The organism is Mycobacterium terramassiliense (genome assembly GCF_900157385.1).
Classification (GTDB): domain Bacteria; phylum Actinomycetota; class Actinomycetes; order Mycobacteriales; family Mycobacteriaceae; genus Mycobacterium; species Mycobacterium terramassiliense.
Window position 1 is genome coordinate 1,178,216 of record NZ_LT717700.1, and the last position, 169,896, is coordinate 1,348,111.

Annotated in this window: 154 protein-coding genes, 1 tRNA gene and 5 pseudogenes; 78 read left to right on the top strand and 82 right to left on the bottom strand. The window is 69.4% G+C overall.

Annotated elements, in window-relative coordinates; translation table 11 throughout:
• Window positions 1-427: 427 nt before the first annotated feature.
• The 6 genes and pseudogenes from MTAB308_RS13825 to MTAB308_RS13850 all read right to left on the bottom strand — a co-directional run.
• A pseudogene (locus tag MTAB308_RS13825) lies at window positions 428-1,747 on the bottom strand (UDP-glucose dehydrogenase family protein); the annotation flags it as partial.
• Window positions 1,748-1,774: 27 nt separating this feature from the next.
• Window positions 1,775-2,896 carry a DUF7159 family protein gene (locus MTAB308_RS13830; protein ID WP_245831392.1) on the bottom strand — a complete coding sequence of 374 codons (1,122 nt, stop codon included), beginning with the start codon at window positions 2,894-2,896 and terminating at the stop codon, window positions 1,775-1,777.
• 133 nt (window positions 2,897-3,029) lie between these two features.
• Window positions 3,030-4,520, bottom strand: coding sequence for a DUF7159 family protein (locus tag MTAB308_RS13835; RefSeq protein ID WP_083746523.1), 1,491 nt, complete (start codon window positions 4,518-4,520; stop codon window positions 3,030-3,032).
• 271 nt (window positions 4,521-4,791) lie between these two features.
• Entirely contained in the window at window positions 4,792-6,675 is a 1,884-nt protein-coding gene (locus MTAB308_RS29290; protein WP_077099919.1) for a DUF7159 family protein, read from the bottom strand.
• A 106-nt stretch (window positions 6,676-6,781) separates the two neighbouring features.
• On the bottom strand, window positions 6,782-7,354 hold the full coding sequence (dcd, locus tag MTAB308_RS13845) for a dCTP deaminase (RefSeq protein WP_077099920.1): 573 nt from the start codon (window positions 7,352-7,354) through the stop codon (window positions 6,782-6,784).
• Window positions 7,355-7,394: 40 nt separating this feature from the next.
• Window positions 7,395-8,033, bottom strand: a complete 639-nt coding sequence (locus MTAB308_RS13850) for a VldE C-terminal domain-containing protein (RefSeq protein ID WP_173842161.1) — start codon at window positions 8,031-8,033, stop codon at window positions 7,395-7,397.
• A 183-nt stretch (window positions 8,034-8,216) separates the two neighbouring features.
• On the opposite strand from MTAB308_RS13850, the gene MTAB308_RS13855 reads away from it, so the two are divergent.
• A tRNA-Gly gene (locus MTAB308_RS13855) sits at window positions 8,217-8,290 on the top strand.
• Between the two features lie 97 nt (window positions 8,291-8,387).
• Here the strand turns inward: MTAB308_RS13855 and MTAB308_RS13860 are convergent.
• A complete protein-coding gene (locus MTAB308_RS13860) occupies window positions 8,388-8,792 on the bottom strand; it encodes a PE family protein (protein WP_077099921.1) in 405 nt (134 codons plus the stop codon).
• A 789-nt stretch (window positions 8,793-9,581) separates the two neighbouring features.
• Here MTAB308_RS13860 and MTAB308_RS13865 point away from each other — a divergent pair.
• Both MTAB308_RS13865 and MTAB308_RS13870 read left to right on the top strand, forming a co-directional pair.
• On the top strand, window positions 9,582-10,310 hold the full coding sequence (locus MTAB308_RS13865; RefSeq protein ID WP_077099922.1) for a ubiquinone/menaquinone biosynthesis methyltransferase: 729 nt from the start codon (window positions 9,582-9,584) through the stop codon (window positions 10,308-10,310).
• A gap of 149 nt (window positions 10,311-10,459) precedes the next feature.
• Complete coding sequence (locus tag MTAB308_RS13870; RefSeq protein ID WP_077099923.1) at window positions 10,460-11,821, top strand: MFS transporter; 1,362 nt, start codon at window positions 10,460-10,462, stop codon at window positions 11,819-11,821.
• On the opposite strand, the gene mtnA is transcribed toward MTAB308_RS13870, so the two are convergent.
• Window positions 11,806-12,774, bottom strand: a complete 969-nt coding sequence (gene mtnA, locus MTAB308_RS13875) for an S-methyl-5-thioribose-1-phosphate isomerase (RefSeq protein WP_077099924.1) — start codon at window positions 12,772-12,774, stop codon at window positions 11,806-11,808. The genes MTAB308_RS13870 and mtnA overlap by 16 nt on opposite strands.
• A 144-nt stretch (window positions 12,775-12,918) precedes the next feature.
• On the opposite strand from mtnA, the gene MTAB308_RS13880 reads away from it, so the two are divergent.
• Both MTAB308_RS13880 and MTAB308_RS13885 read left to right on the top strand, forming a co-directional pair.
• Window positions 12,919-14,358 (top strand): DUF7159 family protein, encoded by a 1,440-nt coding sequence (locus MTAB308_RS13880; protein ID WP_157900947.1) that lies wholly within the window; start codon window positions 12,919-12,921, stop codon window positions 14,356-14,358.
• Between the two features lie 142 nt (window positions 14,359-14,500).
• Entirely contained in the window at window positions 14,501-14,845 is a 345-nt protein-coding gene (locus tag MTAB308_RS13885; RefSeq protein WP_077099926.1) for a DUF732 domain-containing protein, read from the top strand.
• 17 nt (window positions 14,846-14,862) lie between these two features.
• Here the strand turns inward: MTAB308_RS13885 and MTAB308_RS13890 are convergent, their stop codons facing one another.
• Window positions 14,863-16,359, bottom strand: coding sequence for a bifunctional phosphatase PAP2/diacylglycerol kinase family protein (locus tag MTAB308_RS13890; RefSeq protein ID WP_077099927.1), 1,497 nt, complete (start codon window positions 16,357-16,359; stop codon window positions 14,863-14,865).
• Window positions 16,360-16,383: 24 nt separating this feature from the next.
• Here MTAB308_RS13890 and MTAB308_RS13895 point away from each other — a divergent pair, with 24 nt between their 5' ends.
• Complete coding sequence (locus tag MTAB308_RS13895) at window positions 16,384-17,121, top strand: hypothetical protein (RefSeq protein WP_077099928.1); 738 nt, start codon at window positions 16,384-16,386, stop codon at window positions 17,119-17,121.
• On the opposite strand, the gene MTAB308_RS13900 is transcribed toward MTAB308_RS13895, so the two are convergent.
• From MTAB308_RS13900 to MTAB308_RS13910, 3 genes are all read right to left on the bottom strand, one after another.
• On the bottom strand, window positions 17,112-17,792 hold the full coding sequence (locus MTAB308_RS13900) for a GAP family protein (protein WP_077099929.1): 681 nt from the start codon (window positions 17,790-17,792) through the stop codon (window positions 17,112-17,114). The genes MTAB308_RS13895 and MTAB308_RS13900 overlap by 10 nt on opposite strands.
• A 26-nt stretch (window positions 17,793-17,818) precedes the next feature.
• Complete coding sequence (locus tag MTAB308_RS13905; RefSeq protein ID WP_077100189.1) at window positions 17,819-18,469, bottom strand: GAP family protein; 651 nt, start codon at window positions 18,467-18,469, stop codon at window positions 17,819-17,821.
• Window positions 18,470-18,633: 164 nt separating this feature from the next.
• On the bottom strand, window positions 18,634-18,939 hold the full coding sequence (locus MTAB308_RS13910) for a hypothetical protein (protein ID WP_077099930.1): 306 nt from the start codon (window positions 18,937-18,939) through the stop codon (window positions 18,634-18,636).
• Window positions 18,940-18,970: 31 nt separating this feature from the next.
• On the opposite strand from MTAB308_RS13910, the gene MTAB308_RS13915 reads away from it, so the two are divergent.
• Window positions 18,971-19,276 (top strand): hypothetical protein, encoded by a 306-nt coding sequence (locus MTAB308_RS13915; protein WP_245831394.1) that lies wholly within the window; start codon window positions 18,971-18,973, stop codon window positions 19,274-19,276.
• An 86-nt stretch (window positions 19,277-19,362) separates the two neighbouring features.
• Complete coding sequence (locus tag MTAB308_RS13920) at window positions 19,363-20,868, top strand: glycosyltransferase family 39 protein (protein WP_077100190.1); 1,506 nt, start codon at window positions 19,363-19,365, stop codon at window positions 20,866-20,868.
• Here the strand turns inward: MTAB308_RS13920 and MTAB308_RS13925 are convergent, their stop codons facing one another.
• Both MTAB308_RS13925 and MTAB308_RS13930 read right to left on the bottom strand, forming a co-directional pair.
• The gene (locus MTAB308_RS13925) at window positions 20,869-21,702 is read right to left on the bottom strand and encodes a glycoside hydrolase family 16 protein (protein WP_077099932.1); all 834 of its coding nucleotides are present in this window, start codon (window positions 21,700-21,702) and stop codon (window positions 20,869-20,871) included.
• A 155-nt stretch (window positions 21,703-21,857) separates the two neighbouring features.
• Window positions 21,858-22,286, bottom strand: a complete 429-nt coding sequence (locus MTAB308_RS13930) for a MarR family winged helix-turn-helix transcriptional regulator (RefSeq protein ID WP_077100191.1) — start codon at window positions 22,284-22,286, stop codon at window positions 21,858-21,860.
• Between the two features lie 110 nt (window positions 22,287-22,396).
• On the opposite strand from MTAB308_RS13930, the gene MTAB308_RS13935 reads away from it, so the two are divergent.
• The gene (locus tag MTAB308_RS13935) at window positions 22,397-23,017 is read left to right on the top strand and encodes a hypothetical protein (protein ID WP_425436259.1); all 621 of its coding nucleotides are present in this window, start codon (window positions 22,397-22,399) and stop codon (window positions 23,015-23,017) included.
• A gap of 45 nt (window positions 23,018-23,062) precedes the next feature.
• Here MTAB308_RS13935 and MTAB308_RS13940 read toward each other — a convergent pair whose 3' ends face one another.
• Complete coding sequence (locus MTAB308_RS13940) at window positions 23,063-24,094, bottom strand: NADP-dependent oxidoreductase (protein ID WP_077099934.1); 1,032 nt, start codon at window positions 24,092-24,094, stop codon at window positions 23,063-23,065.
• A 47-nt stretch (window positions 24,095-24,141) separates the two neighbouring features.
• On the opposite strand from MTAB308_RS13940, the gene MTAB308_RS13945 reads away from it, so the two are divergent.
• The gene (locus MTAB308_RS13945) at window positions 24,142-24,861 is read left to right on the top strand and encodes a DUF3060 domain-containing protein (RefSeq protein ID WP_077099935.1); all 720 of its coding nucleotides are present in this window, start codon (window positions 24,142-24,144) and stop codon (window positions 24,859-24,861) included.
• A gap of 11 nt (window positions 24,862-24,872) precedes the next feature.
• On the opposite strand, the gene MTAB308_RS13950 is transcribed toward MTAB308_RS13945, so the two are convergent.
• The 4 genes and pseudogenes from MTAB308_RS13950 to MTAB308_RS13965 all read right to left on the bottom strand — a co-directional run bounded on the left by MTAB308_RS13950 (window position 24,873) and on the right by MTAB308_RS13965 (window position 29,536).
• Window positions 24,873-25,286: a hypothetical protein gene (locus tag MTAB308_RS13950; protein ID WP_077099936.1), complete on the bottom strand. Its 414-nt coding sequence runs from the start codon at window positions 25,284-25,286 to the stop codon at window positions 24,873-24,875.
• Window positions 25,287-25,404: 118 nt separating this feature from the next.
• A pseudogene (locus tag MTAB308_RS13955) lies at window positions 25,405-26,280 on the bottom strand (DUF7159 family protein); the annotation flags it as partial.
• Window positions 26,281-26,428: 148 nt separating this feature from the next.
• Window positions 26,429-28,135: an Hsp70 family protein gene (locus tag MTAB308_RS13960; RefSeq protein WP_077099938.1), complete on the bottom strand. Its 1,707-nt coding sequence runs from the start codon at window positions 28,133-28,135 to the stop codon at window positions 26,429-26,431.
• Window positions 28,136-28,309: 174 nt separating this feature from the next.
• Window positions 28,310-29,536, bottom strand: coding sequence for a hypothetical protein (locus MTAB308_RS13965; protein ID WP_077099939.1), 1,227 nt, complete (start codon window positions 29,534-29,536; stop codon window positions 28,310-28,312).
• Window positions 29,537-29,574: 38 nt separating this feature from the next.
• On the opposite strand from MTAB308_RS13965, the gene MTAB308_RS13970 reads away from it, so the two are divergent.
• From MTAB308_RS13970 to MTAB308_RS13980, 3 genes are all read left to right on the top strand, one after another.
• A complete protein-coding gene (locus tag MTAB308_RS13970; protein WP_077100192.1) occupies window positions 29,575-30,183 on the top strand; it encodes a TetR/AcrR family transcriptional regulator in 609 nt (202 codons plus the stop codon).
• Window positions 30,152-30,643 (top strand): nuclear transport factor 2 family protein, encoded by a 492-nt coding sequence (locus MTAB308_RS13975; RefSeq protein WP_077099940.1) that lies wholly within the window; start codon window positions 30,152-30,154, stop codon window positions 30,641-30,643. Before MTAB308_RS13970 ends, MTAB308_RS13975 begins: the two co-directional genes overlap by 32 nt.
• Window positions 30,644-30,745: 102 nt before the next feature.
• Window positions 30,746-32,014, top strand: a complete 1,269-nt coding sequence (locus tag MTAB308_RS13980) for an IS30 family transposase (RefSeq protein ID WP_077099686.1) — start codon at window positions 30,746-30,748, stop codon at window positions 32,012-32,014.
• A 54-nt stretch (window positions 32,015-32,068) separates the two neighbouring features.
• On the opposite strand, the gene kasB is transcribed toward MTAB308_RS13980, so the two are convergent.
• From kasB to MTAB308_RS13995, 3 genes are all read right to left on the bottom strand, one after another.
• Window positions 32,069-33,328, bottom strand: coding sequence for a 3-oxoacyl-ACP synthase KasB (kasB, locus tag MTAB308_RS13985; RefSeq protein ID WP_077099941.1), 1,260 nt, complete (start codon window positions 33,326-33,328; stop codon window positions 32,069-32,071).
• A 90-nt stretch (window positions 33,329-33,418) separates the two neighbouring features.
• Window positions 33,419-34,072 carry a L,D-transpeptidase family protein gene (locus MTAB308_RS13990; protein WP_077099942.1) on the bottom strand — a complete coding sequence of 218 codons (654 nt, stop codon included), beginning with the start codon at window positions 34,070-34,072 and terminating at the stop codon, window positions 33,419-33,421.
• 45 nt (window positions 34,073-34,117) lie between these two features.
• A complete protein-coding gene (locus tag MTAB308_RS13995; RefSeq protein ID WP_077099943.1) occupies window positions 34,118-34,798 on the bottom strand; it encodes a phosphatase PAP2 family protein in 681 nt (226 codons plus the stop codon).
• A 36-nt stretch (window positions 34,799-34,834) separates the two neighbouring features.
• On the opposite strand from MTAB308_RS13995, the gene MTAB308_RS14000 reads away from it, so the two are divergent.
• Genes MTAB308_RS14000 through MTAB308_RS14010 form a run of 3 tightly spaced genes read left to right on the top strand, consistent with a single transcriptional unit; the run spans window position 34,835 to window position 37,446 of the window.
• Window positions 34,835-35,317 carry a hypothetical protein gene (locus tag MTAB308_RS14000; RefSeq protein ID WP_077099944.1) on the top strand — a complete coding sequence of 161 codons (483 nt, stop codon included), beginning with the start codon at window positions 34,835-34,837 and terminating at the stop codon, window positions 35,315-35,317.
• 28 nt (window positions 35,318-35,345) lie between these two features.
• A complete protein-coding gene (gene bluB, locus MTAB308_RS14005) occupies window positions 35,346-36,011 on the top strand; it encodes a 5,6-dimethylbenzimidazole synthase (RefSeq protein ID WP_077099945.1) in 666 nt (221 codons plus the stop codon).
• 52 nt (window positions 36,012-36,063) lie between these two features.
• Window positions 36,064-37,446 carry a sulfatase family protein gene (locus tag MTAB308_RS14010; protein WP_077099946.1) on the top strand — a complete coding sequence of 461 codons (1,383 nt, stop codon included), beginning with the start codon at window positions 36,064-36,066 and terminating at the stop codon, window positions 37,444-37,446.
• Window positions 37,447-37,448: 2 nt separating this feature from the next.
• On the opposite strand, the gene MTAB308_RS14015 is transcribed toward MTAB308_RS14010, so the two are convergent.
• Window positions 37,449-38,234 (bottom strand): trans-aconitate 2-methyltransferase, encoded by a 786-nt coding sequence (locus MTAB308_RS14015; protein WP_077100193.1) that lies wholly within the window; start codon window positions 38,232-38,234, stop codon window positions 37,449-37,451.
• 102 nt (window positions 38,235-38,336) lie between these two features.
• Here MTAB308_RS14015 and MTAB308_RS14020 point away from each other — a divergent pair, with 102 nt between their 5' ends.
• Window positions 38,337-39,530: an alpha/beta hydrolase family protein gene (locus tag MTAB308_RS14020; protein ID WP_077100194.1), complete on the top strand. Its 1,194-nt coding sequence runs from the start codon at window positions 38,337-38,339 to the stop codon at window positions 39,528-39,530.
• Here the strand turns inward: MTAB308_RS14020 and eccE are convergent.
• The 12 genes and pseudogenes from eccE to MTAB308_RS14080 all read right to left on the bottom strand — a co-directional run bounded on the left by eccE (window position 39,520) and on the right by MTAB308_RS14080 (window position 55,939).
• The gene (gene eccE / locus MTAB308_RS14025; RefSeq protein ID WP_077099947.1) at window positions 39,520-40,512 is read right to left on the bottom strand and encodes a type VII secretion protein EccE; all 993 of its coding nucleotides are present in this window, start codon (window positions 40,510-40,512) and stop codon (window positions 39,520-39,522) included. The two genes, MTAB308_RS14020 and eccE, sit on opposite strands and share 11 nt — an antisense overlap.
• Window positions 40,508-41,900, bottom strand: a pseudogene (gene mycP / locus MTAB308_RS14030) (type VII secretion-associated serine protease mycosin); the annotation flags it as partial. The gene eccE and the pseudogene mycP, both read right to left, overlap by 5 nt.
• A complete protein-coding gene (eccD, locus tag MTAB308_RS14035) occupies window positions 41,900-43,330 on the bottom strand; it encodes a type VII secretion integral membrane protein EccD (protein WP_108637288.1) in 1,431 nt (476 codons plus the stop codon). The gene eccD and the pseudogene mycP, both read right to left, overlap by 1 nt.
• Window positions 43,331-43,375: 45 nt before the next feature.
• Window positions 43,376-44,257, bottom strand: a complete 882-nt coding sequence (locus MTAB308_RS14040; RefSeq protein ID WP_077099950.1) for an ESX secretion-associated protein EspG — start codon at window positions 44,255-44,257, stop codon at window positions 43,376-43,378.
• Window positions 44,258-44,267: 10 nt separating this feature from the next.
• Window positions 44,268-44,558, bottom strand: coding sequence for a WXG100 family type VII secretion target (locus MTAB308_RS14045; RefSeq protein ID WP_066968224.1), 291 nt, complete (start codon window positions 44,556-44,558; stop codon window positions 44,268-44,270).
• A 30-nt stretch (window positions 44,559-44,588) separates the two neighbouring features.
• Window positions 44,589-44,882 (bottom strand): WXG100 family type VII secretion target, encoded by a 294-nt coding sequence (locus tag MTAB308_RS14050; protein ID WP_066917492.1) that lies wholly within the window; start codon window positions 44,880-44,882, stop codon window positions 44,589-44,591.
• A gap of 51 nt (window positions 44,883-44,933) precedes the next feature.
• Window positions 44,934-46,433: a PPE family protein gene (locus MTAB308_RS14055; RefSeq protein ID WP_077099951.1), complete on the bottom strand. Its 1,500-nt coding sequence runs from the start codon at window positions 46,431-46,433 to the stop codon at window positions 44,934-44,936.
• A 2-nt stretch (window positions 46,434-46,435) separates the two neighbouring features.
• Window positions 46,436-46,744: a PE family protein gene (locus MTAB308_RS14060; RefSeq protein ID WP_077099952.1), complete on the bottom strand. Its 309-nt coding sequence runs from the start codon at window positions 46,742-46,744 to the stop codon at window positions 46,436-46,438.
• 2 nt (window positions 46,745-46,746) lie between these two features.
• A complete protein-coding gene (gene eccCa, locus MTAB308_RS14065) occupies window positions 46,747-50,715 on the bottom strand; it encodes a type VII secretion protein EccCa (RefSeq protein ID WP_077099953.1) in 3,969 nt (1,322 codons plus the stop codon).
• Window positions 50,712-52,361 (bottom strand): type VII secretion protein EccB, encoded by a 1,650-nt coding sequence (gene eccB / locus MTAB308_RS14070; RefSeq protein ID WP_077099954.1) that lies wholly within the window; start codon window positions 52,359-52,361, stop codon window positions 50,712-50,714. Before eccB ends, eccCa begins: the two co-directional genes overlap by 4 nt.
• Complete coding sequence (eccA, locus tag MTAB308_RS14075) at window positions 52,358-54,211, bottom strand: type VII secretion AAA-ATPase EccA (protein ID WP_077099955.1); 1,854 nt, start codon at window positions 54,209-54,211, stop codon at window positions 52,358-52,360. The genes eccB and eccA overlap by 4 nt, the downstream gene beginning before the upstream one ends.
• Before the next feature lie 173 nt (window positions 54,212-54,384).
• Window positions 54,385-55,939 (bottom strand): annotated as a pseudogene (locus MTAB308_RS14080) (PPE domain-containing protein).
• A 267-nt stretch (window positions 55,940-56,206) separates the two neighbouring features.
• Between MTAB308_RS14080 and MTAB308_RS14085 the strand changes: the two are divergent.
• Complete coding sequence (locus tag MTAB308_RS14085; RefSeq protein WP_077100195.1) at window positions 56,207-57,388, top strand: cupin domain-containing protein; 1,182 nt, start codon at window positions 56,207-56,209, stop codon at window positions 57,386-57,388.
• A 20-nt stretch (window positions 57,389-57,408) separates the two neighbouring features.
• On the top strand, window positions 57,409-58,356 hold the full coding sequence (locus tag MTAB308_RS14090; RefSeq protein ID WP_077099956.1) for a sulfotransferase family protein: 948 nt from the start codon (window positions 57,409-57,411) through the stop codon (window positions 58,354-58,356).
• Here MTAB308_RS14090 and MTAB308_RS14095 read toward each other — a convergent pair.
• Window positions 58,346-59,251 (bottom strand): class I SAM-dependent methyltransferase, encoded by a 906-nt coding sequence (locus MTAB308_RS14095; protein ID WP_077099957.1) that lies wholly within the window; start codon window positions 59,249-59,251, stop codon window positions 58,346-58,348. The genes MTAB308_RS14090 and MTAB308_RS14095 overlap by 11 nt on opposite strands.
• 252 nt (window positions 59,252-59,503) lie before the next feature.
• On the opposite strand from MTAB308_RS14095, the gene MTAB308_RS14100 reads away from it, so the two are divergent.
• From MTAB308_RS14100 to MTAB308_RS14115, 4 genes are all read left to right on the top strand, one after another.
• The gene (locus tag MTAB308_RS14100; RefSeq protein WP_083746524.1) at window positions 59,504-60,295 is read left to right on the top strand and encodes a metal ABC transporter solute-binding protein, Zn/Mn family; all 792 of its coding nucleotides are present in this window, start codon (window positions 59,504-59,506) and stop codon (window positions 60,293-60,295) included.
• Complete coding sequence (locus MTAB308_RS14105) at window positions 60,249-61,070, top strand: metal ABC transporter ATP-binding protein (protein ID WP_108637289.1); 822 nt, start codon at window positions 60,249-60,251, stop codon at window positions 61,068-61,070. Before MTAB308_RS14100 ends, MTAB308_RS14105 begins: the two co-directional genes overlap by 47 nt.
• Before the next feature lie 62 nt (window positions 61,071-61,132).
• On the top strand, window positions 61,133-61,996 hold the full coding sequence (locus tag MTAB308_RS14110) for a metal ABC transporter permease (protein ID WP_173842164.1): 864 nt from the start codon (window positions 61,133-61,135) through the stop codon (window positions 61,994-61,996).
• 91 nt (window positions 61,997-62,087) lie between these two features.
• On the top strand, window positions 62,088-62,516 hold the full coding sequence (locus MTAB308_RS14115; protein ID WP_342744156.1) for a Fur family transcriptional regulator: 429 nt from the start codon (window positions 62,088-62,090) through the stop codon (window positions 62,514-62,516).
• Here the strand turns inward: MTAB308_RS14115 and MTAB308_RS14120 are convergent.
• Together MTAB308_RS14120 and mrf are read right to left on the bottom strand one after the other, a co-directional pair.
• Window positions 62,489-62,755, bottom strand: a complete 267-nt coding sequence (locus MTAB308_RS14120) for a type B 50S ribosomal protein L31 (protein ID WP_077099960.1) — start codon at window positions 62,753-62,755, stop codon at window positions 62,489-62,491. The two genes, MTAB308_RS14115 and MTAB308_RS14120, sit on opposite strands and share 28 nt — an antisense overlap.
• On the bottom strand, window positions 62,755-63,951 hold the full coding sequence (mrf, locus tag MTAB308_RS14125) for a ribosome hibernation factor-recruiting GTPase MRF (RefSeq protein WP_077099961.1): 1,197 nt from the start codon (window positions 63,949-63,951) through the stop codon (window positions 62,755-62,757). Before mrf ends, MTAB308_RS14120 begins: the two co-directional genes overlap by 1 nt.
• 108 nt (window positions 63,952-64,059) lie before the next feature.
• Here mrf and rpmB point away from each other — a divergent pair, with 108 nt between their 5' ends.
• Genes rpmB through rpsR form a run of 4 tightly spaced genes read left to right on the top strand, consistent with a single transcriptional unit; the run spans window position 64,060 to window position 65,031 of the window.
• The gene (gene rpmB, locus MTAB308_RS14130; RefSeq protein ID WP_077099962.1) at window positions 64,060-64,296 is read left to right on the top strand and encodes a 50S ribosomal protein L28; all 237 of its coding nucleotides are present in this window, start codon (window positions 64,060-64,062) and stop codon (window positions 64,294-64,296) included.
• Window positions 64,296-64,460 (top strand): 50S ribosomal protein L33, encoded by a 165-nt coding sequence (gene rpmG, locus MTAB308_RS14135; RefSeq protein WP_066917467.1) that lies wholly within the window; start codon window positions 64,296-64,298, stop codon window positions 64,458-64,460. The genes rpmB and rpmG overlap by 1 nt, the downstream gene beginning before the upstream one ends.
• A 2-nt stretch (window positions 64,461-64,462) precedes the next feature.
• Complete coding sequence (gene rpsN, locus MTAB308_RS14140; protein WP_077099963.1) at window positions 64,463-64,768, top strand: 30S ribosomal protein S14; 306 nt, start codon at window positions 64,463-64,465, stop codon at window positions 64,766-64,768.
• Window positions 64,768-65,031: a 30S ribosomal protein S18 gene (gene rpsR / locus MTAB308_RS14145; protein WP_077099964.1), complete on the top strand. Its 264-nt coding sequence runs from the start codon at window positions 64,768-64,770 to the stop codon at window positions 65,029-65,031. The genes rpsN and rpsR overlap by 1 nt, the downstream gene beginning before the upstream one ends.
• Window positions 65,032-65,483: 452 nt before the next feature.
• Here rpsR and MTAB308_RS14155 read toward each other — a convergent pair whose 3' ends face one another.
• The 4 genes from MTAB308_RS14155 to MTAB308_RS14170 form a co-directional block, all read right to left on the bottom strand.
• Complete coding sequence (locus tag MTAB308_RS14155) at window positions 65,484-66,215, bottom strand: TIGR03943 family putative permease subunit (RefSeq protein ID WP_077099966.1); 732 nt, start codon at window positions 66,213-66,215, stop codon at window positions 65,484-65,486.
• Window positions 66,215-67,207, bottom strand: coding sequence for a permease (locus tag MTAB308_RS14160; RefSeq protein ID WP_077099967.1), 993 nt, complete (start codon window positions 67,205-67,207; stop codon window positions 66,215-66,217). The genes MTAB308_RS14155 and MTAB308_RS14160 overlap by 1 nt, the downstream gene beginning before the upstream one ends.
• Window positions 67,208-67,378: 171 nt before the next feature.
• Window positions 67,379-69,226 carry a PPE family protein gene (locus MTAB308_RS29300; protein WP_173842165.1) on the bottom strand — a complete coding sequence of 616 codons (1,848 nt, stop codon included), beginning with the start codon at window positions 69,224-69,226 and terminating at the stop codon, window positions 67,379-67,381.
• 86 nt (window positions 69,227-69,312) lie between these two features.
• Entirely contained in the window at window positions 69,313-70,209 is an 897-nt protein-coding gene (locus MTAB308_RS14170; protein WP_077099968.1) for an oxygenase MpaB family protein, read from the bottom strand.
• An 85-nt stretch (window positions 70,210-70,294) separates the two neighbouring features.
• Between MTAB308_RS14170 and MTAB308_RS14175 the strand changes: the two genes are divergently transcribed.
• Window positions 70,295-70,975, top strand: coding sequence for a TetR/AcrR family transcriptional regulator (locus tag MTAB308_RS14175; protein ID WP_077099969.1), 681 nt, complete (start codon window positions 70,295-70,297; stop codon window positions 70,973-70,975).
• Here the strand turns inward: MTAB308_RS14175 and MTAB308_RS14180 are convergent.
• Window positions 70,932-71,480, bottom strand: coding sequence for a hypothetical protein (locus MTAB308_RS14180; protein WP_077099970.1), 549 nt, complete (start codon window positions 71,478-71,480; stop codon window positions 70,932-70,934). The genes MTAB308_RS14175 and MTAB308_RS14180 overlap by 44 nt on opposite strands.
• 7 nt (window positions 71,481-71,487) lie before the next feature.
• The gene (locus tag MTAB308_RS14185) at window positions 71,488-72,069 is read right to left on the bottom strand and encodes a VOC family protein (RefSeq protein WP_077100199.1); all 582 of its coding nucleotides are present in this window, start codon (window positions 72,067-72,069) and stop codon (window positions 71,488-71,490) included.
• 88 nt (window positions 72,070-72,157) lie between these two features.
• On the opposite strand from MTAB308_RS14185, the gene MTAB308_RS14190 reads away from it, so the two are divergent.
• Genes MTAB308_RS14190 through MTAB308_RS14205 form a run of 4 tightly spaced genes read left to right on the top strand, consistent with a single transcriptional unit; the run spans window position 72,158 to window position 77,129 of the window.
• Entirely contained in the window at window positions 72,158-72,805 is a 648-nt protein-coding gene (locus MTAB308_RS14190; protein ID WP_077099971.1) for a TetR/AcrR family transcriptional regulator, read from the top strand.
• Complete coding sequence (locus MTAB308_RS14195) at window positions 72,802-73,935, top strand: alpha/beta fold hydrolase domain-containing protein (protein WP_108637290.1); 1,134 nt, start codon at window positions 72,802-72,804, stop codon at window positions 73,933-73,935. The genes MTAB308_RS14190 and MTAB308_RS14195 overlap by 4 nt, the downstream gene beginning before the upstream one ends.
• Window positions 73,911-74,882 (top strand): 2-hydroxyacid dehydrogenase, encoded by a 972-nt coding sequence (locus MTAB308_RS14200; RefSeq protein WP_245831395.1) that lies wholly within the window; start codon window positions 73,911-73,913, stop codon window positions 74,880-74,882. The genes MTAB308_RS14195 and MTAB308_RS14200 overlap by 25 nt, the downstream gene beginning before the upstream one ends.
• A gap of 45 nt (window positions 74,883-74,927) precedes the next feature.
• A complete protein-coding gene (locus MTAB308_RS14205) occupies window positions 74,928-77,129 on the top strand; it encodes an acyl-CoA dehydrogenase family protein (RefSeq protein WP_077099972.1) in 2,202 nt (733 codons plus the stop codon).
• 88 nt (window positions 77,130-77,217) lie between these two features.
• Here the strand turns inward: MTAB308_RS14205 and MTAB308_RS14210 are convergent, their stop codons facing one another.
• Window positions 77,218-77,532, bottom strand: coding sequence for a hypothetical protein (locus MTAB308_RS14210; protein ID WP_077099973.1), 315 nt, complete (start codon window positions 77,530-77,532; stop codon window positions 77,218-77,220).
• 475 nt (window positions 77,533-78,007) lie between these two features.
• Here MTAB308_RS14210 and MTAB308_RS14215 point away from each other — a divergent pair, with 475 nt between their 5' ends.
• Window positions 78,008-78,328, top strand: coding sequence for a hypothetical protein (locus tag MTAB308_RS14215; protein ID WP_077099974.1), 321 nt, complete (start codon window positions 78,008-78,010; stop codon window positions 78,326-78,328).
• Between the two features lie 33 nt (window positions 78,329-78,361).
• Here MTAB308_RS14215 and fadD2 read toward each other — a convergent pair whose 3' ends face one another.
• Window positions 78,362-80,041: a long-chain-fatty-acid--CoA ligase FadD2 gene (gene fadD2, locus MTAB308_RS14220; protein ID WP_077100201.1), complete on the bottom strand. Its 1,680-nt coding sequence runs from the start codon at window positions 80,039-80,041 to the stop codon at window positions 78,362-78,364.
• A gap of 59 nt (window positions 80,042-80,100) precedes the next feature.
• Between fadD2 and MTAB308_RS14225 the strand changes: the two genes are divergently transcribed.
• Window positions 80,101-81,354, top strand: coding sequence for a DNA polymerase domain-containing protein (locus MTAB308_RS14225; protein WP_077099975.1), 1,254 nt, complete (start codon window positions 80,101-80,103; stop codon window positions 81,352-81,354).
• Here MTAB308_RS14225 and MTAB308_RS14230 read toward each other — a convergent pair.
• Window positions 81,351-82,715, bottom strand: a complete 1,365-nt coding sequence (locus MTAB308_RS14230) for an MFS transporter (protein WP_077100202.1) — start codon at window positions 82,713-82,715, stop codon at window positions 81,351-81,353. The genes MTAB308_RS14225 and MTAB308_RS14230 overlap by 4 nt on opposite strands.
• 197 nt (window positions 82,716-82,912) lie before the next feature.
• Between MTAB308_RS14230 and MTAB308_RS14235 the strand changes: the two genes are divergently transcribed.
• From MTAB308_RS14235 to MTAB308_RS14275, 9 genes are all read left to right on the top strand, one after another.
• Window positions 82,913-83,518 (top strand): acyl-CoA-like ligand-binding transcription factor, encoded by a 606-nt coding sequence (locus MTAB308_RS14235; RefSeq protein WP_077099976.1) that lies wholly within the window; start codon window positions 82,913-82,915, stop codon window positions 83,516-83,518.
• 9 nt (window positions 83,519-83,527) lie between these two features.
• Entirely contained in the window at window positions 83,528-84,523 is a 996-nt protein-coding gene (locus MTAB308_RS14240) for an ABC transporter substrate-binding protein (RefSeq protein WP_083746526.1), read from the top strand.
• A 101-nt stretch (window positions 84,524-84,624) separates the two neighbouring features.
• Window positions 84,625-85,299 (top strand): 5-oxoprolinase subunit B family protein, encoded by a 675-nt coding sequence (locus tag MTAB308_RS14245; RefSeq protein WP_077099978.1) that lies wholly within the window; start codon window positions 84,625-84,627, stop codon window positions 85,297-85,299.
• Window positions 85,300-85,309: 10 nt separating this feature from the next.
• On the top strand, window positions 85,310-86,224 hold the full coding sequence (locus MTAB308_RS14250; protein ID WP_077099979.1) for a 5-oxoprolinase/urea amidolyase family protein: 915 nt from the start codon (window positions 85,310-85,312) through the stop codon (window positions 86,222-86,224).
• Between the two features lie 35 nt (window positions 86,225-86,259).
• Window positions 86,260-86,805 carry a GNAT family N-acetyltransferase gene (locus tag MTAB308_RS14255; protein WP_077099980.1) on the top strand — a complete coding sequence of 182 codons (546 nt, stop codon included), beginning with the start codon at window positions 86,260-86,262 and terminating at the stop codon, window positions 86,803-86,805.
• 416 nt (window positions 86,806-87,221) lie between these two features.
• Entirely contained in the window at window positions 87,222-88,628 is a 1,407-nt protein-coding gene (locus MTAB308_RS14260; protein ID WP_077099981.1) for a nitrate/nitrite transporter, read from the top strand.
• Window positions 88,629-88,705: 77 nt separating this feature from the next.
• Entirely contained in the window at window positions 88,706-89,857 is a 1,152-nt protein-coding gene (locus tag MTAB308_RS14265; RefSeq protein ID WP_077099982.1) for a uroporphyrinogen-III synthase, read from the top strand.
• Window positions 89,848-90,624, top strand: a complete 777-nt coding sequence (locus tag MTAB308_RS14270) for a sirohydrochlorin chelatase (protein WP_077099983.1) — start codon at window positions 89,848-89,850, stop codon at window positions 90,622-90,624. Before MTAB308_RS14265 ends, MTAB308_RS14270 begins: the two co-directional genes overlap by 10 nt.
• Window positions 90,625-90,655: 31 nt before the next feature.
• Window positions 90,656-91,108, top strand: coding sequence for a TetR/AcrR family transcriptional regulator (locus tag MTAB308_RS14275; RefSeq protein ID WP_077099984.1), 453 nt, complete (start codon window positions 90,656-90,658; stop codon window positions 91,106-91,108).
• 3 nt (window positions 91,109-91,111) lie between these two features.
• Here MTAB308_RS14275 and nirD read toward each other — a convergent pair whose 3' ends face one another.
• Both nirD and nirB read right to left on the bottom strand, forming a co-directional pair.
• Window positions 91,112-91,459 (bottom strand): nitrite reductase small subunit NirD, encoded by a 348-nt coding sequence (gene nirD / locus MTAB308_RS14280; RefSeq protein ID WP_077099985.1) that lies wholly within the window; start codon window positions 91,457-91,459, stop codon window positions 91,112-91,114.
• Window positions 91,456-94,029: a nitrite reductase large subunit NirB gene (nirB, locus tag MTAB308_RS14285; protein WP_077099986.1), complete on the bottom strand. Its 2,574-nt coding sequence runs from the start codon at window positions 94,027-94,029 to the stop codon at window positions 91,456-91,458. The genes nirD and nirB overlap by 4 nt, the downstream gene beginning before the upstream one ends.
• Window positions 94,030-94,254: 225 nt before the next feature.
• On the opposite strand from nirB, the gene MTAB308_RS14290 reads away from it, so the two are divergent.
• Window positions 94,255-94,695 carry an Hsp20/alpha crystallin family protein gene (locus tag MTAB308_RS14290; RefSeq protein WP_077099987.1) on the top strand — a complete coding sequence of 147 codons (441 nt, stop codon included), beginning with the start codon at window positions 94,255-94,257 and terminating at the stop codon, window positions 94,693-94,695.
• Window positions 94,696-94,752: 57 nt separating this feature from the next.
• On the opposite strand, the gene MTAB308_RS14295 is transcribed toward MTAB308_RS14290, so the two are convergent.
• Window positions 94,753-95,292: a DUF302 domain-containing protein gene (locus MTAB308_RS14295; protein WP_083746527.1), complete on the bottom strand. Its 540-nt coding sequence runs from the start codon at window positions 95,290-95,292 to the stop codon at window positions 94,753-94,755.
• A gap of 103 nt (window positions 95,293-95,395) precedes the next feature.
• Between MTAB308_RS14295 and MTAB308_RS14300 the strand changes: the two genes are divergently transcribed.
• On the top strand, window positions 95,396-95,893 hold the full coding sequence (locus MTAB308_RS14300) for a winged helix-turn-helix transcriptional regulator (RefSeq protein WP_077099988.1): 498 nt from the start codon (window positions 95,396-95,398) through the stop codon (window positions 95,891-95,893).
• 12 nt (window positions 95,894-95,905) lie between these two features.
• Here MTAB308_RS14300 and MTAB308_RS14305 read toward each other — a convergent pair whose 3' ends face one another.
• Window positions 95,906-96,664, bottom strand: a complete 759-nt coding sequence (locus MTAB308_RS14305; RefSeq protein WP_077100204.1) for an isocitrate lyase/PEP mutase family protein — start codon at window positions 96,662-96,664, stop codon at window positions 95,906-95,908.
• Window positions 96,665-96,756: 92 nt separating this feature from the next.
• Between MTAB308_RS14305 and MTAB308_RS14310 the strand changes: the two genes are divergently transcribed.
• The 5 genes from MTAB308_RS14310 to MTAB308_RS29305 all read left to right on the top strand — a co-directional run bounded on the left by MTAB308_RS14310 (window position 96,757) and on the right by MTAB308_RS29305 (window position 100,854).
• Window positions 96,757-97,062, top strand: a complete 306-nt coding sequence (locus tag MTAB308_RS14310; protein ID WP_077100205.1) for a hypothetical protein — start codon at window positions 96,757-96,759, stop codon at window positions 97,060-97,062.
• Between the two features lie 78 nt (window positions 97,063-97,140).
• Window positions 97,141-97,968, top strand: coding sequence for a hypothetical protein (locus tag MTAB308_RS14315; RefSeq protein ID WP_077099989.1), 828 nt, complete (start codon window positions 97,141-97,143; stop codon window positions 97,966-97,968).
• 41 nt (window positions 97,969-98,009) lie between these two features.
• On the top strand, window positions 98,010-99,923 hold the full coding sequence (locus MTAB308_RS14320) for a fumarate reductase/succinate dehydrogenase flavoprotein subunit (protein WP_077099990.1): 1,914 nt from the start codon (window positions 98,010-98,012) through the stop codon (window positions 99,921-99,923).
• Window positions 99,923-100,669 carry a succinate dehydrogenase/fumarate reductase iron-sulfur subunit gene (locus MTAB308_RS14325; RefSeq protein WP_077099991.1) on the top strand — a complete coding sequence of 249 codons (747 nt, stop codon included), beginning with the start codon at window positions 99,923-99,925 and terminating at the stop codon, window positions 100,667-100,669. The genes MTAB308_RS14320 and MTAB308_RS14325 overlap by 1 nt, the downstream gene beginning before the upstream one ends.
• Before the next feature lie 29 nt (window positions 100,670-100,698).
• Entirely contained in the window at window positions 100,699-100,854 is a 156-nt protein-coding gene (locus MTAB308_RS29305) for a hypothetical protein (protein WP_173842166.1), read from the top strand.
• A gap of 22 nt (window positions 100,855-100,876) precedes the next feature.
• Here MTAB308_RS29305 and MTAB308_RS14330 read toward each other — a convergent pair whose 3' ends face one another.
• Window positions 100,877-101,365, bottom strand: coding sequence for a flavin reductase family protein (locus MTAB308_RS14330; protein ID WP_077099992.1), 489 nt, complete (start codon window positions 101,363-101,365; stop codon window positions 100,877-100,879).
• A gap of 51 nt (window positions 101,366-101,416) precedes the next feature.
• Window positions 101,417-102,433, bottom strand: a complete 1,017-nt coding sequence (locus MTAB308_RS14335; protein ID WP_108637320.1) for an isopenicillin N synthase family dioxygenase — start codon at window positions 102,431-102,433, stop codon at window positions 101,417-101,419.
• 198 nt (window positions 102,434-102,631) lie between these two features.
• Here MTAB308_RS14335 and MTAB308_RS14340 point away from each other — a divergent pair, with 198 nt between their 5' ends.
• Window positions 102,632-104,467, top strand: a complete 1,836-nt coding sequence (locus MTAB308_RS14340; protein ID WP_077099993.1) for an acyl-CoA dehydrogenase — start codon at window positions 102,632-102,634, stop codon at window positions 104,465-104,467.
• 312 nt (window positions 104,468-104,779) lie between these two features.
• Here MTAB308_RS14340 and MTAB308_RS14345 read toward each other — a convergent pair whose 3' ends face one another.
• On the bottom strand, window positions 104,780-106,090 hold the full coding sequence (locus tag MTAB308_RS14345) for an acetyl-CoA C-acetyltransferase (protein ID WP_077099994.1): 1,311 nt from the start codon (window positions 106,088-106,090) through the stop codon (window positions 104,780-104,782).
• A 162-nt stretch (window positions 106,091-106,252) separates the two neighbouring features.
• On the opposite strand from MTAB308_RS14345, the gene MTAB308_RS14350 reads away from it, so the two are divergent.
• The gene (locus MTAB308_RS14350) at window positions 106,253-107,617 is read left to right on the top strand and encodes a 3-oxoacyl-ACP reductase (RefSeq protein ID WP_077099995.1); all 1,365 of its coding nucleotides are present in this window, start codon (window positions 106,253-106,255) and stop codon (window positions 107,615-107,617) included.
• 19 nt (window positions 107,618-107,636) lie between these two features.
• On the top strand, window positions 107,637-108,482 hold the full coding sequence (locus MTAB308_RS14355; RefSeq protein ID WP_077099996.1) for a MaoC/PaaZ C-terminal domain-containing protein: 846 nt from the start codon (window positions 107,637-107,639) through the stop codon (window positions 108,480-108,482).
• Here the strand turns inward: MTAB308_RS14355 and MTAB308_RS14360 are convergent.
• The 3 genes from MTAB308_RS14360 to MTAB308_RS14370 form a co-directional block, all read right to left on the bottom strand.
• A complete protein-coding gene (locus MTAB308_RS14360) occupies window positions 108,479-109,738 on the bottom strand; it encodes a chloride channel protein (RefSeq protein WP_077099997.1) in 1,260 nt (419 codons plus the stop codon). The genes MTAB308_RS14355 and MTAB308_RS14360 overlap by 4 nt on opposite strands.
• 72 nt (window positions 109,739-109,810) lie before the next feature.
• Window positions 109,811-110,428 (bottom strand): TetR/AcrR family transcriptional regulator, encoded by a 618-nt coding sequence (locus tag MTAB308_RS14365; protein ID WP_077099998.1) that lies wholly within the window; start codon window positions 110,426-110,428, stop codon window positions 109,811-109,813.
• A 55-nt stretch (window positions 110,429-110,483) separates the two neighbouring features.
• Window positions 110,484-111,632 carry a glycoside hydrolase family 3 N-terminal domain-containing protein gene (locus MTAB308_RS14370; RefSeq protein ID WP_077099999.1) on the bottom strand — a complete coding sequence of 383 codons (1,149 nt, stop codon included), beginning with the start codon at window positions 111,630-111,632 and terminating at the stop codon, window positions 110,484-110,486.
• Between the two features lie 99 nt (window positions 111,633-111,731).
• Between MTAB308_RS14370 and MTAB308_RS14375 the strand changes: the two genes are divergently transcribed.
• From MTAB308_RS14375 to MTAB308_RS28885, 6 genes are all read left to right on the top strand, one after another.
• The gene (locus tag MTAB308_RS14375; protein ID WP_077100000.1) at window positions 111,732-111,938 is read left to right on the top strand and encodes a DUF2613 family protein; all 207 of its coding nucleotides are present in this window, start codon (window positions 111,732-111,734) and stop codon (window positions 111,936-111,938) included.
• A 74-nt stretch (window positions 111,939-112,012) separates the two neighbouring features.
• A complete protein-coding gene (locus MTAB308_RS14380; RefSeq protein WP_077100001.1) occupies window positions 112,013-112,186 on the top strand; it encodes a DUF2613 domain-containing protein in 174 nt (57 codons plus the stop codon).
• Window positions 112,187-112,565: 379 nt separating this feature from the next.
• A complete protein-coding gene (locus tag MTAB308_RS14390; protein ID WP_077100003.1) occupies window positions 112,566-116,762 on the top strand; it encodes an alpha-(1->3)-arabinofuranosyltransferase in 4,197 nt (1,398 codons plus the stop codon).
• Window positions 116,763-116,848: 86 nt separating this feature from the next.
• The gene (locus MTAB308_RS14395) at window positions 116,849-118,297 is read left to right on the top strand and encodes a lipase maturation factor family protein (RefSeq protein WP_077100207.1); all 1,449 of its coding nucleotides are present in this window, start codon (window positions 116,849-116,851) and stop codon (window positions 118,295-118,297) included.
• Window positions 118,298-118,599: 302 nt separating this feature from the next.
• Window positions 118,600-119,760 carry a hypothetical protein gene (locus MTAB308_RS28880; RefSeq protein ID WP_157900948.1) on the top strand — a complete coding sequence of 387 codons (1,161 nt, stop codon included), beginning with the start codon at window positions 118,600-118,602 and terminating at the stop codon, window positions 119,758-119,760.
• Window positions 119,761-119,770: 10 nt separating this feature from the next.
• The gene (locus tag MTAB308_RS28885) at window positions 119,771-119,950 is read left to right on the top strand and encodes a hypothetical protein (RefSeq protein ID WP_157900949.1); all 180 of its coding nucleotides are present in this window, start codon (window positions 119,771-119,773) and stop codon (window positions 119,948-119,950) included.
• 23 nt (window positions 119,951-119,973) lie between these two features.
• Here the strand turns inward: MTAB308_RS28885 and MTAB308_RS14405 are convergent, their stop codons facing one another.
• Window positions 119,974-121,620, bottom strand: coding sequence for an acetolactate synthase large subunit (locus MTAB308_RS14405; RefSeq protein WP_077100005.1), 1,647 nt, complete (start codon window positions 121,618-121,620; stop codon window positions 119,974-119,976).
• Window positions 121,621-121,699: 79 nt separating this feature from the next.
• Between MTAB308_RS14405 and MTAB308_RS14410 the strand changes: the two genes are divergently transcribed.
• Window positions 121,700-123,118, top strand: coding sequence for an NADP-dependent succinic semialdehyde dehydrogenase (locus MTAB308_RS14410; RefSeq protein ID WP_077100006.1), 1,419 nt, complete (start codon window positions 121,700-121,702; stop codon window positions 123,116-123,118).
• Between the two features lie 22 nt (window positions 123,119-123,140).
• Here the strand turns inward: MTAB308_RS14410 and MTAB308_RS14415 are convergent, their stop codons facing one another.
• The 3 genes from MTAB308_RS14415 to MTAB308_RS14425 form a co-directional block, all read right to left on the bottom strand.
• Complete coding sequence (locus MTAB308_RS14415) at window positions 123,141-124,082, bottom strand: R2-like ligand-binding oxidase (RefSeq protein ID WP_077100007.1); 942 nt, start codon at window positions 124,080-124,082, stop codon at window positions 123,141-123,143.
• Window positions 124,079-124,774: a TetR/AcrR family transcriptional regulator gene (locus tag MTAB308_RS14420; RefSeq protein ID WP_077100008.1), complete on the bottom strand. Its 696-nt coding sequence runs from the start codon at window positions 124,772-124,774 to the stop codon at window positions 124,079-124,081. Before MTAB308_RS14420 ends, MTAB308_RS14415 begins: the two co-directional genes overlap by 4 nt.
• 141 nt (window positions 124,775-124,915) lie before the next feature.
• On the bottom strand, window positions 124,916-126,625 hold the full coding sequence (locus MTAB308_RS14425) for an acyl-CoA dehydrogenase family protein (protein WP_077100009.1): 1,710 nt from the start codon (window positions 126,623-126,625) through the stop codon (window positions 124,916-124,918).
• A gap of 98 nt (window positions 126,626-126,723) precedes the next feature.
• On the opposite strand from MTAB308_RS14425, the gene MTAB308_RS14430 reads away from it, so the two are divergent.
• Window positions 126,724-127,704, top strand: coding sequence for a phosphotriesterase family protein (locus tag MTAB308_RS14430; RefSeq protein WP_077100010.1), 981 nt, complete (start codon window positions 126,724-126,726; stop codon window positions 127,702-127,704).
• Window positions 127,697-129,244 carry an AMP-binding protein gene (locus MTAB308_RS14435; protein ID WP_077100011.1) on the top strand — a complete coding sequence of 516 codons (1,548 nt, stop codon included), beginning with the start codon at window positions 127,697-127,699 and terminating at the stop codon, window positions 129,242-129,244. The genes MTAB308_RS14430 and MTAB308_RS14435 overlap by 8 nt, the downstream gene beginning before the upstream one ends.
• On the opposite strand, the gene MTAB308_RS14440 is transcribed toward MTAB308_RS14435, so the two are convergent.
• The gene (locus MTAB308_RS14440) at window positions 129,210-130,421 is read right to left on the bottom strand and encodes an acyltransferase family protein (RefSeq protein WP_173842167.1); all 1,212 of its coding nucleotides are present in this window, start codon (window positions 130,419-130,421) and stop codon (window positions 129,210-129,212) included. The two genes, MTAB308_RS14435 and MTAB308_RS14440, sit on opposite strands and share 35 nt — an antisense overlap.
• 141 nt (window positions 130,422-130,562) lie before the next feature.
• Here MTAB308_RS14440 and MTAB308_RS29815 point away from each other — a divergent pair.
• The 3 genes and pseudogenes from MTAB308_RS29815 to MTAB308_RS14450 form a co-directional block, all read left to right on the top strand.
• Window positions 130,563-130,640 (top strand): annotated as a pseudogene (locus tag MTAB308_RS29815) (hypothetical protein); the annotation flags it as partial.
• Complete coding sequence (gene pgfA, locus MTAB308_RS14445) at window positions 130,637-131,932, top strand: cell envelope lipid trafficking protein PgfA (protein ID WP_077100013.1); 1,296 nt, start codon at window positions 130,637-130,639, stop codon at window positions 131,930-131,932. The pseudogene MTAB308_RS29815 and the gene pgfA, both read left to right, overlap by 4 nt.
• A 9-nt stretch (window positions 131,933-131,941) precedes the next feature.
• Window positions 131,942-133,633: an MmpA family trehalose lipid delivery protein gene (locus MTAB308_RS14450; protein ID WP_077100014.1), complete on the top strand. Its 1,692-nt coding sequence runs from the start codon at window positions 131,942-131,944 to the stop codon at window positions 133,631-133,633.
• On the opposite strand, the gene MTAB308_RS14455 is transcribed toward MTAB308_RS14450, so the two are convergent.
• Window positions 133,617-134,771 (bottom strand): glycosyltransferase family 4 protein, encoded by a 1,155-nt coding sequence (locus MTAB308_RS14455; protein WP_077100015.1) that lies wholly within the window; start codon window positions 134,769-134,771, stop codon window positions 133,617-133,619. The two genes, MTAB308_RS14450 and MTAB308_RS14455, sit on opposite strands and share 17 nt — an antisense overlap.
• 110 nt (window positions 134,772-134,881) lie before the next feature.
• On the opposite strand from MTAB308_RS14455, the gene MTAB308_RS14460 reads away from it, so the two are divergent.
• Both MTAB308_RS14460 and MTAB308_RS14465 read left to right on the top strand, forming a co-directional pair.
• The gene (locus MTAB308_RS14460; RefSeq protein WP_077100016.1) at window positions 134,882-135,652 is read left to right on the top strand and encodes a class I SAM-dependent methyltransferase; all 771 of its coding nucleotides are present in this window, start codon (window positions 134,882-134,884) and stop codon (window positions 135,650-135,652) included.
• A 42-nt stretch (window positions 135,653-135,694) separates the two neighbouring features.
• Window positions 135,695-137,164 (top strand): aldehyde dehydrogenase, encoded by a 1,470-nt coding sequence (locus MTAB308_RS14465; RefSeq protein ID WP_077100017.1) that lies wholly within the window; start codon window positions 135,695-135,697, stop codon window positions 137,162-137,164.
• Here the strand turns inward: MTAB308_RS14465 and MTAB308_RS14470 are convergent.
• Entirely contained in the window at window positions 137,161-137,955 is a 795-nt protein-coding gene (locus MTAB308_RS14470; RefSeq protein ID WP_077100018.1) for a crotonase/enoyl-CoA hydratase family protein, read from the bottom strand. The two genes, MTAB308_RS14465 and MTAB308_RS14470, sit on opposite strands and share 4 nt — an antisense overlap.
• Window positions 137,956-138,160: 205 nt before the next feature.
• Between MTAB308_RS14470 and MTAB308_RS30295 the strand changes: the two genes are divergently transcribed.
• From MTAB308_RS30295 to MTAB308_RS14485, 4 genes are all read left to right on the top strand, one after another.
• Window positions 138,161-138,292: a hypothetical protein gene (locus MTAB308_RS30295; protein ID WP_281253104.1), complete on the top strand. Its 132-nt coding sequence runs from the start codon at window positions 138,161-138,163 to the stop codon at window positions 138,290-138,292.
• Between the two features lie 8 nt (window positions 138,293-138,300).
• The gene (locus tag MTAB308_RS14475; RefSeq protein WP_483869901.1) at window positions 138,301-138,948 is read left to right on the top strand and encodes a TetR/AcrR family transcriptional regulator; all 648 of its coding nucleotides are present in this window, start codon (window positions 138,301-138,303) and stop codon (window positions 138,946-138,948) included.
• A gap of 180 nt (window positions 138,949-139,128) precedes the next feature.
• Window positions 139,129-140,304 carry a PE family protein gene (locus MTAB308_RS14480; RefSeq protein ID WP_077100019.1) on the top strand — a complete coding sequence of 392 codons (1,176 nt, stop codon included), beginning with the start codon at window positions 139,129-139,131 and terminating at the stop codon, window positions 140,302-140,304.
• 82 nt (window positions 140,305-140,386) lie between these two features.
• A complete protein-coding gene (locus MTAB308_RS14485) occupies window positions 140,387-141,823 on the top strand; it encodes a PE family protein (protein ID WP_077100020.1) in 1,437 nt (478 codons plus the stop codon).
• A 7-nt stretch (window positions 141,824-141,830) separates the two neighbouring features.
• Here the strand turns inward: MTAB308_RS14485 and MTAB308_RS14490 are convergent, their stop codons facing one another.
• The 8 genes from MTAB308_RS14490 to MTAB308_RS14525 form a co-directional block, all read right to left on the bottom strand.
• Window positions 141,831-142,127 (bottom strand): hypothetical protein, encoded by a 297-nt coding sequence (locus MTAB308_RS14490; RefSeq protein WP_077100021.1) that lies wholly within the window; start codon window positions 142,125-142,127, stop codon window positions 141,831-141,833.
• Window positions 142,124-143,623: a class I adenylate-forming enzyme family protein gene (locus MTAB308_RS14495; protein WP_077100022.1), complete on the bottom strand. Its 1,500-nt coding sequence runs from the start codon at window positions 143,621-143,623 to the stop codon at window positions 142,124-142,126. Before MTAB308_RS14495 ends, MTAB308_RS14490 begins: the two co-directional genes overlap by 4 nt.
• A gap of 67 nt (window positions 143,624-143,690) precedes the next feature.
• A complete protein-coding gene (locus MTAB308_RS14500; protein ID WP_077100023.1) occupies window positions 143,691-144,482 on the bottom strand; it encodes a crotonase/enoyl-CoA hydratase family protein in 792 nt (263 codons plus the stop codon).
• A 110-nt stretch (window positions 144,483-144,592) separates the two neighbouring features.
• The gene (locus tag MTAB308_RS14505) at window positions 144,593-146,002 is read right to left on the bottom strand and encodes a WS/DGAT/MGAT family O-acyltransferase (RefSeq protein ID WP_077100024.1); all 1,410 of its coding nucleotides are present in this window, start codon (window positions 146,000-146,002) and stop codon (window positions 144,593-144,595) included.
• A gap of 44 nt (window positions 146,003-146,046) precedes the next feature.
• The gene (locus tag MTAB308_RS14510) at window positions 146,047-147,252 is read right to left on the bottom strand and encodes an alpha/beta hydrolase fold domain-containing protein (protein WP_077100025.1); all 1,206 of its coding nucleotides are present in this window, start codon (window positions 147,250-147,252) and stop codon (window positions 146,047-146,049) included.
• A gap of 92 nt (window positions 147,253-147,344) precedes the next feature.
• On the bottom strand, window positions 147,345-147,866 hold the full coding sequence (locus MTAB308_RS14515) for a hypothetical protein (protein ID WP_077100026.1): 522 nt from the start codon (window positions 147,864-147,866) through the stop codon (window positions 147,345-147,347).
• A gap of 1 nt (window position 147,867) precedes the next feature.
• Window positions 147,868-149,160: a molybdopterin-dependent oxidoreductase gene (locus MTAB308_RS14520; protein ID WP_077100027.1), complete on the bottom strand. Its 1,293-nt coding sequence runs from the start codon at window positions 149,158-149,160 to the stop codon at window positions 147,868-147,870.
• The gene (locus MTAB308_RS14525) at window positions 149,157-149,810 is read right to left on the bottom strand and encodes a class I SAM-dependent methyltransferase (protein ID WP_077100028.1); all 654 of its coding nucleotides are present in this window, start codon (window positions 149,808-149,810) and stop codon (window positions 149,157-149,159) included. Before MTAB308_RS14525 ends, MTAB308_RS14520 begins: the two co-directional genes overlap by 4 nt.
• 216 nt (window positions 149,811-150,026) lie before the next feature.
• Between MTAB308_RS14525 and MTAB308_RS14530 the strand changes: the two genes are divergently transcribed.
• On the top strand, window positions 150,027-150,929 hold the full coding sequence (locus MTAB308_RS14530; RefSeq protein ID WP_077100029.1) for an alpha/beta hydrolase: 903 nt from the start codon (window positions 150,027-150,029) through the stop codon (window positions 150,927-150,929).
• A gap of 7 nt (window positions 150,930-150,936) precedes the next feature.
• On the opposite strand, the gene MTAB308_RS14535 is transcribed toward MTAB308_RS14530, so the two are convergent.
• The 3 genes from MTAB308_RS14535 to MTAB308_RS14545 are packed head-to-tail and all read right to left on the bottom strand — an operon-like array spanning window position 150,937 to window position 154,467.
• Complete coding sequence (locus MTAB308_RS14535; RefSeq protein ID WP_077100030.1) at window positions 150,937-152,241, bottom strand: amidohydrolase family protein; 1,305 nt, start codon at window positions 152,239-152,241, stop codon at window positions 150,937-150,939.
• Window positions 152,235-153,437 (bottom strand): CoA transferase, encoded by a 1,203-nt coding sequence (locus MTAB308_RS14540; protein ID WP_077100031.1) that lies wholly within the window; start codon window positions 153,435-153,437, stop codon window positions 152,235-152,237. Before MTAB308_RS14540 ends, MTAB308_RS14535 begins: the two co-directional genes overlap by 7 nt.
• Before the next feature lie 25 nt (window positions 153,438-153,462).
• Window positions 153,463-154,467 (bottom strand): MaoC family dehydratase, encoded by a 1,005-nt coding sequence (locus tag MTAB308_RS14545; RefSeq protein WP_077100032.1) that lies wholly within the window; start codon window positions 154,465-154,467, stop codon window positions 153,463-153,465.
• A 233-nt stretch (window positions 154,468-154,700) separates the two neighbouring features.
• Here MTAB308_RS14545 and MTAB308_RS14550 point away from each other — a divergent pair, with 233 nt between their 5' ends.
• The gene (locus tag MTAB308_RS14550; protein WP_108637321.1) at window positions 154,701-155,828 is read left to right on the top strand and encodes an acyl-CoA dehydrogenase family protein; all 1,128 of its coding nucleotides are present in this window, start codon (window positions 154,701-154,703) and stop codon (window positions 155,826-155,828) included.
• A gap of 84 nt (window positions 155,829-155,912) precedes the next feature.
• Complete coding sequence (locus MTAB308_RS14555; RefSeq protein ID WP_066917404.1) at window positions 155,913-156,320, top strand: CD225/dispanin family protein; 408 nt, start codon at window positions 155,913-155,915, stop codon at window positions 156,318-156,320.
• A gap of 1 nt (window position 156,321) precedes the next feature.
• On the opposite strand, the gene MTAB308_RS14560 is transcribed toward MTAB308_RS14555, so the two are convergent.
• From MTAB308_RS14560 to MTAB308_RS14575, 4 genes are all read right to left on the bottom strand, one after another.
• A complete protein-coding gene (locus MTAB308_RS14560) occupies window positions 156,322-157,284 on the bottom strand; it encodes an enoyl-CoA hydratase/isomerase family protein (protein WP_077100034.1) in 963 nt (320 codons plus the stop codon).
• Window positions 157,285-157,287: 3 nt separating this feature from the next.
• On the bottom strand, window positions 157,288-158,805 hold the full coding sequence (gene fadD4, locus MTAB308_RS14565; RefSeq protein ID WP_077100035.1) for a fatty-acid--CoA ligase FadD4: 1,518 nt from the start codon (window positions 158,803-158,805) through the stop codon (window positions 157,288-157,290).
• A gap of 66 nt (window positions 158,806-158,871) precedes the next feature.
• Entirely contained in the window at window positions 158,872-159,945 is a 1,074-nt protein-coding gene (locus tag MTAB308_RS14570; RefSeq protein WP_083746528.1) for an S-adenosylmethionine:tRNA ribosyltransferase-isomerase, read from the bottom strand.
• On the bottom strand, window positions 159,942-160,649 hold the full coding sequence (locus tag MTAB308_RS14575) for an SDR family oxidoreductase (RefSeq protein WP_077100036.1): 708 nt from the start codon (window positions 160,647-160,649) through the stop codon (window positions 159,942-159,944). The genes MTAB308_RS14570 and MTAB308_RS14575 overlap by 4 nt, the downstream gene beginning before the upstream one ends.
• A 66-nt stretch (window positions 160,650-160,715) precedes the next feature.
• On the opposite strand from MTAB308_RS14575, the gene soxR reads away from it, so the two are divergent.
• Entirely contained in the window at window positions 160,716-161,183 is a 468-nt protein-coding gene (soxR, locus tag MTAB308_RS14580; protein WP_077100037.1) for a redox-sensitive transcriptional activator SoxR, read from the top strand.
• Here the strand turns inward: soxR and MTAB308_RS14585 are convergent.
• The 3 genes from MTAB308_RS14585 to MTAB308_RS14595 form a co-directional block, all read right to left on the bottom strand.
• Window positions 161,180-163,009 (bottom strand): phosphoenolpyruvate carboxykinase (GTP), encoded by a 1,830-nt coding sequence (locus MTAB308_RS14585; RefSeq protein ID WP_077100038.1) that lies wholly within the window; start codon window positions 163,007-163,009, stop codon window positions 161,180-161,182. The genes soxR and MTAB308_RS14585 overlap by 4 nt on opposite strands.
• Window positions 163,010-163,196: 187 nt before the next feature.
• The gene (locus MTAB308_RS14590; RefSeq protein WP_077100210.1) at window positions 163,197-164,720 is read right to left on the bottom strand and encodes a hypothetical protein; all 1,524 of its coding nucleotides are present in this window, start codon (window positions 164,718-164,720) and stop codon (window positions 163,197-163,199) included.
• Entirely contained in the window at window positions 164,717-165,778 is a 1,062-nt protein-coding gene (locus tag MTAB308_RS14595) for a hypothetical protein (protein WP_077100039.1), read from the bottom strand. The genes MTAB308_RS14590 and MTAB308_RS14595 overlap by 4 nt, the downstream gene beginning before the upstream one ends.
• A gap of 120 nt (window positions 165,779-165,898) precedes the next feature.
• On the opposite strand from MTAB308_RS14595, the gene trmB reads away from it, so the two are divergent.
• From trmB to mmpL3, 3 genes are all read left to right on the top strand, one after another.
• Window positions 165,899-166,807: a tRNA (guanosine(46)-N7)-methyltransferase TrmB gene (trmB, locus tag MTAB308_RS14600; protein WP_425436264.1), complete on the top strand. Its 909-nt coding sequence runs from the start codon at window positions 165,899-165,901 to the stop codon at window positions 166,805-166,807.
• Window positions 166,804-167,520 (top strand): NYN domain-containing protein, encoded by a 717-nt coding sequence (locus MTAB308_RS14605; protein WP_077100041.1) that lies wholly within the window; start codon window positions 166,804-166,806, stop codon window positions 167,518-167,520. The genes trmB and MTAB308_RS14605 overlap by 4 nt, the downstream gene beginning before the upstream one ends.
• Window positions 167,521-167,568: 48 nt before the next feature.
• Window positions 167,569-169,896 (top strand): trehalose monomycolate exporter MmpL3 (gene mmpL3, locus MTAB308_RS14610; RefSeq protein WP_077100211.1); only part of this gene is annotated, 2,328 nt, incomplete at its 3' end.

Genomic DNA, 169,896 nt, shown 5'->3' on the forward strand with positions numbered 1-169,896 from the left:
GGCGGGCAGGGCGTCACGGGGCGGGGTGGCGACGGCGGGAACGGCGGCGGCGCCGCGCTGTTCGGCAACGGCGGTACCGGCGGCAACGCCGGGATCGGCACGCCCGAGGGCGGCGTCGGTACCGGCGGCACGGGCGGGCTCATCGGCTCGCGCGGGAACGACGGGCTGGCCTAGACGCGGATGGCGGATGGCGCCGACTCGGCCGCTTACGGCGCCGGGTGTGGGGGTTATGCACGTTTCTAGCTAACTTTTGGGCGTATCACCGACGGTCGGCGGATGATGCCATCGCAAACGAATCTGCGGTCTCTCCGCTAGGCCGCGGGCGGCGACCCGCAGCGCCCGGCTCCGCCGCGCTCGCGATCTCCGCTAGGCCGCGGCGCCCCGAGGCGGAGCGCCCGGCTCCGCCGCGCTCGCGATCTCCGCTAGGCCGCGGCGCCCCGAGGCGGAACACCCGCCACCCCGCCCGCTGCCAGCGGGCGAACTCCAGGCAATTGCGCCCGTCGACGATGACACGCGCCCGCACCCGGTCGGCCAGGCCGTCGGGGTCGAGGTCGACGAATTGCCGCCACTCGGTGAGCACCAGCACCGCATCCGCGCGCTCACAAGCCTCTTCGACCGACACCGCGTAGTTCAGCGTCGGGAACAGCCGCTGTGCGTTGTCGAGCGCCTTGGGGTCGTACACGTTGACCGCGGCACCGTTGAGCTGCAGCTGCCCTGCGACGTTGAGCGCGGGTGAGTCACGCACATCGTCGGATTCGGGTTTGAACGCCGCACCCAGCACGGCAATGTTGGCGCCCAGCAGCGAACCGCCGCACGCCGCGGTGGCCAGTTCGACCATCCGGGTGCGCCTGCGCATGTTGATGCTGTCGACCTCGCGCAGGAAGGTCAGCGCCTGGTCTGCCCCCAGCTCACCCGCGCGAGCCATGAACGCGCGGATGTCCTTGGGCAGGCAGCCGCCGCCGAAACCCAATCCGGCGTTGAGGAATTGGCGACCGATGCGAGAGTCGTACCCGAGCGCGTCGGCCAGCAGGCTGACGTCGGCGCCCGCGGCCTCGCACACCTCGGAAATGGCGTTGATGAACGAGATCTTGGTCGCCAGAAAGGCGTTGGCGGAGACCTTCACCAACTCCGCGGTCTGCAGGTCGGTCACCAGGAACGGGACCCCCGCCTCGAGCAGCGGACCGTACAGCTCGCGGACGGCGCCCTCCGCCCGCGTCGAATCCTGTTGTATGCCCAGCACGATGCGATCCGGGTGCAGGGTGTCGTGTACCGCGTAGCCCTCGCGCAAAAACTCCGGGTTCCAGGCGATTTCGACGTCGACCCCGGGCGGCGCCAGCGCGGCGGCGCGCTGGTTCAGCTCGGCCGCAGTGCCCACCGGGACCGTCGACTTGCCGATGAGCACCGACGGCCTGGTCAACCGTGGCACCAGCGCGTCGATGACGGCGTGCACGTGGCACAGGTCGGCGCCGTATTCGCCCTTCTTTTGCGGCGTGCCCACGCCCAGGAAGTGGACGTCGGCGAAATCGGCCGCCAGGTCGTAGTCGGTGGTGAACTGCAGCCGCCCGGCGGCCAGGTTGTCCCTCAACAACTTTCGCAGTCCGGGCTCGTAGAAGGGGATGTCACCGCCGGCCAGCTTGGCGATCTTGCCCGCGTCGATGTCGACGCCGACGACGTCATGTCCCAGTTCCGCCATCCCTGCCGCGTGCGTGGCGCCCAGGTAACCGGTGCCAAAGACGGTGCATCGCATACCACCGGTGTAGGTGGCCGCGATGAGCTAACTGCATCGCGCCGCTGAGCGGGAGGCAAACGGCAGATGACACCTGCTCGCAGAACGCCTAGTGGTGACCGCCGAACCCGCCGTGACCGCCGCCGAAGCCGCCGCCACCGTGGCCGCCCCCGCCCCCGGGGAACCCGGGGAACCCGCCGCCGCCGTGCGGGCCGCCGAACCCGCCGCCGGGACCGCCGAACCCGCCACCGGGCGGGCCGCCGGGGCGACGACGTTCTTGCTGATATCCGGTCGCTGGTCCGCATGCGGCCGAATGCCGATGGCGAGCGCAAGCGCCGCGGCACCGACGACGAGAATTGCGGTCGCGCCGAGGACTGCCAACAGTTTTCGGCTGCGTCGCTCGCCGGAATGCCGGTCGTCCTCGGGCGACGGATCGGCCTCGGCGCTGTAGGCCAGCACGGGCGCGGGGTCCTCGACATAGGGCATGGCAACCGTGCTCGGCGCGCCCAATTGCTGGTTGGCTGACGCCAACGCGGCGCCCCGCGCCAGGGCCATCTCCGGTTCCTCGGGCGCCGTCACCGACAGCGAAGTCGCCGCGTCCAACGCCGGCTTGATCGACGGGACGTCCACGCCGGATCCGACGAGGAATACCCCGTCGGGGCGGGCGGGCATCGATTCGGCGCCGGCGACCATCGCGGCCAGCTCCGCGAGCGCGGCATCCTCGCGGTGGGGCAGCGGTTTTTGTTGCACGTCGGCGATCGACCCGTCGGCCGTGTCGACGACGGCCAGCGTCGCGACTGCCGGCTGCACGAACAGCAGTGCGGTGCGGGCGCAATTGGTTGCGCTGCCGACCGCCTGAGCCAGCGCCGCTGCGGCCACGAACGCCGAGACGAGCATGACGTTTTCGATCTTGCGTTCCGCCAGGGCATTTCGCAGCGCCGTCGCGGCGCTTTGGTCCGTCCACGTCACCCCGGCGGATTTCACCTGATAGCCGCCTTCGGCCGCGCTTTCGGTGGTCCCGAGGATGGCCTCGATCGCCTGATCGGCCGCGGTGACGCCCGGGACATGAAAGTCGGCCTGGTCGACGGTGACGCCGCCGGCACCTTCACCCTCGACGAGCACCATGCGGACCGTCTCGGGTGTCAGAGACACCCCAAGGACGATGTCCACCGCTCCCCCATTTCGAAACTTGTTCGCTGACAACCTGATTGCCCCACGCATCGCGCCGAGAGTTTCGGTCGCGACCAGACCCTATCCGCCACCCTAGCTCGTGGGCCGGCAAACGCCTGGCAACGCCGAACGGTTACCTGTGCCCGAAGCCGCCGAATCCGTGGCCGCCGCCGAAGCCGCCGAACCCGTGCCCACCGCCGAAGCCGCCGTGACCTCCGCCGAAAAGACCATGCCCGCCGAACGGGCCGCGGCCGCCACCGAAGGGGCCGCGCGGGGCCGGCCCGCCGCCGAAGGGGCCGCGGATCGGCGGGCCAGCCAGGGGGCCGCGGACCGGCGGTCCGACGAACGGCACGCGCGGCACGGGAACGAACACGGGCGGCGGAATGACCGGAACCGGGGCGGGCGGCGCCGCGGGGACCGGCGCGGCCGCGGGGGGCGCGATGGGATGCCCCGGTCGCGGCGCCGCGGGGACCGGCGCGGCCGCGGGGGGCGCGATGGGATGCGGCGCCGCGACCGGGGCGGGCGCTGGGATCTTCGGCTGAGCCTGCGGCACCGGCGCGGGCGCGGGCGGCTGCGCCGGAGCGATGATGTTTTCGTTGGGGCTGGGCCGTAAGGCCACCGTCGGGCGGATGCCGATCGCCAGCGCAATCTCCAGCGCCACCACCGCGCTGATGAAAATCACCGCGAGCGTGCTGCCCACCAGCAGCACCGACTTGCGCCGCTGGGTGTCCTCCAGGCCGATGACCGTGTGGGCATCAGCGTCCTCGTCGGGCACGGCACTGTAGGCAACGTCGGAATCGGATTGCTGCGAAACGGAGCGGTATTCGGGTTGGTACGCGGGCAACAGTCCGGGAACCTGGCCGGCGAGCGCCAACGGGTCGACCTCGCCCGTGCCGGGGTCCAGCGCGTAGGCCAGCGCCGCCGTGGACGACGCGAACAACGGCGCGTTCGCCGAGGCCAGCGCCGCGCCGTGGGCGAGCGCCATCTCCGGCTCGTCGGGAGCCGACAGCGCAAGGGAAGTCGCGGCCTCCAGGGCCGGCTTGATCAGCGGGATGTCTACGCCCGAGCCGACGACCACCACACCCTCCGGGCGCGTTTCCAACGCTTCGGCGCCCGAGACCATATCGACGAGCTCGGCGACCGCCTCGTCTTCGTCGTCGGCCAGAGCCCTCCGATGGACCTCCGAGATGGATCCGTCCGCGGTGTCGACCACCGCCAACGTCGCGGTGTAGGGCTCGACGAAGAGCAGCGCGGTGCGCGCATAGTTGGTGGCGTCTCCCACCGCCTGGGCCAGGGCGGCGGCGGCCATGAAGGCCGAGACCAGCATGACGTTTTCGATCTTGTGGGCGATGAGAGCGTCACGCAGCAGCGCCGCCTCGACGTGATCGGTCCACGTCACTCCCGTGGACAGCAGCCGGTAACCGCCCTGGTGGGCGCCTTCGCGCGTGCCCAGGATGGCGGAGACCACCTGGTTGGGCGCGGCGGAAGGCGCCGTCGGCGACCGATCCGCATCGACATCGAAGTTGTCCTGGTCGACGGTGGCCCCGTCGGCGCATTCGCCTTCCACCAACACCATGCGGACCTTCGTCGGCGTCATCGAGACACCAAGCACGATGCCCACCACCGCTGAAAACTCCCCCTTGGTAGTTTGCTGCGCCGCGGCGACAGACGCGGCGGCGACGCATTCCTTCAGACTCTCTGCCACAGCAGCGCGGGCTCCGAGAATCCGTAATTAGCTGGGCGTTATGAAGTTCTGGTTGTGAGGAGACAGGGCGGCGCGGGTTTTCGGCCAGCCCAACGGTTCGAGCCTACCCGCGCCGTCGCGGGGGTGTTAAGCGCAAAGCCGGCCTGCGTTAGCCGTGTCGCAACGCCGGAGATCGGGCCCTGCGTCTGGGCTAGTGGTGCCCGCCGCCGCTGTGGCCGCCGCCGAACCCGCCACCACCGCCGCCGAAGCCGCCACCGCCGCCGAAGCCGCCGTGACCGCCACCGCCGAAGGGCCCGCCGCCGCCGCCGAACGGACCACCACCGCCGCCGCCAAACGGACCACCACCACCGCCGCCGAACGGACCGCCCCCGGGAGCGCCGCCGCCGAACGGTCCGTGACCGCCGAACGGACCGGAACCACCACCGAACGGACCGGAACCACCACCGAACGGACCGGGACTGGCGGGCTCGCCGCCGCCGGGAGCGCCGCCGCCGAAGGGTCCGTGACCGCCAAACGGACCGGGACCACCACCGAAAGGCCCGTTTCCGCCGAAGGGACCGTGACCGCCGAACGGACCGGGACCGGCCGGCTCGCCGCCGCCGGGACCACCGGGGCCCTCACCGGGGATGTGGATGGGACCGCCGCCGGGCCCTTCGCCCGGGATGGGTAGCGGGCCTTCGCCCGGAGTTTGGTGCGGCGGCGAGTGCGGAACCGTGATGCCGCCCTGCGGCGGCACCGGCTGCGGAACATGCACCGGCAGTTGGGGCACCACGGGGCGCGGGGCCTGAATGATCGGCGGGCTCACCACCGGGTTCGGGATGGGCACGCGGATCGGTGGCACCAGAATCGGCGCCACGGGCGGAACGACGACCGGAACCGGCACCACCGGAGCCGCCGGAATGGGCGGCGCGGGCGGAGCGGCTGGAATGGGGGCCGCCGCCGGCGGGGTCACCGGCCTGGGCGCCATCATCGGCTGCGGCACGGTGAAGTTTGGCTTCGGCGCGGCCGCCTGAACCGGCGCGGGCGCGGGAGCCTGTTGCGTTGGGACGATGAGACTTTGGCCGGGGGTGGGCCGCAGCGCGACGGTCCCGGTCGTGCGGATGCCGATCGCCAGCGCGATTTCCAGCGCCAGCACCGCGCTGATGCCAACGACCGCCAAGCCGCTGCCCACCAGCAGGACCGGCCTGCGACGCGGTTGCTCCGGCGCTTGAGTGAACAGCTTCTCGATGACGACCGTCTGGGCGTCGGCGTCGTCGTCCGCGACGGCGCTGTAGGCGAGGTCGTCGCCGGGTTCGTCCCCGACCCTGAGGTAGTCGGGTATCGCGTACTGGTCGACGGCTCCGGTGCCGGGATCCTGGGCGTAGGCCAGCGCCGCGGTCGACGAGGCGAACAGCGGGGCGTTCGCCGACGCCAGAGCCGCGCCCCGCGCCAGCGCGGTCTCCGGCTCCTCCGGCGCGCTCACATCAAGGGACGTCACCGACTCCAGCGCCGGCTTGATCGGGGCGATGTCGACGCCCGAACCGACCACGAACAGACCGTCGGGAACCAGTTCCGTCTTCTCCAGGCCGGCGACCATCCCGGCGAGTTGTGTGACGGCGTCGTCGTAGGACTCGGCGTAGATCGGTTGTTTGTAGACGTCGGCGATGGAACCGTCGGACGTCTCGACGATGGCCAGCGTTGCGGTATCGGGCTCCACATAGAGCACCGCGGTGCGCTCGTACCCCACTGCGCCACCGACACTTTGGGCTAACGCCGCCGCGGCCAGGAACGCCGACACCAGCATGACGTTCTCGATCTTGTGCGCCGCCAGCGCGTCGCGCAACGCGGCCGCCTCGAGTTGGTCGGTCCACGTCACGCCGATTGCCGCCAGCTCCAGGCCGGCGTCGGCGGCACCCTCGCGGGTCCCCAGAATGGCGGAGACTACTTGGTCAGGCGCGCTCGCGGTGGCCGCGTCGTTGGCCGCAGTGACGTCAAAGTCGTCCTCTTCGACCGTTGCGCCGTCGGCGTTTTCCCCCTCTAGCACCACCATCTGAATCGATGCCGGTGCCATCGACACCCCGAGCACGATATCCAATACAACCCCCTCCAAAAGTCTCGCTAGACGAAGCCATGGTCGAGTGGGCAGTTACCAAGGCCCCTACATCATCGCGCAAAATCGCCGTGGCGGCGCGGTGTCGAACCTATGTAGACCTTATGAAGTTCTGGTACGACCGCGACGGTGTCGGCCCCCGCTGACCCTGATATTTCGACCCTACGCGCGAGCTGCCATAGGGGTGTTCGGCCGGGCTCGTCAACCGCAGGATGCACAGCTGACCGATCTTCATGCCCGGCCACAGGGTGATGGGCAGGTTTGCGACGTTGGACAGCTCGAGCGTGATGTGCCCGCTGAAGCCGGGGTCGATGAAGCCCGCGGTCGAATGCGTCAGCAGACCCAGACGTCCGAGGGATGACTTGCCCTCCAAGCGTCCGGCGAGGTCCTCGGGCAGGGTGAACAACTCCAGCGTCGAGCCGAGCACGAACTCGCCGGGATGCAGCACGAACGGTTCGCCATCAACGGGTTCCACCAGGGTCGTCAGTTCGTCCTGCTGCTGCGCGGGGTCGATGTGGGTGTAGCGAGTGTTGTTGAAGACGCGGAACATGCAGTCGAGGCGAACGTCAATGCTCGACGGCTGCACCAACGTGTCGTCGTAGGGGTCGATGCCCAACCGGCCGGAGCTGATTTCGGCCCTGAGGTCTCGATCGGAGAGCAGCACGCGATGAGCCTATCTGCTGCCGGCCGCGGGCCGCCGTGACTCAGCGGAGGTACATCTCCCCGCCCTTGGGGTATCCGCCTCCGGTCGTCGTGACGTGGACGTGGTCATAGTGGCCGAGCCTGCTGACCTGCGCGCCGGTGGGCGTGTAGTAGACCCCGCGCCAGATCGCGTCCTGGATCCCGAACCGATCCGCGTTGCGCAGCACGTACGCGACGATCTGGTTGCCGAGCGCGATGCCTTCGGAACTGCCGGGATCGGGGATCATCACATCGATCGCCAGGCCGAGCGGATGCCAGGGCAGCGGATCTGGCCGCACGCCCCCGATTTGGTGGATCTGGGGGAACGTCGCGCTGATGCTGCGGGCCACCAGGATGGTCCGGACCTGGAGGCCCTGTTCCGGCGCGACGCCGACGGGCAAGAAACGCGAGCGCGCGTGGTATCTCGATGCGGCCAGCTCGCCGTCGGCGAAACCGGCGCCTTTACGGGACATATTCACCGGTGCCGCGACGATTTCTAGGCAGCACGGCGCAATGTCGTCGATAACGGGCTTGGCCACCGTGTGGGTGGCGGCCGGGCGGATATCTCCGGCTGCCGCGAAGAAGATGGCCGCGGGAACGAGCATGCCTGCCAGCACTGCTGGTGACTTACGTCGCTTCTTGGCTAATCGGTGGCGACCCACTCAGAGCACATTACGGGCAGATCACGAAATAATAAACATCGAATGCCTAAGAGCCGTGGAAACGGCGCGAAGCCCATTTGACTTCCGTGCCGGGAGCGCGTGGTTCGCGACGACGCTGCCCGAGCTCCGCCGGAGCCGCCCACCGGCGCTGACCGCGGATGCTAGCCTTTTCGGGGCAACCGCGCCGATGTAGTTCAATGGCAGAACATCAGCTTCCCAAGCTGAATACGCGGGTTCGATTCCCGTCATCGGCTCCACTGTTGAGCAGCGCGCCCACCCACCACATCGCGGTGGGAGTTGATCCACGCCGACCACTGGATCAACGGCGAGGGCGGCCACCATGAGGACGCTTCCTCATTGCAGAAAAGGCGGCGGCGGCGGGAGCTGCGGGACCAGCGGCTTGCTGCCATCGGGCGGCAAACCTGGCACCGTGGGCCCGACAGCGCCCGACATGAAAAGCGATCCCAACCCGCCCAGCCAGCCCACGATCTCGGCCTCCGCTTGCTGGTAGGCAGCCGCCGATGCTTGCATGGCAAGCACGAATCGCTGATACAGCTCTTGCGCCGCTGCCGACACCTGCTGCCACTGCTGCCCCTGGGCGCTGAACGCCTGGGCGATGGCACCGGAGATCTCGTCTGCTGCGGCCGGGGCGATGGCCGCGGTGGATACCGCCGCCGCGGCGTTGGCCTCGCTGGTCGTCGCACCGATGCTGGACAGGTCGCCCGCCGCCGTGGTGAGTGCTTCTGTGATGACCCTCATGACGATCGTCCTCTGAACCCAATCCCCGATTCGCCCGAGTCTCCTCACGGGGGGAGCGTGTGCATTGGCTTTTCGACAATGGTTTTCCACCCTCTTGCCTATAACCAAGCGACATGAATTCCCTAGTGCCCGAACTTGTTTAGCCTCGCCGTCACAACTGACTTCTTGTCACGCGACCCTCTGGTCTTTGTCAATTGGTCGCGAAGGCGGATTGGGGAAATACCGCTCATACGTCGGCGCTGTGCAGCGCTCGCTTTCCCGGAATTCGTCGGAGGCCCGTCCGGGAGGCATCAGCGGGGCCCGCGGATCGGTTCAATAGCGCCCCACCTGTCGTCGCGCATGTCCCGGCACGCTCGAAGAATCCGCCTCGGCATCTCGCGCACCGTGACGAGAGACATATGATTTCGTCTTCCCAATCCCACGCATCCCTGGAAATGGTCCACCCCTTAACCGTCAACCTAGGTCAGGCGATTGATATGGGACGTGTCACGCGCGTGTGCCTCGTTATTCTCGGCGGGGCTGTTGGCCTCGGCCTCGCCTATACATTGCCTCGGGTTGCGGGGCAGGGTGGCTAACGGCCGGTCTTCTATTCATGCTTACCGTGGGATATTTCAGCGCACGCCGGAGACGCAATGCCCGTTAAACCTCAAGAACGATGACCACTCAGAAAGGGTCCCACGCGGGTGGGTCAACGGGCTAACGACACCCCTCCAACGGCCCGTCGCCCGGCGCGAATTACCGTGATACATCCCCGGCTGTTGACCCCGGGGGGTGTGCGGGAGGCTCACGATGGTCACACGGCGATGGAACCAGTCGGACGAGGCCAAGAGCAGCTACGTCCAGGAGCTGTTCTCGGCGCTGGCGTCGCGCTACAACGTGATGACCGACCTTTGGACGCTTGGGCTACATCGCCTGTGGAAGCGACAAGCCATGCAGTTGTGCGCCTTTCGGACCGGCGAACGAGTGCTCGACGTCGCCACCGGGACGGGTGATCTGGCGTTCCTGGAGGCGGCCGCGGTCGGACCGGAAGGCCAGGTGGTCGGTGTCGACTCCTGCGCGGCGATGCTTGAGGTCGCTCGGGGCCGGGAGCGCGGGGCCGTCGACTTCCAGGAGGGCGACGCCACGGACCTGCGGTTCCCGGACGCGTGCTTCGACGCGGTCACGATCGGCTTCGGGCTGCGCAACGTTGCCGACCGGGGCCAGGCGCTGCGCGAGTTCCACCGCGTGCTGCGGCCGGGCGGCCGCCTGATGGTGCTCGATTTCAGCACCCCGGACTCGAAGACGCTGAAATCCGTGCATAACCTGCTCTACTTCCGCGTGATGCCGGCGGTGGGCTGGGCCGTGGCCTGGCACCGGGACGCCCACCATTACACCGCCGATTCGATCCGCAGCTGGATGTCGCGCGACGGGCTGCGCGACGCGATGCGAGAAGCGGGCCTCGTTGACGCCCGCTACGTGTCGCTGAGCACGGGGTTCGCCACGGTACATCTCGGTATGCGCGCGGCCAGCGACGCCTAGCGTACGAGATATCTTGGCTGGCAACGATATTCGTCAGAATCAGCGCGGCGGACTCAGCCCCGAACCCGGCCGAGTCGACATGGTGGAGGGTTCTGGTCGTGGTAAGTGAAAGCCCAACGGCACCGGCGAAAGACGCTGGCGTTACCACGATGTCGCGGGGTTCGGCTGCATTCATGGTGGCCGCGCTGTCGTTGTCGGTGACGTCGTTCACGCTCAACGCCACCATGCTCGGCCCGGCGATCCGGGACATCAACACCCATCTCGGACCTCACGCGTACGCATCGATGTCCGCCTACTTCTACCTCGCCGGGGCGATCGCCAACGTGGTACTGATTCGGTGGAGCGACTTCGTCGGCCGCAAGCGCGTGCTCGTCGGAATCCTGTTCTTGGTCTGCGTCGGAACGCTGTTGTGCATCCTGGGGACGTCGCTGCCCGTCGTGATGGTGGGCCGGGTCCTGCAGGGAAGCGCCAACATCGCCTACGGTCTGGCCTTCCTGATCATGCGCGAACACCTCGGCGGCGCGGCATTCGGCGTCTGCTGCGGTGTCATCTCGGCGATCAGTGCCGGGGTGGCCGGTGTCGACGCGCTGCTAGCCGGCTTCATGGTCGACCATTTCGGCTATCGCTCTATCTTCGTTTTGACGCTGGTGTTCGGCATTGTCGCAGCGGCACTCTGCTGCCTGGCGATTCCGGCGGACGAGCGGGATCGCGCGAACCCGGGCCGGATGGACTGGGCGGGAGCGGTCCTTATCGCGTTGACCGTCGCCGGGCTCGACCTCTACGTCTCCAACGGCGACCAGATGGGCTGGGCCTCACCGCTTCTGCTCGTGTCGATCGGCACGGCTGGCGCCGCCTTCGTGGGGCTCGTCATGGTCGAGAAGCGAGTGGCCCAACCCCTGATCCACATCGACCAGATGGCCTCGCGCCACGCCTGGCCGTTGATCGCCGTGACCATCCTGTGCTTCGCGTCGTTCATGGTGGTGTTCAACTACATCGTCCCGTCGATCGCCGAGAACGACCGCATCGGCTTCGCCGCCAGCGGGCAGCTGACCGCGTTGCTGTTCATCACTCCCGGCGCGCTCTCCCAATTGGTGGTGGCGCCACTGATCGGACGGCTCTCCGCCAAGATCGGCTTCGTGACGGTGTTGCGGGCGGGGCTGGTTGCCGCCGTGGCCGTCACCGCGCTGGTCGCGGTGTTCGCGCTCGACAAGACGATGGTCATCGTGCTCATGGTGGCGGTCGGGGCATCGCTGGCGGTCGCGCTCACCCCGCTGAGCGCGCTGGGCGTCCTTCAGGCCCCGCCCGACGAGCCGGGCTCGCTGCCCGGGATCGCCAACGCCTCCTACGGCATCGGCAGCTCGCTCGGGTTCGCTTGGGCCGTAACGGTTGTCGGCGCGGGCACCGAGGCGGGTTATCACTCCGCGTTGTGGATCTGCGTCGGCATCGGCATCCTCGCCGTCATCGCCAGCCTGATCCTCAAACCGCGTCAGTACCTTCAGGATGGCCGGTAGCGGCCGTGTTCGGTGACGACCGCGGTGATCAGATCGGCCGGGGTCACGTCGAAGGCGGGGTTGAAGGTATCCGCGTCCGGCGGGGTGATCGTGGCGCCGGCGAACGTCCTGAGTTCGTCGCGCGCGCGTTCCTCGATGGCGATCTCGGCGCCGGTGGCCAGCGACGCGTCGATCGTGGACGAGGGCGCGACCACGACAAGCGGCACGTCGTGATGACGCGCCGCGATGGCCAGGCCGTAGGTGCCGATCTTGTTGGCGACGTCGCCGTTGGCTGCGATCCGGTCGGCGCCGACGAGCACACAATCCACCAGGCCGCGTGCCATCGCCGCCGCGGCGGCGCCGTCCGGCTGCACCCGGTAGGGCACCCCCGCCTGCGCCAGCTCCCACGCGGTGAGCCGGGCGCCCTGCAGCAGCGGGCGGGTCTCGTCGACGAGCACCGACTCGACCAGTCCGCGCGCGTGCAGGTGCCAGACGACGCCGAGGGCGCTACCCCAGGCGACGGTGGCCAGGTGGCCAGCGTTGCAGTGGCTGAGCAGCCGCAGCGGGCGGCGATCGCATAGTTCCAGGACGATCTCGGTGGCGTGGGCGGACGCGGCGCGGTTGAGGCGTTCGTCCTCGTCGAGGATTTCCAGCGCCTCGGCGAGCACGGCGTTGGCGCCCTCGTCGAGCCTTTGCAGCGCGCGTCCGACTCCCCAGCTGAGGTTGACGGCCGTGGGCCGCGCCTGCGCAACGCGCGCGGCCGAGGCGCGGACATCGCCCCCCTCGCGCGCCGCGAGCACGACGCCAAGGGCGCCCGCCGCGCCCAGCGCCGGGGCGCCGCGCACGGCGAGGCGGGCGATCGCGTCGATCAACTCGTCGACGGTGCGCAGGGTCAGGACGCGATAGTCGGCGGGCAGCGCGGTCTGGTCGATGATCGTGACCGCGTCGCCGTCCCAGTCGATGGTCCTGCGCACGAGCCGACCCTAGACCTCGGGTGGCCGACGGGCTCGGGCGTGTGCGGGACAGGTTTCTTAGGGCCTACATAACCTCGGCACCATCCCGATACAGCTTCCCGAGCGACGATCGGTTAGCGGGTCAAAGTGTTGGGAGGCGTGGGCGTGCATATCGTGCTCGGAGTCTCATTGACCCCGGATTCGGTTCAGCTGGTGCTGCTGCAAGGCGAAAACGCCGACGGCGCAACGGTAGACGAGAAAGAATTCATCGTCACCGCCGCCGACGATGTGCCCACCGTCAGCGCGTCCGACCGAGCGATCGCCGCCATCCTGGGTACCCGCGAAGACGCGGCGAGCGCGGGCCTCGAACTATCCGGGGTCGGGGTGGCATGCACCGACCCGCTCGACGCGAAAGCGGTGGGTGACGCGCTGGCCGCCCACAAGCTGGAGAACGTGATGCTGGTGTCGGCGTTTCTGGCGGCGACCTCGCTGGCTCAATCTTTCGGTGACGCAATGGGTTACGAGCGTACCGCGGTGCTTTTCGTGCAGCCCGACACCGCAACTTTGGCCGTGGTCGAGACCGCCGACGGTTCCGTCGCCGATGTCACGTCCGGGGAGCCAGCGGCCGCGGAGCTGGCGCAGATGGTCGCCGCGCTCGACGAATCGCCTACCCGCCCGGGCGGCCTGCTTGTAATCGGCTCGGGCGTCGACGTCGCCCCGCTCAAGGCGCGTCTGGAGGCGGCCACGTCGCTGAGCGTGAGCGCTCCGGAAGAGCCGGAGACGGCACTGGCCCGCGGCGCGGCGCTGGCGTCGGCCAATGCGCCATTGTTCGCCTCGTCGACCGCCGCGCTGGCCTACGCGCAAGACCCGGGCACGGGCGCGCTCGACGCGAGTGCCCTGCCTGAATATTTGGGCATCGCCGAGGTGGGCGACGGCGAACTCGCCTACAGCGCTGTGGCGGACGACGACGCCGGTGCCCCGACCGTCGTCATCGACGCCGGCGCGGTGGGCGCGGGCGAGCCCCGGCCCAGACCGGGTCTGTTGGTCGGAAGCGCGGTGGCGGTGGCGGGCTTCGGCGCGGCGTTGGCGCTGGAGATAGCCCTCGTGATCGGCGTCCACACGACGGTTGGCTTGCTGCCCGCTCCGGTGCAGAATTTCATCGCCCCCGCCGAGCAGGTGCTCGCGCCCCCCGTGCCCGGGGCGGTGGCGGCCACGAAGGCGGCCGCGCCCAAGCCCTTGAGCCCACCCCCGAGCGCAGTACCGCCGGCCGCTCCGCTGTCCGCCGCTCCGGCCCCGGCGGCTCCCGTTGCCCCGGCTCCGGTTCCGGCGGCTCCCGTCACCCCGGCTCCGGTTCCGGCGGCTCCCGTTCCGGTGGCTCCGGTCGTGCCGGTTCCCGTCCAGTCCGGTGGGGGCAGCCACGGCGGCGATGTCGGCGGCGGCGGTGGTGTCTCCGGCGGCGGCGGTGTCTCCAGCGGTGGCGGCGGCGCCGAGACTGGTGGCGGCAGCTCTGGTGGCGGCGGTGTCTCCAGCGGTGGCGGCGCCGAGACCGGTGGCGGCGGCGGCAGCTCCGGTGGTGGCGCCGAAACCGGCGGCGGCCACCACTAGCCAATCTCGCGAAGCGGCTCCGACTTCCGGTCGCGTTGTCGGGTTAACGCTTTTCAAACGCCGCAAATTTTCCGCGCGCCGCGGTTACGGAACTGCTTTCATATATGGGCGGGGGCGGCAAACAGTCAGCGAAGAAGGAGTTATGGCAGCACAGAGGCTCTATGGCAAGTTCATCGGCGCAGCTTTTGCAGTCGGCCCCCTCCTGACCGCCGGCATCGTGTGCGCCGGCCCGGCACACGCAGATGAGACCACCTACCTCAACCGCCTGCACGCCGTCGGTATCCAGGACCTCGACGGTGGCGACCCGGCGCTGGTGCAGACCGGCTGGAAGATCTGCCAACAGATCGCGTGGGGCGCACCTCCGTCGCAACTGCAGTCGCTGGCGCTGCAAAAGTCCACCATGGACCTCGGACCCCGGGGGCTCACGCCGCGACAGGCGGACGCCCTGATCGACTACGCCATCGTCGACCTGTGCCCGCGCGCGTAGCGTCCGCCTGAGCCGGCCTAGCTCGGCGCAAGCGGCCGAAAGACCGGCAGGACACGGTATTTCGCGCTGAAGCTGGCGTGGTCGTACTCGTCGCCCACCTCGCCGTCGTGGGCGATGACCGTGGGGCCGTCGACGGCGGAGAAGCTGAACTCCGGCACTTGCAGTTCGTGATACAGCGGGCTGCGCAGCAGGCGCCCCAGCGCCAGCGCGGTCAGGATCCTGGTCCGCGCCCACGGCCGCCCGGTCTCCAGGATGCGCACGTCGATCAAGCCGTCGTCCATGCGAGTGCGCCGCGACGGTGCGAATCCCGTCGGCAGATACAGCGAGTTGCCGAGGAAGAACAACGACGTCTGCAGGGTCTTGTTGTCGTAGCGAATCCTGACGGGCTCACCCTTGCGCAGGGTCTGCAGCATCGCGTAGAAGCCGGCCACCGGCTTGCCGACGCGCTTCTCGAGCTTTTCGCGATACCGGACGAACATCGGGTACGCGCCGATGCTCGCCGTGTTGAGCACCATCCGACTTTCGTTGAGGCACACCAGATCGACGCGGACCACGCTGCCCGACCGGATGGCTTCCACCGTCTTGGCCACGGTGTCGCAGCCGATGTCCTTGGCGAAGTGGTTGAACGTCCCGGCGGGAAAGACCGCCAACGGCAGGTCCGCCTCGATCGCGACCGACGCGGCCGCCGCCACGGTGCCGTCGCCGCCGCCGACGGCCAGCACCTCGGCGCGCTCGGCGGCGCGGCGCAACGCCACCTCGGGGTCGTCGTCGGGACCCAGTTCGACGATCTCGAGCTGGGGCAGCTCGGCGCGGACCTCGTCGACGACGCGCGAGCCCGTGCCGCTTCCCGACGACGGGTTGATGACCAGGACCACGCCGGCGCCGTCGGGCCGTGGGGGCGTGTCGACGACGAACGGTTCGGTCTTGGGCAGGGTGGTTTCGACGATCGGGGGGACGACCCGGCCGCCCAGCACGGCGAGCCCGGCGCCGATGCCGAAACCGGCGAGGACGTCCCCGGGGTAGTGCGCGCCGGTAGCCACCCGCGACAGCCCGACCATGCCCGCCAGCAACGCCAGCACGAACCCCAGCGGGGGATTCTCCAGTCCCACGCCGACGGCGAACGCGGCGGCGCTGGCGGAGTGGCCCGACGGCAGGGAGTTGGACACGGGGCGGCGGCGGACCCGCCTGATCAGGGGCACCGAGTCGTAGACGGGCCGCGCGCGCGGTCGGATTCGCTTGGCGACCTGGTTGGTGACCAGGCTGGTGGCGCCGAGCGTCGCGACGCCGCGGGTCGCACCGCGCTGCGCGGAGGGCTTGCCCGACGCCAGCAGCGCCGCGGCGATGGCCAACCACAGCTTCGAGTGGTCGGCCGCCCGGGTCAGCGGCGGCATGACCGAATCGAGCAGCGGGGTGGGCGTCTCGGCGATCGTCTCGAAGAGTTCCCGATCCAGCGTGCCCAGCCCGCGGGTGATCTGCGTGATGCCACGCGCGCGTCGCCGGGGCCACCTGTCCATTGCCTACACCTTAAGTTGACAAGCGTGCGCGCAAACGACTACTCGGCGGCGTGGCTGCAAAACGCCCGACGCCGCGGCGTGCCCGCCGACGTCGTCGCCGAGGTCGCCCGGCGCCACGCCATCGCACCGGACAGCTTCGACGTCTTGGAGGGGCTCGAGAAGATCGAGGACCCACAGGGTAAGTCCTACTTTCTGCTGCCCCGGAGCATCGGCGGGGACGAGGCGCGCACGGCGACGCTGATGACCTACGTCCTCAACGCGGGGACGGACTACGGCAAGGAGGGCCGGCGGTGTGCCGACTTTCCCGAGACGCCCTACAGCGCGGCCGAGATCGCGCGAATCATCGACCGGCAGAACGCAAACCGCTGGAGTTACTCTCGCGACGTCGGGTTCGTCCATCGCAACGGGGGCCGGCTGGTCACGACCCCGAACGGCATCCTCATGGGTGCCGGCGGCAACTGGATCCAGCGGCAGTTCAGCCGGCGGGGCGGCACCACGTGGGGCGACATCTTCATGGTCAACGCGGGCAAGCTCGCCGACCCCGCGGTGCCGCTTCGCCGGATCATCCGGGCCGGGCACGCCTGGCACCTGGACTTGAACCGGGTGCTGCACCACGAGGAGCGGCACTGCCGGCAATGGGCGGCCAAAGGCTACGGGGGCATGCTCAGGGATTACAGCTGGGAGCTGTTGCGCGAGTTGGTCTTTGGCGAGACGAACCGGCTCGAGACCGACGCGGGCCTGTCCGACGGCGGCTACAGGTGATACAGCGCGCGGATGCCGTGGTACAGAACCATCGCACCGATCACGACCAGGATGCCCGCCAGCAGGGCGGCGTTGTTCTTGTCCATCCAATCCTTGACCCGCGCCAGCGTCGGGTCGAGGCGCTCACCGGCGGCCGCGTAGGCCAATATTGGGATCGCGACGCTGGACGCCGCGACGGCGACGAAGAACGCCGCGGCCAACCAGTCACCGCCGAGGCCGAGCCCGCTGGTGCCGATGCCCAGGCCGGCCGGCACGCAGATGAGCGCCACGTCCGGTCGCACGACCGCCAGCGCGGCCCCGGTGAGCGCCGCACGGCCTGGCTTGATGGTGCCGAACGAACGCATCCAGGCCGGCGATTCGGAGTGGCCGTGCCGAGTCAGCCAGCGGTAGACGCCGTAGACGATCAGCGCCGCGCCGAAGACCACGCGCAGCCAGGACGACCACCTCGGCGGTGACTTGTCCAGACCGCCGAGCAGGCCGGAGGCCGCGACGGACAGCGCCGTCAGCGCGGCGATGCCCAGCACCCAGCCGGCGAGGAAGGCCAGGCCGCTCGGCCGGGGGCGAGGCGCCTGCAGCACCAGCACCGCGGGAATGACCGTGATCGGTGAGAGCGCGATGACCAGCCCGAGCGGAATCAGCCCGGTCGCCACGGTCGCCCAGCTTCCTGCCATGGGCAGCAATCTAACCTGTCGAGCGACTACAACGCGTGAATTCCGTTGTAAAGCACCAACAAACCGATCAGCACCAGGATGACCGCGAGCATGGCGGCGTGGTTTTCCTCCATCCACGCCTTGAGCCGCTCGAGCGCGTCATCCAGGCGGCCGCCGGCGCCGACGTAGGCCAGGATCGGTACGGCGACCGTCGACGAGGACACGGCCACGAAGATGGCGCCGGATACCCAGCCGGCCGCCGGGCCGAGCCCGCCGGTGCCGATGGCCAGGCCGGCGACCGCGCACAGGATCAGCACCTCGAGTCGGACCGCCGTCAACACCGCCCCGGTCACCCCCGCGCGCAGCGGGGTCAGGTTGGAAAACGACCGCATCCACGCCGGAGTCTTGCCCTGGCGATGCCGGGTCAGCCAGCGGACCACACCGAACGCGATGAGCGCCAGGCCCATCACCACACGCACCCAGGACGCCCAGGTCGGCGGGGTCTGGTGCAGATCGCCCAGCAAATCGGAGGCCGCGACGAACGCCCCGGTGAGCGCGGCCATGCCCAGCAGCCAGCCGCCGAGGAAGGAGAGGCTGGCCCGCCGCGGGCGGGGCGCGTGGAGCACCAGCACCGCCGGGATCACCGTGATCGGTGAGAGCGCGATGACCAGCCCGAGCGGAATGAGCTTGGTCAGCACGGAAACCAAGTTGCCTGCCACGGGCAGCCATCATCGCATTGCCGCCCTTCCGCCGCAGCGTCCAGGCCGGAAGAAGCCGCCGTGCCGAAGGTGCGCGTGGCGCGAAAACCGGCCGACATTTCGCGTGAGCGCCCGTTGGTGGCGGATCGATGACTCGCGACGAGCTAGCCCTTCCGGCGCAAGGTCCAGGCCGGGACCCAATGGGTCACGGTCTTGCGCTTGGAGCCGTACGCGACGGGGTAGGTCACCAGCCCCCACCAGTCGCCCTGCTCGCAGATGCCCCAGCAGCTGAGCCGGCCCTCGACGACCTTGTGCAGCTGCAGGCCGTTGGGCTGATACCGGCCCGACCGGTGCGGCTCTCGGGGGAAAAGCACCGTCAGGTCGACGAGCACCGCGATCGGCGGGCGCACCACCCGGAACGGGCTGCGGACCGGCTGACCGTTGTATCCGATCGACGCGAGCTCGCCCATTTATCGATCATACGTTCGAACGAGGGCCGGCTTGAGTCCTTTCGTTTTCAGGTGGCGCACCCGGCCGGGTCGCTACAGTCGCGGCACCGATACCGAGGGGAAGATCCGGATGAAGACGCTGGTTGCTGCCGGGATCCTGGCGCTGACGGGGGTGCTGACCGTTGCGGTCGGCGTGGCCAACGCCGATGAGGTCGAAGTCGAGGGCAATTATTCGAGTGAGGGCGGTTGTCTGGCGGACGGCCCGCACGTGGAGATCACGCACAACGACAACATCTACACCCACTGGGACTGCCGCTTCGGCCCCGACGGGTTTTGGCACGTCTGGCTGAGTAACTGACGCAAGCCTCCCGCCCGCTTCTGGCAACATAGCGGGCGGTGAGCGTCTCCGATACCGCCGAGTCACGGCATCTCCGTGGCGGCCCGCTGGCACTGCCGCGGGTCGCGCTGGACCCGCTCATCGTTGGATTGTTAGGCGCCGCAATCAGTCTCGCCGGCGCCGCCCGGCCGTCGTTCTGGTACGACGAGGCCGCCACCATTTCGGCGTCCTACAGCCGTTCGCTCGGCCAGCTCTGGCGCATGCTGGGCAACGTCGACGCGGTCCACGGCCTGTACTACGCGCTCATGCACGGCTGGTTCCAGCTCTTCCCCCCCACCGAATTCTGGTCCCGCGCCCCGAGCGGTCTGGCGGTCGGCGGCGCGGCCGCCGGAGTGGTCGTGCTGGGCAGACAGTTCTCCTCTCGCACCGTCGCGGTGGCCTGCGGAGCGTTGTGCGGCATCCTGCCCCGGACGACGTGGGCGGGTATCGAGGCCCGCCCGTATGCACTGTCGATGATGGCGGCGGTATGGCTGACAGTGCTGCTCGTCGCCGCGGCGCGCCGTAACACCGCCTGGGCCTGGGTGTCGTACGGCGCCGCCCTGGCCCTGTCGATCCTGATCGACGCCTACCTTGTCCTGGTGGTACTCGCGCACCTTACCTTCGTGTGGTCCTGCTGCGGCGCGCGAAAAGTATTGGTGCGCTTCGCCATTACCTCGGGGGCCGTCGTGTGCGCCCTGGCGCCGTTTCTGGTCGCCGTCGCGGGACAGTCGCATCAGATCCGTTGGGTCCCGCCGATCGGACACCGGACGATCGAGGACGTGGTGGTTCAGCAGTATTTCGAACGCAGCCCGCCGTTCGCCGTCTTGTCGGCGCTGGTGGTGGCCGCCGCGATCGTGTTGTGGCTCAGCGGATCTGCGCGGCTCGCGCGGGGGGATCGGCAACTGCTGATCATTGCGGTGGCGTGGCTGGCGATACCGACCGCCCTGATCGTCACCTGGTCGGCGCTGCTGCACCCGATCTACACGCCGCGCTACTTGGCCTTCACGGCACCGGCGATGGCCCTGATCCTGGGGGTCTGCACGGCCGCCGTAGCCGCCAAGCCATGGACGACCGCGGCCCTGGTCGGCCTGTTCGCCGTCGCGGCCGCACCGAATTATGTTCGCGCGCAACGCAACCCGTACGCCAAATACGGGATGGATTACAGCCAGGTGGCCGATCTCATCACCGCGAAGGCGGCCCCCGGTGACTGCCTGCTGGTGAACGACACGGTGACGTTCATGCCCGCTCCGATGCGCCCGTTGCTGGCGGCGCGCCCGGACGCCTATCGCAAGCTGATCGACCTCACCCTGTGGCAGCGGGCGACCGACCGCAACGACGTCTTCGACACCAACCTCATCCCCGAGGTCGTCGCCGAGCCGTTAAGCCATTGCGGCGTCGTATGGATCATCACCCAAGCCGACGCGTCGATGCCCGCTCACGAGCAGGGCCCGGCGCTGCCACCGGGCCCCGTCTACGGCCCGACACCGGCCTTCGCGGTGCCGCGCGAGCTGGGGTTCCGGCTCGTCGAGCGCTGGCAGTTCAACCTGGTTCAGGTGATCAAGGCGCAGCGCTAGTCACCAGATGCGGATGTAGTCGACGAGCATGTCAGCCGGGTAGGTTGCCGCGGCGGGATCGCCGGCGCCGACGCCACCGACGGCAAGGGTGAACATGGGGGTCATCCAGTAGCCGGGGTTGTTGAACGGCCACCGGAAGTCGTCGGGCGCGCCGCCGTGGACGTGAATGGGTTTGTTCGGAACGGTGAAGTACTGCGCCCCGTCGCGCGCGAACTGGAACCCGTCCTCACCCCAGTGCATTCGCCACGTGTGCCAGCCGCCGTCCACCAACCCCGGAATCGACTTCCCCTCCCAGGTTTTGCCGTTGGACGCCGCGTGAACCGTGGTCCCCGGCGGCCACGAGCCGTTGCCGTACCACTCGAAGACGTCGACCTCGCCGTCGGGCAGCGGGTCCTCGTTGACGCCCCAGAACGCGGACCACAGGCCGGGTTCCAGGCAGTCCAGCTTGATCCGCGCTTCCCAGGTCTGATTGATCATGCTGCGGAAGTTGCCGCGCAATTTGGCGCCGTAATAGGTGTCACCCTCCTGGGTGGCCCGCAGGACGAGATTGGAGTTGCCGTCCTGGAAGACGTTGCGGCGGTCGTCGCGGTAGATGCCCGCGACCGGCGGAAACACGTCGTCCTGCCAGGTCTGCACTGTCCACTTCCCCGGATCCGGGGCCGAGCCCGCCGGGCCGTCGAACTCGTCGGAGAAGATGTAGCCGCCGGGGCCGGCCGACGGCGCCTCGGGCGGCGCCGGACGCGGCGGGTTGGCCAGTGCCTTGGGGACGGGAAGCGCGGCCACGGCCGCCAGCATGCCGAGCCCCGTAGTCAGCAACATGCTGCGACGATCCATCTGCACTCCCCAATCGTTGATGGGCCGGGACCTGCGACCCGGAACGAATTCCCCTAGGCAACTCTCGCAAACGGTGTTATGAAACCACGTGCCGGGGGCCGTGCGCATCTCGCCTGACCGTGCGCACCCCATCCAATTTGACCGGTGAACTGCAGTTAGCGGGCCGGATCCGAGCCCGCGGCATAGAGCAGTCGCTTCAGGTGCAGCTGTTCCTCGGCGCTCAGCCGGGCCAGGATCCGTTGGTCGGCCATCCGCACGGCGGCGTCCGCGCGCTTGAGCAGCGCCTTGCCCTCACGGGTGAGCCGGGCCGGCATCGCCCGGCCCGCCGGGGCCGACGCCGGACGGGCCAGCGCGCCGCGGTCCTCCAGCGAGCGCAGCAGCTGGTTGGCCGCCTGCGCCGAGACGTTGGTGCCGCGCGCGAGCTCGGCGCTGGTGAGCCCGGGATGCTTGGACAGAATCCGCAAGCACACGAATTCCGCCAGCCCGATGCCCAGCGGCTTGAGCTCCGCGGCAACCTGGGGCCGCAGCGCCGCCATCACCCGGTACAGCAAAAATCCCAGCGGCTCCTGGTGGGCTTTGCTCATGTCCCCATGCTGGCACGCGCCCAGCGGCTCGCGGCGCGCAACCATCAACTTTCTTGACAATACCGGCGCCGGTGGTATCAAGGAGCTTGATAGTCCTGATGTGGAAAGGAATGACAGAGATGTCTGGTGGATTCTTCGGCGGTTTTGGTGGCCCCGGTTTTGGCGGCCCCGGTTTCGGCGGGCCCGGCCCCGCTGGGGGCTGGGCCGAAAAGGGCTGGGGGCAAGGCGGATTCGGCGGCGGCCCCGGTTTCAAGGGCGGGTTCGGCCACGGCCGGCGGCCCTTCCTCAAGCGTGCCGCGTTCGTGACCGCGGCGCTGCTGCTCGACGGGCCGGCCGACGCCGCGCAGATCGTGCAGCGGGTGTCCGATGCGACCGAGGGCGCATTTACGCCGCCGCAGGACGTGGCGGAGCTCGCCATCGGCCTGCTGGCCGGCCGGGGTGTGGTCACGGTCGACAACGGCGTCGCGACGCTGACCGAGCTGGGCCGGAACCTGCTGGCCTGGCGGGGCGTCAGCAGCGAGACCGCGCACGCCTTTTTGGGGCGGGCGGCCAAGTTCGGCGACGCCTTCAAGATCCGCAGGGAGCTGTTCGAACTCGCCGGGCTGGCCCGCACGATCACCTGGACCGGCACCGATGAGCAGAAGCAGCAGCTCGCCGAGACCCGGACCAAGGTGCTCGAAGCCCTGACCGAGGCCAAGAAGGCGCTGCACCGCGTCCTCGGCGAGGGCTAATCGCGAGCGCGGCGTAGCCGGACGCGGCGGGTCGCCACCCTCGGCTCAGGGCTGACCTGAGGCGGGCTCGCTGAGCTTGACCAACATCTTGCCGATGTTGGCCCCGGTGAAGAGGCCGTTGAGGGCGTCGACGCACGACTCGACGCCCTCAAACACGGTCTGGCGCGCCCTGATTCGGCCCTCGCTCTCCCATTGGCGAAGCGCGGCGAACGCTTCGTCGAAGCGGCCCCAGTCGTCGAGCGCGTTGAATCCCTGCATCGACGCGGTCCTGGAGAGCAGGTTGACGTAGTTGGCCGGGCCCGGGTGCTGGCCGGTGAGGTAGCTGGAGATGACGCCGCACAGCACCACCCGCGCCTTGGTGGCCAGCCGGCCCAGCACCGCGTCGAGGATCGGCCCGCCGACGTTGTCGAAATAGACATTGACCCGACGCGGGCAGTGCTCTTTGAGCGCCGACGCCAGGTCGTCGTTCTTGTAGTCGATGCACGCGTCGAATCCGAAGTCCTCGACCACCGCCCGGCACTTCTCCGGGCCCCCGGCGATGCCCACCACTCGCGCGCCGGCGATCTTGGCGATCTGCCCGGCCACCGACCCGGTGGCGCCCGCGGCGGCCGACACCACCACCGTCTCCCCGGGCTGGGGCCGGCCGATGTCCATCATCCCGATGTAGGCGGTGGCCCCGGTGGGGCCGTACACCGACATGACCGCCAGCTGATCCACCGCGCCCTGGCCGGGAACCGGGGTGCTGAAGACGTCGTCGCGGATGATCACGTACTCCTGGAAGCCCGACAGCGTGGTGACGACGTCGCCGATCTCGAAGGCGTCGCAGCGCGTCGCCACCACCTCACCGATCCCGGCCGCCCGGATCACCTCGCCCAGCTGCACCGGCGGCAGGTAGCCCGGCTGGTCGTTCAGCCAGGTGCGCACCGCCGCGTCTAGGCCCACATAGGTGGTCCGCAGCAGCGCCTCACCCTCAGCGGGTTCGGGCGCCGGCCGGGTGACGAGCTCGGTGTCCTCGGGCCGGACCAGACCAGTCGGGCGGCGACGCAACAGGATTTGGCGATTCGGCAAGTCGGGCACGGTGCTGAAACTACCCATTCGACACGTCCGAGTGGGAGCATCTGTCCATGAACTCGCAGGACGACCCGGAAGAGCGCATCCGGGAACTCGAGCGCCCCCTGGCCGACGCGGCGCGCGCGTCCGAGCCCGGACAAGCGCCACCGCCCGGGGGCTACCCCTATCCGTCCGCTCCCCCCGGCCCGCCGCCACCGCCGCCGCCGGCCGCCCCATGGACCTACGGCGGGGGGCCGTTGTACGGATCGCCGCCGAAGTCCCCGTCGGGCAACCGCACGTGGTGGATCCTGGGCACCTGCATCGTCATCGGCTTTCTCGCCCTCGCGGGCGGCATCGCCGCCTTCGCCGCGCACCAGCTCTCGGGTGTCCGGTCGATCATCAGCTCCCCGCCGAGCATCTCCGCGACGTTTGGTCCGCCGTCGAGCGCCACCAGCACCCCACGCAGCCCCGGCCCGTCGAGCACCCGGACCCCGACGACGACGCCGTCGACGTCACCCGCCCCGTCGCCCGGCGCCCGGGTCAGCGTCTCGGGCATCAACGAGAATCGAACGATCGCCTGCAACAACAACATCGTCAGCGTCAGCGGGGTTTCCAACACGGTCGTGATCACCGGCCACTGCACGAGCCTGACGGTGTCGGGCGTTCAGAACGCCATCACCGTCGACTCCGTCGACAGCATCGACGCCTCCGGCTTCAGCAACAAGATCACCTACCACTCGGGCAATCCCAAGATCAGCAACGCCGGCGGATCCAACGAGGTGGAGCAGGGCTGACTTCCGCGGCGCTAGTCCGTCGGGCCGGATTCGCCGGATTCGCCGGGCTCTTCAGCGTCGTCGTCGAGGACGCCGACCGCGATGCCGTAGGGCAGGAAACGCACCTTGCGCTTGGGATCCACGTTGTTCTTGTTGGCCCGCAGCGCGTCGAGTTCGGTCGCGTAAACCTGTTCGACGTGAGCGCCGCCGTCGGCGTCCACGGTGTAGATGGCCCACACCCCGTCGCCGGCCTCGCCGGCGGTCTCCGGTGCCGGGCGCGGCCGCCGCGAGAGGTCGTCGAACAACGCCGACCAGCCCATCCGGCCACCCGGCCCACCGACAAACCTGCTGACCCGCTCGAACACGTCGCGCAGGCCCTCGCTGCCCTCCCTGATCACGCGATCAAACTCTTCGGGATCGAACCCGAACGCACCGTAGTCGCCCACACGGACCTCCTCGCAGTGACAGCGCTACTGACCAGTGTGCGCTCAGTTGTCGCAGGCCGCCACGGGCCGGTCTAGGGGGCCGGTGGCGGCCTGCGACAACTGAGCGCACACTGGTCAGTAGCAGCGCGCTGCCGACCAGCATGGGCAACCCGCGGCGCAGCGGATGGTCCTGGGCATCGTCGGCCAGGTCGTCCACCGCGCTGTAGGCGAGGGCGCCCGGGCGGGCAGCGCCGGAAACCTCCAGGTAGGTGGGGCTGAGCGCCCGGGGATTCACCTCGCCGGTGCCTGGGTCCAGCGAGTAGGCCAGGGCGGCCGTCGACACCGCGAACAGCGGCGCGTTCGCCGAGGCCAGCGCCGCGCCCCGGGCCAGCGCCATGTCCGGTTCCTCGGGCACGCTCACGGCCAGGGTGGTCGCCGCCTCGAGCGCCGCCTTGATCGCGGCCACGTCGCTCCCGCGCCCTGCCCCGCAGCCGACGACGAACACGCCGTCGGCCTCCGACCCTGGCGCGTCCAGCCCGGCCACCATGCCCGACAGCTCGGCCGCGGTGTCCCCCACCAGTAGCCGCCGGTGCAGATCGATGATGGAACCGTCGGTGACGTCGACCACGGCCGGCGTCGCGCTGTCGGGCTCGACGAACAGCATCGCGATGTGGTGGTAGCCGATCGACTGACCGACCGTCTGCGCCAGCGCGGCCGCGGCCAGCAGCGGGGAAACCAGCATGACGCTGCCGACGTCGTGGGAGGCGATCGCCTCGCGCAGCGCGCCCACCTCGGCGGGATCGGTCCACGTCACGCCGGTCGAGGTCAGCTGGGAGCCGCCCTCCGTCGCGCCTTCCCGGGTGCCGACGATCGCATCGATCACCTGCGCGGGCGCGGCCGAAGCGGCGACCTCGAACTCGTCTTCTTCGACTGTGACACCGTCGGCATCCTGGCCCTCGACGAGCACCAGGCGGACGGTGGTCGGAGCCATTGACACCCCGAGCACGATGTCCACTTTGCGCCTCCCAGGTCTTGACGGCCCTCCCCGAGGGCACCAAAAAACAGACCCTCCCGAACTGGGTGATACCACGCTACCCGCGTGCGGGCGGCGGCGCTTGTCTAGCCTGACGCAGGTTGGCCAAGCTCACAGCATGCGCGGGGACTCAGTACCCCGGGCCCAAGAACGGGTTCTGCGAGTTGCCCGGATACTGCGGATACGGCGGAGCCTGGGGCGCCTGGGGGGCCTGGCTGGCCGGAACGGGGACCGGTATCGGCACCGGCAGCAGCGGAACGTGGATCCACTGCGTCGTCATCGGCACCGTCGTCGTCGGAGTGGTCGACGGCGCCTGGGCCGTCGGCGGCGGCGTGGTGGTCGGCGGCGGCGGAGGCGCGGTGGTCATCGCCGTCGTGACGGGTGGCGGCGGGGGCTGCGTGGTGACCGGCGGGGTGGGCGCGGGTGGGTTTTGGTGGTTTTCGATGCCCGTGAGGGTGTAGGCCACGCCGCCGATCGCGGTCATCGCGACCACGGCGCACATCCCGACGACCAACTGCGAGAGCCGGAGTCGTCGCCACGCGCTCGGTCGGGGCGGTTCCATCACATTGAGACGCATCGACCAGCCGGCCGGGCCGTCTTCGTCGAAGGCCGCGGGGCTGTAGGGCACCCGCACGTCGGCGCCGAATTCGGTTTGCGACCAGGCCAACTCGCGGTCGGTGAGCGCGTCGTGGTCGATCACCAGCACATCGCCGGCCGGCAGGTCGACGACGTCGTTGGCGGCGGACGCGGTGAGCAGGCCGATCGAGGTGCGCGTACGCAGATCCAGCTCCTCGCCGCGCGACGCCAGCTGCAACGCGCCGACGGCGGCGGCCAGGGCTGGCTGCGACGGGCTCACCACCGCCCGGCGACCGTGCACCGAAAGGCGTTCGGTGACAAGCGGAATGCTGGCCCCGCCGCCGACGGTGACCACGGCCGACAGGTCTGCCCAACCCCGCTTGTGGCGGGCCAGCATGTCGTCGAACGCGTAGATGAACCCCGACAGCCGGTCCTGGATGAGATCGCCCAGCTCGTCTCGCGTCAGCTTCATGGTGCACCTGCGCCCGCCGAGCTCGGCGGCGAATTCGACCGCCGTTTCCGTGGACAGCCGCTCCTTGGCCTCCCGGCACTGCTCGCGCAGCAGGCCCAGCTGGCCGACGCCGGCGGTGCTGGCCGGGTCGATGCCGCTGCCGTGTCCGAGCTCCTCGAAAACCTTGAGCAGCACCGCCTGGTCGATCTCGTCGCCGGAGAAGGCCGCGTAACGCATTGTGGGACTCACCAGTTCGAAATCCCCCGCGAGGCTGACCAGGGTGGCGGACGTGCCGCCGCCACCGAAGTCGAGCAGCCCGACGACGCCCGTCGCCGCCAGGCACAGGTCCGCGTTCGCCGCCGTCAGCGCCGCGATGGCGTCCGAGACCAGGCGCGGGGCCATGCCGCTGCGCACGAAGCCCAAATGTGTTCGCAAACCGTTACGCAGCGCCTGCACGTTTGCCGGTTTCCAGTACGCCGGAACGGCGATGGAGATCTCCGAAGCGGCCGAGTCCGCGCCGGCGGCCACCATCATGGCGTCCAGGGCCTCAACCATGAGCAGGTCGGGGTCGTGGGCGGAGCCGTCGGGCGACACCAACGCGACCGAATCCCCGATGCGCTCCACGAAGCCGCGCATCAGCACGCCCGGCTCGTTGAGGGGCGGAGTTTCCGTGTTGTGCGGCGGTAGACCGACTTTCGGCGCGCAGTGCGGATACAGGGTCAGCACAGCGCGGCGTGAAAGCGGTGGACTTCCGTTACACGCGGCGACCAGGTTCGTGGTCCCGATCGACAACCCCACTGGGTCGTACATAGAGCGAATACTTTCGTCTATAGGGGTCGGTGGCCAGCGTTAACCATAGCCGCGGACACGCGGAAAGCCGATGGCTTGCAATGCCATTGGTATCCGCTCGATGTGAGAGCGTCACCGAATCGGAATCCGAAACCTATTGACAAACCAGTCAAGTCACGCCAAAGTGGCGCGGCGCTACACCACGGTCAGCGGCAGCGAACGCCTGGGCTGGAACTGAAAGGACGATCCGCCACTGAATTTCGCCACCGCGACCTCGGGCAGTTCGGCTGCGGGGTCATCGGTTTCGACCAGCTCCGCGGTCCAGTCGGTGGCCGTGCCGCTGACCCGAACCGCGAGGCGGGGATCGATGGCCGTGGCGATCGCCTGCAGCGGCTGCACGGATTCCGGCGAGCACAGCGAGATCCAGGCGCCGTCGTCGTGCGCCGGCGAGCGGTGCACGCTCAGCCGGTTGTCCGCGGTTTCGGCGACGACGTAGCCCGCCGGGTTGAGCAGCGGGTGCAACTCGAACACCTGCCGCGCTCCTTCGATTCCACCGGGGAATTCGAGTGCGCGGTGGATCCGCTCGGCCCCCAGCCCCGCCAGTCCGATCAGGCCGCGGGTGCCGACCGAGACCGCCTGGGCGTCGTCGGCGGCGCGCGCCCGCACCGCGATGGCGAACGACAGGTACAGCAGATGCATCTGCAGGCAGACCTCGTCGGCCATGCGGACCAGCGCCGAATGCGAGAAAGCGCCGAAGTCGAAGTCGGACAGCAAGGGCCCCGAGTAGTCCGCCTGTCCCTGGTCGGACCGATCGACGGGATCCAATTCCCAAGTGGCGGCGCGGGTTTGGCGAACGATGTCCAGTGCGGGAATGCTCTGCGCCTCGGGATGGGACTCGTCGATGACGACGGTCCAGGCGCAGTGCGGCTGCCGGTCGGCGGGCACCCGCGGCGGCCGGTGAATCGGACGCATCTGCGCGCGGGGGTTAGTCGCGACCGCGGTGGCGTCGAACGTCGGGTCCTCGATGGTGTGGCACATGCCGAAGACGTACTCGTCGCCCATCGGCTCCACGTCAAGCAGCGCCCCGCAGTGGTCGAGCTGGAATTCGCCATGCCAGCGGTCGTGAATGGTGTAGCGGAAATCCATGAATTGCGGCGGGGCGCCGATGTCGAGCTGCAGGCCCTTGAAGATGGTCGGCACGTCGACACCCTCGTAGTTCAGCGCCCGCTGCATGCGCTTGGTGTAGACCGGACTGGCGCCGGCCCACTCCTCGATGGCGATCTGCACCATCTCCTCGCGACCGAACTCGGTGATGCACCACGCCATGCCGGAGCGGTCGATCATGTGACCGATCAACAGCAGTTCGGGGACCAGGACGGAAAGCTCCTGACGGGACAACCGCGCGTAACGGGATGGGCTCACCGCCCAAAAATAGTCAGCTTTATGTTATAAAGTCAACAATGTCCATTGCCCCCACCCGGCGCACCAGCGCGCCGCGCAAGCGCGGCGATGACACGCGCACCAAGATCATCGACGAGACGGTGCGCTGCATCGTGGAGGAAGGGTTCGCCGCCGCGACCGCCAAGCACGTGGCCGAGCGGGCGGGCGTGACATGGGGGGTCATCCAATACCACTTCGGCGACCGCAACGGCATGCTCATGGCCGTCGTCGACGACGGAGTGGCCCGGCTGGTCGACAGCCTCTCGTCGGCCAACGTCAGCGAGCTTGCGCTGCGGGAACGCATCGAGGTCGTCGTCGACACCGCCTGGGGCTGTTACAGCAGCCCGACGTCGATGGCGGCATTCGAGATTCTGCGCGCCACCCGCGGCGGCCTGGGCGCGTCATCCCGGCGCCACCTGCTGGAAATGAACGACGCGATCGGCCAGCTCGGCCGGCTGATCACCGACGACCCGGCTAATGCCGGTGTCGCCGAGGTGATTTGGGCCGCCCTGCGGGGTGTGGTGCTGGCCCAGATGATCACCGGGACCGCGGTCGACTGGAGCCTGGAACGACGCGCCCTGATCGACATGGTCACCCGTGTGCTGCAATACCCGGATGACCCCTCATGATGCGGCAGCCGACGTCGAAGCGATCAAACGGCTCAAGTACCGCTACCTACGCGCGCTGGACACCAAGCACTGGGACGACTTCGCCGACACGCTGGCCGAGGACATCAAGGCCGACTACGGGCCGTCGATCGGCAACGAGTTGCACTTCACCAACCGCGCCGACCTGGTGGAGTACATGCGCTCATCGCTCGGACCCAACGTCCTCACCGAGCACCGGGTGACGCACCCGGAAATCGACGTGACCGGTGACACCGCCACGGGCAGCTGGTATTTGCAGGACCGCGTCATCGTGGCGGACTTCAACTTCATGCTGATCGGCGCGGCCTTCTACCGCGACTCCTACCGGCGTACCGAAGCCGGCTGGAAAATCAGCGGAACCGGCTACGACAGGACCTACGACGCGACAATGTCGTTGGCGGGCTTGGACTTCAAGGTCAAGCCCGGCCGCGCTTTGGCGTAGGCGTAGACCTAGGCCACCCGTCGCCGAGCGTGAAGTCAGTGCGAAAAAATCCCCCTTAGCTTCAAGGGATGGATGCAACACATCTGATTGAGGAGTGTTGCTGTGCCGCGTCCGCCGTTGAGGTTTGTTGTCCGTCAGTTCTGGGCTCACATCGGTAATGGCTGTAGTGCCGCGGAGGCCGGTGTCGCCGTCGGCGTGTCGGAACGTTCTGGCTATGGCTGGTTTGCTGATGCTGGCGGCGTGAAACCACGGCTATGTGAACCGAAAAGCGTTGGCCCGCGGCCGAGGCTGACCTTCGAAGACCGGGTCGAGATCGAAATTGGTGTCAGGACGAACGAATCGTTGCACTCGATCGGCAACCGGCTGGGCCGGCCGGCGTCGACGATCAAACGCGAGATCGACGCCAACGGGGTGGACAACAGCTACGACGGGCGCAAATCCGGTTATCGGCGCAAGGAAGCCTTCGGGGCGCGCCAGAGCGGCAAAACCGCGCACGTTCAGTATCGGGCCCTCAGGGCCCAAGCACGCTCCGATGAACGTGCCCGGCGTCCCAAGCAGAGCACGCTGGCGGCAAATGACCGATTGCGTCAGGAGGTGCAGACTCGGTTAGACGACTTCCATAGTCCCGGCCAGATCGCGGTGGGGCTGCGGCGGGATTTTCCTGACGATGCGGAGATGTGGGTGTCACACGAAGCCATCTATCAGGCGATTTACGTGCAAGGCCGCGGCCACTTGCGCCGCGATATCCACCGCTGCCTGCGCACCGGGCGGGCGTTGCGCAAACCGCGCAGCATCCCCGGTGAGCGCCGGGGTCGTATCCCCAACATGGTCAACATCAGCGAGCGTCCACCGGAGGTGGCCGACCGCGCGGTGCCTGGCCACTGGGAAGGCGACCTCATGTTGGGCAGCACCGAATCGGGCTCGGCGATCGGCACCCTCGTCGAGCGCAGCACCCGATTCGTCATGCTGTTGCACCTGCCCGACAACCACGGCGCGCTGGCCGTCCAGGACGCGATCGTGGCCAAGATGGCCCAGCTGCCGGCGATGCTGCGCCGCACGTTGACCTGGGACCAAGGCAAGGAAATGGCCAACCACATCGCCATCGCCGCAGCCACCGACTTGGATATCTACTTTTGTGATCCGCACTCCCCGTGGCAGCGCGGCAGCAACGAAAACACCAACGGGCTACTGCGCCAGTGGTTTGCTAAAGGCACTGACCTGTCGGTGTTTCCGGCCGACTATCTGGACTACGTCGCGGCCAAACTCAACAATCGGCCACGCCAAACACTGGACTGGAAAACCCCCGCCGAAGCCCTCGACGAACTACTGTCCAACCCGACCAAACCACCCACTGTTGCATCCATCGCCTGAAAGCGCCCCCCGAAAACGTCACCATGGCTTCACGTTCGGCGAACCCGGCTCGGTTCAGTACCTGCCGAAGACCATGGCGACGTTGTGGCCGCCGAAGCCGAACGAGTTGTTGATCGCGTACTTGTAGTCACCCGGCCGCGGCTTGCCCGCCACCACGTCCAGATCGATCTCCGGATCGAGGTTTTCCAGGTTCAGCGTGGGCGGAACGATCTGGTCCCGCAGCGCCAGCACGGTCAGGATCGACTCCACCGCGCCGACCGCACCCACCGAGTGACCCAGCGCGGCCTTGGGCGCGTACACCGCCGCGTTTCCGCCGTGCGGTCCCAGCGCGTTGTTGATGGCCTTGCCCTCGGCCAGATCGCCCACCGAGGTGCCCGTGGCATGCGCGTTCACATGGTCGATGTCGCCCGGCGTCAGGCCCGCCAGCTGAATCGCCCTCGACATCGCGTGCCCGGCGCGTTCCCCGTTGGGGTCCGGGGCCACCATGTGGTAGCCGTCGGAGGTGATGCTGGCCCCCATCAGCCGCGCCAGGATCGGCGCGCCGCGGGCCTTGGCGTGCTCCTCGGTCTCGATCACCATCAGCGCGCCGGCCTCGCCGAACACGAAGCCGGTCCGGTCCCGGTCGAACGGGCGGCAGGCGCCCGCCGGGTCGTCGTTCTTGGTGGACATCACGATGCGCATCTGGGCGAACGCGGCGATCGCCACCGCCTCGATCTTGACCTCGACCCCGCCGCAGATGGCGATGTCGGCCTCGCCGAACACGATGTTGCGCCACGCCTGGGCGATGCCCTCGGAACCCGACGCACACGCCGACACCGTCGTGATCACCCCGGCCCTGGCGTGCCGCTCCAGCCCGACGGCCGCGGCGGCGCCGTTGGGCATGTACTTCTGCACCGCGAGCGGCGACACGGCCTTGAGCCCGCGGGCGCGCATGTCGTCGTAGCTGAAGACGATTTGCTCGGCCGATCCGAGGCCGGTGCCGATGGAGACCATCAGCCGGTCGGGATCGACCTCGGGCGAGCCGGCGTTCTCCCACACCCGGCGGCTCAGCTGGGCGGACATCCGCTGCAGGTAGCCCATCCGGTGGCGCTCGGCGCGGGTCAATCCGTCGTCGAACTCCTCCAGCAGGTGTCCGCCGATGCGCACGGGCAGGTCATAGTGTTCGACGAACGAGTCATCAAGGGTTCGGATGCCGCTTTGGCGGTCCAGCAACAGCTTCCAGGTGTTCTCGGCGTCGGTCGCCAGAGCGGTGCTCATGGCGACGCCGGTGACGACGACATTCGGCAGGGTTTTCCCGGTAACCAGCTCTGTCATCGCAAGGCGCCTTCCGTGCTCGAGTAACACCCAAGCGTCGTCCACGTCGCCGAATCATGCAAACACCGCAGGCCCAGGCGGGTCGCCGGGCTATTTCGTAATCGCGATCACCGCGCCGGGGCGCAGCCAGCGGATGATCTGGACCAGCGTCGGGTCGTCGATCGCCACGCAGCCCTCGGTGGGGGCGCCGTCGGTGGTGTGGAAGAAGAATGCCGAACCGCCGCCCGGGACCTTGTTCTTGTTGACGCCCATGACGACCGCGTGTTTGTACTGCGGGATCTGCAGGTTCTCGCTGGCGGCGGTGCTGAACGGGCACTGCGCCTTCTGGCAGATCTGCATGCTGTTGAAGGTGGGGCTGTGGTCGTCGCCGCTCCACCAGTGGTTGGGCCCGACCTGCGTATAGGGCAGTCCCCCACCGGGATTCGGCGCGGTGCCGAAGGCGGAGTCGAGGGTGTAAACCCCCATCGGGGTGGCCGGAACCCCGCTGCGGGCCTGCGGCGCCATGCCCGCGGAACCGACGTGGGTGGGGATGCCCGTCACCAGCGCCTGCCAACCGGCGGCGGTGCGCTGGTAGATGTCCATCGTCGCGTTGGAGCCGCCGGTGCTGACGACCGAAACCACCTGCGTGGCGTTGCCGACGGAGTTCGCGAACCAGGGAGCGGCCGCATTACCCGCGGGTGCCGACAGGACCGACGCGGCGATCAGGCACGCCCCGGCGCACAGCGAAGCGAGCAGTCGGCGCATGGATTCAATGGTCGGGCGGCGCGAACCCGCTGGTCAAGTAAAGGTTTAGACCCGGTTACGTAACTGCGCCGTGATCACCGGCGCGGGATCGGCCGGCGCGCTGGCAAAGGGCCGAAACACCAACAGGCAGAGCAGGAAATAGAGGTATCCCAGCGACCACCCGGCCAGCACATCGGTCGGGTAGTGCACGTTCAACGCCACCCGGGCGATCCCGACCAGCACCAGGCTCAGCGCGGTCACCGCGATCGCGACGCGGCCGAGCGCGCGGCTCAGCATCGGGAGCAGGAACACCAGCAGGGCCAGCAACGCGGACGTCGCCTCCAGCGCGTGCCCCGAGGGAAACGACCAGGAGGGCACTGCCACCAGCATGGTCGACGGTCTCGGGCGGTCCACCAGGCCCTTGGCCGCCCACGTCACCAACCCGTTCAGCGGCGCACAGGCGAACAGCACGAGCGCCGCCCGCACGTCGCGCCGCACCAGCGCGGCCACCGTCGCCGCCATCCCTACCAGCCGCAACGTCACCGGCCCCAGCGCGAACGACACCCCGTCCCAGAAACTCACCCACGCCGGGTGTTTGATGCCGAGGTCGTGGGCGGGGTTCAACAACGACGAGTCGAGGCGCTGGGGCCAACTCCAGTGCCGGCAGTAGCCCACCCACATGACCGCGTACACGAGCGCGGCGGCCAGGGCGACGCCCACGGCCCAGCCGGTGCGGGGGCGGGTCATGAGTCAACGGATACCAGGCCGGTCATACTGGGCGACATGGCGGTCTTCGTCCGCAGGTTGTTCGGCATCGGCAAGCTTCCCGCCGACCTGCACGCCCAGGTCGAGGCGGAGGGCCTGATCTACCTCGCCGACTATGTCGCGGTGACCCGGCGCTTCAGCGGCACCATCCCCGGCGTGCGATCGCCGCACAGCGTCGCCAGTTACGCCGGCTCGCTGGTCTTCACCTCGGAGCGGGTGCTGGCGACGCTGTCCATGCTGCCCAAGCTGGCCGGGCCCACCGTCGACGCGCGCTGGGACGGACCGCAGACGGGCGCGGCCAAGGTCGAGATCTCGTCGACCGGTGTGCAGGTCGACGTCGACGTCGCCGAGGTAGACCCGAAGTTCAGCGGGGAGCTGTCGCTGCACTACAAGGCGGCGGTCCCGGACGAGGTGCTCGCCGAGCTGCCGCGGCGATCGCTGGCCTTCGACATGCCGCCCGAATACGTCTTCCGCGCGGTCGGCGTCACCTATTCGCCGTGATCGTCACCGCGCCGATCGCTTTTCTACGATGACTGGTGTGACCGATCCGGCCTTCAGCCCCGAGGAGCGGCGGGCCGTCTATCGGGTGATCTCCGAACGACGCGACATGCGCCGGTTCTCGCCCGGCGGCGTGGTCGCCGAGGACGTGCTGGCGCGATTGTTGCAGGCCGCGCACGCCGCGCCCAGCGTCGGCCTGATGCAGCCATGGCGCTTCATCCGGATCACCGACGACACGCTGCGTCGACGCATTCACGCGCTGGTCGACGAGGAACGTCCGCTCACGGCCGCGGCGCTGGGAGAGCGGGCCGAGGAGTTTTTGGCGCTCAAGGTCGAGGGCATCCTCGAGTGCGCCGAGCTGTTCGTGGTGGCGCTGTGCGACAACCGCGAGAGGCACGTGTTCGGCCGGCGGACGCTGCCGCAGATGGATCTGGCGTCGGTGTCGTGCGCCATCCAGAACCTCTGGCTGGCCGCGCGCTCCGAAGGCCTTGGCATGGGCTGGGTTTCCCTGTTCGACCCGCGGCGGTTGGCGGCCTTGCTGGCGATGCCCGCCGACGCCGAGCCGGTGGCCATCCTGTGTCTGGGGCCGGTGCCCGAGTTTCCCGACCGGCCGGCCCTGGAGCTCGACGGCTGGGCTCTCGGGCGGCCGCTGCCGGAGTTCGTGTCCGAGAACGAATGGGGATCGCGCGGAGCATAACGCCCGCAGGCCGCAGACGCCCTGCTGTATCGTCGCCGGTCGAGGTGACGGTATGACGGCTCAACACGCCAAAGACAACCTGCTGATCGTGCACTGGCACGACCTGGGGCGATATCTCGGCGCCTACGGCCACCCGGACGTGGCCAGCCCGCGGCTGGACCGGCTTGCCGCCGAGGGCATCCTGTTCACCAGGGCCCATGCCACCGCGCCGCTGTGCTCGCCGTCGCGCGGATCGCTGTTCACCGGGCGCTACCCGCAAAGCAACGGGCTCGTCGGCCTGGCGCACCACGGCTGGGAATATCGCAGCGGCGTGCGGACTCTACCCCAGGTGTTGTCCGAATCGGGTTGGTATTCCGCCCTTTTCGGGATGCAACACGAGACGTCCTACCCCAAGCGGCTTGGCTTCGACGAGTTCGACGTGTCCAACTCCTACTGCGACTACGTGGTGGACCGAACGGAGGAATGGCTGCAGGACAGCGCCGAGAACCTTGCGGGCCAGCCGTTTCTGCTGACCGCGGGCTTCTTCGAGACGCACCGGCCCTACCCGCGCGAACGCTACGAGCCCGCCGACGCCGCGGAGGTCGATCCCCCCGACTACCTGCCCGACACCCCCGACGTTCGTGGCGACCTCGCCGACTTCTACGGGGCGATCGCCACGGCCGACGCAGCCGTCGGCCGGCTGCTGGACGCGCTGGCTCATACGGGGCTCGACGCCAACACGTGGGTGGTGTTCTTCACCGATCACGGGCCGGCGTTTCCGCGCGCGAAATCCACGCTGTACGACGCCGGAACCGGCATCGGCATGATCATCCGCCCTCCCACCAAACGCGCGGTGGCGCCGCGAGTTTACGACGAGCTGTTCAGCGGCGTCGATCTGGTGCCGACCCTGCTCGGGCTCCTGGGCGTGCACGTGCCGGCCGACGTGGAAGGAATGTCACACGCCGACGCGCTGCTGGCGCCCCGGCCGCACGCCGACCCGGTCCGGCAGCACGTGTACACCATGAAGACCTACCACGACTCGTTCGACCCCATCCGCGCGATTCGCACCAAGGAATACAGCTACATCGAGAATTACGCGGCCCGTCCGCTGCTCGACCTGCCGTTGGACATTCAGGAGAGCCCGTCGGGGCTGGCGGTCGCACCGTTGATTTCGGGCCCGCGCCCCGAGCGCGAACTTTACGACCTGCGAACCGATCCCAGCGAAACCACCAACCTGCTGGCGGGTGCCGAGGGCGACGACGCGGACGCGGAAGCGATCGCCGCCGATCTGGCTGTGCGCCTGCATGATTGGCGCCAGCACACCGGCGACGTCATACCGTCGGAGTTTGCCGGCTACCGCATCGCCCTGCGCTATACCGAGACGTATCTGCAGATTCACCGCACGAAACCGACCAGCCGCTCGGCGATCGCCGTCGACCGCGGCATCGAGGAATAGATTCAGCTCCCGGAGCGCTGGGCGCCGCCGACCTCGGCGACGATAAACACCCGCCGGAACGGGAAGATCGTCGTGCCGTCGGCGCGGGGCGGGTACGCGTCGTCCAGCAGCGGGATGAGCTCGCGACGAAACTGCTCCCAGCCCTCGTCGTCGAGCCGCTCGCGCACCGGCACCAGCGCGGTGCCGGTGATCCACTCCAACACCGGATTCTCACCGGTCAGCTGATGCAGATAGGTGCTCTCCCACACGTCGATCTTGCAGCCGGCGTCCAGCAGCAGGTTGGCGTAGTTGATCGGCGGCTGGACCACCGCGCCCACCCGAAACGGTATGTCGCGCATCAGTTTTGCGTACGGCTCGCGGCGGGCCAGCGCCCGCACGGTGGCGTGCGAAGGGGTTTCGAAGTTGCCCGGGATCTGCACGCCGATCCACGAGCCGGGCGCCAGCTCGCCGGCCCACCGCACCAGCAGATCGGCGTGCTCGGGCACCCAATGCAGGGCGGCGTTGCAGATCACCACGTCGGTGTCGGGTTTGGGCTTCCAGTCCCGCAAGTCGCCGATGACGGCGTCGATGCCGCGCTCCTTGGCCGCGGCGACCATCTCCGGCGAGCTGTCCACCGCCTCGATCGCCGCCTCCGGCCAGCGCCGGGCCAGGTACTTGGTCAGGTGGCCCGGGCCGCAGCCCAGGTCGACCACTCGACGCGCCTGCTTGGCACCCACTCGCGAGACCAGGTCATAGAACGGGCGGCTGCGATGGTCGGCAAAGGCCAGGTAGACGTCGGGATCCCACATGTCGGTCCTCCTGATCAACACCAGCACCGGTCGAGCTGATAGATAAACCGTATTACCGCATGCGGCCCCGCCCCCGACCGAGTGGGCGATAGCATCGCGTTTGTGACACCGCCCGACCCGGATCCGGTCAATCCCCCGGTTCCCGTTCCGGATGTTCCCGGCGCCGACGTTCCCGCCGGTGCCGCGGGATTGCCGCCGCGCTCCGCGCTGTCGCCCCGTCAGCGAATGGTCGTGGAGGCGGCGGCCATCTCCGACCTCGCGCTGCGCACCGCGGTCGCGTCGGTACTGACCACCACCGTCACGCCGGCCGTGCTGGCCACGTCGGTGCGCTCCGGCAGCGAACGCGACAGCCTGCGCTTCTACGCCGAGCTCGGCGCCGAACGCGACCCGGGCAAGTCGTTTCCGGCGCCCACCGAGCCGCCCACGGTGACGTCGCGGCCGGCCAATCGGCTCGCGGAGTGGATCGCCCACGGCACCGTGGACAACATCTCGTTTCCCAGCAGCTTCCGGGCGATCAATCCCGCGCTGCGCACGCGCTGGAGCGCGTTGTCCGCCAACAACATCGTGCACGCGCAGCACTGGCGTCATGGCGACGGACCGCACCCCACGCTGTGCGTCATCCACGGCTTCATGGGGTCGTCGTATCTGGCCAACGGACGGTTCTTCACGCTGCCCTGGTACTACCGTTCCGGCTATGACGTCCTGATGTACACGCTGCCGTTTCACGGCCCGCGGGCCGAAAAGTATTCGCCGTTCAGCGGTTTCGGGTATTTCGCCGGCGGGCTGTGCGGTTTCGCCGAGGCGATGGCCCAGGCCGTGCACGACTTCCGGTCCATCATCGACTACCTGCGCCACACGGGCGTCGAGCGCATCGCGCTGACCGGCATATCGCTGGGCGGCTACACCTCCGCGCTGGTGGCTTCCGTCGACGATCGGCTCGAGGCCGTCATCCCCAACTGCCCGGTCGTGACGCCGTCAACCATGTTCGACGAATGGTTCCCGGCCAACAAGCTCATGGGCCTTGGGCTGCGGATGTCCAAGATCAGCCGTGACGAGCTCGCCGCCGGATTGTCCTATCACTCGCCGCTGAACTACCGGCCCCTGATCGGAAAGGACCGCCGGATGATCATCACCGGCCTCGGCGATCGGATGGCCCCGCCGGGACAGGCCGTCACGCTGTGGGAGCACTGGAATCGCTGTGCGCTGCACTGGTTTCCGGGAAGCCATGTGCTGCATGTGAGCCAGCTGGACTATCTGCGCCGGATGACCCGGTTTCTGCGCGGGGTCATGTTCTAGCGGTTTGCGCCGGCGGCGCCCGGTGGGCTCCGGCCTCCGGAGTCGGCCAGGCCAGTCCCGCCAGGACGCCGGGGGGCTCGTCGGCGTGTCCGTCGAGGCGTTGCGCCGACGACAGATCCAGCGCGGCCAGCGCGGGCCGGTGGTTACCGCGCTGCGGGGTCAGCCCTGCCAGCGGCGCCGCACCGGCGGGGGGCGTATCGGTCAAGAACGCGCAGGCGGCCGCGAGGGTGCGGTGGTTTCGGTCGCCGGCGATCTCTAGCGCCGTGCACGTCTCGCGCACCGGGTACGACCGGATCGCGTCCAGCGTTTCGGCCAATCCACCGTCGACGCGGACCCGATAGGCCGCAATGTAATCCGAGTCGCCGCGCTGCACACCCCGCCAGGTCTCGCGGGCGTTGGGCGCCAGTAGCCGCGGGACGTCGCCGGGTGCGACGGTGGCGGCGTCCCAGCCGATTTCACGCAGGTGGTCAGCCAGCCGGCGCGCGGCCACCTGGGCGGTCTCGGTCAGCGGTATCCGCGACGAGCGGGCCTGCAGCGCCGCCAGGTTGTCGGCCGCAGACACCGTGAGCCCGACCCAGGTCTGGCGCCTCGAGGAGTCGGATGTGTTGTCGCGACTGGTGATTCGGATCTTGTCGGCGCGGACGCCGTAGCGGTCCAGGTAGTCCGCGATGAGCTGCAGCGGGAGCACGTCCGAGTCGCCGAGCGGCGGACCGAGTTGCAGCAACGCGGTTGCGCTTGTGGCAGAGCCCGATTCGGGCACGAACCCCCGGGCGCGCCGCGCCATCGCCAGGCGCCGGCGCAGGATCGTGGTGAGGTGCAGGCCGTGCCACCAGCCGAACAGCACGATCACCACGGCGACCGCGATGCCGAGCACCCAGTAGTCCCGCGGGGACCGCCAGGGGTATGCCATCGCCGCGGGCACCACGGCCAGCAGCGCCAGCGTGATTCGGCCGGTTCCTGGAGCGGGTATCGAGCGGCTCACGGGGTGGTCTCCTTCTTTCTCACGATCGCGGCGACGGCGGCGACGACCGCGACGACGACGGCCAGCGCGGCGGTCCCGACGAACGCGACGGTCCGCGGGGTGGTGTCCTTGGGCGCCGGCGCCGGCGGAACGGTGACCGGCCTGGCCGCCGCCGCGCCGGATGGGTTGCCGGCCGGCAGTTCCCACGTCAGCGCCGCCACGGGGTCCACCGCGCCGGCGCCGACGACGTTGGAGGGCGCCCGGGCCCCGTTGTGGGCGGTGGCGGTGATGCGGTGCACCACCTGCGTCGCGGTCAGTTGCGGATACTTGCTGCGCACCAGCGCCGCGACGCCCGACACATAGCCGGCCGCATAGCTGGTGCCGCTCAACGCGATCAACTGCTGGTGGTCATCGGGCAGGCCGTTGGCGAGGCCGCCGCCGTCGCGGTTGCTGACCGACACGATGTTTTCACCGGGCGCCGCGATGCCCACCCACGGCCCGGCCATGGTGAATTTCGACGGCTCCGCGTCCGGCGTGAGGGAGGCCGCCGACAGCACGTAGGGCTGCCACCACGACGGGATGGAGACCGACGTGACACCGGCCCAGTTGCGCGGGTCGTCGGGGCGGCCGAGGTCGGTGAGCGGGTTGGAGTCACAGGACGTGCCGCCGGCGACCGATCCGGTGGGGCCGTTGTTGCCCGCGGCGGCGACGATCACCGCGTCCTTGTCCACCGCGGCGTAGCGGAGCGCCGCGCCCAGCGCGGCCTGGTCGACCGTGCGGTCGGCGGGCAGACAGGTGATCGCCGAGATGTTGATCACCCGGGCGCCGAGGTCGGCGGCGTGCACGATCGCCCGCGCCAGCGTCGCGACGTCCTGGGATGCCCTGGCCAGCAACGGATCGCCGCCCGGCGTGCGCGGCGAGAATTTCGCGGACGTCATCCTGATCGAGAGCACCCGCGCGGCGGGCGCCACCCCCGAGAACCCGTCGTCGCCGGGCTGGCCGGCGATGATGCCCGCCACCAGGGTGCCGTGCCCGTCGCAGTCGGTCAGGCCGTCGGTGGTCTCGACGAAATCGCCGCCGGGATCGACGTTAGGCAGCCGCGGGCCGGGCCGCACGCCGGTGTCGATGACCGCCACCACTTGGCCCTCCCCCCGGGAAAACCGCCATGCCGCCGGAAGATTCAGCATCGACTGGCTGGGCGTCGCCACGGCCGGATCGCTGCCCGGGATGACACCGGAGGCGCTGCAGGGGCCGCGCTGCTCCATCGGCTGCCCGGGCCCCGGGGTGCCGCTCGGCGGCGGCACGCCGGGGTCCACCTTCGGCTGGTCGACGGCCAGCGCCGACGGACAGGTCCACATCATGGCCGCCAAAGCGGCCGTGACGCAGGCCAATCCGGCTCGGGGCCGCATCATCGATTGAGCACCCAGGCGAACAGACCGACCAGGTAGGCCATCACGGGGATCAGCGAGGCGTCGAGTCCGGCGGCGACAAAGCCCACCAGCCGACGCAGCGGCAGCGAGTAGCTTTCCGGCGCGGCGATGCGCGGATTCAGCGCCACCACCACCCACACCAGCGCGAGCGCGACGAGCACCAGGGCGGCGCAGAGCGCGGCGGCGTACCGCCCCGTCGCGGTGTAGAGCACCAACAGGACACCGGCGACCAGGTACGGCTGGGCGAGCAGCCAGGCCTTGCAGGCGGCCGAGTCCCACACGCGGGCGCGCAGCACGGACGTCACCGCGGTCGCGCCGACCACATACCAGCCGAAGCCCCCCACCGATTCCGGGCGCAGCGCGATCGCTACCGAGCCCAGCGCGCTGAGCAACACCGCGGCGGCGATGAACCCGCTTTGATGGGCGTCGCCGATCCGCACCCGCCGCGGCAGGTCCTCGAGCACGCGCAACGACGGCGCCGACGGGGTGGGATCGCCGGGCGCCGGAATCACGGGCAGCGGGAAGCGCGCCCACAGCGCCGACAGCGGAGCGGCCTCGACGGTGACCAGCAGGGCCGCCACGATAAGCCCGCAGCCGAGGGTCAGTATCGGTAAATGCCAGAGCAATTCGGCGCCGGCGGCCAGCGACACCCCGGCGCCGACGGTCGCGGTCGTGGTGAAGAAGCCCACGACCCGCTCGCGCTCCGGGCCGGGGACCATCAGGGCGATCAGCGACCACGCGGTGACGCCGGCCGCTGCCAGCATCAGCTGCGCCGGGGAGAACCCGCCGGGCACCGCCAACACCAGCGCGGCGCCGACGGGCACGAGGGCCGCGATCGACAGCGCCATTCCGGCGCGCGGGGAACGCGCCGTGCTCAGCAGGCCGATCACCCCGGTCAGCGCCGCGATCGCGGCGACCGCGACCAGCCCGGACAGCGCGCCGGTGGCCACCCGGTAGGTGACGCCCAGACCGGTCCCCAGGAAGGCCACGGCGATCGCGCCGGCCAACGCCGCACGCTGGATATGCGCTGTGCCCCAGGGCCGCAACCGGGAGGCCGAGAAGATCATGGCGGCATCGGCGATGTCCTCGACGATGCCCGGCGCGGCCGGCCCGGCGGGCACCGGCTGCAGCGCCAGCAGGTCGCCGTCGACGACTCCGACGGTGTCCAGGCTGGCGTCCAGGCTGAACGGCGCGCCGCCGATCGGTGCCAGGCTCAGGTGGGTGGCCGCGAGGCCGTCTAGGGCGTCCTCGGTGTCACCGTTGCTGGCCGCCGGGGCCGCCAAACGCTTGACCGCCGGCAGGATTTCGCGCAGCGGGAGCTCGGCCGGCAGGGCCATCTCCGTCAGCCTGCTGTCCGCGAGGATGGCGACGCGCACGATCGGCATCACGGCGCCGGACGTCACTGACATGGTTCTCTCTTCTCTATTTCGTTGCTGTATCTGAACGTTGGGCGTTTATGAACTCTGTGGGGAAAAGTCTCGGGACAGCCGCCGGCCGGGGAACCACTGGCCCTCCGGCAGCAGGCCGACCAGCTGTTCGACCGCGACGGCGATGGCAAACGGCGTGCCCGGGGCGAAAGTGGAGACCCACTCGCCGTCAAAGGCGCGCGACGGGCTGACCAGCACCCGGCCCGCGGCGGTGTCGACGATGCTCATCCCGACCTCGGTGGTCGAGTGCTGCCCGTCGCAGTGGGAGCCGGCGACGATCTCGACGTAGCTGCGCGGGCCGGAGAACACCGACTCCACGACCGGTCGCGCCGACGCCGGAATGCCCAGATAGTCAACGACTTCCGCCAGCGAAGCGCCGGACCGCAGCCGTTCGTCGGCCCGGGCCCCCACCCGCATCGGCATGCTGAACTCGTCGAACCGGGCCGGCGGCCGCTGCGCCAGCCCGACGCCGAGGACCGGGACCAGCCCCCGCGCGTCGTCGATCTCCATGGCGGTGAAGGTGACCAGCTGGGCGCTGCGCAGCGCCACGACGGTTTGCAGCGCCGTGCCGCTCCCACCGGTGCAGCGCTGCGCGACCACGCCACGCAGCAACTCGCCGGCGCCGGTGGCCGCCCCGGATCCCACGTACCGGAGGTCGAGCCACCGGTCCGGGAAGCACACCGTCTTGATCCAGCCGGCGACCGCCGCGTTGACGAGCCCGTCCCCCGACACCAGACCCATCCGGGTCAGCTCGGCGCGCTGCCGCTCGAAGAACTCGGCGCGCTGCGCGGCGTCGCGATAGGGCGTGGTGATCGCGAGAACCCACGGGAAGCTGCCCGCCCCAGTGGTTTCCGCGATATACCACGCGTGGTCAACCGTCAGCTCGACGGCGTTTGGTGCTGCGTTCATCAGGCGGGGGTTAACCGCCCCATTTGGCGGCCTCGGCCTGGTCGCGGGCGAGCATCGCGGTGGTGTTGGCATCGTGGGTGCCGGCCATCGACTGGTAGGCCCGGACCAGGCTGTCCATCGCCTGGTTCCACTGCGCCTGCCACACCTGGTACGTCATCCCGGTGTCGCCCTGCCAGGCGTTGGACAGGGTGGCCTGCTCGCTGGCGATGTCCGAGCCGAGCGCCTGCAACGTGCCGGCGTAGCCCGACATGTCCGCGGCGTGGCCCAGCATCGCGGGGTAGTTGTACATGATTTGCGACATCGCAAGTCCTTTCGCGGTTTAGGGGTCTGATCAGAACGCGGTGTAGCCGGAAGCGGCCGCGGCGTCGGCGGCCACGTAGGTGCCGGCGGCGTCCCCGAGGTTGGCCTGGGCGATGTCGAGCAGGGTGTTGATCCGCGCCGCGACCTCCACGAAGCGGGCGTGGGCGGCCTGAAACGCCGCCGAGGACTCGCCCTGGTGGAACGCCTGCGCCGAGACCGCTTCCTGCTCGGCCTGGCTGATCGTGCTGCGCATCAGCGCCGCCTTGGCGCTGAACGCCGACTGCGCGGCCACCAACTGCGGAATATGAGCGTCCAACATACTCATGGTGATTGGTTTCCTTTCGCTCTCTTCGGATTTCGGTTGCTGACTGCCACGTTAGGTGCCGTCGTCTCCCCCTCTCCCCGGCTCGTGATCCCACGTTCCCGGCACCATCGGCACCCGCGGACCGCCGCCGAATTCGTCGCCGGCCAGCTTGGTCAATCCGGCCGCGCTCACGGCGGATTCTTTGTGTGCGGTCCCCGCGAATCCCAGGCTCCCGGCCCCGTTTCCAGAGGCCACCGCCGACACCAACTCCTCGGCGGCAAAGTCGGGCAGAAGGCCGATGTCGGCATCCATGTCCAGGAACTCGTCGCCGTACTCGCGCATCGCCGCCCGCCGGCGCCGCCGGGCCCGCGCCTCCGCCCGGCTCGGCGCCACCGCGCCCGCCGCCGGTATGGTCGCCGCCGGCGCCTTGGCGCCGCCGCGGCCACCGAGCGTCGGACCGGACTCGGTTCCGGGGCCGCCGCCGAAACCCACGATGTAGGCGAAGGTTCCGGCTGTTGTCGCCGGGGCCGGCGCGGCCGGAGCACCGGCGCCCGCAGCGCCCGCCGACGCCGGTGCCGCCGCAGGAGCCGCGGCCGTCGGGGCCACGCCGGCGACCGGCCACACCGCGGAAACGGGGGCGGCGCTCGCGGCGATGCCTCCCGCCACGGGTGCCGCCAGCGCGGGAGCCGCCGCGGCCGCGAGCGCCAGCGCCGGTTGCAGGGTCACCGGGAGGATGAGTCCAAGGAAAGGACTGAGCAGCAGCGACGGGTAAGTGATCGACGCACCGACCCAGGAGAACGCCTGGTAGGCGATCGCGAACAGCAGCGGGCCGTAAAGCACCAGCGCCTCAGACGGATTCGTCATGAACGCCTGGATGATCTTCACCGAGTTTCCGAAGGGATCCTGGAAGAACGTGGCCAGCTCCTGGAACATGTTTCCGTAGAAATTGGTGTACTGCGACAGCAACTGGGAAAACAGTCCGGAGACATTGAGCGATGAACCCGACTGGGCGGCCGGGGTGGCCGCGCCGCTCTGGTTCACGATGGGCGGAGCCGGGGTGGTGCGCGGCGCCGAGGCCAGCGCCGCGCCGGAGACCGCCTGGTAGGTGCTCATCGTGGTGGCCGCCTGGACCCACATGCGCACGTAGTCGGCTTCATTCAGCGCGATCGGAATCGTATTGATACCAAAGAAATTCGTGGCCAGCAGGATGCCGTGGATGACGTGGTTGGCGGCCAGCTCCACCAGGGTCGGCATCGCGGCCAGCGCGCCGGTGTACGCCGACGCGGCGACCTCGTGCTGGGCGGCCACGCCGGCGCTGTCGGCGCTGGCCTGTTGCAGCCACGCCAGGTACGGCAGGTGGGCCGCCGCATACTGCTCCGCGCTCGGGCCCTGCCACGCCCCGGCCTGCGCCGACCCGAGGATCCCGCTGAGTTCGGCCGCCGCCGAGGCGTATTCGGCGCTCAGCGAGGACCAGGCACCGGAGGCCGCCAGCAGCGACTCCGGCCCCGGACCGGCGCTCAGCAACGCCGAGTGCACCTCCGGCGGCGACGCCATCCAAACGGGGGCCGTCATTGTCAGCCGGCCGCCATCCCATAGCTCGCGGCCGCCGCCGTGTCACCGGCGAGGTAGCTGGCGCCGGACTCACCCACGCCGAGGCCGGCGCGGCCCAACTCCTCGACACCCTGGGCGGCGACGGCGGCGTGCTCCTGGCCCTGGGCGCTGAATCCCGCGGCCGTCTGCAGCGACACGGGATCCGCCGCCGGCGGCACCACCGCGGTAATCGCCGGGGCCGCGGCCGCGTGCGCGGCCGCCAGCCGCGCCGTCAGCGCCTCCACGGCCGCGCTGGTCGCGGCCAGCCCCTCGGGAACCACTCGCAACGTCATGACTAACTCCCCTTCTGTTGCGTCTCACCGGACATCACGGCCTCACCGGCTAGCGGGTTGACCAACTGCACGTACGTCGGAATGTCGCTGTCACCCAGCAGGATTGCCCGGCCGGCGGGCAATCGGGCAAACCGCTGGCCGCGGATCTTGCCGCTGTCCTGCGGGTTGCCCGAAAGCATCAACGTGGTCGCCTGCAGGTCGTTGAAGCGGCGCAGCAACGGGCTGGTCATCAACGCGTGGGCCGACCCGGTGGCGCGCGCCGTGATGATCACCCGCAGGCCCAGGTCGCCGGCCTGCGACAGCTGGGCGATCAGCGGGGTCCACGGCCGCTGCCCCACATACGGACCGCTCATCGCCGGCGCATCCGGGATCTGGTCGACGTCGTCGATGATGAGGTAGTGCGTGTGGCCCTGGTAGCGCCAGCCGGACAGCTCCGCCGGCGACAGGCCCGCCGGCGGCCGCCGAGACTCGATCAGGTTGGCGAGCCCGAGCATCGCCGGGGCGACCCGGTCGATGTTGGCCGTGTACTCGTTGTCGGGGAACAACGGCTCGTCGACCAGATGCAGCCGGCGGTCCAGCACGGTGAACGCCACCTGGTCGGCGGTGGAGTGCTCGCGGATGGTGCGGATGATGTGGCGCAGCAGTGTGGTCTTCCCCGACCTGCTGTCGCCGAACACCATCAGCAGCGGGTTCTCGGCGAAGTCGACGGCGACGGGCGCGAGGTCCTCTTCGCGCTGACCGATGACCACCGACTCCGCGCCGCGGTAGAGCGGCTCCAGCGCGTCGGGCGCGAGATTGGTGGGCAGCAGGCGCACTGGCGGTGCGAAGACCCCGGGGTAGCGGGCGTTGATCGCGGCCACCTCGTCGAGCTCGGGAAGCGCGAACAGGAAATGCTCGGCGGCCATGGTCAATCCGCGGCCCGGCTGGTCGTGTGGGACGCTGTCGGCCGGGCGGCGCAGCGCGCCGACCACCCGCACGTTGCTGTCCCGCGCGTCGTGCAACTTGAGCTCGAGCCGCAGCCCGAGGCCGTCGCGCATGGCCAGCGGCACCTCCAGCCAGCTCGGGGTGGTGATGACCACGTGGATGCCGTAGGCCAGGCCGATGTTGACCAGCTCGGTCACCTTGGCCAGCAACGGATTACGGGTGTTGAACTGGTCGGTGTTGTCCCGGCCGAACGCGTACAGGTTGTCGATGACCAGGAACACCTCGCCGTAGCCGTCGTCCGGCGCGGATCCGTGGCGGTCGCGGAAGGCCTCGCGCTGCTGCCGCGAGAGCAGCAGCTGCTCCAGCTCGCCGAAGGTGCGGCGGATGCGTTCGGGTTGCAGCGCCGAGGCGACGCTGCCCACGTGCACGAGGTCCTCCAGCCCGCGCAGCTGCCCGCCGCCGTAGTCCAGGCAGTAGAACGTGACCTCGCGCGGCGAATGCAGGTTGGCCGCCGACATGATGAACGTCTGCAGCGCGGTCGATTTCCCGGACTTGGGACCGCCATGGATCACCATGTTTCCCGCGGACGACAAGGCATCGAAGACCAGCGCGTCGCGGCGCATCTCGAAGGGCTTGTCGATCTCCCCGAGCGGCCAGCGGCGCTGCCCCGGCGCCACGCCGGCGCGAGCCAGCACGGCGGTCAGCGGGATCGGTTCGTCCAGCGGCGGCAGCCACAGCTGCGGGGCCCGCGGCCCGTAGCCCGCCAGCTGCTCGCCGATGGTCGCGATAAGCTTGCGCGGCGGTCCGGCGACATCCTCCTCCTCGCCCGTGGATATCACGGTGCCGGGGTCGGGCTCCACCATCCCGGCCGTGAACAGCTTGGGCTCCGGGTTCGAATGCACCACAAGGGCTTTGGCCGCCTGCGGTGGCTCGTAGATGCCGTCGACGTAGGTGCTGCGGAATTTGATCGGGGTCGCGCCGGGCGCCGGCACCAAAAAGCCCACGCCCTTGTGCTCCTTGCCGGATTCGATGTGGTACGCATCCTCGACGCCGATGATCTGGCGCGACACGCTGGGGCTGGCCACCTTCAAACCGATGCGGTACGAGGTGTTCTTGTCGATGTCCTTGATCTTGCCCACGTCCAGCGTCTGGGACGCGAACAGGATGTGGATGCGGAACGAGCGCCCCTTGCGGGCCACGTAGTCGAACAGCTCCGCGTATTCCGGATGGTCGGCCAGCATCAGGGTGAATTCGTCGGCGACCACGAACAGGGTGGGGATCGGCGGCAGGTCGTGCCCGCCCGCTACCGCGTTCTCGTATTCGGTCACCGAGTTGAACGCGCTGCCCTGCACCCGGCGGCCCGCCTCCCGCAGCAGCGTCTCGCGGCGGGCCACCTCGCCCCGCAGCGTGTCGGCGAAGCGGTCGGCCAGCGACTTCTTCTCGGCCATGTTCGAGATCACCGCGACCACCTGCGGGAAATTCCGGAAGCTGTCGGCGCCGGCCTCCCCCTTGAAGTCGGCGTAGATGACGATCAGCCGGTCCGCCGAATGGGTTGTCAACAGCGACAACAGGATCGACATCAGGGTCTGCGACTTCCCCGACCCCGTCATGCCGATCATCAGGCCGTGCGGCCCCATCCCGCCCTCGGCCTCGTCCTTGAGGTCGAACATCAGCGGCTCGCCGGTCGCGGTGACGCCGATCGGGACGCGCAACTCGTCGTCGCGGCGGCGCGGCGCCCATAGCGTCGGCACGTCCAGCCGCGACGCGTCCGGGATGCCCAGCAGCGTGGTGAACGCCGCGCCGCGGGTGGCCGCGGAGCGCAGGCCGGCATGCGTGGGGTTGGAGTCCCACCGCGACAGCTGCCGGGCCAGGTGTGCGGCGTCGTCCGCGCCGAGTCGATCCGCGCTGTCGACGTAGGGCTGCCAGCCGCCGGTCTGCCAGCGTTCGACGGCGCCGCCGGCAACCCGCAGGATCGGCTTTTCCGGATCCGAATACTGCTCCCGGTGCGGTGGCGTGGCGGAGCAGTGCACGACGGTCACCCCCGCCCGGCCCACCGCCAGCGCCGAGGCGTTGAGGTCATAGTCCGGGTCGTCGACGACGATCAGCAAGTGCCGCAACGCATCCGCGGGCGCACCGGTGAACGCGGGGCGGTCGACGAGCGACGGCCCCAGCATGGCGATCAGGTCGTCGGGGTCCGTCGACAAGAAGCGGGCCGGGCCCACCCCGTCGAGCTCGCCCGGAATGTCGGCGTGCGGCAACCACTTCAGCCAGGACCAGTCCGGGCTCTCCAGATCCCGGGAGGCCAGCGCCACGCCGAGCACCGTGGGGTCGTGCCACGTCACCGCCTGTGCGATCCAGGCGCGCAGCGCCGCCCGCACCTCGTCTTCGCCGCCGAGCACACTGATCCGGGAGACCTTGGCCAAGTCGATGCCGGTCGGGACGTCGCGGACCGTGCGCTGGGTGTCCAGCAGGCTACGTAATGCGCTGTGCGACACCGGTTCCAGGTCGATCTCGTCGGCGGTGTCGTTGACCCGCAGCGGGGTGGCCAGCGGCGCGTGGTGGCGACCGGCCCGCAGCACCAGGAAGTCGGGGTCGTGCGGGTCGCGCTCCCACTGGCGTCGCGAGCCGGGCACCGCCGCGAGCGCCGTCGGATCCGGGTGCGACCACTCCGCGGCCGCGCGCTGCTGGGCGGCCTGGGTGCGGATGTTGTCGCGCACCACCGACAGGTAACGCAGGTAGTCGGCGCGTTCGGCGTCGACCTCCTCGGTGCGGGTCTTGTTGTCGTTGCCGCGGTAGAGCGCGGTCGCGGCCAGCAGCAACACGAACGGGAAGAACAGTGTCTGCGGGGAGATCACCCGCATGCCGGTGGCCACCAGCGCCACCACCATGCCGACGATCAAGATCACCAGCACATAGGGCATGGCGCGCCGCAGGAACGACGGGGGAACCACCCGCGGCAGCTCCGGGGGCGCCTCGATGGTGATGGTGCCCTTGCGCGTCGCCGGCGGCGCGAGCCGGCGGCGGGCCTCGAAGATCAGTCGACTCATCGTCCCTCTCCCTGGGCCGCAACCGGGCGACCGGGCTTGGCGTCGGGCGCCAGGCCGTCGTGGGCAAGCAGCGCGTCGGCGCGCGACAGCGTCGGGCCGGGCGCAAACAGCGACAGCACCGACCACGGGACCGGCACCGCCGGCGCGTTCAGGCCAAGCGCCTCAACCGTTTTCCCGTGTCCGGCGGCCCCGGGTCCGCTTTCCGCCTCGTTGTCGATGCCGTAGCGCACCCCGGTGTCGGATATCCAGAACAACGAACCGGCCGCCGGTGCCGCCGACCCGCCACCCACCGTCTGGGCGAAGTAGCCGGTTCCCGGCGCCAGGGCGACGCGGGTGGCGGTGCCCTGGGAGCCGGCGGCGACCAGGTCCACGGTGCGCACCGCATCCGGTACCGGCAACACCGACCCGGACAGCAGGCTCAGCGAACTCGTTGCGGCGCCGGACGGCTTGCTCCAGTACGCGCAGGCGATGGGGCTCGTCGCCGCGTCGATCAGGGCAACCTGCTGATCGGGGTAGCGGCCCGTGTCCAGCATCCGCGACACCGGCAGCCTGGCCACCTCGTCGGCGCCGAGCCGGGGCGGTTGGTCCAGCCCATAGGAATTGGAGTTGCGCAGGATCGCGGCGAGCACCGGCGAAATCGGCTGCAGGCCGTCGGGCAACACCGCGTAGTAATGCAGGGTGCCCGACGAGTTCTGCTCCAGACCGTAGGAGACGACGACCGCGCCGATCGGTGCCGGCACCGAAAAGCCCGCGGGGCCACCGGCATTCGGGATTGACGGCGCCGTCAGCGCCGGGGACTCGGGTATCGCGTTGAACAGCCCTTGTGCGATCGGCCGCGGCGCGGGTACGTCGGAATTGCCGGCGCCGAGGCCGAGCGCGTTGGTGACGGCGTGGTTGGCCAGGTCGATCTGGCTGCGCTTGCCGTCCCAGAGCAGCCAGGTGGCGGTGCCGTTGTCCACCAGGATCCCCTGATTGGCGTGAATCCCGCTCGCCCGCGCGCCATTGCCGTCGGGCGGGCCGGCGATCACCGTGACGCCCGTGCTGTGGGCGCCCCGCGTGGGGCCCCCGCGGAGCTGGGGAGTCCCGCTGACGGAGTCGCACACCGTCCAGTTGGCGTCGTGCGAGGCGTTCTGCACCATGCGCTCCGGTGCGCCCGGGATGCCGATCAGGTTGCCGCGCGGGAACCGGTCCAGCTCACTGCTTTTCACCGTGGTGGGGTTGACCGGCTTGCCGACGATCAGCCGGGCCGAGGTCAGGTTGAGCACCGGGTGCAGGTCCTCCCCGACCCGCACATACAACGCGGCGGTGGATCGGTCGGCGAGCACCGCGTTGTTGCCGGCCGTCCCGTTGGGCCGGATCAGCGAGAACACAAAGCAGCCCGCGAGGCCGGTGATCAGGATGAGCGCGCCCATCAGCACCGCGCGCGACTGGGTGCGCAGCGGGTCGACCAGCATCCGGGTGTCGTGCAGGGCGATACCCGAGGCGATGCGGCGCATCACGAAGCGCCAGCCGCTCACCTGATGGCGGGTGACGAAACCGCGGCGGTATTCGACCCTGTCGGGGTTGTCGTTGACCGGGGTCCGCGAGGTGAACGAGCGCCGTTCCCCCGCCCATTCGCCGTCGGGCACATGGTTATTGGTCGTCATGCCGGCACCTCGAGGCCCAGGCCTCGCAGCAGCGGCTCAACCGAATATTGCACGTCCTGGTCGGTGATCGTTATCAGCTCCTCGTCGGTGAACTCGCCGGTTTCGGCGTGCGCGGAGTGATCCAGCCGGAATTCGCGTTCCTCTTCGGCCTTTTCGACCACGTTGCGGACGAACCGGCCGTTACCCGCGATATCCAGGCCGCGGCGTTCGATCCCATTGAAGTCGGGCTTCGACGTTTCGGCCAGGTGCGTGAACAACGCCTCGAGATGCTCGAGCGCGGGCTGATCGAAAGCGCTGTCGCGCTTGTGGGCCATGAAGTTCGCGATCTCGATGAGCTCGGCCGGCTTGTAAGACGGGAAGTCGATGCTGCGGGTGAACCGCGACCGCAGGCCTTGGTTGGTGTCGAGGAACTTGTCCAGATCGGCCCGGTACCCGGCGATGATCACCACCAGCCGATCCCGGTCGTTCTCCATCCGGGCCAGCAGGGTGTCGATGGCCACCAGGCCGAAGTCGTTCTTGGCGCCGGTGGCCACCAGCGCGTAGGCCTCGTCGAGGAACAGCACCCCGTCCAGTGCGCTGTCGATGACCGCGTTGGTCTTGGCTTCGGTCTCGCCGATGTGCTGGCCGATCAGGTCGGCGCGGTGTACCTCGCGGATGTTCTCCTTCTTCAAAAGCCCTAGGCCGCAATAGATTTTGGCGATGACGCGAGCGATGGTGGTCTTGCCGGTGCCCGGCGGCCCGGTGAACACCAGGTGGTGGGTGCGCTGCGCCACCTCCAGCCCGCGCGCCTTGCGCACGAGCTCCATGGCCACCGCACTCTTCAGCCGGGCCACCTGGTCTTTGACCTGCTCCAAGCCGATGAACTCATCGAGCTCGCGTTCGGCCTCCGCGAGCAGCACGTGCTTGCGCTCCTGGGCTCCGGGGTCGACGAAGTCACCCGGACTCGGCTCGGTGTTGGGGTCCCACGGGTCGGCGCGTGCCGCGATGCGATCCGCCGTGGTGGTCACAAACCCGAAACTGGTGTCGGACAGGGCGTGTTCGACCTGCTCGTTCTCGGGATGGGCCGCGTACAGGTCCTGCAGCACCTCGCTCGCCGACTCCTCGTCGACGTGCGCCCGCAGCACCAGGCCCTTGGCCAGCGCGCCGTCGACCGCGGCCACCTCGACCGGGCCGTCGGGCTCCTCGAGATACGACAGCGCCGGGGCAAACATGCCCAGCCGGGCCAGCGCGATGCCCAAGGTCACCCTCGCCGCGTGGGAAAACGTCTCGTCTAGATCGGGGTCGTTGACGATCGGGGTGAGCAGCTTGACGACGTCCGACCAACGCTCGGCGCGGTAGTTGATGACGACCGCGACCCAGCGGGCCTCGCGCCAGCTTGGGCGGCGTTTGCTGAGACCGGCGACGATCTCGTGCGCTTCGGCGAACCGCCCTTCGGTTGCCAGCGCCGCGGCATAGGCGAGGTGGAACTCATCCGGGGTGGCCGCGCGGAACTGCAAGTACAGACCGGTGTCGTAGCGGAAGCCCAGGGCCCCGGGGGCCAACTCCACCTGGCGCTGCAACCTGCCCGCAGTGGACGCGGTGCGCGATACGGCCTCCAGCACGCGCGGCGAGACGTCGCCCGCGGCGGCCAGCCCGGTCCACGCGTCGCATTGGTCGTGGGCGATGCGCGTCAGCGCGGTGAAACCGGAGCGCGCCGCGTCGAGGTCGGCGGGACGCTGGCGGTCGTAGACCGAGATGCCGAGCGCGCGACAACAGGTGGCGAACCGGCTGACGACGTCGCCGTCCACCCTGCCGTCCGAGCGAGAATTGAGGGGCTGAGCTGCGAGCACGCCGCTGTCACCACGTTCCACGGCCGCTTCTTCCCATCTATGTAGCCTCCCCTAACCTAACCTGCCTGAAGTTAGCATTGCATAAGCTAAGTGTCGAGGTCTCCGAGCCCGCTCACCTCACGATTCCAAGCCACGCTTGGCAACGCTGAGCTGCGCGTTCGCTACGGACGGCGGAGGCCGGCGACCAGCGAAGCTTACTGAAAATCATTTTCATTATCAACTCGGTCGTGCTCCCAGGTGCCCGGCACCATCGGGATCGTTGGGCCGCCACCGAACTCGTCGCCGGGGAGTGTGGCCAACCCCGCCGCCGCGGCGGCCTCCTGGCGCGCCGTTCCGGCAAAACCCAGCGCGCCCGCGCCCAGGTTCGATGCGATCGACTGCGCCGCGTCGAGGGTCGGCTCTTCGTCCACGTCCCACTCCGGATCCACGAATTCGTAGCGATAGCCGCGGTGGTGGTCGTGCATCTCCGCCCGCCGGCGTCGGCGCGCCCGTTCCGCTTGGCGCGCCGATGCCGCCGCCGGGGCCGCGGCGCTATCGGGCTCCGGCGCTTTCCGACGTGCGCTGCTGCTCACCCCGGTGCTGGACCCGACGGTCGGACCGCCGACCAGATAGGGGAAGGCGCCACCCGCGACGCCCGGGCCCGCCGGCGGTGGGGCTCCCGCCGCCGCCGACGCTGCCGCGGGCGCCGGGGCCCGAGACGCCCGGTGTGCCAGTGGCGAGCGGCCCCACGGTCGCGAGCGCAACGGTAGCTGGGGCCGACGACAGGGTCGGGCCGGGGGCCGTTGCGCTCGCGACCGTGGGGCCGCTCGCCACTGGCACACCGGGCGTCTCGGGCACCGGCGCCGCGACCGCAACCGCCGGTGGCTGAATCCCGGCCAATCCGCTCAGACCGGCCAACCCGGCAAAGCCTCCAAGCCCGACGCCTGCGCTGGTCGAGGCGAGCGCGAGCGGTACCAGTGTCTGCAGTTGCGGGAAGGTGGACAAAACTTCGCCGACGTGGGTGGTCTCGTCGGCGATGAGCGCCGGGATGTCGGCTTGCCCCTGCTCCAGCGCCAGCGATGGATTCTGTGGGAACTCAAGCGCGTCGCGCCACAGGGTCTGCGGAACCTCGAGGAATCGGTTTATCCACCAGCTCAATTGCGTTGGGTCGCCGGCGTCGTTGTCGACGATGTCTTGCAGACCGTTGTCGCTACTGTCGGAGCTGGCGGCAGAATTCATGATTTGCGGGGCGGCCGTTGTCTGTGGCGCCGAGGCCACGGCGGTAGTGGAGGCCGCCTGGTAGGCGGTCATCGTGGTGGCCGCCTGGATCCACATTCGCGCGTAGTCGGCCTCGTTGAGCGCGATCGGGATGGTGTTGATCCCAAAGAAGTTTGTCGCGAGCAATACCCCATGGATCGCGTGATTGGCGGCGAGCTCCAGCAAGGTCGGCATCGCCGCCAATGCCGCGGCATATGCGGTCGCGGCGGTTTCGTGCTGGGCAGCCACCGCCGCGCTGTTGGCGCTGGCCTGCATCAGCCACGCCAGGTAGGGCACATGCGCCGCCACGTACCTGTCGGCGCTCGGCCCCTCCCATGCGCTGGCCTGCACTCCCGCCAAGATGGCACTTAGCTCGTCAGCGACCGACGCGTATGCCTCGCTCAATGAAGTCCACGACCCCGAGGCCGCTAACAGGCCGCCGGGCCCGGGACCGCTGCTCAGCAGCGCGGAATGGACCTCGGGCGGTGACGCCATCCAAACCGGTGCGGTCATCCTCGGCCGTCCCCGGCCGAACCCAACGAGGCGGCCCCGGCGACCCCTCCAGGGGGGCTAACCCATCGCGCCATGCCAAATACTCCTCGCGGGGGTGAAATCTTCGACCGCCTCGGCTGTTAGACGGCGCACGTGCACTCGACTAGTAGTCGGCGGGGAGGTCGGGAAAGTTCCCGCCGGGGGCCAACTCATGGGAAATTCGGACGATACGGTTGAAACTCAGTCAGCCATACTGGGTTGCTTGCAACCGGCACGACGCTTGGGGAGGTGGCCATCGACCCGTCGTTAGCGTGGTTGCTTCAACCCCTGACCGTGGAGATGTTCCTCGACGAGATCTGGGCGGCGACGCACTACCACGTCAAACGTCAATCCGCCTGCTATTTCGATGACCTCCTCCCGGGGGATGAGGCTGTTGACGACCTTCTGCAGCGCTTCCGTCGAGACGCATCGGCGGTGCGCCTGATGCGGGGCAAAGACAGGAAGGGAGCCGAGAGCTTCCGACTCGCCGACGGCGGCCTCGATATTGACCTGATCCGCAACGACTTTGACGACGGTTACACGATCGTTTTGGACGGCGTCGAGCGCCGACTGCCCGCGGTCGCATCGTTGGCCCGCTCCATCGAGGTTGAGCTGAGCTTCCCGACCCAGGTGAACGCCTACATCACGCCGCCGGGATCCCAGGGGCTGGTCCCCCATTACGACGACCACGACGTGGTGGTCCTGCAGATTCAGGGATCCAAGATCTGGCACTTGTACGACACGGACGTACCGGCCCATGAGCTTCGACGCGACAACAAGACCGTCGCTGTCGCCGACCTCCCGCCGTCGGCAGACTTTTGCCTGGAAGTCGGCGACGTGCTGTACCTGCCCCGCGGGACCGTCCATGAGGCCGAAACGAACTCAGCGGGATCCGTCCATCTCACCGTCGGAATTCACGCACCCACGGTACTTACGCTCGCAATTGGGGCGCTGCATTCGCTGAGCTTCCGCGATGACCGCCTGAGCGTCCGCCTGCCGCCCCGGCACCTCGATGACCCGAATGCACAAGAGGCGCTGGGGATCCTCCTGCGTGACGCCGCGGCAGCCCTGGAGGATTCCAGCGCCACCGCCGGGGGACTGGACGCACTGGCCGACGTTTTGGTCCGTCGTGGCCAATGTCCACCGATCGGACCGGTAGCCAACGCCCGCGGTATTGACGAACAAACGCTGGTGCGGAAACACCAGCCCCTTTATTCGCGGGTGAAAACCGCGACCGATGGGGTTGCCCTGGAATTCGCGAGCCTCACGATAAACGCCTGCCCCGACCACCAAGCCGCGATGCTATTCCTGTCGAGGAGCACCGCGCCGTTTCGGATTCGGGATCTGCCTGGGCTGCGCCCCGAGCAGCAAATTGAGCTGGCCAGATCGCTGATCGTGAGCGGATTTCTCGTCCGCGTTTTCGACGACTGATCCAACACGCTGGCCTCCCAATGGAACTCACCGATCTTGCGCGCTGGACGCCGGTCCGGCTCGACTTTTCCGGGTCCGTGCCCGCGGTCTACTGGGCGGATCTTTCGGCGGAGCGCTTCGCCGAACCGTTCTTCGACCAGACCGTCGCCCGCTGGGCATCAAAGCCGGACGCCCGACCGCTCGTGAAGACCGGGCTCCAGGCGTTGGTCGCCCTCGATCGCGGACCATCACTCGAGCCCTCGGGCACGATTTTTCACCTGTCGCGGTGCGGGTCCACGCTCGTGTCGCGGCTGCTCGGCACGCTCCCCGGCGTCGTCGTCCTCGCCGAGCCCAGCCCGCTGAACGCGCTACTCGGGCTGGATTCACGTCGCGTCGACGAGACCACACTTGTCACCCTGGTGCGACTGGTGGTGCGCGCGCTCGGCCGGTGCCGGCACGGCGACGAAAGGCGGCTGATCGTCAAGTGCACGAGCTGGAACGTCCGGCGTCGGGGGGTCCTGGCGGCAGCCTTCCCCGACACACCCTGGATCTGGGTGCAGCGGGATCCGGCGCAAGTATTGGCCTCGCTGCTCGCCAAGCCTCCGGGCTGGCTCGGCCTCCAAGCCGAGCCTCACAGCGCCGCGCGGCGTTTCGGCCTCGATCCGACCGCGATACCGACCATGGCGCGTCCCGAATTCGCGGCCCGCGCGCTCGGCGCAATGCTCGAAGCGGCCGCGACCGATCCGGCTCGTCGCCTCTGCATAGACCATGCCGACCTGCCCAATGCGGTTTGGGAGCGGGTGCTCCCGCATCTCGGGCTCGCCGCCGATCCAGTGGCGGTTGAGCGAATGATCGAAGAGTCTCGGTTTTATTCGAAAGATCCTGCACGCCTGGTGTTTACGACCGATCAGCACCCCCCGATGACCGACGCGATACATGAGGCGGCCCAGCGTTTTGCCGAGCCCGGGTATCGTGCGCTCAGGTTTTGACCGCGCTGACCAGCGTGTTGCGGGCGATCATCGGCCCCGCCTCGGTGTCCGGACCGGGCACCGGCCGGCCGACCTGCCGGAGGTAATCGGCCAGCGGAGTGCCCACGGCGGTCCAGCCGCGCTGCCCGAACCACTCGGTGGCCGGCGCGTGGCGCTCGTTGTAGACCAACCGAAAGAACAGGCGCTGGTCGCCCTCGGCGGCGGCCGCGCGTTCCTCCTCGACCGCGGCCTCGAACTCGTCCGGCTCCAGGGGGGCGCCGTCTTCGATCGCGACGTGGCTACCGTGCCCGGCCAGGCCATCGATGCCGGTGAACAGCTGCTCCTGGGCGGCGGCCGGCAAATAGATCAGCAGGCCCTCGGCGATCCAGGCGGACGGCCTGGCCGGGTCAAAGCCATTGTCGCGCAGGGCTTGTGGCCAGTCCTCCCGGAGGTCGACGGCGATCTCGCGGCGCTCGGCACGCGGTTGGGCGCCGTGGCCGGCCAGCACCTCGCGCTTGAATTCCAGGACCTGCGGGCGGTCCAGTTCGAAGATCGTGGTCCCCGCCGGCCAGTCCAGCCGGTAGGCGCGCGAGTCCAGACCCGCCGCCAGGATGACCACCTGCCGTACGCCCGCGTCGGCGGCCCGGCGAAAGTATTCGTCGAAGTACCGGGTGCGGGCGCCCTGGAAGTTGACGAAGTGCTCGCCGAAATCAGGGCTCTTCAGCGGATGGTCGGGGTCCTTGCCGTCGAGGACGTCGGCCGAATGACCGCCGACGGCGCGGCAGAACAGCTCCGCATACTCATCGACGGCCAGCGGGTCGGGCTTCTGCGCCTCCAGCGCTCGTGCGGTGGCCACGAACAGCGCGGTCGAACCGACACTCGTTGTGATGTCCCAAGTATCACCTTCACTACGCACCCAACCGACATTACGCGGCCAACAAATCCGCCCAGCCCCTCGCGAAGCCATAATGAAAACGGTTATCGTTTCCCCGTGAGTGTCTTTCCGCTCCCGCCTCTCCGCCCATGGGTCGCCGCCGCCGCGCTGACACTCGCCGTGGCGGGCTGTTCGACCAACCAAGCAGAACCCTCTTCGCCGTCCGGGGCTAGCACGCCCGCAACCATTCGCGGCGCCGCCGGGCCGTCCTGCCCGACTGCCCCGGTCGCTGTAGTGGTCAGCGTGGATCAGTGGGGAGATATCGTCTCGGAGCTGGCCGGCGCATGCGGGATGGTCAAAACGGTGCTCGCCAGCTCATCTGTGGACCCGCACGACTACGAACCGTCGCCGGCGGATGCCGAATCCTTCACGGGCGCCAAACTCGTCGTCGTCAATGGCGACGGGTACGACTCGTGGGCCTCCAGGCTGGCCGCCAGCTCCGCGCCCGGCGCACACGTCGTGAGTGCCGCTGAAGTCACGAGGACTCCGGATGGCGCCAACCCGCATTTGTGGTATCTGCCTTCGGCGGTGACCGCCGTCGCCGATGCCGTGAGCGCCGAGTTGCGCAAGATCGACCCGCAAGCCAGTGACTACTTCAACCAGCGCCGCTCGGAATTTATCGCGGCGATTGCGCCCTACACCGGCCTGATCGGCAAGATCAAGGCCGCCGCGGCGGGCAAGTCGTACGCGGCCACCGAGACGATCTTCGATTACCAAGCGCAGGCCCTGGGCCTCGTCGACAAGACCCCGGAGGGTTACCGGCGCGCGTCGGCCAACGATACGGATCCGTCACCGGCAGACATCGACGCATTTCGCACCGCGCTGGCCGGGCGACGCGTCGACGTCCTGATCTACAACACCCAGACAGAAGGGTCGATCCCGCAGCAGATCCGTTCGACTGCCGATCAAGCCGGGGTACCCGTCGTCAACGTCACCGAGACCGTGCCGCCCGGGCAAACGTCCTTTGAGAGCTGGCAATATGCCCAGCTGGTCGCGCTGGGAAAGGCGCTCGGTGTCTCGATCTGAGCCCCTCGCGACTACCACCGCGCTCGCATTCACCGACGTCAGCGCGGTACGCGGCGGACGGGTTATCTGGTCGCACGCCACCTTTGACGTGCCCACCGGCGGCCTCGTCGCCGTCATCGGGCCCAACGGGTCCGGCAAAACCACCCTGCTCCATGTGGTCCTCGGGCTGATTTCGCCCGCGAGCGGTCACCTCGAGGTATTTGGCCGCCGCCCCGGCCAGGCCAACGACTGCGTCGGCTACGTGCCGCAACACTATGCCGACGGCTCGGGGGAGGCCGTGCGCGCCGCCGATGTTGTGCTGCTCGGGCTCACCGGGCGCCGGTGGGCTTTTGCGCGCAGCACCGCAGCGCAACGCCGCCAGGTCGATTGGGCACTGGCCGCCGTCGAAGCCACCGGCATCGCGGATCGGCGGCTGTCGACGCTTTCCGGGGGGCAGCGCCAGCGCATCGCGATCGCCGCCGCTCTGGTGGCACGCCCCCACATGCTGATCCTCGACGAACCCCTGGCGTCACTGGATCTCCGCAGCCAACGTGACATCGTCGCACTGCTGGCCCGGCTGCACGCCGAGTTGGGCGTGACGATCCTGGTGGTTTCTCATGACCTCAACCCGCTGCTGCCCATCCTCGACAGCGCGATCTATCTCCTCGACGGGCACCCCCACTACGCACCCATCGACGATGTGGTGGACGATGCGCTGCTCACCCGGCTATACGGCATCCCGATCCACGTCGCGCACACGCCGCAAGGGGACCGCTACATGAGGAGCGCACTGTGACCTCACACACCATAGCGCTTGGCTACCAACATAATTGGTGGCCGATTCTGACATCGGCGTTCATGGGCAACGCTCTGATCGGCGGCACCATCGTCGCCCTGGCCGCGGGGCTGATCGGATACTTTGTCGTCGTGCGACGCACCGCCTTCGCGGCCCACGCGCTGGCGCACATCGGATTTCCCGGCGCCACCGGCGCGGTCCTACTGGGCGTGCCGGTCGGCGTCGGGCTCGCGGTGTTCTGTGTCGGCGGGGCACTGGTCATCGGCGTGCTGGGCAAACGTGCCTCCGATCGCGAGGTGGTCACGGGGACAGTCCTGGCCATGGCGACCGGTGTAGGCCTGTTCTTCAGCTCGTTGGCCACCAAAAGCTCCAGCACGGTCACCAACGTGTTGTTCGGCAACCTGCTGGCCATCTCGCACGATCAATTGGTGAGCTTCGCGGCCCTGCTCGTGGTGCTGGGCCTCAGCGTCGCCATCATCTACCGACCGCTGCTGTTCAGTTCGGTAAACGCCCTCGTCGCCGAGGCGAAAGGCGTGCCCGTGCGCGCGCTGTCGATGGTGTTCATGGCGCTGCTGGGCGTCACCGTGACCATGGCCGTGCAAGCCGTCGGCACGCTGCTGTTGTTCGCGCTGGTCGTCACTCCCGCTGCTACCGCGATCCTGCTGACCCCCCGCCCGGTGGTGGCCATGTGCGCCTCGGCGGCCATCAGCTTGAGCGCGGTGTGGCTCGGGCTCGGCGCGTCAGCGATGTTCAACCTGCCGCCAAGTTTCCCCATCGTCACGATCGCCTGCGCCGTCTGGTTAACCGTCTGGGCGGGCGACCGCCGCCGACGGTCTTCCGGCCGAGGAGTGGGTGAATCGGGCAGCGTCCCACCCGCAGTGACCGAGGCAACGACAAGGCCGAGCTCCGCGACCTCCGGCATTTGACGGCCATCCGGCGCGCCGAAAGGAGTTGTGTTTTCCGGTGTCTTCGCCTTCTGAACGCCCGCGGCGACGCTCCACGGCCAAGCAGCGGGCCGTGTTGGAGGTCTTGCGGGAGCAGGAGAACTTCCGCAGCGCCCAGCAGCTTTATCTGGACGTTCGCCAGAAGCGGCAGCTGCGGATCGGTCTGACCAGCGTCTACCGCATCCTGCGCACGCTGGCCGACGACCGCGTCGCCGAAACGCAGCGCGCCGAGGACGGCGAGATCCTCTACCGCCTGCGAACCGGGACGGGTCACCGTCACTACCTGGTCTGTAGGACGTGCGGCGCGGCCGTGGGATTCACCCCCGTCGAGGTCGAAGAGCACACCCGCCTCCTGAGCCGCCAACACCACTACACCGACGTCACTCACTACGTCGATCTCTACGGCATATGTCCGCTATGCCGGGCCGCCCCGGGATCCGAACGCTCAGCGGGTCGACCGCATCCCGCCGCGCTTCATTCAGACGAGCGTCGGACGCCGTAGCGGCGCCGGAATTTCTCCACTTGCCCGGCGGTGTCGACGATGCGGCGCCCGCCGGTCCAGAACGGGTGTGAATCGGAGGTGACTTCGACGACGACCAGCGGGTACGTTTCCGTCCCGTGCGGCGTCCGCCACTCGATGGTGCGTGAGCTGGTGAGGGTCGATCGGGTCAAAAACATCGCACCGGTGGTGGCGTCTTGGAAGACGACAGGGTGGTAGTCGGGGTGGATGCCGGGCTTCATCAGCGGTCTCCGTCCTGGGTGTGCCTGGCGGGCGTGTCCTGAGCGGCTTCCGTCGGCGCGGCACAGGGGTCTTCGTGCCAGTCGCCGAAGGGGTCGTCGTAGTGCATCCAGTCCTGCGGGGACCGGTACTCCTCGTCGGTGAGCAGCGCGCCGTGCAGGCCGTCGAGAATGTCGGAAAGCTGGGCGCCGCAGAGCAGTACGGTCATCGCGGTGTGCCGATCGCCGTGCCTGTCGTCCCATCTCAGCTCGGCGAACGCGCGTCGTTCGGCGTCGACACCGCTCAGCTCGGCGGCGGTCAGGGCGGCGAGCCACTTGCCGGCGGAGCTCACCCGCAATCCGCCGCCGGCCGATTCCAACCACATCGCGTGCTCGGGTTGGCTGGCCAGCCAGAGCCGTCCCCGGGTTCGAATCACGCCGTCGAGCAGCAGGTCCACACAGGCGTGCAGACGCTGCGGATGAAAGGGGCGTCGGGAATTGAACTCCACCAACGTAATCGGGCCACGGGAATCCAGGGGTGGCTGTCCGGCCAGCAGGGGACCGTGCGGATCATCGCTTCGGCCCCGCCGCGCGTCGGACGGCAGATTGTCCAACGTCTGCTCGATGTCGTCCGGGCCTACCTGGATGCGCGCGCGGGGTGACAGGCGGCGCAGCACGCCGGCCACGTGCGGGTCGGGTCGGTTGAGCACGACCACGTCGGCGAATTCGGCCTGACCGACCACCACCTGGGCCCGGGTGCGCCCGTCGTCGAGTTCGGCGTCGCCGAGCGCCTCGCCCAGCCATGCCGACGAATCGATGCAGGTCACCACGGCGGCGATCGACACGTCCGTCGCCGCCGGCCCGTCGACGTACCCCGGCGCCACCCGGATCCGGACATGGTTGATGGCCAGGCAGATTGGTTCGGGTTCCAGCCACGGCGCCAGGTGCACCACGACGCGGTCGACGTCGTCGCGGCGGTGTAGCTGTCGCAGCAGCACTAGCAGGTCGTTGCGGATGGTGCACGACACGCACCCGTGCGCGAGCTCGATCCCAGCCTCGGCCGTCGTCAGCACCCGATGCTGCAACATTGCCGTCGTCCGGCGCACCACATGCCCGTCGAAACGATGCTCCACCACCAGCGTCCCGGGAGTGCGTAGCAGCGCCCCCACGACCGGATCGGTGCCGGCCTGGCCGGCGACGAGGATGACGGGCGTCCGCATCGCTCCCCCTTTTGAAAATCATTTTCATTAGCGCTCCCGGTACGGTACCGTGTCCGGCGGGGCTTGTCGAAAATGATTTTCAATAGCAACGGGCCCGGAAGGGGAAGCGTGTCTGCTCATTGCCAAGTGACCGGCCGCGCGCCGGGTTTCGGCAACGCGGTGTCGCATTCGCATCGCCGCACCCGCCGGCGCTGGTCACCCAACATCCAACTCAAGACGTACTACCTGCCGTCGGAGGGCCGCCGGATCCGGCTGCAGGTCAGTGCCAAGGGGATCAAGGTCATCGACCGTGACGGCATCGAGGCCGTCGTGGCCAGGCTGCGTCGGCAGGGGCAGCGAATCTGATGGCGCGCAACGAGTTACGCCCGATCGTCAAACTGCGCTCCACCGCGGGCACCGGATACACCTACATGACCCGCAAGAACCGGCGCAACGATCCCGACCGGCTGGTGCTGCGCAAATACGACCCCGTGATCCGCCGCCACGTCGACTTCCGCGAGGAGCGCTGAGCATGGCCAAGAAATCCAAGGTCGTCAAGAACGACCAGCGGCGCGCGATCGTGGCGCGTTACGCCCAACGCCGGGCCGAACTCAAAGAGGTTATTCGCTCACCGTCGAGCACGGCGGAGCAGCGGGAGGCCGCGCAGCGCGAGCTGGCGCGGCAGCCGCGCGACGCCAGCCCCGTGCGGCTGCGCAACCGCGACGCCGTCGACGGGCGACCGCGCGGGCACCTGCGCAAGTTCGGGCTGTCGCGGGTGCGGGTGCGTCAATTGGCCCACAACGGGCAGTTGCCCGGCGTGCGGAAGGCGAGCTGGTGATGGCCAAGAAACCTCAGCGCGGCCGGCGAGCCGCGGAACTCCTCGTGAAGCCCAAGAAGAACCTCCTCCTGAGCATGGGGCTCAGCGTGGTCGACTACAAGGACACCGCCTCGCTTCGCGTGTTCATTTCGGAGCGCGGCAAGATCCGCTCCCGGCGCGTCACCGGGCTGACCGTCCAACAACAACGTCAGGTCGCCACCGCGATCAAGAACGCGCGCGAAATGGCGCTGCTGCCCTACCCGGGACCGACCGCGGGCCACTGAAACGTGCGGGGCGTCAAGACATCCGGGCGATACGAAGGGAATGGCCGTTGACTTCGCCGCACGGCGGTACCGACCGCCCGTTTACCGTCGTTGTCTGTACCGCGTGTGCGGCCGACGACGCGCTCTCGGTCATCGAAGAACTTCGCCCCACCATCCGACGCTGTCCACGCGCCATGCTGGTCTCCGCCACGTGCATGCTCGGGCCACTCACCTGCGCATCCCGCCCAACCGGATGCGGCGTCATGGCTCTCGTTCAGCCCTGCACGAACGACCGGACAGCTTGCGGACCACCCCATTGGATAGGCCCCATCACCGATTACGGCGAGGCCGCGGCCCTGTGCAGTTGGCTCGAGCTCGGCCAGTGGGAAAACACCCCCGCCCCAAGACATCTCTGCCGACATCAGCTCTGGGCTCGCAACGCCGGTCGAAGCAATTGAGGCTCCGGCGAGTCATCAATGCGGATAATCGTAGGGGTTGGCCGGCGCATCGATGCGGGTGACCGCGGTCGCCTGCAGCGTCGGAATCTTGGGCGAATTCGGTTGCCTGGGCGGAACTTCGCCCTCGACCCGGATCCATGTGTTGTCGGGTAGCCCCGTGGCCTGGGCGGCGGCCGGGCCGCCCAGGTGGATGCGGGCCAGTTGGGCGTCGGCCGCGCAACAGATGATGACGACGCGGCCGAGGTCAACGCCCTGCGCCTCGTTCAGCACAAAGCCGGTCACGGTGATCGGCCGACCCTTCAGCGAGCCGGTGGTGTCCTGAGCCTCCCGCATCAGCACCTCCGGCAGCGACAGCTCGGGTGCCCGGCCGGGGGGGATCGGCGGAAACGCCCGATTCAGAACGTCATTGGACACCGATGTCACCGATGGCGCGGCGGCCGACGGCCTGAGCGCCGGTGGCGTGATGAAACACAGGGCCATGATGGGTAAGACGAGTAGCCACACGATGCCGCGCCGATGGGAGTGCGGGTGGCCGTGATCGTCGACCTCATCACTGATGCGTGGACCACCGCGGCGGATATCGCGGAGCATCGCCAACAGCGCTAAGCCGATGAGCAGGACCGCCGAAGCGATTAGCCACGGCAGCAGTCCCGGCTTGACGTAGCGGGTGAACTCGCCCGTGATCGTGATCATGATGATGCTGATGCCCACCACCAGCAGCACGGTGTTCTCTGTTTCGCGGGTCATTACCTACCGCCCAGGACGAACAGTCCGACGCCGCAGGCGCTGACGATCGCGACGAGGAACGTGCAGGGCGCGAAGCGGGCCGCGAAGGCCCGGCCGAACATGCCCGCCTGCATCGCGAACAGCTTGACGTCGACCGCCGGGCCCACAACCAGAAACACGAGCCGGGGCAGCAGCGGCACCATGATCATGCTGGCCGCCACGAACGCATCGGCCTCCGAACACAATGCCAGAACCACCGCCAGGGTGGCCATCACCGCGACGCCCAGGATCAGGTTCGACGCCAGATGGGTGAACACCCAACGCGGCACCACGACATGCAGCGCGGCCGCCGCGGCGGCGCCCACCACCAAATACGATGCGGCCTGAAGGAAGTCGTGTCTTGCCGCCTCGGTGAAGACCGTCCACCGCGACTCGGTCCGGGTTCCCGACGCGGGCAACCGACGGGTGATCCACTCCGCGCGGCCCCAACGTGACCACGCCCAGCCCATGATCACCGCGGTCAGCAGCGACGCGGCCATGCGCGCGACGACCATCGTGGGCGCACCGGGAAACGCGACCGCGGTGGCCACCAGCACGACCGGGTTGATCGCCGGCGCGGCCAGCATGAACGTCAAAGCCGCCGCCCCCGTGGCCCCGCCTTCGCCGAACAGCCGCCGCGCCACCGGAACCGAACCGCATTCACAGCCTGGCAACGCCGCCCCGCCCACGCCGGCGGCCAACACCGCAACGGCCGGACGGCGCGGCAGCCACCGGGCCAATCGTTCCGGCGACACGAACACCGCGATCAACCCGCTGACCACCACGCCGAGCGCCAGAAAGGGGACCGCCTGCACGAACACCCCACAGAACACCGTGCCGGCGGTCGATAACGCCGGACTGAGGGCGACCGCGTTTCGCAGCCTCGTCGCCGCGAAAGCGCCGACGAGCAAAATGCCCACCAGCACTTCCATCGACCCGACGCGCAGCCTCGGCCGGGTCCTCAGCGTCGCCATCGTCCCAGTATGTCAGCGCGCGGGGCGCATCATCGGGACCTGCGGCGAAGCCGGCGAGGGCGTTGGCGAGTTTACGAAATTCATGGGTGCAGATTCTCACCCAGGCCAAGCGGTTTATGCGCAACGCGCACAACGTCTTTCAGCCCTGGGGTCTGGCTTGCGCTGCTGTCCCTACGCCTTTTCGCCGGCTTCGTCCCCACCGTCCTGCTCCCAGGTGGCAGGCATCATCGGCATCTTCGGGCCGCCGCCGAAGCCGTCGCCGGCGAGCGTCGTCAATCCCGCCGCCTCGGCGACCGCCTCGTTGCGTGCGGTGCCGGCGAAGCCGAGAGTCCCGGCGCCCCGCTCCGAGGCCATCGACTCCCCTCCTGACGACTCACCCCAGTCCGGGTCGACGTCGATATTCATGTCCATGTACTCGTCGCCGTAGCCGCGCTGCTTCGCCCGCTGGCGCCGCCGCGCCCGCGTCGCCTCGCGCGCGGCCGCCGCTGCCGCCGCCGCGGCGGTGTCCGGTTCCGGCGCTTTTCTTTTCGCGCTCGAGCTCGCGTGGGCGCCCATCCCGGAGCCGGACGAGATGCCGGGAGGCCCGACCACGTAGGGAGGGAAGAAACCCGGCGCACCCGCGGCCGCGGGCGGCGGCGGGGCCGGGGGGAGGGAAGAAACCCGGCGCGCCCGCGGCCGCGGGGCCGGGCTGGCGGGCGCGGGAGGGCTAGGCGGCGTCGGCGCGGGCGCCGGCGCCGAGGCTGGGGCCGCCGCCGGCGCGGCGAAAGTCGGGCCCATTGCGACCGGCAAGACCGGGGGCGCGGCCGCGACGGGTGCGAGCACCGGCCCGACAACCGGTGGGGGCACCGGGGCCGGGACGGCAATCCCTCCCAAGCCGCCCAGTGCTGCGGGAGCGACGGCCGGGAGCGCTGCGACGGCCACGGCCGGGTTGGAAACCGCGTAGGCAAGGACTTCGTTTATGTGCACCGGGAAATCGAACAATTGCCAGCTGATCAGCCATTGAAAGGCCTGCACCGGATTTTGCGTCAGGTCTACCCCGAAATTTTGAAAGTCCTCAAAAAGTTCGAGGCTTCGCGCGACCCAAAACGATGCCTGGCCCGGGTCCGTGAATGTGTCGTAGGTGGCTCCGTTGATCGTGCCCCCCGCCGGATCCCAACTGATGCCGAAGTGCTGCAGGATGCTCGCAACGAAGTTATCGATCGGAAGATCGACCGTCGGGTCGTGTGCAAGTTGACTATTTCCTATACCCAAGCTGTTTTGCAAAAAATTCACGAGCCCCGGCGGAAGCCCGTACGGGTTGTCCGATTGAGTATTGTTAAGAAGGATGGTTGCAATCTGCTGTTGCAGTCCCAGCGGGTTTTGCAGGAACTGCTCGAATACCTGTGTGTACGCCTGCACGTACGTCTGCAGCAGGTTCGAGGCGTCCTGCACATAGTTGGAGACCGCTGACGCCGGGGTATTGGCCTCGGCTTGCGCGTCGGACTTGAGAATTTGCGGCGCGGGGGTGGTCGGCGGCGTCGACGCCACCGCCGTGGTGGACACAGCTTGATAGACGCCCATCGTGGTGGCGGCCTGAATCCACATCCGCACGTAGTCGGCCTCGTTGAGCGCGATCGGAATGGTGTTGATTCCAAAGAAATTGGTCGCCACCAAGGCTCCGTGGATGACGTGGTTGGCGGCCAGTTCGGGGAGCGTCGGCATGGCGCTCAGCGCGGCGGTGTAAGCGGTGGCCGCAGTCTCGTGCTGGGCGGCCGCCGCCGCACTGTTCGCCCCGGCCTGCAGCAACCACGCCAGGTACGGGGCATGCGCGGCAACATACGACTCGGCGCTCGGCCCCTCCCATGCGCCGCCCTGCACGGATGCCAGCACCGTGGTGAGTTCGTCTGCGGCCGAAGCGTATTCGGCACTCAGCGCATCCCACGCGCCCGCCGCCGCCAGCAGGGAACCCGGTCCCGGGCCGCTGCTCAGCAGCGCCGAGTGCACCTCCGGCGGTGCAGCCATCCAAATCGGCGCGGTCATCGCGGCACTCCTCGGGCTGGAAGGGTTACCAGACCGGAAGTCTATTGAAAATGATTGTCGTTATCAACCCGCGGGTGTAACTGCCGCTACACCAATGCCCGCCCCGTCCTGATCCGCCGGTCGACGTCCCACAGCAGGACGTTGAACGGGAACTGCCGAACAACCCGCGGCAGAAGCCGGTTGACCGTGCGCAACACGGCCATCAGCCGGTCGAAGCGCCGTTGTCGGGCGGCGTCCCACGGCAGCCGCATCTCGTCGCGGAACCGCTGCGGCAAAAAGCCGGTGGTGATCAGCAACGAGAAGTTCTCCGACGCGCGCTGCAGCCGGCGCGGCAGCCTCACGCCCCGAATGCGGCCCGCGGCGATGGGATACAGGTAGTCCCGGACGGCATCGTCGATGTGCACCTTGGCCAGCGAGTCCTGCCAGTACCGGTCGAAGGCCGCACGGTCGGGCGGCCACATCTCCTCCGGGACCTGCAACGTGGTGGCCAGTGCCATGCCCTCGCGGTAATGCCGGTCGGCGTCCGCGCCGTCCAGTTCGCCGATGAAGGTGCGGTAGATGTCCACCCCGCCCTTGTAGAGGCAGGCCCCCACCCAGAGCTGCAAGTCGACGTCGAACGCGTTGTACTGCACCGGGCTGTCGGGGGTCGAGTACACCTGGGCGTGCGCCCGGTTGACCGCGCGGCGGAAGGCGTCCTTCTGGGCGTCGCTGCCGGCGGTGGCCACCGCGAGGTAGGTGAAGGTGGTGCGGGCCCTCTTGATCGGATGCAGGTCCACCCGACCGCTTTCGACGCGGCTCTCCAGCACCCCGTAGCCGACACCCGGCCGCGCCAATTGCATGATCACGTTCGCGGGGCCGGCGAGGAGCGCCACGCCCATCAGGCCCTCGTCGATACCCAGGGCGCGCCTGGCGCGGGCGTTCCGCTGACGCGGCGGGTCCGCGACGGGGCGTTCGACCTGCCGAATCGGCTCGTGAATGGCCATAGTGAGTCCTCCCCGCGGCACCGACCCGCTAAATGTGCGAACGCCTGTTTCCCGATGTTGTCCTGTCATCGGCGCCGGTGTCAAGATGGTGGCTATGGCTGAGGGTTCCAGCGCGCGGCCGTACCGCGGCGTCGAGGCCGCCGAGCGGCTCGCCGGCCGCCGGCGCCGGCTGCTGACCGCGGGCCTGGAACTACTCGGCGCGGAACAACGGGACATCTCCGAGCTGACCGTTCGTGGCATCTGCGGCCAGGCCGGCCTGGCGGCGCGCTACTTCTACGAGAGCTTCACCGACAAGGACCAGTTCGTCGGGCGGGTGTTCGACTGGGTGGTCGCCGAGCTGGCGGCCACCACCCAGGCCGCGGTGGCGGCGGTCCCGGCGCACGAGAAGACCCGCACCGGGATGGCCAACATCGTGCGGACCATCGCCGACGACCCCCGGATCGGGCGGCTGCTGTTCAGCACCCAGCTGGCCAACGCGGTCATCGTGCGCAAGCGCGCCGAATCCAGCGCGCTGTTCGCCATGCTGTCCGGCCAGCATGCCGTCGACACGCTGCGGGCACCGGCCAACGAGCGCGTCAAGGCGGCCGCGCACTTCGCGGTCGGCGGCGTCGGACAGACCATCAGCGCCTGGCTGGCCGGCGACGTCCAACTCGCGCCCGACCAGCTCGTCGATCACCTGGCGGCGCTGCTCGAGGAACTCACCAACCCCGACCTGTACCGCGTCACGGAAACAGCGGCAGGTGCCACAGCCGCATCCCGGGATTGATCAACCACAACCGCATCAGCGTGAGTCGCAGCAGCCGCTGCGCACTGAAGATCATGAAGACCGCCACCGGCACCTCGATGAGCAACGCGGTGGTGACCGACAGCCAGACATCCTTGGGCCCCGCGGTCATCAGGTCGAACCACGCGTCGCAGATCAGCAACACCCCGGTGGTGAACGCGGCTGGGACCAGCAGCTGACGGCGTAAATAGCCGAGCAGGGCGGTGGCCATCATGAAGCCGACCAGCAGCACGTCGAAACCGATCCAGGTGAGGGTCCAATTGTGGGCGACGTAGTTCTGCGGCAGCGTCATCGACAGATACCCGAGCCAGGGGATCATCGCGATCGAGCCCCCGGTCATCAGGCTCAACCGGATGCGCCGCACCCGACTGAGGAACGCCGGGTCGATCACGTCGCTCAGCGGTTGCTCCAGCCGGCTGATCAGGTCGCGCCGCTGCTCGGGCGTCAGCGCCGCGATCTGGGCGTCGGACAGTATGCCGTGGGTCATCTCCGCTTCAGCGTACGGCCTCCACCGGGGGCCGGCGGTCGGCCGCGGTCTTGGGCACGGCCTGGGTGTCGCTATTGCCGAAATCCCTGACCCAGCAGGCGAACTCCAGCGTGATGCCGTCGGGATCCTGAAAGTAGAACGAGCGCACGTAGACGCCGGGATGGACCGTCGCGGAGACCTGGCGTTCACTCTCGTCGTGGTTGAGCACCGGGCCGACCCGCACGCCCTTGTCCTTGAGTCGCTGCCGGTAGTCGTCGAACTTCTCGGCCGGCACGTGGAACGCCAGGTGGTTCATGGTGCTCACCGCGCTGGTGATGTCTCCGATGCCGGGGATCGCACCCGGCGACGAGAGGCCGGGCACGCGGTCGGGAGCGTCGGCGAACCAGAAGAACGCGACGCAATCGCCGTTGCCGGCGTCGAAGAAGAAGTGCTGCCCCGCGCCGTCGGGCAAATCGAGCGATTTGATCAACGGCATCCCGAGGACCCCGGAGTAGAAGTCCACCGTCCGCGCCATGTCCGAGCAGACCAGCGCGACATGGTTGATCCCGCCGAGCTCGAATTCCGTGTTGGCGTTGTGCGGCTTGATCATCATGTGGCTCCCGTCCGCGGAGTCATGGCCAAGATGCGAATCTGAATCTAACATCAGGTTCAGTTTTGCTCTAGGGAGGTGCGCCCGGGTGTCGACCGCAGCGGAACCTCGTGGGCAGGCCGGCCCCCTCCGGGCGTTTCCGACGCGGCGCGGCAGGCGGACGCAGGCCGCGATCGACATGGCCGCACGGACCGTCATCGCGCGCAAGGGCATTCTGGCGACGACGATCGCCGACATCGCCGCGGAGGCGGGCCGATCCTCGGCCTCGTTTTACAACTACTACGACTCCAAGGAGGCGATGGTTCGCGAATGGGCCCTGCGGTTCCGCGAGGAAATCACCCAGCGGGCGCGCGCGGTGACCGAACATGGCCTGTCTAATCGCGAGCGCGCATACGAGGCCGCCGCCGCGCAGTGGCACACCTACCGCAACCGGCTCGCCGAGATCGTCAGCATTTATCAGCTGGCTATGGTCAACGATGACTTCGCGCAGTACTGGGCCGAGATCTGTTCCACGCCAATCGCTTTCATCAGCGACTCGGTTCGGCGCGCCCAGGCCGACGGCCACTGCACCGACGACGATCCGCGGCTGATCGCCGAGGCGATTTTGGCCATGTTCTACCAGTTCTGTTACGTGCAGCTCGCCGGACCCGGCGAGCCCGATGACGCCGCGTGCATCCGGACGCTGGCCAACATCTATTACCGGGCCATCTACGCCGAGGGAGGTGAGCCGAGTTGACCCGCCGCAACGTCGCCGCCGGGGTGCTCCGCGAGTTCGTCGGGCTGCCGTCGCCCACAGCCGGGCGGGCCGGCGCCGGCGGGCATCCCTGCCAGGGGCTCTACCACCGTGCGGTGGGACGCAAGCCGAAGGTGGCGGTGATCGCCGCGCACTACCAAATCGACTTCTCCGAGCACTACCTCGCGGACTACATGGCCACCCGCGGCGTCGGATTTCTGGGCTGGAACACCAGATTCCGCGGTTTTGAAAGCAGCTTCCTGCTCGACCACGCGCTGGTCGACATCGGTGTCGGGGTGCGCTGGCTGCGGGAGGTGCAGAGCATAGATACCATTGTGCTGCTGGGTAATTCGGGTGGCGGATCGTTGATGGCCGCCTATCAGTCACAGGCAGTCGAACCCAACGTGACCCCGCTCGAGGGCATGCGCCCCGCGGCCGGGCTGACCGAGTTGATCCCCGCCGACGGCTATGTGGCCACCGCGGCCCATCCCGGCCGCCCCGACGTCCTGACGGCCTGGATGGACGCCGCCGTCGTCGACGAGAACGACCCGGTGGCCACCGCCGCCGACCTCGACCTGTTCAACGAGGAAAACGGCCCCCCGTACTCGGCGGAGTTCATCGCCCGCTACCGCGAGACGCAGACCGCGCGCAACCACGCCATCACCGACTGGGCCGAGACGGAATTGAAACGTGTTCGCGCCGCCGGTTTTTCGGACCGCCCGTTCACGGTGATGCGCACCTGGGCCGATCCCCGCATGGTCGACCCCAGCATCGAGCCCACCAAGCGTCAGCCGAACCTGTGCTACGCGGGCCTCCCGGTCAAGGCGAACCGGTCGGCGCACGGCATCGCCGCGGCGTGCACCCTGCGCAACTGGCTGGGCATGTGGAGCTTGCGGGTGGCGCAGACCCGGGCGGAGCCGCACCTGGCCCGCATCGACTGCCCGGCGCTGGTGATGAATGCCGAGGCCGACACCGGCGTGTTCCCGTCCGACGCCGCGCGCATCTACGACGCACTCGCCAGCACGGACAAGACGCGGGCTTCGATCGACACCGACCACTACTTCACCACCCCGGGCGCACGCAGCGAGCTGGCCGATACCATCGCCAGGTGGATCACCAAGCGGTGGCGCTGAGGGTTCTCGCCCATTTCGTTCCCGGCGACAAGGTGCTCGACTTCGTTGCGCCAGAATCGGATTGGCTCGACATCCGATGGTGCGCCGAGGACGACGACGCGGGATTTTATCGCGAGCTGCCGCAGGCGGACGTGATCTGGCATGTGCTTCGGCCGCTGTCGGACGCCGACCTGCGGCTCGGGGCCCGGCTGCGCCTGGTGCACAAGCTGGGGGCCGGGGTCAACACGATCGACGTGCCGACCGCCACCGACCGCGGCATCGCCGTCGCCAACATGCCCGGCGCCAACGCCCCGTCGGTGGCCGAGGGCACAGTACTGCTGATGCTGGCCGCGCTGCGCCGGCTACCGGGCCTGGACCGCGCGATCCGCCAAGGGCGGGGCTGGCCGTCGGACCCGGGGCTGGGCGAGGCAGTGCGCGACATCGGTGGCTGCACCGTGGGCCTGGTGGGCTACGGCAACATCGCCAAGCGGGTCAGCGAGATCGTCGCCGCGATGGGGGCCGCGGTGCTGCATACCAGCACCCGCGACGACGGCCGGCCCGGGTGGCGGCCGCTGGCCGAATTGCTGGCCGCCAGCGACATCGTCTCGCTGCACCTGCCCCTGACGGCGCAGACCCGTCATCTGCTCGGCCGCGACGCGCTGGCCCGGATGAAACCGGATGCGGTGCTGGTCAACACGTCCCGGGGCGCCGTCGTCGACGAGGCGGCCCTCGTCGATGCGCTGCGCACGGGCGGGCTCGCCGCGGCGGGGCTGGATGTCTTCGAGGTCGAGCCGGTATTGCCGGACAATCCGCTGCTCGCCCTGGACAACGTGGTGCTGACGCCGCATGTCACCTGGTACACCGCGGACACCATGCGCCGGTACCTGACCGAGGCGGTGGCCAACTGCCGCCGGCTGCGCGACGGCCAGCCGCTGGCCCATGTAGTCAACCAACCGACTGGTTGTTAGCTTGGAGGCTGCTGGGCCGAAGCGCGAGCCATGGGAAGGCGACCAATGCCGATCGCAATAACTCCTGAGCATCAAGACCTGGCCGACTCGGTGCGGTCCCTGGTGGCGCGGGTTGCGCCGTCCGAGGTGCTGCACCAGGCCATGGAGACACCGATCGAGAACCCGCCGCCGTACTGGCGGGCCGCGGCCGAACAGGGCCTGCAGGGCGTGCATTTGGCGGAATCGGTCGGCGGACAGGGCTTCGGCGTCCTCGAATTGGCCATCGTGCTGGCCGAGTTCGGCTACGGGGCGATGCCCGGCCCGTTCGTGCCCTCGGCCATCGCGAGCGCGCTGATCTCCGCGCACGACCCGCACGCGAAGGTCCTCTCCGAGCTGGCGTCCGGCGCGGCGATCGGCGCCTACGCGCTGGATTGCAGCGGGCTGACCGCCACCCGTCAGGGTGACGCGCTGGTGATCCGCGGCGAGGTCCGCGCGGTCCCGGCCGCCGCGCAGGCGTCGCTGCTGGTGCTTCCGGTCGCGATCGACAGCGGCGAGGAATGGGTGGTGCTGCGGGCCGAACAGCTCGAGATCGTGCCGGTGAAAAGCCTTGACCCGCTGCGGCCCATCGCGCATGTGCGGGCCAACGCCGTCGAGGTCGGCGACGACGCCGTGTTGGGAAACCTGAACATGGCGACCGCGCACGCGCTGATGACTACGCTGCTGTCGGCCGAGGCCATCGGTGTGGCGCGCTGGGCGACCGACACAGCGTCGCAATACGCGAAGATCCGGGAGCAGTTCGGCAGGCCGATCGGGCAGTTCCAGGCCATCAAGCACAAGTGCGCGGAGATGATCGCCGACACCGAGCGCGCCACCGCGGCCGTCTGGGATGCGGCCCGCGCGATCGACGAGGCCGGCCAAAACGATTGGGACATCGTCGCTCCCGGGGTCGAGTTCGCTGCCGCGGTGGCCGCGACGCTGGCGCCGGCGGCCGCCCAGCGCTGCGCGCAGGACTGCATTCAGGTGCACGGCGGCATCGGGTTCACCTGGGAGCACGACACGAACGTCTACTACCGCCGGGCGGTGATGCTGGCCGCCTCCTTCGGCCGCGCTTCGGAGTACCCGCAGAAGGTGGTGGACACCGCGACCACCACCGGGATGCGCGCGGTCAACATCGACCTCGATCCGGACACCGAGAAGCTGAGGGGCGAGATCCGGGCGGAGGTGGAGGCGCTCAAGGCGATGGAGCGCGACGCCCGCAGGGTCGCGATCGCCGAGGGCGGCTGGGTCCTGCCGTACCTGCCCAAGCCGTGGGGCCGGGCCTCCAGTCCGGTGGAACAGATCATCATCGCCCAGGAGTTCAGCACCGGGCGGGTCAAGCGGCCGCAGGTCGGGATCGCGGCATGGATCATCCCGTCGATCGTCGCGTTCGGCACCGAGGAGCAAAAGCAGCGGTTCCTGCCGCCCACCTTCCGCGGCGAGATGATCTGGTGCCAGCTGTTCTCCGAGCCGGGCGCCGGGTCCGATCTGGCCGGACTGAGCACCAAGGCGACCAAGACGGAGGGCGGCTGGCGCATCACCGGGCAGAAGATCTGGACCACCGCCGCGCAGTTCTCGCAGTGGGGCGCGCTGCTGGCGCGTACCGACCCGAGCGCTCCGAAACACAACGGCATCACGTACTTCCTGCTGGACATGAAAAGCGAGGGCGTCACCGTCAAGCCGCTGCGTGAGCTAACGGGCCAGGAGTTTTTCAACACCGTCTACATCGACGACGTGTTCGTGCCCGACGAGTGCGTGCTCGGCGAGGTCAACCGGGGCTGGGAGGTCAGCCGCAACACGCTGACGGCCGAGCGGGTTTCGATCGGCGGCAGCGACGCGAATTTCCTTGCGACGCTTCCCGAGTTCGTGGAGTTCGTCCGCGATGGGCAGTTCGATCAGGTCGCGCAGCACCGGGCCGGGCAGCTGATCGCCGAGGGCCACGCCGCCAAGGTGCTGAACCTGCGCTCGACGCTGTTGACGCTGGCCGGCGGAGACGCCATGCCGTCGGCGGCGATCTCGAAGCTGCTGTCGATGCGGACCGGCCAGGGCTACGCGGAATTCGCGGTGTCGTCCTTCGGCACCGACGCCGCGATCGGCGACACCGCCGAACTGCCCGGCAAGTGGGGCGAGTACCTGCTGGCCAGCCGGGCCACCACCATCTACGGGGGCACCTCGGAGGTGCAGCTCAACATCATCGCCGAACGGCTGCTGGGACTCCCCCGCGATCCGTAACCGCCCCAAAAAAGGGACATGCCGACCCGTCGCACGTCTGTCAGGTCGGCATGGCCCGGTCTTTGGCCGCTAGGCGGGCGGCGCGAGCTCACCACCACCAGTTCCACCAGGGCCGGTAGCCCAGTCCCGGGGGACCCCAACCACCATTGCCCCAGCCGGGGTGGCCCCAACCGGGGTGACCGCCCCAGCCGCCGTGGCCACCGCCACCATGGCCGCCGCCGCCGGGCCGTAGCGGGATGCCCGGGGCCCCGTGGGGGCCGGCCATGTCGAAGCTGGTGCCGGGTGCGGGTGGCGGAGCGGCATGCGCCGCCGGGCTGCCCGCGAACAGCAGCGCTCCCAGCAGCAAGCCGGCCGCGGCCGCGCCGACCGCGGCCCTGCGAAGCGAATGCAATGAGATCAACATTTTGCGACTCCTTCGACGGATCGGAAGGTTCAGTGCCAACGATCGCTAGTGCGTCACCGGAACCATACCCATTTTTCCGAAAACTACACAAATTCAGCAACGATCTAACAATTGCAAGAAGGCGCCGTTTTTTCGTCGTTCAGAATCACGCTGTGAGCCGGGCAATTTCCGGAATTACTGATTTCAGTGCTGGATTACACACGATCAGTCCAGTTCAGGGAGATTTACTGAGATACGTACCCACGCGCTTCCGCGAATAGGAATCGGAGCAAATATGCACTTTTGCCCTCCCGTTAAATGCTCTTGTTGTCGCAACTGGCAAAGTAGCGATGGGGCGCTTAACCGGGCGTTCTCTGCGCCGCGGGTTCGGTTCACCGCGGCCCGCGCCGGCCCGCCGGCGCGCCGCCGGCGGGCCTCGACGCGCATACTGAAGAGCGGATCTACTGACGTGCACCCGCCCAGAGAAAGTCACGCGATGACGATCAACTCAGGCCCCGACCGGTTCGCCCGGTACACCGCCAAGCCACCCCTGCCCGGGCAGACTGGGCCGACGCAGCGCCTCAGCGCGCTTGGCGAGGCACCCGCCCGGCCGTCGCGCGATCGACGCACGCGTCGGACCGTCGATCTGCCGCTGGCCACCCACCGCGCGCTCGACGTCTGGCAGCGCGACGCCGCCGACCGCATCGGTGTCGCCCGGGTAACCGGGCAAGAGGTGCTCAGCGCGCTCATCGATCAGTTGCTGATCGATCCCAAGCTCTCCGCCCAGATCACCCGCGCCATTCAGGCGCGCCGGTGACCCCGGACCCCGCCGGGCGCCGGTCGGCGTAGGTCAGTCGATCTCCATCTCGCGTAGCTCGCGCTTCAGGACCTTGCCCGTGGGGTTGCGTGGCAGCTCGTCGAGGAAGATCACTTCCCGCGGCACCTTGTAGCGCGCCAGGTGGTCGCGCACGTAGTGCTTGATGGTGTCCTCGTCGACGCTGGCGTCGTCCTTCTTGACGACGAACGCGCGCAACCGGTGGCCCCACTCCTTGTCCTCGACGCCGATCGCGGTGGCCTCCACGACATCCGGGTGTCCGTTGATGAGGTCCTCGACCTCGGCCGGGAAGACGTTTTCGCCGCCGGAAACGATCATCTCGTCGTCACGCCCGCTGATGTAGAGCAGGCCGTTCTCGTCGAAGTAGCCGACGTCGCCGGAGGACAACATCCCGTCGATGATCTGCTTCTTGCCCCCGCCGGTGTATCCCTCGAACGGGAACGCGTTGCCGACGAAGATCCGCCCGACCTCTCCCTGTGGCAACTCCTTGCCGTTGTCGTCGAAGATCTTGACCTTGACGCCCTTGACGACCGGGCCGACGGTCGAGGAATTGAATTCCAGGTGCTTGGGCTCGGCGATCGTGGCGAAGGCGATTTCCGTCGAGCCGTACATGTTGTAGACCACCGGCCCCAGGTCCTTGAGCGCCCGTTCCGCCAGGTCGGCGCCGAGTGCCGAACCGGACACGAAGACGATCTTCAGCGAGGACAGGTCGGGCTTGGAGTCCATCTTCTCGATCGCATCGAGGATGCGCGACAGCATCACCGGGACGACGACCATCGCGGTCACCTTGTGCTTCTCGATGTCTTCGAGCACCAGCGGCGGCTTGAACTTCCGGCGCAGCACCAGCGTCGAGCCCAGGAACATCGCGATGGTGCCGTGCAGGAATCCCAGCGCATGGAACATCGGCGCGGGAAGCGAGGTCACCTCGCCGGCCTTGAACGGCACGTGCGACAGGATGCCCCCGATCGGCGCCAGCGTCGGGGGGGTGCTGCGGTTCGCGCCCTTGGGCGTGCCGGTGGTGCCGCTGGTCAGGATGATGATCGACGAGTGCTTGCTCGCCTTCGGGGCGGGAGACTTGTCGCTGCGCTCGATCAGGTCGGCCAGCGTCTCGTCCTCGCTGCCCGACGGCTCGTCCGCGTCGGGATTGGATCCCAGCGCCCGCAGCTTGCCCAGCTCCGGCTCGGCTTTGCTGACGGCCTTGGTGTACTCGTCGTCGTAGATGATCAGCTTGGCGCCCTCGCGCTCCGACACCTCCTTGATCTGCGGGCCGGAGAACTCGCTGTTGAGCAGGATGATGCGGGCGCCAACGCGTGCGGCACCGAAGTAGGCGATGAGGAACCAGCGTGTGTTGCGGGCGAGGACGGCGACGCCGTCGCCGCCCTTGACCCCCTTCTCCAGCAACCCGTTGGCCACCGCGTGGGCGGCGTCATCGAGCTCGCGGTAGGTGAATTCGCCCTCCTCGTCGATGCAGGCGGCCTTGTCCGGATGGCGCCGTGCGTTGAGCGACGGCAGCATGCCGAACTCGCCCCACTTGTAGATGTCGGCGGCCATCGCGGCGTAGTTCTGCGGCGGCTCGATCCGGAACGCACCCGATTCGAAGATCTTGCGCACGTAGTGCAATTCGGCGGCGCCGCGGTCGAGGTACTGCTGAACTTTGGCGACAGCCTGCCCCGGCAGGCCGATGAGGTTTGGCATGGAATCCACCCTATGTGACGTCCGTCTCAGTGCCACTAGTTAATACCCCCCGACTTACGATGATGAACATGACCGGTCCGGCGTCATTGGAGGTGGCCGGGCACCGGGTCACGGTCACCCACCCCGACAAAGTGGTCTTCGAACGCCACGGTGACGCGGGCCCGTACACCAAGCTCGACCTGGTCCGCTATTACCTGTCCGTCGCCGAAGGGGCGCTGCGCGGCGTCGCCGGGCGCCCGATGATCCTCAAGCGGTTCGTCAAGGGCATCGGGCAGGAGGCCGTCTTCCAGAAGCGGGCGCCGGCCAACCGGCCGGACTACGTCGACGTTGCCGAACTGCACTACGCGCGCGGCACTTCCGCCGCCGAAGCCGTCATCCACGACGCCGCCGGGCTGGCGTGGGTGATCAACCTCGGCTGCGTCGACCTCAACCCGCACCCGGTGCTCGCCGGCGACCTCGATCACCCCGACGAACTGCGCGTCGACCTGGACCCGATGCCCGGCGTCGCGTGGCCCCGCATCGTCGAGGTCGCGATGGTGGCCCGCGAAGTGCTGGAGGACTACGGCCTGGTCGCGTGGCCGAAGACGTCCGGGTCACGCGGGTTTCACATCTACGCCCGGATCGCCCCGCGCTGGGGGTTCCGCCAGGTGCGACTGGCGGCCCAGACCGTCGCCCGCGAGGTCGAGCGGCGGGCGCCCGAGGCCGCGACGAGCCGCTGGTGGAAGGAGGAGCGGGAGGGCGTCTTCGTCGACTTCAACCAGAACGCCAAGGACCGGACCGTCGCGTCGGCCTACTCCGTGCGGGCGACCCCGGACGCGCGGGTCTCGACGCCGCTGCGCTGGGACGAGGTGGCAGGCTGCCGGCCGGAGGCGTTCACCATCGAAACGGTGCCCGACCGGTTCGCCGAACTGGGCGACCCGTGGGCCGGGATGGACGACGCGGTCGGCGAGCTCGACCGGCTGCTGATGCTGGCCGAGGAAATGGGGCCACCGGAGCGAGCGCCTAAGGGTTCCGGCACCCGCACCGAGGGCGGGCGCGTCTCGTCGAAGCCACTCATCGAGATCGCCCGCACCAAGACCAAGGACGAGGCGATGGCCGCGCTGGACACCTGGCGGGACCGCTATCCCGCCGCGGCGGCCCTGCTGCAGCCGGCCGACGTGCTGGTCGACGGGATGCGCGGGCCGAGTTCCATCTGGTATCGGATCCGGATCAACCTGCAGCACGTGCCGGGCGACCAGCGCCCGCCGCAGGAGGCGCTGATCGCCGACTACAGTCCGTGGGAACGATATGGGCCGCGCGACCAGAACGGCTAGACGCCCAGGCGCCCCGTCCGGGTCTTGCGCAGGTACGCGAACCAGGTGACCACCAGCAGCGCGATGAAGAACGCGACGTAGAAGCGCAGCGCGGGCTCGATGCTGCCGAAGTGCGACTTGGACCAGGCGTAGGCCAGCGGCACCACGAACCCGCCGAAGGCGCCGATCGACGAGATGACGCCCAGCGCCCCCGCGGCCTGGCGTCGCATGTGCACCATGGTGTCCGGGTCGCCGCCGGCCAGCTCACCCTTGATCATGAAGATCCGCGAGATCATCCGGTAGGTCGAACCGTTGCCGATGCCGGTGGCGACGAACAGGAACATGAAGCTGGCGAAGAACACCGGCAGGTTTTTGGCGTTGACCGACCACAGCGAGGCCGCGGCACCGACGGCGAGCATCACGAAACTCATCGCGGTGATGCGCGCCCCGCCGATCCGGTCGGCCAGCTTGCCGCCCAGGGGCCGAATGACCGATCCGATCCCGGCGCCCAGGAACGCCCAGGTCAGCGCGATATCCCCGCGTCCGAACACGGTCTTCAGCAAGGTCGGGAAGGCCGCCGAGTAGCCGATGAAAGACCCGAACGTCCCGATGTACAGCAGCGACATGATCCAGGTGTCGGCATGCCGCAGCGACTGCAGCACCGGCTTCACGTCGGCCTTGGCCTCCGAGAGGTTGTCCATGAACGCGAACGCGCACGCCGCGGCCGCCACGGCCAGCGGCACGTAGAACAGCCCGGCGCGCGCCAGCGCCACGCCGCCGCCGGCGACCACGATCGGCGGGATGATCTTCTGCACGACGGCCACGCCGAGGTTGCCCCCGGCCGCGTTCAGGCCCAGCGCCCAGCCCTTGTCCTTCTCCGGGTAGAAGAACGAGATGTTGGCCATCGATGACGCGAAGTTGCCGCCACCGAAGCCGGCGGTCGCGGCGATCGCGACCAGCACCGCGAACGAGGTGTGCGGATGGCCAACTACCCAGGCCAGCAGCAGGCACGGGATCAGCAACAGCGACGCCGACACGATCGTCCAATTGCGGCCACCGAAGATCGGGACGGCGAAGGTGTACGGCAGCCGCAGGAAGGCGCCCACGCCGCTCGGCACGGCGACCAGGCACAACGCCTGGCTGGCGGTCAGCGCCCAGCCGGACGCGGCGGGGTGCCCGTGCGGGCCGGCCATCATCTGGACGACCACGATGCTCCAGAGCATCCACACGCTGAACCCGATGTGCTCGGCGAAGATGGAGAAGATCAGGTTGCGCCGCGCGATCGGCTTGCCGGTCGTCTGCCAGAACGTGGGGTCTTCGGGGCGCCAGTCGTCGATCCAGCGCCGCCCCTGGTGACGCCCGCGCGCCGGCGCCGGGGCCAGGAGTCCAGTCCGGGTCTCGGGATCGGTCGTCTCGGGAGTGGTCGTCTCGGGAGTGGTCGTGGTCACGGACCCGACGCTAGGGACGGACTGTTACCGGTCGTGGTGTGCGCAGTTACGTCGGAGATACGTGGATCTCGCAACGGCCGATGGTGGCCTGTCAGAACTTTTTGCCGCCCGAATGCGGGAGAATCGAGCCCATGCAGGCGACCGACCAGCCCCTGGGACTGCGGGAACGCAAGAAGATCAAGACGCGCCAGGCCATCCGGCGTGAGGCGTTTCGCCTGTTCGACGCCCACGGCTACGCCGCCACCACCGTCGAACAGATCGCCGACGCCGCCGAGGTGTCACCGAGCACGTTCTTCCGGTATTTCCCGTCCAAGGAGTCGCTGCTGCTGGCCGACGACCTGGACCCGCTGATCTTGGCCGCGTTCAGGGCCCAGCCGCCCGAGCTGTCGCCGAGCCAGGCCATCCGCCGGGCCTACCAGTCGACGATGGCGGGCCTGTCCGACGAGCAGTCGGAGTTCGAGAGCACCCGGCAGCGGCTGATCTTCTCGATACCCGAACTCAAGGCCGCGCTCTACGACGAGTACTACCGGACCGTCACCGTGATGGCCGAGGCCATCGGGGACCGAATCGGCCGTCCCGCAGACGATTTCGAGGTCCGCGTGTTCGTCGGTGCGATGGTGGGCGCGATGATGGCGGCCTACGACAGCGCGCCGAAAACGGCCGAGACGATCTATCGGGCCCTGGACTTTCTCGACGCCGGCATGCCGCTGGGCCGGCCCGGGCCCAGGACGCGATAATCTCACGCGATGAGCGGTTGGAATCGACGGGGATTCTTGCAGCTCGCGGGGGCTATGGGGGTGGCCGCGGTCGCCGGCGCGCCGGCGGCATGCTCGCCGCGCAAACAGGCGCCCGGCGCCGCGCCCGGCGGGTCGGTGACGATCACCCACCTGTTCGGTCAGACCGTCATCAAGGAACCGCCCAAGCGCGTCGTCAGCGCCGGCTACACCGAGCAGGACGACCTGCTGGCGGTGGGCGTGGTGCCCGTCGCGGTGACCAATTGGTTCGGTGACCAGCCGTTCGCGGTGTGGCCCTGGGCCCAGCCCAAGCTCGGCTCGGCCCAGCCGGTGGTGTTGAACCTGGACAACGGGATCCCGGTCGACCAGATCGCCGGGCTCAAACCCGACCTGATCGTGGCCATCAACGCCGGGGTGGACGCCGATACCTATCAGAAGCTGTCGGCGATCGCCCCGACCGTCGCGCAATCCGACGGCGACGCCTTCTTCGAGCCCTGGAAGGAGCAGGCCACCACCGTCGGTCAGGCGGTGTTTCAGCCCGACCAGATGAAGTCACTGATCGACTCCGTCGACAAGCAGTTCACCGATGTCGCCCAGAGGAATCCGCAGTGGAAGGGCAAGAAGGCGTTGCTCATGCAGGGCACGTTTTTTCAGGGGACGGTGGTCGCGACCCTGGCGGGCTGGCGCACCGACTTCCTCAACCAGATGGGCCTCGTCATCTCCGACGGCATCAAGCCCTTCGGCGGCGATCACCGCGCCGTCATCCCGCGCGATCAGATCAAGTCGGTGCTCGATTCGGCGGACGTGGTGATCTGGACGACCGAAAGCCCCGACGAGCAAAAGGCGCTCCTGGCCGACCCGGAGGTGGCGGGCACCCTCGCGACCGCCCAGAACCGCCACATCTTCACCACCAAGGACCAGGCGGGCGCGATTGCGTTCGCGTCGCCGCTGAGCTACCCGGTCATCGCCGACCAACTGCCGCCGCTGCTCGGCAAGATCCTGGGTTAGAGCCGGCCTGTTTGAGCGTTCGCTAAGGCACCTCTGGCAGTGCTCGAAAATCCGTCCGCATCCCCTCCCGCCTGCCCCGATCGCGGAGTTACCGTCGAGTAATGAGCGTGACGGACATGAGCGGCGGCGTGCCGACGGAGCTGTCGAGCGACCTGGTCGGCAACACCGTCTACGACTACGGCGACCAAGCGCTGATGCTCCAATGTGGCAGCACCGCCGAGGTATTGGCGTGGGTGGACGCGTTGCGCGCGGCGGCATTGCCGGGCGTGCTCGACATCGTCCCCGCGGCCCGCACCGTGCTGGTCAAGCTCGCCGACCCCCGCCTACAGGGGGTGACCCGCCAGCGGCTGCGCAGGATGCGGGTGACCGCCTCCGCGGAGGCCGCGCCGGGCCGCGGCGCCGACGTGGTGATCGACGTCGTCTACGACGGTCCGGACCTCGGCGAGGTCGCCGAGCTCACCGGGCTGACCGCGGCGCAGGTGATCGACGCCCACACGTCCAGCCTCTGGCGGGTCGGATTCAGCGGATTCGCACCGGGTTTCGCGTATTTGGTCGACGGCGACGCGCGGCTGCGGGTGCCGCGCCGCGCGGAGCCCCGGACCTCCGTGCCGGCGGGCTCCGTCGCGCTCGCCGGAGAGTTCAGCGCGGTGTACCCGCGGCAGTCGCCGGGCGGCTGGCAGCTCATCGGACGCACCGACGCCGTCCTGTGGGATCTCGACCGTCCCAGCCCGGCGCTGCTGACGCAGGGCATGTGGATTCAGTTCCGGGCGGTCTGAGGAGGTAGCCATGGCGACCCTGGAAATCCTGCGAACCGGCCCGTTCGCCGTCGTCGAGGATCTCGGCCGACCGGGGCTGGCCCACCTCGGCGTCAGCCGCTCGGGGGCCGCCGACCGCAGCGCCCACCGGCTGGCCAACCGGTTGGTCGCCAACCCCGACGACCGCGCGACGGTCGAGGTGACCTTCGGCGGCTTGTGCGCCCGGGTCCGCGGCGGCGACGTCGACATCGCGGTGACGGGCGCCGACACGGACCCCACCGTGGACGGAATCGAGTTCGGCACCAACAGCATTCACCATGTCCGCGACGGGCAGGTGATCACCCTGGGCGCCCCGCGTGCGGGCCTGCGGACCTACCTGGCGGTGCGCGGCGGCATCTGCGCGGAGCCGGTGCTGGGATCGCGCAGCTACGACGTGATGTCGGCGATCGGGCCGCCGCCGCTGCGCGCCGGCGACCGGCTGGTGATCGGCGCGCACACCGAAGACTACCCCGAACTGGACCAGGCCCCGGTGGCGGGCATCGCCGAGCATCTGGTGGAGCTGCGGGCGGTGCCCGGGCCGCGCGACGACTGGTTGGTCGATCCCGACGCGCTCGTGCACACGATCTGGATGGCCTCCGACCGCAGCGACCGGGTCGGGATGCGGCTGGAGGGCCGCCCGCTGCAGCACCGTTACCCCGACCGCCAGCTGCCCAGCGAGGGCACGACGCGAGGCGCGATCCAGGTGCCGCCCAACGGTTTACCGGTGATCCTGGGACCCGATCACCCGGTGACCGGCGGCTACCCGGTGGTGGGCGTGGTCACCGACGAGGACATCGACAAGGTCGCCCAGGTGCGACCCGGCCAATACGTGCGGCTGCACTGGGCGCGACCCCGGCGCGCGGCAGGGCGGCCGGCGTCGGGAGCCGCGGGGTGGCCCTTCTCCTAGCGCGGGCCGCTGGACAGGGCTGGTAGACAAGGAGTGTGCAAGCCCAGGTCCACACGGCACGCCTGGTCCACACCTCCGACCTGGACGGCGAAACCCGGCAGCGAGTCTGCCAGATGGTCACCGCCGCGTTCGCGGGAGATTTCACCGACCACGACTGGGAGCACACGCTGGGCGGCATGCACGCCCTGATCTGGCAACACGGCGCGATCATCGCGCACGCCGCCGTGATCCAGCGGCGACTGTTCTACGGCGAGGATGCGCTGCGTTGCGGTTACGTCGAGGGGGTAGCGGTGCGGGAGGACTGCCGGGGGCAGGGCCTGGCGCACGCCCTGCTCGATGGAGTCGAGCAGGTGATCCGCGGCGCCTACGACGTGGGCGCGGCCAGCTCGTCCGCCGCGGCCCGCGGGGTGTACACGGCGCGCGGGTGGCTGCCCTGGCGCGGGCCGACGTCGGTGCTGGCCCCCACCGGTGCGGTCCGCACACCCGACGACGACGGCAGTGTGTACGTCCTGCCCGTCGGCATCAGCCTGGACACCGCCGCCGCCCTCGCGTGTGATTGGCGCGCCGGCGACGTCTGGTAGCAAGGCGAATTTGTGCAGCGGCGTTGCACCCCGGGAATTCCGCTGACACGAAATGTATTCCAGCTCACACCGAATCCGGCAACCGCGCGAAATCACTTGACGCGGCGCCTATTACCGTTGCCGAATTGTTGCTCAGCTATTTACCAGATAACTGGGATTCAACTTACAGGCGATATGGGCCGGATCGAGTTGACGGACTTCTGTCCTTAATGTGAGCATCGAAACATACGGCGGGGCAAGTCTCTTCGTTCGCGCGACCTCGCGCGATCCGATCGGCACGCCCGCGGTTGGCGGCAGTCAGTCATTAACGCGCCCAGGCGATTTCGCCGTGATGAGCGCGCGCGATATTCCGGCGACATCGTCGTCGCCGGCCGGGACAAACCCGCTGGAAGAGTTGGCAGAAAGGTGCAGACCCCATGGGCCGCAACCACGGCATCACGAACTGGGATCCGGAAGACGCGGCCGCCTGGGAGGCCGGCAACAACAAGATCGCCCGGCGCAACCTGCTCTGGATCATCGCCTGTGACCACATCGCCTTCGGCGTCTGGACCCTGTTTCCGGTGATGGCGCTGTTCATGCCCCAGAACGTGTACGGCCTTTCGGCCGCCGACAAATTCCTGCTCGGCGCCACCGCCACTTTCGTGGCGGCATGCCTGCGGATCCCCTATTCGCTGGGCATCGCCACCTTCGGGGGCCGCAACTGGACCGTGTTCTCCATCGTGGTGTTGCTGGTGCCCACCGCCGGCACGATCTGGCTGCTGGCCCACCCCGGCCTGCCACTGTGGCCGTATCTGGTATGCGCGGCGCTGACCGGAATGGGTGGGGCCAACTACGCGGCGTCGATGACCAACACCAACTTCTTCTACCCGCACCGGCGCAAAGGCTTTGCGCTCGGGTTCAACGCCGGGGCCGGCAACCTAGGGGTGCCGATGATCCAGCTGGTCGGGCTGCTGGTGATCGCCATCGCCGGCCACCGCCAGCCGTACTGGGTGTGCGGCCTTTACCTGCTCCTGCTGACCGCAGTGGCCCTGGGTGCGACCCGCTACATGGACAACCTGGCGCACGCCACCTACGACGTCAGCCACCTGCGCTCGATCCTGTCCGAGCGCGACACGTGGGTGCTCGCGATGCTCTACCTCGGCACCTTCGGCTCCTGGATCGGTTTCTCCTTCGCGTTCGGCCAGGTTCTGCAAATCAACTTCGTCGGGACCGGGCAAAGCCACGCCGACGCCGCGCTGCACGCCGCCGAATTCGCCTTCATCGGCCCGGCGCTGGGGTCGGTGGCGAGAATTTACGGCGGTAGGCTGGCCGACCGCATCGGTGGCAGCCGCGTCACCCTGGCGGTGCTCGCGACGATGGGGATCGCCACCGCGTTCCTGCTCGCCCTGAGTACTCACGACGATCGCACGCCCGGCCTCACCACGACGGCCACCATGGTCGGCTACGTCTGCGGCTTCATGGCCCTGTTCATCCTGGCCGGATTGGGCAACGGCTCGGTGTACAAGATGATCCCCTCTGTCTTCGAGGCGCGCAGCCACCGGCTCGGCCTGACTGACACCGACCGCCGCCGTTGGTCGCAAGCCACGTCGGGGGCGGTGATCGGGTTCGTCGCTGCCTTCGGCGCGCTCGGCGGCGTGGGGATCAATCTCGCGCTGCGCCAGTCCTACCTGAGCACCGGCACCGACACGTTGGCGTTTTGGATCTTTCTGTTTTTCTACGTCGGCGCAGCGGTTTTGACGTGGGCGCGTTACGTGCGCCGGCCGGTGTCGGCGGTCCCGGAAGCGGCGGATTCGCAGGCCAACACGGAGTTCGCCCGGGTGTGAGTGCCGTCGCAACAGGAGCAATGCGTCAGCAATTCGGCGGTAACGCGTCGGAAACGTCGCAGGCATACACAGGTCATATGGCCCAGCCAAAATCCGCGCCGCTCACCGGCTACCGGGTTGCGGTCACCTCGTCGCGGCGCGCCGAGGAGCTGTGCGCGCTATTGAGCCGGCAGGGCGCCGAGGTGTGCAGCGCGCCCGCGATCAACATGATCGCGCTGCCCGATGACGACGAATTGCACCGTCACACAATGGCTTTGATCGCGGACCCGCCCGACATCCTGGTGGTGCACACCGGCATCGGATTCCGCGGCTGGCTCGCGGCCGCGGAGGGATGGGGCTTGGCCAGCCAGCTCGTCACGGCGCTGTCGTCGGCGCGGATCGTCTCGCGCGGGCCGAAGGGCACCGGAGCCGTGCGCGCCGCCGGCCTGCACGAGGAGTGGTCCCCTGAGTCCGAATCCTCACAGGAGGTGCTCGAGTATCTGCTCGAGTCGGGCGTATCCGGGATGCGCGTCGCGATCCAGTTGCACGGCGCCGCCGACGCCTGGGACCCGTTCCCGGAGTTCCTCGGCGGGCTGCGTTTCGCGGGGGCCGAAGTGATCCCGATCCGGGTCTACCGGTGGAAGCCAACGCCATTGGGCGGCGATTTCGACCAGCTGGTCACCGGGATCGCGCGCCGGCAATTCGACGCGGTCACCTTCACCTCGGCGCCCGCGGCCGCCGCGGTGCTGGAACGCAGCCGCGAACTCAGCATCGAGGACCAGGTGCTGGGGGCCCTGCGCAGCGATGTGCACGCGATGTGCGTCGGACCGGTGACGTCCAAACCGCTGATCCGCAAAGGCGTGCCGACATCGGCGCCCGAGCGAATGAGGTTGGGCGCCTTGGCCCGGCATATCGCCGAGGAGTTGCCGCTGCTGGGATCGTGCACCGTCGAGGTGGCCGGCCACGCGCTCGACATCCGCGGCACCTGCGTGCTGGTGGACGGTTCGATCAAGCTGCTGTCGCCGTCGGGGATGTCGGTGCTGCGCGCACTGGCGCAACGCCCGGGCGACGTCGTCGCGCGTACGGACCTGTTGCGGGTGCTGCCCGGCAACAGCAACGACCCGCACGCGGTGGACACGGCCGTGCTCCGGCTGCGAACTGCCTTGGGCGACAAGAACATCATCGCAACAGTGGTCAAGCGCGGCTACCGGCTTGCCGTCGACGAGCCCCAGGGCCACCCGTGGACCTGATCCTGGCCGCGCACGGCACCCGCCGGCCGGGCGGTGTCGCGATGATCGGCGACCTTGCGGCGCGGGTGAGCGCACTGCTCGACCGCCCGGTGCAGGTCGCGTTCGTCGACGTGTTGGGTCCCAGTCCCAGCGAGGTGCTTTCGCAGGTGGCGGCCGGCGGCCGCCCCGCGGTCGTGGTGCCGGCGTTCTTGTCGCGGGGCTATCACGTGCGCACCGACCTGCCCGCCCATGTCGCGGCCAGCGGCCACCCGCACATCACCGTCGCCCCCGCCCTGGGACCGAGCGGCGAGATCGCGCGGATAGTCGCCGATCAGTTGACGAAATCCGGTTGGCGGCTGGGTGATTCGGTGATCCTCGCGGCGGCGGGCACCACCGATGGGCAGGCGCGTGCCGACTTGCACGTCACCGCGACGACCTTGTCGGCCATGGTCGGGACGCGGGTGCAGCTGGGATTCGCGGCCACCGGCGATCCGTCCGTGGACGCCGCGGTGGCCGCCGCCCGCCGCGGCGGTGCGCGGCGCGTGGTGGTCGCCTCCTACCTCTTGGCGGACGGCCTGTTTCAGCAACGCCTGCTGGCCAGTGGTGCCGACCTAGTGAGCCAACCGCTGGGCACCCACCCCGGGCTGGCCCGCCTGGTCGCGAACCGATTCCGTCGGGCCGCGCCCGGGCTCGTCCCCGTCGCGGCGCGGCACGCATCCCGCCGAACCAGCCTGCTGCTGGCTCAAGGGCCCCATCCCAAGGGGCGCGCCGAGGCGCGCGACGCTTGATCTTTGCCGGCATACCGGCGATTCTGGCTTCATGCCTCGCCGCGAAGAGCCGTCGCGCGGGCTCCTTGACCCGGTGGCGAAGATGCTGCGGTTGCCCTTTGGCACACCGGAGTTCATCGATCGGATCGTCACCGGCGGGGTCAACCAGGTGGGCCGCCGCACGTTGCACATGCTCATCACCACCTGGGATGCCGCCGGCGGCGGCCCGTTCGCGGCCAGTGCGGTGGCCTCCACCGGGATGGCCAAGACCGCCGAGATCGTCGAGGCCATGTTCATCGGCCCGGTTTTCGGGCCGATCCTGAAGATGCTGGGCGCCGACAAGGCGGCCATGCGGGCCTCGTTGTGCGCTTCCCAGCTGGTCGGCCTCGGCATCATGCGCTACGGCATACGCTCCGAGCCACTGCATTCGATGTCGGTCGAGACGCTGGTCGACGCGATCGGCCCGACGATGCAGCGCTACCTGGTCGGCGACATCACCCGCTGAGCCTCAGGCGGCGATCTGGATCTCGCCCTCGGGCGTCACCCGCACCTGATACACCGGCACCGAGACCCGTGGGTCGTCCAGGCAGGAACCGTCGTCGAGCGCGAAAGCCTGCTTCAGCAATGGGGATTGGACCGTGGCGCGTCCGCCGCGGTCCCCGACGATCCCGCGCGAGAGCACCGCCGCCCCGGAAAAGGGATCGATGTTGCCGACCGCGTGCACCGACCCGTCGTCCAGCCGGAACAGCGCCGCCTGCGTGCCGTCATCGAGAAGCACTCCGACGCCACGGCCCGGAATGAGGCGGTCGTAGGCGCAGGCCGTCGTCCACACCTGGACGTCGTTGAGAACTGTCATGATTCCTCTCCCACACGGACCCGTGGCATGCCGATGGGCACGGGTACTTTGCGTCCGGCACGCTCGGTGAACGCCACCGTCGAGTCGACGGCGTCCGGGGCGTTGACGAAGGAGACGAACCGCGACAGCTTGTCCGGGTCCTCCAGCACGCCCTTCCATTCGCACTTGTAGTTCTGCACATGCCGCGCCATTGCGGCCTCGAATTCGCCGGCCAGGCCAAGCGAGTCGTCACACACGACCTCGCGCACGTGATCCAGGCCGCCGTCCAGCGATTCCACCCACGGGGCGGTGCGCTGCAGCCGGTCGGCCGTCCGGATGTAGTACATCAGGAACCGGTCGACGTAACGGACCAGGGTCTCGGTGTCCAGGTCGCTGGCCAGCAGCTGCGCGTGCTTGGGCGTCATGCCGCCGTTGCCACCGACATAGAGGTTCCAACCCTTTTCCGTGGCGATGACGCCCACGTCCTTGCTGCGCGCCTCGGCGCACTCGCGCGCGCAGCCCGAGACACCGAGCTTGATCTTGTGCGGGGCCCGCAGGCCGCGGTAACGCAGCTCCAGGTCGATGGCCAGCTGTACCGAATCCTGTTGGCCGTAGCGGCACCAGTCGCTGCCCACACAACTCTTCACGGTGCGCAGCGCCTTGCCGTAGGCGTGGCCGGATTCCATGCCGCCGTCGACCAGCCGCTGCCAAATCTGCGGCAACTGGTCCACGCGGGCGCCGAACAGATCGATCCGCTGACCGCCGGTGATCTTGGTGTAAAGCCCGAAATCCTGCGCGATCTGGCCGATCAGGATCAGGTGCTCCGGCTTGATGTCACCGCCGGGGACCCGCGGGACCACCGAGTAGCTGCCGTTCTTTTGGATGTTGGCCAAAAAGTGGTCGTTGGAATCCTGCAGCGAGGCCTGCTCGCCGTCGAGGATGTGGTCGGAGCCGGTGGACGCCAGGATGGAGGCGACCACGGGTTTGCAGATGTCGCAACCCTTTCCGCTGCCAAAGCGCTCCAGCAACCCCGAGAATGTCCGGATTTCGGTGGCGGAGATGATCTCGAAGAGCTCGGCCCGCGACTGGCTGAAGTGCTCGCACAGCGCCTTGGACTGCTCCACGCCCTCGGCTTCCAGCAGCTGCTTGAGCAGCGGCACGCACGATCCGCACGACGTGCCCGCAGCCGTGCACGACTTGAGGGCCGGAACGTCGGCGCAGCCGCCGGCGATCGCGCCCTTCAGAGCGCCCTTGGTGACGTTGTTGCACGAGCAGATCTGCGCCGAATCCGGCAGCGCCCCAACGCCCAGAGCCGCCCCGCCGCCGGAGGAGGCCGGCGCGATCAACGCGAGCGGATCCCCCGGCAACTCGCTGCCGACCATGGGCCGCAGCACCCCGTACGACGAGGCGTCGCCCACCAGCACCCCGCCGAGAAGGGTTTTGGCGTCGTCGGAGAGCACCAGTTTGGCGTAGGTCCGGTTCACCGCGTCGTTGATGGCAACCTCGAGGCAGTTCTCGGTAGCGCCCATGGCGTCGCCGAAGCTGGCGACGTCGACGCCCAGCAGTTTGAGCTTCGTCGACAGGTCCGCTTCCGGAAATTCCGCGGCGCCGTCCAGCAAGCGGTCGGCCACCACCTCGGCGGAGGTATAGCCCGGCCCGACCAGGCCGTAGCAGCGCCCCTCGATCGCGGCGACCTCCCCGATCGCGTAGATGTCGGGATCGCTGGTCTGGCAGGACAAGTCGGTGAGCACGCCGCCCCGCTCGGCGCGCGTCAACCCCGCGGCATCCGCCAGCTCATCACGCGGCCGAACCCCGGCCGCGAAGATCACCACGCCGGCGTCGATGACTTCCCCGTCGGTCAGCCGCACCCGCACCGACGTCGAGCCGTCGGCGTGGTCGACGGATTCGATCGATTCGGTGCCCGTGCCGACGTGCACCTCGATGCCGAGCTCGGTGATCATCCTGGCCAGCAGGGCACCGCCGGCCTCATCGATCTGCTGGGCCATCAGCCGCGGCATCATCTCGATGACGTGCGTCTGCAACCCGAACTGGCGCAGCGCATTAGCGGCTTCCAGCCCCAGCAACCCGCCGCCGATGACCACCCCCGAAGTGCGGCCGGCCGCCGCCGTGCGCTGGGCGTCGGCGCGGATGGCATCGAGGTCGTCGAGCGTGCGGTAGACGTGGCACAGGGGCAGGTCATGGCCGGGCACCGGCGGTACGAACGCGTAGGAGCCGGTGGCCAGCACCAGGGCGTCGTAGCTGTGCCGTTGACCGTCGGCGGTGACGACCGACTTTGTCGCCCGGTCGATCTCGGTGACGCGCGCATTCAGCAGCAGCCGGACCCGCTCGTCACCGGCGTAGTCGTTGCCGGGCAGTGCCAGCAGCGCCCGGTCCCAGCTTTCGGTGTAGGAGGTCAGGCCAACGCGGTCATAGGCCGCGTCGGCCTCCTCCGCCAAAACCGTGATACGCCAATACCCCTCGCTGTCGCGGGCACGGAGCGCCTCGACCAGGCGGTGGCCAACCATGCCGTGCCCGACCACAATGACGTGACGCGCGGCACAGTGCTCGCGCGCGGTTTCGGATTGGGCCATGCCACGAGGGTAGGGGCCCCAAATTAAGGAGAAGGCGCGGAATGTGACACCCACATGACGGCGCCCTCACACCTCACAACGACCGCTGTGAAGGTGTTCGCTACCGGCGAACGCGCGGGTGGAACTTTAGCGTGATCGACTCAAGTTTCTACAAATAGCCGTCCGGCAGCCCGCCGGTCACAGCAAACTCACAAGGAAGCACAAGGAAGCAGGAGGAGAAACCCCATGAGCAACCTCGCATTGTGGTCACGACCGGCCTGGGACACCGACCGGTGGCTGCGCGACTTTTTCGGTCCCGCGGCGGCGGCAGACTGGTTCAAGCCGGTCACCAGCGGATTTACCCCGGCCGCCGAGATCGTCAGGGATGGCGACGACGCCGTCGTCCGCCTCGAACTGCCCGGCGTGGACGTTGAGAAGGACGTCAACGTCGAGGTCGACAAGGGCCGCCTGGTGATCCACGGCGAACACCGCGACGAGCACGCGGAGGAGGGGAACGGCCGGACCCTGCGGGAGATTCGTTACGGGTCGTTCCGCCGGACGTTCCAACTGCCCGCGCACGTCACCAGCGAGGCCATCGCGGCTTCCTACGACGCCGGCGTCCTGACGGTGCGCGTCGCCGGGGCCTACGCGGGAAGCCAGGCGCAGCGCATCGCGATCACGAAGTAGTTCGCGGTCAATCGCGACGAATCCGGCGGGGCAGCGGCTCCGCCGGATTCGTCGCGTCTAGCATCCGAAGGCGGCCCCGGCGTCGATTCCGATGACCCGCAACAGGTTTGCCACCTTGCGGTCAAGCTCCTCACCCACCCCGGTCACCGCGGCGATGCCCAGGCTGCCGAACGCCGCGCTGGGCTGGTCCATCGAGAAGACGGCATCGCCGTCGGCGTCGGCGTAGACGAGCACCCGTAGGGGCGCATACAACAGCGCCCTGGGGTCGTGGCGGAACATGGTCTCCGCGATCGTGTGGTTGCCGAGCAGGTATTCCACCGCCTTGGTCGTGTGGCCGGCGAGGCAAAACAAGGGCAGGGCGTCGATGGTGGCGTAGACCATCAGCTCGTGCGGAGCATTGAGCGCGGCGGCCGCACGGACGTCGTCCCAGCTGCCTCCGCGCGCGACGATCCGCTCCACGGACTCCCGGTCGAACGGTGGCGCGGCTTTCTCGAAAGCGGTTCGGAATTCGTCGAATTCCACGCCGGTGGCCACGTCGATGCGATTCATCGCGTGCGGTACCACGGTGAATTCGGCCGGTTGAACGCTAGTGGTCATGGTCTTTCCTCACGCCTCGAAGCCGCTTTGGTTCGGTGAATGAACTCGACGCCCGCAAGTATATGGTTCATTCAACGAACCCACAAGGCGTAGCATCGGCGCCGTGGCCCTTCCCCGCGAATATCCCGCCGAGAGCTGCCCCATCGCGCGGTCCTTGGAGATCGTCGGCGAGCGGTGGACACTGCTGATCCTGCGCGACGCCTTCTACGGGGCGCGGCGCTTCAGCGACTTGCAGCGCCATCTCGGCATCCCGAAAGCGGTGCTGTCGGACCGGCTGGGCCTCCTGGTGGAACAGGGCGTGCTGGCCAAGGATTCGGGCGACTACCGAGTGACCGCCAAGGGCAGGCAGCTGTGGCCGCTGATCTGGTCGATGATCACCTGGGGCAACGACAACTACGTCGACAAGCCCAACCGGAGGACGTACCGGCACGCGGGCTGCGGGGGCGTGATCGGTCCGGATCGCGCGTGCCGGCGATGCGCGCAGGTTCCCGACGTCGCCGACCTCGTCGCGCACCCGCCGCCGCGACCGCGCCACCCGAGCCGCGACGATCCCGTCAGCCGGGCGCTGCGGCGGCCGCACCGGATGCTGGAGCCGATCTAAGGCCGGTTTAACTCAGGCCCAGCGCGCCAGCAGCTCCTTGGCCCGGCCCGCCAGCGCGGCCTGCAAAAACGGGCCGAAGCTGATCCGCCCGACGCCCAGCGGGCCGAACGATGCCGGGTCGTCCTGGTCGGGCAGCGCGATCGCGTTGATCGGCAGAGGCAACTCGGCGGCCAAGCGCCGCAACGTGTCCGGGTCGTGTCGGCCCACCGGGTACAGGACGTCCGCGCCCGCGTCGGCGGCCTCGGTCAGCCGCGCGATCGCCCGTTCGACTCGGTCGGAATTGTCTCCGTCCTGCCGGATAAACAGATCGGTGCGGGCGTTGATCACGACGTGCACCCCGGCCGCGTCGGCGGCCGAGCGCAGCGCCGCGACGAGTTCGGCGTGCTCGCCGGCCGACCGCAGCCGCTTGCCCTCGGCGTGCACGGTGTCCTCGATGTTCAGGCCGACGGCGCCCACGCCCAGCAGGCCCTCGATCAGGCGCGCCGGGGGTTGTCCGTAGCCGGATTCGATGTCCACCGACACCGGGACCTCGACGGCGGCGGTGATCTGCGCCACGCGCGTGAGCACGTCGTCGAACGACATGCCCTCGCCGTCCGGCTTGCCGAGCGAATCCGCCAGCGGATGGCTGCCGACGGTCAGGGCGACAAATCCCGCGTCGGCGGCCAGGCGGGCCGACCATGCGTCCCACACGGTCGGCAGGATCACCGGGTTGCCCGGCTGGTGCAGCTCGAGCAGCGCCGTCGCGCGCCGGGCGGTGGTCGGGCCGGTCATGGTGTCCGACATTAGGCGCACGCGGTGGTTACTATCGAGGGCGTACTGTGATCCGTGACACCGTCCAGCGCGGGGAGATCCGAGGAGATCTGTTGACAAGCCCTACTGGCACTGCTGAACTCGCCGAACTGCACGACCTCATCGGCGGCTTACGGCGGTGCGTGCACTCCCTGCGGGCGCGCTACGGCGACAGCCCGGCGATGCGCCGCATCGTCATCGACGCCGACCGGATCCTGTCCGACGTCGAATTGCTCGATTCCGACGTCTCCGAATTGGATCTGGCCCGCGCCACCGTGCAGCAGTCGGGCGAGAAGATCGTCATTCCCGACACCCAATACGACAGCGATTTTTGGCGCGATGTCGACGACGAGGGTGTCGGGGGTCACAACAGGTCCTGACAACCCAAGCCCCCCGCAAATGAGGGGGTGCTCTCTGTGTACCCTTCGACCAACAGCCCGTTCGAAGAGGAACACTAGATGAGCGCACCCACGGCGAACCGTCCTGCGTCAGGTGTCTTTTCACCGACCCGCGCCAAGATCCCGCAACGGACCCTACGCACCGACCGGTGGTGGATGTCGCCGCTGCGGATCGACCTGGGCTTCGCCGCATTCGTCATCTACGCGACGGCGCGTGCGTTCCAGCAGAATTACTTCTTCGTCCCGAAGTACCACTACCTGACGCCGTTCTACTCGCCGTGCGTCAGCAAGGCCTGCGGGGAGGCCGGCGACATCTGGCCGCAATTCCTGCCCGACGTGTGGTGGCTGCCGTACGCGGCGCTTTCGCTGCCGTTCCTGCTGCTGTTCCGGCTGACCTGCTACTACTACCGCGGGGCCTATTACCGCACGGTCTGGCAATCGCCCACCGCCTGCGCGGTGGCCGAACCCCGCGTGCACTACACCGGTGAGACCCGCCTCCCCCTGATCATTCAGAACACCCACCGGTACTTCTTCTACATCGCGGGCATCATCTCGGTGATCAACAGCTACGACGCGATCGTCGCGTTCCACTCCGACAGCGGACCGGGTGGATTCGGTTTCGGTCTGGGCAACGTGATCCTGGTCGGCAACGTCGTCATGCTGTGGATCTACACGCTGTCCTGCCATTCGTGCCGGCACATCACCGGCGGGCGGCTCAAGCACTTCTCCAAGCACCCTGTGCGGTACTGGGTTTGGACGCAGGTCAGCCGCATCAACACCCGCCACAAGATGTACGCCTGGATCACGCTGGGCACGCTGATGCTCACCGATTTCTACATCGCGCTGGTGGCCAGCGGCACCATCCCTGACCTGAGATTTGTTGGCTGAAAAGCCTTTTGAAAAAGAAATCGGAACTTAGCGAGGGTTTCATGGTTGAGGTCGAACGGCACTCCTACGACGTAGTCGTCATCGGTGCCGGCGGCGCGGGGCTCCGCGCGGTCATCGAGGCGCGGGAACGCGGCCTCAAGGTCGCGGTGGTGTGTAAATCCCTGTTCGGCAAGGCCCACACGGTCATGGCCGAGGGCGGCTGCGCCGCGTCGATGGGAAACACCAACCCGAAAGACAACTGGAAGACCCACTTCGGCGACACCATGCGAGGCGGCAAGTTCCTCAACAACTGGCGGATGGCGGAGCTGCACGCCAAGGAGGCTCCGGATCGGGTCTGGGAGCTGGAGACCTACGGCGCGCTGTTCGACCGCCTCAAGGACGGCAAGATCAGCCAGCGCAACTTCGGCGGGCACACCTACCCGCGGCTGGCACACGTCGGCGACCGCACCGGCCTGGAGCTGATCCGCACCATGCAGCAGAAGATCGTCTCGCTGCAGCAGGAGGACTTCGCGGAGCTCGGCGACTACGAGGCGCGGATCCGGGTCTTCGCCGAGTGCACGATCACCGAGCTGCTCAAGGACGGCGACGCGATCGCCGGGGCCTTCGGCTACTGGCGCGAGAGCGGCAACTTCGTCCTGTTCGAGGCCCCCGCCGTGGTGCTGGCCACCGGCGGCATCGGCAAGTCGTTCAAGGTGACGTCGAACTCCTGGGAGTACACCGGCGACGGGCACGCGCTGGCCCTGCGGGCGGGCGCGTCGCTGATCAACATGGAGTTCGTCCAGTTCCACCCGACGGGCATGGTGTGGCCGCCCAGCGTGAAGGGGATCCTGGTCACCGAGGGCGTCCGCGGCGACGGCGGCGTGCTGAAGAACTCGGACACCAAGCGATTCATGTTCGACTATATCCCGCCGGTGTTCAAAGGCCAGTACGCGGAGACCGAGCAAGAGGCCGACCAGTGGCTCAAGGACAACGACTCGGCCCGCCGCACCCCGGACCTGCTGCCGCGCGACGAGGTCGCGCGCGCGATCAACTCGGAGGTCAAGGCCGGCCGGGGCTCCCCGCACGGCGGGGTGTACCTCGACATCGCCTCCCGGCTGACGCCCGAGGAAATCAAGCGGCGCCTGCCGTCGATGTACCACCAGTTCAAGGAGCTCGCGGGCGTCGACATCACCAAGGAGCCAATGGAAGTCGGGCCCACCTGCCACTACGTGATGGGTGGCGTCGAGGTCGACGCCGACACCGGCGCGGCCACGGTGCCCGGGCTATTCGCCGCCGGTGAGTGCTCCGGCGGCATGCACGGCTCCAACCGGTTGGGCGGCAACTCGCTGTCGGACCTGCTGGTGTTCGGCCGGCGCGCCGGCCTGGGGGCGGCCGACTACGTGCGCGCGCTGAGCAGCCGCCCGGCCGTCGCGCAGGACGCCGTCGACGCGGCGGCCCAGCGGGCGCTGGCGCCCTTCGAGGGACCCGCCAACGGCGCCGCCGAGAACCCCTACACCTTGCAGCTGGAACTCCAGCAGTCGATGAACGACCTGGTGGGCATCATCCGCAAGTCGGAGGAGATCTCCGAGGCCCTCGGCCGGCTCGACAAACTGCGCGAGCGGTTCAAGAACATCCACGTGGAGGGCGGTCGCCGGTACAACCCCGGCTGGAACCTGGCCATCGACCTGCGCAACATGCTGCTGGTCAGCGAGTGCGTGGCCAAGGCCGCCCTGGAGCGCACCGAGAGCCGCGGCGGCCACACCCGCGACGATCACCCGTCGATGGATTCGTCGTGGCGCAAGGTGCTGCTGGTGTGCCGCGCGGCCGGCGGCGACGCCGTGATCCCCGACATCGCCATCACGCGTAAAGACCAGACGCCGATGCGGCCGGATCTGCTGGAGCTCTTCGAGATCTCCGAGCTGGAGAAGTATTACACCGGCGAAGAGCTGGCCGACCACCCAGGACGGAGAGGCTAATGAGCTACAACGCCACCATGCGGGTGTGGCGCGGCGACGACACCAGCGGCGCGCTGCAGGACTTCACGGTCGAGGTCAACGAGGGTGAGGTGGTGCTCGACATCATCCATCGCCTGCAGCAGACCCAGACCCCCGACCTCGCGGTGCGGTGGAACTGCAAGGCGGGAAAGTGCGGATCGTGCTCGGCGGAGATCAACGGCTACCCCCGGTTGCTGTGCATGACCCGGATGTCGACGTTCGCCGAGGATGAGGTGGTCACCGTCACGCCGCTGCGGACGTTCCCGGTGATCCGCGACCTGGTCACCGACGTCTCGTTCAACTACGAAAAGGCTAGGGAGATACCGTCTTTCGCGCCGCCCAAGGACCTGCAGCCCGGGGAATACCGGATGGCGCAGGCGGACGTGCAGCGCTCGCAGGAGTTCCGCAAGTGCATCGAGTGCTTCCTGTGCCAGAATGTCTGCCACGTGGTCCGCGACCACGAGGAGAACAAGAAGGCGTTCGCCGGCCCGCGCTTTTTGATGCGCATCGCCGAGCTGGAAATGCACCCGCTGGACACGCTGGACCGGCGCAACCAGGCGCAGGACGAGCACGGCCTGGGCTATTGCAACATCACCAAGTGCTGCACCGAGGTGTGCCCGGAAAACATCAAGATCACCGACAACGCGCTGATCCCCATGAAAGAACGGGTCGCGGATCGCAAATACGATCCCGTGGTGTGGCTGGGCAACAAGCTGTTCCGCCGTTAAGGCCCGCCCGCATCGGGTACCCGAGACCCATGCGAGGAACCACCAGCGTCAACGAGATCCGCACCGCGATCCGCGAGCTGTCGGTCCGCGCCGAACTCGCGCGCAAAGAAGGCCGGCAGGATGACGCGGCCGAAATCGAGCGGCGCAGCGACAGCTACCGGGAAGAACTCAGCCACCGCCCCTAACGGGTGAGTCCCGTCCAGCCGCCTAGACGCCCAGCCGACGGAACGTGCTGCGATGAAACACGATGGGCGCTACCTCGGCGTCCACCGCCACCTCGTTGACGCGCAGCACCACGATCGTGTGATCGCCTGCCGGAATCATTTGCTCGATGGCGCTTTCCAGCCACAACCCGGTGCCCTTGATGAAAACCGCGCCGCTGGTGTAGGACACCGTCTCCAGGCCGGCGAATCGGTCCCCGGTCTTGGCGGCCAGCGTGCGCGCGGCCGCGTCATGGGACTCGCCGAGCACGCTGATGCCCAGCATCGGCACGGCCTTGAGCTTGGGCCACGTCGTCGAGGTGTTCTGCACGCAGAACGACACCAGCGGCGGTTCGAGCGAAACGGGAACAAAGGTGCTGGCCGCCAGGCCTTCTCGGATCCCGTCCACCTCGGCGGCGATGGCCACGACTCCCGACGGAAAGTGGCCGAAGGCCTCACGGAGGGAGGACGGTGTCAGCTTGTTCGATGAGTTCACCGGACCTCGTTCGCCCCTTCGAATCGGAGACGGATTTCGCCAGGCCCGACCCTACCCGGCGAACGCCGAGCCGTCCCCATCACCCGGCGCGTATCCGTGCGCGGCCGCCACATCCGGATGCGCCCGCAGCCTGCTCTTCCAGGCGTTGCGGCCGTAGACCGAGAAGATGGGGTCGGCCGGGTCGTGCCGTGCGGCGGCGAGTGCCGCAAATTCCTCGGGCAGCGACAGCACCGGCAGCTGCGCGTCCAGCCGCGGGTTGAAGAAGTACGGCACCGAGATCCGCTCCGTCGCCGGCCCGTCCAGGTTCACCCGGTGCTCGGTGGCCCTCAGGTACCCGCCCGTCGCCACCTCGAGCAGCTCGCCGATGTTGACGATGAACGCCCCCGCCACGGGCGGCACGTCGATCCAGCCGCTGGAGCCGCCCCTCGCGCGTCGCACCTGCAGCCCGCGGCTGCCCGGCTCGGCCAGCAACAGCGTCAGCGCGCCGGCGTCGCGGTGCGCGCCCACGCCCTGCGAGCTGGCCGCGCGGGCGGGATAGCGGATGACCTTGATCAGCGTGGCGGGTGCGTCGGCGAAGGCGGCGTCGAAGACGTCGGGCGCGCTGCCCAGCGAGGCCGCCCAATGTCCGAGCAGGCTCCGGGACACCGCGGACAGCGCGGCGTCCCACTCGGCGATGATCCCGGGCAGCTCGGGCAGCGCCGTCGGCCACTGGTTAGGGCCCTGCAGCCACAGGTAGTCCGGCTTGCCGGGTCCGCCGATCGGGGGACGTTCGGGCCCCAGGTCGATCTGCTCGCGCCAGTCCACCCGGCCCTGGGTCAGCTCGCCGCCCAGCCGCGTGTAGCCGCGGAAATGCGGGCTGCGCACCATCGCGATGGCGTCCTTATCGGCGGCCGGCAGCTCGAACAGCCGCCGGGCCGCGTCGAGCATCCTTCCCACCAGCGTGTCGGGCACGCCGTGGCCGATCAGGTAGCAGAATCCGACCTCGTGGGCGGCCTCCCGGAGGCGCTCCCGCAACGGCCCCGGGTCGACCCGCAGGTCCAGCACGGGCAACGCAGTGACGCGACTCACGTCGGTCACCGTCGATCGTTTCCGCAGGTCAACGGGCCGATGACCGACTGCCCAACCGGTTGGTTAGTTAGACGCTGCAATGTAGCTCACACTCGCTTGCGTTGACGCAAATAACGGATATATTTTAGGGCAGTTACTGGTGGGTAACTTAGACCTAGTACCCAACCACAAGTGGCATTCTCAACGAGGAGGAACGTAGTGAGCCACTACAAGAGCAACGTCCGTGACCAGGTGTTCAACCTGTTCGAAGTCTTCGGCGTTGACCAGGCTTTAGGCCAAGGCGAGTACAGCGACCTTGACGTCGACACCGCCCAGGAAATGCTGTCCGAGATCAGCCGGCTGGCCGAGGGGCCGGTCGCCGAGTCGTTCGTCGAGGGCGACCGCAACCCGCCCGTCTTCGACCCCCAAACCCACTCGGTGACGCTCCCGGAATCCTTCAAGGACTCCGTGCGCGCGGTCACCGAGGCCGGTTGGGACAAGGCCGGGATCGACGAGGCCCTCGGCGGCATGCCGATGCCCAAGGCGCTGCTGTGGGCTCTGCACGAGCACATCCTCGGCGCCAACCCCGCCGTGTGGATGTACGGCGGCGGTGCCGGATTCGCCAACATCCTCTACCACCTCGGCACCGAGGAGCAGAAGAAGTGGGCCATGCTGGCCGCCGAGCGCGGCTGGGGTTCGACGATGGTGCTGACCGAGCCGGACGCCGGTTCGGACGTCGGCGCCGGGCGCACCAAGGCGGTCCAGCAGGACGACGGCTCCTGGCACATCGACGGCGTGAAGCGCTTCATCACCTCGGGTGACTCGGGCGACCTGTTCGAGAACATCTTCCACCTGGTGCTGGCCCGCCCCGAGGGCGCGGGCCCGGGCACCAAGGGGTTGTCGCTGTTCTTCGTGCCCAAGTTCCTGTTCGACTTCGAGACCGGCGAGCTGGGCGAGCGCAACGGCGTGTTCGTCACCAACGTCGAGCACAAGATGGGCCTGAAGGTCTCGGCGACCTGTGAGCTCTCGCTCGGCCAGCACGGCGTGCCCGCTAAGGGCTGGCTGGTCGGCGAGGTGCACAACGGCATCGCGCAGATGTTCGACGTCATCGAGCAGGCCCGCATGATGGTCGGCACCAAGGCGATCGCGACCCTGTCCACCGGCTACCTGAACGCGCTGGAGTACGCCAAGTCCCGGGTGCAGGGCGCCGACATGACACAGATGACCGACAAGACCGCGCCGCGGGTGACCATCACGCACCACCCCGACGTGCGCCGGTCGCTGATGACCCAGAAGGCCTACGCCGAGGGTCTGCGCGCGTTGTACCTGTTCACCGCGACCTACCAGGACGCGGCGGTCGCCGAGGCGCTGCACGGCGTGGACGCCGAGCTGGCCGTCAAGGTCAACGACCTGATGCTGCCGGTGGTCAAGGGTGTGGGCTCCGAGCAGGCCTACGCCAAGCTGACCGAGAGCCTGCAAACCTTCGGTGGGTCCGGCTTCCTGCAGGACTACCCGATCGAGCAGTACATCCGGGACGCCAAGATCGACTCGCTCTACGAGGGCACCACGGCCATCCAGGCGCAGGACTTCTTCTTCCGCAAGATCGTCCGCGACAAGGGTGTGGCGCTGGCCCACGTGTCGGGTGAGATCCAGAAGTTCGTCGACAGCGAGGTCGGCAACGGCCGGCTGAAGACCGAGCGTGAGCAGCTGGGCAAGGCGCTGGCCGACGTCCAGGCCATGGCGGCAACCCTGACCGGCTACCTGATCGCCGCTCAGGAGGATGTCACCAGCCTGTACAAGGTCGGCCTGGGTTCCGTGCGCTTCCTGATGAGCGTCGGCGACCTGGTCATCGGCTGGTTGCTGCAGCGTCAGGCGGCGGTGGCCGTCGCGGCGCTGGACGCCGGCGCCAGCGGTTCCGAGCGGTCCTTCTACGAGGGCAAGGTCGCGGTGGCGTCGTTCTTTGCGAAGAACTTCCTCCCGCTGCTGGCCGGCACCCGCGAGGTCATCGAAACGCTGGACAACGACATCATGGAGCTCGACGAGGCCGCGTTCTAAGTCGCCTCCGACAACGACAAAGGTCCCCCGCTTCCTCGTTGAAGCGGGGGACCTTCTCATTGCGCGCCGGTTTCCCGAGCGAGCGAAAAAGACCGCCGCTGGATCCCCTCACTCCAGCGGCGGCCCTTTTCGGACGCCCCGCGCGTTGTTCCGCGACCGGGCGGCTGACTAAAGGGATTGCCCCGTATTGCCGTCGGGGTCGGGGGGTCAGACCACAACACGGGGCTATCCGGACGAGGGAATACCCCGCGTTCCGGTTTCATAACCGACTGTGACGGATTTCATTCGGGCCGGGCGCCGGACGCCCGGATGTCAGGCCTGCAGGATCGCGGCGACACCCTGGCCACCGGCAGCGCAGATCGAAATCAGCGCCCGGACGGTCCCGCCGCCCTTCTGCCCGGCCTTCTTCTCGGCCAGCTGCTTGGCGGCCTGCGCGAGGATCCGCCCGCCGGTGGCAGCGAAGGGGTGCCCGGCCGCCAGCGACGAGCCGTTCACGTTGAGCTTGGAGCGGTCGATCGAGCCGAGCGCGGCATCGAGCCCCAGTCGCTCCTTGCAGTACTCCTCGGATTCCCACGCCTGCAGGTGCGCCAGCACCACCGATGCGAACGCCTCGTGGATCTCGTAGAAGTCGAAGTCCTGCAGGCTCAGCCCGTTGCGGGCCAGCAGCCGGGGCACCGCGTAGGTGGGCGCCATCAGCAGCCCGTCGCGCCCGTTGACGTAGTCGACCGCGGCGGTCTCCGCATCCACCAGGAAGGCCAGCGGCTCCAGCGAGTGGGCGGCCGCCCAGTCCTCGCTGGCCAGCAACGCGACCGAGGCGCCGTCGGTCAACGGGGTCGAGTTGCCGGCCGTCATCGTCGCGTCACCGTTCTTCACCCCGAAGACCGGGCGCAGCGTCGCCAGCTTCTCGGTGCTGGCGTTGGGCCGCAAGTTGTCGTCCCGGTAGAGCCCCAGGAACGGCGTGACCAGGTCGTCGAAGAAGCCACGGTCGTAGGCCGCGGACATGTTGCGATGGCTGGCCACGGCCAGCTCGTCCTGGTCGACCCGCTTGATGCCCATCTGTTTGGCGGTGATGGCGGCGTGCTCGCCCATCGACAGCCCGGTGCGTGGCTCGCTGTTGGCCGGGATCTCGAGTCCGAGGGTGGCCGGTAGCGTGCCCACCAGCCGGAGCCGTTCCAGGTTGGACTTGGACCGGCGCAGCTTGAGCAGCTGGCGACGAAGGTTGTCGCCCAACCCGATCGGGGGGTCGGAGGTCGTGTCCACCCCGCCGGCGGCGGCGACCTCGTAGCGGCCGGACGCCACCCCGTCGGCCGCGGCGATCGCCGCCTGCAGCCCGGTCCCGCACGCCTGCTGGATGTCGAACGCCGGCGTGTATGACGACAGCTCGGAGCCGAGCACGCATTCGCGGGTCAGGTTGAAGTCGCGGCTGTGCTTGAGCACCGCGCCGCCGACGACCGCGCCCAGCCGCTCGCCGGCCAGCCCGAACCTGTCCACCAGCCCATCCAGGGCCGCGGTGAACATGTCCTGGTTGGACGCCTCGGCGTAGGCGCCGTCGGACCTCGCGAACGGAATGCGATTGCCGCCCAGCACCGCGACGGGTCGCCTGCTCTTACTCTCAGGGGCCACTTTTCTCTCCGTGTATCTCCGGGTACACCAGTCTTGAACCGGCCGTCACAGGCCATACTACCCACTGTTCTTACTCTGAAGTAAGTTCGTCCTCGATACGGTTGGCCGATAACGGGCACCCCACAGCCCGAACGAACCCGAACGAAAATGGAAGGCAGCTCAGTGGCTCCCAAGCGCTCGTCCGATCTGTTCTCGCAGGTCGTCAACTCCGGGCCCGGATCGTTTCTGGCAAAGCAACTTGGCGTCCCGCAACCCGAGAACCTGCGCCGCTACTCCCCCGGCGATCCGCCGCTGGCCGGGTCCCTGCTGATCGGCGGTGAGGGCAGGGTGGTCGAGCCGCTGCGCGCGGCGCTGGCCAAGGACTACGACGTGGTGGGCGCCAACCTGGGCGGCCGCTGGGCCGATCAGTTCGCCGGCCTGGTCTTCGACGCCACCGGGATCACCACCCCGACCGGGCTGAGGGCGCTGTACGAGTTCTTCACCCCGGTGCTGCGCAACCTGGGCCACAGCGCGCGCGTCGTCGTGGCCGGCACCACGCCGGACGCCACCGCCAGCACCGACGAGCGGATCGCCCAGCGCGCGCTGGAGGGTTTCACCCGCTCGCTGGGCAAGGAACTGCGCAACGGTGCCACCGTGCAGCTGGTGTACCTGTCGCCGGCCGCCAAACCCGCGGCCACGGGCCTGGAATCGACGATGCGCTTCATCCTGTCCGGCAAGTCGGCGTACGTCGACGGCCAGGTCTTCTATGTCGGGGAGGCCGATTCCACGCCGCCGGCCGACTGGGACCGGCCGCTGGACGGCAAGGTCGCGATCGTCACCGGCGCCGCCCGCGGCATCGGCGCCTGCATCGCCGAGGTGTTCGCCCGCGACGGGGCACGCGTCGTCGCGATCGACGTCGAGTCGGCCGCCGAGACCCTGGCCGAAACCGCCAGCCGGGTCGGGGGCACCGCCCTGTGGCTCGACGTCACCGCCGACGACGCCGTCGACAAGATCGCCGAGCACCTGCGGGACCACTACGCCGGGCACGCCGACGTCTTGGTCAACAACGCCGGCATCACCCGCGACAAGCTGTTGGCCAACATGGACGACGCCCGCTGGGACGCTGTGCTGGCCGTCAATCTCCTTGCCCCGCTACGGCTTACCGAAGGACTCGTCGGCAACGGCTGCATCGGTGAAGGCGGCCGGGTGATCGGCCTGTCGTCGATGGCCGGCATCGCGGGCAACCGCGGACAGACCAACTACGCCACCACCAAGGCCGGCATGATCGGCCTCACCCAAGCGCTGGCGCCGGGGCTGTACGAGAAGGGCATCACGATCAACGCCGTCGCCCCGGGATTCATCGAAACCCAGATGACCGCCGCCATCCCGCTGGCCACGCGCGAGGTGGGCCGCCGGATGAACTCGCTGCTGCAGGGTGGGCAACCCGTCGACGTCGCCGAGGCGATCGCGTACTTCGCCAGCCCGGCCTCGAACGCGGTGACCGGCAACGTCATTCGGGTCTGCGGCCAGGCGATGCTGGGCGCATAGGGCTTTCGAGGAGAACCTGATGAACCAGCCAAGCGGCCTGAAGAACATGCTGCGCGCGGCGGCCGGGGCGCTGCCGTTGGTGCCTCGCTCGGACCAGCTGCCCACCCGCACGGTGACCGTCGACGAGCTACCCATCGACCACACCCATGTGGCGGAGTACGCGGGGGTCACCGGCCTGCGCTACGGCAACCACGTGCCGCTGACCTACCCGTTCGCGCTGACCTTTCCCGCGATGATGTCGCTGGTGACCGGCTTCGACTTCCCTTTCGCGGCAATGGGATCCGTGCACACCGAGAACCACATCACGCAGTACCGCCCGATCGCGGTGACCGATACGGTCGGCGTGCGCGTGCACGCGGAGAACCTGCGCGAACACCGCAAGGGCCTGTTGGTGGACCTGGTGACAGACGTCAGCGTCGGCAACGAGGATGCGTGGCACCAAGTGACCACCTTCCTGCACCAGCAACGCACCAGCCTGTCGGACGAGCCCAAGCCGCCCCCGCAGAAGCAGCCCAAGCTCCCGCCGCCCAGCACCGTGCTGCGGGTCAGCCCCGGCCAGATCCGCCGCTACGCCGTCGTCGGCGGCGACCACAACCCGATCCACACCAACCCGATCGCCGCCAAGCTGTTCGGCTTCCCGACGGTCATCGCGCATGGGATGTTCAGTGCCGCAGCGGTATTGGCCAACATAGAGGCCCGACTGCCCGACCAGGTGCAGTACTCGGTGCGGTTCGGCAAGCCGCTGGTGCTGCCCGGCACCGCCGGGCTGTACATCGACCAGGGCGATGACGGCGGCTGGGACCTGTCGCTGCGCAACGTCGCCAAGGGGTACCCCTACCTGACCGGCAGCGTCCGGGCCTGCTAGCCCTTGCGCGCCGGCGCGGCGGGCCGGCGACCGAGCGCGAGCACCTTCAATCCATATGCGGCGCAGGCGGTCAGCAGGAACAGCAGGAACAGCCAGAGCGGCGGGGGGGCGAGTTCCCAGACGAAGATCGCGGCCCAGATCGGTGAGTCCTGGGTGACCGCGAGCACCCCGGCGGCCCCTGCCAGCGAGACCGCCGGCGTGTGCAGGTTGGTGCCCGCCATCCAGTTGATCGCCAGCACCAGCGCCGAGCCCGCCGCCGCCCCGGTGGCCAATGACGGCGTCAGCATGCCGCCGGCCCCGCCGGCGCGCAGGAACAGGGCCGTCAGCAGCGGCTTCAACACCAGGATGATGGCGGCCGCCGACAGCGTCATGCCGCTGGCGAGGCTGACGGTCAGGATGCTGCGGCCGTTGCCGGGCAACTCCGGCCACCAATGCGAGCACACCCCCATCACCAGACCCGCCGCGGCCAGCGCCGGGATCAGCAGCCACGTCCGCATCACCCGGGCCGGGCGCGCCGCGGCCATGAGGCGGTTGAACGCCAGACCCACCGCGAGGGTCAGCGGCGCCAGCATCAGACCGTGGGCGGTCAGCACGTACGACGATTCCGCGCTGGGCCAGTTCAGGGTGGGCTGATCGTGGGTGGCGGCCGAGCAGATCGCGACGGCCAGGCTCGACGTCAGGCACGCCGCGCCCAGCGCCCGCGGATGCCAGGTGTTGAGCAGGATCCGCACGGCGAACAGCGCGCCGGCCAGCGGAACGGCGTAGACCGCGCCGAGCCCGGCCCCGGCGGCGCACGCCAGCAAGACCTGGCGGTCATGTGCGGACAGCCGCTTCAACCACGCGGTGCCGAAATCTCCTAGGGCCGAGGCGAATTGGCGCGGGGCGCCCTCCCGGCCCAGCGACGCCCCGGACCCGACCAGCAGCACCTGCAACACGGCGTCGACGCTCCACGCCAGCCGCGGGATCGGCTCCCGGCGGGCGATGGTCTGCGCGAGCGGCGGCACCTCGGCGCGGCGGCGCAGGATCCACCAGCCGAATCCCGCCAGCGCGCCACCGACCATCGGTCCCACGACGCGGCGGCCGGGGCTGCTGCCCGCGATCCCGGCGAGCAACGTGCCGAAACTGTAGTGGTACGTGGCGTGCTCGACGAAGCGCAGCACCGCCGTCGTCGCCAGCCCGGCGACGCCGGCCAGCAGGCCGACGATCACCACCGCGCAAAAAAATTCGAGGTTGCGGCGGGACGCCCGGGAGGCCACCCCACGAATGTAGGGGTCCAGTTCGATGGTGGCGACCCGCAGCGCCCGGCTACGCCGCGCTCGCGATCGCCACTAGCCGGCCGCGGCGGCTTCCCGGTCCTCCGGTGTGCCCCTCAGGCCGTGCCAGAACAGGTCGATCATCAGCTCGGCCGCCTCGTCGACGCCGATGTCCCCGGTGGACAGCCGGTTGGCCATCGCCTCGCCCGCGCCCACCAGCGCCACCGCCATCATCTGGTACTCGGTGTCCGACCGCGGGGTGCGGCTGCCGGCCCGCATCAACTCGGCGACCAGTTCGATGATCTGCTCGCGCCCCTCGCGGACGGTGTGCGCGAACGCCTGCGAGCTGATGGCCTGGGTGTACATCACGATCCAGGACGCGCGGTTGGAGTCGATGTAGCGCATGAACGACCCGATAGCGTTGCCCAGCAAGTCCTTTGGGCTTTGAGCGAAGTTGATGTCGGCGCGCACCGCATCGACGAACCGCCCCAGCTCGCGATCCAGGCAGGCGCCGAACAGGTCCTCCTTGGAGCCGTAGTACAGATACAGCATCGGCTTGGAGATCTCCGCCTCGGCGGCGATGGCGTCCATCGAGGTCTCGTGGTAGCCGTTGACGGAGAACATCTGGACGGCGGCGTCGAGCATCTGCTGTTCGCGGACAGCACGGGGTAACCGCTTGGTACCACCCGCCATCGCTGCACCTCTCTGGCCTGCCTATCTGGCTACAGGGTAACGAGGATGCGTCGCGTTAGTGGCTACATGTTCGGTTGGCGCCCTTCATCGCCGCCACCCGCACCAGCGAGTCGTTGACAGCCGGCATCGGCAGCTCGCCCGAATCGACCGCCTTTTGCAGGCGGTCGAGGACCGCGGGCACCTCGTCGGTGGTGACCCACAGCGCGATGTCGGTGCCGGCCCGCAGGGTGCGCAGCACCGCCTCGGGTACGCCGTAGCGATCGGAAATCGCGGCCATGCTGGACACATCGTCGCTGAACACCGGCCCGTTGAAGGGCGGCGCCTGGTAGCCGGTGCCGGTGCGCAGCAGGTCGACGGCGGCACGGCTCAGGCTGGCCGGGTCGTCGCCGGTCAGCCCGGGCACCTGCAGGTGACCCACCATCACGGCGACCGGCGTCGCCGTCACCAGCGTGCGGTACGGCACCAGGTCGACGTTTTGCAGGTCGCTCAGCGGAGGGGTGACTACGCCGCCGGTGTGCGAGTCGCCGGAACCGTGCCCGTGGCCGGGGAAATGCTTGAGGACCGGCAGCACACCCGCGTCTCGCAGGCCCTGTGCGAAGGCCCCGGCGTAGGCGGTGACGGTAGCCGGGTCTGCACTGAACGACCGGTCCCCGATCACGGCGTCGTCGGGCTCGTCGCTGACGTCGACATCCGGCGCAAAGTCGACGGTGATGCCCAGGTCGCGCATCTTCTTGCCGCGATCCGCCGCCAGGTCGTGGACCTGTTGGACCGTTTGCTGCCGCGCCAGCTGCCGCGCCGACGGGGCCGTCCCGATCAGCGACTTCAACCGCGACACCCGGCCGCCCTCCTCGTCGACGCTGACCGCCAGCGGCAGTGGACCCGCGTTGCGCGTGATGTCGGCCAGCGGGCCCTTGAAGATCGACAGGTCCGTCCAGCCGCCGATGAAGATGCCGCCGACGTGATAGCCGTTGACCACGGACCGCGCGTCGTCGGCGTCCTTCACACCGACCATCAGCAGCTGCGCCAGCTTGTCGCGGGTCGACAAGGCCGCCGGGACGGCCGTCGGGTCGGCGCACACCGGTGGCGCGGGGGCCGCGGCCGGCCTGCTGGTCGCGGCGCCCGGCGGCCGCGCGCCGTGGTGACCGCAGCCCGCGACCAGCGCTGCTGCGGCGACGAGCACGGCCAGGATCCGGGGGAATGCCATCGGGCCATGTTGTCACGCTTGGCGTTTCGTCCCCGTCTCCAGGGGGCATCAGCGGTAGGTTGGCCAGAAGCCCATTTGACTGGCAGGGAGGAGCCAGCGATGGCAGGGTTTTCGTTGGCGGCTGCGGCCAGCATCGCGGTGGGACTGTCGCTCGGTGCCGCCGCGACCGTCGGCGTGACGCTCGCGATCGACGACCACCGACAGGTGCCGTCACAGACCGCACCGGCCGTGCGGATCCCCGCCGGGCCTTACCTGGTCGACTACGGCTCCCGCTGCTGGCATGGTCATTGCGTGCCGTGGCCGTGATTTGCCGGCCCGGCCGCCGGAAGCCGTTCTGCTAGGTTTGGCCCTAGGTCGGAAGTCACCCCGAAGGAGCCATCTTGAACCGGATCATTGCGCCCGCCGCCGCGAGCGTGGTGGTTGGTCTGTTGCTGGGCGCGGCCGCGATCTTCGGGATCACGTTGATGGTGCAGCAGGACACGAAGCCGCCACTCCCCGGGGGCGATCCGCAGTCGTCAGTGCTCAACCGGGTCGAGTACGGCAGCCGTAGCTAGCGGCGACCGCCAGCGCGGCGAAGCCGGGCGCAGCGGGTCGCCGCCATCAGACACCGGCGACCGCCAGCGCGGCGAAGCCGGGCGCAGCGGGTCGCCGCCATCAGACACCGGCGACCGCCAGCGCGGCGAAGCCGGGCGCAGCGGGTCGCCGCCATCAGACACCGGTGACCGCCAGCGCGGCGAAGCCGGGCGCAGCGGGTCGCCGCCATCAGACACCGGTGACCGCCAGCGCGGCGAAGCCGGGCGCAGCGGGTCGCCGCCATCAGACACCGGCGACCGCCAGCGCGGCGAAGCCGGGCGCAGCGGGTCGCCGCCGCCGGATAGCCGGCCGGCGGGGGCGACGCGGGCCGGGGCCGCGACAGAAGCCCCGGCCACGCCGCTGTCCCGCCGGTGGTTGCTGGTGGTCGGCGCCGTCTCGCTGGCATTGACGCTCGCGCAGTCGCCCGGGCAGATCTCCCCCGACACCAAGCTCGACCTCACCGCCAACCCGCTGCGCTTCCTGGCCCGCGCGACCAACCTCTGGAACAGCGAACTGCCCTTCGGCCAGTCGCAGAATCAGGCCTACGGCTACCTGTTTCCGCACGGCACGTTCTTTCTGGCCGGCCATCTGCTGGGGGTGCCGGGGTGGATGACCCAGCGGCTGTGGTGGGCGTTGCTGCTCACCGTCGGGTTCTGGGGGCTGCTGCGGGTGGCCGAAACGCTCGGGATCGGCAGCCCGGCGTCGCGGGTGTTGGGCGCGGCGGCGTTCGCGCTGGCGCCGCGGGTGCTGACCACGCTCGGGTCGATCTCGTCGGAGACCCTGCCGATGATGCTGGCGCCGTGGGTGTTGCTGCCGACGATCCTGGCCCTGCGGGCATCGACCGAGAAATCGGTGCGGGCGCTGGCCGCGCAGGCCGGGCTGGCCGTCGCGCTGATGGGCGCGGTCAACGCGATCGCCACGCTCGCCGGGTGCCTGCCCGCGGTGATCTGGTGGGCGTGCCACCGGCCGAACCGGCGGTGGTGGCGCTACACGGCGTGGTGGCTGCTGGCCGTGTGCCTGGCCATGCTCTGGTGGGTCGTGGCGCTGGTATGTCTGCGCCACGTCAGTCCGCCGTTCCTGGACTTCATCGAATCCTCCGGCGTGACGACGCAGTGGTCGTCGCTGACCGAGATCCTGCGCGGCACCGACAGCTGGACCCCGTACGTGGCGCCCCCCGCCACCGCCGGCGCACCGCTGGTCACCGGGTCGGCCGCCGTCCTGGGGACCTGCCTGGTCGCGGCGGCCGGGCTGGCCGGGCTGGCCAGTCCCGGGATGCCCGCGCGGGGCCGACTGGTGACGATGCTGCTGGTCGGCGTGGTGTTGATGGCGGTCGGCTACAGCGGCGGGCTGGGCTCGCCGCTGGCCCACGAGGTCCAGACCTTCCTGGACGCCGCCGGCGCGCCGCTGCGCAACGTGCACAAGCTGGGGTCGGTGGTCCGGATTCCGCTGGTGCTGGGCCTTGCGCAGCTGCTGGGCCGGGTCGCGCTGCCCGGCAGCGCGCCGAGGTCGGTCTGGCTGCCGGCGTTCGCCCACCCGGAGCGCGACAAACGGGTGGCGGTGACGGTCGTGGTCCTCACGGCGCTGGCGGTCAGCACCTCGCTGGCGTGGACCGGGCGGCTCACCCCGCCGGGCGCGTTCCGCGCGATACCGCCCTACTGGCACGAGGCCGCCGACTGGCTGACCGAGCACAACACGGGCTCCCCCACCGCCGGGCGCGTGCTGGTGGTTCCCGGCGCGCCGTTCGCCACCCAGGTCTGGGGCACCAGCCACGACGAGCCGCTGCAGGTGCTCGGCAGCGGCCCGTGGGGGGTGCGTGACTCCATCCCGTTGACGCCGCCCCAGACCATCCGGGCGCTGGATTCGGTGCAACGCCTGTTCGCCGCCGGGCAGCCGTCGGCCGGACTGGCCGATACCCTTGCCCGCCAAGGTATTTCGTACGTCGTGCTGCGCAACGACCTGGACCCGGAGACGTCGCGCTCGGCGCGACCGATCCTGGTACACCGCGCCGTGGAGGGCTCGCCGCGACTGCAGAAGGTGGCGCAGTTCGGCGCGCCGGTGGGCCCGGGCACGCTGGCGGGCTTCGTCGCCGACAGCGGGCTGCGCCCGCCCTACCCCGCGGTGGAGATCTACCGCGTCGACGTTGCCGGCGATCCGGGCGCGCCATACTTCGTCGACGCCGACCGGATGGCCCGGGTCGACGGGGGGCCGGAGGTGCTGCTGCGCCTCGACGAGCGGCGACGGCTGCTGGGCCGGGCTGCGTTGGGTCCGGTGCTGATGACGAGCGACGCGCGCCCCGCCGGGTTGGCGGCACCCCTGGTCACCGTGACCGACACCCCGGCGGACCGCGAGACCGACTACGGCCGCGTCGACCACCACTCGTCGGCGATCCGGGCGCCCGGCGACGCGCGGCACACCTTCAACCGCGTCCCCGACTACCCGGTGCCGGGCGCCGAGCCGGTGTCCGGCGCCTGGAACGGCGGCCGGGTCACGGTGTCGAGCTCGTCGTCGGATTCCACCGCGATGCCCGACGTCGCACCGGCGACCTCCCCGGCCGCCGCGATCGACGGGGACTCCGCAACCGCGTGGGTGTCCAACGCGCTGCAGTCCGCCGTCGGGCAGTGGCTGCAGGTGGACTTCGACCACCCGATCAGCAACGGCGCCATCACCATCACACCCAGCGCGACCGCCGTCGGCGCCCAGGTCCGCCGCATCCTGATCGAGACCGCCAACGGCAGCACCACCCTGCGTTTCGACGAGCCCGGCAAGCCGCTCGCGGCCGCGCTGCCGTACGGCGAAACCCCGTGGGTGCGGTTCACCGCCGCCGGCACCGACGACGGCTCCCCCGGTGTGCAGTTCGGCATCACCGACCTGTCGGTCACCCAATACGACGCGTCCGGATTCGCCCACCCCGTCAACCTGCGCCACACCGTGGGCGTGCCGGGACCGCCGCCGGGCTCGGCGGTCGCGGGCTGGGACCTGGGTTCGGAGCTGCTCGGCAGGCCCGGCTGCGCCCGGGCGCCCGACAGCGTGCGCTGCGCGGCCTCGATGGCGCTCGCGCCGGAGGAGCCCGTGAACTTCAGCCGCACCCTGACCGTGGCGGCTCCGGTGTCGGTGACGCCGATGGTGTGGGTGCGGCCACGGCAGGGACCCAAGCTGACCGACCTGGTTGCCGAGCCCAATACGACTCGCGCACAAGGTGATTCCGACGTAGTCGACATCCTCGGCTCGGCGTACGCGGCCACCGACGGCGACCCGGCCACCGCGTGGACCGCGCCGCAGCGGGTGGTGCAGCACAAGTCGCCGCCGACGCTGACCGTCACCCTGCCGCGGCCCACCGAGGTCGCCGGGCTGCGCGTGGCACCCAGCCGGTGGGCGTTGCCGGCCCACCCGACGCTGCTGGCCGTCAACCTGGGCGACGGCCCGCAGGTCCGGGAGCTGAAGGCGGGCGAGCCGCAGACCCTGTCGCTCGCGCCGCGGGTGACCGACACCGTCAGCATCAGCCTGCTCGGCTGGGAAGACATCATCGACCGCAACGCCCTGGGCTTCGATCAGCTCAAGCCGCCGGGGCTGGCCGAGGTGGCGGTTCTGGGCGCCGACGGCCAGCCGATCGCGCCCGCCGACGCCGCCCGCAACCGCTCGCGCGAGATCACCGTCGGCTGCGACCGGGGCCCGGTGATCGCGGTCGCGGGCCGCTTCGTGCACACCTCGATCCGCACCACTGTGGGCGCGCTGCTGGACGGTGAACCGATCGCGGCGCTGCCCTGCGAACCGGACCCGATCGCGCTGCCGGCGGGCCAGCAGGAGCTGCTGATCAGCCCGGGCGCCCAGTTCGTCGTGGACGGGGCACGGCTGTCGACCCCGGCCGCCGACGACCTGAGAACCGCCGCGCAGGCCCGCGCCCAGACCGGGGCGTGGGGGCCGGCCCGCCGCGAGGTGCGGGCCCCGGCGTCGCCGAGCGCCCGGGTGCTGGTGATCCCCGAAAGCATCAACCCCGGCTGGGTGGCGCGCACCGGCAACGGCGCCCGGTTGACGCCCGTCGCCGTCAACGGATGGCAGCAGGGCTGGGTGGTGCCCGCCGGGGACCCCGGCACCATCACGCTGACCTTCGCGTCCAACTCGCTGTACCGGGCCGGCCTGGCGATCGGGCTGGCGTTGCTGCCGCTGTTGGCCGCGCTCGCGTTGTGGCGCACCCGGCGGGGCCGCGCCGACGGGGAGCCGGCACGGCCCTGGGCGTCGGGGCGCTGGGCGGCGGTCGCCGTGCTGGCGGCCGGCGCGGCGGTCGCCGGCGCGGTAGGGGCGATCGCGGTCGGCGCCGCCCTGGGCCTGCGATACGCGCTGCGCCGCCGGCAGGGCTGGCGCGACGACGTGACCGTCGCGCTCAGCGCCGGCGGGCTGATCGTGGCCGGGGCGGCGCTGTCGCGGCATCCCTGGCGCTCGGTCGACGGTTACGCCGGGCATTCGGCGAGCGTGCAACTGCTGGCACTGATTTCGCTTGCCGTGCTTGCCGCTTCGGTCGTGACCGTGCCGGGCCGCCGGACGCATCCGCGCGACGAATGACGCCTCAGGTGTTGGCTACCGGTTTTTCTGCTGCTTGACTGGATATACGGTTCGGTGTGATCGCCGCCGCCCGAGGAGTGACGACCATGGGATGGTTTTCGGCACCCGAATATTGGCTGGGCAGGCTCGTGTTGGAGCGCGGCGTCGCAGCCGTCTACCTGATCGCGTTCCTCGCGGCCGCGCTCCAGTTCCGGGCGCTCATCGGGGAGCACGGAATGCTGCCGATACCAAGGTTTTTGGCCAGGCAGTCGTTCTGGCGGGCGCCGAGCCTTTTTCAGCTCCGCTATTCCGATCGGCTGTTCGCGGGCGTGTCCTGGCTGGGTGCGGCGCTGGCGGCGGCCATCGTGGCCGGTGCGGCCGACTTGGCACCGCTGTGGGCGGCGATGCTGGGGTGGCTGGCGCTGTGGGTCCTTTACCTTTCGATCGTCAACGTCGGCCAGACCTGGTACGGCTTCGGGTGGGAGTCGTTGCTGCTGGAGGCCGGATTCTTGATGGTCTTCCTCGGCAACGACCGGGTCGCGCCGCCGGTGCTGACGCTGTGGCTGGCGCGGTTGCTGCTGTTTCGGGTCGAGTTCGGCGCCGGGCTGATCAAGCTGCGCGGCGACCCGTGCTGGCGCGACCTGACGTGCCTGTACTACCACCACGAGACCCAGCCGATGCCGGGGCCGTTGAGCTGGTTCTTCCATCGCCTGCCCCGGCCGCTACACCGAGTCGAGGTGGCGGGCAACCACTTCGCGCAGCTGATCGTGCCGTTCGGGTTGTTCGCGCCGCAGCCGATCGCCAGCGTGGCCGCGGCGATCGTCGTGATCACCCAGCTGTGGCTGGTGGCATCCGGCAACTTCGCCTGGCTCAACTGGGTGACGATCTTTTTGGCGTTCAGCGCGATTGACGATTCATCGCTGGCGAGGCTGTTCGGGACGCCCGGGCACCCCAACTGGTCCGCGCCGCCGGTGTGGTTCGCCGGCCCGGTGATCGCGTTCACCGGCGCCGTGCTGCTCTTGACGTACTGGCCGGTGCGCAACATGCTCTCCTCGCGTCAGCGAATGAACATGTCCTTCAACCCCTTTCACCTGGTGAACACGTACGGCGCGTTTGGCAGCATCGGCCGGGTCCGGCGCGAGGTGGTGATCGAGGGCACCGACGAGGAGCGGCTGACCAAGCACACCGTGTGGCGGGAATACGGGTTCAAGGGCAAGCCCGGTGCCGTGGGTCGGCTGCCCCGGCAGTGGGCGCCGTATCACCTGCGCCTGGACTGGCTGATGTGGTTCGCCGCCATCTCGCCGGGCTACGCCCAGCCGTGGCTGGTTCCGCTGCTGCAGCGGCTGCTGCGCAACGACCGGCCGACGCTGCGCCTATTGCGGCACAACCCCTTCCCGGAAACCCCGCCGCGGTATGTGCGCGCGCAGCTGTACGAATACCGGTTCACGACGTGGCGGGAACTGCGGGATGACCACGCCTGGTGGCATCGCGCGTTGATTGGTCAGTACGTCCGGCCCATGGCCCTGCCGACGGCGGCGTCGCAGCACCACCGCTGAGCGATCGGTACCACCACTCGTTGCGCTATTCGTGTGGTGGACTTCATCTTTCGCGCCGTGGCCGCAGGCCTCGCGGTGCTGAAAACTCAGAGCAAAAGCCTTAGCTAGCTGAGCTATTCACCCGCATCGGATACCGGCAGCGCGCCACGCACGGGAGAGCCGCAGCATGGTTCTCGCGGTTTCGTGGTCGGGGGCGGGCGGGAATCGAGTAGCGGCTGCTCGCGCCATCGCGCTGACGGTCGCTATGCTCGCCAGCATCAGCAACTAACACCGCCACCGGCGGAGGAGTTGGGCCAGGAGACATGGCTGAGTACTTGTTGTTCTTCGGCGAAAATGGCTCGGGAGAGCGAACGATTTGGGTGTCCGACGGCACCACGGGCGGCACCAATGCAATCAACGACTCCGTGTTGGTTAACGGCACCGCTGGCAGCGGCGATGCACTCGGCGCGCCGGGGCCACTTCTTTTTTATGGCTACGACAAGATCTACACGCAGGCCGGGCAGCAGCCCAACAATAATGAGCAGTTGCTGGTCTGGGACACCCACGGTGAGAGCGACCCCGGGGACTGGACCTCCGGGGTCATAAATCCGTACGGCGGCACTAGTTTCCTGCCACAAGGGTTCGCGGCCTACGACGGGCTGGTCTATTTCAACGGACAAAGCCAGGCGATCACTAATGAGCTTTATTCGACCGACGGTGGTTCGGTGACGCAGATCACCCGGTCGGCCCTCAACCCGTCCTCACTGGCCGTCGCCTTCGGCCGACTGTTCTTCTCCGGCAATAACGGCTCCGACAACGTGCTCTACGCCTATGACCGGAGCGGCGAGCTCAACCAGGTGCCCGACCCGAACAACCCGAACAATCCGCTGGTGTACAACCCGGCATACCTGACGACCTGGCCCATCGGCACATACGTCGAGCTGATCCGCCCGATCGGCGAACTTGTCCAGCTGTTCATGAGCGGGCAGGATTCACCGGACGCGACAACGACATGGCTCTACCGCTATGACGGCACGAACCTGCACAAGATCGCCCCCGCATCGGCCCCGGCCGCTACTGGGCTGCGGCCGTACGATCTCTGCGGCCTCAATTGGCTGACAGGGCGGAGGCTGGGCGGCATGCCCGGCATAGAAACACTCTCGCACTTCGCTGTGTGCTTCTCTGGACTTCATCACAGCGGCGGGCGCGGTCTGTGGATATCGGGGGGCACCAGCGAGACGACCACGCAGATCGACTTCGGACTCCCAATCCGGCATCGGCGACTTGTACCCGTTCAATCTCACCGCTTTCAACGGCATGCTCTATTTCACGGGCCAAGACAAGAACACAAACCACAATTCCCCCACATATGGATCCGCCGGGTTCGGCCTTCACGTCTACGACCCGCTGAGTGGCGACATTCGCGAGGTCATCAACAGCGGTACGGCCGACCTCACCTTCAACCCCAATTTCGGGGGCCTTAACCAGACCACGATGACGCTGTTCAACAACGATCTCTATTTCAGCGCCGAGAAGGGGACCGGCGCGGAGAGCGTCCCTAGTCTGTTTCGGGCCAACCTCGATTCCCAGGGGAATGCGAGTCCTTCGCCGGTGTACGTCTCACCAGGCTACGCGCTTGACCCGTACTCGCTGACGACGACAGACGATTTGTGAGCCGCCACACGTGATCCAGGAAACTACAACGTCTCGTCCAGCTCACCGAGCCGGTCGGTGAGCCGCAGGTTCTCGGAATAGTCGACCGGGCAGCAGATCAGCGACACCCCGTCGTCGTCGAGGGCGGCCCGCAGGGTCGGCAGCAGCTCGTCGGCGCTGTTGATCCGATATCCCTTGGCGCCGAAGCTTTCCGCGTACTTCACGATGTCGGGGTTGCCGAACTTGACGTAGTAGTGCTCGCCGAGTTCGAGGTCCATCTTCCACTCGATGAGGCCGTAACCGCCGTCCTCCCAGATCAGCACCACCAGCGGAATTCGCTCCCGGACGGCGGTCTCGATTTCCTGGGAGTTCATCAGGAAAGCGCCGTCGCCGGCGACGGCAAGCACCTTGGCCTCGGGGCGTGCCAGCTTCACACCGAGGGCCCCGGGAAGCGCAAAGCTCATGGTGGACAAGCCGTTTGAGATCAGGCAGGTGTTGCGCTCGTAGGTCGGATAAAGCCGCGCCATCCACATCTTGGTGGCGCCGGTGTCGACCAGGACCACGTCGCTGCGGCCCAGCGCCGCGCGGGTGTCGGCGACCACCCGCGCCGGCGCCAGCGGATAGCGCGAATCCTGCTGCCCGCGAGCGAATTCGTCGGCGAGCAGGCCCGAGCCGGGCACATCCGCGGCGTGGGTGAAGCTGTGGCCGGCCAGCGCGTCCGTCAGCGCGTTGAGCGAATCGCTGATGTCGCCGATGATCCCGACGTCGACCGAGTAGTGCGCATCGACCTCGGCCGGGAAGCGATGCACATGGATGATCCTCTTGTCGGCCTGCGGATTGATCCGAACGGGGTCGAACTCCTGCAGCTCGTAGCCGACGGCGATGACGGCGTCGGCGTTGTCGAACCCGAAGTTGACGTAGTCGTGCCGCATGAACCCCAGCGTGCCGATGCTGTTGGGGTGGTCGTCGGGCATCACGCCCTTGCCGTGGAAGGTGTTGGCCACGTGGATGCCGAACTCCTCGGAGAAGCGGACCAGCGCCGTGGTCGCGTCGGCGCGCGCGGCGCCGTGCCCGGCCAGCACCACCGGCCGCTTCGCCCGGCGCAGGATCTCGGCGGCCCGTTCGACCTGCCGGGGCGCCGGCGCGTCGGGGCGAACGACGTTGCGGGGCAACGGGGTCAGGTCGTAGTCGGTTTCGTCGGCGTCGATGTGCTCGGGCACCGCCAGGTAGACCGCGGCCGGGCGTTCGGTCTCGGCGACCTTGAACGCCTTGCGGACCATCTCGGGTATGGCGCGCGGGGTCGGGATGCCCGCGGCCCACCGCGTGATCGGGGCGAACATCGACACCAGGTCGACGTACTGGTGCGACTCCTTGTACTCGCGGTCCTGGCCCACCTGGGCGGAGATCGCCACCATCGGGGTGCTGTTGGTGGTGGCGTCGGCGACGCCGAGTTGCATGTTGATGGCGCCCGGGCCCAGGGTCGCCGACACCACCGCCGCCCGGCCGGTGACGCGGCCGTACATCTCCGCCATGAACGACGCCGCCTGTTCGTGCCGGGTGAGCACGTAGCGGATGCTCGAGGAGGCCAGCGCCTGCACGAACCGGATGTTCTCCTCGCCCGGCACCCCGAAGACGACGGAGACGCCCTCGTTCTCCAGGCACTTCACCATCAGCTGAGCGGCTTTACTCATCCGGCACCTCCCTCGGGGGAACGATAGTGGCAGGCTGGGTGTTGGACCTGTTACCAACCTCGAAGCGAAGGATCTCAGCGTGCCCATCGCCACGATCAACCCGGCTACCGGCGAGACAGTAAAAACCTTCACCCCGGCCACCGACGCGGACGTCGACGCCGCCATCGCGCGCGCATACGCCCGGTTCCAGGACTACCGCCATAACACCACCTTTGCCCAGCGCGCGGGATGGGCAAACGCCACCGCGGACCTCTTGGAGAAAGAGGCCGACGACGTCGCCGCGATGATGACCCTGGAGATGGGCAAGACGCTGGCGTCGGCCAAGGCCGAAGTGCTCAAGTGCGCCAAGGGTTTTCGCTACTATGCCGAGAACGCCGAACAGCTGCTGGCCGACGAGCCGGCCGACGCGGCCAAAGTGGGCGCCGCCAAGGCCTACACCCGCTACCAACCGCTGGGCGTGGTGCTGGCCGTGATGCCGTGGAACTTCCCGCTGTGGCAGGCCGTGCGGTTCGCCGCGCCGGCGCTGATGGCCGGCAACGTCGGCATCCTCAAGCACGCATCGAACGTGCCGCAGACGGCCCTGTACCTGGCCGACGTCATCGCCCGCGGCGGCTTCCCGGACGGCTGTTTCCAGACGCTGCTGGTGCCGTCGAGCGCCGTCGAGACCATCCTGCGCGACCCCCGCGTGGCGGCGGTCACCCTCACCGGCAGCGAGCCGGCCGGCCAGTCCGTCGGCGCCATCGCCGGCGACGAGATCAAGCCCTCGGTGCTCGAGCTCGGCGGCAGCGACCCGTTCATCGTGATGCCCTCGGCCGACCTCGACGAGGCCGTCAAGACCGCGGTCACGGCCAGGGTGCAAAACAACGGCCAGTCCTGCATCGCGGCCAAACGGTTCATCGCCCACGCCGACGTCTACGACGAGTTCGTGGAGAAGTTCGTCGAGCGGGCACAGGCGTTGCGGGTCGGGGATCCGACCGACCCGGACACCGACGTCGGCCCGCTGGCCACCGAGTCGGGCCGCGACGAGGTCGCCAAGCAGGTCGACGACGCGGCCGCCGCCGGCGCGGTGATCCGCTGCGGCGGCAAGCCTTTGGACCGGCCGGGCTGGTTTTACCCGCCGACAGTCGTCACCGACATCACCAAGGACATGGCGCTCTACACCGAGGAGGTGTTCGGGCCGGTGGCTTCGATCTATCGGGCCGCCGACATCGACGAGGCCATCGAGATCGCCAACGCCACGACCTTCGGCCTGGGCTCCAACGCCTGGACCCGCGACGAGGCCGAGCAGCAACGCTTCATCGACGAAATCGAGGCCGGCCAGGTCTTCATCAACGGGATGACGGTGTCCTACCCCGAGCTGCCGTTCGGCGGCGTCAAGCGCTCCGGTTACGGCCGCGAGCTTGCGGGTCTCGGGATTCGCGAGTTCTGCAACGCCAAGACGGTGTGGGTGGGCTCGGCCGAGACCGGTGACGCCGGCGGCGGCACGAAGGTGGAATGACGGGGCTTTTGCGTCTGCTCGCCTAGGCCGACGCGGCCGCCAGCGCCTTCTCGTCCTCGTCGGCGAAGGTGTCCTCGAGTTGCAGCGGGGAGTAGTCGAGGTCGATCTCCCCGACCGGCCGCCCGCGGGCGCTGCCGATGGTGCCGAACCGTCGCATCCCCTTGTCGGCGGCGTACTGCATGGACTCGTCCACCGACAGGCCGAAGGGCATCGGGTCGTACAGCGCGAAGCCCTCTTCGACGACGCGCAGTCCGAGCGGCATCAGCTCGTTCATCCGCGCCTCGAAGACACCCCAGTTGGCGTCGTCGGCGGCGACGTGGCGCCGGCAGGTGAAGGTGCCCCAGGCCATGTGGCGCCGCTCGTCGTCACCGATGCGGCGGACCAGCTCCTGCATGCCGGGAAGGATGCCGCGTTCCACGCAGATCTTGTGCCAGAGGTAGTAGCCGGTCAGCGCCAGCATGCCCTCGACCATGTGGTTGTAGGTCACCGACGCCCGGACCTGGGCGGCCGGAGACGGATCGGTGGCCAAGGCGTTGAGGCTGTCCGGCAGCTCCTCGTAGAAGATCGTCCGGTAGGTGGGGACGTCCTCGAGATAGGCGTGCAGGTCGCCGGTGATGCCGACGGCGTCGAGCCACATCCGGAACACCTGGACGTGCTTGGCTTCCTCGAAGGCGAACTGCGTCAGATACATCTCGTCGCCCAGCCGGCCCTCCGCGCGCATCGCGGCCATGAATGGCTGGATGTCCTCGGTCACCGCCTCCTCACCGGCGATGAACTCGGCGCACAGCCGCGTGGCGTAATGACGTTCGTCGTCGGTCAGCGCCTCCCAGTCCGCGCGGTCGCGGGAGAAGTCGATGTCGGCGGGGTTCCAGAACTTCGCGTTGCCGCCGGCAAATAGGCGCAGCGGCACGCTGTCCCAGTTGAGCCCGCCCGCCACCATCGAGCCCGAATGTGTGCGTGTCATGTGACCTCCTCGGAGAGTTTCGGGTCTGGGCTGGCAACGGCCTCCGCCGCATTCGCGGCGAAGGCCGCGGCCAGGACCGCGACGATCCGGCGCACGGCCAGCGCCGGCTGCTCCGGCGTGGGGTCGTCGAGCCCGAGGACCGGGTCCAGCCCGCGCATGTAGGGAGCCAGCGCCAGGTGCGGGAAGATCATCAGCAGCAGCGAGAGCAGGACGCCGGTGTCGGCGTCCGCGCGCAGGTCCCCGCGGGTTTTGGCGGCGTGCACCAGGGGCCGCAACACCTCCAGGTAGTGACGGTGGATCACGTTGCGCACACTGACACGGGCCTCGGTGTCGACCTCGAGGGTGGCCGCGGCGTGCAGCGCCCGTTCGTGCGGGTGCTCGGCGTAGTAGGCCACCCAGCCGTCCAGCAGGTCGGTGAGGTGCTCGAAGAACGGCCGGCTCGGGTCGAGCCGGATGATCAGGTCCTCCATGTACGCCCGCACCCGCTGGCTGCCGATGTCGGCGATGAACGCGTACAGGTCGCGCTTGTCCGCGAAGTACTGGAACAGGCTGCCCTTGGCGACCCCGGCTTTGCGGGCGATGACGTTGAGGCTGCCCCGCGAGAAGCCGTGCGCCCCGAACTCGGCCTCCGCAGCCTCTATCACCGCCGCGCGACGAGCGGGGTCGACGCGCGCCCATGTCACCGTCGGCAATTCGGCCTCCTAGCGTCGATGACCACCGGTCATTCTACGGTGAGCCACGTCACAGTCAAGGGCTCGTGACGCCGGCGTGCGTCCTGCCGCACCGTCGGCCCCGAATGTGCGGCTGCCCGCACGCTCGGCAAGGTCTCGGATTCACGGCCGCATCCGGTAGGCCCCGTTGATCGGCAGCACGTGCTCCTTCCAGATCTGGTCATAGCGCGTGGGGTCGTGGACCGGGCGGCGGATCATCCGCATCGCCAGCCGGGCCTGTTCGTCCGTCACCGCGGGCTTGTCGCCGAGTTCGACGGCGTAGCCGTTGAAGTCCCGCACCAGCACGGCGAAGATCTCGTCGATCAAGGCATCCTCCACCCCCGACAGCGGGGCCTCCTCCAGGATGAGCTGTGCATACGGCACGGTCGCGAACAGCTGGCCCACGGCGAAGGCGAAGTCGATGTCCTTCTGCTGTGCGGCATCCGGCGTGGCGCTGGCGAGCATCTCGGTGAGCACGTCGACCTGCTCGCGCAGCCGCGCGACGTTGGGCAGGTGGGCGAAGCTGTCGAACGGCGCGCGCCAGTCCGCGAACCGCACCTTGCCCAGGCCGCCGGTCGGCCCCTGGGCGAACAGGAACGTGTCGTCGGCGGCGTCGTCGCGGCGCGCGATCACGGGCAGTTCGGCGTTGGGGGCGAACAGGAAGTTGGGCATGAACTTGCCGAGCAGCCCGATGTTGATGTGGACGGTGCCTTCCAGCCGGGGCAGCAGGCCGATCTCGCGGGTGACGGCCTCGAAGAAGGTGTCCTTCTCGACTCCCTTGGCGGCGATGACATCCCACAACGCGGTGATGACCCGCTCGCCCTCGCTGGTGATCTTGGCCTTGGTCAGCGGGCTGTAGAGCAGGTAGCGGCGGTCGGCCGCCGAGGCGCTGCGCATGTAGTCGCAGGCGCGGGTGGCGACCAGCTTCATGGCGATCAGGCGCACGTAGGCGTCGGTGAGCAGCCGCCGCACATGGGAGAAGTCGGTGACGACGGTCCCGTACAGGTAGCGGTTGGCCGCGTGGGTGACCGCCTCGTACATGGCGTGGGTGCACATGCCGATGGCGCCCCAGCCCAGGTTGTACTTGCACACGTTGACGGTGTTGAGGGCGGCGTGGAAGGCGTCGGGGCCGCGGTGCAGCATGTCGGCCTCGGTGACCGGGTAGTCGCGCAGCGCGTAGTTGGCGACGAAATTCTGCGAGTTGACGACGTTCTTGATCAGCTCGTACCGGTCGTGCTGGGAGTCGGCGGCGAAGAAGACGTATTCGTCTTCTTTATTTGAGGTGCCACCGATCTTGCCGAAGGTCGAGACCATCCGGGCCACGTTGGCGTTGCCGATGTAGTACTTCTCGCCGCTGGCGGTCCAGCCGTGTTCCGACGGCGTCAGGATCATGTCGGTCTGGTAGACGTCGGCGCCATGGGTCTGCTCCGACAGCCCGAAAGCGAACACCTCGCCGGCCTCCAGCTGGGCGGCGGCCTTGCGCTTGGCGTCCTCGTTGGCGCTCATCCAGATCGGGCCCAGGCCCAGCGCGGTGACCTGGAAGGGGTACCAGTAGCTCAGCCCGTAGAAGCCCACGATCTCGGCGAACTCGCTGATTCGGTAGGTGTCCCACCGGCAGTCGCTCGCGCCGTATTCGGCCGGGGTCAGCAGGGACGCGAAGATGCGCTCCCGCCCGATGTGGTCCAGAAAGTCGGAGTACCAGACCCGGTCGTGGTCGTCGGCCTTCAACCGCGCCTTGCCCCGGGACTCGAAGAAGTCCACCGTCGCGGCCATGATCTCCCCCGAGCGGCGATCCGGGTACCGGCGTTGCAGATGGTTGGGATTGAGCAACATGGCGTGGACGGTACTGCAACCGCGCCGCCGCCGGAACGCACCGGACAAAACTGTCGGGCCCTGTTGTTCGGACGCCGAATCGACCTAGCATCAGTCCCGTGTCAGAACTCAATACCGCCCGCGGCCCCATCGACACCGCCGACCTCGGCGTGACGCTCATGCACGAGCACGTGTTCATCATGACCACCGAGATCGCCCTGAACTATCCCGAGGCCTGGGGCGACGAGGAGCGGCGGGTGGCCGACGCCATCGACCGGCTCAACGAGCTGAAGGCGCGCGGGGTGGACACCATCGTCGACCTCACCGTAATCGGGCTGGGCCGCTACATCCCGCGCATCGCGCGCGTCGCGGCGGCCACCGAGCTGAATATCGTTGTGGCGACCGGGCTTTACACCTATAACGACGTGCCGTTCCGGTTCCACTACCTGGGGCCGGGCACGCCGATGGACGGCCCGGAGATCATGACCGACATGTTCGTCCGCGACATCGAGGAGGGCATCGCCGACACGGGCGTCAGGGCCGGGATCCTCAAGTGCGCCACCGACGAGCCCGGCGTGACCCCCGGTGTCGAGCGGGTGCTGCGGGCGGTCGCGCAGGCGCACAAGCGCACCGGGGTGCCGATCTCCACGCACACCCATGCGGGGCTGCGGCGCGGGCTCGAGCAACAACGCATCTTCGAGGAGGAGGGCGTCGACCTCAGCCGGGTGGTGATCGGGCACTCCGGCGACACCACCGACCTCGGCTACCTCGAGGAGCTCATCGCGGCCGGCTCCTTCATCGGGATGGACCGGTTCGGCATCGACGTGTATCTGCCCTTCGAGGACCGGGTGAACACCGTGGCGCAGATGTGCGAGCGCGGGCACGCCGACAAGATGGTGCTCTCGCACGACGCGAACTGCTACTTCGACGCGCTGCCCGAGGACCTGCTCGCGGTGGCCGCACCGAATTGGCATTACCTGCACATCCACAACGACGTCATCCCCGCCCTGAAGGAACGCGGCGTCACCGACGAGCAGTTGCACACCATGCTGGTCGACAACCCGCGCCGCATCTTCGAGCGGCAGGGCGCTTATGAGTGAGCCGGTTGCACCGATCGGTTCACAGATCTCGGCGCTGGCCGCCCTCGCTCCCGACGAGCCCGCGGTTACCTGCGACGGGCTGACCCTGACCCGCGCCGAACTCGACCGCTCGACGAACCGGCTGGCCCGGGCCTACGCCGAGCGCGGCGTCGGCGTCGGCGACTACGTGACGATGGTGCTGCCCAACTCGGTCGAGTGGATCCAGGCCGCGGTGGCGTGCTGGAAGCTGGGCGCGGTGCCCCAGCCGCTGTCGGCGCGGCTGCCGGACGCGGAGCTGCAGGGCCTGCTGGCGTTGCGGCCGCCCGCGCTGCTGGTCGGCCGCGACGGCGATCGCGAGCTCGGCGAAGCCGGGCGAAGCGGGTCGCCGACCGGACAGTACAGCCATCCGGAAATACCCAGTGTTCCAGCGGGATTCACGCCGGACCCGGCGCTGTCCGATGCCGCGTTGCCCGAAGCGGTTTCGCCGGTGTGGAAGGCGATGGGTTCGGGCGGCAGCACCGGGCGGCCCAAGCTCATCGAATCCGGCGGCGACAGCCGGATACCGGCCGCCATCGGCTACCCGCTGGGCGCGCAGGAGGGCGACACCACCCTGGTCCCGATTCCGCTGTCGCACAACACCGGCTTCACCACCGCGACGCTCGCATTGCTGATGCGCCACCACCTCGTGCTGATGAGCCGGTTCGAGCCGCGGCAGTTCCTGCGGCTGATCACCGAGCACCGCGTCACGTTCCTGACGACCGTGCCGACGATCATGCAGCGCGCGCTGCCCGTCTATCACGCCGAGCCGGGGTCCTACGACCTGTCCTCGCTCCGGCGGTTCTGGCACATGGGCGCGCCCTGCCCGCCGGCCGTCAAGGAGGCGTGGATCGACCTGCTGGGGCCCCAGGTCGTCTGGGAACTCTACGGCGGCACCGAATTACAGGCGCTCACCTTCATCTCCGGCGACCAGTGGCTGACCCACCGCGGCTCCGTCGGCGTGGTGGTCGCCGGCCAGATGAGGGTGCTCGACGACGACGGCAATCCCTGCCCGCCCGGGGTGGTCGGCGAGATCTACATGCGCCCCGCCCCCGGCAGCGCGCCGACCTACCGCTACGTCGGCGTCGAGGCCAAGAGCCGCGACGGCTGGGACTCGCTGGGGGACCTCGGCTATTTCGACGAGGACGGGTTTCTCTACCTGTCGGATCGCCGCGTCGACATGTTCACCGTCGGCGGCCGCAACGTCTACCCGGCCGAGATCGAGAACGCGCTGTCGGCGCACCCGGACGTGCTGTCCTGCCTCGTCGTCGGCGTGCCCGACCCGAATTCCGGTGACCTGGGGCAGGTGCCCTACGTCCTGGTGCACGCGGCCGACGGATCCACGCTGGACCCCGAAGGTGTGAAAGACTTTCTGCGCGAACGCATTTCGTCCTACAAGGTGCCGCCCACCGCCGACTTCATCGAGTTCGTCGACACCCCGTTGCGCGACGACGCCGGCAAGGCGCGGCGATCGGCGGTGCGCGACGAGATCATGGCGCGATTGCGTCCGCCTCAGCGTCTGTGACCTGCGGGGCTCGCGTCGAGCGGTGCCGCTTCTCCCAGCGACGCAGCGCCTCCCGGCACGGCGACTCGACCAGACCGTAGCTGACCGCGGCGATCGCCCAGCCGAAGATCAGCGTCAGCACCAGCACCGAGGGCATCCGCCCGGTGAAGGCGAAGGTCCCCAGGACGGGGAACACCATGTCCAGCGCGGCCAGGTGCCAGATGAACAGGCCGTAGGACCAGCGGCCCAACGTCACCATGGTCGTGCTCCCCAGTAACCGGTGTGGGGTGTCGGGCCGGTCCAGCACCAGCGGGGCGACGAGCGCGAAGGCCACCACGGCACCCATCGCCGTCTTCACCGCGAACTGGGCGGGGCTGCCGACGGCCAGGCCCGCCGGCCCCGCCAGCGGGGACGCCGCCACCAGGTAGGCCGCCACCGCGATCACGGCCATCGGGACGCGCCGGCGTGCTAAGCGCACTGGGAAGCCGACCCCACTGTGGACCCATTCCGCCAGCAACATGCCCGCGGCGAACCAGGAGAAAAACGCCGGGGGCCAGTCCAGCGGGTTGTTCCAAGTTCTGCTGTCCAGCAGGAACACCGGCACCCAGGCCCAGGCGAAGCTGAGCACCGCCACCGACGCGATCGCCGGCACCCGGGCGCCGGTCGGGAGCCGACGGGCCAACAACGCCAGCACGGGCAGGGCCAGGTAAAAGCCGACCTCGACCGACAGGCTCCACATCTGGGTCAGGCCACCGGTCAGCGTGAGCGGCACATAGATCTGGGTGAGCGTCAGGTTGGCCAACCAGACCGTCGGGCTGGCGTGATTCGAGTCGGGCAGCAGGGTCAGGATCACGACGACGGCCACCACGTAGGCCGGCATGATGCGGATCGCCCTGGACCGCAGGTAGTGGCCGGTGCGCGGCCGCGGCGCCAAACCCCGTGCGGCGGCGGCGTGCCCGCGCCACAACAGGAACCCCGACAACGCGAAGAACACCGCGACGGCAAGGTCGAAGCGGCCGAAGAGGCGGCCGTCGACGCCGGTGGAGTGCCCCGTCTGGAAGGCGACGTGCGTGACGACGACGCCCATCGCCGCGCACGCGCGCATCCCCTCCACGGCGGGCAGGAAGCTGCGGATCCCTCCCACCTGCTGGCCCTCGGTCACGCCCACAAGTGTGCCCTTGTGTGTTGGTCGCCTCATCGGGTACACCCGAACCACCCGGCGCCTGGCGCGCGGTGGGCGGTGGACGGGGAAGGGCTGCTAAACCGGGGCCTTAAATTCTGCTGTTAGGGTCGAACGGGTTTGCCACGCGGGGATCCATGAGGAGGGCACCGCAACTTGAACCGCGCCGGCGACGATGCGGTGGGGGCACCACCCGCTTGCGGGGGACGAAGCGATGAGGAGGAGCGGCGCACATGAACCGAGCAGTCATGTTGCGTTACGCCGCATGCGCGATCATCGGACTCGGGGCCGCCCTGCTGATCGCCGCGCTGCTGTTGTCGACATACACCAGCCACCGGATCACCAAGATCCCGCTGGACATCAACGCCACGTTGATCAGCGACGGCAACGGGACCGCGCTCGACTCCGCCTCGCTGTCCACCGACCACCTCGTCGTCAACCAAAACGTGCCGCTGGTGTCCCAGCAGCAGGTCAGCGTCGAATCCCCGGCCAACGCCGACGTCGTCACGCTGCAGGCCGGCACGTCGGTGCGCCGCACCGACAAGCAAAAAGACAGCGGGCTGTTGCTGGCGATCATCGACACCGTCACGCTCAACCGCAAGACCGCGATGGCCGTCTCCGACGACACCCACCCCGGCGGCTCCGTGCAGAAGCCGCGCGCCGCCAACGACGAGAGCCCGCCCACCGCGATGCCGCTCCGCCACGAGGGGCTGTCCTACCGGTTCCCGTTTCACACCGAGAAGAAGACGTATCCCTACTTCGATCCGATCGCGCAGAAGCCGTTCGACGTCAACTACGACACCCAGGAAGACGTCAACGGGCTGACCACCTACCGGTTCACGCAGAACGTCGGCTACAACGCCGACGGCAAGCTGGTGGCTCCGGTGGCGTATCCGACGCTGTACGCCGACCAGACGACGGACTCCAAGTTCACCGCCTCGGCGGCGATGTGGGGCGTGCAGGGCGGCGATCCCAACGAACAGATCACCATGACCCGCTATTACGCGGCGCAGCGAACCTTCTGGGTGGATCCGGTGTCCGGGACCATCGTCAAGGAGACCGAGCACGCCAACCACTACTTCGCCCGCGACCCCCTCAAGCCGGAGCTGACGCTGGTCGACTACAAGGTCACCTCGAACGAGGACACCGTCGAGGCCCAGGTCAACGCGGCGCGCGATGAGCGGGACCGGCTGGCGCTGTGGTCGCGGGTGCTGCCGATCACGTTCACCGCGGTGGGCCTGATCGCGCTGATCGGTGGCGGCGTGTTCGCCGCCTTCAGCCTGCGCACCGAGAGCGCGCTGACCGACCCGGGCCTGGACCGGACCGATCAGGAGTTCTTCGGCCGCGACGGGCTCGAGGAACCGGTGCCCGGCGCCGAGGCCGAGACCGAGAAGCTGCCCACGCAGCGCCCGGCCGGGGATCCCGAGTCACCCGGCGCCGACCCGCCGACCCTCGAGTCGGACGAGCCGGCCGAGCCGCCGCCCGACGCCGGACCGCCCGAAGCCCCCGGCCCGCCCGAACGGGCCTAGATTCCGCGGATGCGCTGGACCCGGCCGGGGTACGCGCTGGTGGTGGCGCTCCTGGTGGTCGGGCCGCTGCTGGCGCCCGGATACCTGCTCCTGCGCGACGCGGTGTCGACGCCGCGGTCGTACGTGTCCGACGCCGCCCTGGGGCTCACGTCGGCGCCGCGCGCGACGCCCCAAGATTTCGCGGTGGCGCTGGCCTCGCATGTGGTCGACGGCGGCGTCGTGGTGAAGGCGCTGCTCGTGGCGGGCCTGTGGCTCGCGGGATGGGGTGCGGCCCGGCTGGTCGCCGCGGCGCTGCCCGACGCGGGGACGCCCGGCGAATTCGTCGCCAGCACCCTGGCGATCTGGAATCCCTATGTCGCAGAACGGCTTCTGCAGGGCCACTGGAGCCTGCTGGTCGGTTACGGCTGCCTGCCCTGGGTCGCGGCGGCGATGCTCCGGATGCGGACGGCGGGGGACTCCGGCTGGGCCGGGGTGTTCGCCCTGGTGTTCTGGGTGGCGCTGGCCGGGCTGACCCCGACCGGCCTGTTGCTCGCGGCGACGGTGGCGCTGGTCTGCGTCGCCGCTCCGGGGGCGGGGCGTTCGCGCCGGCCCTGCGCCGCGTTGGCCTCGGGTGCCGCGCTCTTGGCCGCGGCGCCCTGGCTGACCGCGGCGGCGGTGGGCTCGTCGTTGACCGCGCACGCGGCGGCCAACGCGCTCGGGGTCCCCGCGTTCGCGCCGCGGGCCGAGCCCGGGCTGGGCACGCTGGCCAGCCTGGCCGGCCTCGGCGGCATCTGGAACGGCGAGGCCGTACCGGCTTCGCGGACAACGCTTTTCGCGGTGGCCTCGGCCGTGGTGCTGCTCGCGGTGGTGGCGGCCGGGCTGCCGGTGGTGGTGCGCCGCCGCGCGGCGGTGCCGCTGCTGGCGCTGGCGGCGGTGTCCGTGGTGGTGCCGGCCGCGTTGGCGACCGGACCCGGTCTGCACGCGCTGCGGGCGCTGGTCGACACCGCACCGGGGTTCGGCGTGCTGCGCGACGGGCAGAAGTGGGTGGCGCTGGCGCTGCCGGGGTACGCGCTGGCCGGCGCCGGCGCCGTGGTGACGTTGCGGCGGTGGTTGCGGCCGTCGGTGGCGGCGGTGGTCTGCTGCCTTGCGCTGATCCTGACGCTGCCCGACCTGGCGTGGGGCGGGTGGGGCAAGGTCGCCGCGGTGCGCTACCCGCGGGGGTGGGCCGCGGTGGCGGCGGCGATCAACTCCGATCCGCGGACGGTCGCGGTGCTGCCGGCCGGCACCATGCGGCGATTCTCCTGGGCGGGCCCGGCGCCGGTCCTGGATCCGCTGCCCCGCTGGCTGCGCGCCGACGTGCTGACCACCGGCGACCTGGCCATCTCGGGGGTCGTCGTGCCCGGGGAGGGCGATCGCGCCCGGGCCGTGCAGGACCTGCTGCTGAGCGGGCCGGATCCCGGTGCGCTGGCCCCGGCCGGCGTCGGGTGGCTGGTCGTCGAGTCGGACAGCGCCGGCGACATGGGCGCGGCCGCGCGCACCCTCGGCGCGCTGACGCCGGTCTACCGCGACGACGAGTTGGCTCTCTATCGGATCGGCGGCAACACCGCCGGTGTCTCCCCGGACCGGCGCACCGCGACGCTGATCGCCCACCTGGCCTGGCTGGCGATGCTGCTCGGCGGCGCCGCCGGTTCGGTGCTGTGCGCGGTTAGACGACGCCGCTGACGAACTCGCCGGCCCGCACGGCTTCGAGCACGCTGCGCATCGCGTCGGCGCTTTGCATCCAGGAGAACTCGCCGCTGCGCGCCTGGGCCTTGGCGCCGAGCTGATCGCGCAGCACCGGGTCGGACAGCAGCTGCTCGAGTCGATCCACCAGCTCGGCCTGGCTGTCCACCAGCATTCCCGTCACCCCGTCGACGATCGAGTCGGACAGGCCGCCGGAGGACCGGTAGCCGATGGTGGGCACCGCGTGCTGGGCCGCCTCGATCACCGCCAAACCCCAGCCCTCCTTGCGGGAGGGCAGCACGTGCACCCAGGAGCTTTGCAGCACATGGTGTTTGGTGAGGTCGTCGACGTGGCCGTGGAAGGTCACCGCGCCGGACATGCCGAGCCGTCGCGCGTGGTCGACGAGCCGCTGCCGCCACCAGCCGCCGCCGACGATGTCGAGGTGCAGGTTCGGCAGGCGCCCTCGCAGCGCCGCGACGGCTTCCAGCGCGTCCTCGATCTGCTTGTGCGGCACCAGCCGCGACAGCACCACCACCCTCGGCGCCGCCGAGCGCGGGCCGGACAACGATTGCGCCGGCGCCTCGTCGAGGCCGTTGCGCACCACCGCGATCTGGTCGTGGGCAACGCCGAGCGCGACGAGGTCGCGGGCCGACGGGAGCGACACCGTCACGTACTGGTTGCGCCGGTTCAGCCGCGGCGACAACCACGATTCGACAAACCAGCCGATCCGGCCGAGCACCGGCCCGGCCACCGGCCACTGCTCGCGATGGCAGTGGTGCACGAGCACCATCGCCCGGCGGCCGTACACCAGCCGGGCCAGGAACGGCAGGCCGTTCTGGGTGTCGACGACCACGTCGGGCCGCGCTCGCCGCAGCGGCCCGAGCCCGATGCGCGACGCCGCCATCGCCAGCAGCGCCCAGACGTACACCGAGTACCGGCCGCCAGCGCGGTCGATGCGCACCCCGTCGACCACTTCGCGCCGCGGCGCGCCCGGATAACGCGCGGTGCGCAGCGTGACGGCGATACCCGAGTCGGCCAGCTGCGCGCCGACGCGCTGCAGATAGGCTTCGCTGCCGCCGCCCTGCGGGTGCCCGGTGTCACGCCAGCACAGCAGCAGGACGGAGCGAAGAGCAGACATTACCGGTCAGCCTAGCCGTCGCGAACAGGGCGCTGGCGTCACGCTCGGCGCCCACCGTGACGCTGGCGTCAGGCTCGGGCGGGTTTGATGCCCGGCCGTAGGGTTGGCCGGTGGCCGTGACCGACGTTTTCGCCCGGCGCGCAACGCTGCGCCGGTCGGTGCGGCTGCTGTCGGAATTCCGCCACGAACGATCCGACCCGGCGCGTTTCTATCGCGCGCTGGCGGCCGACACCGCGGCGATGGTCGCCGACCTGTGGCGCGGTGTCCATGGCGCACCACCCGCCGGCCGCACCCTGCTCGACGTGGGTGGCGGCCCCGGGTATTTCGCGACGGCGTTCGCCGACGCCGGTGTCCGCTATCTCGGCGTGGAACCCGACCCCGGCGAGATGCACGCGGCCGGGCCGGCTTTGGCGCGCGCGGCGGGCACCTTCGTGCGCGCCTCGGGCATGGCGCTGCCGTTCGCCGACGACTCCGTCGACATCTGCCTGTCGTCCAACGTCGCCGAGCACGTGCCGCGGCCGTGGCAGCTCGGCAACGAGATGCTGCGGGTGACCCGGCCGGGCGGGCTGGCCGTGCTGTCCTACACGGTGTGGCTCGGCCCGTTCGGCGGCCACGAGATGGGCCTGACCCACTACCTCGGCGGGGCCCGCGCCGCCGCGCGGTACGCCCGCAAGCACGGCCACCCGGCCAAAAACAACTACGGGTCGTCGTTGTTCGCGGTGTCGGCCGCCGACGGCCTGAGCTGGGCCGCCAGCACCGGCGCCGCGATGGCCGCATTTCCCCGCTACCACCCGCGATGGGCGTGGCGGCTGACGTCGGTGCCGGTGCTGCGCGAGTTCCTCGTCAGCAATCTCGTGCTGGTGCTGGTGCCTCGAGAATGAAACATGTTCTCGTTTTGCGTCGGCTTGGGTAGGGTGGCGCACATGACCGACGTGAAGACCGAATACGACAAGCTTTTCATCGGCGGCAAGTGGACCGAGCCGTCGACCTCGGAAGTCATCGAGGTGCACTGTCCGGCCACCGGTGAGTACGTCGGGAAGGTGCCGCTCGCGACGGCCGCCGACGTCGACGCGGCGGTCGCCGCGGCTCGCGCCGCCTTCGACAGCGGCCCCTGGCCGACGACACCCCCGAAGGAGCGCGCGGCCGTCATCGCCAAGGCGCTGCAGCTGCTCGAGGAGCGCAAGGACCAGTTCGCCAAGCTGCTCGCCGACGAAACGGGTCAGCCGCCGATGACCATCGAGACGATGCACTGGATGGGGTCGATGGGGGCGATGCAATTCTTCGCCGGGCCCGCCGTCGACCAGGTCAAGTGGCGGGAGATCCGCAACGGCTCCTACGGGCAGACCATCGTGCACCGCGAGCCGATCGGCGTCGTGGGCGCGATCGTCGCCTGGAACGTGCCGCTGTTCCTGGCGGTCAACAAGCTGGGCCCGGCGCTGCTGGCCGGCTGCACGGTCGTGCTCAAGCCGGCAGCCGAAACACCGCTGACCGCAAACGCTTTGGCCGAGGTGTTCGCCGACGCCGGCCTGCCCGAGGGCGTGCTGTCGGTGGTGCCCGGCGGCATCGAGACCGGCCAGGCGCTGACGTCCAACCGGGACGTCGACCTGTTCACGTTCACCGGCAGCTCGGGCGTCGGCAAGGAGATCGGCCGCCGCGCCGCCGAGATGCTCAAGCCATGCACGCTGGAGCTCGGCGGAAAATCGGCGGCCATCGTCCTCGAGGACGTCGACCTGGCCTCCGCGGTCCCGATGATGGTGTTCTCCGGGATCATGAACACCGGGCAGGCCTGCGTGGGCCAGACCCGCATCCTGGCGCCGCGCTCGCGCTACGACGAAATCGTCGACGCGGTAAGCGCTTTCGTCCAGGCGCTGCCGGTCGGGCTGCCGTCGGACCCGGGCGCCCAGATCGGTTCGCTGATCTCGGAGAAGCAGCGCGCCCGCGTCGAGGGCTACATCTCCAAGGGCATCGAGGAGGGCGCGCGGCTGGTGTGCGGCGGCGGCCGTCCGGAGGGTCTGGACAGCGGATTCTTCGTGCAGCCAACCGTTTTCGCCGACGTCGATAACAAGATGACGATCGCCCAGGAGGAAGTCTTCGGGCCGGTGCTGAGCATCATCCCCTACGACACCGAAGAGGACGCGATCAAGATCGCCAACGACTCGGAGTACGGCCTGGCCGGCAGCGTGTGGACCACCAACGTGCCGCGGGGCATCGAGATCTCCGAGAAGATCCGCACCGGAACCTACGCGATCAACTGGTACGCGTTCGATCCCTGCTGCCCGTTCGGCGGTTACAAGAACTCGGGCATCGGCCGCGAGAACGGCCCCGAGGGCGTCGAGCATTTCACGCAGCAGAAGAGCGTGCTGATGCCGATGGGTTACACGGTCGACGCCTAGCGACCACTGAACCGGGCGTCGCGGCGCTCGATGAAGGACCGCACGCCCTCGGCGGCGTCCGCGCTGGCGAACAGCTCCGCCACCGCGGGACGCAGCCGCTCGACGGCGGCCGCCTCGCCGTGTTCGCGGGCCAGGTGCGCCGACGCCAAAGTCGCCCGCGCACCCAGCGGCGCGGCGCGCTCGGCGATTGTGTGCGCGATCTCGCGCCCCCGCGCCAGCGCCGTGCCCGCGTCGTCGGCCACCTCTTGGACCAGCCCGATGCGGTGCGCCTCGGCGGCGTCGAACTCGTCGCCGGTCAACAGCCAGCGCATGGCATTGCCCCACCCGGCGTCGCGGGTGAGCCGGATCGTCGCGCCCCCGAACGGGTAGATGCCGCGCCGCACCTCCAGCTGGGTGAAGCGGGTCCCCGTCGTCGCGATCCGGATGTCGGCGGCCAGCAGCAGCTCGATGCCCAACGTCATGCACCAGCCGTGCGCGACGGCGACCATCGGCGTGGTCCAGGGGCCGTCCAGCCGCCAGGGGTCGCGCCCGTCGTCCGGAAACGCGAATTGCCCGGCCGCGATGCCGGGGCCGACGTCGACCAGATCCAGGCCGGCGGTGAAATGGTCACCGTGCGCGAACAGCAGGCCGGCGCGCAGCGAGTCGTCGGACTCGAGCAGCGCATACGCACGCGACAGGTCGGCGAGCATGGCCCGGTCGAATGCGTTGCGCTTGTGCGGCCGGTTCAGGCCGATCAGCAGGACGTGTCCGTCGCGTTCCAGCGAGACGGTGGGGAGGTTCGGCAGGGCCATCCGCCCAGTGAAACGCACTGCTAGGTATTATGCAATAGACCATAATGAGACGGGGGTCACGCCGCGGCTGTTGACCGCCCGGGGAACGCGTCTAGACCATTTCATGAGCTGTACGGCTTACTTAGGGAATAAAATTGCTTACTGGACCGATGTCTTATATGCTTCTCAGCATAATCTAGGGCCGCACTCAGGCCGGGAGAAAACAATGTGGATCATCGAACTCAACGTCGCCGGCTACCAGTTCACGCGCGCGATGCCCGACATCAAGCGGCGGCCCTTCCGGTTCAGCCCTCGTAATATGCACTGGCCGGTGCCGCGCCACTCGCACGCTGCATGACGCCCGCGATGGGAGGTACGACAGTGCCGACTAGCACCGACGCCAAGGCGGGACAGACGCCGACCAAGCGCTGCGATACGCGCAAGAAGATGCTGCTCAGCGCCGCCCAGGTGATGCGCGAACGCGGCGCCGCCGGAGTGACCATCGACGAGGTGCTGGCCCGCAGTGGCGCGCCGCGCGGCTCGGTCTACTACCACTTCCCCGAGGGGCGCAATCAGATCCTGACCGAGGCCCTGCAGTACTCGGGCGATTCCATCACCGCCATGATCGACGACGCCGCCGGCTGGGGCGCCAAGGCCCTCCTGCGCGAGTTCGTCGAGTTCTGGGAGCGCCTCCTGACCGAGGGCGGCTTCAGCGCGGGCTGCCCCGTGGTCGCCGCGGCGATCGGTTCGGACGACGCCGAACCCAAGCTCTCCGCCGATGCGGGAGCCATCCTCGGGCGGTGGTGTAACGCGTTGACGCGGGCGTTTGCCAACGACGGCTTCGACGACGCCGATGCGGCGTCGCTGGCGGTGATGTCGATCGCTGCCCTGGAAGGCGCCGTGGTGCTGTCGCGCTCGACGCGCAGCACCGATCCGCTGCGCCAGGTGGGCGAGCAGCTCGAATTCTTAATCAAAGCAAGGGAATTCGTCGTACGCAACGGAATCCCCGGCTAGCGCAGCCGCCGTCTGCCAGGCACCGGGTGCGGTGCGAGCGGGCTCGACGTTAACCCACGGACATTTGCTGGGAATTCCCGCCCGCGCCTACGTGGGTCACGTTACGATTTGCTCCTCAACCCCGGCTCGACGCCGCCTCATCGGGGGCGGCGCCGAGCCGCACTGTGCCGGAGGTGCGGAATGTCATTCGTGATGGCGCAACCCGACCTGGTGGCGTCGGCCGCCACGGATTTGGCGGGCATCAGGTCGGCGCTCGGCCAGGCCAGCTCGGCGGCGGCGGCCCACACCACGGAGGTGGTGGCTGCCGGTGCCGATGAGGTATCGGCAGCCGTCGCGGAATTCTTTGGCGCTCATGGCCAGGAGTATCAGGCGCTCAGCGCCCAGGCGACGGCGTTTCACGACCAGTTCGTCCAGGCCTTGAACGCGGGCGCGGGCGCGTATGCGAGCGCCGAGGCGGCCAACGCCGCCTCGACGGCGAACCCGTGGCAGGCGCTGCAACAAGACGTGCTGGGCGCGATCAACACTCCCACCGAACTGCTATTGGGCCGCCCGCTGATCGGCAACGGTACCGACGGCGCGCCCGGGACCGGCCAGAACGGCGGGGCCGGCGGGCTGTTGTGGGGCAACGGCGGCAACGGTGGGTCCGGCAAGCCCGCGACCGGCGGCTCCGGTCAGCTCGGTGATCTTCAGAACAGCATTGCCGGTGCCGGCGGCCAGGGCGGCCATGGCGGCCTGTTGAACGGCAACGGCGGTCACGGCGGCAACGCCGGATTCGCCACACGAGGAGCCGCCGGTGGCGACGGTGGCGCCGGCGGCATGTTCGGTGGCGACGGGGGCGCCGGTGGCAACGGCTCGGGTGGCAAGGTCGGCGGAAACGGTGGTGCCGCCGGCCTCATCGGCAACGGCGGCGCCGGCGGAACGGGCGGAACCGCCGACAATTCGATCGCCCTGGAGGCCGGGGGTGCCGGCGGCAACGGCGGCACCGGCGGCACCCTGTTCGGCCACGGCGGTCACGGTGGTGCGGGTGGGCAATCCGCGTACAGCGCCGGCGGCGCGGGCGGCGCGGGCGGTAATGCCGTCGGGCTCTACGGCAATGGCGGTGCGGGTGGGTCCGGCGGTCAAGGTTATGGCAACGGCGGTGACGGCGGCCGGGGTGGCAACGCCGGCATCACCGGCGGCGGCGGTCGGGGCGGCGACGCCGGGTTCGGCAGCAACCCGTTCACCGGGTCGGTGGGCGGCGACGGCGGCAACGCGCAGCTGATCGGCAACGGCGGAGACGGCGGCACCGGCTACTACGGCGGGATCGGCGGCGCCGGCGGCCTGCTACTGGGCGTGCCGGGGACCGACGGGCCGTAGCGCACCCGGCCGCACCGTGCGTTTCCGATGAGCGCGCTACGATCTTCTCCGTTGGCGGGGGCCTGTGCTTGGAGGTTGCGCAATGTCTTTCGTCATCGCGGTGCCCGACGTGGTCTCTGCGGCCGCCACGGATCTGGCGGGCGTCGGTTCGACGCTCAGCCAGGCGAACTCGGCGGCGGCGGCCCAGACCACTCAGCTGGTGGCGGCCGGCGCCGATGAGGTGTCGGCGGCGGTGGCCGCGTTCTTCGGCGCGCACGCCCAGGAATACCAGGCCGTCAGCGCCGGGGCGGCGACCTTCCATCAGCAATTCGTCCAGGCCCTGAACGCCGGCGCGGGCGCCTATGCCAGCGCAGAAGCAGCCAACGCTGCGGCCACGGCCAACCCGTGGCAGGTCATCCAGCAAGACCTCCTCAACGCGATCAACACGCCCACCGAGCTCCTGCTCCAGCGCCCGCTGATCGGCAACGGCACCAACGGCTTGCCGGGGACCGGCCAGAATGGCGGCGCCGGCGGCATCCTATGGGGCAACGGGGGCAACGGCGGATCGGGCGCGGCCGCCGTCGGGTCCACCAACGGCGGGACGGGCGGAAATGGCGGGGCCGCCGGGCTATTCGGCCACGGCGGCGCCGGCGGGGCCGGCGGCGTGAGCAACGTCAACGCCAGCGCCGGCAGTGGCGGCGCCGGTGGCGCCGGTGGGCTGTTGTGGGGCAACGGCGGCCCGGGCGGCGCGGGTGGCGCCTACAACGGCGCCATCGTCCGTGGCGCTGGTTCCGGGGGCGCGGGCGGCGACGCGGTCGGGTTGTTCGGCCACGGGGGAGCAGGTGGCGCCGGCGGCCTCGCGACTGCGAATGTGTTTGGCGACGGCGCCGGGTCCGGCGGTCACGGCGGGCACGGCGGCCTGTTGAACGGCAACGGCGGCGCCGGTGGCGCCGCGGGCGCCCAAGGCTCCGTGCCCGGCATCGGCGGTGACGGCGGTGCCGGCGGGCTGCTCAGCGGCAACGGCGGCGACGGCGGCGGCGGCTTCGGCGGAAGATCGGGCCACGGCGGCAATGCCGGCCTGATCGGCAACGGCGGGGCCGGCGGGGCCGGCGGGTTCGGCGCGGTCGGCGGCACCGGCGGGAACGGCGGCACGCTGTTGGGCAACGGCGGGCACGGCGGCAACGGGGGACAGTCGGACGTCAGCGACGGCGGCCCCGGCGGTGCCGGCGGCAGTGCCCTCGGGCTGTTCGGACACGGCGGGGACGGCGGGAACGGAGGCCAGAGTGCCGCCGCGGCATCCAATGGCGGTCAGGGCGGCCACGGCGGGAACGGCGCCGTGTTCGGCGGCGGCGGAAGCGGCGGCAACGGCGGGGCCAGCGTGGGCGGCAAGGCGAGTGGGGGCGACGGCGGAAACGCCCAATTCGTCGGCAACGGCGGCGCCGGCGGCAACAGCGCCGGTGCCGGGGCGAGCCTGGGACAGGGCGGCAACGGCGGGTTGCTGCTCGGGATTCCGGGCCCCAACGGGCACGCCGGGCCGTAGCCGACGCTCAGTCGCTGGCGGGCAGCGGCTTGACCTCTTTGAGCTGCAGCGCGGTCTGCCCGATGCTCAGGCTGCCGGCGCCGGGCTTGGTGACCAGCACCTCGGCGCCGGTCTCGTCGACGTAGCGCTTGCCCATCACGGTGCCGTCGGCGAACGCGGGGTCGGGCTCGCCGGAGCGCTCGCCGCCGATCGGCACCATCGGCGCGCCCCCACAGCGCAGGTCGTCGAGGCTGTCGGCGCTGCGGACCACGATGACCTGGGTGTCACAGACCTGGCTGGCGAGGCGGGTTCCGTTCTTGATCATTTTGGCGTTCCTAATGTTCGGAGATCTTCGACGATTTCGCGACGCAGGACCTTGCCCGTGGGTGTGGTCGGCAGCTCGCCGCGAAACACTACCCGGTCGGGCGTGCGCGACCCGCGCAAACTCTTGCGGACATGCTCGCGCAGCTCCTCGGGGTCGGGATCGATGCCCGCGACCGGCACCACCACGGCCACGATCGCCTGGCCCCACTGCGGGTCCTCGACGCCGACCACCGCGACGTCGTGGACGTGGGCGTGCTCGATGAGCACCTCCTCGAGCTCGGCGGGCGCGATGTTCTCCCCGCCGCGGATGATGGTGTCGTCGCTGCGCCCGCTGATAAAGAGGTAGCCGTCCTCGTCGAGCAGGGCGACGTCGCGGGTCGGAAACCAACCGTCCTCGTCGAGCACCGACCCGATCCCGGTGTAGCGCCCCGACACCTGCTCGCCGCGCACGAACAGCTCGCCGCTTTCGCCCGGCGGAAGCACCGCGCCGTCCTCGCCGCGGATCTGCAGCTCGATGCCGGGCACCGGGCGGCCCACCGAGCCCAGCCGCCGGGCGACGTGGTCGGCCGACGCCGAGTGCGCCTCGCGGTGGTCGTCGGGACCCAGCACCGCGATCGTCGAGCTCGTCTCGGTCAGCCCGTAGGCGTTGACGAAGCCCACGTGCGGCAACAGCTCCAGCGCCCGGCGCACCAGCGGCAGGCCCACCTTGGATCCGCCGTAGGCCAGGCTGCGCAGCGACGGCAGCTCGTGCCCGCCGCCCTCCAGGACGGTGACGATGCGGTCCAGCATGGTGGGCACCACCGTCGCCGTGCTCACCCGCTCGGCGTCGACCAGCCGCACCCATTCGTCGGCGTCAAAGTTGGTCAGGTAGACCATCTTTCGGCCGGCGTAGAGGTTCGACAGCGCGGCGCTGACCCCGGCGATGTGATAGGGCGGCACGCAGATCAGCGCGGCGTCGGCGGGTTCGGCCGACTCGAACTCGACGGTCCCGGTGACGTAGCTGGTCAAGTTGTTGTGCGAGAGCTCGACGGCCTTGGGCTGTGACGTGGTGCCCGACGTGAACAGGACGATCGCGACGGACTCCGGGTCGGGAAACTCTGCGGCGGGCTCGCTTTCATGCGCCGCCGCGAGGAACTCCTCGGACGACATCACCCGCTCGGATGAGTCCCCGATCATGTCGCGGTAGCGGTCGTCGACGATCACCAGCGGTTCGGGCAGCCGCGCGATCAGCGCCTGGATGCCATCGGCGGACAAGCGGTAATTCAGCGGCGTGAAGGCCAGCCCGGCGCGCGCGGCGGCGAAGATCAGCACCGGCAGCATCGCGCCGCCGGTGCCCACGTAGGCCACGTGCTTGGCGCCGGAAGCCGCGACGACACCGGCGCCGCCGTCGGCGAGATCGCTGAGCTGCTGCGTCGTCAGCCGCAGCTGTCCCGAAACAACCGCCGTGCGCTCGGGGTTGCTCGACGCGGCCATCTCCAGCAGCAGCGAAATGCTCATCCTCGGTCTTCCCGGATCCCCACGCCTTTACAAAATTTAGTCACAGTGTAACCCGTCGGACCGACCGTCAGGTGCCCGTCCAGCGCGCCGGTCGCTTCTCCGCGAACGCGATCGCGCCCTCCTTGGCGTCGTTGGACACGAACACCGGGGCCAGGATCTTGTTCTGCTCGGCCCACATCGTCTCCGGGGTCCAGCCGCGGGACTCGACGATGATCCGCTTGGTGGCGGCGACCGCGAGCGGGCCGTTGGCGGCGATCTTCTCGGCCAGCTCGATGGCCGCGTCCAGCGCCTTGCCCGGTTCGGCCAGCACGTTGACCATCCCCAGCTCGTGGGCGCGCTCGGCGGACAGGCTGTCGCCGGTCAGCGCCAGCTGCATCGCGATGGCGGACGGGATGCGCTCGGGCAGCCGCAGCAGCCCGCCGCCGCCGGCGACCAGACCCCGCTTGACCTCCGGGATGCCGAACGCGGAGTCCCGCGCGGCCACGATCAGGTCGGTGGCCAATGCCAGCTCGGTGCCCCCGGCCAGCGCGAAACCTTCCACCGCGGCGATGAGCGGCTTGACCGGCGGCCGCTCGGTGAAGCCCATGCCGCGGCCCTCGACGATGGGCACCTCGCCGCGGGCGAACGCCTTGAGGTCCATGCCCGCGCAGAACGAGCCGCCGGCGCCGGTCACGATTCCGACCGACAGGCCGGTGTCGCCGTCGAGCCGGTCGACGGCGTCGGCCAGGGCCCGGGCGACCGCGGCGTTGACCGCGTTCTTGGCCTTCGGCCGGTTGATGGTGATGATCAGGATCCGATCCCGCTGTTCGACCAGGACTTCGGGTTCCTCGGTGCTGGCCTCTTCGCTCCCAGTGCTCACGGTGCCGCACAGCTCCTTCGGGTATGGGGTGGCTGCCTATCCGACCGATGGTAACGGTCGACGGAAATGGCATTGGCACCAGTCGAGAGTCCCGTTTCCAGAGCCGGCCCTCAGGCCGGCGCCATCGCCGCCTCGACGACCGTCAGCTCTTCGGAAAGCCCTGCGGCCCTGCGTATCTCGATGAAGTCGGCGACCATGGCCTCGGTCACCTCGTGCGGGTCCTTCAGCGTGGCCCCATCGGACAGCACCGAGATGTTGATCTGGTCGACATAGCTCCACACGGTGATGTTCAGGCCGCTGCCGGCGGTTAGCGGTCCGACCGAATAGATCTCGGTGACCAGCGCCCCGCCGACCCGGCCGCGCTCGCGCGGCCCGGGAACGTTCGAGATGTTCAGGTTGAGGATTTTGTTGTTGCCGTCGCGGCCGGACGCCCAGCGAAAGAACGCCTGGGTGGGAGCGGGCGGCATGTAGGCCGCCCACCTGCTGACCAGCTCCGGTCCCATCAGCTGGTTGCTTTCCTTGGCGGCGATGGCGTTCTCGTGGCTGCACTGCACCCGCTCCAGCGGGTCGTCGGAGTCGGTCGGCAACCCCACCAGCACGCCGGTGAAGCGATTGCCGGAGATCCGTTCGGGCGAGAAGTCGAAACTCATCGGCACCGACGCCAGCAGGGGCTCGGCCTTGCCGTCGTACCGCAGGAGCAGCGTGCGCAGCGCGCCGCTCGCCATGGCGAGCACCATGTCGTTGATCGTCGCGCCCAGCCGCTTGCCGGTTTCCTTGACGTCGGCCAGCGCCAGCGTGGCGGTGGCGAATCGGCGCTCCGCGGTGATCTTGTGGTTCATGAAGGTGGGCGGCGGCTCGAACGGCCGGGTCAGCTCCGGGGACAGCTTGCGCGAGCTGCGGCGGACGCGGCCCAAGCCCTGCGCCGTATAGCGGATCGTCGCGGGGATGCGCCCGACGTGGCGCAGGTGATCCGCGAACGCCGAAGCCATCAGCTGCCGCGCGCTGGGGGCGGGGTCGCACTGATAGGGCCCGTCCGCCGGCCCCGGCTGCAGGTCCATCCCCCGGGCCATCAGGTTCGCCGACGCCACCCCGTCCGCGAGCGCGTGGTGGATCTTGCCGACCACCGCGATGCGGTGATTGGCGAGCCCTTCGATGAAGTACATCTCCCATAGGGGGCGTTCGCGGTCCAGCGGGGTGCTGGCGATCCGCCCGATCGCCTCGTCCAGTTCCCGGCGGCCGCCCGGCGCGGGGAGCCGCCACGGCCGGATGTGGTACTCGAGGTCGACCTCGCAGTGCTCCCGCCACATCGGGTGGTGGAATTGGTAAGGGATCTCGACGAGCTGGTAGCAGAACGGCTCGAGCTTGTTCAGCCGGCCGCCGATCACCTGGCGGAAGGCGTCGATGTCGAAGTCACGCCGATCCGGCGCCAGCTCGATCACGGCGGCTTTGATCGTGTGCATGTGGACGTTCGGCGTCTCGCTGTACAGCAGTACCGCGTCCCAGCCGCTGAGCCTTTTCACCGCTGCCCCTTACCCATAGGGGGACATTACCCAGCGGCGGGAGCTCAGATAACCTCTTTCGCGGCGATCTGCGATTTGGTGCGGTAGACCTGGTTGAGGAAAAGCGACGCGGCGTGCGCTGCCGCACCCGCGCGCTGCGCGTCGACGAGGTCGTACCCGTGCCCCGCGCCCGGCAGCTCCAGGTAGCCCACCAGTGAGTGCGAGGCGGCGCGCAGCCGCTCGACGAAGCTGCGGGCCTGCTCGACCGGGATCACGCTGTCCTTGCTGCCGTGAATCACCAAGAACGGCGGGGCATTTCGATGCACGCGCGCGATCGGTGACGCGTCACGGAACACCTCGGGGTGCCGCGTGATCGACTTCCTGACCACCACCCGCTCCAAAAAATCGACGAACCGGTCGCGCTCGGGGGTGGAGCGATCCTCCCAGTCGTAGCGGCCGTAGATGCCGACCACGGCGTCCACCGAACTGTCGGCGCCCTCGGGCAACTCGGCCCGGTGCGCGGGGTCGTCGGGAGTCAGCCCGGCCAGCGCGGACAGGTGACCGCCCGCCGAACAACCTGCCACCGCAACGAAATTGCGGTCGCCGCCGAACTTGTCGACGTTGGCGCGCGCCCAGGCGATGGCGGTCTTGACGTCGGTGATGTGGCGGGGCCAGCGGTGGTGGGGCGCCACACGGTAGTCGATCGCGAGGCACACCCAGCCCTGCTCGGCCAGCCGCGACATCAGCGCGGACCCCTGCCCCATGCACCTGCCGTGCACCCAGGCGCCGCCGGGAACGAAGATCAGGACGGGCGCCGGTTGCGCGGGCAGGTCCTTGCGGCGCCAGACGTCGAGCACCTGCGCCGGGCTGTTCCCGTAGTGGACCGCCCGTCGGTACAGGTAGCGGCGCTGGCGCATCGCGTCCCAGATCGGTGGCGTGCGCTCCGCGGTGGGCCATTCGGCGTCGAGGTCCGCGGCCGACACGACACCGCGCAGCGCGGCGAGGGAAACCTCCTGGGTGCTCTCCCTGTCCCGGCGGCGATCGTCGCCGGTGCCGGGCTTCAGCAAGTTTGTCGTCATCGTGGACAGGGCTTGCGGTGCGTGCCGCGCGCCCCACACACTCATGGCGGTCAGGGCGCCCAGCGGTTCCAGCCGTTTGCCGACGACCGGCAGCGAAGCGCCGGCCTCGCTCAAGGCCAGCATGTAGTCGGCGGGGCCGGCCCGCAGCAACCACTTCACGCAGGGTGTCATGCGGGATGCCCTCGCAGTCATGTACGGACTGTACCCCCGCGCGCACGGCTGAAACTGACGTTTGCGTTAGCGGGTGCCTACCCGGCGGCCGCGGGGTTTGCTATGCGCGGCGTTTACCGTCTAATACGCGATTTTCTCAATTTGCCGGCCGCGCGCCGGCGGGCCCCGGCGAGCCGCGCGGCGTAGCAGAGCGCGCTCACCGCGAACATCACCGACGCGAGCAGCAGCCACCTGCCCAGAAACGGCTGCTGGGTCTGCCCGGTGGCCGCCTGGTAGGTGGTGGCGCCCTGCTGGATGATGCCCGGCAGGAAGATCAGCAGCGTCAGCCCCGCGCCCAGGGCGGGAACCCGAATGTAGTTGCGGGCGACCACTTTTGGCTGCACCGACCGGGCGATGCGCCACGACAGCAGCCTGTCGGCCAGCGCGTAGAGCGGAAACAGCAGCAGGTCGTGGGCGATCACCGCGGCCGCCAGCCAGACGACGATGGACTGCCACCAGGTGCCGGAGTTCCACAGCGTCGCCGGTCTGAAGGTGGCCAGAACGTAGCCCACCAGCGCGAAGCCGGAAAGCATGGTCAGCAGGTGCAGCGGGCGGGCCCCGTAGAAAGCCGCGAAACGCGTTGGTAATCCAGGCATGTCAGCTCGGCTCGAAATCGATGGAGGTCACCCATTTGGTGTTGTGCACGCCGGGCAGCGCGGGAACGATGATCCGGGCCGGGTAGCCGTGATCCAGCGACAGTTCTTCGCCGTTGACCCCCAGCGCCAGCAGGGCGTCCGGATCCCCAATCTGGTTGGCCTGCAACGTCGCCGCGCCGAACGCGCCGCCGCGCTGCAACGAGGCCACGCGGGCCGTGCGGGGCGCGGGCACCCCGGCCAGCCGGGCCAGCTCGGCCAGCCGGACCCCGCTCCAGGTCTGCACGGTCGACCACCCCTCGACGCACGCGATCGGCAGTCGCGCCCGGTGTTGCGGCATGCCGGCCAGCGCGGCGCGGTCCAGCACCACCTCGGTCGGTCCCCCCCGCAGGACCAACCGCCAACTCGCGCCGACGCTTTCGCGCGCGATCCCCGCGGCGACGGCCGTCTTGTTCACCGGGAAGTCGCCGCCCCCGCGCCCGCGCGGCAGCAGCAGGGCGGCGCCGCGGGACACACCGCCGAGCGTCTGTCCCGCGGTGAGCACGCCCACGAGCAGCGCGCCGGAGCCGACCAGCGCCAGGGCACCGCGCCGGCTCATCGTCGGTTCGGCCGGGTCGGCCGCAACCAGCCCGTCGGGGTCGGGCGGTTCAGGGCGGGTGTCACTTCGATTGGTGCGCAACACTTCTCGCAGTGGCATCGACCGCAGCCCGGTGACCATGCGCGGAATCTTGAGTGCGATGTGCATCAGGAATCCGGCGATCATGACCCACGCCCCGAAATAGTGCGCGTCATAGAAGCTGAACCCGAAGATGTAGTCGTACTGGATGTTCAGCACCCCGGTGACGATTTCGAACAGCACGCCGCCGACCAGCATCAACAACGACAATCGCTCCAGCAACTGGGCGATGGAGCGGGCCGGCGGCCACACGAACAGCTTCGGGATCACCGACCACAGCTTGGCCAGCACGACCGGGATGATCACCAGCCCCAGCCCCACGTGCAGGCCCTGGGTCAGCCGGTACAACCACGACGGGCGGGTCGGCCAGGCGAACGCCGGCAGGCGCAGCCACCCGACGTCGGCGGGGATGGCCTGTCCCAACTGCGGCCCGTAGGCGATGTAGGACAGCAGCCCGGTGAGGATCACGATCGGCAGCGCAACCAGCAGCACCAGCCCGAACACCGACGTCAGCCATGGGCCGCGCAGGGGGCTCCGGAAACGGTTCAGCCGCCGCGTGCCCGGCGGGGGATGCCCCTCGAGCGCGCGCCACAGCTTGGCGGGAAACCCGTAGTCGCTCACAGGGCGGTCAGACCCGCGACGACCCGACTGCCGATGAGCCGGACGCTGGTCAGCGTCAGACCCACCTGCGCGGCCAGCGTGGCGGCGCTGTCCACGCCGACCGATGCCCAGCGGAACCAGGGACCCACGTCACCGGCCGTTTCGAGGCGCACCCAGCGCGGACGGATGCCGATCGCCTCGGTCTCGAACTCGACGACACAACGCCCGCCGCGGCCCAGCAGCTCGGCGGCGCGGGCCAGGATCCGGCGCGGGTCGCCACCGAGGCCGACATTGCCGTCGACCAGCAAGACCGTCTGCCAGCAGCCCATTCCGGGCAGCGGCTCGAACACGTCGCCCAATATCGCCGGTGCGCCGCCGCGGCCGGCCAACCGGATCGCCGTCGCCGACCGATCGATGCCCAGCGCGGGTACGCCGCGGCGGATCAGCTTGGCGACCAATCGTCCCGGCCCACAGCCCAACTCGATCGTCGGGCCGGTGCACATCCGCGTGACGGCTTCGTCGAACGCGTCGTCGGAAGCGTCGCGCGACGCGCTGTCGGGACATCGATCGCCCAGCCAGCGATGCGCCGGCAGGGGGCGGACCTCGCCGTCCTCGTGCCGGACCCAACACTTCTCGCCACCGAGCGCCCGATCGTAGAGATGCCCCAGCATGTCACGCCTCTCGCATCGTGCACGGCCGGGCGGCCCGGACGCGCCCCTGCCCCGGTGGGGGGTCGTTACGCGAACCCGCATCGCCGGCACGCGGATAGACACGTGTTGCGCCGGCGTTTCGATCAACCCGATTCCTACCCCGATCTCCGATCGGCTAACCCAGCGGTTCACGGCAGTGATTCGGTGCCGCGGTGGGCCCGGATGGATACTGAACCGATGTCGAACGACGACGTTCACCCCGACCTGCGCAGGATCGCCCGCCTCGCCCCCCGGCACATCATCGGTCCCCGCAGCCTGCCGATCGTGCGGTCCCTGAGCGCCGTGACGGGACGCCGGCGCAAACCCGCCCCAGCCGATGTCGAGGTGATCACCCTCGGCTCCGGAGCCGGCGTCCGGCTCTTCCGGCCCGCCGGCGTGACCCAACCGGGACCGGCGCTGCTGTGGATCCACGGCGGCGGCTACGTGATCGGGAGGGCCCAACAGGACGACCGGCTGTGCCGCCGGTTCAGCTCGAGGCTGGGCATGACCGTCGCGTCGGTGGAATACCGCCTGGCGCCCGAACATCCTTACCCCGCGCCGCTGGAGGACTGCTATTCGGCCTTGATCTGGCTGGCCGACCTGCCGGCGGTGGACCGCGACCGGGTGGCGATCGCCGGCGCCAGCGCCGGCGGCGGGCTCGCGGCGGCGCTGGCGCTGTTGGCGCGGGACCGCGGGGAGGTGCGGCCCGTGTTCCAGGTGCTGGCGTACCCGATGCTGGACGACCGGAGTTCGGCCGCCGCCGCCAGCCCGAACCACCGGCTGTGGAGCACCCGCAGCAACCACTTCGGCTGGACGGCCTATCTGGGCGACGCCGACCCGCAGGTTGCGGTGCCGGCGCGCCGCGACGACCTGGCCGGGTTGCCACCGGCGTGGATCGGCGTCGGCACCCACGACCTGTTCCACGACGAGGACCTGGCCTACGCCCAGCGCCTGGTCGACGCGGGAGTGCCGTGCCACGTCGAGGTGGTACCGGGCGCCTTCCACGGCTTCGACGCGGTGGCCGCGAAGGCCCCGGTGTCGAGGCGGTTCTTCGAGAGCCAGTGCGACAGTCTGCGGGCCGCGATCGAGCCGGTCTCCTGAGCGCGGGTCACATCGCGAAGTAGACGAGCTCGCCGCCGATGATCGTGGCCGCCACCATGCCGGCGTCCAGTTCGGCCAGCGCCGTCGCCGGCGGCTCGGTCAGCACGCAAAGGTCCCCCGGCTGCCCGGCTTCAACGGTCCGCGGCCGGCCCGGCCGATCGGCGCGGCCCAGAAACATCGTCAAAGCCGTTAGGGCAGGCACACATTCGTCGGCGTTGAGGACGGCGCCGCTGGGGGTAGTGCGGTACACCGCGGCGCGCATCGCCGTCCATGGGTCGCCGTGGCCGAACGGCATGTCGGTCGAGAGGGCCACCGGAATCGCCGCGTCGAGCAGCGAGGCGACGCGCCACAGCTCGCCGTGCTCGGCGGCGGGCACGTCGGCGAGGTAGTGGTCGCCGCGCTCGGCGACGAAGTTGGGCTGTGTCACCACCGTGACCCCGAGATCCGCGAGGTCGCACAGGTTGTCGTCGGGCACCACGGCGGCGTGTTCGATGCGATCCAGCGGGTGGCTGCCGGCCGCGCGTAGGGCCGCGATGGTGACCACCAGCTGGGCGGCGGTCACGCAGTGGACGGCGACCGGTCGGCCGTCGGCGTGCTGGCCGTCGATCCAGGCCGTGAGGGAGTCCAGGTCCAGGCGGTCGTCCTGCAGGATCTTCTTGCCCGGCGACAGGAAGCTCGGCCGCGGCCGGAACTCGCCGCGCCGGTGCGCCACCACCAGCGACACCATCTCGTCCGCGGCGAGATCAGGGGTGGCGTCGGTGACGCCGGTGACACCGGACGCGGTGATGCGGCGGCTGAGTTCCGCGAGGTCGGATTCGCGCTGCTGCAGCGCGTCCGACCAGCCGCGGTCGGCGCTGCGCAGCCGCCCGTCGGGGTGTTCGGGCAGGCCGACGCGGCCCAGCGCCTCGGAGTTGAGGATCCACAGCGCGCCGCTGCGGTGCTGGATGCGCACCGGGGCGTTGCGGACGAGGGCATCAAGGGCCGTCCGGTCCAGCTCGCCGGCGACCGATTCGTGGTAGCCGACGGCGCGAATCCACCCGTCGGGACCGGGGGTGGCGTTCGAGAGCAGCTGCGTCAGCTGCTCTTTGGTGGTGACTCCAGGCGGCCCGACCAAAAAGGAGTCCAGGGCCGACGCCGCCGCCCGCACGTGCACATGGTGGTCGTGCAAACCTGGCAGGACGGTCCCGCCGCCGGCATACAACACCCCCTCCCCGCGGCCGGCGACCAAACCGTCCCCCACCTCGTCGATCTGCGCACCGACCCGGATGTCGACCGTTCTGCCGTCCAGCAAAGTGGCCCGGTGAATCAGCATGACAGGCAACGCCTTTCGGCCACCAGCCTGCGCACGGCGTCGTTGTCGGCGCCGAGTCCGGGCGCCGGTGCCGACGGCGGCGGGGCCTGCGGCGGCGGGGCCGGGTACGGTCCGACCGACGCTTCGGTCGGTAACGCCGCGTAGGTCGCGGCGACCGCGGACATGGAAACGTGGATCAACTCACCGCCGCCCCGGCCCAGCGATTCAAGCACCGCCAGGGCCGCCTCCAGCCCGGTCAGCGGATCGGCGATGGCGTCCCCGCAGAACACCGGTCCGTCGGCGGCGGTGCCCACCAGGCCGCCGGCGACGGCGGCGTCATCACCGAACGCCGGCCTGAGGTCGTCATAGCCGCTGATGCGCAACCAGATTCGGCCCGCCCGAGGCGCGATGGCGTCCGGCCCCAGCCCGCGCCGCTGAAGCGCCGCGGGCCGCGAGCCCTCGATCACGATGTCGGCGACCGCCAGCAACTCGCGCAGCTCGTCGGCACCGCCGTCGAAATCCACGCAATAGGAAAGCTTTTCGCCGTTCATCCAGTCGTAAAAGGCGGGGTTGCCATCTCGGGTGCCGTCCGGGCGGCGCGGGCTTTCCACCTTGACGACGGTCGCCCCGGCGCGCGCCAGCAGCTGCCCGCACAGCGGACCGGCCCACATCGAGGACAGATCGGCCACCAGCAGGCCGGCCGGCTCACGCGGGTGCACCCGGAAGCCCAGGTGCCGCACCTGCGGCGACGCGGCGGCGACCTCGTCCAGGGCGGCCGCGGGAATGTCGAGAAGGGCCGCCCGGGCGGTGACCGCGGATACCGGTCGCGTTGCCGCCCAGCGCCCCAGTTGCGGCCACGGGTCGGCGGCCGCCTCGTCGGCCTCCAGCAGCGCGGGCACGGCGGCGACGTCGTCGGCTCGCGACAGCGTGATGGCGCACCAGCCATCCAGGGCCGGCAGCAACCGGGTGGCGCCGCCCGCCGACACCCGGCCGCGGCGCGTCAGCCCGAGCAGCCCGGCCCGCCCGGCCAGCAGGCCGGCGGGGCTGACGGGGATACCGGTTCGACGACGGACGGCCGTGGCCACCTCCTCCGCGCGGGCCAGCACGTGCGCGCGGGAGAAGTCGGGCGGCCCGTCGGGCAGGCCGGTCAGGCTGGCCAGCCCGCTGCTACCCCAGCTGGCCTCCCACCGTGACGAAGCCGAACTCACGCCCACCATTGTGCGCGCGGCGTCCCGGCGCGACTCAGAAATGCAGCGCGCTGAACCGCCAGTCCAGCACCGCCCGGTCGGGGTCGCCCACCGCATAGACCAGCGACCGCAGCCCCAGCACCCCGCCGTGGGCGGTCGGCCGGGCGGTCTCGACATGCAGCTCGCTGTACAGGGTGTCGCCCTCGTGGACCGGGCCGGTGTGCTCGCAGGACTCCCAGCCCAGCACCGTCGTCAGATTGGGCAGCAGCCTGCCGGCCTGCGCGAGCGCCAGCCCAATGGTGTGTCCGCCGTACACCAGCCGGCGCCCGGCGGCACGCGAATCATGGTGTGTGGCTGCGATGTTCAGGGTCAGCCGGGCGAGCTCGGGCGCGCCGCTGACCACGTCGCCGGTGCTGCGCAGCACCGTGCCCGCCAGGCCGACGTCGAAATGCGGACCGGGCACCTTGGTCCGGAACACGTCGGCGTCCCAGTGCGCGGTCGGATCGTGCGGGGGGCCGGGCACGTCGGCGCCGACGGCCGAGAGGTCGTCGCCGGGCGCCCGGTCGGGATCGAAGTCCGGGCTGGCCGGCAGCATGGCGCAGCGGTAGAAGTCGAGGACCAGCCGGTCGGCCTGGTCGATGGTGATCATCCGCAGCGCGGCCATTCCCGTCGGCGCCCGGCCCGGCTTGGGCGAATTTCCCCGCAGCCCAACCACTTCCGTGCGGGTGTAGATGGTGTCGCCGACGACGGGAAAGCGGTGGAACACCAGGCCGCGGTAGAACAGGTTGGCTTTCACACGCTGGGTGGCCAGCGTCGACTGCCCGATCGCCACGTCACAGACGAGCCCCGGGTGGGCCAGCGGCCCTTGCACGCCGGTGACCGCGGTGCACAGCACGGCGTCCAGCGCCAGGCGCAGCCGGTCCCCGAGGATCGCCTGGTGGGCCGCGGCCAGACCCGGCGACAGCGTCATCGCCGGCGCCCAGTCGAACACCTGGCCCACCGAGAGATCGTCGAAGTAGGGGCCGCCCTCGCGGATTCCCGCGTACCCGTGACTAGTCACAACGCCACATGCTGGCAGGCTGTCGAATCGAGGGTCAACTGCGTGGCGATCGCGAGCGCGGCGAAGCCGGGCGAAGCGGGTCGCCACCTCAACAGTGGCGATCGCGAGCGCGGCGAAGCCGGGCGAAGCGGGTCGCCACCTCAACAGTGGCGATCGCGAGCGCGGCGAAGCCGGGCGAAGCGGGTCGCCATCTCGACAGTGGGAGGTGCGCGCAGGTGAACGACGAAGAGGACATGCTGGTCGCCACGGTGCGGGCGTTCGTCGACCGCGACGTCAAGCCCGGCGTCCGCGAGCTCGAGCACGCCAACACCTACCCCGAGGCGTGGATCGAGCAGATGAAGCGGATCGGCATCTACGGCCTGGCCATCCCCGAGGAGTACGGCGGGTCGCCGGTGTCGATGCCGTGTTATGTGCGCGTCACCGAGGAGCTGGCCCGCGGCTGGATGAGCCTGGCCGGCGCCATGGGCGGGCACACCGTGGTGGCGAAGCTGCTGACGCTGTTCGGCACCGAGGAGCAGAAGCGCGCGTACCTCCCGCCGATGGCCGGCGGCGAGCTGCGGGCCACCATGGCCCTGACGGAGCCGGGCGGCGGCTCGGACCTGCAGAACATGACGACGACCGCGCTGCCGGACGGCTCCGGTCGGTTGCGGATCAACGGTGCCAAGACCTGGATCAGCAACGCGCGCCGGGCCGGCCTGATCGCGCTGCTGTGCAAGACCGATCCCAACGCGGCGCCACGCCACAAGGGCATCTCCATCGTGCTGGTCGAACACGGGCCGGGCCTGACGGTGTCGCGGGATCTGCCCAAGCTGGGCTACAAGGGCGTGGAATCCTGCGAGCTGTCCTTCGACGATTTCACCGCACCCGAATCCGCGGTGCTGGGCGGCGCGATGGGTGAGGGCTTTTCGCAAATGATGAAGGGGCTGGAGACGGGCCGCATTCAGGTGGCGGCCCGGGCGCTGGGCGTGGCGGCCGCGGCGCTCGAGGACGCGCTGGCCTACGCGCAGCAGCGGGAGAGCTTCGGGCGCCCGATCTGGAAGCACCAGGCAATAGGTAATTACCTGGCGGACATGGCGACCAAGCTCACCGCCGCCCGTCAGCTCACCCGTCATGCCGCCGAGCGCTACGACAGCGGCGAACGCTGCGACATGGAGGCGGGGATGGCCAAACTGTTCGCCTCCGAGGCCGCGATGGAGATCGCGCTGAACGCCGTCCGCATCCACGGGGGCTACGGCTACTCCACCGAATACGACGTCGAACGCTACTTCCGCGACGCGCCGCTGATGATCGTCGGGGAGGGCACCAACGAGATCCAGCGCAACGTGATCGCGGCGCAGCTGGTCGCCCGGGGCGGGATCTGAGGCAAATCCGCCGGGTCGGCGTCCGCCCGTGCTGTATATTTGCGGGACTTCTCACACCAGCAAGGCCAAAGAGAGGCAGCTGCCATGAGTTATCCCCCTGGGCCCTACGAGGGTTCGCCGGAATGGCAGGGCCAACCGCAGCCGCCTTGGCCGGGTCAGCCGCCCCCCGGTTACCCGGCCCCGCAGCCGGGTTGGCCGGGGCAACGCGAGCCGGACAACTACCTCGTCTGGGCGATCCTGGTCACGGTCTTGTGCTGCCTCCCGTTCGGAATCGTCTCGCTTGTCTACTCCACCAGGGTCTCCGGACAGTGGGCCCAGGGGCGGTATGCCGAGGCGCAGGCCTCGGCCGACAACGCCAAGAAGTGGGCCATCATCGGCGCGGTGGTCGGTGTGGCCGCCTATGTCATCGGCGTCATCCTGTGGTTCGCCATGTTCGCCGCGATCGTCTCGTCCATCCCGTCGACGACCAGCACCACCTACTCCGGCTTCTGAGCTAGGTAAGCCCCTGGGCGCCAACATAAATCGCGTCCACCAGGCCCCACGCTCGGGCGGTATCGGCGTCGATAGCGCGCCCGGACAACACCAAATAGGCTGTGCGCCAGCGCCCGATCCGGCGGGTGACGCTCACGGTTCCGCCGGCGCCGGGGATCAGGCCGAGGCCCAGTTCGGGCAGCCCGAACACCGAATCCCCGCGCGCCTCAACCCATCCGCAGAACGCCGCCATCTCCAATCCGCTGCCCACCACCTGGCCGTGCACCTCGGCCCGGCACGCCCGGCCGAGCCGGGCGGTCAGCGCGTCGAGCGCCAGCGCGGGGCTGTGCCGGGTGCGGGCCAGGTGCGCGCTCGCGGGGTCGGCGAAGGTGCCGAATTCCGCGAGGTCTCCGCCGCTGCAGAACGATGGGCCGTTGCCGCGCAACACGATCCCGGTCACCGACGGGTCCAGCTGCGCGACGGTCAGCGCCTCGAGCAGCGCGGCGCGCGCGTCGGTGGAGAACGCGTTGTGCCGCTGCGGCCGGTTGAACGTGATGCGCAACGTGTTGTCGTCACGCCGCGCCAGCACCGGGTCGGCGAGCTCGGGCACCCCCGCCGGGCCGCGCTCGGCGAGCCAGCGCGCGAACTCCGGGCCGGCCTGCAGGGTCGAGTAGGCCAACGACTCGGTGATCACCCCGCCCAGCGCCGGGCCGCCGGGGTCGACCGAGCGCAAGACGTCGTCGCACACGGCACTGGCGTGCGGCCACCGTTCGCAGCGCCGCGTCAGCTCGGCCAGGACGTCGGCCACCGAGCCGACCGTGACGACCCGACGATCCGCACACGGTTCCTCGGTCAGCGTGAAAGTCGCTGTGTCCAGCCAATACCCGGCCACCGCGATGTCATCGGCGGCGCCGACGGCGACGATCACTCCGGGCGGGGATGAGACGCCCGTGTCGGCCTCGCTACAGACGTCGACGACCCGCATGGGTCACACCGAATACTTCTCGATCAGCCCGTTCTTGTAGAGCTTTCCGGTGTCGGTGCGCGGCAGCTGCACCTCGAAGGCGATCGACCGCGGGCATTTGTAGTGCGCCAGGCGGTCGCGCAGCCATGCGGTCAGCTCCTCGGAGAACTCATCGGTGGCGTCGGCCGGGTCGACGGTCTGCACGGCCGCCACGACGCGCTGGCCCATCTCGTCGTCGGGAACGCCGAACACGGCCGCATCCAACACCTTCGGGTGGGTGACCAGAAGGTTCTCGGTTTCCTGCGGGTAGATGTTCACGCCGCCGGAGATGATCATGTGGTGGCGCCGGTCCGTCAGGTACAGGTAGCCCTCCTCGTCGACGTAGCCGACGTCGCCGACCGTCACCCAGCCGTGCCGGTCGCGCGACGCCGCCGTTTTCGTCGGGTCGTTGAGGTATTCGAAGGAATACCCGCCCTCGAAATAGATCTCGCCGGGCTGGCCGGGTGGCAGCTCGGTTCCGTCCTCGCCGAGAATGTGGATCTGGCAGGCCATCGGCTTGCCCACCGAACCCGGGTGCGCCAGCCAGTCTTCGGCGCTGATCAGTGTCGAGCCGATCGCCTCGGAGGACGCGTAATACTCGTCGATGATCGGCCCCCACCAGTCGATCATCTGCTTCTTGATCTCCACCGGACACGGCGCGGCGGCGTGCATCACCCGCTGCAGGCTGGACAGGTCGTACGAGTCACGAACGGCAGCAGGCAATTTCAGCATGCGAGTGAACATCGCCGGCACGAACTGCCCGTGGGTGACCCGGTGCCGCTGGATGGCGTCCAGCGTGCCCTCAGGGTCGAACTTCTCCAGCACGACCGTCGTGATGCCGCCGGCCTGCGCGCTCATCGACCACACCGACGGCGCGGTGTGGTACAGCGGGGCCGGGCTCAGGTAGACCGACTCCGGGGTCATCCAGAACTCGACCAGGGCCGACATCATCCCGGGCGCCTCGGCGGGCGGTACATGCGGCAGTTCGCGTTTGATGCCCTTGGGCCGGCCGGTGGTGCCCGACGAGTACTGCAGCAGGTCCCCCTCGAGTTCGTCGTCGATGGGAGTGTCCGGTTGGCGGGCAACGCATTCGGGGTAGCGCTCCCAGCCGGGCAGGTCGCCGTCGGCGATCATCAGCAACTCGGGCAGCCCGTTCGGGAGGTGCTCGGGCAGCTGCGTGAGAGTGTCGCGCAGTGCGCCCGATCCGATGATGGCTTTGGCGTTGCTGTTGTCGACGATGTAGGCGGCCTCGGCCGCGGTCAGGTGGGTGTTGATCGGCACGTAGTACAAGCCGCTGCGGCGAGCCGCCCACATCACCGCGTGGATGTGCTCGTTGTTTTCCATCAGGATCGCGACGGTGTCCCCCTCCCGCAGGCCGGCCTGGCGGAACCGATGCGCGAGGCGATTGGCGCGGGCTTCCAGTTCGTCGAAGGTGACGACGGTGCCGGACGGGTACAGGATGACGGCCGGTTTGTCGGCGCCGACGTGGGGACGAATCTGCATGCGAGGACTGTACCGCCGCGAAAGTTGACGGGTGTTAAGTGTCCGGTCGGGGCGGAGCCACACCCGTCACAGAACCTTGGAATCTCGGCGCTCCGGCAACAGCAGCGCGCTGTCGCCGAATTCGTGCCACAGGTAGCCGTGGGTGACGGCCTCGCGGTAGGCCAGTGCGACCAGGTCCGCGCCCGCGACGGCCTCCAGCAGCAGGAGGTGCGAGGCGCCGGCGTCGTGCCACCCGGTGATCAGGCCGTCGACCACCCGGCACGGGCGGTCCGGGCCGAGCACCAGGTCGGTGCGGCCGACCGCCCGGCGCACCACGCCGGCCGGGCCGGCGGCCGACTCCAGCGCGCGGGTCACCGTGGTGCCGACGGCGATCACCCTGGCGCCGGCCGCGCGCGCCGAGTTGACCATCCGCGCGGTGGCCGCCGGCACCTCGAACAGCTCGGGGGCCGGCGGCTCGCCGGCTTCGGCCGACGACACCCCGGCGTGCAGTGTGACCGGCGCGATGCCGATGCCGACCGAGACCAGAGCGGCGACCAGTTCGGCGCTGAATGGCCTTGCCGCGCTGGGCATTTCGGCGCTGCCGGGGCGCCGGGCAAACACCGTCTGGTAATAGCGCAGCGGCCATGGCCGCGGCACGTACGCGTAGCGGATCGGCCGTCCGTGCCGGGCAAGGTAGGTGACCACCTCCCCTTCCAGGATCACCCGCGCCGCCCACAACCGCGCGCCGTCGACCTCGGGCTCGGGGTAGGACGAGACGATGACGAGCGCGGCGCCGCCCGGCAGCTCGATGCGTTCACCGGCCCGGACGTCGGTGAGGTGGCCGGCCGCGTCGCCCGCGGGCCGCAACTCCACCACCCAGGACTTTTCGGCGTGTGCCGTCGAGAAGTGCACCGCGATCGGCCGCCCGGCGCGGCGACCGTCGACCGCGGCGGGCAGGGTGGCCGAGTTGTTCACCACGAGCAGGTCACCCGGTCGCAGGTGATCTCCGAGGTCGGCAAAGCGCGCGTGGGCGACCCGGCCCGGGCGGGCGACCAGCAGCCGAACCGCGTCGCGGGCCACGCCGTGCGCCTCGGGCGGCTCGACCGCGTCGGAGCCCGGGGGGCGGCGAAAGTGCGTCCGCGGGCGCACCGCGGCGGTCATGAGCGCGCCCCGGACACCACCGAATCGGCGGCGCGGTAGCGGCCCGCGGGCGGCCGGGTATCCAGCAGGTGCAGCAGCGCCGGGACTTTCGCTTCCGGCTCGGCGCGGTCGGAGATGTCCTCTCCGGGGAAGGCGGCCTGGTGCATTTCGGTGCGCATGTCGCCCGGATCGAAGGCGTACACCGCCACCGCTGGGACCTCCGCGGCCAGGATGGCCGACAGCTGATCCAGCGCGGCCTTCGACGAGCCGTACCCACCCCAGCCCGGGTACGGCTCGAGGGCGGCGTCGGAGGTGACGTTGACGATCGTCCCCGCGTTCGCGGTGAGCGCGGGCAGCGCCGCGCGGATCAACGCCAGCGGGGCGAACACGTTGGCCTCGTACACCGCCCGCAACTCGTCGGGCGGGTAGTCGGCGAGCGCCGGCTGCGGGCTGGGCCCCAGCCTGCTGGCGTTGTTCACCAGCAGCCGAAGCGGTCCGGCGCCGGTCGCGGCGGAAACCAGCGCGCCGCGATGCGACGCGTCGGTGACGTCACCGGGCAACGGGATCAGCCGGCCCGAATTCAGTTCGGCGACAGTGGATTTGAGGTCTGAGCCACGGCGGGCGTCGACGACGACGGTCCACCCCCGGTCGAGCAGCGCGGCGGTCAACGCCTTCCCGAACCCGCGGGAGGCGCCGGTGACGATGGCGACGTGAGATTGAGTCATACGCCCATACTGATAGTTAAAGTAAACTTCAAGTCAAGTACTCGATTCGAATCCGGAGATGGCCAGATGGACAAGCGGGATCTGTTCTCCGTCAGCGAGATCGCGCGGCGCAGCGGTTTTGCCGCCTCGGCGATCCGGTTCTACGAGGGCCAAGGCCTGATCACGGCGACTCGGAGTTCGGGCGGTCAGCGCCGATTCGAACGCCAGATGCTGCGGCGGCTGGCCTTCATCAAGGCCGCCCGAAACGTGGGCCTGAGCCTGGACGAGATCGCTGCCGCACTCGCCGCACTCCCGGACGGCCGCACCCCCACCCGGGCCGACTGGGCCCGGCTGTCCCGGGCGTGGCGCGCGCGACTCGATGACCAGATCGCCGGGCTGATCGCGTTGCGGGACAACCTCGACTCGTGCATCGGCTGCGGCTGCCTGTCACTGAAGCGCTGCGCCATCTCCAACCCGGGCGACGTGGCGGCGGGCGCCGGGGCGGGCGCGGTGTACCTGCCGAAGTCGTTGCGGCGGCAGGCGATCGGCGGCTAGCTCGACTCGGCGAGCCGCTGCTTGAGCGCCTCGAACTCGTCCCTGACGCCGGTAGGCAGCTTGTCACCGACGAACTCGAACCACTCCTCGATCAGCGGCAGTTCCTGGCGCCACTCGTCGGCGTTGACCGCCAGAGCCCGCTCGACGTCGGCGCCGTCCACGTCGAGGCCGTCGAGGTCCAGGTCCTTGGCGGTAGGCACGATGCCGATCGGCGTCTCCTGCCCGCCGGCCCGGTGCTCGATGCGGTCGACGATCCACTTCAGCACCCGGCTGTTCTCGCCGAAGCCCGGCCACAGGAATTGACCCTCGTCGCCGCGGCGGAACCAGTTGACGAAGAACACCTTCGGCAGCTTGGACTCGTCGGAATTCTTGCCCAGGTCGAGCCAGTGCTGGAAGTAGTCGCCCACGTGGTAGCCCAGGAAAGGCAGCATGGCCATCGGGTCGCGGCGCACCGTGCCGACCTTGCCCTCGGCGGCGGCCGTCTGCTCACTGCCCATGGTGGCCCCCATGAACACGCCGTGCTGCCAGTCGCGCGCCTCGGTCACCAGCGGCACCGTGGTCTTGCGGCGGGCGCCGAACAGGATGCCCGAGATCGGCACGCCCTGCGGGTCGTCCCACTCCGGGGCCAGGATCGGGCACTGCGACATCGGGGTGCAGTAGCGCGAGTTCGGGTGCGCCGCCTTGGTTTCCGTTTCGCGGATGTACCAGTCGTTGCCCTTCCAGTCGATCAGGTGATCCGGCTCGCCCTCGAGGCCCTCCCACCACACCTCGTCGTCGTCGGTGAGCGCGACGTTGGTGAACACGGTGTTGCCCGCGGCGATCGTGCGCATGGCGTTGGGGTTGGACTTCCAGTTGGTGCCCGGCGCCACGCCGAAGAAGCCGAACTCCGGGTTGACCGCGTAGAGCCGGCCGTCCTTGCCGAAACGCATCCAGGCGATGTCGTCGCCGAGGGTCTCGGCGCGCCAGCCTTCGATGGTGGGCTGCAGCATGGCCAGGTTGGTCTTGCCGCACGCCGACGGGAACGCCGCGGCGAAGTAGTACGCCTTGTTCTCCGGCGAGATCAGCTTGAGGATCAGCATGTGCTCGGCGAGCCAGCCCTCGTCGTGGGCCATGGCCGACGCGATGCGCAGCGAGTAGCACTTCTTGCCCAGCAGGGCGTTGCCGCCGTAGCCGGAGCCGTAGCTCATGATCTCGCGGGTTTCCGGGAAGTGCGTGATGTATTTGGTCTCGTTGCAGGGCCACGGCACGTCCTTCTGGCCCGGCTCGAGCGGCGCCCCCACCGAGTGCAGCGCCTTGACGAAGAACCCGTCGTCGCCGATCTTGTCCAGGGCGGCCTTGCCCATCCGGGTCATCACCTTCATGGAGACGACGACGTACTCGGAGTCGGTGATCTCCACGCCCAGCTTGGGGTCCTCGGCGCCGAGCGGGCCCATGCAGAACGGGACCACATACATGGTGCGGCCGCGCATGCAGCCGCGGTACAGGTCGCTCAGGGTGGAGCGCATCTTGGCGGGGTCCATCCAGTTGTTGGTCGGCCCGGCGTCGATCTCGCGCTCCGAGCAGATGAAGGTCCGCGACTCCACCCGCGCCACGTCGGACGGATCCGACAGCGCCAGGAAGGAGTTCGGGTACTCCTTGGGGTTGAGCCGCTTGAATGTGCCCGCCTCGACGAGCTGATCAGTCAGCCGCTTCCACTCCTCGTCGGAGCCGTCAGCGAACACCACCCGGTCGGGCTGGGTGAGCTCGGCAACCTCCTCCACCCAGGCCAGCAGGCCGGGGTGATTGGTGGGTGCGCTGTCCAGACCGGGAATGGTCGCTGAAGTCATCGAACTCTCCTGAATTCTTCTGCCTGCTAACCGGCATCTCTCGCTTGCGTACGCATTGCATATGTCGGCGCCCACACAACTGTTTACATGGTGGCGTTAACTACAGGTTATCGTGATCCACTTGTCGGGGAGGTCTCGGGCGGGTATAAGCCTTCTCACTACAACGATTCAGAAACAGGGTCCAACGTCACCCGGGATCGCCACTTTCGCTCCTTGAAACTGATTGGTCGGTATTGCCCTCGGGTTGGGATGTACCCGGTTCGGCCAGTTCTGCACGCACGGCGTCCAGCGCGGCCTGCACGGTGGGCATCTCCCGGTCCCGCGCCGCCGCGGCCCGCGCCGCCGCGATGGCGTGCTCACGCAGCTCGCTGTCGATGGCGCTGACCTGCTCGGCCACGTGCGCGTTCTCGGCCTCGTCGCGCGCGACCAGCGCGGTGCTCAGTAGCGATTCGGCGACCAGCACGCGGGTGGCGACCAGCTCCTCCACCGCCGACTGCAGCGACGCCGTGATCTCGCCCGCCCAGCGGTCCAGCAACGCCCGGTCCCGCAGCAGGCCGCGGATGTGGACGACCACGAACGTGACCGCCAGCCCGACGGCGACGCACCCCGCAGCCCCCGCGGCGGCCAGGGCGGGGCTCAGCCGGGAAGTCAGCCCGCCCACCAGCCGGCCGAGCGTGAGCGCCACGCCGAGGCCGAACGCGGCGCCGAGCAGCATCAGCAGCCACGTCTCCTGCCGCCGGGATTTCAACGGTGGCGGCGGGGCCTCGACCGCCGGCAGTTTCTCCTCGGCGTCGCCGAAGGCGGGCAGCGCCGCCGACACGCCCAGCACCTGCGCGACGTCGGCCAGCTGGGTGGCGGTTCCCTGGCTCACCTCGGCCACCACCTCGCCGACCCGCCCGCGCGCGTACGCCTCGAAGCCCGGCATCTCCCGCCGGGACAACCCCGCCGCGTCTTCCTGCAACTCGCCGCGCACCGACGAACAGCGGTTGCGTGCGAAGTAGGACAACTGCACCCGGGCCTGCTGAATCTGGCCGCGCAGCGTGATGGTGCGCTCCGTTTTGGACTGCCGCCGCTGCCGCAGGGCCGTGCCGCGCTCCTCGCGCAGCGCGTCCACCCGGGCCCGCCGGCCGGCGCCCTCGGCGTCGCGGTCGAACCGCCGGATCACCGTCTGCAGCCGGGATTCCCAGGCGCGCAACCTGTTTCGCCGTGGAATGTCGGCGTCGGCGAGTTGCGCCGCGACGGTCTGCGCCAAGTCATCGACGTCCGGGTCGCCGAGGTCGGGCAGGGCGGCCGCACCGACCCACGGCACCCGGCCGTAGCGCGGCGCATGCGCGGCCAGGATGTCGCGGTTGGCGGCCACCACGTCGCGCCAGTTGCGGTGGACGTCGATCTTGGACACCACGCCGACGACGACGTCGGTGTGCTCGGCGGCGGCATCGAGCAGCGCGCAGTCGGAGGCGGTCAGCTGCGCCGCCGCGGACACCACGAACACCACCGCGGTCGGCGCGTCACCGGGTCCCAGGTCGCTCGACTCGACGAACTTGTGGTGAGACAGCCGTTCGCGCAGCGCCCCGACCACCGCGGTGACGCCGGCCAGCCAGGGGCCCGTCACCAACACGACGTCGCGGCGGTTGACGGCCGGCGGATCCAGCCGGGGACCGATCGTCGTCACCAGCGCGTCGACCTGGGCGGCCGGGTCCTCGCCGCTCAATAGGACCCCCCGGACAGCGAGCCACCGGCGCGTGACCACAGCCGGAGCGATCCGCGGGCGATGTCCGCGGCACACGCGCGCTGCAACTCGCTCACCGGGCCCCGGCCGTAGCGCTGCCAGCGCACCGCGCGCGACAGATGCGCGGTCCGATCAGCGCCGGGCTCCAGCCCGGCGGCGGCGACGTCGACGGCGGCCGCCATGCGCGCGAGCACCGTGTCGTCGCAGGTGAGGAAGCCACTGATCGCCGCGCCGGTGCGGCCTCGGGCCACCGCCAGGGCCTCCAGCTCGGTGACGGCCCGCAGCACCCGCCGATAGCGCACCCCGGCCCCGAGGACCGAGAGCCTCGTCAGGACGGCGTCGACGCCGCTGACGCGGCGCAACAGGGCGCGGACCTGCGCGGGTGTCGCGTCCCGCCGGGCCGCCGCGATCCCGAGCGCGGTGCCGAGCAGGTCCAGCGTGTCCAGCAGGCGCAGCCGCAGCGCGGACGGCACCGCCACCTCCGCGGCCAGGAAGCCGGCGAACGAGCCGTCGAGGCAGGTGGCGCCGCCCGGATCGGCGGCCAGCGCCCGCAGCGCCGCCCACAGCGCGCCATCCAGGTCCCGCGCGGCGGCCAGCGCGAGCAATCCGCTCATCGGCTCCACCGGCGCCCCCGCGAGCGCGGACAGCTCGGCGCAGCGTGAACGCGCCGCCGCCAGGGGGCCGGCACCGGACCGGCCGGACAGCGAACCGGTCAGGTCGGCCTTGTTGAGCACCGCCAACACCGGGCGCGCGGCGGCGGCGATCGCCTCGGTGTCCTCGGGCTTGATCACCTCGGCGGTGACGTAGACGTCAAGGTCGGCGGTGTCGGTCACCCCCGTCGCCGCGGTGATGCCGTGCGCGCCCCCGGCGAGGTCGAGGGCGCGCGCCACCGAGCGGCGACCGACCCCGCGGCGCCCGCGGACGGCCACGCGCAGCGGCGCGGCGCACCGTTCGGCGGCCGCCGTCAGGCGCGGGTCGGCGTGGCCGACGGCGAAGCGCCGCAGCTCGTCGACGAATATGTGGTATCCCCGTCCCGTCATTCCTGCCCGTTCCATCCGATGGGCGTCCGTTTGCCGAGCGGCCAATTTGGTCCCACCGAATGGTGGCATCTACGTCACCGAGATGCGAGCCACCGGGCTGCTACCAGCCGAAGGCAACTGTTGGGTATCAATCTGGATCAGGGGCGGCTACATCGGCGGTTCATGGGCCACGATGGACAAATGCATGCGCAACCCGGGGTCGGGACGTGTCCCGGCGCGCCGGTGGGAGTGGAGGCTGTCCTGGAGGCAGGAGGGGGAGCGGTCCCGGAACCGCCCGATTCGGACCGCACCGACCGGCGCCACCTTCCGGCCACCAGCTTTCGCTCGCGGCGTTCCGCGCTGTCGGGGGGCCAGCGCGAGACGTGGGAGCGGCTGTGGCCGCAATTGGGCATCGCTGTCGGCGCCGACCCGTCGGCGGCGCCCCGGCCCACGGAGCCGCTGGACACCCACGCGTGGTTCGGGCGTGAGGCGCCCTTGGTGCTCGAAATCGGTTGCGGTAGTGGCACATCCACCCTAGCGATGGCCAAGGAAGAGCCCCACATCGACGTGATCGCCGTGGAGATCTACCGGCGGGGCCTGGCCCAGCTGCTGTGCGCGATCGACCGCGAGCAGGTTGACAACGTCAGGTTGATCCGGGGCAACGCGATCGAGGTGCTGGACCGCCTGATCGCGCCGGGCTCGCTGACCGGGGTGCGCGTCTTCTTTCCCGACCCGTGGCCCAAGGCCCGGCACCACAAGCGCCGGTTTCTGCAGCCGGGCACGATTGGTCTGATCGCCGACCGGTTACTCCCCGGTGGTGTCCTGCACGCCGCGACGGACCACCCGGGTTACGCCGAGCAGATCGCCGAGGTCGGCGATGCCGAACCCCGGCTGCGACGCGTCGGGCCGGGCAGCCCGTTGCCGATCTCGGTCGTGCGCCCCACCACCAAGTACGAAACCAAGGCCCAAGAAGCGGGCAGCGTCGTGAACGAATTCATCTGGATAAAGGCTGAACAAGGCCGGACAAGGCCGGAAAAGACGACGACATGAGCCTGACAGAAGAGACCACAGCGGCCGAACAAGCGCCCCTGGACGCACCGGCGGTTCTGTCCGCGGAGGGCCTGAGCAGCTTCCAACCACCGGCGGGACGGGTCCTGCTGGTCTGGGACGCTCCCAACCTCGACATGGGCCTGGGCTCCATCTTGGGCCGCCGCCCGACGGCCCTGGAGCGCCCGCGTTTCGACGCCCTCGGCCGCTGGCTGCTGGCGCGCACCGCGGAGGTCAGCGCCGGTCGCCCCGGCGTCGTGATCGAACCCGAGGCCACCGTGTTCACCAACATCGCGCCGGGCAGCGCCGACGTCGTCCGGCCGTGGGTGGACGCGCTGCGCAACGTGGGCTTCGCCGTCTTCGCCAAGCCGAAGATCGACGAGGACAGCGACGTTGACCACGACATGCTCGCCCACATCGCGCAGCGGCACCAGGAGGGGCTGGCGGCGCTGGTGGTGGCCTCGGCCGACGGCCAGGCCTTCCGGCAACCGCTGGAGGAAATCTCGCAAACCGGGGTATCCGTCCAAGTGATCGGATTTCGCGAACACGCGAGTTGGGCGCTAGCGTCGGATACCTTGGACTTCGTCGACCTGGAAGACATCGCCGGTGTTTTCCGGGAACCGTTGCCACGGATCGGTCTAGATTCGCTGCCTGATCAGGGGGCTTGGCTGCAGCCGTTCCGGCCGCTGTCCGCCCTGTTGACCACGCGTGTGTGAGACTGGAAAACAATGCGCGGGTCGCTAGCGATCCAGTAAGGAGCTTACGTGTTCGCCTGGTGGGGTCGAACCGTGTACCGCTACCGGTACATAGTGATCGGGGTCATGGTGGCCCTGTGCCTCGGCGGCGGCGTCTTCGGCATGAGCCTGGGCAAGCACGTCACGCAGAGCGGTTACTACGACGAGGGCAGCCAGTCCGTGAAGGCCTCGGTGCTGGGCGACCAGACCTACGGCCGCGACCGAACCAGCCACATCGTCGCCACGTTCACCGCTCCAGACGGCAAGACCGTCGACGACCCGGCGTGGCGCGACAAAGTCGTCGCCGAGCTCAACAAGTTCAAGAACGACCATCCCGACCAGGTCGTCGGGTGGGCCGGCTGGCTGGCCCTGTCGGACCCCGCCGACGCGCCGCCGCTGATCAAGGGGATGGCCACCGAGGACAAGAAGCACACCTTCGTCAGCATCCCCCTGAAGGGCAATGACGACGACACCATCCTCAACAACTACAAGGCGATCGCGCCCGATCTGCAGAAGCTCGACGGCGGCACCGTAGAGCTCGCCGGCCTGGAGCCGATCGCCAACGCATTGACCGGCACCATCGCCACCGACCAGCGCCGCATGGAGGTGCTCGCGCTGCCACTGGTGACGGTGGTGCTGTTCCTGGTGTTCGGCGGCGCGGTCGCCGCGGGCCTACCGGCCATCGTGGGCGGGCTCAGCATCGCAGGCGCGTTGGGCATCCTGCGGTTCGCCGCCATGTTCGGGCCGGTGCACTTCTTCGCCCAGCCGGTGGTCTCGCTGATCGGTCTGGGTATCGCCATCGACTACGGGCTGTTCGTGGTGAGCCGGTTCCGGGAAGAGATCGCCGAGGGCTACGACACCGAGGCCGCCGTGCGGCGTACCGTCATGACGGCCGGTCGCACCGTCACCTTCTCGGCGGTGCTGATCATCGCCTCGAGCGCCAGCCTGCTGGTGCTGCCGCAGGGTTTCGTGCATTCGCTGGTCTACGCGATCTTCGCCGCGGTGGGCCTCGCGGCGCTGCTGTCCATCACGTTGCTGCCGGCCTGCCTGGGCATCCTCGGCCGCCACGTCGACGCCTTGGGCGTGCGGACCGCGTTCCGCGTTCCGTTCCTGCGGAACTGGAAGGTGTCGCGCGCCTACCTCAACTGGCTCGCGGACCGGCTGCAGAAGACCAAGACCCGGGAAGAGGTCGAGGCCGGGTTCTGGGGCAAGCTGGTCAACTTCGTGATGAAGCGGCCGCTGGCGTTCGCCATCCCGATCGCCGTCGGCATGATCCTGCTGGTCATCCCGCTGGGCAACCTGTCGTTCGGTGGCATGAGCGAGAAGTACCTGCCGCCCAACAACCCCGTCCGCCTGGCGCAGGAGCACTTCGACAAGCTCTTCCCCGGTTACCGGACCGAGCAACTGACCGTGGTGATCAAGAGTGACAACGGCAGCAAGGTCACCGACCAGCAGGTTGCCGATATCCGCAACAGAATCGCGCCGATCACCGGATTCACCGACAAGGTCTGGCAGGAGCGGGCGTGCCCCACCATCGCCGGCAACCCCTGCGTCAACGGCCCGAACGGGACGACACAGCCCAAAGACGACTCCGTGCGGGTGATCCAGAACGGCCTGTCCAATCGCAATGACGCCGCCAAGAAGATCGGCGAACTGCGGGCGATAAGCCCCCCGAAGGGGCTCAGCCTCCTGGTCGGCGGCACGCCGGCCCTCGAGCAGGACAGCATCCAAAGCTTGTTCGACAGGGCTCCCCTGATGCTGGTCCTGTTGCTGAGCGCCACCATGCTGTTGATGTTCCTCGCGTTCGGGTCGGTGGTGTTGCCGATCAAGGCGACGGTGATGAGTGCTCTGACGCTCGGGTCCACGCTGGGCATTCTCACGTGGATATTCGTCGACGGGCACTTCTCCACGTGGCTGAACTTCACACCGACACCGCTCATGGTGGTGCTGATCGCGCTGGTCGTCGCCGTGGGTTTCGGCCTCGCCACCGATTACGAGGTGTTCCTGGTGTCCCGGATGGTCGAGGCCCGCGAACGCGGCATGTCCACCGCCGAGGCCATCCGGATCGGCACCGCCACCACCGGGCGCCTGATCACGGCAGCCGCGCTGGTCCTCGCCGTGGTGGCCGGTTCATTCGTGTTCTCCGACCTCGTGCTGATGAAGTACCTGGCCTTCGGGTTGATGGCCGCGCTGCTGCTGGACGCGACCGTGGTGCGCATGTTCCTGGTGCCCTCGGTGATGAAGCTGCTCGGCGACGACTGCTGGTGGGCCCCCCGCTGGGCCCGGCGCCTGCAGGACCGGCTCGGGCTGGGCGAGATCGACCTCCCCGACGAGCGCAAGCGGCCCACCCTCAACGGG

Coding starts and splice junctions, on each gene's coding strand:
- MTAB308_RS14170 (WP_077099968.1), bottom strand. CDS start 70,209: ATGGCCATTCACGAGCCGATTCGGCAGGTCGAACGCCCCGTCGCGGAC.
- MTAB308_RS13990 (WP_077099942.1), bottom strand. CDS start 34,072: ATGCGCCGACTGCTCGCTTCGCTGTGCGCCGGGGCGTGCCTGATCGCC.
- MTAB308_RS14425 (WP_077100009.1), bottom strand. CDS start 126,625: ATGTTGCTCAATCCCAACCATCTGCAACGCCGGTACCCGGATCGCCGC.
- MTAB308_RS14155 (WP_077099966.1), bottom strand. CDS start 66,215: ATGACCCGCGAAACAGAGAACACCGTGCTGCTGGTGGTGGGCATCAGC.
- bluB (WP_077099945.1), top strand. CDS start 35,346: ATGACTGGTGTGACCGATCCGGCCTTCAGCCCCGAGGAGCGGCGGGCC.
- MTAB308_RS14585 (WP_077100038.1), bottom strand. CDS start 163,009: ATGACTTCAGCGACCATTCCCGGTCTGGACAGCGCACCCACCAATCAC.
- MTAB308_RS14595 (WP_077100039.1), bottom strand. CDS start 165,778: ATGACGGGACGGGGATACCACATATTCGTCGACGAGCTGCGGCGCTTC.
- MTAB308_RS14495 (WP_077100022.1), bottom strand. CDS start 143,623: ATGAGCATTTCGCTGCTGCTGGAGATGGCCGCGTCGAGCAACCCCGAG.
- mrf (WP_077099961.1), bottom strand. CDS start 63,951: ATGCGGACGCCCGTCATCCTCGTCGCCGGCCAGGCCGGCACCGATCCG.
- nirB (WP_077099986.1), bottom strand. CDS start 94,029: ATGGCCCAATCCGAAACCGCGCGCGAGCACTGTGCCGCGCGTCACGTC.
- MTAB308_RS14275 (WP_077099984.1), top strand. CDS start 90,656: ATGCCTCGCCGCGAAGAGCCGTCGCGCGGGCTCCTTGACCCGGTGGCG.
- MTAB308_RS14040 (WP_077099950.1), bottom strand. CDS start 44,257: ATGAACGCAGCACCAAACGCCGTCGAGCTGACGGTTGACCACGCGTGG.
- MTAB308_RS14315 (WP_077099989.1), top strand. CDS start 97,141: ATGAGCGCACCCACGGCGAACCGTCCTGCGTCAGGTGTCTTTTCACCG.
- MTAB308_RS13925 (WP_077099932.1), bottom strand. CDS start 21,702: ATGGATCGTCGCAGCATGTTGCTGACTACGGGGCTCGGCATGCTGGCG.
- MTAB308_RS14015 (WP_077100193.1), bottom strand. CDS start 38,234: ATGTGGGATCCCGACGTCTACCTGGCCTTTGCCGACCATCGCAGCCGC.
- MTAB308_RS14160 (WP_077099967.1), bottom strand. CDS start 67,207: ATGGCGACGCTGAGGACCCGGCCGAGGCTGCGCGTCGGGTCGATGGAA.
- MTAB308_RS14530 (WP_077100029.1), top strand. CDS start 150,027: ATGTCGAACGACGACGTTCACCCCGACCTGCGCAGGATCGCCCGCCTC.
- MTAB308_RS14575 (WP_077100036.1), bottom strand. CDS start 160,649: ATGACTCAATCTCACGTCGCCATCGTCACCGGCGCCTCCCGCGGGTTC.
- MTAB308_RS29300 (WP_173842165.1), bottom strand. CDS start 69,226: ATGACCGCGCCGATTTGGATGGCTGCACCGCCGGAGGTGCACTCGGCG.
- MTAB308_RS13885 (WP_077099926.1), top strand. CDS start 14,501: ATGGCAGCACAGAGGCTCTATGGCAAGTTCATCGGCGCAGCTTTTGCA.
- MTAB308_RS14060 (WP_077099952.1), bottom strand. CDS start 46,744: ATGACGTTGCGAGTGGTTCCCGAGGGGCTGGCCGCGACCAGCGCGGCC.
- MTAB308_RS13910 (WP_077099930.1), bottom strand. CDS start 18,939: ATGGGCGAGCTCGCGTCGATCGGATACAACGGTCAGCCGGTCCGCAGC.
- MTAB308_RS14535 (WP_077100030.1), bottom strand. CDS start 152,241: ATGCTGATTCACCGGGCCACTTTGCTGGACGGCAGAACGGTCGACATC.
- MTAB308_RS14555 (WP_066917404.1), top strand. CDS start 155,913: ATGAGTTATCCCCCTGGGCCCTACGAGGGTTCGCCGGAATGGCAGGGC.
- MTAB308_RS13935 (WP_425436259.1), top strand. CDS start 22,397: ATGACAGAGATGTCTGGTGGATTCTTCGGCGGTTTTGGTGGCCCCGGT.
- MTAB308_RS14395 (WP_077100207.1), top strand. CDS start 116,849: ATGGGATGGTTTTCGGCACCCGAATATTGGCTGGGCAGGCTCGTGTTG.
- MTAB308_RS14570 (WP_083746528.1), bottom strand. CDS start 159,945: ATGACCGCCGCGGTGCGCCCGCGGACGCACTTTCGCCGCCCCCCGGGC.
- MTAB308_RS30295 (WP_281253104.1), top strand. CDS start 138,161: ATGTGGATCATCGAACTCAACGTCGCCGGCTACCAGTTCACGCGCGCG.
- MTAB308_RS14470 (WP_077100018.1), bottom strand. CDS start 137,955: ATGGCCCTGCCGAACCTCCCCACCGTCTCGCTGGAACGCGACGGACAC.
- eccCa (WP_077099953.1), bottom strand. CDS start 50,715: ATGAGTCGACTGATCTTCGAGGCCCGCCGCCGGCTCGCGCCGCCGGCG.
- MTAB308_RS14205 (WP_077099972.1), top strand. CDS start 74,928: ATGCCGATCGCAATAACTCCTGAGCATCAAGACCTGGCCGACTCGGTG.
- MTAB308_RS14245 (WP_077099978.1), top strand. CDS start 84,625: ATGAGCGTGACGGACATGAGCGGCGGCGTGCCGACGGAGCTGTCGAGC.
- MTAB308_RS13945 (WP_077099935.1), top strand. CDS start 24,142: ATGAACTCGCAGGACGACCCGGAAGAGCGCATCCGGGAACTCGAGCGC.
- rpmG (WP_066917467.1), top strand. CDS start 64,296: ATGGCGCGCAACGAGTTACGCCCGATCGTCAAACTGCGCTCCACCGCG.
- MTAB308_RS14225 (WP_077099975.1), top strand. CDS start 80,101: ATGATGAACATGACCGGTCCGGCGTCATTGGAGGTGGCCGGGCACCGG.
- eccD (WP_108637288.1), bottom strand. CDS start 43,330: ATGTCAGTGACGTCCGGCGCCGTGATGCCGATCGTGCGCGTCGCCATC.
- MTAB308_RS14415 (WP_077100007.1), bottom strand. CDS start 124,082: ATGACACGCACACATTCGGGCTCGATGGTGGCGGGCGGGCTCAACTGG.
- MTAB308_RS14235 (WP_077099976.1), top strand. CDS start 82,913: ATGCAGGCGACCGACCAGCCCCTGGGACTGCGGGAACGCAAGAAGATC.
- MTAB308_RS14490 (WP_077100021.1), bottom strand. CDS start 142,127: ATGATCAAGAACGGAACCCGCCTCGCCAGCCAGGTCTGTGACACCCAG.
- MTAB308_RS14175 (WP_077099969.1), top strand. CDS start 70,295: ATGGTGGCTATGGCTGAGGGTTCCAGCGCGCGGCCGTACCGCGGCGTC.
- MTAB308_RS14510 (WP_077100025.1), bottom strand. CDS start 147,252: ATGACTGCGAGGGCATCCCGCATGACACCCTGCGTGAAGTGGTTGCTG.
- MTAB308_RS14120 (WP_077099960.1), bottom strand. CDS start 62,755: ATGAAGCCCGGCATCCACCCCGACTACCACCCTGTCGTCTTCCAAGAC.
- MTAB308_RS14370 (WP_077099999.1), bottom strand. CDS start 111,632: ATGGCATTCCCCCGGATCCTGGCCGTGCTCGTCGCCGCAGCAGCGCTG.
- nirD (WP_077099985.1), bottom strand. CDS start 91,459: ATGACAGTTCTCAACGACGTCCAGGTGTGGACGACGGCCTGCGCCTAC.
- MTAB308_RS13890 (WP_077099927.1), bottom strand. CDS start 16,359: ATGGACAGGTGGCCCCGGCGACGCGCGCGTGGCATCACGCAGATCACC.
- MTAB308_RS14185 (WP_077100199.1), bottom strand. CDS start 72,069: ATGATCAAGCCGCACAACGCCAACACGGAATTCGAGCTCGGCGGGATC.
- MTAB308_RS28880 (WP_157900948.1), top strand. CDS start 118,600: ATGGCTGAGTACTTGTTGTTCTTCGGCGAAAATGGCTCGGGAGAGCGA.
- MTAB308_RS14325 (WP_077099991.1), top strand. CDS start 99,923: ATGAGCTACAACGCCACCATGCGGGTGTGGCGCGGCGACGACACCAGC.
- MTAB308_RS14525 (WP_077100028.1), bottom strand. CDS start 149,810: ATGCTGGGGCATCTCTACGATCGGGCGCTCGGTGGCGAGAAGTGTTGG.
- MTAB308_RS14045 (WP_066968224.1), bottom strand. CDS start 44,558: ATGTCGCAAATCATGTACAACTACCCCGCGATGCTGGGCCACGCCGCG.
- MTAB308_RS29305 (WP_173842166.1), top strand. CDS start 100,699: ATGCGAGGAACCACCAGCGTCAACGAGATCCGCACCGCGATCCGCGAG.
- MTAB308_RS14265 (WP_077099982.1), top strand. CDS start 88,706: ATGGCCCAGCCAAAATCCGCGCCGCTCACCGGCTACCGGGTTGCGGTC.
- MTAB308_RS14605 (WP_077100041.1), top strand. CDS start 166,804: ATGAGCCTGACAGAAGAGACCACAGCGGCCGAACAAGCGCCCCTGGAC.
- MTAB308_RS14240 (WP_083746526.1), top strand. CDS start 83,528: ATGAGCGGTTGGAATCGACGGGGATTCTTGCAGCTCGCGGGGGCTATG.
- MTAB308_RS14375 (WP_077100000.1), top strand. CDS start 111,732: ATGGCAGGGTTTTCGTTGGCGGCTGCGGCCAGCATCGCGGTGGGACTG.
- kasB (WP_077099941.1), bottom strand. CDS start 33,328: ATGACAGAGCTGGTTACCGGGAAAACCCTGCCGAATGTCGTCGTCACC.
- MTAB308_RS14050 (WP_066917492.1), bottom strand. CDS start 44,882: ATGAGTATGTTGGACGCTCATATTCCGCAGTTGGTGGCCGCGCAGTCG.
- MTAB308_RS13865 (WP_077099922.1), top strand. CDS start 9,582: ATGGTCACACGGCGATGGAACCAGTCGGACGAGGCCAAGAGCAGCTAC.
- soxR (WP_077100037.1), top strand. CDS start 160,716: ATGGACAAGCGGGATCTGTTCTCCGTCAGCGAGATCGCGCGGCGCAGC.
- MTAB308_RS14515 (WP_077100026.1), bottom strand. CDS start 147,866: ATGCCTGGATTACCAACGCGTTTCGCGGCTTTCTACGGGGCCCGCCCG.
- MTAB308_RS14450 (WP_077100014.1), top strand. CDS start 131,942: ATGCGCTGGACCCGGCCGGGGTACGCGCTGGTGGTGGCGCTCCTGGTG.
- MTAB308_RS14215 (WP_077099974.1), top strand. CDS start 78,008: ATGACGATCAACTCAGGCCCCGACCGGTTCGCCCGGTACACCGCCAAG.
- fadD4 (WP_077100035.1), bottom strand. CDS start 158,805: ATGCAGATTCGTCCCCACGTCGGCGCCGACAAACCGGCCGTCATCCTG.
- MTAB308_RS14485 (WP_077100020.1), top strand. CDS start 140,387: ATGTCTTTCGTCATCGCGGTGCCCGACGTGGTCTCTGCGGCCGCCACG.
- MTAB308_RS14210 (WP_077099973.1), bottom strand. CDS start 77,532: ATGTTGATCTCATTGCATTCGCTTCGCAGGGCCGCGGTCGGCGCGGCC.
- MTAB308_RS14180 (WP_077099970.1), bottom strand. CDS start 71,480: ATGACCCACGGCATACTGTCCGACGCCCAGATCGCGGCGCTGACGCCC.
- MTAB308_RS14320 (WP_077099990.1), top strand. CDS start 98,010: ATGGTTGAGGTCGAACGGCACTCCTACGACGTAGTCGTCATCGGTGCC.
- eccB (WP_077099954.1), bottom strand. CDS start 52,361: ATGACGACCAATAACCATGTGCCCGACGGCGAATGGGCGGGGGAACGG.
- MTAB308_RS13970 (WP_077100192.1), top strand. CDS start 29,575: ATGTCCATTGCCCCCACCCGGCGCACCAGCGCGCCGCGCAAGCGCGGC.
- pgfA (WP_077100013.1), top strand. CDS start 130,637: ATGAACCGAGCAGTCATGTTGCGTTACGCCGCATGCGCGATCATCGGA.
- MTAB308_RS14290 (WP_077099987.1), top strand. CDS start 94,255: ATGAGCAACCTCGCATTGTGGTCACGACCGGCCTGGGACACCGACCGG.
- rpsN (WP_077099963.1), top strand. CDS start 64,463: ATGGCCAAGAAATCCAAGGTCGTCAAGAACGACCAGCGGCGCGCGATC.
- MTAB308_RS14405 (WP_077100005.1), bottom strand. CDS start 121,620: ATGAGTAAAGCCGCTCAGCTGATGGTGAAGTGCCTGGAGAACGAGGGC.
- MTAB308_RS13960 (WP_077099938.1), bottom strand. CDS start 28,135: ATGTACGACCCAGTGGGGTTGTCGATCGGGACCACGAACCTGGTCGCC.
- MTAB308_RS14440 (WP_173842167.1), bottom strand. CDS start 130,421: ATGAGGCGACCAACACACAAGGGCACACTTGTGGGCGTGACCGAGGGC.
- MTAB308_RS14540 (WP_077100031.1), bottom strand. CDS start 153,437: ATGGTGGGCGTGAGTTCGGCTTCGTCACGGTGGGAGGCCAGCTGGGGT.
- MTAB308_RS14305 (WP_077100204.1), bottom strand. CDS start 96,664: ATGACCGGCCCGACCACCGCCCGGCGCGCGACGGCGCTGCTCGAGCTG.
- MTAB308_RS14465 (WP_077100017.1), top strand. CDS start 135,695: ATGACCGACGTGAAGACCGAATACGACAAGCTTTTCATCGGCGGCAAG.
- MTAB308_RS13930 (WP_077100191.1), bottom strand. CDS start 22,286: ATGAGCAAAGCCCACCAGGAGCCGCTGGGATTTTTGCTGTACCGGGTG.
- MTAB308_RS14560 (WP_077100034.1), bottom strand. CDS start 157,284: ATGCGGGTCGTCGACGTCTGTAGCGAGGCCGACACGGGCGTCTCATCC.
- MTAB308_RS14355 (WP_077099996.1), top strand. CDS start 107,637: ATGAACCAGCCAAGCGGCCTGAAGAACATGCTGCGCGCGGCGGCCGGG.
- MTAB308_RS13995 (WP_077099943.1), bottom strand. CDS start 34,798: ATGACCCGCCCCCGCACCGGCTGGGCCGTGGGCGTCGCCCTGGCCGCC.
- MTAB308_RS14090 (WP_077099956.1), top strand. CDS start 57,409: ATGGAACTCACCGATCTTGCGCGCTGGACGCCGGTCCGGCTCGACTTT.
- MTAB308_RS13860 (WP_077099921.1), bottom strand. CDS start 8,792: ATGAGGGTCATCACAGAAGCACTCACCACGGCGGCGGGCGACCTGTCC.
- rpsR (WP_077099964.1), top strand. CDS start 64,768: ATGGCCAAGAAACCTCAGCGCGGCCGGCGAGCCGCGGAACTCCTCGTG.
- MTAB308_RS14455 (WP_077100015.1), bottom strand. CDS start 134,771: ATGTCTGCTCTTCGCTCCGTCCTGCTGCTGTGCTGGCGTGACACCGGG.
- MTAB308_RS14000 (WP_077099944.1), top strand. CDS start 34,835: ATGGCGGTCTTCGTCCGCAGGTTGTTCGGCATCGGCAAGCTTCCCGCC.
- MTAB308_RS28885 (WP_157900949.1), top strand. CDS start 119,771: ATGACGCTGTTCAACAACGATCTCTATTTCAGCGCCGAGAAGGGGACC.
- MTAB308_RS14435 (WP_077100011.1), top strand. CDS start 127,697: ATGAGTGAGCCGGTTGCACCGATCGGTTCACAGATCTCGGCGCTGGCC.
- MTAB308_RS14260 (WP_077099981.1), top strand. CDS start 87,222: ATGGGCCGCAACCACGGCATCACGAACTGGGATCCGGAAGACGCGGCC.
- MTAB308_RS14475 (WP_483869901.1), top strand. CDS start 138,301: ATGGGAGGTACGACAGTGCCGACTAGCACCGACGCCAAGGCGGGACAG.
- MTAB308_RS14480 (WP_077100019.1), top strand. CDS start 139,129: ATGTCATTCGTGATGGCGCAACCCGACCTGGTGGCGTCGGCCGCCACG.
- MTAB308_RS14250 (WP_077099979.1), top strand. CDS start 85,310: ATGGCGACCCTGGAAATCCTGCGAACCGGCCCGTTCGCCGTCGTCGAG.
- MTAB308_RS14055 (WP_077099951.1), bottom strand. CDS start 46,433: ATGACGGCCCCCGTTTGGATGGCGTCGCCGCCGGAGGTGCACTCGGCG.
- MTAB308_RS14105 (WP_108637289.1), top strand. CDS start 60,249: ATGCCCAGCTGGTCGCGCTGGGAAAGGCGCTCGGTGTCTCGATCTGAG.
- MTAB308_RS14550 (WP_108637321.1), top strand. CDS start 154,701: ATGCTGGTCGCCACGGTGCGGGCGTTCGTCGACCGCGACGTCAAGCCC.
- MTAB308_RS14110 (WP_173842164.1), top strand. CDS start 61,133: ATGGGCAACGCTCTGATCGGCGGCACCATCGTCGCCCTGGCCGCGGGG.
- MTAB308_RS13870 (WP_077099923.1), top strand. CDS start 10,460: ATGTCGCGGGGTTCGGCTGCATTCATGGTGGCCGCGCTGTCGTTGTCG.
- MTAB308_RS14295 (WP_083746527.1), bottom strand. CDS start 95,292: ATGACCACTAGCGTTCAACCGGCCGAATTCACCGTGGTACCGCACGCG.
- MTAB308_RS13900 (WP_077099929.1), bottom strand. CDS start 17,792: ATGGCAGGAAGCTGGGCGACCGTGGCGACCGGGCTGATTCCGCTCGGG.
- MTAB308_RS14010 (WP_077099946.1), top strand. CDS start 36,064: ATGACGGCTCAACACGCCAAAGACAACCTGCTGATCGTGCACTGGCAC.
- fadD2 (WP_077100201.1), bottom strand. CDS start 80,041: ATGCCAAACCTCATCGGCCTGCCGGGGCAGGCTGTCGCCAAAGTTCAG.
- MTAB308_RS14365 (WP_077099998.1), bottom strand. CDS start 110,428: ATGGCGGGTGGTACCAAGCGGTTACCCCGTGCTGTCCGCGAACAGCAG.